This window comes from Vibrio gangliei (assembly GCF_026001925.1).
Classification (GTDB): Bacteria; Pseudomonadota; Gammaproteobacteria; order Enterobacterales; family Vibrionaceae; genus Vibrio; species Vibrio gangliei.
Genome location: NZ_AP021869.1, coordinates 403,700 through 634,385, shown reverse-complemented (window position 1 = coordinate 634,385; position 230,686 = coordinate 403,700). Strand labels below are relative to the sequence as shown.

Sequence of the window (230,686 nt, the reverse complement as noted above, 5' to 3'; positions counted from 1 at the left end):
CGCCGTACATTAGGTTCACCACACAACGGGTACCAATGATGGCTGTAAACATAGACGTTAAAATACCGATAGATAGCGTAACCGCGAAGCCTTTAATCGCACCTGTACCCACAGCAAACAAGATGATCGCGGTGATTAAGGTCGTGATGTTGGCATCGGCAATGGTACTAAAGGCATTAGCGTAACCTTGGTGAATCGCTTGTTGAGGGCTACGGCCTTCTTTTAGCTCTTCACGTATACGCTCAAATATCAACACGTTGGCGTCGACCGCCATCCCCACTGTCAATACGATACCGGCAATACCCGGTAAGGTCATGGTTGCACCAGGAATTAGAGACATCACACCAATGATCAATACTAAGTTTGCCATCAATGCCATGTTGGCAATCAGACCAAAACGACGGTAGTAGATCAGAGTAAATAGCATTACCGCTACCATACCCCAGATACACGCTTGCATACCTTTGTCGATATTTTGCTGCCCCATTGAAGGACCGATAGTACGCTCTTCTACAATTGAAATTGGTGCAATCAAAGCACCCGCGCGTAATAGCAACGCTAAGTTATGCGCTTCAGCAGGAGAGTCGATACCAGTAATACGGAAACTACGGCCAAGTGCCGATTGAATCGTCGCTTGGTTAATCACTTCTTCGTGTTTCGCCAAGATTACTTTGCCTTCAGGGGTGCGCTTACCGCTGTCTTTGTACTCGGTAAACACGGTCGCCATTAGCTTGCCAATGTTCTTTTTAGAGAAGTCTGCCATTTTGTTACCACCTTCACTATCCAGTGAGATGTTAACTTGTGGACGGCCGTATTCATCGGTACTTGAACTTGCATCAGTAATGCTTGAACCGCCAAGAATGACGCGTTTTTTCAGCACTGCTGGTCGACCATCTTTGTCGAACTTCACTTCACTACCCGGTGGAACACGTCCAGCCGCTGCAGCAGCTAAATCCGCTTTATCATCCACTTCACGGAATTCAAGGGTTGCTGTAGCGCCCAAAATTTCTTTCGCACGTGCGGTGTCTTGAACACCCGGTAATTCAACTACGATGCGACTCGCACCTTGACGTTGAACTAATGGTTCTGCCACACCTAATTCGTTAACACGGTTACGTAAAATAGTAATGTTTTGCTCTACCGCATAGTTACGGATTTCAAGTAAACGTGCTTCATTAAATTTGGCAATCAAAGCGTTGTTCTTACCTTCGGTAAACACCATGTCACGATGTTTGTCTGACAACACTTTCTCAGCTTGTTGAAGTTGGTCTTCATTTCGAAGTACGATTTCAACCGCATCTTTGCCTGAAGGACGAATAGCACGGTAACGAATACGCTCATCACGAAGATCGCTACGGAATGATTCTTCTTGTTGGCCGATCAGTTTTTCCATTGCAGCGTCCATATCCACTTCCATCAAGAAGTGAACACCACCACGTAAATCAAGGCCAAGTTTCATTGGAGTTGCACCGATTGCATTAAGCCAATTTGGTGTAGCAGGGGCAAGGTTTAGCGCGACAACATAATCACGTCCCATTGACTGGTTGATTAGGTCACGAGCACTGATTTGAGTATCAGTATCTTTAAAACGAATAAGAACCGAACCGTTTTCCAAAGCAACAGATTTCGTTTCAATATTTTTTTCTTTGAGTACGGTATTCAAAGTATCCATGGTAGACATGTCAACCGAGGCACCACGTGCCCCAGTGACTTGTACCGCAGGATCTTCACCGTATAAATTTGGAAGCGCATATAGCGCACTGATTAAGATGACAGCAGCCACCATCAGATACTTCCATAATGGGTAACGGTTTAACACAGCAAGTATCCTTAGCTTTTATAGCTAACAAAAAAAGCAGGCGTGAATCTCACCCTGCTATTTTTGACGATAATTATAGAGATTTAAGCGTACCTTTTGGTAACACTGCCGTAACGAAATCTTTTTTGATTGTTACTTCATTTGCTTCATTCAAAGCTAATAGGATGTAGTCGTTGTCGTCAGAAATTTTAACGATTTTGCCGACTAAGCCACCACCCGTTAATACTTCATCACCTTTAGACATAGAAGCCATTAGGTTTTTATGCTCTTTTACACGTTTTGCTTGTGGACGGTAGATCATGAAGTAGAAGATCAACGCGAACATACCAAGCATGATGAACATTTCCATACCACCACCAGCAGGTGCACCAGCGCCAGCAGCATGTGCTTCAGAGATAAATAAGCTCATTAAAACATTTCCTTTTTCTGTAAATAAATAATTGCGTTATAAATTGGGTTTATCCCCCGCCTTTTCAAGGTGAGGAATAAGTTAACCGATTAAAAAGAACAATTTATTGTGATGAATCACTCATTCGCACTTCTTTTTGCAACGGTGGCACTTCACGACCGCGACGCTCGTAGAATTCTTTTACGAATGCATCAAAACGATCTTCATCAATCGCCTGACGGATACTTGCCATCAAACGTTGATAATAACGAAGGTTATGAATGGTATTTAGACGAGCGCCTAAAATCTCATTACAACGATCCAAATGGTGCAGGTACGACTTAGAATAATTCTTACAAGTGTAACAATCGCACTCTGGATCTAAGGCTGACGTGTCGGTTTTATGCGAAGCATTACGAATTTTCACGACACCGCCAGTGACAAATAAATGGCCGTTACGTGCATTTCGTGTTGGCATCACACAGTCGAACATATCAATACCGCGGCGTACACCTTCAACTAAATCTTCAGGTTTGCCAACCCCCATTAAGTAACGAGGTTTGTCTTCTGGTAGCTGTGGACAGGTGTGCTCAAGCATATGGTGCATGTCTTCTTTTGGCTCACCAACGGCAAGGCCCCCCACCGCGTAACCGTCAAAACCAATCTCAGTTAGGCCTTTAACGGACACATCACGTAAATCACCATAGACACTACCTTGAACAATACCAAACAGCGCATTTGGGTTTTCTAACTTGTCGAAATGATCACGGCTGCGTTTGGCCCAACGCAATGACATTTCCATCGATTTACGCGCTTCTTCATGTGTTGCCGGGTACGGCGTACATTCATCGAAAATCATGACAATGTCTGAGCCTAAATCGCGTTGAATTTCCATCGACTTTTCCGCGTCCATGAAAATTTTGTCGCCATTCACTGGGTTACGGAAATGTACGCCTTCTTCGGTGATTTTACGAATATCACCTAGGCTGAATACTTGGAAGCCACCTGAATCGGTCAAAATTGGCCCTTGCCAGTTCATGAAATCATGCAAATCACCATGCAACTTCATGATTTCTTGGCCAGGACGTAACCATAAATGGAATGTGTTACCTAAAAGGATTTCTGCGCCCGTGTCTTTCACTTCTTCTGGCGTCATACCTTTTACCGTACCGTAAGTACCAACAGGCATAAACGCTGGTGTTTCAACTGAGCCACGCTTAAAGGTTAAGCGTCCGCGACGAGCTACGCCGTCTTTTTTAATTAGTTCGTATTTCACGAAGCCTCCAAAATGTCGGATAAACAGTCCAACGAAAATCGAAACTCGAACACTCGAGTCTCGTCTATCGAGTAACGAGATTCGAGCTTACGAGTCTCGTTTTGTCACAAACATCGCATCACCATAGCTAAAGAAGCGATATTGTTGTTCTACAGCATGCTGATAAGCATTCATTACATGCTCGTAACCGGCAAACGCACTCACCAACATAATCAAGGTCGATTCTGGTAAGTGGAAATTGGTAATGAGTACATCCACCAGCTGATATTCATAGCCTGGGTAGATAAAAATCTCAGTGTCGCCAAAAAACGGTGCCAGTTCCGTACCTTTTTGTTTCGCATCTTGCGCAGCACTTTCAAGTGAACGAACCGACGTCGTACCGACGGCAACAATACGGCCACCGCGAGCTTTGGTTGCTGCAATCGCATCCACCACTTCTTGTGGCACTTCCACGTATTCTGAATGCATGTGATGTTCTTGAATATCATCCACACGAACCGGTTGGAATGTGCCCGCCCCTACGTGCAAGGTCACGTAAGCAAATTCGACACCTTTGGCCTTAATCTTGTCTAAAAGTTCATTATCAAAATGCAAACCAGCAGTTGGTGCAGCTACTGCCCCTGGCTTTTCATTATAAACCGTTTGGTAACGTTCTTTATCCGCATCTTCGTCTGGGCGATCAATATACGGCGGTAAAGGCATGTGGCCTATCTGATTTAAAATATCAAATACGCCCATGTCATCGTCAAAACGGATTTCAAATAACGCATCGTGACGCGCGACCATTTGCGCTTTGATTTCGTCGTTATCACCTAAGAATAAAGTATTGCCTGGTTTTGGCGATTTAGATGCACGCACATGAGCCAGAATAGAATGCTCATCAATCACACGCTCAACTAACACTTCGATTTTACCGCCTGATTCTTTGCGACCGAATACTCGAGCAGGTATCACACGTGTATTATTGAAAACGACCAAATCACCCGGCTGAATCAGATCCAACACATCAGTAAATTTGCCATCGATAAGTTCACCAGTATTGCCGTTTAATTGTAATAAACGACTCGCAGTACGCTCTGGTTGAGGGTAACGAGCAATCAGCTCATCAGGAAGTTCAAAATCAAAATCAGATACTTGCATGAAGGGTCACTTTGTTAAGGCTAAAACAATGGTTCAACTTAATTAGCTCAACTTGAAGATTAGCGGTGTATAAATCAGGCGCTAGTATAGGCTTACCACCATTAAGATCAAGGTTTGATAGGATTGAATCAAAGTAAACCTTCCACCACATCGGCTAAGGAATTGAATGTCGTAATTCGATTTGAGCTTGGTCGCCAAATCACACCAATATTTCGATGCGCATTTTGACCGGGAGGATCCATCACAACGATGTTTTGCTTATCAATTAAACCATGGTCAATGGCAATTTGAGGAATAAAAGTAGTCCCTAAACCATTGGCAACCATTTGTACTAAAGTGTGCAGACTGGTGGCAGAAAATGGATTGATTTTCTCTTTTTTGGTGAGTTTACAAGCGGAAACGGCATGCTCGGTTAAGCAATGTTCATTTTCGAGCAAAAAAACAGACTCATCCGGCAAGTCATCATAATGAATGGGATTTTTTATTGCCTGTGCCTGCTCTCTTCCTATGATCATTCGAAACGGATCTTGCCCAACAATTCGGCACTCCATTTCACCAATATTAACAGGCATCGCTAAGATCAGCACATCTAAGTCTCCATGACGCAGTGCTTTCAATAAATTTGTGGTGGTGTCTTCCCGTAATAACAATGTCAATTGAGGAAAACGCGTATTGACTTCCTGAACCAAATCACCGAGTAAAAAAGGCGCAATGGTTGGAATGCAGCCAAGCCTAAGTTGCCCTTGCATCGTATTGCCTTGGCATAGTGACCCTAATTCAAGTAAATCTTGGCTCTTGGCGAGTAATTCACGCCCTTGCTTAACCACCTGTTTGCCAGCTAAAGTGAAAACTAGCGGGCTTTTCTTGTCTTTTTTTTCATACAAAGGACAACCAATGAGAGACTCAAGGTTTTGAATCCCCTTACTTAACGTCGATTGGCTAACAAAACAACGCTCTGCCGCCTCACTAAAATGACGAGTTTCATACAGGGTAATTAAATAATGGAGTTGTTTTAAGCTGGGCCATTTAGTCATATTAAATTTCAATAAAGTAGAGTGAAAACCTAAGCCAGTTCACAAATTAGAAGTTATCGCTTTTTTCGATAATGTTTATCGGTTTATTTCGCTTTTTTTCATAGTACTGCTTGTACTATAGTTTGTCGTGGAAAAACAACTCAAACAATGATGTTTGGGTGATTGATTAATATATCAAGCAAAAATTAGGAGCAACAAAATGGTACTAGTAGGTCGTCAAGCCCCAGATTTCACAGCAGCAGCAGTTCTAGGTAGCGGTGAGATCGTTGATTCATTCAACTTTGCAGAATTCACTAAAGGCAAGAAAGCGGTTGTTTTCTTCTACCCTCTAGATTTCACCTTCGTTTGCCCATCAGAGCTTATCGCTTTTGACAAACGTTTCGAAGATTTCCAAGCTAAAGGCGTTGAAGTGATCGGTGTTTCAATCGATTCTCAATTCTCACACAACGCATGGCGTAACACAGCTATCGCTGATGGCGGTATCGGTCAAGTGAAATACCCACTAGTCGCTGACGTTAAGCACGAAATCGTAAAAGCTTACGATGTTGAGCACCCAGAAGCTGGTGTTGCTTTCCGTGGTTCTTTCTTAATCGACGAAGACGGCGTTGTACGTCACCAAGTTGTTAACGACCTACCACTAGGCCGTAACATCGACGAAATGCTACGTATGGTTGACGCACTAAACTTCCACCAAAAACACGGTGAAGTGTGCCCAGCACAATGGGAAGAAGGTAAAGCAGGTATGAAAGGCTCTACTGAAGGTGTAGCAGCATACCTTTCAGAACACGAAGGTGACCTGAACAAAAAATAATTAAGTCTCGACTTTTTTATCTTTCATCTTTAGACCCCGCCATCGTGCGGGGTTTCTTTTCTCTTTTTATTCTTACAGTGATAAAAGTTTGACCCTATCCATATTATTTCACATACAAACTGCACACTGCTTTTTCAAAATCAAATACAATGTCTCCTCCTTTTCGTAATCCCAAGATAACCATGACTATTGAATTAGAAGTTTGTATTGATAATTTAGAATCTCTCCATCTTGCCATTGAAGCCGGAGCCACTCGTATTGAATTATGCTCTTCGCTTGCTTTAGGTGGCCTCACACCAAGTTATGGTTTCATGAAACAAGCAGCCAAACATTCAACGGTTCCCGTCTATGCCATGATTCGTCCAAGACAAGGTGACTTCTTATTTTCTGAGCAAGAAATGCAAATCATGTTGGAAGATGTTCGCTGTGCTAAACAGGCTGGCTTACAAGGCATTGTGATTGGGGTACTGCAATCCAATGGTGAAATCGACAAAACCAACTGCCAGACATTAATCCATGCAGCACAAGGCATGGGGGTCACTTTCCACCGTGCCATTGACCAATGCTGCAATGCGAAGCAAGCGTTAGAAGATATTATTGATTTGGGATGTGAGCGAGTACTCACCTCTGGATTAGCAGCGAATGCTTATGACGGTATGGATACGATTTCTGAGATGGTAAAACAAGTGCAAGGTCGAATTTCAATCATGGCGGGCGCGGGAGTCAATCTTGATAACGCCAAAACCATTCTGAATAAAACTGGCGTAAGAGAGATTCATTTATCAGGAAAAAGCACTCGCCCAAGTTTGATGCAATCTCAAACTTCAAGAGCTAAAATGGGCCATGATGATGTTGATGATTTTGCCATTCCTGTCACGAGCAAAGACATCATTCAAGCCGTTAAGGCAGCCATCCAGTAAATGATCTCAGCGGGTTTGACTTGTTATTGTGACACTCTTATCCCCAAGTGACTTCAAGATGCGAGGTTTGCGATTTCTGCGACCTCATTTTTCAGGTAAGTGTACCTATTCAGTGCTTGATTCGGCGGTCTATTCTGCAGTCAAGGATTGCAAGTATTCCTTATTGCGCTTCACATCCTTGCCTTCTACGAAGTAAAAAATGTACTCACAAATATTCTGGCATCGGTCTCCCACTCGCTCTAAAGATTGTGCGCACGAGTATATTTGCATGACTTTAGGCACGGAGTTTCGGTCTGACATCATTAAGTTCATCATCTGCTTTTGCACTTTTTTATGCTCAGCATCCAATTGATCATCCATACCATAAACTTTGGCCGCCGCTTTTAGATCCATACGAGCAAAGGCATCTAATACTTGATGCAGCATATTAATCGCCATGCGACCAAACCTTTCTACTGACACCACCAAGGCTTCTTGTTGAGGAGTAAATGATTCTTGGGCGACGTAACTGATCTTAATTGCCACATCACCAATACGTTCCAGATCAGAAATGGTTTTCACGATCGCCATGATCAAACGTAAATCTTTTGCGGTGGGCTGTCGTTTCGCAATAATACGAGTGCAGGCTTCACCAATGACCGCTTCCATCTCGTTAACGCTTTCATCATTACGTCGTACTTTAGTGGCCAATTGAGAATCATGTTTATACAGCGCGTGTAGGGCTAAAGAGATTTGCTCTTCCACCAAGCCGCCCATCGCTAACACATGAGTACGCATCGATTCCAGCTCAACATTAAATTGTCCTGAAATATGACGTCCTAACTGCATAACTTTTCCTCTGTATCAAGATTTACACTCGATATTGCTCGTATCATCATTCACTCAACCATTAATAACACAATCGTAAGTAGCTAGGCTGTAAATAACTATATTGTAAGTAACTTAGCCATAACGGCCAGTAATATAGTCTTCGGTTTTTTTCATTTTAGGAGACGTAAAAATAGAATCGGTATCACTGTATTCCACCAATTTCCCCATATGAATAAACGCGGTGTAATCACTAACCCGTGCGGCTTGTTGCATGTTATGAGTAACGATCACTACGCTATATTGATTCTTAAGTTCAGAAATCAGTTCTTCAATCGTCAAGGTTGAAATCGGATCCAACGCCGAAGTGGGCTCATCTAACAGCAAGATTTCTGGCTCAATCGCAATAGCACGCGCGATCACCAATCGTTGTTGTTGGCCACCAGATAAACCAAACGCATTTTCATGTAAGCGATCTTTTACTTCTGTCCAAAGTGCCGCCGCTCTCAATGAACGTTCAACCGCATCATCTAACGTTCTGGAATCTTTAATACCTTGTAAACGCAGCCCATACACGACATTTTCATAAATGGTTTTAGGAAACGGGTTCGGACGCTGAAACACCATTCCTACACGACGGCGTAAGCTCGCAACATCAACTTTAGGGTGATAAACATTGCTACCATGTAGGTTCACTTTCCCTTCAATACGACACCCATCAACTAAGTCATTCATTCGGTTAATGCAACGTAATAAGGTCGATTTACCACAACCCGATGGGCCGATAAATGCCGTCACATGCCCTTTCGGAATTCGCATATTAATGTCTTTAAGAGCTTGAGCCTGGCCATAGAATAAATTCAACGATTCTATCGAAATCGCGGTTTGCTCATCGGTTAACTGATGAATATCTAAAGGTTCGGTATGCCCAAGAGCCGAATGAATGGAAAGCATATTAATCGGTCCCTAACGTTTTAAACTTTTCGCGCAAATTATTACGTATCAAAATAGCGGTAATATTGAGGCCAACAACGACGGTAATCAATAAAAACGAAGTAGCAAACACCAATGGTCTTGCCGCTTCAATATTCGGTGTTTGAAAGCCAACATCATAAATATGAAAACCTAAATGCATGAACTTACGCTCTAAATGCAAAAATGGGAAATCGGTATCAACGGGTAACGTTGGAGCGAGTTTCACTACCCCGACTAACATCAAAGGAGCAACCTCACCTGCTGCACGCGCCACCGCTAAAATTAGTCCAGTCATCATGGCAGGGCTAACCATAGGCAACACAATGCGCCATAACGTTTCAAACTTAGTCGCCCCAAGCGCATAAGAGCCATGTCGAACCGAGTTTGGCACACGCGATAACCCTTCTTCGGTCGCAACAATCACCACCGGTAAGGTAAGAATAGCTAACGTCATCGCCGACCATAATAACCCTGGCGTACCAAAAGTTGGTGTTGGCAGAGCATCGGAATAAAACAGTTCATCTATCGAATTCCCAACGGTGTACACAAAAAAGCCCAATCCGAATACCCCGTAAACAATAGAGGGGACACCAGCAAGGTTAACCACGGAGATACGGATAAGTTTTGTCAGTGCCGTATTCCCCGCGTATTCATGCAAATAAATAGCCGCGATCACGCCCAATGGCATCACCACCACGGACATGATAATCACCAATAACACAGTACCGAAAATGGCAGGAAACACACCGCCTTCTGAATTAGACTCACGCGGCGCATCGGTCACAAACTTCTTCACCTGCTTAGCCCAATGCTGAGCTTTCTGCCCCCAAGACATTGCATTGGGATACCAGGCATCCAATAAGGTATCGAGCGGTAAGCTGACTTGTTGGCCTTGCATGTCCTGCACAATAATTTGTTGAGAAGCGAGGTTATCTTGCAAACTTAAAATTCGTTGCTCGGCTTGATTAAACTTCAGCCCGAGTTCTTTTTCCTGCTGCTGCAAATGCTCAAAAGTCTTGCTATCCAATTGACCTTGTTTCTGTTTACGTCGTTTTTCTGCACGCAGTTCATCGAGTTTTCTATTCACTTGATGCAACTCGTCTGACACGATCTGGTCAATGTCATCTCGTATACTTTTTGCCTCAACTACCATCTGAGCAATACGCTGGGGCAGATCTCGCTCATATCGCTGATTGCCGATCATGACCGCCATCGGCTTTGCAAAAAAATCGCCATCACGCGTTCGCTCAAAAACAGCAATATCTTTGGGCGTGCTTTGCTGATGCAGATCGATAGCTAAGACAGAAATAAAATCACGGGAATACATATCGCGATTAGCCACTTTGATCGACAAGCGCTCGACTTCTGCGGCTTGCACCACATCATCAGGCCAATGGGTTTTATGCTGAGCTACTTGCTCAAGAGAAACGTAATCTCGTTGGTATATCTGCCCAATTAACGTTTGCCCCTGTGCACCTTGCCACTGATAGACTGGCGCTGGCCAAAAATAGACTAAGCCTTTCCATCCAATCAGCAGCAATAAACCCAGCACAGAGACCAAGCTGATACTCACCGCTCCCGCCGTCAGCCATACCCAAGGCTGGCCTGATTTAATCCAGCTTAAACTGTCAGCCTTCACTTTGTTCATGATCTCACCGTCAATAAATCTGAAGCATGGTTAAAGTGCACTGTATTTATCCCTTAATCGCTGACGAATGAGTTCGGCCAAAGAGTTCACCACAAAAGTAAAGGCAAATAATAGGAAGGCGGATAAAAACAATAATCGAAAATGTGAGCTGCCAACTTCAGATTCTGGCATTTCAATAGCGATGTTGGCTGATAAAGTACGCATGCCTTCAAAAATATTCCAATCCATGACCGGTGTATTCCCCGTGGCCATCAACACTATCATGGTTTCTCCCACCGCTCGACCTAGCCCCATCATCACGGCGGAGAAAATCCCAGGGGAAGCGGTAACTAACACCACGGTTGTCAAACATTGCCATGGTGTTGCGCCTAATGCGCTGGCACCATCGGATAAATGTTTTGGCACAGAAAAAATCGCATCTTCGGCAATCGTAAAAATGGTAGGAATAACCGCAAAGCCCATGGCAAAACCAACGATTAACGCATTACGCTGGTCAAAATCACCCCCCCATTGAGCCAAAAAGAAACGCACATCGCCGCCAAACACCCACGATTCAAATTGATGGCCATAGAGGGAAATCAACCACCCAAACAGCACCACGACCGGGATCAAAAATAACGCTACCCAACCTTGGTATTGAGCTCCAAACTGACGACGAGTGAGATGCCACATAAATGCTGCCAATAAGATCACAACGGGAAGTAGCAATAAAAACAAGATGGTATTGAGTAGGTTTAGTTCCACAATCGGTGCTAACCATAATCCGGCTAGAAAACCAATAATGACCGTAGGTAAGGCTTCCATTAATTCAACAGTTGGCTTAACGTAACGACGCATGCTTGGTGTCATAAAATACGCGGTATAAATCGCCCCACAAATCGCAATAGGGACAGCAAATAGCATGGCAAATAAGGCTGATTTCAACGTACCAAAAGCAATCGGAACTAAGCTGAATTTGGCTTCAAAATCATTACTGGCTGACGTCGATTGCCAAATAAACTCAGGCTCTGGATAGCCCTCATACCATACCTTCTTCCACAGGGCTTTCACTGAAATATCGGGATGAGCCATATCGACATGATAGACGTTCCATTGTTTAGGGTATGCTGCAATAAGCACTTTTTCATTGGAAGAGGTTGCAGCCAATAAAGGAGCCTGTTGAGACAACGTCTGAGACAATACCGGCCCATCAGCGGTAGTGAAATAATTATCCACTCGCCCGCTCGAATCGAAACGGAAAAAACCTTTACGATAAAAATCCGGTAATATCAAAGCCGCATTAGCATCATCACTACGCTCAAAACTGCGAATGCGACTAAAGTGTCGCTCGCCATTCTGGAGCACATCAAACCATTGCGAGACCACGCCATCAGATTGCGTCACTAATACGGAGTATGCGCCAGACAACAAGGTTAACTTCTCTCCTTGGGAGCTGACGGTTTTTGACTGCTCTGATGACAGCAAAGAAACGGTTTCTCGTAATTCAAACCTCTGTTGGTGTCGCTTTAATACCGAGATAGACTCCGGATGTAACACATACAAAGTATCGCCATTAGGCATCAAAATAAAATCACGAACGGGTTGATTAAAAGTCGGCATGGTCAAACGTGTGCTCTGCCAAGGCGAGCCCACCGCTTGCTCACCAAATTGACTTGCCTTGTAGTAACGTAGCGCCTGCCATTGACCTTGCTGGTTGATCCCAACAAACGTCGCATCATGACTTTGAATGGAGAAATCAAATTGAGTAATGGCCATCCCTTCAGGGTCTAGGGGAATTGGGTTATTTGCAAAAGTGATAAAACTGGGTGCTGCTTGTCGGCCATTCTGGGTAAATACCGAAGAGAACTTAGGTTGCGCAGCATAAATAAAACCGTGTTGGTCTGAATAGCCATACCAGCGAGAACTGGTTTCAGCCGCTCGAAACGCAACCGGATCATCCACCAGCTTAGATTTGAATAAAAGCTCGTTCAAAGAGCTGTATGGTTTTTTCATCGTAGGCAGAGCGGAAAAAACCAACCAACCATCTTGAGTAAAGTGAAAGGCCGTGCGCCCATCATCGTCAACCCCCAGTGCCACAATGGGCGAGGTGAGAGCATCATCGCTCAAACGATACTGCCCTGCTGGCTCCATCGTTGCTGGCGAAAAGATCGGGGTGATCACCACAATCAAATAGAAAATGAGCAGTAACAAAGCCACCAGCACGCTCACACCGCCCAACTTAATGATCGAGCTAGCAACACGGTCTGTGACCCAGCGCCGCTTATCACGTTGTTGGAAGAATGTGTCGTTTTGAGCCATGTTTCACGTTACCTTTTTTGATTCACGCCATAATATGTCGATTGTGTGACAATTTTATTACTATACTTTGATTCCTGCTTGATTTTACTACTGTTGTACTCATAAAGAGAGCCGATTGAAATAAAACTGTCATAAAAAATCACTAAAGTTAGCCTCACACATTTCTATGTATTAAAAAAGTAATACCTATCCCATCAAAAACGATAGTTATGCCAGCAGGATGGTTAAATGAGCTCAGAAAAACTCTACATTGAAAAAGAACTAAGTTGGTTGTCTTTTAATGAACGTGTGCTGCAAGAGGCGGCAGATAAAACCGTCCCCTTAATTGAGCGAGTCAGATTTTTAGGCATTTTTTCGAGCAACTTAGATGAATTTTACAAAGTCCGATTTGCTGATGTTAAACGCCGTATTTTAATCAGCCAACAAAGTGGAAATGGCGATGGTCCTAAGCATCTCTTGATCAAGATGCAATCTAAAGTGCTGAAGCTCAATCAACGTTTTGATGAATTGTATAACGAATTAATTTTAGAAATGGCGCGCCGTCGCATTTTCTTGGTCAATGAATCACAACTACAAGAAAGCCAGCAGAAGTGGATCCGCAAATACTTTCACAACGAAGTGCTGCCACATATCACGCCATTTTTGATGAATAAAGATACGGACGTGTTAGGGTTTCTCAAAGATGAACACTCTTACCTAACCGCTGAGATCATTAATGGTACAGAAAAGAACTATGCATTGATTGATATTCCAACCAATCATCTTCCTCGTTTTATCATGGTGCCAGAGCAAAAAGGCAAACGTCGCAAGACCATCATTTTGCTCGATAACATTATTCGTTTTTGCTTAGACGATATATTTAAAGGCTTCTTTGAATACGATGAGCTAAATTGCTACACCATGACCATGACGCGAGATGCGGAATACGACTTACGTCACGAGGTAGAGCACAGCTTGCTAGAACAAATGTCTGAAGGGGTAAACCAACGTTTAACCGCGATGCCAGTACGTTTAGTCTACCAACGCGACATGCCAGAAGATCTTCTGAAATACTTGTGTGAAAAGCTCAAGATGACCAGTTACGACAGTTTAATTCCTGGTGGGCGTTATCATAATTTCAAAGACTTTACTGGCTTTCCTAATGTGGGCCGTGATTACTTAGAAAACAAACCATTACCCGCCTTAAAATGTGCCGACTTTGCAGGTTATCCTAACAGTTTTGAGGCCATTAGTGCCCAAGACATCTTGCTCTATTACCCATACCACACGTTTGACCACATTACAGAATTAGTACGACAGGCGTCTTTTGATCCAAAAGTCATCAGTATTAAAATCAATATTTATCGTGTCGCCAAAAACTCAAAGCTGATGAACTCCCTGATGGATGCGGTACACAATAAGAAAAAAGTCACCGTTGTCGTTGAGTTACAAGCCCGCTTTGATGAAGAAGCCAACATAGAATGGGCGAAACTGCTAACCGATGCAGGCGTTCACGTGATCTTCGGTGCACCAGGTTTGAAGATCCATTCCAAATTATTGCTTATCACACGTCGTGAAGAAGGCGAATTCAAACGTTATGCACACATCGGCACTGGTAACTTCCATGAGAAAACAGCGCGAATTTATACCGACTTTTCACTACTCACTGCCGATCCCCTACTCACAGCCGAAGTCAGAAATGTATTTGGGTACATTGAAAACCCTTATCGTCCTGTGCGTTTTAATCAATTAATGGTGTCACCGCGCAATTCTCGTCAACAAATCTATAAGCTGATCGACTCAGAAATCGCACTGGCAAAAGAAGGAAAAAAAGCCGGGCTCACTATCAAGGTCAACAACCTAGTTGATAAAGGACTCGTCAGTAAACTCTATGGTGCGAGTAATGCCGGCGTCAAAATCCGTATGATTGTTCGCGGCATGTGTTCACTGGTACCAGGTATTGCTGGCGTTAGTGAGAATATCAACATCATCAGCATTATCGACCGTTTCTTAGAACACCCTCGTGTCTTTATCGCTGAAAATGATGGCGACCCTAAAGTGTACATTTCATCAGCAGATTGGATGACGCGTAACTTGGATTACCGTATTGAAGTGGCTACGCCAATCCACTCTCCAAGACTGAAACAACGAATTATTGATATTATTAACATTCACTTTATTGATACCGTAAAAGCGCGCATCATTGATAAAGAAATGAGTAATACCTATGTCCCTCGCGGCAATAGAAAAAAAGTACGCTCACAAATTGCTATTTATGATTATTTGAAGCAAATTGAAAGAAAGTCTCAACAAAAATCCGACTAGCAGGTGTATATGACGACAACTTCCGAACCCAACGTTAGGCATATCGCGGCCATCGATCTAGGCTCCAACAGCTTTCACATGGTGGTGGCTAAAGTGATTGAACATGATCTCCAGATCGTCAGTCGCCATAAACAGCGGGTTCGCCTTGCAGACGGACTAGATAGCCGAATGAATCTTGATAACAGCTCGATTCAACGCGGTTTAGATTGTTTAGCTATGTTCGCTGAACGTCTACAAGATTTTAAACCTGATGATGTTCGCATTGCCGCAACCCACACATTACGCCAAGCCAATAATGCTCATATCTTTCTGTCACGAGCCAAACGAGTTCTGCCTTTTCCAATCGAAGTCATTCCTGGTGAAGAAGAAGCACGGTTGATCTATTTAGGCGTTGCGCACACCCAACCAGAATGGGAGAAAAAGTTCGTCGTGGATATCGGTGGTGGTAGCACCGAGATGATCATTGGTGAAGGCTTTGATCCTAAATTACTCAACAGCAAACAACTGGGTTGCGTTAGTTACACCAATAAATTTTTCAGCAATGGCAAATTATCCAAGAAGAACTTTGCCAAAGCTATTTTAGCCGCGCAGCAAAAGCTAGAAGCACTTTGTAAACCGTACAAAAAGTTAGGTTGGGATGCGGCGATTGGTTCATCGGGAACGATAAAGGCGGTAAAAGAAGTCTTAATTGGGATCGGGCATGATGATGGCATTATTACCCTAGAACGCCTGCAACAACTCGTTGATGAACTGTGCAAGCTCGATCAAATTGACGATATCAAACTTGATGGCTTAACCGACGATCGTAAACCTGTCTTTGCTGCGGGTGTTGCGATTTTACTCGCTATCTTTGAATCGTTTTCAATTAAAGCCATGCACTTTTCTGATGGGGCCTTACGTGAAGGGTTGATGTATGAAATGGAAGAACGTTTTCAGCGCTCCGATATTCGCATGAGAACCACCGAAAACCTTGCAGATAAACACCAAGTGGACTTCACCCACGCCGATAATGTGCGAACTCAAGCTGAGCGTTTTTTACAACAAGTCGGTGAAGACTTTGGCATCAAAGCCAATAGCGAGCTAGCCAGTTTACTCAATTGGAGTGCTTTGTTGCATGAAGTCGGTTTAAGTATTAGTTACAAAGGCTTTCATCGTCATTCTGCCTATATTTTACAGCACACCAATATGCCAGGCTTTAACCAAGAGCAACAACGCGTATTAGCCACACTAACTCGCTTTCAACGTAAAGCCTTAAAACTCAAAGAAATGCCAGAGCTAAGCATATATACCTCAGCTCAAATCGTGCCACTTATTTGTATTTTACGTTTGGCGATAGTGCTCAATGGACAACGAAAAGATGCCGATGAGCTACCTAAGTTTTCGTTAAAAGTACATCGAAATGAGAAAAAACAAGAAGACGATACCATCGCCGCACAACATTGGGTTTTACAATGTGAAAACCCACAATGGCTAGAAGAAAACCGTCTACTTGATGCCGATCTACAAACCGAGCAACAGTATTGGGAAAATGCCGGTTGGACTTTAGAATTTTAACGCTTGTTCTATCCCCAAGCGACTTATCCTGTTTTATTTAGAGAGTGGCGGCTCTTAAATAAGTGTTAAGTCGTTTGGGTAGACATTCCTTTCATCTAATTCCTTTTCTTCTATAAACCCACTTTACGCAGTTGAGCGCTAGCCAGCGCTTGGGATAGCGGTACATAACCATCTTTTTCTACCCCAATTTGCCCTTGCTTAGAATAAATAAATTTTAAGAATTCGGCTTGTGGTTGAGGCAATGGCTTGAGTGGATTCTTATTGACGTACACATACAGATAACGAGCTAAAGGATAATCCCCATTCAAAATATTAGCTCGCGTCGGAGCAACATAATCACGGCCTTCTTTTGCGATTGGCAGTAAACGTGCTTTCGATACTTGGTAGCCTACACCAGAATAACCAATGCTATTAATAGACGAAGCTACAGATTGAACCACCGAGGCTGAACCTAGCTGCTCATTTACTTGTCGCTTAAAGTCGCCATCACACAAAGCATGCTGTTTAAAATAACCGTATGTGCCTGATACTGAGTTACGTCCAAACAGTTGGAAACCCAGTTTCGCCCAGTCAGTGTTAATCCCTAATTGCTGCCAAGTATTTAAAGACTGTGTAGCACCGCATTTCAAAGTAGAAGAAAAAATAGCATCGACTTGGGTAAAGTTAAGGCCTTCAATCGGGTTATCTTTATGAACAAAAATACCGATCGCATCTATTGCAATCTTCAATTGCACTGGAGGGTAGCCATATTGACGCTCAAAAGCTTCACGCTCTTTAGCTTTCATTGGGCGGCTCATAGGTCCAAATTGCGACGTTGCTTCCGTGAGCGCAGTAGGGGCGGTAGAAGATCCTGACGCTTGAACTTGCATGTGAACGTTTGGGTAAATATGCTGAAATTCTTGTGCCCATAACAGCATGAGCGTGGCCAACGTATCCGACCCCACCGAGCTTATCGTCCCCGACAATCCAGACATTTTTTTGTACGGCGCTAACTCATCCGTATCTGTGTTGTTAGCAAAACTCGACAATGGCACTAGGCATAGCCAAATAGCAAGCCATAATTTACGCATGGTTTTCCTTAATTTGATTCACTTGGCACTCTAGCCACTAATTTATTAGGCAGTACAAAAGAAAAACGGCTTCCCTTCCCGACTTCACTGGCAATCTCTAAATAAGATTCATGGTGACTTAATGCATGTTTGGTGATGGCAAGACCCAGCCCACTGCCACCAGTTTCACGCGAACGCGCTTTATCCACTCGATAAAAACGTTCAGTAAGTCGATTGATATGCTGAGCTTCAATTCCATCACCGGTATCTTCTACCGATAAACAGGCTCCCTGCTCGGTTTCAAACCATTTCACATACACATCCGCTTTCGCTGGCGTGTATTTCACAGCGTTGTACACCAAGTTGGAAATCGCACTACGAAGCTGCTCTGCATCCCCGTAAACATGCATTTGTTTATCAATATCAAATACAATGTGGTGCTGATTATCCCCACTTAATGCGACCGCTTCTTTTTCTAAAATTTCCAACATGGCCGGCACATTGACCACTTCGTCCAATTCATCAATCGGGGAGGCTTCGATCTTCGATAAGGTGAGCAACTGTTCAACTAACGCATTCATTCGCGACAGCTGCTCTGTCATCACCCCATGCGCTTTCGACCACATTGGGCCAGCCAAAATATCAGGATCTTCGGTCATTTCTAAATAACCTTGCAGAACTGTCATCGGTGTTCTTAATTCGTGCGACACATTAGCAAAGAAGTTCCGACGCATACCTTCTAACTGTTTCAGCTGAGTAACATCACGCACCACCATCAAATGCTCACCTTCGCTGTATGGCACAATACGTAATTCAAGTACGCGTTCCGGCGTGAGCGGTGATAGCATTTCAAGTGGTTCTGAAAAATCTTGATTAGAAAGGTATTTAATAAAATCCGGCGTCCGCAATAAATTAGCAATCGGTTGACCTGAGTCATCCGGCCAACGAAAGCCAAGAATCGATTGGGCTAATTTATTACACCAAACAATGTTGCCTTCGCTGCGAAATACCACAACGGCATCCGGCAAAGCTTCTGCACCATTGCGAAAACGGCGAATCAAGTTGCCAAGTTCTTTACGACGACGACGTTGTTTTTGTTGTAAACGGTATATGCCATTGAACACATGCTCCCAATGACCCGTTCCTGAAGGAGGGCTCAAACGTTTTTCATCGGCGAGCCAATCGGATAACCGAACTTGATTATGTAAATGCCAAGTCAGTTGCAAAGCCGTGGCGACAAAAAGCAGCCAGCCCATATAGCCAAAGAACCAGCCAATGACAATCCAAGGGAGGTAAAAAAAAGCCAGCGACCATGCTAGCTTTTTCCAGGATAACCTTTCTACCATTTCAGTTTAATACTCCATTGATCGGGTAGAACATTAATATCAGCAAGATTAAGCACGTGTTGAGAAGCGGTAACCTGCACCACGCACCGTTTGCACTAATTTGTCATGCCCAGCAGTTTCGAGTGCTTTTCTCAAACGACGAATATGCACATCAACCGTTCGGTCTTCAACATACACATTGGTGCCCCAAACATTATTCAGCAATTGCTCACGGCTATACACTCGCTCTTGGTGCGTCATGAAGAAATGCAGCATTTTAAATTCTGTTGGCCCCATGTCGAGCGGAGCATCATTGGCTGTAACACGGTGTGAAACCGGATCCAACTTCAAACCTTGAACATCAATCACATCTTCTAGCGCGGTTGGTGACACTCGGCGAATCACCGCTTTTAAACGAGCCACTAATTCTTTAGGTGAAAATGGCTTAGTGATGTAATCATCTGCGCCGACTTCCAACCCGCGAACTTTATCTTCTTCCTCACCACGAGCCGTTAACATCACTACAGGGATATTTCGAGTCAACTCTTCTCGTTTTAGATGCTTGATGAAGTTGATACCTGAACCACCCGGTAACATCCAGTCCAATAAAATCAGATCGGGGTACGGTTCACACAGTTGATTGATTGCGGTGTCATAATCTTCTGCTTCGACAGTTTGGTAACCTTTTTGCTCTAATACAAAGCACAACATCTCACGGATCGGAGCTTCATCCTCAACAACCAAAATTCTTCTCGACATGTTCGAAAACCCTTTCGTGTCTATAAATTAACTAATGGTGATTTTACTTGGCTTATTATGTGTCCTAAGTATGACACTTTTGTGACTTCTGCAAAGTAATTTTCATATAAGTGTCAAGCAAGGCTTATTGTTTTGTCATACTGGTGATGTCACCTTTGCATCAATTTTCAAATCTTCTATCATAGGCAACCAAATTCCAAACTGAGTATGAGAGATATGTGGTTTAAAAATTGTTTAGTGTATCGTTTCAATCGTGAAATTAACTTGGATGTCGATAAACTCGAATCTCAACTCGCAGAATTCAAATTCACACCTTGTGGTAGCCAAGATAAACAAAAATTTGGCTGGACTAGCGTCATCAATAAGCATTCGGACGTGCTAACGCATGTAGCCGGTGAACACATTCTGATCAAAGCAAAAAAAGAAGAAAAATTACTGCCAGCCTCTGTCATTAAAGATTCTCTACAAGACAAAATTGATGTGCTTGAACAGCAAGAAGGTCGCCCTTTAAAGAAAAAAGAAAAAGACGATTTAAAAGATGAAATCTTAGTCGATTTACTTCCACGCGCTTTCAGCCGCCATAACTTTACTTCTATTTTACTCATGCCAAGACTTGGCTTTGTCGTGGTTGATTCGAGCAGCAGTAAAAAAGCGGAAGATGCATTAGCGCTATTACGTAAAACCATCGGCAGCCTGCCGGTAATTCCTGCCATTCCTGAAGTAGCAATTGAAACTAGCTTAACCGAATGGGTTAAAACGGGTGACCTACCACAAGGCTTTCAATTATTAGATGAAGCGGAATTTCATTCTCTACAAGAGGAAGGTGGGATCATTCGCTGTAAGAAGCAAGAACTCAGCGCGGAAGAGATTCAAAATCATATTGCAGCGGATAAAGTAGTCACTAAGCTGGCGCTCGACTGGCAAGAACGCATTGAATTTGTTCTATCCGCTGACGCTAGCATCAAACGTGTTAAGTTCAGTGATGAACTCAAAGACACAAACCAAGATATTCCTCGAGAAGATCAAGCTCAACGCTTTGACGCTGATTTCACCCTAATGTGTGGCGAGTTTGACGCCTTCTTACCTCAGCTGTTTGACGCCTTAGGTGGATTCCCACACAAAGATTAACCAGCTTTTCTTCACTCTCTGAACAGGGTTTTCTATTTTTTCTTCTCCTAGGGTCTATTAAACCTGGAAAACCCTGTTTATTTTTTATCCATATAAACCTTGTGCTTTTCTCGCTTTTCTTCTTAACTTGGCGTAAAATTCGCTCCCCTAATTTATACCGCTTGGTGGTATAAACCTGACCTGAAATCAGACCTAGAGAAATCATTATGTTTAAACCTGAATTATTGTCCCCTGCTGGCAGCCTTAAAAACATGCGTTATGCATTCGCTTATGGCGCAGATGCGGTTTATGCCGGGCAACCTCGTTACAGCCTGCGTGTGCGTAACAACGAATTCAACCATGAAAATCTACAAATCGGTATTAACGAAGCACATGCGTTAGGTAAAAAGCTGTATGTGGTATGCAACATTCAACCACATAACTCTAAGCTCAAAACCTTTATTCGTGACTTAAAACCTGTCGTAGACATGGGCCCGGATGCATTGATTATGTCCGATCCAGGTTTAATCATGATGGTGCGTGAAGCCTTCCCAGAAATGCCTATTCATCTATCCGTTCAAGCTAACGCGGTTAACTGGGCGACGGTAAAATTCTGGGCATCTCAAGGTGTTGAGCGTGTGATTCTATCTCGTGAATTATCACTAGAAGAAATCGAAGAAATCCGTGAACAATGTCCTGAAACAGAGTTGGAAATCTTTGTTCACGGTGCATTGTGTATGGCTTACTCTGGACGTTGTTTATTATCTGGCTACATGAATAAACGCGATCCAAACCAAGGTACTTGCACCAATGCTTGTCGTTGGGAGTACAAAGTAGAAAAAGGCGCAGAAAACGACGCTGGTCAAATCGTTCCGGCCAATCAAGCGGTTGAGCAATTTGACCCTAGCCAAGCACAAGCGATCGAGGTGCAAGAAGAGCGTCCAGACAACACACTTGGCCTAGGTAAGCCAACTGATGAAGTGGTATTGCTTTCTGAATCGCACCGCCCTGAAGAACAAATGGCGGCGTTTGAAGACGAGCATGGCACTTACATCATGAACTCAAAAGATTTACGTGCGATTCAACACGTTGAGCGCTTAACCAAAATGGGTGTGCATTCTTTAAAAATCGAAGGCCGTACTAAATCTTTCTACTACTGCGCTCGAACTGCGCAAGTATATCGTAAAGCGATTGATGACGCCGTGGCAGGAAAACCATTTGATGAAAGCCTAATGGGCACGCTAGAAAGCCTAGCACACCGTGGTTACACTGAAGGCTTCCTGCGTCGTCATACTCATGATACGTATCAAAACTACGATTACGGCTATTCGGTTTCAGACTCTCAACAATTTGTTGGTGAGTTTACCGGCAAACGTCGTGGTCACTTAGCGGAAGTTGAAGTGAAGAACAAATTCCTGCTTGGTGATAGCTTAGAACTGATGACGCCAAACGGTAACATCAACTTCACACTAGAAGAAATGGAAAACCGTAAGTCAGAAAAAGTCGATGACGCAAAAGGTAACGGTCACTTTGTTTTTATTCCTGTACCGGAAGATCTAGATCTAAGCTACGGCCTATTGATGCGTAACTTATCTAACGGTCAGAATACACGTAACCCAGTAACTGCCGCTGAAAAAGCGCAAACAGAAACCACAGCAGAAGCTAAGTAATATGGCCTTATTAATTACAGATAAGTGCATTAATTGTGATATGTGTGATCCTGAGTGCCCTAACGGCGCGATCAGTATGGGTGACAGCATTTATGAAATTGATCATAACTTATGCACCGAATGTAAAGGACATTACGATAAACCTACATGCCAATCAGTCTGCCCAATTAATAATTGCATCATCACTGATCCCGAGCATGTTGAAACGGAAGAAGAACTGCTAGAAAAATTTGTTGTGATTCAAGGCTTAGCTTAGTCTCAGTCAATCGCAACAATAAAAATGGCCTGACAAAAACCTGTCAGGCCATTTTTCTTCTATTTCTTATTCAAAGTATTGAGCTTAATTACTTGGTTGCTAAACCTTTCGAGTTTAAATAATCACGTATAAATGGACGGGACTCTTTACTTAAACGTCCATGAATATGATCAGACCATGATCCCGTCTTTTGATTGCTACCACGCGTTTGATAATAGTGACTAGTTTCTGCATCATACTCTGCAATATCTTGTTCTGATAATGGTTGATATGAGTCTTGATGAACCATGACTTTCTGTGGCAGACGCGGCTTAATTTGCGGATCTTGATCTGGATGGCCCAAGCACATACCAAACATCACAGCGCAATATTTCGGTAGACCTAACAATTCATCCACTTCTTTTGGCGCATTACGTAACCCACCAATATAAACACCACCTAAACCCAGTGACTCAGCAGCCAACAGAGTATTCTGAGCCATGATTCCCGCATCAATTGCACCAATTAACGTTAACTCTGTAAACTCAGGCTTCACTTCTGGTGAGAGCTGGAAATGGCGCTGATAATCAATACAAAACACCAAAAACTCAGCCGCGCTTTCAACATACTGTTGCCCGCCAGCAAACTCAGCCAATGCTTTACGTTTTTGTGGATCGGTAACACGAATGATTGAGGTCGTTTGTAAAAAACTGGATGACGAGGCTGAAATCCCCGCAGATAAGATAGCATCTAGCTGCTCTGATGAAATAGGCTCTTGAGTAAACTTGCGAATAGAGCGATGGCTTAGCATGGTTTCAATAACAGTGTTCATAATGCTCCCTCTTGTTGAACTCATACTCTACCACAAGATATTCACTAAACTGAGAGACCTTTACTCAATTCGATTATGATTAATATGCATAATCCTACTCAAATACTCAGAATAATATGACAAGTAACGACTGATTTGCTCTCCCAACACACGCTATCTTGGTATTAGGGCAATCCGCTGCCTTTACAAAACCATAATGCAAAAAGGCCTCAACATTTCTGCTAAGGCCTTAATATGTCAGGGGTGGAGAGATTCGAACTCCCAACACGCGCTATCTTGGTATTAGGGGAATCCGCAGCCCTTTCAAACCGATACAAAGTAAAAAGGCCTTAGCATTTCTGCTAAGGCCTTAATATGGCAGGGGTGGAGAGATTCGAACTCCCAACACGCGGATTTGGAATCCGCTGCTCTGCCAATTGGAGCTACACCCCTAAAACTTTGTTTATACTACTTTATCTTGGCAGATAAAGTAAATTGTCTTTTTCGATAATTTCAAAAAAGTGGCGGAGCGGACGGGACTCGAACCCGCGACCCCCGGCGTGACAGGCCGGTATTCTAACCAACTGAACTACCGCTCCGCAGCGTCTATTCAGTAATAGATATTCAAAGCCTGGCGATGTCCTACTCTCACATGGGGAAGCCCCACACTACCATCGGCGCTACTTCGTTTCACTTCTGAGTTCGGCATGGAATCAGGTGGGTCCAAAGCGCTATGGTCGCCAAGCAAATTCTTTTGTTAATCGCCGTTAGGCGCTTAACTTAATTCGGAAAGCTGTTTGCTATCTCTAGCTAAAGTCTCATCACTCATTCAAGTGCTTATCTGTATTCTTTTGAGTCCATCAAAACCCTTTAGGTGTTGTATGGTTAAGCCTCACGGGCAATTAGTATTGGTTAGCTCAACGCCTCGCAGCGCTTACACACCCAACCTATCAACGTCGTAGTCTCCGACAACCCTTTAGGACGCTTAAAGCGCCAGGGAAGACTCATCTCAGGGCTCGCTTCGTGCTTAGATGCTTTCAGCACTTATCGATTCCGAACTTAGCTACCGGGCAATGCCATTGGCATGACAACCCGAACACCAGAGGTTCGTCCACTCCGGTCCTCTCGTACTAGGAGCAGCCCCCTTCAATCTTCCAACGCCCACGGCAGATAGGGACCGAACTGTCTCACGACGTTCTAAACCCAGCTCGCGTACCACTTTAAATGGCGAACAGCCATACCCTTGGGACCGACTTCAGCCCCAGGATGTGATGAGCCGACATCGAGGTGCCAAACACCGCCGTCGATATGAACTCTTGGGCGGTATCAGCCTGTTATCCCCGGAGTACCTTTTATCCGTTGAGCGATGGCCCTTCCATTCAGAACCACCGGATCACTATGACCTGCTTTCGCACCTGCTCGAATTGTCATTCTCGCAGTCAAGCGGGCTTATGCCATTGCACTAACCACACGATGTCCAACCGTGTTTAGCCCACCTTCGTGCTCCTCCGTTACTCTTTGGGAGGAGACCGCCCCAGTCAAACTACCCACCAGGCACTGTCCTCACCCCGGATAACGGGGCTAAGTTAGAACATCAACACTACAAGGGTGGTATTTCAAGGACGACTCCACAACCACTGGCGTGATTGCTTCAAAGTCTCCCACCTATCCTACACATGTAGGGTCAATGTTCAGTGCCAAGCTGTAGTAAAGGTTCACGGGGTCTTTCCGTCTAGCCGCGGGTACACTGCATCTTCACAGCGATTTCAATTTCACTGAGTCTCGGGTGGAGACAGCGTGGCCATCATTACGCCATTCGTGCAGGTCGGAACTTACCCGACAAGGAATTTCGCTACCTTAGGACCGTTATAGTTACGGCCGCCGTTTACCGGGGCTTCGATCAAGAGCTTCTCCGAAGATAACCCCATCAATTAACCTTCCGGCACCGGGCAGGCGTCACACCGTATACGTCATCTTACGATTTTGCACAGTGCTGTGTTTTTAATAAACAGTTGCAGCCACCTGGTATCTGCGACTCCCGGCAGCTTAGAGAGCAAGTCTCATCACCGCTAGGAGCGTACCTTCTCCCGAAGTTACGGTACCATTTTGCCTAGTTCCTTCACCCGAGTTCTCTCAAGCGCCTTGGTATTCTCTACCCGACCACCTGTGTCGGTTTGGGGTACGATTCCTTACAAACTGAAGCTTAGAGGCTTTTCCTGGAAGCATGGCATCAATGACTTCACGCCCTTGGGCGCTCGACGTCGTGTCTCGGCCTTAAGATTTCCCGGATTTACCTAAGAAATCAGCCTACGCACTTGAACCTGGACAACCATCGCCAGGCCCACCTAGCCTTCTCCGTCCCCCCATCGCATTTGTAAGAAGTACGGGAATATTAACCCGTTTCCCATCGACTACGCCTTTCGGCCTCGCCTTAGGGGTCGACTTACCCTGCCCCGATTAACGTTGGACAGGAACCCTTGGTCTTCCGGCGAGGGAGTTTTTCACTCCCTTTATCGTTACTCATGTCAGCATTCGCACTTCTGATACCTCCAGCAAACTTCTCAGTTCACCTTCAACGGCTTACAGAACGCTCCCCTACCCAGCATACTAAAGTATGCTGCCGCAGCTTCGGTGTATAGCTTAGCCCCGTTACATCTTCCGCGCAGGCCGACTCGACCAGTGAGCTATTACGCTTTCTTTAAATGATGGCTGCTTCTAAGCCAACATCCTGGCTGTCTGAGCCTTCCCACATCGTTTCCCACTTAGCTATACTTTGGGACCTTAGCTGGCGGTCTGGGTTGTTTCCCTCTCCACGACGGACGTTAGCACCCGCCGTGTGTCTCCCGGATAGTACTTACTGGTATTCGGAGTTTGCAAAGGGTTGGTAAGTCGGGATGACCCCCTAGCCTTAACAGTGCTCTACCCCCAGTAGTATTCGTCCGAGGCGCTACCTAAATAGCTTTCGGGGAGAACCAGCTATCTCCAGGTTTGATTGGCCTTTCACCCCTAGCCACAAGTCATCCGCTAATTTTTCAACATTAGTCGGTTCGGTCCTCCAGTTGATGTTACTCAACCTTCAACCTGCCCATGGCTAGATCACCTGGTTTCGGGTCTATACCTAGCAACTCGACGCCCAGTTAAGACTCGGTTTCCCTACGGCTCCCCTATACGGTTAACCTTGCTACTAAATATAAGTCGCTGACCCATTATACAAAAGGTACGCAGTCACACCACGAAGGTGCTCCTACTGCTTGTACGTACACGGTTTCAGGTTCTATTTCACTCCCCTCACAGGGGTTCTTTTCGCCTTTCCCTCACGGTACTGGTTCACTATCGGTCAGTCAGGAGTATTTAGCCTTGGAGGATGGTCCCCCCATGTTCAGACAGGATATCACGTGTCCCGCCTTACTCGATTTCACTTAGTATACGTTGTCGGTTACGGGGCTATCACCCTGTATCGCGGCACTTTCCAGAGCCTTCACCTGACGCATATAAAGCTTAAGGGCTAATCCAATTTCGCTCGCCGCTACTTTCGGAATCTCGGTTGATTTCTCTTCCTTCGGGTACTTAGATGTTTCAGTTCCCCGAGTTCGCCTCTTAACACTATGTATTCATGTTAAGATACATGCTTATGCATGTGGGTTTCCCCATTCGGAAATCGTAGACTCAAGTGGCTGTTACTGCCTAATCTACGCTTATCGCAAGTTACTACGTCCTTCATCGCCTCTGACTGCCTAGGCATCCACCGTGTACGCTTATTCACTTAACCATACAACCCAAAAGGGTCTTATGTATGTTCAACTAAATAAGGTTTTAGTTTTTGATGATTAAGAGGGTTAGTCTTAGTCATCGTTGCCGGACTCAATAGATGTTTTTGCCTACTTTTATGAAAAAGTAGATAAAAACCAGAATACAAGACACTTGAATGTGTGTTGTGTGTTTATCTTTAAGATAAACATTGAGAACTTTTATTTGATAAAACATAAAATGTTTTATCAGTCAGCTTTCCAAATTGTTAAAGAGCAAAGAGTTTGTTATTACAAACCACTTTTTAAAGACTTTCATCGTCACTAAACCCCATCCAACAATAAAGATTGGATGCGATGCATCGTAAAAGTATTTAAAGAGTGGTGGGCGATACCGGGCTCGAACCAGTGACCCCCTGCTTGTAAGGCAGGTGCTCTCCCAACTGAGCTAATCGCCCATAATTTCTCTTACCTAAAGTAAGCACTCCTATGGAAGGAATGGTGGAGCTATGCGGGATCGAACCGCAGACCTCCTGCGTGCAAGGCAGGCGCTCTCCCAGCTGAGCTATAGCCCCATATTATTTTAATTCCCTTGGGAGGAATGGTGGGTCGTGCAGGATTCGAACCTGCGACCAATTGATTAAAAGTCAACTGCTCTACCAACTGAGCTAACGACCCCTTTTATTCTCAAAGGAGAATGGTATCCCGTAGGGGAGTCGAACCCCTGTTACCGCCGTGAAAGGGCGGTGTCCTAGGCCTCTAGACGAACGGGACACAGGATTGAAAGCATTGGGATGCTTTCTTATAAACTCTTCTATATAAACCTAATCAATCTGTGTGAACACTCATCAATGCACAATCTTTACGTAAGGAGGTGATCCAGCCCCAGGTTCCCCTAGGGCTACCTTGTTACGACTTCACCCCAGTCATGAACCACAAAGTGGTAAGCGTCCTCCCGAAGGTTAAACTACCTACTTCTTTTGCAGCCCACTCCCATGGTGTGACGGGCGGTGTGTACAAGGCCCGGGAACGTATTCACCGTAGCATTCTGATCTACGATTACTAGCGATTCCGACTTCATGGAGTCGAGTTGCAGACTCCAATCCGGACTACGACGCACTTTTTGGGATTCGCTTACTCTCGCAAGTTCGCTGCCCTCTGTATGCGCCATTGTAGCACGTGTGTAGCCCTACTCGTAAGGGCCATGATGACTTGACGTCGTCCCCACCTTCCTCCGGTTTATCACCGGCAGTCTCCCTGGAGTTCCCACCCGAAGTGCTGGCAAACAAGGATAAGGGTTGCGCTCGTTGCGGGACTTAACCCAACATTTCACAACACGAGCTGACGACAGCCATGCAGCACCTGTCTCAGAGTTCCCGAAGGCACACCTGTATCTCTACTGGCTTCTCTGGATGTCAAGAGTAGGTAAGGTTCTTCGCGTTGCATCGAATTAAACCACATGCTCCACCGCTTGTGCGGGCCCCCGTCAATTCATTTGAGTTTTAATCTTGCGACCGTACTCCCCAGGCGGTCTACTTAACGCGTTAGCTCCGAAAGCCACGGCTCAAGGCCACAACCTCCAAGTAGACATCGTTTACGGCGTGGACTACCAGGGTATCTAATCCTGTTTGCTCCCCACGCTTTCGCATCTGAGTGTCAGTATCTGTCCAGGGGGCCGCCTTCGCCACTGGTATTCCTTCAGATCTCTACGCATTTCACCGCTACACCTGAAATTCTACCCCCCTCTACAGTACTCTAGTTTGCCAGTTTCAAATGACCTTCCGAGGTTGAGCCCCGGGCTTTCACATCTGACTTAACAAACCACCTGCATGCGCTTTACGCCCAGTAATTCCGATTAACGCTCGCACCCTCCGTATTACCGCGGCTGCTGGCACGGAGTTAGCCGGTGCTTCTTCTGTTGCTAACGTCAAACGATAAGAGTATTAATCTTACCGCCTTCCTCACAACTGAAAGTACTTTACAACCCGAAGGCCTTCTTCATACACGCGGCATGGCTGCATCAGGCTTTCGCCCATTGTGCAATATTCCCCACTGCTGCCTCCCGTAGGAGTCTGGGCCGTGTCTCAGTCCCAGTGTGGCTGATCATCCTCTCAGACCAGCTAGGGATCGTCGCCTTGGTGAGCCCTTACCTCACCAACTAGCTAATCCCACATAGGCGTATCCAATAGCGCAAGGCCCGAAGGTCCCCTGCTTTGCTCCGAAGAGGTCATGCGGTATTAGCCATCGTTTCCAATGGTTATCCCCCTCTACTGGGCAACTTCCTATGCATTACTCACCCGTCCGCCGCTCGTCAGCGAGAAAGCAAGCTTTCTCCTGTTACCGCTCGACTTGCATGTGTTAGGCCTGCCGCCAGCGTTCAATCTGAGCCATGATCAAACTCTTCAATTAAAGTTTTGTTGAAGCTAAAAGCTTCGGCTCAATGAATTCTGATATTTAGCATTACTAAGTAATGTTGAATTGACTGTGCTCGATACCGAAGTATCAAATTGGTCACTCAGTTCATTGATAAATCTTCTTTGATTATCATCAACGAGTGCCCACACAGATTGATAGGTTTAAATTGTTAAAGAGCGTTGTTCTTATTGAGATTGCTTAGCGCATCTCGTTGAACAGGGCGGCTATTTTAGCGATTTAAAAGCTCGTGTCAAACACTTTTTTAAAACTTTTTTCGCTTTCTTTCTAAATCATCATCTGATTATGAAAGAGGCCTTTTACTGTTGTTTCGTTGCCTTGTGAGCCCCGCCGTGTCAGTGAGGACGCATTATAGAGATCCGAATCACATTGGCAAGCGCTTTTTAGAAAAAACTTGAAAAATAATGATTAGATGCTCACTTTACGCTCAAAGCCTTATTTATACCAATTTACTCAAACTTTAAGCACAAGTTACCCACAAATAGCTGTGGGTAACTTGCGATTTTAAGTCCTGTTACTTGTTACTCGTGCAACAAGATCCGTAAAAGCACGCTTTGCATTTCTAATTAAAACGTCTGATTCAATCAAACAAGCTTCATTTTGATAAACGATTTTGCCATTCACTAAAGAATATTTAATCTTAGCGGGCTCTCCGCACATCACAGGTGCATATAAAGATGAATGACATCCTTGGTAACGGACTTGGTTGAGATCATAAATCACCAGATCAGCCGCCATGCCCACTTCCACTTTGCCGACTTTGTCTAATCCTAGTAATGCAGCAACATTTACAGTGCCCCATTTAACCACTGTTTCTAACAAGGTAGCATCAGCACCATTAACCGCTCTATGGAGCAACCAAATCAGATTTAATTCTTGTAACATGGAAACAGACTCAGAAGACGCCGAACCATCAACACCAATACTGACTGGCATTCCCTCTTTATACATATCTATGACAGGAGCAATACCACTCCCCAAGCGGCAATTAGAAGTTGGACAGTGTGCAATCCCGGTTTTCGTTTCAGCTAGTATCTTTATATCTTGCTGAGATGCTTTAACTAGATGAGCAAACCAGACATCATCACCTAACCATTGACACTCTGCGGCAAACTCTACGGCACTCTTACCATATTTTGCTAAGGCCTGTTGTTGGTCAAAATCTACTTCTAATAAATGAGAATGCATTTTTAACTGTTTGCTACGGGCATATTGAGCCAATAGCTTAAGATGCTCTGCTGGCGAAGAATGAATACCAAGCGATCACCGCACAAGATTACTTAAACATGCGCATCAATGCGAACTTCGCTAAATAGCCTCAGCAACACTAGGTAAATGTTAAGCTAAAAAAAGAGCAGCGATCTTCGCTGCTCTTTCTCGTTCAACGCTCAAATTGTTATTGTTGAGCGACAATTTGATCGTCTTCGACCGACAAATGCACTTCTTTTCCAGGGACAAGCTCGCCCGCCAGAATTGAACGCGCTAATGGGTTTTCGACCATTTGTTGAATCGCACGTTTTAGTGGACGCGCGCCATACACTGGATCAAAGCCCACTTGCGCCACCAAGGACAACACCTCATCGCTCACCACCAATTCATATTCTTTGTCCGCCATGCGTTGACGTAGGCGATCCAATTGAATCGAAGCGATCGATTTGATCTGCTCTTGGCCGAGTGGATGGAACACCACACTTTCATCGACACGGTTTAAAAACTCCGGTCTAAAGTGTTGGCTAACAATCTCCATCACTTGCGCTTTCATTTCTTCATACGACGATGTCGCGGCATTTTCTTGAATGCGATCCGAGCCTAAGTTCGAAGTCATGATCACCACGGTATTTTTAAAGTCCACCGTGCGACCTTGACCATCGGTTAAACGGCCATCATCCAAGACTTGCAATAAGATATTGAACACATCTGGATGCGCTTTTTCCACCTCATCAAGCAAAATCACTGAATAAGGTTTACGGCGTACCGCTTCAGTTAAATAGCCACCTTCGTCATAACCCACATAGCCCGGAGGCGCGCCGACTAAACGTGATACCGAGTGTTTTTCCATAAACTCAGACATATCAATCCGCACCATGGCATCTTCACTATCAAACATAAAGTTCGCTAGTGTTTTACATAGCTCAGTTTTACCGACACCGGTTGGACCTAAGAATAGGAACGAACCGATCGGTTTATTCGGATCCGATAGCCCAGCGCGACTACGACGAATGGCATTAGACACCACATCGACGGCTTCTTTTTGTCCGATCACGCGCTCATGCAATACCGATTCCATCGATAGCAATTTGGCTTTTTCTGCTTCCAGCATTTTCGATACCGGAATACCGGTTTGTCTGGAAAGCACCTCCGCGATCTCCGCATCCGTCACACGGTTTTTCAGTAACGTCAGCTCAATATTTTCCGCTTGTGAGGCTGCATCTAATTGCTTTTCTAACTCTGGAATCTTGCCATATTGCAATTCCGACATACGTTGTAGATCACCCGCTCGACGTGCGACATCCATATCCAATCGCGCTTGCTCAAGCTCCGCTTTAATATGCTGAGTGCCTGACAATGAGGCCTTTTCAGTTTTCCAGACTTCTTCTAACTCAGAATATTCACGCTCTTTCTCAGCCAGTTCCTGATTTAAGATCTCCAAGCGTTTGGCACTAGCGGCATCGTCTTCATTGAGCAAAGCCTGTTGTTCGATCTTCAATTGAATAATCCGGCGATCTAAACGATCCATAGACTCTGGTTTGGAGTCCATTTGAATACGAATGCTCGATGCCGCTTCATCAATCAAGTCGATGGCTTTATCTGGCAATTGACGATCTGACACATAACGATTCGACAAGGTTGCCGCCGCCACAATCGCTGGGTCAGTAATTTCCACATGGTGATGCAACTCGTAACGCTCTTTCAAACCACGCAGGATAGCGATGGTATCTTCCACGCTTGGCTCATCCACCAATACTTTTTGGAAACGACGCTCTAACGCCGGATCTTTTTCCACGTATTGACGGTATTCATCCAAAGTTGTTGCGCCAACACAATGCAATTCACCTCGCGCTAACGCCGGTTTGAGCATGTTACCGGCATCCATTGAGCCTTCGCCCTTACCCGCACCGACCATGGTGTGTAGCTCATCAATGAACAAAATGATATTGCCATCTTCTTGCGCCAATTCGTTCAATACCGCTTTTAAACGCTCTTCGAATTCACCACGATATTTCGCACCAGCAATCAATGCGCCCATGTCGAGCGATAATACGCGGCGATTGCGTAACCCTTCTGGTACTTCGTTATTGACGATGCGCAATGCCAAGCCTTCAACAATCGCGGTTTTACCCACGCCAGGCTGACCAATCAATACTGGGTTGTTTTTAGTGCGACGTTGCAATACTTGAATGGTGCGACGAATTTCATCATCACGACCAATCACAGGATCCAGTTTGCCTTGCTCAGCGCGCTCAGTGAGATCAATGGTGTACTTTTCCAATGCTTGGCGTTTTTCTTCAGCATTTGGATCATCAACACTTTGACCACCACGAATTTCATCGATCGCTTTGGTCACATTGTCTTTATTTAAACCGAGTTCTTTAAACAATTTACCCAGTGGGCCATTGTCTTCTATCGCAGCAAGCAAAAACAATTCCGATGAAATATAGGCATCTTTACGTTGCTGCGCAATCTTGTCACACACATTGAGTAAGTTACCTAGGCTTTTCGATGCTTGAACATCGCCACCGATGCCGGTCACCTTAGGCAACTTATCGAGCTCTTGAGCGACTTTAGAACGCAATTGAGTGGCATCCACCCCGAGCATAGTAAAAATAGGACGAATGGTGCTGCCGTCTTGGTTCAGTAAAGCCTGCATCAAATGCACAGGCTCAATAAATTGATGATCGCGGCCTAGCGCAAGAGATTGCGCATCTGAAATGGCAAGCTGAAATTTGCTAGTAAATTTATCGAAACGCATTATAAGCCTCCAATATCAAAAGTGAGATACTTCTGTTGTTGGCTTATAAATGGATGCGGGGATCAGCATTTTCAAGAGTGAATAAAAAATAAACACTCATAAGAACAAGGCTATTCCATCCAGATAAACGTTGCTTGACGGCCTGTCACGCCATCTCGCCGGTAGGAGTAAAAGTTATCAGGCTCGGAATAGGTGCAACGCTGACTAAGGTAAACTTCTTCAACGCCCGCTTGATTCAACCGCTGAGTGGCAAGTTGGGACATATCGGCTAGCCATTTGTCATCATGGGTAGGATGTGAATAAAAGGCATCTTTGGCTTGAAAATGATGCTGTACAAATGTTTGATAAACATCATTGCCAACTTCGAACGCTTGAGTGCCGATAGCCGGACCAATCCACGCCATCACTTGACTGGGTTTATCAAATTGCTGTATCGCATTCTCGAGTATGCCGTCAGCTAATCCGCGCCATCCTGCATGAACCGCAGCGACATGAGTGCCATCGGTATTGGTCAGTAATATCGGCAAACAATCTGCCGTCATCACAACACAAACAATGTTATTGTGGCGAGTAGAACTGCCATCAGCATCGATTACGTGGTGAGTAGGTTTCACTAACTCAACCACCTCAGTCGAATGCGTTTGGTTCAACCACACCGGCGTAGTAGGCATCCGGTGTCGTTGGGCAATAAAGTCACGATTTCTTTGTACAACATCGCCGTCATCGCCAACATGCATACCTAGGTTTAAACCTTGATATTGACCGGTTGATTCACCGCCCAAACGTGTAGAAGCAAAGGCTTTTACATTCTTAGGCGCTGGCCAGTTGGGTACGACGATGTTATCCATGAATTGTTAACCTTTAATCTTCAACATGATTCTCTAATGCGTCTTGACGAAGCGCTTCAGCCATCGCAACCATATCGTCAGGAACGGGTGCGTGGAACTTCATTTCTTCGCCAGTCTCTGGATGATCAAACTTCAGCATCACCGCGTGCAGAGCTTGACGGTCAAACCCACGGATCATGTCTGTTAATTCTTTTGATGCACCTTTTGGAATACGAGCGCGGCCACCATAAGCCACATCACCCAATAGTGGATGTTGAATATAAGACATGTGGACACGAATTTGGTGAGTACGCCCCGTTTCTAGACGCAGACGAATACGCGTATGTTCACGGAAATGCTCTGCCACTCGGTAATGTGTAACCGCAGGCTTACCTAATTCGTTAACAGCCATCAAAGTACGTTTGGTCGAATGACGGCCGATAGGCTTCTCAATGCGCCCCCCAGCCGTCATATTCCCAATGATGATCGCTTCATATTCACGGGTAATATTGCGTTTTTGCAGCGCTCGTACCAAGCGAGTTTGAGCCGGAACCGTCTTCGCGACCACCATCAAACCAGTGGTATCTTTATCCAAACGATGCACGATACCCGCTCGCGGCACTTCCGCAATCGCTGGGTAGTGATGCAATAAAGCATTTAACACGGTGCCATCAGGCGTACCAGCACCAGGGTGCACCACGAAATCACGCGGTTTGTTGATCACAATAATATCGTCATCTTCATAAACGATATTCAGTGGAATATCTTGCGCTTCCCAACGTTCTTCATCTTCGAGCTCTGCTTCAACGGTAATTTCCTCACCCCCCATTACACGGGTACGAGGCTTAGTCACCACTTCACCATTGACTTGAACTTTGCCTTCCAGCAACCATTCTTTCAAACGTGAGCGAGAGAACTCGGAAAATAATTCAGCAATCGCTTGGTCTAAGCGTTGCCCTAATTGAGAATCTTTTACTGTGTCGGTGCGTACAATCTGTTGGGCCATATCGAACTTTTTAAAAAACCATGAGACTAATATCCAACAATATGGATAAAATAGGCTATTCACCGTGATTGGTAAAATAGTGTTATTTACCATTGTATCTGTTAAGTTGTCAGAAGTAACGGACGCGATAAATTTAATTAAGGAATTTTCTCCTAGCAATGAAACGCCAATACCTTTTGGGACTGGTTTCCCTACTCTTTTTAGCGGGTTGTGCAGACAATAAAGACGCTGTACCAGACATTCCGCCTTCGGACCTATACACCCAAGCGCAACAAAACTTGCAAGCTGGGAGCTGGGCTGAATCAATCAAAAAACTGGAAGCATTAGACTCTCGCTATCCATTTGGCCCGTATTCCGATCAAGTACAATTAGACTTAATCTACGCTTATTACAAAAATGGCGATTATGCTCTTGCGTTAGCGAGTATCGAACGTTTCTCTCGTTTAAACCCCACTCATGAACGTTCTGATTGGGTATTGTATATGCGCGGTTTAACACACATGGCGCAAGACTCTAACTTCATGCACAGTTTGTTCAATATGGATCGTTCGGATCGAGATCCAGAACCAGTCAAAGCCGCCTTTGTTGATTTCAAACGCTTACTGGAACGTTACCCTGACAGCTTATATGCTGCCGATTCAAAAGCTCGTTTAATGTCTTTGAAAAATCGTTTAGCGGAATATGACTTAGCGTCGGCTGATTTTTATTTACGTCGAGAGGCATGGATTGCAGCCATCAACCGCAGTCAAGAAATTCAGAAAACCTATCCCGATACGGTTGCTGCACGTAAATCGTTAGACATCCAACTTGAAGCCTATAAAGAGCTTGGCTTGGAAGATGCGATTAAGCGCACTGAAGAGTTAATCAAACTGAATGAAGAAGACTGATTGGCAAACAAGCAGAAAGTGATAAACAACAAAAAAGCAGCTTCGGCTGCTTTTTTTTACTTTATCATGATGAGATCACAGAAAAGTGCTGACGAGAAAATACACAATTCTATTTTAAGTCTGCATTGAGCCCCTAAAAACAAAAATTTCTAGTCACCCAACTCCTTCAAATTACTTAAATTCATTTAAAACACAAGCCTTTTCGAACAAGAATGTCCTTATTATTTATCAGTGATCACATTTACTTAATCAGAGCTTTCATCGCCCAAATAACGCGACATCGATCACATTTTTTTATTGCCGAAACAGTAATCTGAAAGCATGAAATCGAGGACAAAAGAGGATAGAGCCTATGAAAATAAATATTACTGGTAAAAACATTGAAGTGACCTCTTCGATCCGTGAATACGTTGAAGCTAAGTTTAAAAAACTAGAAAAATGGCAAGTTGACCTTATTAGCTGCCAAGCCACTATCAGCACTGAACCTGGTAAACAACAAAAAATTGAAGCGGCGATTAGCGTTCCAAAAGGACAACTGATTGCCTCAGCTTCAAACGAAGATTTATATAAAGCCATTAATGAGGTAGAGCAAAAACTCGAACGACAACTGAATAAGCTCAGCCACAAACCGGAAGCCAAACGAGCACAAGCAGAAAAACCAGAACTTGAGGAAGTGGAAGAATCTTAATAAATCTCGTTAAAAAATAACAAACCATTTTATGACGCTCATTTGGGCGTCATTTTTTTGCTTGACGCTTTACCGCCCCTTGCTTATGGTACAGTTTCATTCAAGGAATAATTTCACATGCAATCATCTACTCTGTTCTTTTTTGGCTTGTTTTTTCCATCCTAATCGGTGGGGCTAATGTCGTTTTAAAAATAAGCCAAAAACGGACAGAAAGCCTCCCAAACTAGGGAGGCTTTTTTATAGGAAATAACCATGACACAAGAACAAAAACCTTCGGGCACATCGCTATCATTAGACGATATCAGACTTCGCCTTAATGAATTGGACGACCACCTACTGAGCATTCTTTCCGAACGCCGGGCATTAAGTATTGAAGTGGCAAAAAGCAAAGTACAAACTGCCAAACCCGTGCGTGATGCACAGCGTGAACAAGAATTGCTGGTTAAATTGATTAACAACGGCAAAAACAAATATCAGCTTGATGCGCCTTACATAACCAAAATTTTTCACACCATTATTGAAGACTCAGTACTGCTGCAACAAGCCTATTTACAAAACTTAGCCAACCCTGAAGAAAGCCGCAAACCGCTGGCTCGTGTGGCTTTCTTGGGTTCAAAAGGCTCTTATTCTCACCTTGCTAGCCTAGAATATTTTAGCCGTCGTAATACGGAGTTAATTGAGCTCAACTGTAAGCATTTCAAAGAGATCACCTCAACGGTTGAGTCTGGCCATGCCGATTTTGGTGTCCTGCCGATCGAAAACACCAGTTCAGGCTCCATTAATGAAGTGTATGATTTACTGCAACACACGACGCTCTATATCGTTGGCGAAATGACGCTGCCTATTGAACATTGTTTGCTAGCACCTCAAGAGATGCGTTTAGAAGACATCAAAGTCCTCTACTCTCACCCACAACCTCATCAGCAATGCAGTGAGTTTTTAAGCCGCTTGAAAGACGTGTCATTAGAGTCTTGTGTCAGCACCGCAGATGCCATGCAAAAAGTGAAAGACTTAAACCAACCGGGCGTCGCTGCTATCGGCAATGCCACCAGCGGGAAACTTTATGGGCTGCAAACCATTCAGGGTAACATCGCAAACCAAACCGAGAACCACACGCGCTTTATTGTGGTTGCCCGTAAACCAGTAGAAGTCTCGGCACAAATTCCAGCCAAAACGACGGTGATTATGTCTACCGCGCAAGAAGCTGGATCTTTAGTGCAAACCTTGCTGGTGCTACAACGTTACGGCATCAACATGACCAAACTAGAATCTCGTCCAATCATGGGGAACCCTTGGGAAGAGATGTTTTACGTCGATTTAGAAGCGCATTTAGATTCACAAGAAATGCAACAAGCTATCTCGGAGCTGACAAAAATTACGCGTCATTTGAAAGTACTTGGTTGCTACCCAAGTGAGAACATCAAAGCGACACAAGTGAAATTAGAAGGCTAAAGCATGACAAAGAAAGTGGTCGTCGCATCATTAAACCCAGCAAAAATAAAAGCGGTAGAAAGTGCTTTTACTTCTAGCTTTGCTGATCAAAGTTTTCTATTTGAAGGGGTATCCGTGCCAAGTGGGGTGCCCGATCAACCCATGTTTGATCAAGAAACAAAACAAGGCGCGTTAAATAGAGTGCATAACGCACAGCAACAAATTACCGATGCTGATTTTTATGTTGGCTTAGAGGCTGGTATCGAAGGCGATTTTACTTACGCTTGGATGATCATTGAAAATAACCCCGTGTACGGAAAAGTGGTGCGTGGAGAATCTCGCTCGGCTTGCTTAATGTTACCGCCGTTGGTACTCGAAAAGGTGCGCCAAGGTAAAGAACTGGGACACGTGATGGATGAAGTGTTTGCCACCGACAACATCAAACAAAAAGGCGGTGCGATAGGTTTACTCACGCACCACCAATTGACTCGCAGCTCGGTGTATCACCAGGCTCTCATTCTGGCTTTAATTCCTTTCCTTAATCCAGACCACTTTAATCCAAACCACTTTTAGCTGATGTCTCCGCAGCAGCTTGCAACATGGCTTGCAACTGCTGCTTTTGTTCATCTTCTAGCTTTTTCAACTCGGCAGAGCCACGTGTGATCGTTGCAACGCCCACCCCTAGCATCTGGCTAATTTGACGCTGAGAATGCTCACCTTTCATTAACTCATGCAAAATATTCATACGAGCCAATAAAGCCTCACGCTCATCGTAAGTCAGCAACATTGAAAGTAAAAACTCTAACTGTTCCTGCTGGCAAGAGTGAGACAGTAAACCCAGTACATCTTGCCAGTCAGTAAATTCAGGCGTCGCCATCTCTTTATCATTTTGTGGTTTTGAGTTCGCCATCAGCTTAATATTTTTCCTTAACTTCTTGCGGGGTTAAGAATGCCCCATCTTCACCCAGTAAATTTCGATAATAGGTTTCAAACATTAAGATATTTTGCACGTAACCACGCGTTTCATCAAAAGGAATCGCTTCAATAAATGAATACGCATCAATACTTTGATTCGTTCGTGCTCGCCATTGTTTGACACGATGTGGGCCAGCATTATAAGCGGCAAAAGCAAAAATACGGTTTTGATTAAAATCATCTAACAACCCACCTAAATAAGAACTGCCTATTTCAATGTTCTTTTGCACATTAAATAACTCATCAGGATGGCTGTATTCTAAATCATACACATCGGCAGTATGTCTCGCGGTAGCAGGCATGATTTGCATGATGCCTCTTGCTCCAACGGGTGAGCGGGCTTCTATATCTAAGGCACTTTCTTGACGAGCTAACGACATCAACGTGATTAAAGGCACATTGTTTTTCTTAGAATAGAAATCAAACCACCAGCGATGCGCTATCGGGAAGCGTAAACTGGTGTAATCCCACATTTTCGCTTCAATGGTCGCCACTACGGTAAAATTATGCCAATTCTTATCTGCAGCGTATTTCACTAACGCCTTCTTCTCGGCATCATTACTATGCCAAAGTAACCAGCGCCATTCACTTTTTGCCGCATAAATTTTATCAACCGCGATCATTTCTTCAATACGATCGAGTGCTTCTTGCTTGCTAACAATACTAGGCAGCTTTTCATTCAGTAACTTACTTTCATAACGAATCGGCTCTCCGAGTAAGTTTGAGGCGGCAGCGCTATAAAAGTTACGTTGACCAAGTAGCTTTTTAAGACGATCTTTCGCTTGCTTATCTTTACCTTGCGCTAATTCGGCTCTCGCTTGCCAATATTGCCAACGCAGTGATTGCTGCTCTTCAGGTGGTAACTTTCCAATCCAATGATCCAGATCTTTCCAATCACCATTTTGAATGGCGATACGAGCACGCCTTTCAATACGATTCGGTAAGCCTTGTTTGTCTAACATGCTATCTCGCCATTTGGCTAAATCAGCGTCACTCGTATTCATTAACCAAGCGCTGGCGTAATTAGACAAATCGACTTGTGCGTCTTTTGGCAACTTCTGGGTTTTGACGACTTGATCATAAGCCTCAACCGCTTGCTTGGTATTTTTACGAATCAGCTGTTTAAATGCATATTCTGACAATTGCTGGTTAAACGGCGTGATTTTCGATTTCTTACTGAACTCCACCACTTTACTCGGATCACGATACAACTCTTGAAGATCTTTCGAGCGTGCTTTCGCTTGTTCACTAGTCAATAATCCATCTAGGTAACTGAACATCCCCGAGTGGCCAGATTTAAAACTGAGCAACATACGCTCTAGCACTAATTCCTCAGAACGTAGCCCTGCTTTTGTCCATTCATCAAATAAGTCATCACACGCGGAAGAAACACTACTGCCCGTAAGCCAAAGATCTTTCGCGCCTTGATAAGCTAACTCTTTGTCACCTTGTGTCCATTTCGCATAGTAATAATAACAACGGTATTTTTGATCTCTTGGCGCTTCCGTTTGATATTCAGCCAAACGTTGCCATTGATTGGTTCTGGCTAATGCATCTAAGTAATTTGCACGAACACGATTAGAAAAAGGAAAGGTTTGGTACTTTTCAGTAAAACTATTGACCTCTTGCGGCGTGCGATTTTGGATATCAGATAAATAAACACGATAATCAATATATGGCGTTAAAGGATATGACGCAATTTGTGGACGAATCGCCTGATAACCAGCAATATCGTCTTTGTCTAATAAGTCTTGCCCTTGCTCGTAAACCTGACGCTGTATTTCAAGCGGTGAAAGTGTCTTTTTTTCATTATCTGAATCAGACTGGCCTTTTTCGGTCACTGACGTTGAAGAGATTGACTGCGCGCTAACCTGAGTAGCTGAAAAGATCGCGCTCGTGGATACTACACAAAGAAATAGAGTCTGTTTGAAATTCAACATGAGCGGTAAACTTCCCTGATAAATCAATCACGAAATGTGAATGGTGAATGTCGGTAAACTGGCTTTAATGACAAATCCAAATCAAGCCAATCACCGTGATAATACGCTTAATAATACCCTCGTATACACTCATCTAGTGTGAATCTTATGTGAGAAAGAGTAAACTATACTTTTGAAATTATTATAACGCATAGGATCTAAGCAGCTATGGCTGAATACGTCTATACCATGTCTCGTGTGAGCAAAATTGTGCCACCGAAACGTCAAATTTTAAAAGATATCTCATTAAGCTTTTTCCCGGGTGCCAAAATCGGTGTTTTAGGCCTAAATGGTGCGGGTAAATCGACTCTTCTTCGCATCATGGCAGGTATTGATACTGACATTGATGGTGAAGCACGTCCTCAACCAGGCTTAAATGTCGGCTACCTACCGCAAGAGCCAGTATTGGATGAATCAAAAACTGTACGTGAAATTGTAGAAGAAGCCGTGGCTGATGTGGTTGATGCGCTAAAACGTATCGATGCAGTGTACGCCGCTTACGCTGAACCCGATGCGGATTTTGATGCTCTCGCTAAAGAACAAGGCGAGCTTGAAGCGTTAATTCAAGCGAAAGATGGTCATAACCTAGACAACACATTAGAGCGTGCAGCTGATGCACTACGCCTGCCAGATTGGGATGCTAAAATTCAGCACTTATCGGGTGGTGAGCGTCGCCGCGTCGCGATTTGTCGCCTGCTGCTTGAAAAACCAGACATGTTGTTACTTGATGAGCCAACCAACCACTTAGATGCTGAATCGGTTGCTTGGCTAGAACGCTTCCTTGTCGATTACACCGGCACTGTTGTTGCGATTACCCACGACCGTTATTTCCTTGATAACGCTGCTGGATGGATTCTAGAGCTTGACCGTGGTGAAGGCATTCCATGGGAAGGTAACTATACGTCATGGCTTGAGCAAAAAGACGCGCGCCTACAACAAGAAGCGTCACAAGAAAGTGCTCGTCAAAAGACTATTGAGAAAGAACTTGAGTGGGTGCGTAAAAACCCGAAAGGTCGTCAAGCGAAATCTAAAGCACGTATGGCTCGCTTTGAAGAGCTACAAAGCACTGATCACCAAAAACGTAATGAAACCAACGAATTGTTCATTCCACCAGGTGAGCGCCTAGGTGACAAAGTGATCGAAGTGAAAAATCTAACCAAATCATTCGATGGTCGTGTTTTAATTGATGATCTCTCGTTCAATATGCCAAAAGGTGCCATCGTCGGTATTATCGGTGCCAACGGCGCGGGTAAATCAACGCTATTCAAAATGCTCAGCGGTACAGAACAACCTGACTCTGGCACGATTGAAATGGGTGAAACGGTTCAACTTGCGTCGGTCGATCAGTTCCGTGATTCAATGAATGATAAAAACACCGTGTTCCAAGAAATTTCGGAAGGTGCCGATATCATCAAGATCAACAACTTCGAAATTCCAGCGCGTGCTTATTGTTCTCGCTTTAATTTCCGTGGTAGCGATCAACAAAAAATCATCGGTGAATTATCCGGTGGTGAGCGTAACCGTGTTCACCTTGCAAAACTGCTTAAAGCGGGCGGCAACGTCTTACTACTCGATGAGCCAACCAACGACTTGGATGTGGAAACGTTACGTGCGCTAGAAGAAGCGTTATTGGAATTCCCTGGTTGTGCCATGGTGATCTCGCACGACCGTTGGTTCTTAGACCGTATTGCCACCCACATCATCGACTACCGTGACGAAGGTCAGGTGAACTTCTATGAAGGGAACTACACTGAGTACATGGAATGGTTGAAGAAAACCCTTGGCCCTGAAGCGGCAGAACCACACCGCATCAAATACAAGCGTATCGCCAAATAATCAGCCATTAACAATCAACCAGTGACAAGCTGGATATTGATCATCTCAAGCCACAGTTTTCGCTGTGGCTTTTGTTTATTTGCTATTAACTGGTTTTTATTACTTCTTTTCTAACTCAAGCCATAAATGAGAACAGCGCCCTAAATTTTTACAGTCAAAATCCGCATCACTTTTCCAGATGAATAAATTGCTGTAGACCTACATCATCACCCATTGGATCATCAGCATGGTATGTCGACCTTAGAATCTAGCCTGACCGAATCGGCGCACATTCCCCAAATAGACGTTAAACAAGAGCCGAAAGATAGCCAAGAAACTTTTTGGCCAATGATGTTCTTTAAGCCCATCATAGCTCAAAAGCCTACCTCACCAGCGAAAAAAAAATGGGCAATTGCATTTATATCAATCACTTGCATCACAATATTACTATTTCTCTTTTTGCAATTAACCGAAAGAAAAACGCCATCAACTAATCTAGCGTTGCAGCAGCAATTAGAAAAAGTCCAAGCGCTTTATCAACACCAACTACAAATAAACCAAGCGCTTCAGGCACAAGTTGAATTACATAGTGGCTCTATAGAACAAAGTGAAAACACGGAAGAATCAGAAATTTTGTCCGTTTCACTAGCACCAGAACAAGAACAAGGACAAGACCAATTTGAGCAAGCACTTGATGACTCAAACTTACACCACCTTGACGATGCCCAGCAGATTCTTTTGCCACTCACTCCGGCAGTGGAAACCTCATTGTTTCGAATGATCCCCAATGATACGCCTGTGGACTATAAGCGTGTATCTTCTCCTTATGGTGAACGCACTCACCCAATCTCAGGAAAATGGTCACGGCATTTAGGCATGGATCTGACCTGCCCGCGTGGAACGCCCATTTTTTCCACCGCCGATGGTGTGGTGGAAATCACCCGCCCGAGCAATCAAGGCTATGGCAATATGATCAAAATCCGCCACGCCTTTGGCTTTATGACCTTATACGCTCATCTCAATCAATTTGCCGTGAAAACGGGGCAATTTGTAGAAAAAGGCGATCGTATTGGTTTTTGTGGCAGTAGTGGCAACTCCACCGGTTCGCACCTGCATTATGAAGTGCGCTTTATTGGCAAAACCTTAAACCCGAAAGATTTCATGCAATGGCAGCCAAGCGATATTGCGCAGCTGTTCGAACAACAAAAACAAGTGCCATGGACAAGCCTCATTGCGCAACTCACCAGCACCGTAAATCAACAAGTGTTGCTCGCAATGAACAGAAAAGAACAGATATTCAGCAAGCCAAGTAAAAAGCAGGCAAAAGTGGCTAATCAAGGGTTAACCGCATTTGGAATAGAGGAAGATGGTTGGGCAACGGTGGAGGAATAACAAGCGTAAAAACGTCAACAACAGAAAGAGAAATAAAAAAGGGCGATATAACTCGCCCTCTGATTAATTATTCGGCCTCAGTTGAGGTTATTTAGCGCGATGAATCGAATCATTAGCCTGTTTAAGCAAGTTTTGACTTTCGCGCATAAATTGCTGTGAGTAATCACCGTACCAGTTTGACACAGAATTAAACTGCTCAACAAACGCTTGCTTGTCTTGGTTATCCAAAATCTGAATCGCCTCACCAAAGCGTTGATGGAAGCGTTTGATCATATCGATATTACGCTGAGACGACATAATGATGTCACCGTATAGCTCTGGATCTTGAGCAAACAAACGCCCTACCATTGCTAGCTCTAAGCGATAAATCGGAGAGCTTAGCTGCACTAGCGTATCGAGATTTGGGTTCTCTTTAGACAAATGTGAACCGTAGGCAAACGAAGTAAAGTGACGTAGCGCTTGAATGAGCGTCATGCCATTGTCGTGCTCTTCTGCATCAATCGAACAAATACTCGCGCCCCAAATTTCAAATTGCTTGAGTAGCCATTGATACATTTCAGGTGCTCGGCCATCACTGCAAATGATCACCTGTTTCGCCATGCTCGGAATATCTGGGCCAAACATCGGATGCAAGCCAACCACTGGGCCAGAATGCGCCTCTAGCATGGCAGCGAGAGGTTCTGCTTTGATGGACGTTAAATCACATAAAATGCAATCGTTAGGCAGCTTAGGCAGTTTTTTAATCACCGTCTCGGTTAAATGAATCGGCACACTTACCACCACCATGCCGGCATCTTGCACCAATTGCTCAGCGTTATCCCAATCTTGACTACCAAGCACTTTGACTTGGTAACCGGAAAGCTCAAACATACGCTTAAACAAGCCGCCCAGTTGACCATTACCGCCTACGATAACAATCGAACGTAATTCTGGGTTTAAACACTTAAAGCCGGAATCTTTTTCACTGGCGTACGATTCACGCATGGTGCGACGTAAAATATCTTCAATCAATTGCGGTGGCACGCCACGTTTTTCCGCTTCTGCGCGACGTGAAGCCAGCATTGAGGCTTCACGATCTGGGGCATAAATTGGTAAACCGTGCTTGCTCTTAACTTCACCGACTTTTTCCACCAACGCCAAACGCTGTGCTAGAAGCTCCAGCATTTGTTTATCTACTGCGTCGATTTGATCTCTTAATTCATTTAATTCAACAGCCATTGACGATTTCCTACCTTGTTTGGCTTATTCCTTTTGTTGCAGTTTACCCTTTTAAGCGATCTTGTAAAAACGGAACCAGCTCTTTATGTGCATGACGTAACAAGGTTTCTGTGCTATCCCAACTAATACATGCATCGGTAATAGAAACGCCGTATTGCATTTCAGACAGTGGAATATCCGAAGGTTGGTTGCCTTCATTAATGTGGCTTTCAATCATCAAACCAATAATCGATTTATTACCTTCACGGATTTGGTGAATCACATCTTCAGCAACCAAAGGTTGGCGACGGTAATCTTTACGAGAGTTAGCATGGCTGCAATCCACCATCAAAGCAGCATCAAGGCCGTGTTTTGCCATTTCTCGCTCACATTCATTAACAGAAACGGAATCGTAATTGGTTTGCTTACCACCACGTAAAATTACATGACCATTCGCATTACCTTGCGTAGTCAATAATGCCACGTGACCATCGCTATCAATCCCCATAAAACGGTGACTCGATGACGCCGCTTGCATCGCATTAATCGCCGTCGCTAAGCTGCCATCAGTACCATTTTTGAAACCAACTGGTACCGATAAGCCGCTGGCCATTTCACGGTGGGTTTGAGATTCTGTAGTACGAGCGCCAATCGCCGCCCAGCTGAACGTATCGCCTAGGTACTGCGGACTAATGGGATCAAGGGCTTCGGTAGCTAATGGGATTTCCATTTCCGCTAAGTCGACTAATAACTGACGCGCAATATGCAAGCCTTGTTCAATATCGAATGAGTTATCGAGATGTGGGTCGTTAATCAGACCTTTCCAGCCGACTGTGGTACGTGGCTTTTCAAAGTAAACACGCATCACCAGGTAAATTTGGTCATCAAGTTGTGCTGATAGTGCTTTCAAACGTTTGGCGTATTCTTTTGCTGCATCGACATCATGAATAGAACATGGGCCACAAACCACTAAAAGACGATGATCTTTCTTATGGATAATGTTAGAAATGGTTTGGCGAGACGATTGGATAAACTTTCTCGCATTGTCACTCAGTGGAATTTTCTTTTTTAATGCGTTTGGCGTGATGATAAGTTGCTCATCGCTGATATTGATATTGCTTAATTCACTTTTGTACATAACCGTCACCTGTAAAAAATTCGATACACCATTCATTCTGAGTGAAACCTCAGCGGTTGATGGGTTCAAATTAACAGCATCGATAAACTTTGCAAGCGATAACCTTTTATAAACCGCAAACAAACAACAGTAAAAATAAAATTACACCTGTAAAAAATAAATTACAAATTTCAATTTAATGCGAAACATGTAGGCATCATGGACTTAATTCTCTCTTTACTACAACAAATGTGTGTTTATCTTGTCTTGGCCTATATGCTAAGTAAAACGCCTATTTTCCTGCCTTTACTCAATATTTCTTCACGGTTATCGCATAAGTTCAGTTGCTACGTACTTTTTTCTCTGTTTTGCATTATGGGCACCTACTTTGGTTTGCATATTAATGATGCCATTGCCAATACCCGAGCGATTGGGGCTGTAATGGGAGGATTGTTTGGTGGGCCTATTGTTGGCTTTGCGGTCGGTCTAACGGGAGGGTTACATCGCTATAGTTTAGGTGGTTTTACCGATGTTGCGTGCGCCATTTCGACCACCGCAGAAGGTTTAATTGGTGGATTATTGCATTTGTATTTAGTGAAAAAAGACAAAGCGGATCAACTGTTCAATCCCATCATTGTTCTCTCCATCACCTTTGTCGCTGAAGTGACTCAAATGCTGATCATTGTTTCCGTTGCCGACCCCTTTGATAAAGCCTTTGCTTTAGTCTCTAATATCGCCGCGCCTATGATCATTGCCAACTGCGTCGGCGCAGCTTTGTTTGTCAGTATTTTACAAGACCGAAAAACCATCTACGAAAAGTATTCTGCTACCTTCTCTCGTCGAGCCTTAACCATCGCTGAACGCAGCGTCGGTATTTGGAGCTCCGGCTTTAACTCCGCCAACGCAGAAAAAATCGTTCGCATTATTTATGAAGAAACCAATGTCGGCGCTGTCGCCATCACAGATAAAGAGAAGATCCTCGCCTTTATAGGTACTGGCGATGATCACCACAAGCGCAATACTCCAATATCTTCTCATTGTACGATTCAAGCGATGCAAGAAAACCGGGTCATGTACTTAGATGGTCGCGATACGCCTTATCAATGCTCGATTTCCGATCACTGTAAACTCGGCTCGGTGTTAGTGATCCCATTACGCGCGGGTAAAGAAGTCGTCGGTACAATTAAACTGTATGAGCCTAAGCGTAAGCTGCTCTCGAACATTAATCGCTCCATGGGTGAAGGCATTGCACAGCTGCTTTCTAGCCAAATTTTGTATAACGACTTCCAACGCCAACAAGCGCTATTAACTCAGGCCGAAATCAAACTGTTACATGCCCAAGTTAACCCGCATTTTCTATTCAATGCACTCAATACCATCAGTGCGATTATTCGCCGCGATCCCAATAAAGCTCGCGAGTTGATCCAACACTTATCGCACTTTTTCCGTAGTAATCTCAAACAGAATATTGAAACGGTCACTTTCAAAGAAGAGCTCGCACACGTCAACGCCTATCTGACAATTGAAAAAGCGCGTTTTACTGATCGCCTAGAAGTTGAAATCGATATTGAAGATGCCTTACTGGAAAAATCCTTACCCAGTTTCACCTTGCAGCCTTTGGTAGAAAACGCGATTAAACACGGTATATCGAATAAAATTGAAGGCGGGAAAGTCCGTATTTTGAGCCAACAAAATTCACTTGGCTATCGAATTGTGGTTGAGGATAATGCCGGCAGTTTTGTGCCGCCGAAACCGGACCATGAAGGATTAGGGATGGAAATCGTCAATAAACGACTCACCAATCATTTTGGCCCGTTGGCAGAGCTACAAACACACTGTCACAAAGACCAATTTACTCGAATGAGCTTTCTCATTCCTTTTGAAAAAATCGGCTACTAGTTATTAGTATCCAAGCAAAGCTCAAGGATAAATCATGCTAAGTGCTATCGTTATTGATGATGAACTTTTTGCTCGTGAAGAACTGACGGAGCTATTACAAGAAACCGGTGTGGTTGAAGTCGTCGCCCAAGCGAGCAATGCCATTGAAGGCTTAAAGCTGCTCAATAGCCTTAAACCCGAAGCGGTATTTGTGGATATTCAAATGCCTCAAGTTACCGGCATTGAACTGCTGGCGATGCTTGATCCTGATACCATGCCACACGTCATTTTTGTCACGGCATTTGATCAATACGCCATTCAAGCATTTGAAGATAATGCCTTTGATTACCTGCTCAAACCGGTCGATCCTAAACGTTTGGAAAAGAGCATTCAGCGTTTACTTAAAGCCAAACAAAATCAAGAAGCCCTGCAGACTCAAGCACAAATTGAAGCATTAACGCCTAAGCAATTACAGCAAGTGCCCTGCATGGGACACAACCGCATTATGATCATTCCACTGCAAGAGATTGAATCGGCCTTCAGTGATCTCTCCGGTGTACATATTCAAACGGCGCAGCAAACCGCCACCAGTCAATTAACGCTCAAAACGTTAGAAGAGAAAACCGAGCTCTTGCGCTGTCATCGTCAATACTTGGTTAACACCAAGAAGATCCGAGAAATTAAATTATTGGATAACGGTTTAGGGGAAGTCATCACCCAAAGCGGGCAAGTGGTTCCCATCAGCCGACGCTATTTGAAACCACTGAAAGAAGAGTTGGGAATAGTATAAGCGAGCGCTTCGCTACTAGGAAAAAACGTGTCTCGTAGCTCGAGAGTGTTCGAGCCACGAGAAGCGAAGCGGCCTAGTAACGAAAAAACGTTAAAACCCCCTCAACTGAATTCGGCGCAAGAATTCCGTCATGATGCGATCGTATAGAAGATCGCCTAGCCACAAGTCTTCGACTTTATTGTCAATGCTTGGGTTATCGTTCACTTCAATCACATAAACTTGGCCGTCAACTTCTTTAAGATCAACACCGTATAAGCCTGAACCGATTAAGTTAGCCGCTTTCACCGCAGTATCAACCACGTTCTTCGGTACTTGTTTTAAATCTAGGGTATCAAAGCCACCGGATGTGGTGCGGCCACTGTTATGATGTTGATAAATCTGCCAGTGACCACGACTCATGTGATAACGACACGCGTAGATCGCTTGGCGGTTCATCACCCCAATACGCCAGTCAAAATCGGTTGGCATAAAGGCTTGTGCTAAAATCAAGGCACTCTTATCAAATAGCGCTTGAGCTTTTTCTTCCAGCGACGCTTCATCGGTCACTTTCACCACCCCGACCGAGAATGCGCCATCTGGAATTTTGAGCACTAATGGCAATGACATGTGTTCAAGCAGGTTCTTTTTCCAATCCGGATCAAAGCTACGCAAAATCATGGATTTAGGCGCTGGCACATTATGGCGATCCAACAATTCAGTTAGAAAGACTTTATTGGTGCACTTCATGATCGACTCAGGATCGTCCATCACCACCAAACCAAGCTTTTCTGCTCGCTTAGCAAAACGATAAGTGAAATTACTGATGTTAGTAGTGGCGCGAATAAATAGACCATCGAATTCACTCAAGCGAGAGAAATCTTCTGAAGTAATGGTTTCTAAATTTACCCCTAAGCGATTGGCCGCTTTTTTGAAACGATTCAACGCGACAGAATCTGACGGCGGCATTTTTTCTTCCGGGTCCACCAGCATCGCGATGTCATAACGGAATTGCTTGCTCGGCTTAGGTGAACGCCACACTTTGTTAGAGAACTGCTCCAATGATTGCGCGAAAAGATCTTGCTCATCATTACTTAAATCTTGGAATGGGAATGGCTGCACTTTGGCTAATTGCCATTGCTTACCATGACGTTTTAATTCGATATCCAACACCGGGATCATAAAGTGCTCAAACAGACGACGAGCCACTTTTTCTAAGCCTTTCACACTGCTGCGGCCAAAGTAGATTTTGGTCGCCACACTGTCTTCGCTGGTAAAATTCTTATTCAGTTCTTGCTCTGGTAAAGAGAACACAAACGGCTGACCAACATCATTGATCGCCATCACACGAGGGATCACGCGGTGACCACGCGCTTCCGCCAACAAAGAACAATAATAACCACTACTCATGTAGCTATAATCACGACATAAGTTAATCACTTGCACACTTTTGTGCTTTTCTGATTTCTCAGACATAAAATTCGGTTGAAGATATTGATCAACCGTCACCACCTGCTCAGAAGGAAAGTACTGACGCCAGTCACTGTCTTTGTCGGTAACGATAACAAAATTTGCCATAAATCCATTTTCCTCTAGCAAAAAAACAATTTGTGATATCTAATTATTTTGTCTCTGCTGTACTCACATGGCAGTGATACAAAGACCTTTTTTAGGCATTATATGGTGGATATTAAGATGGAACTTCGCCGAGCAACCCCGCAAGATTTGCCCGCATTAATTGAGTTAGAGAATAGCGTATTTAGCACCGATATGATCACGGCGAGACAAATGAAACGCTTCCTAAACTCACCCCATAGCCAAATTTGGGTGGTGCATTCTGAGCAACAAATTGCAGGTTATGCACTATTGCTTTTCCACCAAGGTACTCACTTATCTCGTTTGTATTCCATTGCGGTTAACCCACTGTTTCGTGGGCAAAAAGTTGCGCAACAATTAATGGAAAAATGTGAGCAATCGGCACTGGAACACGGTTCTACCACATTACGCCTAGAAGTCAGAAATGACAATATTGCTGCTAAGAATTTGTATCAAAAGTTAGGTTATAAACCATTAAAAGTGCTGATTCATTATTACGATGATTTGGCCGATGGCTTACGCATGCAAAAACGTCTCACTGCAAGCCAACCAAAGACGTTATTGCCCATGCCACTGTATATTCAAACTACGCCCTTTACTTGTGGCGCGGCTTGCTTATTGATGGCATTTTCGACTTTAGATAAACAGTTTGAACCTAGCCGAAAAGAAGAACTGCAACTCTGGCGTGAAGCGACCACCATTTTTATGGCTGGCGGTCATGGCGGTTGCAGTGGTCATGGTTTAGCCCTCGCCGCCAAAAAGCGTGGCTTTGATGTCGAGCTTTGGACGCAATCTCAATCGACACCGTTTATCGATAGTGTGCGAGATAGCAATAAAAAAGAAGTGATTGAAATTGTCCATCAAGACTTTTGCCAACAAGCTCAAGAGCTGGGTATCCGCCACATCAGTGCTCCACCAAATACCGAGCAAATGGAACAATGGATTGAACAAGGAAAATGCGTGCTATTGCTGATCAGCACCTATCGCTTTAACGGCTATAAAGAACCACATTGGATTATTTTATCTGGCATGAATGAGCAGTTTTTCTTCATCCATGATCCACACAGCGATCGCGAAAATGACGTGGCGTCCTCCGCTTCGATTCCCGTCAACAAAGCCAGCCTAGGCCAGATCATTGGGTTTGGTAAACAAAAGCATACCGCGTGTGTGGTGGTTGGAGAACGGATCTCGTGACTCGTTTCTCGTGGCTCGATTTCTGCGCTTTTAGCTCCATCGCCAATTAGCTTTAAAGAAGCGCTGCAATCACGGAAAGACTCTTAACAGCATGAAGTAGGAGTCTATTCGCTGTCTTAAAGATATCAGTATCGAGTAACGAGCACTGAAACGCCCGAAACCCGATAAGTGAAGCGCTCGCGCCCCTATTCCTTAATCAAACTCACTACCGTCCACCCCGCTTCCGTGGTGTGGGTACTATCATTCGATAAAACGTGAATATTGCCTTTTGGATCGACGGTGAATAATGACAATCGGTGGCCGTCGACGTAACGCATGACGTAATCTTCCCATTTAAACTCAGCCGTGAGTTTAGTGTGTTTGATTTCTGCGCCTTGATTGATAAGGCTTGCCAGTTTCTTATAGCTGACATCATCACCTAAGAAGACTCGACCATGTTTTTCTTCCACCACACGGTGTTTTTCATGCTCGTTATCTTTGTTACGCCCATTTAAGAAGAACACACGGCGCTCGCCAAATTCACTCATAAAGTATTTGGCGACTACTAGGTTGAAATGCTTATCCGGTGTCACCGAAATCAAGTTACCAATCCCGATCAAATCCAAATATTCCGCCGCGTGGCTCGAGATCGGATTGCCGTAGTAGGTTTCAAACCCTTGCATGCGCGCTTTACGAATGTATTCCCAGTTAGAATCGGTTAAGATAATTCGATGACCATATTTTTGTAATGCGCTCGCAATGGTGCGTCCTACATCGTTTGCACCGACAATCAAGTAACCGCGCGGTGAAGGTTCAGAAACTTTCAAAAGATTCGCCAGAGGACGAGCCGTGATACTTTGCAGCACAACCGTTCCAACGATCACCATAAAGGTAAGCGGAACTAATAAGCTCGCTTCTTCAACCCCCGCGTCCACCAGCTTGATGGCAAATAATGAAGAAATCGAAGCAGCTACTATCCCGCGCGGCGCCACCCAAGCAATAAAGATTTTTTCTTTCAAGTTTAAGCTACTGCCAATCGTGGCAAGCAAAATGGCTATAGGACGGGAAAGCAATTGAATAGCAACAAATAGCGTAGCCGATGCTAATCCTAAGGTGGCGAAATCTTCCAATTCCATGCGTGCCGATAACATCAGGAATAAACCAGAGATCAGCAAAATCGTCAGGTTTTCTTTAAAGTGAAGGATATTTTGGATTTTGACGTCTTTAGCGTTCGCCAACCACATCCCCATCACAGTTACCGCTAATAAGCCCGATTCTGACTCCAATGCATTGGAAATCGAAAACACACCGAGCACTAACGTGAGAACCGCAAAGGGTTGCAAGTATTCTGGTAATAAACGGCGACGCAATACTTGCGCCAGTAACATTCCCGCTAAAGCACCGAATACGATGCCAATCAGCAGAATTAAACCAAAAACATGCAGGCTGTGTAGCTCACTGCTTGAGACAATAAACTCATACACAATCACGATGAATAATGCGCCGATCGGATCAATTAAAATCCCCTCCCAACGCAAAATATTGGCAAGCTTTGCTTTAGGGCGCACGGTACGCAGCAATGGCACTACCACCGTCGGGCCTGTTACCACAGTTAAACTACCGAATAGCAATGCCAACGGCCAACTGAAATCTAGCAAGTAATGAGTAAACACACTGGTGAGCGCCCAAGTCACCAACGCCCCTACGGTGACAATGTTGATCACCGTTTTGTTGACTTCACGTATCTCTTTAAGATTAAGCGTGAGGCTACCTTCAAATAAGATCACCGCCACCGCTAATGAAATCAAAGGAAAGAGCAACTCACCAAACATCTCATTAGGTTGGAAAATATGCGTGATCGGTCCAATGATAAAACCGGCAATCAGCAAAAATAAAATAGCGGGTAACTTCATTCGCCAAGCGAGCCATTGACACGCCAAACCAACCAAACCTACCGCAGCGAGCATCAAACCAACATCGACATTGTGCATGGTCTCTAACACCTAATACTCATTAATAAATAAAAACTGTGGATTACTGCGAAGCACCTAGCTTGCTGTCATTCCAACCACGCTGCCATTCCATACGAAACTTCTGTGCATCTGGTGTGCCTTCACATACACCTTCATAGTAGTTTCCGCTTAAACCAATTTGATAAGCATGATTGGGGTTACAGTACTCTTCCACGCCTTTTAAATAACCTTGAGCGTAATCATTAATATTCACGTTGCTGTAATCTTTAAAATCCCCTGCGTTACGGTGAGATTTTCCTCGAACACCATCTGAGTAACCGACCGCTTCCCAGTCACCGGCTTTAGCATAGTCTTCCGCCGTATTCGCACACGCCGCAAGTAACGCTAATGTGAACAAACTGAATAACACTTTCATCGATGCCATTGGTTTTCGCATTTTCATAGATACATCCCTTCACTCTTAGAGCATACCGCTCAGATCTTTACGATTTTTACTTATGAATAATATAGTTAACGCCTCCAACTATTACACAGGTCACATTTAAAGCAAATCAGAAATACGCCACTTAAGCACAAATAAAACCACTCAATGTCATCTACAACCGCTCAATTGATTATGCGACCACTCACCGAAAGGTTAACTGCTTGTTAATTTGAGCCGACTTAAAATGCATCCCGTATCTCTAAACCCTATTTGATAACAGGACAATAATTATGATGATGTTCCTTTTTTGTGTGGCGGCGTTAATCGCTGGCTACTTTATCTACGGAGCTTTCGTTGAAAAAGTTTTCGGCATCAAAGAAAACCGCACTACCCCAGCTTACTCTAAGCAAGACGGCGTGGATTACGTGCCGATGTCGAACAAAAAAGTCTACCTGGTTCAGCTGTTAAACATTGCCGGTGTTGGCCCAATTTTCGGTCCTATCATGGGTGCCCTTTATGGCCCAGCTGCCATGCTTTGGATTGTATTAGGTTGTATCTTTGCTGGTGCGGTACACGATTACTTCTCTGGCATGCTATCGATTCGTAACGGTGGGGCTTCTGTTCCTAGCATTACTGGCCGCTACCTAGGTAAAGGCGCGAAGCACTTCATGAACGTGTTCGCGATTGTGTTATTACTGCTTGTGGGTGTGGTATTCGTTTCTGCTCCAGCGGGCATGATCACCAACCTAATGAATGAACAAACCAGCATGACCGTTTCTATGGGCACCATGGTAGCGATCATCTTTGCTTACTACATTCTGGCAACGATTGTACCTATTGATAAAATCATTGGCCGCTTCTACCCATTATTTGGTTTCTTATTGATTTTCATGTCGGTTGGCCTTATCAGTGCTGTCGCATTGTCTAGTGATAAAGCTATTTTAGCCGGCTACCAATTCAGCGACATGTTCACCAACATGAACCCACACGATCTACCACTATGGCCTGCGCTGTTCATTACCATTGCTTGTGGTGCGATTTCAGGTTTCCACGCCACCCAATCTCCTTTGATGGCACGTTGTTTGGAAAATGAGAAGAACGGCCGTTTCGTGTTCTTTGGCGCGATGATCGGCGAAGGTGTCATTGCATTAATCTGGTGTGCGATTGCGCTTTCTTTCTTCGGTTCAATGGATGCGCTTGGCGAAGCGGTAAAACACGGCGGCCCAGGTAACGTGGTGTACTCTGCATCATTTGGCCTACTTGGCGTATTCGGCGGTGTGATTGCTTTCCTAGGTGTGGTTATTCTACCAATCACGTCAGGCGATACCGCATTCCGCTCAAGCCGTTTGATCTTAGCTGAATACTTCAACATGGAACAAAAAACACTGAAAAGCCGTCTACTTATGGCACTTCCTCTGTTTGTTCTTGGTGGCATTCTGACTCAAGTCGACTTCGGTATCATTTGGCGCTACTTCGGTTTTGCTAACCAAATGACGGCGGTAATGATGTTGTGGACAGCATCGGCTTACCTACTGCGTTTCAACAAACTGCACTGGATTACCACCATTCCAGCCATGTTTATGACCACGGTATGTATTACCTTCATTTTAAACAGCAGCACGCTAGGCTTTGGTTTACCAATGCAACTATCAACCATCATCGGTTTCGTTGCGATGCTTATCATCACAGGTTACGTGATTAAAGTATCAAAAGGTAAAGGTGACCCAGCTTTAGATGAAGCGGAAGAAGAGAAGTTAAACGCGAAGCCGGAGACAGTGTAAGGCAGCGTTAATCGGAAGCTCGTGACTAGGGCGCGTTGCTTCTCAAAAAGATAAAACCGATAGTTGAGAGACTATCGGTTTTTTTGTGTCTAAAGGATGGGGTAAAGCTGTTGGGATTAGGGGTTTTGGTTGATTGGGTTTAATCTCGTAACTCGTTTTTAGACAGAAATGAGCCGCTCCAACCTTGTCATCCCGCACATGAGCCTAGGCGAAGAAGATGCGGGATCTCGCTTTCACGTAAATTTTATTGGTGTGAGAGATTCCGGATAATTCGTTCCTCATTTCAAAAATGACAAGTTTTAGAATAGTCAAAACTCAGATTATTACTGGGTAAAGAACCCAACCCATTTTTGGACAATGAATGAGTTAGAGTGATTGACACCATATTCGTTTGTATGCAGCTCATTCCCATAGATTATTGCTTACTCAATAGGAACTTGCGCAAATCTCTCTCAGCGCGCATAACAAACAAAATATAGACTTTGTCACTGTCCTGTTTATAAAAAACACGACATGGATTAACGACAACTTCACGATAACTTAAATGTTCTAACTCTGGAGGAATGCGACCGGATTCAGGGAAAGTTTCTAGGCGTTCAACTTTAGAGAATATCGTTTGTACTAACTGCTTTGCCGCCATGACATTTTCAAGTGCTATGTATTCGGCGATATCATTGAGGTCAGATAGAGCCGGCTCAGTCCAGATTATTTCAGCCATTTTGACATTTTGTTCTTGGCTTCATCATGACTTACCACTTTACCTTCAGTTAGTGCTCGCTCACCTCGCGCAATCCCCTCCAAAATAACCAAACGATTTTGCATAAACTCGTAATCATCAACATCAACTAAATACGCAGATGGCTTACCATGCTCAGTAATTAATACTGGTTCTTTCGTGTCGTGGAGATCTGCGAGGATCTTAGTTGCTTGACGTTTAAGTGATGTAACGAGTTCTACTTTCATGAGAGCAGCTCCAAAGGAAGACTAAAGTGATACTATTCTATCACTTTGAGTATAGCAAGCTCCATGAGGGCTACCGCATACCGCCTTAATCACTAAAACCAATTCATAGTAGAAATGCAACGCGTGCTGAATCACTCTTAAACAGATTGTTAGCAAGCTGTTTCTAAGACCATCGGAATATCAACCATTCCGGCTCTATGTCTGACGCCGTCAATTCGCTTGAACCCAAACTTTAGATAAACACTTTCAGCGTTAATTGCTGAATTCACAGTAAAATGCCCATTATTTCCGTTATCCAATGCAACTTTTTTGACGGATTCCCAAAGCTTTCGTGATAAGCCTTTCCCTTGATAGTTGTCACTGACAAATAGGTGATACAAATGCACATTGTCACGAATGCCTGCAACACCAACAATTTCACCACTCGGAGTAGTTGCAACCACATAGTAATGATTTTCCGACAAATATTTTTCTACGCTTTCTGGCGACATAGAATTGAGTAATGTTTCATGCACTGATTCGTCACAAGTTGGACAAACATACTTCTTCGTTAAAAATACGATCAATTGGCTTATTGTTTCAGCATCTTTTTTCGTTGCTTTTCTAATATTGATGCTCATTATTTCTCCTGCTTGCTAACGTTTATTAGACGACAAAGTTCCGCCTTCCTGACAATACTTTACCTGTTTAGTTTTCTTACTGTACATCAAGTAGATTCTAACCCCATGTATGATTATGGATATTTCTTTGATTAGTTTGAGTAAGCTGGAATCAAAGCCGCACAGACTGCAGGAAATCCTGAGCTACGTTCGTTCCTCACTATTCAGGATGACAATGTTTCAAAATACAATAATCTTAAAAACAAAAAGGTCGCTAGATTTTCATCTAGCGACCTTGTTTAAATTTGTCTCGGAGCATCTTTTCCGAGCGACGAGTAACGTCTTTACCGAGCCCCGCTACTCCACATTCTTTATTTGCAGCTCTTTTGGCACTTCAAAGAACATGTTTTCTTCACGGCCAAGCACTTCTTCCACATCACTGCCGCCCAGCTCTTTAATGCGATCAATGATTTGATTCACTAGCTCTTCCGGTGCAGAAGCGCCTGCCGTTACGCCTACTTTGGTTTTACCTTCAAACCAAACCGGATTGATGTCTTCTGGGCAATCAGTCAGGTAACCCGGTGTGCCTAACTTTTCAGCCAACTCTTTTAGGCGTGTTGAGTTAGACGAGTTTTTCGAACCGACGACGACCATAACATCAACACTACCGGCGAGAATGCGTACGGCATCTTGACGGTTTTGGGTGGCGTAGCAAATATCATCTTTGCGTGGCCCTTGGATTTGAGGGAACACTCGGCGTAATTCATCAATCACATCGGACGTTTCATCCACCGATAAGGTCGTTTGGCTGACATAGTGAAGATGGGTTGGATCTTTGACGACCAAGTTTGCGACATCTTCTGGGCGCTCAACCAAGTACATCCCACCTTTTTCGCTAGTGTACTGCCCCATGGTGCCTTCCACTTCAGGGTGACCTGCATGACCAATCAGAACCACTTCCATATGTTTACGGCTGGCACGAGCCACTTCCATATGAACTTTGGTCACCAATGGGCACGTTGCATCGAAGACGGTTAATTGACGTTCTTTCGCTTCTTGACGCACCGCTTGTGACACACCATGAGCTGAGAAGATAACGATGTTGTCATCAGGCACTTCGGATAACTCTTCCACGAATACCGCACCACGTTGCTTTAAGCCTTCCACCACAAAACGGTTATGCACCACTTCATGTCGAACATAGATCGGCGGTTGATACATTTCTAATGCACGTTCAACAATGCTGATCGCACGATCGACACCGGCGCAAAAACCACGAGGGTTGGCTAACAAAATTTTCATGTTCTGAGTCATCTCTTTATATCGGTCAAATAGAACGTCACGAATGGCGGTTATTCTACCGATAACACTTTAAGTGGCAACCTCTAGTGTTACTCTACCGTTAAAATTTCCACATCAAAGATCACCGCTTGTCCAGCAAGTGGATGATTGAAATCAACTTTCACCGATTCGCCCGATATTTCAGAGATGATCCCAGGAATTTCGCTACCGTCTGGGCCTGAAAATGCCATGATGGTGCCAATTTCTAATTCCTGACCACTAAAACGCGATTTATCCATGTATTGAATAAAGTCCGGGTTCGGCATACCAAACGCGTCTTTGGCTTCCAATTCGATCGCTTTACTTTCACCCGCTTGTAAACCTACTAAGCATTGTTCAAAGTTCGGGCTTAAGCTACCATCGCCCATAGAAAACTTGGCGGGCTTACCTATATTATGCGTGCTATCGGCTACCGAGCCATCTTTTAACTTAATGGTAAAGTGTAAAGTCACCGCACTATTTTCTGTAATTACTGACACAAAACGTCCTTATTTTAGTTTCGAGTTTCGAGTTTCGAGTTTCGAGTTTCGAGTTTCGAGTTTCGAGTTTCGAGTTTCGAGTTTCGAGAAGATTATATAAAAAAGCGCCGCTGGAAAAACCAACGGCGCTTATAAACTGAGGCTTGAGTAGCGAATTAGCGCTCTGGTTGCTCTTTTTTCGAACGGAAGCCATCAATCACAATCATCACGGCACCAACACAAATTGCCGAGTCCGCAAGATTGAACGCAGGCCAGTGGTAATTTCCCCAGAAGAAGTCCAAGTAATCGACCACAAAACCATGCACTAGACGGTCAAACACATTACCAAGCGCACCGCCGATAACTAAGGCATAAGCAACGTTATTCCAACGTTCCGTTGCCGGCAATTTGCGCATCCAGAACATCAACATACCACTGACCACAAACGCAATGCCAGTGAAGAACCAACGCTGCCAGCCTTCTTGATCGCTCAAGAAACTGAACGCTGCACCTAGGTTATGCACGTACAGTAAGTTGAAGAATGGCAACACTTCAATACGATTCGCCCAACCGTATCCCATGTTGTTCATCACGACGAGCTTAATGCCGATATCGAAGCAGAACACGACCACCGCCAGCCAAAGCCAGCGGAGACCTGTTTGTTTTAAAAGGTTACTCATAATAAGTAAACTTATCCTTATGCGAATTGGCGAACTTCACCGTCGCCGTCTACGTTTGACACGCAGCGACCACAGATAGTTTCGTGACCAGAGATAGTGCCTACATCTGCCACATGGTGCCAACAACGGTCACACTTCTCTGCTTCAGACGCTGTCACCTCGACAAATAAACCTTCCACTTCGGTTTCTTTTGCCGTCGCTGGTTTCTCGCTTAATGGCTTCACTTGTGCTTTTGAAGTCAGAAGTACGAAACGCAGTTCATCTTCCAGCTTGTTGATGGTCGCCGCTAGAGCATCATCCGCATATAAAGTCACTTCAGCTTGCAATGAACCACCGATGGTTTTGTCATTACGCGCCGCTTCTAGCAATTTGTTGACTGAAGCACGTACTGTCTGGATTTGAGTCCAGAATGCATTGTTTAGCTCTTCGCCTTCCGATAAGCCAAATAGACCATCGAACCACTCACCAGTAAACACGAATTTATCACGCGCTTCACCGTTTGGTAGTTTGGCAGGCATTTCATTCCAAATCTCATCCGCGGTAAATGACATGATTGGTGCCATCCAACGTACTAGCGCTTCAACAATGTAGTACAGCGCAGTTTGACAGCTACGTTGTGCGTGTCCGCCACGTTTCGCGGTGTACTGACGGTCTTTGATCACGTCTAGATAGAATGAGCCCATTTCAATTGAACAGAACTGCATTAAACGCTGAGTTACGCCGTGAGTGTTGTACTCTTCGTACGCTTTTACGATTTCAGTTTGCGCCGCTTGTGCACGAGCCACTGCCCAACGATCCAGCGCCACCATATCTTCTGGTGCGACCATATCGGTTGCCGGGTTGAAACCGTTTAAGTTGGCTAGGAAGAAACGTGCGGTGTTACGAATACGGCGATAAGCGTCCGCGCTGCGTTTTAGGATCTCATCAGAAACCGCAACTTCACCTGTGTAGTCAGTTGAAGCCACCCACAGACGCAGAATGTCAGCACCTAATTTGTTGGTGACATCTTTTGGTGCTACCACGTTACCGATAGATTTCGACATCTTACGGCCATTACCATCCACCACGAAACCGTGCGTTAATACTTGCTTGTACGGTGCTTTATCTTTCATTGCGATCGATGTGATCAATGAAGACTGGAACCAACCGCGGTGTTGATCCGAACCTTCAAGGTAAAGATCCGCGCTGTGACCATTGAACTCATCACGGTTATCAACCACAGCGTAGTGAGTTACACCTGAGTCAAACCATACGTCTAAGGTATCGAGTACTTTTTCGTAGTTAGCAGCATCGTCTTCGCCCATCAATTCAGCGGCATCGACATCCCACCAAGCTTGAATGCCCTTCTCTTCCACCAATTTAGCGACTTTTTCAATTAGCTCTGGCGAATTCGGGTGCAATTCAGCGGTTTCTTTGTGCACGAATAATGCGATTGGCACGCCCCAAGTACGTTGACGTGAGATACACCATTCAGGGCGACCTTCGATCATGCCTTCAATACGGCTTTGACCCCATTCAGGCATCCACTGAACGTTTTTGATTTCACCCAATGCTTTGGCACGCAGACCCGCTTGATCCATAGAGACAAACCATTGTGGCGTCGCACGGAAGATGATTGGAGTCTTGTGACGCCAGCAGTGTGGATAGCTATGATCGTAAGCATGGTGATGCAACAACGCACCTTTTTCTTTCAATACTTCAAGCACTGAATCGTTGGCTTTAAATACGTGTTGACCAGCAAATAGCTCAGTATCTGGTAAGTAAACACCGTTTGAACCAACAGGGTTTGCCACTTCAAGATCGTATTGTTTACCCACCACGAAGTCTTCTTGACCATGGCCAGGCGCAGTGTGAACCACACCCGTACCTGAATCTGTCGTGACGTGATCGCCAAGAATCGCTGGCACATCAAATGCGTAGAATGGGTGGTTAAAGCGAGCAAGCTCTAAATCTTTACCGGTTGCAAAACCTAGGTTGTGGAAATGCTCAATGCCTGCGCGATCCATCACTGATTTCGCTAACTCAGAAGCAACGATGATACGTTCTGCTTTGTGCTCACCATGCGCTTCTACTTGGATAAGTACATATTCAAGATCGTCGCGTAAACATACCGCGCGGTTTGCAGGTAGAGTCCAAGGTGTGGTTGTCCAAATCACAATAGACACATCACCTTCACCTTGATGGCCGTCTTTGCAATCAAACTTGGCAACCACAGCCGCTTCATCTGCCGCTTTAAAACGTACGTCGATAGAAGGCGATACTTTATCTTTGTATTCGACTTCCGCTTCAGCCAACGCTGAACCACAGTCCGTACACCAGTGAACCGGTTTGAAACCTTTCAGTAGGTGACCTTGATCAGCAATTTTACCGAGTGCACGGATAATGTTCGCTTCGGTATGGAAATCCATAGTGCGATAAGGTTTATCCCACTCGCCCATGATGCCCAAACGCTTAAAGCTTTCTTTTTGGCCTTCAACTTGGCCCGCCGCGTATTTACGACATTCTTCACGGAATTCTGCCGCCGAAATTTTTTGTCCTGGCTTGCCTTTTTTCTTCTCAACCATTAACTCAATTGGAAGACCGTGGCAGTCCCAACCAGGTACATACGGCGCATCAAAGCCAGAAAGGGTCTTTGACTTAATAATAATATCTTTAAGAATCTTGTTTAGAGCGTGACCAATATGAATATCACCGTTGGCATAAGGAGGGCCATCGTGTAATACGAAGGATTTTTTACCTTTCTTTGCAGCACGGATTGCGCTGTAAAGATCTTCTTTGTACCAACGCTTAAGCATTTCTGGCTCACGATTAGCCAGATTTCCGCGCATTGGAAACCCTGTTTCAGGTAGATTCAGAGTATCTTTATAGTCAGTCATCGATTCTTAATTCCGTTACATTTGGGCGACATTGATTAAAAAATTTCGCAGTGATAGTCGGTTAGTCGAGCATCTCTGTAAACATATTGTGCTCAAGTAACCACACCCTTGCTACTTGTGCATCTAATTCTATTTGTTGTTTTAACAATTCGAATGAATCAAATTTTTGTTCATCACGAATCTTATGCAGCAACACCACTTCGAGTTGTTTGCCATATAAATTCTGTTTGAAGTCGAATAAATGTACTTCAAGTTGCTGGCGGATACCATTCACGGTTGGGCGATTACCGATATTCGCCACCCCACCAACGATTTGCCCTGCCTTCGCGCCTTTTACTTTCACAACATAAACACCTGAAACCGGCGATACATTACGCTTCAAAGGAATATTGGCGGTAGGAAACCCTATCGTTCGACCAAGTTTTCGGCCATGAGAAACTCGACCGTTAATGCTGTAATCTCGACCTAACATGGTCGCCGCAGAAGCCAAGTCATCACTGGCTAGGGCTTGGCGAATAGCGGTACTGCTGACACGAATGGCTTGAGAGTCTTGCTGGGCAACGCTGGCTGGCATACAGAAACTCTGAGTGCTTACGACCTGAAAATCGTATTTTTTCGCTGCGTTTTCTAGGTCAGCAAAACTGCCTTTACGATCTTTACCAAAGCAAAAATCATCTCCCACCACCAAGAACTTCACGCCTAAGCGCTTAACCAATAATTCATAGATAAAATCTTCTGGGCTTTGGCTGGCAAACTCACGATTAAAATTAACACATAATAATCGCTCAATTTGACATTTTTCTAGCTGAACAAACTTATCTCTTAAACGCGTTAAACGTGCCGGCGCCGCTTGTTTGGCAAAGAATTCCATTGGCTGAGGCTCAAACGTCATCACGACCGCTGGCAGACCTAAGCTATTGGCCTGCTCTCGCAGTTGATTCAACACTTGCTGATGGCCTAAATGGACACCGTCAAAGTTACCAATACTCAGTACACACCCTTGATGGTGCGGCTTAATGTTATGAATGCCTCGGATTAATTCCATGGGTTCTTTCAATACCAAATTTTTGCCAAGCGTTAAACCGGCGAATTATATACGTTATGCCTTGAATATGCGAGCACTGAGCCGCTCTACTCCGCTTTTAAATGCTTCATGCGCACACCAAGTATCAAAGCTGAAACTAGGTATACCGCAGCGCCCAGTGCAATAAGCCCAACGAGCCACATAGCACGGTAAGATGTCGACCAACTTAACCACACATCAAAATCGGCCATTTGCCAATCTACCGCTGCAACCATTAGACCACCAGCAAGGGCAACTTTCAGCGCAAACAAGATAGTTTCTTTAGATAAGCGATACACATTGGCAATATGCAAACCTCGGTACAACAATGTCATGTTCACCAATGCGGATAACGAGGTGGCTAACGCTAAGCCAATATAGCCAAAGAAGTAAGCAAAAATCGCGTTAAAAACAATGTTGGTTAACATGGCGATGATGCCGTATCGAACCGGCGTTTTGGTGTCTTGGCGCGAATAATAACCAGGTGCAAGCACTTTAATCAGCATGAAATTCAATAAGCCAGTGGCATAAGCCCATAAAGACAAAGAAGCATTTTGCACATCACTTGGTGAAAATTCACCGCGCATAAACAGCACCATTAGCATAGGTTTCGCTAACACAATCAAGCCACACATAGCAGGAACGCCAAGCAGCAATACCATACGTACGCCCCAGTCCATGGTTTTGGAAAAGCCGTGACTTTCTGCGTCAACATGTTTACGAGATAAAGCAGGTAAAATCACCGTCGCGATGGCGATGCCAAATAACCCTAATGGAAACTCGAGCAGACGATCAGAATAATAAAGATAACTGATGGAACCAGTGGCTAAGAAACTCGCCACGGCAGAGTCAAACAGCAAGTTAATTTGACTAACTGACACACCAAACATAGCCGGAATCATCAAAGTGCGGATCTTTTTCACACCAGGATCATTCCATCCCCATTGCGGGCGAACGATCATGCCTTGCTTATATAAGAAAGGGATCTGAAATAAGAATTGCGCTAGCCCGCCTAAAAATACCCCGATAGCAAGACCAACTTCTGGTTGTTCCAATCTTGGCGAAATATACAAAGCTGCCAAGATCATCATGATATTTAAAAACACCGGTGTAAAAGAAGAAACCGCAAACTTACCGAGCGTATTGAGGATTGCCCCCGATAACGCCACAAAAGTAATAAACCATAGATACGGGAAAGTGATTTTTAATAAGAAACTCGCCAAGATAAATTTATCTGCATGCGGTCCATCATTCAGCCAGTCCATAAACCAGCCCGCACCGAAAATGGCCGTTACAATGCCCGACCCTAGCACACCAAATAAAGTGACCAAGGTGACCAATACGCCTAAGGTCCCCGAAGCTTTAGCGATCAATTGTCGGGTTTTATCCATATCACCTGATGCGTGATATTCCGTCAGAACCGGTACAAAGGCTTGTGAAAATGCCCCTTCCGCAAACAATCGACGTAAAAAGTTCGGAATTCGATTAGCAAAAAAGAACACATCCGCAGCGGCACCAGCACCCATTAGGTTGGCAACAACCACATCACGCACTAAACCTAATACCCTAGAAACAAATGTCATAGAGCTGACGATCAGCCCCGACCTCAGTAGTTTTCGACTCACGAGTGCCTCAATAAAAAATAGACCAAAATGACCACAAGCCTTGCAAGCCAGTCATTTCCAAGTAGTCAAAAGGAAATAACCAGTTTAAGTGACTTTGCAATGAGATAATTATTAGCATTGGTATGCAAATGCTGATAGAATCCCCGCCATCTTAACCGCGATAGCCATACTTCACCAAAATTTGTTTGGTAAAGATTGGTTTTTGCACAAATCTGTTGACTTTTATTTGGGAAAAAGGCATAGTCCTCGCCCTTAAATTGTCACCGAACTAAAGTTTTTTGGGAGTTAGACCCTTGGCAAACAGTAAATCTGCTAAGAAGCGCGCTATCCAAGCTGAGAAACGTCGCCAGCACAACGCTAGCCGTCGTTCTATGATGCGCACTTACATGAAAAAAACTGTCGCTGCAATTGCTGCTGGCGATAAAGAAGCTGCAACAGCTGCACTAGCTGAAGCAACACCACTACTAGACCGCATGGCGACTAAAGGCCTTATTCATAAGAATAAAGCTGCACGTCATAAGTCTCGTTTTGCTGCAGCGATCAAAGCTCTTTAATTTTAAATTGCTTAATTGCTAAAAAACCGGCTCAGGCCGGTTTTTTTATATCTTAAATTTGTCGTGTCTCGTGTCTCGAAGAGATTATTTTTTACAATACAAATGATGCAACTGTTCGATTAAGACTTTCACTTCATCACTTTGCAATGAGTAGTACACAGTTTGCGATTGTTTACGCGTACTGACTAACCCATCTCGACGTAGCCAAGCCAAATGTTGTGACAATGCAGACTGACTCAATGGTAATTTTTCGCACAACTGCCCAACCGACAATTCATTCTCATGCAAAATACATAAAATTTGCAGACGATTCTCATTCGCCATCGCCTTTAACAAAATAACCGCTTGAGAAAGGTTGTTTTCCATTTGTTTTAAATTCATATTTTAGCCTCTCTTCAACTTATTCACTCTTAAACAACCCACTGAAATCCGCATCACAGACATTTTTCACCGATGGATGCTGTATCATTCTTTCTGCAAATATCACGTAATACTCTTCTTTTAAATCTTCGACTTCAGCAATTAAATGCAATGGAAATTCATCTTCTACTTCGGCTAAATATAAGTTAGGAGCAAGGAAAATCGCATCATTATGATAGCGGGCAAACACTTTCATTAATGCGGCATCATCAAATTCCCCTAAAATATTAGGCGTGATACCTAAACGTTCAAACCAATGCATCACATTACGTCCCATCGCGGTACGACGTCCTGGAATCAGCAGCTTTTTCTCTCTCAATATACTCTGGAGATCGCCCGTAATGACTTGAGAAGAGTAAAAACTCATTTTACATTCACCGAGTTTTTTACTGAATAACCCAGGGCTTTGACTCGAATCTACCGGGCAATCGGATAAAATCATATCCAACTTATGCTGTGATAATTGCTCTAGCAATAATTCATGGGTCGACTCAAAACAACGTAAGTGAATACTGTTATCTTCCGGCACGGTATTCAGCAAGATTTTACTCACTAAACGTTTTGAAAGTGCATCCGCTACCCCAACATCAAATAACACATTCTCTTGTTGAGAATAGTTAACAATGTCCAGCATTTCATAACTGAGACCAAACATCTTGTCAGCGTATCTGAATACCAGTTGGCCGAGTTCCGTCGGCTCAACACTGCGACCACTACGCTTGAGAAGTTTGCCATTCATACGTTCTTCAAAGGCTTTAATTTGCCCTGTCACCGTCTGTGGTGTCAGAAACAAGGCGTCTGCGGCTTTGGCTACTGAACCTTGTTTACATACCATCCAAAAATAATACAGATGGTTATAATTCAGGTGAGACATATATCCTCGAAAAAAATAGCATTTATTGCAGGTATGATAAGGTTTTTTCGAGCTATAAAAAAGCCTCTATTTACCATCGCAAATAGAGGCTATTTCAACCTTGCTCAATTAAACCGAGAACGGGTATTTAATTGCCTCGTGACATTGATAATCCGTCACTTCAAAATCATCTAAGGTGACCCAAGTTTCTAAATCTTCTAATGTCTTGATCTTAGGGTTGATATGAAATTTAGGAGCAGGAAATGGCTCACGCTTTAATTGGATATCTCGCATCGGTGCTAATTGGTCTTCATAAATATGACCATTAACGATTTTATGATAGGCAACACCAGCTTTTTTGCCGGTAATTTGCGCCATGATCGCTAAAAATACGTACACTTGCACCATATTAAAATTCAGACCTAAAGGCACATCACAAGAGCGCTGGGTACTGTTTAAATACAGCATGTCACCAAGCAATGAAAAGTGATGACTGTACATACAAGGACGCAAGCAGCCCATGTGAAATTCACCTGGGTTGTAGAAGTTTAAGATCTCACCACGGTCATCCACACCACGGGTTAAATCATCCACAATTTTACGCAATTGATCGACATGGCCACCATCTGGTTTTGCCCAAGAACGCCCCTGAACACCATAGACACGCCCCATGTCATCTTCGCCTTTACGGTAAGGATTATTGAGCCAAGCTTCATTTAAGTTGGCATTCGCATCCCAGGTTTTAGTGCCCAATTTGCGAAAATCTTCCGCGTTATCGTAGCCACGGATATAACCTAATAATTCAGCGACCGCGGCTTTCCAAAAACTCTTACGAGTGGTAACAAGAGGGAATTGATTGTTGCCAACATCGTAGGTTAAATCCGCGTTGATGATGGTTAAACAACGCTTACCGGTACGTTCATTTTCAACCCATTGGCCTTCATCGATGATGCGCTGACAAAGTTCTAAATACTGTTTCACGGCTTATTTCCCTTTTACTGCTTTCTTTGCTTTACCACTCTCTTTGCCCGTCGCCTGAGAAGTCGGTTGCTGTGTTTTATAAGACCAAATCATAATTAACGCACCAATGATAATCATCGGCGTAGACAGGATTTGTCCCATAGATATAAAGTTATCGAATAAGCCAAGTTGGGCGTCCGGCTCACGCACAAACTCAACACAGAAACGGAATAACCCATAACCAATTAAGAATAATCCAGACACGGCACCAGCGGGTCTTGGCTTACGAATAAACCAATTTAAGATCAGGAATAAAACCACACCTTCTAATAAGAATTCATACAGTTGGGATGGATGGCGAGGGTAAGGGCCGCCATTAGGGAAGATAATTGCCCAAGGCACATCCGTTACTCGTCCCCACAATTCACCGTTGATAAAGTTACCAATACGGCCAGCCCCTAGCCCAAATGGCACAAGGGGCGCAATAAAATCAGCGATACTAAAGAAGGTACGATTATGTTTACGGCCATACCACCACATTGCAGTGATCACCCCGAGTAAACCACCGTGGAACGACATGCCTCCGGTCCAGACCTTAAAGATATACAGGGGATCTTCCATCCAGTAATCAAAGCCGTAAAACAAGACATAGCCAATACGGCCACCTAATACCACCCCGAGAAAACCGGCAAAAAGCAAATCCGAGACTTGTTCTCGAGTCCAGCCGCTACCAGGTTTGTCTGCCCGTCGATTCGCCACATACATTGCAAATGCAAACCCAAGTAAATACATCAGCCCATACCAACGAACCCCAATTGGGCCAATGGAAAAGATGACTGGATCAATTTGTGGGAAAACAAAAAATCCCTGACTCATAACCGTCTCTCTGCTTAACGTTAAAAATAAAAATTGTGAATAACCTCAGACCATTAACAGCGCTATTAGTGCTATCAAATTTAAAAAAGGGTTCACTAAATGAGGAGTATCATATACCCAAGTAACCTCAAGATGCGAGTTTCAGCAAGATTAAAACAAGTTTTAGGCAAGGCAAGTTAAATATGATCATAGTAATTCTATATCTATTTAATTTAACGCAGCATAAAGCTTGTTTTAACTTGCCCTTCGGGAGCTTCATCCAAGCCTTTATACAGTGTCAGATTTACTTGAAAGGTGTTCACATTCCGCATAAATCTTCCTTGTTTAAAGACTTGGATGATAGCTCTGAATTCTGCATTTTGAGATCACTTGGGTATAATGTAAACCCTAGTCAGATGCATGATAAAAAAGTATCGGCGCTATTTTTTACCGGCACGAATGAAACCGGCTAAGCCTTTATCTTCCAAATATTGAAAGACTAGATTGTAGATATCATTACCATAAGCTTGTGTGAGCGCTTTATTGAGCAACTGTTGCAGTTCATTTGAATCTGATTTTCGCAATATATATTTGATTCTAGCGACGTTTGAGGTGTTCATACTAAGAGAGCGGTAGCCCATGCCGACCAATAATAATGCTCCGATAGGGTCGCCCGCCAATTCCCCACAAATACAGACTGGAAGGTTAAACTGCTGACACATGTCATGAATGTACTTTAATGCCATCACCACGGATGGGTGAACGTGTTCATACACATCAGAGACTCTTGAATTATTACGGTCAACAGCCAACAAGTATTGAGTTAAGTCATTAGTACCGACCGAGACAAAATCAACTTTATCCGCGACTAATGGCAGCAAATACAACATCGAAGGCACTTCAAGCATGATGCCAATTTGAGGACGTTGCACTTTCGGGTCTAGTTTGGATACTTCCGTGTACGCACGCTCAATCAAATCTAAAGATTCATCAATTTCCTGACAGCCGGACACCATAGGTAGCATGATGTTGAGATTACCCAGACCTGAACTCGCTTTGAGCATAGCACGTAATTGAATTAAGAAAATATCAGGGTGGTCTAGGGTGAAACGAATACCACGCCAGCCTAAGAACGGGTTATCTTCTTCGATTGGGAAATAAGGCAGAGCTTTATCCCCTCCGATATCAAGCGTACGCATCACGACTCGTTTTTCAGGGTAAGTAGTCAGAATCGTTTTGTATTGCAGGGTCTGCTCTTCTTCCGATGGAAAGCGATTATGGAGCAAGAAAGAAATTTCTGTACGATATAACCCGACCCCATCCACACCTTGGTTAACCGCAATATTGGTATCGGCACTTAACCCCGCATTCAGCATCAGCTCAACACGTTGGCCATCTTTGGTCGCCGCAGGTTGTGATAATTCTTGCGCCACCAAATCAGACAGTTCTTCTTCTTCTGTCGCAAGAGATCGATATTCATTTAATAACTGGGCCGCAGGCTCAACAAAAATATCACCACTGTAGCCATCAACAATACCAAACTTACCCGAGATGGATTCTGGTTTTAATTGCGCCCCCATGACAGCTGGAATACCAAGCGCCCTCGATAGAATTGCAGCATGAGAGTTGGCCGCACCTTCCATAGAAATGACCGCTAATAATTTATCTTTAGGGATTGCCGCTAAAATTGAAGCCGTTAATTCTCTGACCACTAAAATAACCGGCTCTTTAAACGAGGGGGCTCGAGCTTCGCTGTTATGCAAAAAATACAATAAACGCTGGCCAAGCTCTTTAATGTCGTTGGCACGTTCACGCAGATACGCATCGCTCATTTTGGCAAAACGTTCCGAGTAAAGCTCAACGACTTGTCTTAATGCCCAATCCGCTCGGTCACCTTTTTCGATCTGCTTATTGAGATCAGCGCGCAGCATAGGATCGTGCAACAGGTGAATAAACAACTCGAAAATCGCCAACGTGTCTTTGTTAAGCTCACTATCAAAGCGTTTACGCATACGACGAAAATCGGCAATAGCACTTTCAATAGCCAAAGCCAGCCACTCTTGCTCTTTATTGGGATCCAAACAAGATGCTGGAGCAATTTGAGATAAATCAGGATGCGTATCGTCCCACCAAATTTGACCAATCGCGATCCCAGATGATGCGGCGATACCTTTATAAGAATGAAGCCGACTATCATTAAATTGCCACTGACCTTGCGCTTTCGAGTGCGCTAAGATCACTGCTAATTGTGCTGCTAACGTGACTAAAAAAGATTCTTCGACTTCACTAAAAGACCGCGGAGATCGTTGTTGGATAACCAAAACACCAAGCACCTGACGTCGGTGAATGATGGGCGTACCTAAAAAAGATTGGTAAACATTTTCGCCAAGCTCGGGAAAATATTTAAAGTTAGGATGCTTCTGCGCATGAGCAAGGTTAAGAGGCTCAGCACTTCGTCGTACTAAGCCAACTAAACCCTCAGTAAAAGGGATATGAATAGTCTGACCAGAAAACTTCAGGCCTTGCGTCGCCATTAACTCTAAACGATGTTTATCATTATTAGCCAGATACACGGTGCAACACTCAGTTTGCATCGCTTTACAAGTATCCTTAACCAATATATCTAAAGCCTGACGTAAATCTTCTGCTTTAGAGACTTGCTCAACAATGTCCCTCAGTTGAATCAGCATTCACTCCACCTTTTTTACCTTTGGCTGTGGGTGAATGACAAGCTCAACCACAATCAAGGCGTCATCGACGCATTTTTTTCTTACCTTTTATTTTCGGTTCCCTAAAAGGCATTGCAAGCGACGCAAATTCTTTCATTGCGCGTCGGTACACATCTCTTTTAAAAGAAACGACTTGTCTGACGGGGTACCAAAAACTTACCCAACGCCAACCATCAAATTCAGGGGTTCGACCACGGTTCATATTGATCTTTGACTCATCACAATCTAAACGTAGCAAAAACCATTTCTGTTTTTGGCCAATACACACAGGCTTAGAGTCCCACCGAACCAATCGCTTTGGTAATTTGTATTTTAACCAATGTCGACTGACACCGATGATCTTCACATCATGTTTTGTGAGCCCTACTTCTTCATATAACTCACGAAAGAGCGCTTGTTCTGGCGTTTCACCATCATCAATGCCACCTTGTGGAAACTGCCAAGAGTGCTGCCCGTATCGTTTTGCCCAGAATACCTGACCATGGTTGTTACAAATTACAATCCCCACATTTAAGCGGTAACCATCGCCATCTATCACGGCTAACCTCTAATATAAATCTCTGTTACCAGTGATTTTTTCACATATCCACAAAAGGGGCAAATTTCAAGTGCACAATCTGGCGTTTTTTATTACCTAGCACTCACTTTTATAATAAAAATAGTTTAAAAACTGAGTTATTAACACCAACAACGCAAAAATGGGCTATTTATTCACTATTTCTGTGAATAAATGTGTGAAGAAAGTGAGAAATGCAATAAAGCGGTTATTTCCCCACCAATAGAAACTGTTGATATTTCAAACTAAAACACAACTAAACCTTTTTAAAACATAAAGATAGAACAATAAGATCATAATTCAATCAATTACAGGATCTTTAGGATCTTTTCTAATCGCAGATCGGTCAAAGATCCACCACGATTGGTATTATCCACACAAGCTAGGCAAAACCTGCTTAAAATCACAACATTCTTCTTATTAAATTATGCGCAATGTGAATAAAATGATCGCAATCTTACTGAATTGAATAAAAGCCAGCAAATACTGTGGATAACTTATCATTTACCTCTTTCTGTTCTCACTAGGACAAGATCAACACGAAATAATGTAATATAGCTAGGGTTAACAGACCCTAGTAATATAACCAAGTCATGCCTATCTATTAATGAGATCCAAAACTATGCCTCTTCCACCAAAAACAGAACAAGAACTGATGCTGCGAGCACAAAGTATAGTAGGACGCTCCTTTCGATCTTTAGCTGAGATGGCCAACATTGCTGTACCTGAAAATCTAAAGCGAGAAAAAGGCTGGGTTGGGCAACTATTAGAATGGCACTTAGGGGCCGAATCAGGCAGTAAAGCTCAGCCAGACTTCGAACATCTCGGTATCGAGCTCAAAACGATCCCCATCGGATTTAGTGGGAAACCACTGGAAACCACCTTTGTTTCTGTCGCGCCACTGACCGGAGTTCAGGGCTTAACCTGGGAAAATAGCCATGTGCGGCACAAATTATCCAGAGTACTTTGGATCCCTGTTGAAGGTGAGCGCGAGATCCCTCTAGCAGAAAGACGTGTGGGTCGCCCTTTACTTTGGTCACCAAGCAAGAATGAAGAGCAACAGTTAAAGCAAGACTGGGAAGAGTTGATGGAATTCATCGTGCTGGGCAAGGTTGAGCAAATTACCGCCAAACATGGCGCAGTGATGCAACTTCGGCCTAAAGCGGCCAACAGCAAAGTAGTGACGGAAGCCTACCGCTTTGATGGGCAACCGGTACAAACATTGCCTCGAGGATTTTATTTGCGCACTCAGTTTACCGCCGAGATCCTAAAGCAGCATCTAATGCAAAGATAAACGCTTAGCTGTACTTGAAACTTAAAGCAAAACTAGGACGCCAAATGCAGCTCTATATCTTGAAACAACTCCATTCCTTCAGAGCCAAATTCATCATAAGCATTGTGCAAACGTAAATAAGCGCTATTCAAACCCAATTTTTTTAACTCGTCTTTCACTGATTCGATCGAATTAAAATACGCAAGTTGATCATTGACCTTAATAGGTTCTAATTTATGCTTATATTCAACAGCTAATGAATATTGAGAGAGATCAGCACAACTCACCACAAACACTTTTGGTCGCTCTGAATGGTCTTTTTGACTGGCTTGTAACCAAAGATCCAATTGTTGCTTTTGCATCATACCTCCTGCGCCAAAAAGGTAGCTAACCTAAGATCTATGTAAGCCGAGATCTAAGTAAGCTGAGATCTAAATAAACTAAGATCTATATAAACAAATGATTTACTTCGTACTGTTCAGTCTAGATCATATTACGACTGTCTTCATACTCATGCCATTTTCCTATATATTGAAAATCACTTTAAATGACATTTAAGCCAAGGATGTGCAATGAAATATCACAAGCTTCCACATTCCACCTTAGAAGTGAGTAAGATCGCTTTAGGTACCATGACGTATGGCGAGCAAAATACCGAGTCAGAAGCATTCAGCCAATTAGATTATGCTTTGGAAAGAGGCGTAAACTTTATTGATACCGCCGAGATGTACCCTGTTCCTCCCAAGCCTGAAACTCAAGGATTAACCGAGGCTTATATCGGTAACTGGCTAGAAAAATCGGGGAAAAGAGAGAAGATCGTGCTCGCGACCAAAGTCGCTGGTCCCGCTCGATTATCTAATATTCGTGACAATATGAATTTAGAGCGCCGTAATATTCACCTTGCGATGGATGCAAGTTTGCAGCGTTTAAAAACCGATTATGTTGATCTCTATCAGATCCACTGGCCACAACGTACGACCAACTGCTTTGGTCAACTAAATTACCCTTACCCTGATGAGCAGCAAGAAGTCACATTAATTGAAACCCTTGAGGCATTAGCCGAACTCGTTAAAGCCGGAAAAACCCGTTATATCGGTGTATCCAATGAAACACCTTGGGGAGTGATGACATTACTGCGCCTTGCGGAAAAACATGATCTGCCAAGGATCGTTTCTATTCAGAACCCTTACAGTTTATTGAATCGTAGTTTTGAAGTCGGTTTATCTGAAATCAGCCATCATGAAGGTATCGAATTACTTGCCTACTCACCATTGGCATTTGGCACGCTAAGCGGGAAATATCTCAATGGTGCTCGACCAGATGGCGCAAGATGTACCTTATTTGAACGCTTTGTACGTTATTTTACACCGCAAGGACAAGCTGCTACTCAGGCTTATATTGATGTGGCGAAAAAACATGATATAGATCCAGTACAAATGGCGCTCGCTTTTGTTAATCAACGTCCATTTGTGGCTTCAACCATCATAGGTGCTACCTCAATGGAACAGCTTAAAGCCAATATCGATAGTATTGATGTTCAGTTGTCGGATGAATTAATGAAAGATTTATACCAAGTTGGCGCAACGTTCTCCAATCCTTGCCCTTAACTCCCACTTAGAAAGTACATTCCTTATAAAAATGAATCGCTGGTAGCCACCAGCGATCCATCGAACCAACCACACTCATTAAAGCCTCCAAATGAGTGTGATTGGTTTAAGGTTATGGGCTCAGTCGAGCTTGTAATATCCGACGCATTAATGTCACGCGACGTTCCGCTTTAGCCGGTGTTGCGACACTTTCACCAAGTGGGCGGCCGGTGGCATCTAAGCCAATATCACGTAGTAGGTGTTCACTGTGCCAAGGAATTTCATATTGAGCTCGGCGTACTTTTCTCAGCCAAATACGCTCTTCTCGTTTGAGATCCGCTTTGACTAATAAGGTGGCTAGTTGAATGTAAATTGAATGACGCATGGTTTTCTCCAAATTATTGCTTAGCTTGTTATTGCTTAACTTGGGAAAATTGCAGCGCAAAAAGAGGTAAGACTAAAATTCTTATGGCTGCACTTTTCCGCAGCCATAAGGTTACGGAGTAATTAGTTATCTCGTTTATCTGCGAACATGCTGACAGCCATAATGCTGGGCGCACGATGGGCGGAGTCATGACGTAGATGATTAACGACTTGAGCACAGGTAAACATGGTTGAGTTTAAACGTTTCATCATGTGCCTCCTCGCTAACTAATTAATCCAATTGATATTTCGTAACTTTAATATTTAGTAACATTGATATTTAGTAACATTGGGGTCTATTCACCCGAGTTACGCTTAAATAATAACCAACCCATCTCGTTTATCAATGGTTATTTGCGCAACATTTTTAAAACAAATATTTAACCTTTGATAACCTACAAAGCCAGAGCTTATTGCTGAAAATATAAGCAACTCATCGTCCGTTCAGACAGATTATTCTGTGATTAATTGGTGCTTACTCAATAAGCGATACATCGTTGCTCGAGAGATGCGTAATTCTTTAGCGGCAAGAATCACTTGGCCATCATTAGCATCCAACGCTTGTATCAAAGCATCACGTTCAGAGTTTTCTCTGATCACCTTCAAACTGCGTGAATGTTGATTTTGAATAGGCAAGTCAAAATGCTCAAGTTCCACCACTTGTCCGTCACACATTAATACTGCACGCTTGATTTGGTTAACCAACTCTCTCACATTACCGGGCCACTGGTATTGAGCTAGCATTTTCAAGGCTTGGTGGGAAATACTGCGTGCTTGAGTAGAATACTCGCGACTAAAATGCAGGACATAATGATTCGCCAGGCTAGAAATATCACTGCATCTTTCTTTGAGCGGCGACACGTTCACTTTGAGTATTTTAAGCAGATACAGCAATTCAGATAAAAACTCACCATCTCGGACACTTTGTTCCAAATCATTATAAGCGGTCACAATCAAACGAGTATTGATTTCTTTTTCCCCATTCGGAGTCGATACAATCGGATGGGTGATAAAATCAAGTAAGTGTTGCTGCTGGCTTTTCGGCAATGCGGTGATATCTTTGATTAACAAAGTCCCCTCATGGGCCGCTTCTAACTTGGTATGAAATTCAGCTTGATGGGATTCTCGTTCAATCCCAAACACTTCTTTTTCAAAACGTTTTTCTGATAACGCACTAGCACAGACCACGACAAACGGGCCTTTACTACGAGAGGACAAATCGTGAATAGACTTAGCTACTAAACTTTTTCCTACCCCTCTTTCACCAGAAATGATCACACTGGCATCGGTACTGGCAATACGCTTAATTTGCTCTCGTAAGCGCTTCACCGATAAAGATTCACCGATTAGCCTTTGTTGATTATCCGTAACACTATCCGGCCACACTCGTTTCTCTAATTTGAGCATGCCAAGTTGATGACCAATACTGCTCAGTAATAGCTTTTCCGGCATAGGAGCAGTGAAAAAATCAATACAGAAGTTCACGATAAACTGACAAATGGCATCTTGATTGAGTTGATTGTCTTTTATGTACGCCATCCATCGAACATGTTTGTTGTTACTGGCTAGATAAGCAATGGCGCTCAGACTAAAATCATCATTGGTCAAATCAACCAAACCGATACAAGGGCCAATGCGATCTATCATGGTTTGGCTCAATCTCAGATCGGCACAGCGCTCAATCTTCCATCCCGTCAAACTGATCATGTCGTACCAACTCTCATGCCGACCGCCAATCACCAGCAAAGAACCTGGTATCGAATCCATCTTAAAATGATGCGTCATTGTTGTTTCCTCAGCCCTACAACGTTTAGTCAATATTGACCAAAATTCAATTAATCCTCTGTTTTAATTGATTAATTATCATACAGAGCTAAATCGAGAAGGCTATGAAAGGTTTTCTTAAATTTGAGACATAGTATTTATTAAATAAAAATAGATGCTTGTAGGCAAGTTTACGAGTCATTGAAATAAAAAACCCACCAATGAGATGGTGGGTTTAAGAACGAATAGCTAAGGCCTATTGAGCTTAGCATTTGAGAATATTCGATATTACTGCTGTGGACGCATCGCAGGGAAAAGGATCACATCGCGAATAGTATGCGTGTTGGTAAATAACATTGCTAGACGGTCGATACCAATACCCTGGCCGGCTGTTGGCGGTAGGCCGTGCTCTAGTGCAGTGATGTAGTCTGCATCGTAGAACATCGCTTCATCATCACCCGCATCTTTTGCTTCAACTTGTGCTTTAAAACGCGCGTCTTGGTCTTCTGCATCATTAAGCTCAGAGAAACCATTGGCGACTTCACGGCCACCAATGAAGAATTCAAAGCGATCAGTGAAGAATGGGTTGTCATCGCTACGACGAGCAAGCGGAGAAATATCTGCTGGGTAGCCAGTGATGAAAGTGGGTTGGATTAGCTTAGGTTCAGCGGTTTCACCGAAGATCTCTTCAAGAAGCTGACCACAAGTCCAGAAGCTTTCCACTTCAACGTGAACAGATTTGGCAATTTTCACCATAAGATCGCGATCTTTAACACCTTCTTCTGTTAGCGCTTGGATCTCTGCGTGATCTGGGTTGTAGTGCTTGATTGCATCCAACATGCTCATGCGAGCATATTGGCCACCGAACTCAACCATTTCATCACCATAAGGCATTGCTGTGTTACCAAGTACTTCCACCGCTACAGTGCTTAGAAGCTCTTCCGTCAGATCCATCAGATCTTTGTAATCCGCATACGCCATGTAGAATTCCATCATTGTGAATTCTGGGTTATGACGTGGAGACAAGCCTTCGTTACGGAAGTTACGGTTTACTTCGAATACACGATCAAAGCCACCCACAACCAAACGCTTCAAGTAAAGCTCTGGCGCAACACGCAAGTACATGTCGATATCAAGCGCATTGTGGTGCGTGATGAATGGACGAGCAGTCGCACCACCAGGAATAACGTGCATCATTGGCGTTTCAACTTCTAGGAAGCCTTTTTTCGCCATGAAGTTACGAATCGCCATCACAAGCTTAGAGCGAATGATGAATGCAGTGCGTGAATCTTCGTTTACGATGAGATCAACATAACGCTGACGGTAACGCATTTCTTGGTCTGTTAGACCGTGGAATTTTTCTGGAAGTGGGCGCAGTGCTTTTGTTAGCAACTCGTATTCTTCCATATTCACGTAAAGATCGCCTTTACCTGATTTGTGCAGCGCACCTTTCACACCGATGATGTCACCGATGTCTAAACCTTGGTATTTTTCTTTCAGCTCTTTTTGTACATCTTTTGCCGCGTATGCTTGAATACGGCCAGACGTTTCTTGGATTACAAGGAATGGACCACGCTTCGCCATAACACGACCAGCAATGGCGACAATGTGATTCAATTCTTCTAGCTCTTCTTTGGTTTTTTCACCGAATTCCGCTTGAAGATCGCCCGCTAAATGTTCACGACGGAAATCATTTGGGTGACCGTTTGCTTTACAGCTTTGACGGATATGATCGAGTTTTGCACGACGCTCAGCGATCAATTTGTTTTCTTCTACTGCATCGATTTGGTTTTGGCTGTTTGATTCAGTCATCATGTGCCCTTTTCAATATTTGTTTACTTCTATTTTCTCTAGTTTTGACTTATCTAGTGAGATAGAAGAGGAAATTATGTTGCTGCAAGTGAGTATTAATCGACTTATAAGCCAGATTTCAAACTTGCTTCAATAAACTTGTCAAGATCGCCATCCAGTACCGCTTGAGTGTTGCGGTTTTCAACGCCAGTACGTAGATCTTTAATACGAGAATCATCTAATACGTACGAACGAATTTGGCTGCCCCAACCAATGTCAGATTTCGCATCTTCGTTGGCTTGTTTTTCGGCGTTTTGCTTTTGCAATTCAAACTCAAACAATTTCGCACGAAGCTGTTTCATTGCTTGATCTTTGTTTTTATGTTGCGAACGATCGTTCTGACATTGCACCACGATATTGGTTGGAACGTGAGTAATACGAACCGCCGATTCAGTGGTGTTGACGTGCTGACCACCTGCGCCCGACGCACGGTATACATCAATACGTAGATCCGCTGGGTTAATTTCAATGTCAATATTGTCGTCAATCTCAGGGTAAATAAACGCTGAAGCAAATGAGGTATGGCGACGGCCACCTGAATCAAACGGTGATTTACGAACTAAGCGATGCACGCCAGTTTCAGTGCGTAACCAACCATATGCGTATTCACCTGAAATTCGTACCGTTGCTGATTTCAAACCCGCCACGTCACCTTCTGACACTTCGATCACTTCGGTTTTAAAGCCTTTTGCTTCTGCCCAACGCAAATACATGCGCAGCATCATTGAAGTCCAATCCTGAGCTTCAGTACCGCCAGAGCCTGACTGTAAGTCGATATAACAATCAGACGCATCATGATCACCAGAGAACATACGACGAAACTCAAGTTGCTCGAGTTTGGCTTCAAGGTCGGCAAGTTCCGGTTCAATCTCATCAAAGGTTTCTTGATCTTGCTCTTCGACGGCAAGCTCTAATAAACCCTCAACGTCATCACAACCTTGATCCAGCTGATCGATGGTTTCCACCACCGCTTCTAATGCAGAACGTTCTTTACCTAAGGCTTGAGCGCGCTCAGGTTCGTTCCACACATCCGGTTGTTCTAGCTCGGCATTGACTTCTTCTAGACGCTCTTTCTTAGCATCGTAGTCAAAGGTACCCCCTCAGAACATTGGTGCGTTCAGCAACGTCCTGCAGGCGATATTTAATAGGATTGATTTCAAACATGTTGGTTCATCGCTTATTTAAGAGATTGGGTATTTCTTATACGTATATAGGCGCAGAATTCTACCTAAATAAACGCCGAATATACAGGTGTTTTCTAACTTCTTCGCGTCGAATAGTCATCTTTATTCCATATGCTCAATCATCAATTGCAGCGATTGATTACCACGAAATTCATTAATATCGAGCTTATAAGCTAAACGCACCGTTTTGACTGAGGCATCCGGCCAACGACGCAAATCAACATTAAATGCAATCCCGTCGACCATAATGCCGGTTGAATGACCTTTAAACAGCGGTTCAAGCATGACTTTTAAGTGTTTTTCGCCCACCAGCTTTTGATGCAAGAGTTTAAATTCACCATCAAATAATGGTTCAGGAAACGCTTGTCCCCATGGGCCACCGGCACGCAATAATTCCGCCGTGTGCATAGAAAACTCTTCTGGCATCAGTTCGCCATCAGAAAGCAACACGCCTTCTAATGCCGATTCATCCAGCTCTTCTCGCACTGCTTGATCAAACAGTTTAGAAAACAATTCAAATTTATTCTGGTAAATGGTGAGTCCTGCTGCCATGGCATGGCCACCAAATTTGACGATAATGCCAGGGTTCAAGGTATCAATCTTATCCAGTACATCGCGCATGTGTAAGCCAGGAATCGAGCGACAAGAGCCTTTTAACGAGCCTTGTCCATCGGCTAATTCACCACCATCTGCAAACGCAATCACGGGACGATGGAACTCATCTTTAATACGCGAGGCTAAAATACCAATCACGCCTTGATGCCAATCAGCTTGGAATAAGGTTAAACCATACGGTAGAGCAGACTTATTAGCTAAACCTCCTCCTGCATTCAGCATGCGTTCACAAAATGCCATCGCTTCTTGTTTCATGCCTTGCTCAATTTCGCGACGCATTTGATTTAAACCATCCAATTCACTCGCCATACGACGTGCGGCATGAATGTTATTGCACAATAACAACTCAACCCCAAACGACATATCTTCCAAACGACCTGCGGCATTAATTCTTGGCCCTAACGCAAAACCAAAATCCGCTGCCACTAAACGTTTCGCATCCCGTTTTGCCACTTCAATTAACGCCGCAATACCCGGACGTGCTTTACCAGCACGAATACGCTGCAAACCTTGATGCACTAAAATACGGTTATTATCGTCCAGTGGTACGACGTCAGCGACCGTACCAAGCGCCACTAAATCGAGTAACTCAGCTAAATTCGGCTCAGGGATCTGCTGCTCAGCAAACCAACCTTGCGCCCGCATTTCAGCACGCAGTGCCAACATCAAATAAAATGCGACGCCAACGCCTGCCAACGCTTTAGATGGAAATGCACATTGCTGTAAATTGGGATTGACCATGGCATCCGCTTCTGGCAATACACTGCCGGGCAAGTGATGGTCGGTCACAATCACCATCAAACCATTTTGTTTGGCGTATTTGACGCCTTCAATCGATGACACACCATTATCCACCGTCATAATCACTTGCGCGCCACGTTCAATCGCTTGATCCACCACTTCAGGGCTAAGACCGTAACCATCTTCAAATCGATTCGGCACCAAATAATCGACATTACTGCTGCCCAACATACGAATTGCCAAGACGGATAACGCCGAACTGGTTGCCCCATCCGCATCAAAATCACCAACCACAATAATGCGCTGCTGTTCTTTAATGGCTTGAAAAAGCAAATGAACAGCATTTGAGATACCATGTAAAGCTTGGTAAGAATGCAGCCCCTTAGCTCCTTTTTCTAACTGGCTGACATCAGTAATTTTTCGATTAATGTAAATTCGACGTAGCAGAGCTGGGACCGAATCTGGCAAAAGGGAAAGGTCAACATCAGGACGGCGGGAAATGGTGGTCATAATAATCTTATACAGTTAAATCATTAAACAGTAATGAAACCTTGAAACAGGCGACTAAGAAACAAGTTGATACTCGATCAAGTACAAATACTCTTGCCCGGGATAAATATCTTCAATGACCGATTTAAGCTGCGGCAAGGTCATATTCTCTTGCTGCGCGTGAAAGTCATTAAGTTGAGAATAACGGAGCGGTGTCACGGCAAGAATCTTTAAACGGCAAAACGCTCGCCCTTCTTCTAAGGTTGAGACGTTAACCACCGAGCCCGGCACATAATGACTCTCCGATTCATCACGAATGGTAATGGTCTTTTTGCCCGCCAGAATATCGGATTCAAAACGGGCAAAAAAGGTCATTTCTGTTGGTGCAGTTTGAGCAGGCTTCATTATAGGTTTTCTGCTTTTAATGCTTCTAATAAATCGCTTGCAGGTAAGTAACCACCCACTAGCCTTCCATTAGACAGCAAAATAGCAGGCGTACCACTAATGCCCAGTTGCGCACCAAACGCATATTGGTCTGCAATCATTTTTTGGCATGTTGGCAAGTTTTTAGAGTCAAAATCAAAGCGACGATTAATCTTCACATCATCTAATGCTTTCTTACGATCATCCGCACACCATACTTTCGCCATAGCATCCGCCACTTCGCCTTTTGGCCCTTGACGCGGGTATGCCATGTAGCGAACGGTAATCCCAGCATCGTTATATTTCTGCATTTCTTTGTGCAGTTTTACGCAGTAACCACAGGTAATATCAGTAAAGACCGTCACCACATACTTTTCATCTTTTGCTTTGTAGATGATCATATCATCGGCAAACTTCTCAATGTCTTTAGCGTATTTTTTAGCGAGCAAATCAGTAAAGTTACCTTGTTTATCTAAGCTGTACATTTTGCCTTGAATAAAGAAATCACCGTTTTCAGAAGCGTAAAAAAGCCCCTGATTCGTAGTCACTTCATATAAACCATTAATAGGAGAAGCGGCAACGTCGGTCACCATAATGCCAAGGTTGATAAAACGGGCACTGATCTCTTCCTTATTGGCGCCCGCTGCATAGCTATGAAAACTGAGCAAAGCGAAACCACAAGCAAGCACACTTTTAAATCTAAAAGCTGAAAAAGAACGGCTGAATCGCTTAGCCAAAGAAAATAAATGCATAACATTCCTTAAAAATGCAAAAAGAACCTTTCCTCACGCGCGAGGGTGATGTTCATGATGGATTTGTTTTAATCGTTCTGTTGCTACATGAGTATAAATTTGTGTGGTGGATAAGTCACTATGACCAAGCAGCATTTGGACTACCCTGAGATCCGCGCCGTGATTTAATAAATGTGTGGCAAAAGCATGACGCAATACGTGCGGTGACAGTGCTTCCGAATCAATACCCGCATGTTGGGCGTAAAATTTAATTCGATGCCAAAAGGTTTGGCGCGTCATTTGTTTGGCTCGTTTACTTGGAAACACCACATCGGAACTTTTCTCACCTAATAACGCCGGGCGACCTTGCTCTAGATAGGTTTCGATCCATTCAATGGCATTTTCCCCCATCGGCACCAAACGCTCTTTGCCCCCTTTACCCATCACACGCACTACACCTTGGCGCAAGCTCATGTTTTCCATGGTTAAGCTAACCAGCTCGGTGACACGTAAACCGGTTGCATATAACAGCTCCAGCATGGCTTTATCGCGCAGCTCAAGCGGGTCTTCCACGATCGGCGCTTCAAGCAAAGCATCGACTTGCTGTTCAGATAAATCTTTGGGTAAACGCTTTGGCAGTTTGGGGGCAACCAGCAGCGCGCTTGGATCATCGTCACGCAGTTTCTCACGGTGCAAATATTGGAATAGGCGCCGAATTGCCGACAACATTCTGGCACGCGAAGTTTGCTTATACGCTTTATCAACGAGCCACGCTTGATAAGCCTGCAAATCAAAAGCGCTGAGGGTGATTAAAGAAAGCCCATTTTCACCAAGCCATAGCGCCAGTTTATCCAAATCATGACGGTACGATTGCAGTGTGTTTTCCGATAAACCTTTCTCAAGCCAAATCGCATCTAAAAAACGTTCTACTAACGCTAATTCCGATTGATTCACAGCCACAGCACACTCACTTTAAAGAAAACTTGCGTTGATCGTACGGTAGCCCACCTATAATTGCCACCAATTTTCGGCAAAACTATCAAGCCACCCTCATTCTCGCTACAATACCCACCAAAGTTAATCAAACGTTCAAAGTAAGTTATGAAGATTGGTTTATTCTACGGTTCAAGCACCTGTTATACAGAAATGGCATCAGAGAAAATTCGCGCTATCATCGGTGAAGAGTTAGTCGACATCTATAATGTGAAAGACACCCCGGTTTCAACGATGCAAGATTATGATTTTCTGATTTTAGGAATTTCAACTTGGGATTTCGGTGAGATTCAAGAAGATTGGAGTGCAGTATGGCAGCAACTCGATGGTCTATCTCTAAACGGCAAGTACGTCGCTTTATTCGGACTCGGCGATCAAGAAGGCTATGGCGAATGGTTTCTCGATGCGATGGGGATGCTGCACGACGAGCTACTCCCGACGGGGGTTAATGTTCTCGGTTATTGGCCAAATCAAGGTTACGAGTTCGAAAAGTCAAAAGCCTTAACCGCAGACAAAAGCCACTTTGTCGGTTTAGCGTTAGATGAAGATTCACAATACGAACTCAGCGATGAGCGCATTGCCACTTGGTGTGAACAGATCTTAGTGGAATACCACGATAGCTTGTGAGTCCACACTCAATAAAACTGATATAAAAAGAAAAAAGCTGAATGATACGTTTCATTCAGCCTTTCTTATTTCATCAATTCATTGCTTAGGTTTGCAACGAATAGCCAGAATTAAGCTAAGTCTTCCTTTAACTCAACAGCAGGCTCTTGTTGCACTTTTGGCGCAAACAGCATCGCAGCAATCGCGGCAATCGTTGGTAACATCCACGCCATACCGTAATCAAATAACGGTAAGAAGTTAAACAAGCTCATGTCCATATTCAACGCTTTAGCCGCATCAATCAAAGCAAACATGAGAGAAATGCACACCACGACACGATAAGCAAGCGCACGGTTTGGTAGACGTGAGCGCACTAAAGTCAGAAGAACAATGGCAATGGCGACTGGATACAGCGCAAACAAAACCGGTACCGATAATGCAATCAGTTGAGTTAAGCCAACATTGGCCACTAACGCACACACGCAACCAACAATCAATACCCATGCTTTATAGCTCAAAGGTGAAAGTGAACTAAAGTAATCTGCACAAGCTGAAATCAAACCAATTGACGTGGTTAAGCACGCCAGTAAAACAATAGTAGTCAATACTAACTGGCCTTCAGTACCAAATAGTGCTTGTACATACACACTTAAAATCGCACCACCGTTATCCAATCCAGCGGCAATACTATTACTGGTTGCCCCTAAGTAGAATAAAGACACATACACCAATGCTAAACCACCTGCAGCAATAAAAGCAGCATAGGTAACATAACGAGTGACAGCACGTTTTTCGGTAATGCTTTTCCCACGCAACGCTTCAATAATTAAAGTACCAAACATTAAGGCAGCAAAGGTGTCCATGGTGTTGTAACCATCTAAGAAGCCGGTACTAAATGGCTGTGATGCATAATTAGCTTGCGCTGCAATAATGTCACCTTGCGGGTTTAAAAATACCATCACAGACAAGCTCAGTAGACCTAAGAAAAGCACTGGCGTTAATACCTTGCCAATCACATCCAATAATTTGCCTTGTGACCAAGCAAAGCACATCGCAATGACGAAAAAGGTAATAGAAAATACCGTCAAATGCAGTTGTGTGGGTTCCGCAATGAAAGGTTTAAGTCCCATCTCATAAGCCACAAGACCAGTACGAGGTGCAGCAAAAGCAGGGCCAATAATAATGAAGAATAAAACAGCAACGACTGTCGAAGCGGTTTTTGGTAGATCTTGCGTCAGTTTATCCCAACCACCGCCGACTAAAGCAATCGCAATAATACCAAGTAAAGGCAGACCAACGGCAGTGCTAAGAAAACCTAGCATTGTAGAGTACACTTCCTCTCCCGCCAATTGCCCCGCTAGTGGTGGGAAAATGATGTTACCGGCTCCCAGGAAAAAGGCGAATAACATAAAACCTAATGCCCAGATATCGGTTAATTTTAACTTTTGGTCCAAAACAAACCCTTAATATAATAGTAGTACATCGGAGTAAGGGTAAAACATAAAACTCCACCCTATTAATGAACGCTAGATAATGAAGAAAACAATTTCATTACGCAAGCAAAGGGCAACAAAACACTACAATGTAACCAAAAATCGACATAAAAATAGTCGTAATAACTACATGAACACAAAATAAATAAAATTATTCACTTAACAAAATTAAAACATTCAGACATTAAAGTAGAATAAAAAACCACCATAAAAACAAAAATCAGTGACTTAGCCCAACAAGAGCTCCAAAAATGAATACAACCAAAGATTTCCACCTAAAACAATTCTCTATCACCGGAGGACACTCTGGCATGGCTGTCAGCACGGATGGCATCCTGCTTGGCGCTTGGGCGAAACTCACCGATGACGGTTCTATTCTCGATATAGGTACTGGAACTGGACTGCTGGCTTTAATGTGCGCACAACGAACTGAAACTAGCCATATCACGGCAATTGATCTCGATTCAGAGGCGATAACCGCTGCGCGTAAAAACGTGGAGCAAAGCCCATGGGCTAATCGAATCGAAGTACATCAAGCGGATATACAAACCTACTCGTCCCCTCATACTTTTGAGCATATTGTATGCAACCCTCCTTATTTTAATTCTGGTGAAACGTCCAATAGGCAAGCCAGAGCGATGGCAAGACACACTCACTCGCTGTCTCATCAGGCGTTGTTATCCACTTGCCAACGCTTATTGAACTCATGTGGCTGTGCGAGTTTTATTTTGCCCAACGCCGAAGGCAAAGCCTTTATCGAGATGGCTCAACAACAGGGGTGGTATGTTGAGCGTCTTTGTTTTGTTAATACAACCGAGCGAAAACCTGCATATCGACTACTCTTCACATTGGTGAAAAATCCGTGCACCACAGCCCAGTCACACTTAACCATTCATCAAAATGCTGGTTATAGCGCAGAATTTATCCGCTTAACGCGCGATTTTTACCTCAAAATGTAATGCGATAAAACGAATAGATCGCTCGCTGAAATGAGGATCTTGCAGTATAATGCGCGACCGTTTTAATCAACCTTGCTCACTACAACAAGGTTTGTTTTTTTAATACACCAATCACGCTAATTAGATGGTCATAAATTGCGTAGGAAAAAGGCTTGAGAACAAGGCGAAAATTCTCGATAAGTAGTTGCTCTACAATCAAAATTTTAAACGCAGTTATCAAGCATTTTAACAAGTAAGAATGAGCAGATAATTAGTACGATTGGTATAACGCTAAAGCCTAGAGTCGATTGACCTTAGGTGATTATCGGAGACATAACGTGATCAGAACTTTTGCTGAACTCGATCTAGACCAAAACTTAATTGAAGCCATTGAAGAAATGGGCTTTGAACGCCCGACTCAAATTCAAGCGGATGCCATTCCACAAGCGCTTGATGGCAAAGATGTGTTAGCGTCTGCTCCGACAGGCACAGGCAAAACTGCCGCTTTCGTTTTACCTGCATTGCAATATTTACAAGATTTTCCACGTAAGAAAGCTGGCCCTGCTCGAGTGTTGATTTTAACCCCGACTCGTGAGCTTGCGATGCAAGTGGCCGACCAGGCTCGTGCACTGGCAAAAAATACCAATCTCAACATCTTCACCATTACTGGCGGTGTGATGTATCAAGAACACGCCGACATCTTAGGTACGACCCAAGATATCGTAGTTGCCACTCCAGGCCGCTTAATGGAATACATTGAAGCGGAACGTTTCGATTGTCGCGCGATTGAATGGCTGATCTTAGATGAAGCGGATCGCATGTTGGATATGGGTTTTGGTCCCGTCGTGGATCGCCTATCAGCAGAATGTCGCTGGCGTAAACAGACGCTTCTCTTCTCTGCAACCTTAGAAGGCCGTGGCGTTGAAGGTTTTACTGCGGATCTATTGAAAAACCCAGTCAAAGTAGAAGCCGATCCTTCTCGTCGTGAGCGTAAGAAAATCACTCAGTGGTACCACCGCGCTGACGATGCAGAGCACAAACTGGCGTTATTAAAGGCCATCTTGGCAGAACAAGCCGAACGCAGCATCATCTTTGTGAAAACTCGTGAACGCTTAGCGGAGTTACGTGGACAATTAGAGAGTGCACAAATTGTCTGCTCTTGGATCCAAGGCGAAATGCCGCAAGATCGTCGTAACAATGCCATTCAACGTTTCCGTGACGGTGAAGTAAACGTACTGATCGCCACCGACGTCGCTGCGCGTGGTATTGATTTGCCTGATGTTAGCCATGTCATTAACTACGACATGCCGCGTACCGCAGATGTCTATTTACATCGCATCGGACGTACCGCCCGTGCTGGCAAAAAAGGCAGCGCAATCTCTATTGTTGAAGCGCATGATCAACCGATGATCGAACGCGTGATGCGTTACACCAAAGACGAGATCAAAGAACGCTATATCAAAGAGCTGCGCCCTCAGAGCAAAAAGCCGACCTTCAAGAAAAAGAAGAAAAAGTCTGCAGATTCGAAGAAAAAACCAGCGGTGAAGAAAAAAGCCGGTAAGAAGAAATAATATAAATCGAAAACGAAAAAGGAGCGATCATCGCTCCTTTTTTATTATCTGTTAAACCAAAACAACTAATTTTGTTCTTCACGCTTAAAGACTAATTCCGTCTCGCTTGATTCCGCAGGAACAAAATAATAGCCAGCGGTATCGAACGCTTTCAACTTATCTAGGCTATCTACACGGTTCTCAATAATATAACGAGCCATCATGCCACGCGCTTTTTTAGCGTAAAAACTGATGACTTTGTAGTTGCCATTCTTACAATCTTTAAAAACCGGCGTAATGATTGTCCCTTTTACTTTAGCGGTTTTGACCGACTTGAAGTACTCGTTAGAGGCAAGGTTAATGAGGCAGTCATCTCCTTGAGCTTGCAGCGCCTCATTGACTTTATTCGTCACTATGTCGCCCCAGAACTGGTATAAATTGCTCCCACGCGGGTTGTCCAACTTAGTGCCCATTTCTAAGCGATAAGGTTGCATCAAATCTAATGGCTTTAATAGCCCATACAAACCTGACAACATCCGCAAATGGGACTGAGCATAGTCAATATCGGCTTGAGATAAACTCGCCGCATCTAGCCCTGTATACACATCGCCTTTAAAAGCAAAGATCGCCTGACGTGCATTTTCAAAGTTAAATTCTGGTGTCCATTGCGCAAAACGCGCCACATTCAAACCTGCGATCTTATCACTCACTTTCATCAAGCTAGCGATGTCTTCCGGAGTGAGTTTACGACACACCTCAATCAACTCAGCCGAGTGATCAGTCAATTCAGGAAGAGTGTGCTTTTGAGTCGGTAGCTCAGATTCATAATCTAACGTTTTTGCAGGAGAAACCAATATCAGCATATTCAATCCATTCATTCTGAAATAATTATTTTCGAGTATAACAAAAAAGCCATACATCTCTGTATGGCTTTTTCAATCGCTTTAATTCTTAGAAACAATTAGCTGTCTTTTTTACCCCAAACGCCTTCTTCGATTTGAGAATGCAGTTCTGGGAAATCTTCAGCATGGAACGTCGGTACTTTACCTTCATCCAATTGCTTATTGTAATCTTTGGCTAGTTTAATCACGATGCCAGACAACAATAAAATGGCCACTAAGTTCACAATCGCCATTAAGCCCATAAAAGCATCCGCTAAAGACCAAACGGTTGGTAGTGTTGCCATTGAACCAAACATCACCATACCAAGCACGATAACGCGGAAAATGTTTTTCGCATGACGTGATTTTTTGAAGATAAACACGATGTTACCTTCTGCATAAGAGTAATTCGCAATGATTGAGGTAAACGCGAAGAAGAAAATCGCGATAGCAACGAAGGTTTTACCCCACTCACCTACTTGTGAGCTCAACGCGTTTTGCGTCAAGATAATACCGGTCACTTCACCGTGTGGTACATATTCACCAGAGAGCAAAATGATAGATACCGTTGCCGTACAAATAACAAGTGTATCAACAAACACACCTAACATTTGCACATAACCTTGTGACGCAGGGTGCGGCGGATAAGGCGTCGCGGCCGCGGCTGCGTTTGGCGCAGAACCCATACCGGCTTCGTTCGAGAACAAACCACGAGCCACACCGGTTTTAATAGCATTCATTACCGCATAGCCTACACCACCGGCTGCGGCTTCTTGTAAACCGAACGCGCTCTTGAAGATAAGAGACAAGGCTCCTGGTACTTTATCCAGGTTCATCAAGATAACGATAACTGCAAGAATCAAGTAGAAGATCGCCATGATAGGCACTAATATTTCAGCTGTACGTGCAATCTTACGAATGCCGCCGAAGATAACAAAACCAGATAGAACAACTAAAACACCACCAACCATGGCTTTGTTCCAGTTAAATGCCGTATGCATTGCATCAGCAATTGAGTTCGATTGAACGGCGTTAAAAACCAGACCAAAGGCGATAATCAAGAAGATAGAGAATAAAATCCCCATCCAACGCATACCTAGGCCTTTTTCCATGTAGTAAGCTGGGCCACCAATATAGTTGCCATCGCTACCTTTGGTTTTATAAAGCTGAGCCAGTGTACTTTCTGCGAATGCCGTTGCCATACCAATCATAGCAATCAGCCACATCCAGAAAATAGCACCAGGGCCACCGACCGTCAGTGCCACAGCCACACCCGCCATGTTACCTGTACCGACACGTGCTGCTAGACTGGTACAAAATGCTTGGAAAGAAGAGATACCTGACTCATCCGCTTTACGGCTATTTTTAAGCACTGAAAATGTATGAGTAAAATGGCGGAACTGGATAAAGCCCAAACGTAGTGTGAAGTAAATTCCGACACCAACCAATAAATAAACAAGAATCGATCCCCAAAGAAGATCGTTTAATAAAGCAATTAGATCCGTCACGCAAACCTCACCTAAATTATGATTAATTTACCCTCGCAAAATTGCGAGCTCCCTCATGCCTTGTCTGTCCAATTAAATTTGTAAGTTTTAGTATAGTTTGAACAGTCAAGGCGCATCAAAATGCATCAATTATTACTCATTTTGAGCACCATGCAATTTAATGCCGGCAGGATAATGCAGGGCTATGAAGCAAAAATCAATATCAAAATTTATTCATAGTTATGCATTATTACGCTATCAAAGATAAAGTTTTCGGTATATTTAAGCTGTTTTTTAACATGAAAAGGAAACATTTAACTGTATTTTTTGAGAAATAAAATACCGAATATACAGGGTTGTTAACCGAGTGTTACAAAGCCGAGACCAAGTCTACATAAGGTCTGATGATAAAATCGCTTCAAAATGATTTAAATCATTTCCAAACAGAATACCCCAGCCTCATGAATCCCAACAACCCCACAACCGATTTAACAAAAATGAAACATTTTGGCGCTTTTTTCTTTTCATTTTTTGAGATAAAAACCTCTCCACTTGCTTATTTATTAACCACATAAAAAACTATGACGTTCACAGCATAATGACATCAAAGATTCATTTTTTGGAAACAAATGAGAAATACATCAAGGTTAACCTGATAAAACTTGTGGTATCTATTAAATCCTGAAATGGATTCAGAATAGTCAATAAAGAGGGATGACATATGGAAAGCTTTCAACTCGAAGACATCATGGCAATGGAGCCTGGCCTTAGTCGCACAAGCAAAACAAAACCAGTGAAAAGAAAGTGGAGAGAAATCGAAGCCATCCAAGATCGACGCCAACTGCAAAAAGAATTAAAAGAACTAGACTACTTTGGTGACTACAAGCTAGAAGATATCGAACTTTAGTTTTTCATCTCATTATCAAACGAAACAGGCACGCTAGAGGTGCCTGTTTGTGTGTTCTTCGCTTCATTACATAGTAAGACTATTGCTCTAGTCAGTCTTCATAAATTCAGATAAGCGTTGATATTCCTTCTCAATATTCTGCCCAAATAGTGGATCGACGTCTTCACTCCCCCACAAGGCTTCAACTGCTTCCCAATCTTGTTCAGTAAAATTCTGCTTTAGGATCGGCAAAATTTCACGCTCCTCAAAATCAAGGTGCTTTTTTTGTTGATGAATGAAGTGACTTAAATGCTGAGCAAATACATCATTAGGCACGACCGTATCTTGTAATACCATAGCCAATAAATCTGCAAACTCTTGGGTGGTTTCACTCAGTTGTTTATGCTCTAAGGCTAGATTTTCAATTTTATGCTCATGCCCATAATGCTCAATGAAATAGCCGTATATTAAGTCTTCCTTCGGATGATGAGTGAGCTCTGAGTGGCGTTGTAGATAGCTAACTATGTCGTTAACTATCAAATAATTGATGCTTTGCTCTTGCTTTAATCGGTTTAATTTTTGGTCCAATATCACCAATAGGCGCACCATATAGCTGTGCTCTCGGCTGATTATCTCTCCTAGCATGACCCCTCCTACTCAAGTTTGATATACCACCATAATCGGTATCCACGCTTGTGTTTTTGTTTATGGTCAAATATTCACCAGAAAGTATAGCTCATGTCGATTTTATGCCACCAAAATCATAATAGTGAAAACTGAGCTTCTGTTTCTTCACACACTGATGACCAGTTAATAGCAGATTGTCCTTGCTCGATAAGTTTTTCATTTGCGAGAGAAAAATGACGACAGCCAAAGAAACCACGATGAGCAGATAAAGGTGATGGGTGAGGGGCGGACAAAATATAATGCTTAGTGCTATCGATATTCGCTCCCTTTTTTTGTGCATGAGCGCCCCAGAGCATAAAGACTAAACCTTGATGGCATCGGTCGAGCTCTGCAATTATCTGATCAGTAAAGCGCTCCCAACCGGCCTTTGCATGAGAATGGGCTTTACCTTGTTCAACAGTCAATACGGTATTAAGCAGCAGCACCCCTTGCTCAGCCCATGAGGCTAAATAACCATGAGAAGGAATAATAAAGCCATCGATATCTTGAGCGAGCTCTTTATACATATTGGCTAGAGAAGGCGGGGTTTTAATACCCGGTTGAACAGAAAAGGACAAGCCATGCGCTTGATTTGGCCCGTGGTATGGGTCTTGTCCCAAAATCACCACTTTGACGTTATTAAAAGGGGTGTATTCAAATGCAGAAAAAACCTGATCTTGAGGAGGAAAAATGACTTTCCCTGACTGGCGTTCTTGACCCACAAACTGCTCTAACTGCTTAAAGTAGTCTTGCTGTTTCTCTTTGCCGATGATCTCTGCCCATGATTGCATAATTGTCGTCACTCCCAATAAGATTTCTCGTATTGTATCTCTGAGTTTGACTAAATAAAAATCCCTTGGCGTATGTTTTTTAGTTGTAAAATTACAACATTATTGCAAATTCAATTATTTTTGATTTATTCAAAAAAACCCTGAAAACCCTTGTTTATTATGGCTTTCTTGATTTAAAACAAAAAAACAAACCAAATATGAAAATTCATTTTCGTAATTTATTGACCTAAATCAATTTTGTTTGTGTGGTTATTGCGTATATAATGCCACCATCGAATCGTTCGAATAGAACATCATATTAACCCACTAAGGTGGAAAGGAGATGGGCATGATCCAAGGTATCCAAATTACTAAAGCGGCAAACGATGATCTACTAAACTCTATCTGGCTACTAGATAGCGAAAAAAATGAAGCACGTTGTGTTGCCGCTGAAGCTGGCTTCGAAGCTGATCAAGTTGTCGCTGCTGATTCTCTAGGTGACATCGAGTACCGTGAAGTAAAAATTGAAACTGCTCCACGTATCGAAGGTGGTCAACACCTAAACGTAAACGTTCTTTCTCGTGAAACTCTAGAAGATGCAGTTGCACACCCAGAGAACTACCCACAGCTAACTATCCGTGTTTCTGGTTACGCAGTACGTTTCAACTCACTAACTGCTGAGCAACAACGCGACGTTATCGCTCGTACGTTTACTGAGTCTATGTAATATCAATTCTCGAGTTAATGTTTCTCGTAACTCGGAAAAGAAGTAATAAAAAAGCTCAAAGGCATTTGCTTTTGAGCTTTTTTTCGAGCATTGATTATCGAGCTTTCGAGAAACGTTACTTCTGCACCTTTCTCAATACCGCTTTCAACAATTCAAAATCAGCGGGTAGATCTTCAGAAAGTAATTCCATCGCGCCGTGCTTAGCTAGCGGCCCAGGGACTTCGATATCAGAACCTAAAATCTCGTCCACCACTTCTTTAAACTTAGCCGGATGGGCTGTACATAAGAACAAACCGGTTTCACCCGCTTGTAATTGCTCGTTCAAGACGCGGTATGCGATCGCGCCATGTGGTTCACATAAGTAACCTAACTCATTAAGTTCCACCACAGAAGCAGCACTTTGTTCATCGGTCACCATGCCTTTACCCAATGTATCTAAGCCCCAACCTTTAATGCGGCATAACTCTTCAATACGAGGCCAGTTATTAGGTTGGCTCACATCCATTGCATTGGACGTGGTCGCAATGGTCGGTTTTGGATCCCATTTGCCCGTTTCCAGATAACGTGGCACGGTATCGTTGGCATTGGTCGCAGCGATAAAGCGTTTGATAGGCAAACCTAACGCTTTAGCAAGCAGACCTGCGGTTAAGTTACCAAAGTTACCACTTGGCACGGAAACCACTAAGTTGTCGCGTTCTTGCTTAGTCATTTGTGCAGCGGCTTCAAAGTAGTAGCAGATTTGCGCCATCAAACGGCTGATGTTAATTGAGTTAGCGGAATTCAAACCAATCTCTTCACGTAGAGCTTGATCATCAAACGCTTTTTTCACTAACGCCTGGCAGGCATCAAAGTCACCATCGATAGCTACGGTATGAATGTTACCACCTAGCGTACAGAACAGTTTTTCTTGCAGTGGGCTGATCTTACCTTTTGGATATAAGATCACCACATTGATGTTCTCTAAACCATAAAAAGCATGCGCTACCGCTGCGCCAGTATCACCAGACGTAGCAGTTAGAATCGTGATTTTTTCATTTTTATCACTGGTTACTGCCGCCAAAGATTGCGCCATAAAACGACCACCGAAATCTTTAAAGGCTAACGTTGGGCCGTGGAACAACTCTAATGCATAGACGCCATCTTTGACGGATTTAATCGGTGCTGGAAACTGGAAAGCGGCTTCAACTAATTGATTCACTTGATCAGGCGATAATTCATCACCAATTAACGCCGATAGAATTTTACTGCTGCGACTAACGAAATCTTCCGCCAGTAGCGCATCGATATCTTCAAATTTTGGTAGCTCTGAAGGAAAGAACAAACCTTGGTTACGTCCTAGCCCTTGGCGAACGGCTTGGCCAAACGAGACTTGTTCATCGTTTTCTTTGATATTGTACAGCTTCATAATTCACTTCCTGTTACTCTCGAACCTTCCTTGTCTAAACGACAAATATGCACGAAACCTTCTTCATTTTGTATGTAATGTTCATTTAACCAATGTGCGACACGCTCTGCCACATCTTTTTTACTGCAAATGGTAAAAAGCGTCGGGCCTGAACCTGAAATACCACACGCTAACGCGCCGGCTGACATGGCATATTTACGCGCATCAGCAAAACCAGGTAACAGTTTTTCACGATACGGTTCAGCAATCACATCTTTGATCAGTTTTGCTGCCAACTCCGGTTGCCCTGAATGACATGCATGAATAAAACCACCGAGGTGGCGACCATGCGCAATGATATCTTGACGACGGTATTGCGATGGCAGGATGGCACGCGCTTCCGCGGTAGAGACTTTAATCCCTGGATATGCCATAACCCAATACCAGTCATCAAAACACGGCACCTCTTGGCTGATAATGCCCAGTTCTTCGAGCATTAACTGCAAGCCACCAAGGTAACAAGGCGCTACGTTATCATAATGAATGCCGCCTGAGATCTTGCCTTCCATCTCACCCATTAAGGCAAGCAGCTCCATTTCATTAAGCGGCTGACCATGGAAGCGGTTTAGTGCATCAAGTGCCGCCACAATCGAGCAAGCACTTGAACCAAGCCCTGAACCAATCGGCATATTTTTCTCGAGCGTCATTTCCAGTGGCAGTAAATCTACATGCTTTTTTTCCAGCTCACGAGCGAACACCAGCCAGCAATCGTAAACGATGTTTTCTTTCGGATCCGTTGGCAATTTAGCCACAAAGCTGCCAGCCGTTTTTAGATCAAAGGCTGTCGAACCCGATTTCACCAACACGCGGTCACCCAATAACGTGCCGTCAATCGGTGACACCGCTGCGCCTAAAACATCAAAGCCGACACTGACATTACCAATAGACGCTGGTGCATACACTGCAACACTTTGAGGCTGGTCAGATTGAGATAAAGACATATTAAACTCCTAATTTCCAACCTAAAGTACGCATCACATCCGAGAATACACCGGCTGCCGTCACCTGAGTACCCGCACCGTAACCACGCAATACTAACGGAATTGGTTGGTAGTAACGGCTATAAAATGCAAGCGCATTCTCACCATCTTTGATCTTATACATAGGATCATTTTCATCGACAGCGATCATTTTCACCGCGCATTTACCGTCTTCAATCGTACCAACATAACGTAACACTTTACCCACTTCACTGGCCTCTGATGCCAACCTTGCAAAATATGCATCCGCTTCTGGCAAGCGCGCCATAAATTCTTCAACGCTACCTGAATCATCAAAGCCCGGTGGCAACGCTTGCTCAACCACGACATCTTCCAACTCGAGTTCCATGCCGGATTCGCGCGCAAGGATAAGAAGCTTACGAGCCACATCCATACCAGATAAATCGTCACGCGGATCAGGTTCGGTAAAGCCATTCTCTTTGGCGATATTGGTCGCTTGGCTTAATGTCATACCTTCATCTAATTTACCGAAGATATACGATAATGAGCCCGATAAAATACCGTTGAATTTTTCTAATTCATCGCCGGCAGAAATCAAGTTTTGTAGGTTTTCAATAACGGGAAGACCGGCACCCACAGTGGTCTCATACATAAGCTTACGTCGTGAACTACGCGCCGCATCTCGCAATTGATGGTAGTAACTCATACTCGCGGTATTGGCTTTCTTATTTGGCGTGACGACGTGGAAACCAGCCGCTAAGAAATCGGTATATTGATTAGCGATCGCTTCGCTAGAAGTACAATCCACCAATACTGGGTTGATAATATGGTTACGTTGCACGAGCGCAATCATACGAGATAAGCTGAACTCTTCTGTTGCGTGTGACATGCGATCACGCCAGTTTTCCAGCGGCAAACCTTCACTATCCAGCAACAAGCCTTTCGAGTTAGCTAAACCACACACGCGGATCACAATGCCTTTTTCAGCCAGTTTCGCTTGTTGACGCTGGAATTGATCCACCAGCTCACCGCCGACACCACCAACACCAACCACAAAGACATCTAAGAAATGCTTCGAGTTAAATAGGTTTTCATGACACGCTTTGATCGCAACAGAGATACGATCTTCTGGGATCACTGCCGAAATCGCACGCTCTGATGAGCCTTGTGCAATTGCTACCACGTTCACATTCACTTCCGCTAGAGAAGCAAAGAACTGCGATGCTACGCCGCGAGCGGTGCGCATTTTGTCACCCACTAATGTGATAATCGCAACGTCATCGGAAAATTCAATCGGATCAAGCAAGCCGTCTTTAAGCTCTAATTCAAACGCATTTTGCAACGCGAGTTCTGCTTTATTCTTATCTTGCGCCTCGATACAAAAACTGATGCTGTATTCAGAAGAAGATTGCGTGATCAACACAATCGACACCCCAGACGTCGACATGGCGCCAAACACACGACTTGCCATGCCAACCATGCCTTTCATACCTGGGCCGGAAACGTTGACCATGGTGAGTTGGCTCAAAGTGGTAATGCCTTTAATCGCTAGATTATCTTCACCGGTATCTTGACCGATAAGCGTGCCGGCACCTTGAGGGTTAAAGCTGTTTTTGATGAGACAAGGGATTTGAAATTGAGCAATAGGAGCAATGGTTTTCGGGTGAAGTACCGAAGCGCCAAAATAAGATAATTCCATCGCTTCTTGGTAGCTTAATGATTTCAATAAGCGCGCATCTTCCACTAAACGAGGGTCACAGTTATATACGCCATCCACATCTGTCCAGATTTCACAACAATCAGCACGTAAACAAGCAGCTAAAACAGCCGCGGAATAATCCGAACCATTACGACCTAGTGTGACTAGCTCGCCCTGCGCATTACCGGCAGTAAAACCCGGCATGATGTTGATGTGACCTTGCGGAAGTGGCTTACGTTGGAAATTTGCAGTAGAAATATCAACATCAACCATAGCTTCGAGATGATCGCCTTTAGCAAACAAATATTCCACAGGGTCAATAAGACTGGCCAATTTGCCCTTTGCTTCGATGACAGATTTCATTAGCTGAATCGAAACTCGCTCACCTTTGCTGATAATGCGAGCATTCACGTGGTCAGGGCACATACCCAATAGCGCCATCCCATGCACATATTGGCGTAGTTGTTTAATTGATGTGTTAACTTGATTATCAAATGCTTGGCTTTCTAGCTGTGGCACTTGCTGTTTTACTTGATCAAATAAATCGTAAAAAGACTGTTCAAGCTCATTAATCAATAATTCTGATTCGCCATTTTTGAGTGTATTTTCAATCACAGCGACCAACTTATTGGTCGTTTTCCCTGGTGCTGATAAAACGACAGCCACCTCTTCTTGTTGAGCATTATTGATAATAATGTCTGCCGCCCTTAAAAAACGATCGGCATCGGCCAGTGAAGACCCTCCAAATTTAAGTACTCGCATCCCTTCCTCCAAACTTACTTCAAATTGGCATAAAAAAAGGCCTGTATCTGGTGGGATACAGGCCTTTTTTGAAAACTTTCGCTTACCAGCCCGCCCCAACATACGTAGTGTCGGTAATAATGGTGGTCATAATCATAGCGCTGGTAAAAAACATCATTGTTATATCGTCTTGTATTATCAAGTAACTCTACATTTACCGATTTAACCATCAAGAGTCAATGAAAACTTCGATTTATTCGGGTTTTAATTAATTATAGAGATGAAAATCATATAAATTAGCGTTAATCAAACTCACTCATATCGACAGCATGAGTACTGATCAAGACGCCATTCCAATCTGCATAAATATAATCACCAGGTAAAACCGTCACGCCGGCTATCTCCAAGCTGGTATTTTTCTCTCCTGCGCCTCGTTTATCGGTTTTGAATGGACTCGCACCGAGTGCTTGAACCCCTAAATCAATTTGCGACAAGGTATGAACATCTCTAACAGCGCCATATACAATCACGCCTTGCCAGCCATTTTCTTGCGCTAATATCGCGAGCTGGTCACCTAATAACGCTTTTTCTAATGCACCGTTACCATCAACCAACAAGACTTTTCCGTTGCCCTTTTGTGACAATATTTCTCTGACCAAACTATTATCAAGGTAACAACGCAAAGTGACGACCTCACCATAGAATGCGACTTTACCGCCAAAACTTTTCCAAGCGGCGGGAATCAACGTCAATTGTTCAGCATATCTGTCACATAATTCCGGTAGTAAATCTTTCATATTATTCCCTCATCCATAGGTTTCTGATGCTGTTTTTAACATTTATTTTTCAAACTGATTGATGCAAATCAACAAACTTGATAATAGCCGATTCACACATATTGTTAGCAAGCTGTTAAGACTGTAGACTCAGTTACATCGTATACAAAGGCTTAGCTAACCGTTTTTTGCCGTATTTTGAGCTAAGTTGATAGTAGTTACATGTCTAGCGATGATGCCTTGTCTGTTGTTCCGCATGAAATTGCTAGCAAAATGTTATTTTTATCTAGAATGAATTAAACCATTTAAAGTCATGATTTAGGTACTCCTATGCATACCCCACAAATTCTTATCGTTGAAGACGAACAAGTCACACGCAACACGCTGAAGACTATTTTTGAAGCAGAAGGATATACTGTTTTTGAAGCCATTGATGGCGATAGCATGCATCAGATTTTGTCTGAAAATGCTATCAACTTGGTCATTATGGACATCAACCTACCAGGTAAAAATGGCTTATTATTGGCTCGTGAACTAAGAGAACAAGCGAACGTTGCTTTAATGTTCTTAACTGGTCGTGATAACGAAGTCGATAAAATCTTAGGCTTAGAAATTGGTGCTGATGATTACATCACTAAACCATTTAACCCTCGTGAATTAACCATCCGTGCTCGCAATCTACTTCATCGCTCAATGAACCAAGGCGAATCACAAGAAGATAAGCGTGTGGTTGAAAAATACGAATTCAACGGTTGGGTATTGGATATTAATAGCCGTTCTTTAGTTAACCCTATGGGCGAAAGCTACAAATTACCTCGCTCTGAGTTCCGTGCCCTTCTTCACTTCTGTGAAAACCCTGGCAAAATCCAAACTCGTGCTGACCTATTGAAGAAAATGACTGGACGCGAGCTAAAACCTCATGACCGCACAGTCGATGTAACAATTCGTCGTATTCGTAAGCATTTCGAATCTGTGGCGGATACGCCTGAGATCATTGCCACCATCCATGGTGAAGGCTACCGTTTTTGCGGTGACCTAAGCGAGTAGTATCGCCCAATGAAACAACAAAGGCCTTATGAGCGATCACAAGGCCTTTTTCATATCTCCATTTTCAGATAACGACGAATGAAACGAGCGGGTAAAAACCACTAGCCTTGTTGTTTCATCCATACCTTCAACAGTTCGATGTCTTTTTGATAATTCTGATTAATCTCTTCAACCCAACCCGCAACCTTTTCACGCCACTCTTCGGCCTCAGGGGTTTGGGCCAATTGCGCTAAACGCTGAATTCGTTGTAAACCAACGGATCCCGCTGCACCTTTGATCTTATGTGCCTCCGAGACGACATTATCATCGTCTTGTTCCGCCAAATATTGATTTAACAGTGACATGTAATTAGGCATGGCCGATTCAAACATTGCCACACTATCTAACACAGGTTGAGTACCGACTATTTCAATATAAGAAAGCAACATGTCTGTATCGATAATGCCATTCTCGGCGCTTTCTGTTTGATTCGACTCAGAATGGCTGCCCTGAGTTTCGAGTTGCGCTAACTCACTAGAGGACGGAGCAAATTTATTAATAACGTGATAAACATCTTTAACCGCCAAAGGTTTGCTTATGACATCGTCCATACTTTTAGTAAGGTATTCTTGTTTATCTTTCATCACATTTGCGGTTAATGCGACTAATGGTGGCAAGGTTTGATAGTGTTTTCTAAAATTCTGCGCAATATCAAAGCCGGTCATGTCTGGCAGTTGAATATCCAAAAATACCAAGTCATACCGCTCAGGGTTAAACTTGCTTAATGCTTCCTCCCCCGACATCGCCACTTCAACGCTATGCCCTAGATTTTCTAGTACGGAACGGGCAACGGTCACATTGAGTTCAATATCTTCTACCATGAAGATGCGTAGACTGGTTTGAGCGTTTAGTTCTTCACTCGTTGCTTCCAAATGCGCAACCGGCACCTTAATCGATACCGTAAAGGTACTGCCAAAGCCCAGTTCACTGCTTACGGTAATATCGCCATTCATACGACGCGCGAATTCTTTCGATATCGCTAAGCCAATACCGGTACCAACCGCATGTAAGTTATCTTTGCCCGATTTAACCTGATAGTACATTCCAAAGATGTTATCGATCTCACTCTCGGGAATACCAATGCCGGTATCTTCAATCTCAAATTCTAGGTTGGCCCATTCATCATCAAACTCAGCACTGACATTAACGGTCACACCGCCTTGCTTGGTGAACTTCATGGCATTATTTAATAAATTCCATAACACCTGACGCAAACGAGTCGCATCCACCATAATGGCATCCGGTAAATCAGTGAGTTGGTCTAGTTCGAAACTAAGCCCTTTTTGTTCGGCCATCAAACCAGAAATGGTTTCAATATCCGTAATAAACGCTTGTAAATCCGTTTCAACAGGCAGCAGTTCAAGTTGAGTTCGATCCAACTTATCAAGGTCAATCACATCATTAAAAATATGCCCTAAAGTAATCGCACTAATATTAATGGTTTGCATATACTGACGCTGTTCTTGATCTAATTTTGAATCCAGAAGCATGCGACTTAATCCAACAATGCCATTCAACGGTGTTCTTAATTCGTGGCTAATGGTTGAAATAAACGTGATTTTATCTTGGCTGGCTTTGACCAATGCATCTTGGTAGGCTTTGCGTTCAGTGATGTCACGACCAAATCCAACTAGGCCTAATAACTCATTGGATTTGCTATAAAATGGTAACTTACGAAATTCAAAAAACGCTTTTCGGCCATTCGGATATTCAAGCCAAATGTCGTATGCCAATTCTCGATTTTCGGTAAAGACCGTGTTATCGGTGCTTTTAATTTGGCGTAAGGTCGCTTCGTCTTTATATACATCATCGATTGACATCCCGACTAATTCGGATTGAGGCATGCCAAGCAACTCCTCGAACGATTTATTACAACCTAAAAACACCCCTTCTGTGCTGCGATAATAAATTAAGTCAGGCGAGGCATCGAGAAATGAACGCATTAACGACGTACTTTCAGCTAGCTCCATCTGAGTCCGCTCACGGTGATAAACTTCGTTTTCAAGGTCTTGCATCATTTCAAGGCGAGCTTCCTCTGCCTTTTCTCTTTCAATGATCTCTTGATTTAATTTATGAATATTCTGTTGAAGTTCGAGGTTCAGCTGATGATCTCGTTGACGCATGTCTTTGAGCTTCACCACCATATTACTGAGTTTTTGCCTTGATTCTTCCAGTTGATCAACCACCACCGTCAGAAAATACACCGCCCAAGGCGTGATCAATAGACCAAAGAAGATGGAACGGATGATCACGATATTATCGACTTCTCCACGCCAAATTATGCTCACAACGGCTTGTATTGATACAGAGAAACACACCAATGCCAACGCCAGTAACATGGAAAAACGCACCATGCCCAATTTAACCAATAAATCGACATAATATTGAGCGAGTTTTTTTAATAACTTCATGAAGAACTCCGCTCAGAATGTGAGCTTTCTAATTGTGAAAGGAAACGCACTTGAGTTTGATTACCACCGGCTTGTTTGGCCTCATTTAATGCTTGATAAGCCAATGTCACCATTATCTCTGGTTCAAAATGGCGTAGCGGTATAGCGCTCGACACACCAAGACTTGCGGTCATTTTTATCTCGCGCTCACGGTGCCTAAATTCAATGTTGAGTTTATCTATCGCCGCATGAATTTTATCAACGACTAACTGGCAGGCCGGCATTTGTGTTTCAGGCAATAAGAAAATAAATTCATTTTGTTCATTCACTGCCAATAAATCAGCCCCTCGCTGGATCGCTTGTTCTAATGCGCTCGCAGCAAGCGACAGCACTTCCTGGGCCGATTCATCCCCATACTGTTGTTGATAACTATCTAAATTATCCAGGTGACAAATCATGACGGTTAAGGGGGATTCTTGACGAAGATGCAATCGCCACACTGCCTGTAATTGACTGTCAAAATAGCGCTGATTAGGCAAATGCAATTGAGTATCAAAGTAACATAAGCGTTCTATTTCAGAATAGGCTTTAGCCAGCTTTTGCTCTGCAGCAATATGTTCAGTTACATCACGTGCAATAACTAAGCATCCTGTGTTACCAGTAAAAGGTTCTGTATAAGGCGCTTTGAGTACATCCCACCAAACAGGCTCACCGTGAATATTTTTCACCATATCGATGAAACGCAACGTATTGCCTTTCTCTAACACTTCTCGGTCAGACTCTTCAAAACGCTCAATAAGATGCTGCGGTAATAGCTCTTCTAAGCTGTGCCCAATGATCTGGTCGGGGCTCGCAATGCCTAAAGAATCGGCATAGGCTTGGTTGCAAGCTTCATGAACTCTTTGCTGGTTCATCAAGGCGATAGGGTAAGGAGAAGCGGTCAAAATGGACTGTAATAAGGTTTCGCTTTTCTTTAGATCCAATTCCATGGTTTGCCGTTTAGCAATTTCATCACTGCAAGATTGCTGCATATAAAACCAATCCGACACATCATAACTGATGCCAATACTGCCGATGATTTTACCACCTTCAGATTTCACTGGAGTAACATGAGTTTCAAGTAAACAACTATCACCAGCCGGCGTCGTCGTCCAACGCTTGTTAGAAAAACCACTTTCTATATTGTCTAGCAACATCATACCGCAGCCTTCCATTTCTCGATGGGCCCAAAAGCGTTGATAGGCGGAATTAGTGGAGACTAAATTTCCATCGACATCTTTAAGAAAAACGAGCTGAGATAACGCATTAAATGCTTGTAGGCTCAGTAATGATTCTTGACTGAGATTTGCGATTGGTTGAGGTAATGTCGCATGAACCGCCCATACCTTTTTGCTATCAACGATAGATTGGCTAAATGTGAAATGCACGCGGATTTTATGATGTTCAGAAATAGACCAATCTTGAAGAGGAGAACTTTTCGCCTTATCAATCATCGCCAACAGGATCTTAGGTGTAATCAGTGATGGTGCGAGATATCGTTTCCCGACACGGCGAATCGATAGGAGCTGCCTAGCCATCCGGTTAGCATCAACAATTTCACCATCTTGGCACCCAACGAGGAATATGGCGGTCGGCGTTTCTTTAACAAGTGCCACCACTTGCTTGGTATTACGGAAATAAAAGTAATACACCACCGATAAACACAGCAGTACAAACACGATATCGACTAATATTCCATGGCCTTTTAAGTACAACCAATCCATTTATCACCTATCTAACCATTCAAAATAACGAATCATCTTCTGTTATCTTACAAGCAATCGCATAGAATGTGGGGCTATGGGCTCACAATCCGATGATATTTTTATTCATCCCCTCCCCTTTAGTTAGTGTCAATAATATCAACCGCACTAAACAGCACAAATAGATTGGAACGAATTTTTAAAATATATATTCATAAAAACAGCATAAAATTCAAACCATCAGCGTATTTTGCTCTTTTAATATGCAAAATAAGAAAAAAAAATCATCACTTTTATTCAACTTTCGTTGGAATTACATAGTACAAAAATGTAGGATGGGTGAACGATTCTGTGTTTTCGTGATAGGAATCACGTCAAAATTCAGGAGTAAATCGCTAGCACTTCCTTTTAAAAAAGCATAAAACACTGGATATGTGTTCAAGCAGATACAAAAGGAACTAAGGAACCGCTTTTTTCGCAAATACTTTTCTGCGAATGGTTGAAAGGAATCGCACTTACTAGACCGAGCAATGTCGAAGTAAGTTGAAGATTATAAGTAAATAAAAGGACAAAGTGGCTTTAAAGAGACGCATTGAAGCGAATCAAAGCTGCTATTTAACTTGGAAGGATGTACCTATGGTAAGTAGAGAGCACAGTACACAAGGATTGTACACTCCCGAGCTGGAGCATGATGCCTGTGGAATCGGTTTTGTTGCTCACTTGAAAAACCGTAAATCCCATGCGGTAGTAACCCAAGCACTCGATATGCTAGCCCGAATGGAACACCGCGGTGGTCAAGGTTGTGACCCATGCAGTGGTGACGGTGCGGGTATTCTGCTGCAAAAACCTCACGAATTTCTATTAGAAGAAGCGGTCAAGCTTGGTATTAAGCTCCCTTCTTTCGAAAAATACGGTGTTGGTGTGGTTCTTTTCCCTAAAGATGAACACAAACGCCAACAATGTCGCGATATCCTAGAGCGTAATGCCAAACGCCTTGATCTTGAGATCTTAGGTTACCGTGTACTGCCGGTTGATAACTCAATGATCGGTGAAGATCCTTTAAGCACCGAACCGCAATTTGAGCACGTTTTCATCTCTGGTGGCCCAAGTATGACGCCGGAAGAGCTTGAGCGTAAACTTTACGTATTGCGTAATTACACCGTTCGCGTGTGCTTAGAGTCTGTATCAAACATCGGTGATGATTTTTATATTAACTCATTGTCTTATAAGACTTTGGTTTATAAAGGTCAGTTAACCACTGATCAAGTTCCCCAATACTTCCTTGATCTACAAAATCCAACCATGGTTACGGCCTTGGCGTTGGTTCACTCTCGTTTCTCAACCAATACTTTCCCTAAATGGCGTCTCGCTCAACCATTCCGTTACATTGCGCACAATGGTGAGATCAACACAGTTCGCGGTAACTTGAACTGGATGAAAGCGCGTGAAGCCATTTTAGAATCGGATCTATTCTCAAAAGCGGAAATCGACATGCTATTGCCGATCTGCTCTGAAAATGGTTCAGATTCTTCTAACTTTGATATGGCGCTAGAGTTATTAGTGCTTTCAGGCCGTAGCTTGCCACACGCTTTAATGATGCTTATCCCTGAAGCATGGCAAGAAAACAAGAACATGGATCCAGCGCGTCGTGCCTTCTATCAATACCACGCCAACATCATGGAACCATGGGACGGCCCAGCGTCTGTTTGTTTCACCGATGGTGTGCAAGTAGGGGCAACACTTGACCGTAACGGCTTACGTCCGTCTCGCTATACTGTAACCAAAGACAATTTCTTGGTAATGGCATCGGAATCTGGCGCAGTGGAAATTGCCCCAGAGAACATTGAATACCGTGGCCGCCTACAACCAGGTCGTATCTTCGTTGCTGATCTAGAACAAGGTCGCATTATTTCTGATGAAGAAGTAAAAGATAGTATCGCAAAAGCGAAACCTTACGAGCAATGGGTTCAAGACAACCTATTAACGCTAAAAACACTGCCTGATGCCGACAATATGCACCACCAGCCTTCTGCGGCTAAATTGCTACAGCATCAACAAGCGTTTGGTATCACAACAGAAGAAGTCAACGACATCATTCACGTTCTCGCTGAAACTGGCTATGAACCACTGATGTCTATGGGTGCTGACTGGCCACTTGCGGTTCTATCACACCAATCCCAGCATTTATCTCACTACTTCAAGCAGCTGTTTGCTCAGGTGACCAACCCACCGATCGATCCGATCCGTGAGCGTATGGTTATGTCACTCAACACCTATCTAGGTCGTGACCATAACCTCCTGACTGAAACACCAGAGCACTGTCGTAAAGTAGAACTTGAGTCTCCAGTTCTATCTAACGATGAACTTGAGAAATTACGTGCGATTGATAACGAGCATCTACAAGCGAAAACGCTCGATATCGTATTCCGTGCAACGGAAGAACCTGGCAAACTGGAACGTGCGCTAAAACGTATTTGTCAGTACGCAGAAGATGCGGTCATCGATGGTTATTCAATTATCCTGTTAACGGACCGTGCGACTAACTCTAACCACGCAGCCATCCCTGCAATGTTAGCTGTCGGTGCAGTACACCATCACCTTATTCGTAAAGGTCTACGAGCTAAGTGTGACATCGTGATCGAAACCGGTGATGCGCGTGAAACACACCACTTCGCCACACTTGTTGGCTACGGTGCCAATGCGGTTAACCCTTACTTGGTGACAGAAACGATCGTGGATCTTCAGAAGAAGAAAAAACTCGATCCAGAAGTACCAACCGAACAATACTTCAATAACTATCGTAAAGGTATCAATGCTGGTCTATTGAAGATCTTCTCGAAAATGGGGATCTCGACTCTACAGTCATACCACGGCGCTCAAATCTTTGAAGCTCTAGGTATCAGTAAAGCGGTGGTAGATAAGTACTTCACCGGTACTGTTTCACGTATTCAAGGTCTAACCATTGATGATATCGCACGCGAAGTATTAGTTCGCCACCGTGTGGGCTACCCAACTCGTGAGATCCCAATTCAAATGTTGGATGTGGGCGGTGTGTATCAGTGGAAACAGCGTGGTGAAAAACACTTATTCAACCCTGAAACCATTTCTCTATTGCAACAATCGACTCGTAATAAAGATTACGCGCAGTTTAAGCAATACGCGAAAGCAGTGGATGATCAAGGTGACAACGCAGCAACACTACGTAGCCAATTGGACTTCATTAAAAATCCAGCCGGTTCTATCCCGCTAGAAGAAGTGGAGCCAATCGAAAGCATCTTAAAACGCTTTGCTACCGGTGCGATGAGCTTTGGTTCTATCTCCTACGAAGCGCACTCAACTCTGGCTGTTGCCATGAACCGCATTGGCGCGAAATCTAACTCTGGTGAAGGTGGTGAAGATCCAATTCGCTTTGAGAAAAAAGCCAATGGTGACTGGGAACGCTCTGCTATCAAGCAGGTCGCTTCAGGTCGTTTCGGTGTGACCTCTTACTACCTAACTAACGCTGACGAGCTACAAATCAAGATGGCTCAAGGGGCGAAACCAGGTGAAGGTGGTCAGCTACCAGGCGATAAAGTGGATGATTGGATCGGTGCAACCCGTCACTCTACTCCAGGAGTTGGCTTGATTTCACCACCGCCACACCACGACATTTACTCAATCGAAGATTTGGCTCAGCTGATCTACGATTTGAAAAACGCTAACCGTGATAGCCGCGTGAACGTGAAGCTCGTATCAGAAGCGGGCGTTGGTACTATCGCATCAGGTGTAGCGAAAGCAAAAGCTGACGTTGTCCTAATTGCAGGTTTCGATGGCGGTACCGGTGCATCTCCGATGTCTTCGATTCGCCACACAGGTTTACCGTGGGAACTTGGCCTAGCCGAAACTCACCAAACCTTGCTTAAAAACGGCCTACGTAACCGTATCGTCGTACAGTCTGATGGCCAAATGAAAACGCCTCGCGACTTAGCGATTGCAACGCTACTTGGCGCAGAAGAATGGGGCGTGGCAACCGCAGCACTTGTGGTTGAAGGTTGTATCATGATGCGTAAATGTCATAAGAACACCTGCCCAGTTGGTATCGCGACACAAAACAAAACACTACGTGAACGTTTCGATGGCCGCGTAGAAGATGTGGTAACCTTCTTCCAATACATGGCAGAAGGTCTACGTGAAATCATGGCTGAGCTTGGCTTCCGCACTATTGAAGAAATGGTTGGTCAATCTCAAAAACTGAAAGTTCGCGACGATATCCAGCACTGGAAATATAAGAACCTTGATTTAAGCCCTGTGCTTTATATTCAAGAGCCGCGTGCTGAAGATGGCGTTTACAACCAGAAACAGCAAAATCATGGCCTTGATGAAGTACTCGATCGCAAGTTAATTGAAGTGGCGCAACCTGCTCTTACTAAAGGTGAAGCGGTTGAAGCGCTATTCCCAATCATCAATACCGACCGTAGTACCGGTACTATGCTATCGAATGAAATTTCGAAAGTGTACAAAGACCAAGGCTTACCAAAACCAATGAATGTCAAATTCACCGGTTCTGCTGGCCAGTCATTCGGCGCGTTCCTTGCAAAAGGCGTGAAGTTTGAAGTGGAAGGCGATGCTAACGACTACTGGGGTAAAGGCTTATCTGGCGGTACGCTAGTACTCTACCCTGACCGTCGTTCAACCGTTGTTGCTGAAGATAATATCGTGGTAGGTAACGTATGTTTCTACGGTGCAACCTCTGGTGAATCATTTATCCGCGGTATGGCGGGTGAGCGTTTCTGTGTACGTAACTCTGGTGCACACGTTGTGGTTGAAGGTGTGGGTGACCATGGTTGTGAATACATGACTGGTGGTTCTGCCATCATCCTTGGCTCAACAGGCCGTAACTTTGCTGCTGGTATGAGTGGCGGTGTGGCGTATGTTTGGGACAAACAAGGTGACTTCGATACGAAGCTCAACCCGGAATTGGTGGATCTTGACCCAATCGAAGCTGAAGATAAAGCGTTTATCAAAGACATGCTAACTAAGCACGCTGAGTACACTGGAAGTACTGTAGCGAAAGATTTCTTAGCAAACTTTGATGCCAATCTCGCAAGCTTGGTGAAAGTCATGCCACGTGATTACAAAGCCGTATTACAAAAGCGTAAACAAGCCGCAAACAAGGAAGAGTTGGAGGCCGTAAATGGGTAAGCCTACTGGATTTTTAGAGCATGGTCGTGAACTACCGAAAAAGATCGATCCGAGTGTTCGCATACAAGACAACAAAGAGTTCGTACTAGATGAGGAGTTTGGTAGCAAAATCAATACTCAGGCTTCTCGTTGTATGGACTGTGGCGTGCCGTTTTGTCATAGCGGCTGCCCAATCGGTAACATCATTCCGGAGTTTAACGACGCGGTTTACCGTGATAGCTGGGAAGAGGCTTGGAATATTCTAAGCAGCACCAACAACTTCCCAGAGTTTACGGGACGTGTGTGCCCTGCTCCGTGTGAAACAGCCTGCGTACTTGGCATCAACCAAGATCCAATTACCATCTGTAACATAGAGAAAAACATCGTTGAACGTGCTTACAAGGAAGGCTATGCCAAACCTCGCAAACCACGTTCACGCACTGGTAAAACCGTCGCCATCGTAGGCTCAGGCCCTGCTGGCTTATCAGCGGCTGAGCAACTTAATGCTGCTGGTCACACCGTGACGGTGTTTGAGCGCGATGAAAAAATCGGTGGTCTACTACGCTTTGGTATCCCTGACTTTAAACTCAGCATGGATGTTATTGATCGTAAACTCGATTTAATGGCAGAAGCTGGCGTGAAATTTGAAGTAAATGCTCACATTGGTGTCAACATCAATGCTCAGCAATTACGTCAAGAGTTTGATGTGGTACTGCTAACTGGTGGTTCTACGGTTCCTCGTGATTTACCTATCCCAGGCCGTGAGCTTAAAGGGGTTCATTTTGCGATGGAATTCCTCGGTCAAAATAACCGCCGTGCTAACAATATGGATCTTAAAGGTGAAGAAATTCACGCTAACGGTGATCATGTTGTGGTTATCGGTGGTGGTGATACCGGCTCTGACTGCGTAGGTACCTCTAACCGTCATGGCGCAGCAAGCATTACTCAAGTTGAGATCATGCCAATTCCGCCAGAAAAACGCCCAGCGAATCAACCTTGGCCACAATATCCAATGATCATGAAAACCACGACTTCTCACGAAGAAGGGTGTGAGCGTCATTGGAACATTTTGACCAAAGAATTCATCGGTGATGAAAACGGCAATGTCAAAGAACTACGCATTGCTGATATCGTTTGGGATGATCCTAAGCCGGGTGAACGTCCTGGATTTAAAGAAGTGGAAGGCTCTGAACGAGTTATTCCATGTACCAAAGCATTCTTAGCGATGGGCTTCTTACATCCAGAACCAACCGGTGTATTGGCTCAACTGGATATTAAACTGGATGACCGCGGTAACGTGGCAACCAATGGCTATCAGACCAACCAAAAAGGCGTATTTGCTGCAGGTGATATGCGTACTGGTCAGTCTTTAGTTGTACGTTGTATCAATGAAGGTCGTGAATGTGCTCGTGAAATTGATGCTTACCTGATGGGTAACTCACACTTAGAAGCACGTGCGGATTCTTTAATGAAGTCAGCGTAAGCATTATTTCATATCAAATTGCATACCAAGCCCCGAGATTATTCGGGGCTTTTTTCTTGTAAACGGCAAGATAATGACACAGCGATCAAATTATCATTATTCAATGGATGAGTTTAGATGCGAAAACTGAGTATGCTAACTATGTTTATAGTACTGACAGGCTGTAGCCAGAGTTATGCCATGAAAAACAATAATCCCGATCTGTTATGCAGTTCCAAACCTAACTGTGTTTCCACACAAGAATTAAGGACCGATTATCAAATTCCACCTTTTGAATTAGTGTCGGCAGATACCAGCATTGATGAGATAGAGCGTGTCGCTTTAACCCTTAAACGAACCAAGACGGTTGAGAAATCTGAACACAGATTACACCTTGAATCCACGAGCCTCATCTTTCGGTTTGTTGATGATGTACACATTGTAATCGATGGTAATCATCTACAAGTTCGTTCTAAGTCACGTGTTGGCTATTCCGATTTTGGTGTCAATAAATCGCGTACCGAAACCTTGCGCCAAAAGCTGATTGAAGCGAACTTGGTTAAGCCCAATCCCAAAAAGACGAATTGAGAAATCATTTTTCAATTGTGAATTTTTAGATCGTCATGACTCCTGTGCTACAATCGCGCCCATATTAGAACCGTAATAGAGATACTGATTATGAAAGTTGGCATTATTGGCGCAATGGAACAAGAAGTTGCCATTCTAAAATCTGCTTTAGTTGGCTGTGAAAGCACCACCAAAGGAGGTTGTACGTTTTACACAGGTACTATTCATGATGTAAAAGTGATCTTACTTCAATCTGGCATTGGTAAAGTATCGGCCAGTATTGGAACGACACTACTGATTGAATGTTTCCAACCTGATGTCATTATTAATACCGGTTCTGCGGGCGGCTTTGATCCCTCTCTGAATTTAGGCGATGTCGTGATTTCCACCGAAGTTCGCCATCACGATGCTGATGTAACCGCATTTGGCTATGAAATGGGTCAAATGGCAGGTCAACCCGCAGCGTTTGCCGCAGCTCCAACTTTAATTGATATTGTTGAAAAGACACTGGCAGATATGAAAGATACTCATGCTGTACGTGGTTTGATTTGTACCGGTGATGCCTTTGTTTGTACTCCTGAAAAACAAGCTTTTATCCGTCAGCACTTCCCTAATGTGATTGCAGTGGAAATGGAAGCCTCAGCCATTGCTCAAACTTGTCATCAATTCCGCATGCCATTCGTGGTCGTGCGCGCGATTTCAGATGTAGCGGATAAAGAATCACCAATGAGTTTTGAAGAATTTTTACCACTAGCGGCTAAGCATTCTTCAGAGATGGTGATCAACATGCTCACACGCATGAAGTAATCGATAATGAAATGAGCCATGTATTTTTGCATGGCTCAATCAAGGATTTTGATATTGTTCAATAGCCGAAAAATTGGATTGCTATCCTATTTATTCCTCATCATTAGTACTTCAACTTTTGCTACGGAAACCGAGCCTCATGTCGCTCAGCGCATCATTACGCTTTCACCTCATGCGACCGAATTAGCCTTCTCTGCAGGTCTTGGAGAGCATATTGTTGGGGTCAGCCAAGCTAGTGATTACCCACCAGCCGCTAAAGATATTGAGCAAGTCGCGACCTATCAAGGTATCAAACTAGAACGTATACTCGCCCTTCAACCAGACCTAGTGATTGCTTGGCGCTCTAATGCTTATGCCAGGGAATTAGAAAAACTACAGCAATTTGGCATTCCGGTGTATTACTCAAGCATTGATAGTCTTGATGATATCGCTACCAACATAAAGCAGTTAAGCCAGTATGCTGAAGATCCTTCTATTGGCTTAAACAATGCTAAACAATTTCAGCAGCAACTCGACTCACTACGCCAACACTATCACACTAGATCTAAAGTTCGTTATTTCTATCAACTCAGTGATAGCCCCATGATGTCTTTCAGTTCACCGCATTGGCCGAGTGACGTATTTTCTGTTTGCGGTGGTGACAACATTGTTACCAATCAAAACGTGCCTTATCCACAAATCAGTCCTGAACAAGTCATTGTATTAAAACCACAAGTGATTTTTACTTCGCAACAACAAGCGAATATGAGCAGATGGCAACAGTGGCCACAAATTCCTGCTGTGGAGCACCACTTTATTTGGTCACTTAACCCTGATTGGATTTCACGACCCACGATGCGTAGCCTCAAAGCCATTAAGCAAGTGTGTCGGTTTTTAGACAAGGCTCGTTTGAAGTAAAAACCGACAAAATAACCATTTGGAATAAATGGGGTTTACCAGTAAAATCGACGCCAATTTTGACTAGATTGATTTTACCACTCTCTTTTACTTTGGCTTTTTATCTAACCCATGCATATGTCATTACTGTATTTTTTTGATCTATTCGGCACAGCCATTTTTGCAATATCTGGCGTATTACTGGCCGGCCGTCTCAAAATGGATCCTTTTGGCATGGTCGTACTCGCCAGTGTGACAGCCATTGGTGGAGGATCAATCCGAGATATGATGCTAGGTTCCACTCCGGTTTTTTGGATCATTGATAATAACTACTTATGGGTCATTTTTATTACCTGTCTATTTACGTTATTACTCGTACGTCAACCTAAACAACTCCCTTGGTATATTTTGCCTGTTTGTGATGCGATTGGATTAGCCGTCTTTGTCGGGATTGGGGTCGAGAAAACCTTATTACTGCAAGATTCAATGATGATAGCCGTCATCATGGGCGTGTTAACGGGCTGCGGTGGCGGTATTATTCGCGATATCCTCGCTCGAGAAATTCCCATGGTATTAAGAAGTGAAATCTATGCTACTGCTTGTATTGCCGGAGGGATTGTTCATACCTTAGCTTTATATTTTGGTTTAGCGACACAACCCAGCTTTTTATTGGGCGTTGCAACCACGTTAAGCATACGTTTAGCAGCCATTCGTTGGCACTTATCGTTACCAACCCTTTCAATGAAGCACTAACTGTTCTCTATTAACTGTTCTTTATTGTCGGCCCTTTGCCTATTAAAAAAGGAGCCCGCGACGGCTCCTTTAAATAAAACGCTTTAATCATCTTTCGTGAAATTATCGACAGAAAAATGCTCCAAATCGTAAGGCGTCTGTTGGTAAACGCAATAATTTAGCCAGTTTGCAAACAATAGGTGCCCATGACTACGCCAACTCGCAATAGGGGCATTATCTGGATTATCGTTCGGATAATAATTCACTGGTATAGCCGGATCTAATCCTTCACCCAAATCACGTACATATTCATTATGTAGCGTGTTGGCATCATACTCAGGATGTCCTGTCACAAACACATGACGCTTATCTTTCGTTGCCGCCAAATACACACCCGCATCGTCGGATACCGCTAAAATATCCATATCGGTATGTTCGGAAAGGAACTCAGCCGTAAAGTCTGCATATCGTGAATGCGGGGCTAAAAAGTTATCATCAAAGCCACGCACGACAGGGTGAAACTCGTGTACCACTTTATGGTGATAAACCCCTGATAGCTTTTCATCACGCGTTTGTTTTGGTAAATCATAAAGAAGCTTGAGCCCCGCTTGCGCTGCCCAGCAAACATACAGGGTCGATGTCACATGATCTTTTGCCCAAGTCATTACGGTTTGTAAGTGTTCCCAATACACCACATCTTCAAACTGCACTAAACCCAGTGGCGCCCCAGTAATAATAAGGCCATCGAAGTTTCGGTCTTTTACCATATCAAATTGACGATAAAAGTTATTGAGATGCTCTGTCGGGGTATTTTTACTTGGTCTATCGTCGATTCGAAGCAATTCGATATCCACTTGTAATGGACTATTAGACAACAAGCGTAAGAACTGAGTTTCCGTCTCAATTTTTTTCGGCATGAGATTCAAAATCAGCACTTTCAAAGGACGAATCATTTGAGTCGTCGCTCGAGACTCCGACATAATGAAAATACGTTCCTGTCGTAAAATATCGGATGCCGGTAACTGATCGGGGATCTTGATTGGCATTGCACTCTCTCCATAAGCAATCTAGACGTCTAAACACCCATGAGTATATCAATACCATAATGAATGTCGAGTAGCAGATTGCATATATAAAGTAACTTATAACCAAGCAGAAACGTGTGACTTTCGACAGGGATTAGTCTACTTAGCTATATCAATAAGTTTAGAGCAAAAAAAAGCAGCGCACGAATGCACTGCTTATTCAATAATTCGGAAAGTAAGCTTACTTGACCACGGTAAGTGTCGGACGGCCTTTCGGTTTATTAGGCGATTCAGAATCTGTTGATTCAGACTGCCCTTCTCCTTCCAAATCAGACGACTCAGCCGATACCGCTTCAATGTTAGACGAGGTATCTACACTCGATAAAGATGTGCTGGATTCTTCTTCTATACCTTGCTCAAAATCAGCTTCATAGGCTTCTTCTGGTTCAAACATAGTTCCGGCACCATTTTCACGAGCATAAATAGCCTGAACGGCATACATAGGCACAATCACTGAGTGTGGACGACCACTAAAACGAGCATTGAACATAATGGCATCATTGCTGATTTCCAAGTTACCGACAGCACGAGGTGCAACATTTAAGATAATTTGTCCATCTTGCACAAACTCAAGCGGTACTCGTACACCCGGTAGGGTCGCTTCAACCACAAGATGTGGTGTCAAATCGTTATCCACTAACCATTCGTAAAACGCACGAACCAAATAAGGTCGTCTTGGTGTCATTTTGTTCATATCCATGTTTAGCGAACCAAACGCATTTCTCGTTCAGCTTCAGTTAAAGAAGCCAAGAATGAATCACGCTCGAATACACGGCTCATGTAAACTTTGAGCTCTTTAGAACCTGGGCCAGAAAGCTCAATACCTAATGCAGGTAAACGCCATAGCAATGGTGCTAAGTAGCAATCAATCAGGCTGAATTCTTCGCTCATGAAGTGCTCATATTCAGCAAAAACAGGCGCAAGAGTCAGTAAGTCGTTACGCAACTTATTGCGTGCCGCTTCCGCTTCTTCTGCAGAACCTTTCATGATTTTTTCAGCTTGTGAGTACCAATTACGCTCAATACGGTACATCATTAAACGGCTATTACCACGAGCAACAGGATAAACCGGCATCAAAGGTGGATGCGGGAAACGCTCATCAAGGTATTCCATGATGATGTTAGAGTTATAAAGTGCCAGTTCACGATCAACTAATGTTGGAACCGACTTGTAAGGGTTCAGTTCAATTAAGTCCGATGGTAGGTTGTTTTCGTCAACTAATTCGACCTCAACACTTACACCTTTTTCGGCTAGAACAATACGAACCTGATGGCTATACATATCTGAAGCACTTGAAAATAGAGTCATCACAGAACGTTTATTGGCAGCTACAGCCATTGAGAAGCCCTCCAGCACACTTAAAATAAAAAGAATGGAGGCGACAAGCCCCCATTACATAAAAATTAGCAAGGAATTTTAGCACAATTGTTCACATTCAGGGTAATTTTTATTCTTACGACTTTATAAGCTTAGCTCTAAAAGCCATAAAAGTTGAAAACCGCCCTAATCAATGCACATCACGCCAGTATTCTTTCTTAAGCAATACCACAATAATAGTAAAGATCACTAAGAAGCCTATGACCCACCAACCTAAGGCATGACGCTCTAACTTAACGGGATCGCCAGAGTACTCAAGGAAGTTCACTAGATCACGTACCGTATTGTCGTACTCTTCTGTGGTTAACTCGCCCATTTTTGACACTTTAGTGCCGACCACGATTTTATGCTCTTCACCATCAATGACTTGGGTTTCAAACACGGGTTCAGGGATCCCTTGCAAACCTTCCAATACGTGCGGCATGCCCACATTTGGGAAAGTTATATTGTTTACTCCAAATGGACGAGATGGATCAGAATAAAACGAACGCAAGTAGGTATACAACCAATCCACACCGCGTACACGAGCCACTAATGTGAGATCAGGTGGAGGCGTTCCGAACCACTTACCCGCATCATCGGCTGGAATGGCGTTTGTCATCAAATCACCAATTTTGGCGTTAGGATCAAACACCAGATTTTCCATCATCAGATCTTCTGGAATACCAATATCGTTAGCAACACGCTGGTAACGTTGATATTGCGTTGAATGACAACCAGCACAGTAATTCATAAATACTTGTGCCCCACGCTGCAACGAGGCTTGATCGGTTAAGTCGTTGTTCGCTTTATCTAAATGAACATTACCTCCCGCTGCCATTACAGACAGAGGTAACATCAGGCTAAAAAGTCCTACAATCCACTTTTTCATTTGAATGTGACCCTCTCTGGTAATGGTTTGGTTGCCTCGTTTTTGCTGTAGAAGAACAACAATACGAAGAACATGAAATATCCTAAGCTAAAGATTTGCGACAACAAGGTGTATAACGGTGTTGCAGGCAAAGTACCTAAGATGCCAAGACCAATGAAGCACACAACAAACTGACAAATATTTAATAGGTGCCATTTGCTACGGTAACGGTATGAACGTACTTTACAGCGATCAAACCACGGTAGTAGGAATAAGAACAGAATCGATGCTCCCATTGCCGCTACGCCGAGTAACTTATCAGGCACCGCACGCAAAATTGCGTAGAAAGGTGTGAAATACCAAACCGGAGCAATGTGTTCAGGTGTCTTCAATGGGTTCGCAGCCTCAAAGTTAGGCGGCTCAAGGAAGTAACCTCCCATTTCTGGGTTAAAGAACAACACATAACTAAAGAAGAACAAGAATCCAGCCACACCGACCAAATCTTTTACCGTGCCGTAAGGATGGAAAGGAATCGAATCTTGAATATTGTATTTAGTCGTAAATTGTTTGTGGAATTTAAACTGAGTTTTATGCTCACCCTTATCATCTGGTGCTTTCGGGATCTTAGTATCAATACCATCAGGGTTGTTTGAACCAACTTCGTGTAGCGCCAAGACATGCAATACTACTAATAGTAATAATACGATTGGTAATGCAATAACGTGTAGTGCAAAGAAACGGTTTAATGTGGCACCTGAGATAACGTAGTCACCACGGATCCATAAGGTTAGGTCATCACCGATTACAGGAATGGCACCAAATAAAGAGATGATTACCTGCGCGCCCCAATAAGACATTTGTCCCCATGGAAGCAAGTAACCCATGAAGGCTTCAGCCATCAAGACCAAGAAGATCAACATGCCGAAGATCCAAAGCAGCTCACGCGGTTTTTGATATGAACCATAGATTAAGCCACGGAACATGTGTAAATACACTACAACGAAGAAAGCAGAAGCGCCAGTCGAGTGCATATAGCGTAACAACCAGCCGTATTCCACATCACGCATAATGTATTCAACAGAAGCGAACGCGCCATCTCCCGACGGCACATAGTTCATCGTTAACCAGATCCCAGTTAAGATCTGATTCACTAATACCAACATCGCTAAAGAACCAAAAAGGTACCAAAAGTTAAAGTTCTTCGGCATTGGGTATTCAGACAAATGCTTTTTATAGGCATCCATCACTGGTAGACGTTTTTCTACCCAATCTAGTAAGGCTTGCATCAGGCTTCCCCTCCACGACTCTCACCAATGATAATTCTGGTGTCACTTAAGTACCCATGCTCTGGTACCACTAAGTTTAAAGGGGCAGGAACGCCTTGGAATACTCGGCCTGCTAAATCAAACTTAGAACCATGACATGGACAGAAAAAGCCAGACTTCACGCCTTGTACTTGCTCACTAAAAGAATCCGGTAAATAAGTAGGTGAACAACCTAAGTGGGTACAAATACCAACCGCAACAAAGTATTCCGGCTTAATGGAACGATATTTGTTCTGTGCGTATTCTGGCTGCTGCGCTTGTTCAGAGGAAGGGTCACGCAACTTATCATCTAATGCATCAAGTTCCGTTAGTGTTGATTGAGAACGGCGAACAACCCATACCGGTTTGCCTCGCCATTCCACACGAACCAATTGTCCTTCTTCTAGCTTACTGACATCGACTTCAACCGGTGCACCTGCTGCTTTTGCCCTGTCACTTGGATTCCAAGATTTAATAAAAGGCACAGCAACTGCTACCGCTCCAATTCCCCCCACTACTGCAGTGGTGGCTGTCAAAAAGCGCCGACGGCCATTATTAATAGGCGCATTGCTCATCCAAACATCTCCCAATCTGTATTCGATACAAAAGAGTCGCCCAATCCATAGATTTGATGACCTAATACTCTCAACGCGCACTTTATTTTTAAAATGACTCATGTAAGTCACTATTTATTGGCTTATTCATGCGCACATATTTATAAAATTCACTCAAATGATAAATAAAGCGCCACACTCAGACAAGGTAAAGCTACCTTTTCGTAACATCTGTAACCTATATTTGTTTAGGACTTCACAAAAGCCGCTAAAAACAGTTCCTTTATACGTAAATGTTGAAGAGATAAAACGGAAACTTGCTGACAAATAACGAGAAAATGCCTCTAAACCAAAAGATTTAGACATATTTAGTAACATTTAGAAATAGATAGATATGGGGAGATGTAGGCTGATAGCAGACGGAAAGATAAAGCTAAAAGTTATGATTAGCAGACACAAAAAAGCTCGACCGAAGCCGAGCTTTTGTAACCACACACCAGAAAACTGGTGACGTTGATTTGCAATACAGGAAACCCTGTAAAGAAAATTAACGCTTAGAGAATTGTGGTTTACGACGTGCTTTACGTAGACCAACTTTCTTACGTTCAACGCAACGAGCGTCACGTGTAACGTAGCCAGCTGCACGTAGAGCAGGACGTAGAGACTCATCGTATTCCATTAGAGCGCGTGTGATACCGTGACGGATCGCACCAGCTTGACCAGAAATACCACCACCTTTAACAGTGATGTATAGGTCTAGTTTCTCTACCATATCAACAAGTTCAAGAGGTTGTTTAACAACCATGCGTGAAGTTGGACGACCGAAGTAGGTGTCTAGGTCACGTTTGTTGATTACGATGTTGCCGCTGCCTGGTTTGATGAAAACACGAGCAGCTGAGCTTTTGCGACGGCCAGTGCCGTAGTATTGATTCTCTGCCATTTCGATAATCCTCGATTAGATGTCTAGTACTTGTGGTTGTTGAGCAGCATGGTTGTGCTCAGCGCCAGCGTAAACTTTTAGCTTACGGTACATAGCACGGCCAAGAGGACCACGTGGTAGCATACCTTTAACAGCTAGTTCGATCGCCATTTCTGGTTTGTGATCAATCAGTTTTTCAAAAGAGATTGATTTTAGACCACCAGGGAACTCAGAGTGACGGTAATAGATTTTACCCTTCGCTTTGTTACCTGTAACAGCTACTTTCTCAGCGTTTACAACGATGATGTAATCACCAGTGTCAACGTGAGGAGTGTACTCAGCTTTATGTTTGCCACGTAGGCGAGATGCAATTTCACTTGCTAGACGGCCAAGAGTTTTACCTTCAGCGTCTACAACATACCAGTCGCGTTTTACAGTTTCTGGTTTAGCAACGAAAGTTTTCATGCTAATAATACCCGTTAAATTAATATTCTAGTTTAAGGAATGAGTTTCCCATTCATTATTAATGAGCATATATACTCATTCCCACTGTCTAAGAGCTCTATGCTTCACCCCTTCGAGTGGTAGACACTCTCGGTGTTTTGTTCCTCTACTAAAAGAGCAAACTCAACCTGCAGTAACGGTGGGTCGCAGGATTATAGAGAAGAGTGAGGGAAAAATCATCTATTTTTGGCAAAAAAATTCGAGAAATTTCAATTCCATTTCTCGAACAGAAAAAATCACCGACCAATCAAGCCGATTTAGCCCAGTATCTTGCATTTACCAGCGCTCCTGACTGATTTAAGCCAAATGCTCATTGGCTAAATACTCCAAGCTTTGCATTTCAATTAGGCGTGATTGGCAGCGTTGAAACTCAAACTCTAGCTGACCATGAGTGTACAATTCTTGTAATGGCACTTGAGCAGAAATAATTAACGTCACATTACGCTCATAAAATTCATCCACTAAAGCAATGAAGCGTCTTGCGGCATCGTCTTTTTCTCGGCTCATCTGAATCACATCTGCCAGCAATACTGTATGATAAAGTCGTGATAGCTCAATATAGTCCGATTGACTACGCATACTTTCGCACAATTGAGCGAAGGTCGCGTACAGCACTCCATCACAACTCCCCAGAACGTCAAGTTGGCGATGATTAATTTGGATCGATTGAACGCTTCTCTCTTGATCTCGGCTAAGCTGAACATAATAACTATCGAGGTTGGCGCTTGCCTTTTCATCAAGTGGAAAATGGTAAATTTCCGCTTGTTCTAACGTTCTCATTCGGTAGTCGATACCGCTATCAACATTCACTTCAATGCAGTTTTCTTCAATCAGTTTTATTGCGGGTAAAAAACGCGCTCTTTGTAATCCATTTCGATACAAATCTTTTGGTGGAATATTCGATGTTGCGACTAAAATAATGCCACGCTCAAACAAGGCTTCAAAAAGGGTTCCCAGAATCATGGCATCCGTGATGTCAGAAACAAAAAACTCATCAAAACAAATGATGTCGGTTTCTTGCTTTAAAATATCCGCTACCTTTTCAAGCGGATCACTGACCTCTTTCAATAAACCCAACTCTTTATGAACTCGCAGCATAAAGCGGTGAAAGTGCATGCGGCTTTTTTTCTCATAAGGCAGGGCATCATAAAAGACATCCATTAAATAGGTTTTACCACGTCCAACCCCACCCCAGAAATATAAGCCTTTTGGTGGCGTCACACGAGCCTCTTTACCTAACAATTTTGCAAATAAACTCAACTTTTGTGGCGGATTTGATACATACTCAAGAAATTGATGGTAGAGTTGTTCCAGTTTTTCGACTGCATTAAGTTGAGCGGAATCAGGCTGAAACCCTGAATGCTCAATGTCGTACTGATACTGTTGCTTAGGCGTCATCATTCAATGTCATCCATGATTACCGAAGTGAGATATTGAGAAAATGGCCCATCCACGTGAGACGATTTTCTTGGGCAGCTTTTGCTTTATCAAGCGAGAGTGTCATAGTACCATGTATTTAAAGCATGTATAACAAGTCGTAACAAACATGTTAGAAATCAATGATAAGGAGCTTATATGGCTTTTCTTTACGCTGCAGTAGGTTTGGTTATCGGTATCATTATCGGCATTATCATTGCCCGTTTAATGACACCTGAATACAAAAAACATAAGCAACTGCAAAAAGAGCTTGAAACAACGAAATTTGAGCTAGAGCAACATCGCCAAGATCTATCCGATCATTTTTCAAACACGGCGGAAATGCTCGATTCTCTGGGTAAAAGCTATACCAAGCTGTATCAGCACATGGCACAGACCTCTTCTGATTTATTGCCAAATCTACCTAAGCAAGAGAATCCGTTCATAGGTCAGAACACCGATAACTCAACCGAAGAACATAAGATTGAAGAAATCACCGATGTTCAACCTAAAGACTATGCAAATGGCTCAACAGGCTTATTGAAAGGTCAGAAAAATCATTCAGAGGATACTGAGAAGCTAAATAAAGCCTCTTAATTCTTCATTTTTACGGAACTTTTACAAAGGTCTTTTACTCTATAACTCCGGTATTCAATAAAGGAGTATTAGAATGAAAAGACCTTTGCTTGTTCTGAGTGCTATTTCATTGAGCCTCAGTGCGATTCTCACCCCAGCGGTTGCCTCCGCTTCTCTTCCAAGCATCGTTAACGGACAAGAAATGCCAAGCTTGGCACCTATGTTGGAACAAGTGACACCTGCGGTTGTCTCCGTGATGGTTGAAGGCAAAAAAAACACCAATGGTCAATCGATACCTGAACAGTTCCGCTTTTTCTTTGGGCCTGATTTCCCGGCACAGTCATTACCTGAAAGGAAATTCCGTGGCCTAGGTTCAGGGGTCATCATCGATGCAGAAAATGGTTATATCGTCACGAACTACCATGTCATCAATGATGCCGACAGAATACAAGTTGCTTTATCGGATGGACGTGAAGTCACAGCCAGTTTAATTGGTGGCGATAAACTTTCTGATATTGCCATCATCAAGCTAGACAAAAAGGTATCAGGATTAACTCAAATCAAAATGGCAGACTCAGATCACCTACGTGTCGGTGATTTTGCTGTCGCTATCGGCAATCCTTTCGGTCTAGGTCAAACCGTGACTTCCGGTATTATTTCCGCACTCGGTCGCAGTGGTTTAAATATTGAAAACTTCGAAAACTTCATTCAAACCGATGCCGCGATTAACAGCGGGAATTCAGGTGGCGCATTAGTCAATTTGAACGGTGAATTGGTTGGGATAAACACGGCTATCCTTGGCCCTAATGGCGGCAATGTGGGTATCGGCTTTGCGATTCCATCCAATATGGTCAAAAACCTGACTGAACAAATCATTGAATTTGGCGGCGTTAAACGTGGCATATTAGGTATCCAAGGTGGAGAAATTACCCCTGATCTTGCTGAAGCTATGGGGTATGACAGCAGTAAAGGGGCCTTTGTGAGCCAAGTAATGCCAAACAGCGCCGCTGAAAAAGCCGGCATACAAGCAGGCGATGTATTGGTTTCTATTAATGATAAGAAAATCGATACCTTTGGTGAACTCAGAGCCAAAATCGCCACCATTGGCGCAGGCAAAACGGTCAAATTGGGTCTGATACGAGACGGTAAAGCACTGACCAAAACCGTCACACTCGGTGAGGCAGAACAAATTCAGGCGAGCGCGTCGGATCTGCATCCAGGTCTGGAAGGGGCAAAATTCAGCAATACTGATAGCAGCGATCCAATAGCTGGGGTAAAAATAGCTGAGATAGCCAAAGGGTCACCGGCGGCCCAATACCAACTGGAACAAGGTGACATCATCATTGGTGTCAACCGAACTCGAGTGAAGAACCTCGCTGACATGAAAAAGGTACTGGAACAGAAGAGCGCCATTTTAGCGCTTAACATTCAGCGCGGTGATCGCACGATCTACTTAGTCGTAAAATAGTTCGACTAGACGAAAGAATGCGAAGATAAAAACTCATCACTCAAATTCAAAGAGAAGTTTGGCTGCAAACTTCTCTTTTCTTTGCTTTCTATCCGGTGCTATCCTTGGGCATCACTCAATTTTAACATTCCCTGCTCCTGAGGATACCAATGGTTAAATTCTTGCTTCGACCTATTCTTATTGGCCTAGCAACAGCTGCGGTGCTTTTACTCGCAGTACCATCACTACGTCAGGACATCTTACGCATAGAAACCGAACCTAAAGCTGAGAATATTGATGATATTCAAGTTTCATTCAGCCATGCGGTACATAGAGCCGGGCCGGCTGTCGCCAATATTTATAGCCGTCAATACGTCGAAGGTGATCGCTTAAAGCTCAAAACTCAAGGGCTTGGCTCGGGCGTGATTGTTTCCGATAAAGGCTATATCATTACTAACTACCATGTTGTAGCCCAGGCAGATCAAATTGTTGTTGCGCTACAAGATGGCCGTGTGTCGAGCGCTCAACTAGTCGGAACCGATAAACGCACCGACATAGCGGTTCTTAAAGTCGAGATGAGCAACCTTCCGGTTATTCCGCAAAATTCAGATTACAAAGCCAAAGTCGGAGATGTGGTATTAGCCATTGGTAACCCTTATAACTTAGGACAAACCACTACCTTCGGCATCATTTCTGCGATTGGTCGCTCTTCGGTCAGCGCCGATGGTCGCCAAGCATTTATTCAAACCGATGCTGCGATCAATAAAGGCAACTCTGGTGGTGCTTTAGTGAATACTCGTGGTGAACTTATCGGCATTAATACCGCTTCGTTTCAACAAGCGACCGATCTGGAAACCTACGGCATTTCTTTTGCGATTCCTTATACCCTTGCGCATAAAATCATGACCAAGATCATCGCTGATGGCCGAGTGATCCGTGGTTACATTGGCATCGATGGACAGGATATGAACGAAGTGGCCGCCCGGCTGCTTGGTATCGATCATGTCAGTGGTATCGTGATCCTCAGTGTTGCAGAAGGCGCTCCAGCAGATAAAGCTGGGCTGAAAGAGAAAGATGTGATTGTCGGAATTGATGGGCAAAAAGTGCTGAATAGCCAAAGCGTGATGGAAATGGTGACTGAATTACGTCCCGGTACTCAAGTCAATTTAGATATTCTACGTGATGGCAAAAAACTGACCTTACCCGTCACCATTGAAGAAGATCCAAGAGGATAAGGATCTTCTAACCCCACTCTCGTTTGGATGAAAGAGTCACTCTATGACATGGATTTTATTTACTTTTATGGCTGCGTTCATGCAGTCATGGCGCAATGCATTTCAAAGCCAATTAGCCGCTGAAGTCAAAACCCTAGCTGTCACTTTATCGCGTTTTTTATGGGCGAGCCCAATTGCGGCTATCTACCTCATCATCCTCTATCAACTTGAGCCCGTTGCACTGCCACAATTTAATTACCGCTTTGTTTCATTTGTGTGTGCCGCCGCTTTAATGCAAATTTTAGCGACTGCACTGATGGTGCAATTATTTAAACTCAATAACTATGCTGTCGGTGCTGGGCTTGCTAAAAGTGAAGCATTAGCTGCCGCCATTTTAGGCATGCTGTTCTTTGGAACCCAATTATCACTATTGGGTTGGACGGGCGTATTTATTGGCGGCGTGGGGGTTTTCCTGCTTAGCACGACCTCTGGAATGAAGAACATCTCGTTTTCAACTGTGATTTTGGGGCTGTGTTGCGGCTCGGCGTTCGCGCTCACTTCTTTATGGATTCGTGAAGCCAGTTTATCACTCGATCTCCCCTTTCCTTACAACGCTGCCTGGGTATTATGGCTTGTTATCACGGTACAAACTCTGATCTTAGTTGGCTATATATTCGTCACCGATAAGCAAAGCCTAGTCGATTTATGGCAACGACCTAAGCTGACCTTCTTAGCCAGTGCCACTAGCTGTTTAGGCTCTATCGGCTGGTTCAGCGCCATGTCATTAGAAACCGTGCCTTATGTGAAAACCTTAGGCCAAGTTGAGATCTTCTTTACTATGCTGATTTCAGTTTTATGGCTTAAACAGAAAGTCAAAATTAAAGATGGGTTAGGGTTAATTCTCGTCGCCATCGCGGCTATTTTGGTGATGTGGACATAACCGAGAGCCGAGAGCCGAGAGCCGAGAGCCGAGAGCCGAGAGCCGAGAGCCGAGAAAGAATAAAGCCGCTAAACATTATGTCTAGCGGCTTTTATTTTTCGATGACCAAGGAACAAAGAAGGGATTTACTCTTCTTCGCTACTTACAGAGTTGTTGGCTTCCACTTCAATGCGAGTCACGCGTTGTAAGCCTCGTGGCAGTTTGCCACCACGACGACCACGCTCACCACGGAAGTTGTCCAAATCAATCGGCTTCAACCCTAGTTTACGTTTACCCGCATACAAGGTGATATTCACGCCATACGGAATGGCCATCAGTTGTGATACCACTTCCTCACGCGCTTTCGCTTTAGCCGATGGGATATTGATGATCTTATTCCCTTTGCCCTTGCTAAGCTGAGGCAGATCTTTAATTGGGAATAGCAGCATACGGCCATCATTAGTGATCACCAAAATTTCATCTTTTTCTAAATCTGAAATTGGGCTTGGCGGTAGCACTTCTGAGTTTTCAGGCAAATTCAGCAACGCTTTACCACTGCGGTTTTTCGACAACAGATCCGCGCCTTTACACACGAAACCATAGCCGGCATCAGAAGCAATCAACCATAATTGGTCTTCTTCACCCATCACCACTTGGCGAATTTGGCTACCTTCTGAGATACCTAAGCGCCCGGTAATCGGCTCACCTTGGCTACGTGCCGATGGCAACGAGTGAGATTCAAGCGAATAACTGCGTCCATCAGAACCAAGGAATACCGCTTGCTGATTACTCTTACCATGCGCATGGGCTAAGTAGCCATCACCGGATTTATAATTGAGCGAGCTTGCATCCACATCATGCCCTTTCGCATGGCGGATCCAACCTTTCTCTGACAAGACCACCGTAATTGGCTCGCTTGGAATTAAATCACGTTCAGTTAAGGCTTTCGCTTCTGCGCGTTCGACCAATGGAGAACGGCGATCATCACCATATTTTTCAGCATCGGCTTGGATCTCTTTCTTGATCAGCGTATTCAAACGGCGCTCAGAACCAAGCAATTGCTCTAATTTTTGACGCTCTTTTTCTAACTCATCTTGCTCACCGCGAAGTTTCATTTCTTCGAGCTTAGCTAAGTTACGTAAGCGTGTGTCTAAGATGGCATTCGCTTGGATCTCGGTAATAGCGAAACGAGCCATCAACACGTCTTTGGGCTCATCTTCGGTACGGATGATTTCAATCACTTCATCAAGGTTGAGGTAAGCAACCAGCAAACCTTCTAAGATGTGTAAGCGGTCCAATACCTTATCTAAACGATATTGCAAACGGCGGCGTACCGTAGTCTTGCGGAATTCAATCCACTCAAGCAAAATCTTGATTAAGCCTTTCACCTCAGGGCGGTTGTCTAAACCAATCATGTTTAAGTTAACACGATAGTTTTTCTCAAGATCCGTTGAGGCGAATAAGTGATTCATCAATTGATCGCAATCAACACGATTGGAGCGAGGGACGATCACAATTCGAGTTGGGTTTTCATGATCCGATTCATCGCGTAAATCATCGACCATTGGCAGCTTTTTAGCGCGCATTTGGTTGGCGATTTGCTCAAGCAGCTTAGCACCAGAGACTTGGTGTGGCAGCGCTGTGATGACAATATCTGAGCTCTCTTTATGCCATACCGCACGCATCTTAATGCTGCCGCGGCCATTGCGATAGATCTTTTCAATATCTGAGGCAGGTGAAATGATTTCCGCTTCAGTTGGATAATCAGGGCCTTTAACGTGCTCCATCACTTCCGGCAATTCAGCTTTTGGATTATCAATCAAATGCACTGCGGCATTAGCAATTTCACGTACGTTATGTGGCGGAATATCCGTCGCCATACCCACCGCGATACCTGTAATGCCATTTAGCAAAATATGTGGCAGGCGAGCCGGTAACATTTTTGGCTCTTTCATGGTGCCATCAAAGTTTGGTGTCCATTCCACCGTACCTTGACCAAGCTCCCCTAAAAGAATTTCAGCAAACTTTGATAACTTCGCTTCGGTATAACGCATCGCTGCGAACGATTTTGGATCATCGGGCGCCCCCCAGTTTCCTTGACCATCCACCAGCGGGTAGCGATAAGAAAACGGCTGCGCCATCAATACCATAGCTTCATAACAGGCAGAGTCACCGTGTGGGTGATATTTACCTAATACGTCACCCACCGTACGAGCAGATTTCTTATATTTTGCTGCTGCCGATAAGCCCAATTCAGACATCGCATAAATAATACGGCGCTGAACCGGCTTGAGACCGTCCCCTACATAAGGTAAGGCGCGGTCCATGATTACGTACATTGAATAGTTAAGGTACGCATCTTCTGTAAACTTGCGTAGTGCTAACTGTTCAACACCATCAAATGTCATTTCAGAACTCATTGATTAACCTTTCTCTTCACTCGTCGCGTTATAACTCAACGTCCGCTTGGTCGCCGTAGGCTTGTAGCCAATTACGACGATCTTCTGCGCGTTTTTTCCCGAGCAACATATCCATCATTTCCATGGTTTGCTCACTGTCATCTATGGTTAGTTGCACTAAACGACGAGTGTTAGGATCCATAGTGGTTTCACGTAATTGCAGTGGGTTCATCTCACCCAAGCCTTTAAATCGCTGTACGTTGATCTTGGCTTTTTTATTGCTTAAACGTTCTAAAATACCTTCTTTCTCAGCTTCATCCAGAGCGTAAAATACTTCTTTACCACAGTCGATACGGAACAATGGAGGCATCGCCACATACACATGTCCCGCTCGTACTAAGGCTTCAAAGTGACGCATAAACAACGCACATAAAAGTGTGGCAATATGAAGACCATCGGAGTCCGCATCGGCAAGAATACAAATTTTACCGTAGCGCAAACCTTCTAGGTTATTGGAATCAGGATCGATACCGAGCGCAACCGAAATGTTATGCACTTCATCAGACGCCAATACTTGATCAGACGACACTTCCCAAGTATTCAAGATTTTACCGCGCAGCGGCATAATTGCTTGAAATTCACGATCACGAGCTTGCTTAGCTGAGCCGCCCGCCGAGTCCCCTTCCACTAAGAACAATTCAGTGCGATTCAAATCTTGCACCGAGCAGTCGGTCAATTTACCTGGTAGTGCAGGCCCTGAAGCCACTTTTTTACGCACGACTTTCTTGCTGGCACGCATACGACGATGGGCATTAGCAATACAAGATTCGGCAAGCAGTTCTGCGATTTGTGGTTTTTCATTGAGCCATAAACTAAAGGCATCTTTGACTACACCAGAAACAAAGGCCGCAGATTGACGAGACGATAAGCGCTCTTTGGTTTGACCAGCAAACTGTGGATCTTGCATTTTGATCGATAACACGTACGCACAACGGTCAAAAATATCATCACCGGTAAGCTTCACACCACGCGGCAATAAATTACGGAATTCACAAAACTCACGCATCGCATCAAGCAAGCCTTGGCGTAAGCCGTTCACATGCGTACCGCCTTGTGCGGTTGGGATCAGGTTGACGTAGCTTTCGGTAATAAGATCGCCACCTTCCGGCAACCAGATAATCGCCCAGCTTGCCGCTTCAGTTTGTGCGGTAAACTCACCGGTAAATGGTTCTTCAGGAAGAACAGGAAAACCTTTCACGCCTTCAGCAAGGTAATCTTTCAAGCCATCTTCGTAGCGCCAATTATGAGTTTTATCGTTCACTTTATCGATGAACTCAACTTCAAGCCCCGGGCACAAGACCGCTTTGGCGCGTAAATTATTCACTAAGCGGCTAACAGAAAAGTTGCCTGAATCAAAATAAGAGGTATCTGGCCAGAAATGAACACTGGTTCCTGTATTCCGGCGACCACAAGTACCAGTCACTTCTAATTCTTTAACTTTATTGCCGTTTTCAAAAGCAATTTCATACACTTGGCCATCACGCTTGATCTGTACTTCCACACGTTTTGATAACGCGTTCACAACCGAGATACCCACCCCGTGCAAACCACCAGAGAATTGGTAGTTTTTATTCGAGAATTTACCGCCCGCATGCAGTTTACAGAAAATCAATTCTACGCCAGAGATTTTTTCTTCTGGGTGAATATCAACTGGCATACCACGGCCATCATCGGTGACTTCAATCGATTGATCGGCATGCAAAGTGACTTGCACTTTTGAAGCATGACCGGCTAAAGCTTCATCGACACTGTTATCAATTACTTCTTGCGCCAAATGGTTAGGACGCACAGTGTCGGTATACATTCCTGGACGACGACGAACCGGTTCAAGACCGTTAAGAACCTCAATCGCTCCAGCGTTATATTGTTCAGTCATAATTAAAAGGTAATCTCAAAAGATGTTAACCAAGGTTTATGCAGCATACTCTGTGTAGCCACATTCAATGTCAAGTTAAGCCATATAGAAATGAAGGATTTTATGATTTAAAAGAGATAACTGACAGATTATGCCTTGTCATCTCCACTACAATTGCAAAAATTCGACAATCTTCTCAGGATAGCGTTCAAAGCCAATAAAGCTATGATCCCCGCCTTCTTCTATCGTTGATTGGCTATGTTGATACTTTTCGACCGCCTGACGATAATCAAGCACTTCATCGCCTTGCTGCTGTAGTAACCAAAAATCATTCGCACAACGCAATGACGCCACTTCCAAGGCTTTTAACTCGGAGATGTGCTTATCTTCCAACACGTAGCTTTGCAAAGTATATGGGTTAGTCTGTTGACCTAGAAAATCAGACAATAATTCATAAGGCCGTACAGCAGGATTAACCACTACCGCTCGGCAGCCATATTTATCATTTAACCAAGTGGATAAATAACCACCGAGGGAACTGCCAACGAGCCCAATATTGTAATCACGAATATGGCTACTCACGAATGCATCGAGATAGTCCGCTGCGCGCTTAGGAAAGTGAGGAAGTTGAGGGATTTCTAAGCGAATATCAGGCCGATTCTGTTGGCAATACTCACGGATCAGATTCGCTTTATGGGAGCCAGGTGAACTGTTAAACCCGTGAAGATAAAGCAGCATAGATGGTTTGGTCACAACGCACTCCTTATTCAAAACTCAGAAGCACGATTATACCCAAGTCACATGGAAATGGATATTAACCAGCTCCCATCTGAGGTTTTTCTAGGCGAATATCAGTAACCTTGTGACTCAAAGTCGGGTAAGAATTGCTCGCCGGATAAACGATGTACCTGAGTCTCTATTTCCCCATTGGCTTTTAACGTGAGGCTACGCCAGCCAGGAGCTAGGGTATCTAAAGCAAAACCATCTGATTGAGATTTAAATTGAATGCACGTTGATGGGCTCGTATACACATCGACACCTTGATAGGACTCTTTGAAATCTTGATGGACATGACCACACAATACTGCTTTGACTTCTTGATGTGGTGCAATAGCCTCCCAAAATTCATCGCTATTATGCAAGCAATGCTGATCCAGCCACGCACTGCCAACCAAACGTGAATGGTGATGCAATAAAACTAGGCTATAGCGTTCTGGGTTTTGAGTTAAAGTTTGTTCTAAATACTCTAACTGTTGCTTTGATAGCACACCATGCGGGCTACCTTCTGATTGACTATCTAACAAAATGATTTGCCAGTGTTTTCCAACTAAAACATGCGTATGTTGTTGAATCTGTACGGATGGATAAACACTGCGCATACTAGGTTGATAATCGTGATTTCCCGGTAACCAGAAGCATGGTTTTGTAAGCGGGGTGATACCATGCTCAAAACGTGCATAAGACGCATCAGTATGATCTTGAGAAACGTCTCCCGTCATAATTACGGCATGATAATTAAGTGATTTCGCCAAAACGTCATTCACAACAGCAGTAAAGCTATCTAGCGTATTTACTCCAAGCAATTCCCCTTTTTCATCAGAGAAAAGGTGAGTATCCGTAATTTGAACCAAAGTCACGTCATCTAAATTTGGTTCCAGCAAATAGGGAGAATCTTTTTTCAAAGTGGTCAACTCAATACACGTTTGTTGATATTAATAAATCGGGGCTCGACTGATCCCATGTCGTAAACAAAAACTCAGCCATTCTCCAAGAAATTGGTTTACCTGAAATTTTTCGTCTTTTTGCATCATTCTTTTATTCGGGTAATCATACCGCGCTTCTACCCGCGAAATCTGCTCGCTGGCACACACTTCCGCAACTCGAGCATCGTGATATAAGCGAACTTGCATACGTGGCAATGGAAAAACCGGTTGCTCATCACATTGGCACACATCCACTAATGTGGTGTAACGGGTAATTTCTTTCACTTCTAATTGATAGGCCATTTTAGAGACTTGATAAGAACGGGTTTCCCCGACCTCTGGCTCAACCGGCAGCAGTGAATTCATTTTGGCATAATTGGTCTCGTAGACGCGCATCAAGCCTGCAAGATCAACATGATAAGTATTAGCCATGGATTCCCTTTTTAGTGTTACTGTTTGGTGTCATCAGCATGAATATTGTTCAAACGTCATAGCCAACGTTGCATCAGTGCTTGATGATGAATTTGTAGCCATTGCAATGCGATAATTGTCGCACCATTTTCAATAACACCAGATTCAACCAGTTGATAGGCCTGTTCGCGTGCCATAACATGTACTTTGATGTCTTCATTTTCAGAGTCTAAACCATGTACACCCTGAGCCTGACTGGCGTCCACCCGCCCAATAAACACATCAAGCGTTTCAGAGCACCCTCCAGATGAAGGGTAATAATGGCTAATATGTTCAATTTCTGCCACTTCAATGCCCGCTTCTTCCATGGCTTCTCGACGAACAATATCTTCTAATGATTCGTCTTTATCATTCATGCCAGCTATGATTTCTAACTGCCAAGGAGAATGATGTTCAAGGGCACCAACTCGGATTTGTTCAATCAAAACCACTTCATCTCGAGTCGGATCATAAGCTAAAAGTGCTGAGGCTTGACCTCGTTCAAACATCTCACGAGTGACGGATTCACTCCATCCGCCATTAAATAAGCGATGTTTAAAAGTATATTTCATCACTTTAAAAAAGCCGTTAAAGACACTTTCTTTCTTTTCAATCACCACATCTTGAGGCTGAAAAAGGTGTTTAAATGGTTTAAAGTGCATAAAGAAATTCCTTTTATTGACCAGCAATCTAATCACGATAGTGATAAATCAACAAGCTCTGCTACAATTTTTTTTGATAAACATTGAGTTTTTTTGAGTTTTCACTTAATTTATTATCCACTTGGACAGTAAGTGGTAAATTAGTGTAAAAGTTTGCATAACATTCTAGCTACTTAGGTTACAATCTAAGCCTTGTTGTCTATTCATTATATAAGCGGGAAAAGAACCATGAAAAAACTGCTTCCTCTTATCGTTAGCCTTTCTCTCGGTGGTATCCACCTTGCACACGCTGATGATTTGGCAGAGATTTACAATCAAGCAAAAGAAAACGATCCACAATTATTGCGCTCAAAAGCCGATCGTGATGCCGCTTTTGAAGCCATCGAATCAAGCCGCGGTGATCTTCTTCCTCAAATCAACTTGACCGCAGGTTACAACATTAACCGAAATATCCGCACACGAAATAATGATCCTGTAGTCAGTAATGGTGCTAATTCTTATGAGCAAAATGTCTTTACAACTGGTGTTGATTTTTCTCAAGAATTATACCGTCGTGACAGCTGGGTAAACTTAGATATTGCTGAGCAAAATGCACGTCAACAAGATTCAGCCTATGCCGCAGCACAACAAGAAATGATTTTACGTGTTTCTCAAGCGTACTTTGACGTACTGCAGGCGCAAGATAACTTAACCTTTATCCAAGCTGAGAAAAAAGCGGTTGGTCGTCAATTAGAGCAAACCAAGCAGCGTTTTGAAGTCGGTCTATCGGCGATTACTGACGTACACGACGCACAAGCGCAATACGACAGTGTACTAGCCGATGAAATCTTAGCTAAGAATGATGTGACTAACAGCTTTGAAGCGTTACGTGCGATCACCGGTCAGCAAAACAAAGACCTGAGCATTTTAGACACCAAACGTTTTTCTGCCAACGTGCCTCAAACTAGCCAAAATGCGTTAGTGGATGAAGCGGAACAGAAAAACTTAGATCTATTAACTGCTCGCATTGCGCAAGATATCGCGAAAAGCAATATCTCATTAGCAGAATCAGGTTATAGCCCTTCTGTAACCTTAGATGGTGGTTACCAGTACTCAGACATTGATGAGCACAACGATCACTCTGGTGTAAAGAACTACACCAGCAACGATTACAATATCGGTGTGAACTTGGTGATCCCAATTTACCAAGGTGGCTCAACGACAGCTGATGTGAAAACGGCACAATACCAATACGTATCAGCTAGCCAACAGCTAGAAGCCACTTACCGTGGTGTGGTACAGAATGTTCGCGCTTACTACAACAACATCAATGCTTCTATCGGCTCTATCCGTGCTTATGAGCAATCGGTGGTGTCTGCAAAATCAGCATTAGAAGCGACCGAAGCGGGTTATGAAGTAGGTACACGTACCATTGTTGACGTACTCGATGCTACTCGTCGTTTATACGATGCCAACCGTCAACTTTCTGATGCTCGTTACAGCTACGTGATCAGCGTACTTCAGCTAAAACAAGCAGTAGGTACACTAAGCGAGCAAGATATTCTTGATATCAACGCTGGCTTAAAACGCCCATCTTAATGGAATAAAGCCCTGAACTGACAACAATCCGGGCTTTCTTTCTCGCAAACTAAAACGCCACTTCAGATGAAGTGGCGTTTTTTATTTGTATCAATATTTATTCATATCAAAAGTGTGAGAATAGAAGTTAACCCTTTCCGCCTTTGATGGCATTAATGATTTCAGACGTTGAGCAGCCTTCTTCAAAGTTCAGCACTTTGACTTCACCACCCGCTGCGATCACTTCAGCGCCACCAGCGATCTCTTCCGGCTTATAGTCACCACCTTTTACCAATACGCTAGGCAAAACTTCTGAAATTAAGCGCTGTGGCGTGTCTTCGCTAAACGGCACCACCCAATCTACCGCCCCTAAGCCGGCTAATACCGCCATACGACGATCAGTTGGGTTAACAGGGCGACCAGGGCCTTTCAAACGTTTTACCGACGCATCGGTATTCACAGCAACAATGAGTTTATCGCCTAATTCAGCGGCGTGGTTAAGGTAGGACACATGACCTGCGTGCAAAATGTCAAAACAACCATTGGTCATCACCACTTTCTCACCACGGGCACGAGCTCGTTTTACCGCTTCAATTAAGGCGGATTCACTGATCACACCATAGTTAGTATCTTTACTGCCATGAATGGCTTCTGCTAGCTCGATAGTCGATAGCGTTGACGTACCCAGTTTGCCAACCACAACACCGGCTGCCGCATTGGCAAGCGCACACGCTTCTTTTAAATCCTTACCAGCAGCAACAGAGGCTGCCAATACGGAAATGACGGTATCACCCGCACCGGTCACATCAAATACTTCTTGTGCCTGCGTAGGTAAGTGGAATGGTTCCTGGCCACGACGCAGCAATGTCATACCGTGTTCGCTTCGAGTCACTAGCAAAGCATCAAAATCGAACTTTTCGATCAATGCCAACCCTTTCTCAACCAGATCTTGTTCATTCTTGGTTTTCCCCACCACCAATTCAAACTCAGATAAGTTTGGAGTCAGTAATGTTGCGCCGCGATAACGCTCAAAATCGGCACCTTTAGGATCAATAAACACAGGAACATTGGCAGCTTTCGCTTGCTGGATCATAGTCTGCACATCGTCTAATGCACCTTTACCGTAATCCGATAAAATCAGCGATTTCACCTGTGGCAAGTATTTCGCCATACGCTCAAGCAGTGGTTTGGAATCAACATGCTCAAAGCTGTCTTCAAAATCCAAACGAATCAATTGCTGACCACGGCTCATGACACGCAACTTAGTAATGGTTGGCATATCAGGAACCGTGACAAAATCACAGTCAACATTCAAAGAAGAGAGCTTTTGATTCAACACTTGCGCAGGCTCATCTTCACCGGTTAAACCTACCAACTTTGCATTTCCACCTAACGCAGCAATGTTCATCGCCACGTTTGCAGCACCGCCAGGACGTTCTTCGTTATTTTCAATTTTAACTACTGGCACAGGGGCTTCTGGTGAAATACGCCCTGTTGGGCCGTACCAATAGCGATCAAGCATGACATCGCCAACAATCAATACGCCAGACTGAGCGTAATCAGGCAAAATAGGTTTCATACAGTTCTCCGAATGCTTGGTTCACTTTCTTCATAAACCAAGTCAAATTAAGATATTGCGCGCATAATATCACAGCCTTACTCACCAAGAAACGCATCCCATTGCTGGCACACCCAACCTCTTTGTTCGGTATAGAGAGAATTATCCACATCCGCATCCAGATTGAGCAGATTACGATGATGGATTTCATTTCTGAGTGTAGTGTAAGCCTCGATTAATTGCTGTACATGCTCATCCGGAATCAAGCCTTGTTCAGCCATGGTTTCTAAAATTCGTACATTGTCCGACCAACGGGTTAATGCCCCGTACTGGTGGCTATGCTGCAACACAATGTACTGCACAAGAAATTCAATATCAGTAATACCGCCTTTGTCCTGTTTCAACATAAATCGGCCCGCTTTTTTCTCCGCCAAATGAGCCCGCATTTTTTCTCGCATCTCACGCACTTCTTTTTGCAAAGCCGGTAGCTCACGCTGTTGAGTCAAAATACGATGGCGAGTATCAGCAAAACTTTGCGCCAAAATATCATCACCATAGATCATTCGAGCGCGTACTAATGCTTGATGCTCCCACGTCCACGCTTCTTGTTGCTGATACTGTTCAAAGGTTTCCGCACTACAAGCCAGTAATCCAGAGGCACCAGAAGGGCGTAAACGAGTATCCACTTCATACAAAATCCCAGAAGGCGTACGAACAGAAAAAATATGCACAATGCGCTGAGCTAAACGCAAATAGAACTGACGACCATCGATTTCTTTTTTGCCTGTGGTATAGACGTTTTCAGGGCAATCATGCAAAAACACCACATCTAAATCAGAATTATAGCCCAGCTCCCAACCGCCCACTTTGCCATAGCCAATAACCGCAAAACCTTTACCCTCACGTTCGGATAAATGACTTGGCTCACCGTATTTTTCACTCAGTTGTAACCACGCTTGCTGCACCACGGCATCCACGATGGCTTCGGCCAGATACGTTAAGTGATCACTCACTTTCATCACAGGCAATACCCCTGTGACATCAGCAGCCGCAATACGCAAAATACAGATTTGTTTAAATTGACGCAGCGCTTCCATTTGCTGCTCCATATCGTCTTCCGGTATGCGAGCTAAAAAATCACGTAATTCAGATCGATACTGATGTAATTCAATCGGATGATACAACTGCTGCGGATCAATCAATTCATCCAGCAAAATAGGATAACGGCCAAGCTTCTCCGAAATCATCGGGCTTGCGGTACATAAACGAACCAACTGCTTTAATGCGCCAGGGTGTTCTTCAAGTAATTCAAGATAAGTCGTGCGAGTGACAATATTATTGAGCAAGTGCAATACGCGCGCTAAACCAAACTCCGCATCTGGGTGGGAAAACACCGCATCAAATACTTTTGGCATGAGCCTTACTAAGACTTCTCGCCCCCGAGGGCCTAAGGTTTTCTTAGCTAAGTCTTGTTTGAATTGCACAATCACAACGGCAAAAGAGGTCGCCAATTCCGCATTAATTTCTTGGGTAATAACATTTTGATCAATAACATCTTGGGAAATAACATCTTGAAAAATAATAGCTTCGAGCGTGTCTTTATCTCCAGCCATATCCCACATTTCAATAAAATGAGAAGCAACGGTTTGCTCAGATTCATCCTCCTCTCCAATCAAGTCAACAAACACTTGGTGTACCTTTTCCATGTGGAGAAAAGCGTGCTGTGTCAATGCACCCCAATCATCAAATGACATTGCTACACATAAGCGTTGCTGGTCAATCTCATCATCTGGAAGTGTTTGTGTTTGTTTATCAGCGATGGCTTGCAATAGGTTCTCTAAACGTCGCAAGAAGAGATAGGCTTGGCGTAAGTCAACGATCTCTTGCTCGCCAAGTAAACCGAGTTGCTCAATAGCGGTTAACGTTTCAAGTAAACCTCGCCCTTGCAGACTTGGCTCTCGTCCGCCACGGATCAATTGAAATACTTGGACAATAAACTCAATTTCACGAATGCCGCCAGCGCCCAATTTAATATTATTACTTAATCCACGACGACGAACCTCTGAACTGATCATGGACTTCATGCGACGCAAAGATTGAATGGCGCTAAAGTCGATATAGCGACGGAAAACGAATGGCTTGAGCATCTGCTTCAACTCTTGGTATTGAGGATACATTTCGCACCCCATCACCCGAGCTTTCACCATCGCGTAGCGTTCCCAGTCACGTCCTTGCTCTTGATAGTAATCTTCCAAAGCCGCATAACTCATCACTAATGGACCACTTTCACCAAACGGACGCAAGCGCATATCGACCCGATAACAAAAGCCATCAAAAGTGACTTGATCGAGTGATTTAATTAAACGTTGGCCAAGGCGAGTAAAAAACTGTGCGTTATCAATGCTGCGACGATGACCTTGAGTTTCGCCATTTTCCGGGTAGGTAAAGATCAAATCGATATCGGAAGAAAAGTTCAGCTCAGCGCCCCCAAGCTTCCCCATACCAATAATCAACATTGGCTGCGCTACCCCCTGTGGATTACACGGTGTTCCCCACTCTTGGCAGCACTGTTTATATTGCCATTGATAGGCTTCGACAATCATCGCCTCAGCCAGCATAGAAAGGTGTTTCAAGCTAGTTTCTAATGGCCACTGTTGCAAAAAATCTCGCCAAGCGATCACCACCATTTCTTGTCGGCGAAACAAACGCAATTGATGTAAAAAGTCATGCTCATTGTGGCACTTTTCAAGCGTTTGTTGTAATTGCGAACGGTAGTGTTGTGCACGGTCATTGTGCGTCAATAGATGAGGCAACTTCTGCAGTAAGGCTTCATCGCATAGCAAGGACTCAGCAATAAAATCACTCAAACCTAGCACCTGCTCTAAGCTCGATTTATCTTGTTCAGACCATGCATCTAGGCTATCTGGAAAACGTTCTATTAATGCTTGTAAGGCTTTGCTAGAGATAGGTTGTAATGAGGCAGGTAAACTCATAAAAATTCCTTGTTTATCAATGTTCCGTTCACAACAGAAATAACTTTTTGTGCAATAACTACACTCTACTCTGTTTTGTGATTTAATGTTAAGCATTAATCTATACCCAAAGGAAACATCATGAAAAGCTCACTTAATGATGCCGATTTTAAACCTATGAGCTTAATGTCTTTATTGCTTTCATTTATCTCTTTGATAATTGTATTCCAACTGTTATTTACTCAATTACCAGTTGAAACTCGACGCACTTTAGTTGGCATTGATACCGCCATTTGCTTACTGTTTTTAATGCAAATTGCCATTGATTTCTACCGTTCGGAACATCGCCTGTTATACCTACGCACTCGCTGGCTCGATATCCTTGCGAGCATCCCATTTATCGAAATTCTACGTTTAGCTCGAATCGTACAAATCGTCCGAATGTTGCTGCTATTGATACGTCATGGGCATAATTTCTTGAAGCAAGTTAAGCAAAACCGCCGTGAAGCGACCTTAGCTACCATTTTCACTTTACTGATTTTGCTCGTGACGACAGGTTCGACTTTTATGCTGTGGTTTGAAGATGACGCTGCCAATAGCAATATCCATAATGCGACTGATGCGCTGTGGTGGAGCTTAGTGACCATTTCAACCGTTGGTTATGGCGACCATTATCCCGTCACTTTAGGGGGCAAAGTATTGGCGACGGCCATGATCATATGCGGGGTTGGTATTTTCGGTATGATTTCTGGTTTGATTACATCCATTTTAACTTCACCACATCATAATAACGATCACACCAACGACCAAAGTCAAAACGATGCATTAGAGCAACTGCTGCAACAGCAACAAGTCATGTTAAGTAAAATTGAACTCTTAGAACAGCAGCTAAAAAAGCAAAACACATGAACTAGCAGCGAGTAAAAACAAGTCGAAACGGGAGTAATAAAAAAAGGGATCTTACGATCCCCTTTTGTAACCTTGTTATCTGGTGCTTAACACTATAATTAACGAACCATTAATTATGCCAATATGGTGAAGCTTCAATACAGCGAGATCGTGTTTGCTCCATCGCATATAAAATGGAGACTTCTTGACGACGAATCCAACGTTCAAGCTGCTCTTGATCCGCTTCTTCCAATTCAGGCAATAACTGCTGCAACGGTTCGAGCGTTAACAAGTCATCGATGCCTTCAAGTAAATCGACCCAAGGCATACGAAACTGAGTTCGTTGTTCCAAATCAAATAGATAAGCAAACGCCAGGCCCGTTAATAAATTACGCTTCAAGCGATTCTTTTGATCGATATAATCCTGACGAGAAAGCTCTCGCTCTATCGGGAAGGCTTCAATCAATTCCGCCCAACTACGGTCAAGTTGCTTCATGGCAAAAGGCTTGACATCTTGTGCCATCTTATCGCGCGCTTTGTCATCTAAAAATGGCTGCCAACCTTTAGATAGAATCCAACGACTTAAATCCAGTAACACCGCCGTATAGCGAGCGGATTCAAACAACTTCATCACGTTTTCACAGTCAGGCAAAGCATCTTTTTGCTCACCTAAGGATGCCACCAGCTGTTTTTGGCAATCCAATTTACGTAACGCGTAACCTTTATCTTTGGTTAAATCATCTAAATATTGCGATGTTTTTAGCCACGCTAATTCTTCTTCTAACCATTTGAATTCTTGCCGCAATAATGCACTGGCGCGACGAGGGATAATGCCCCCATAAACACTAAACAACTGACGAATAAAATGGATGGCATAATCGATTTGCTCTAAAGCATCGATAGAACATTGTTCAGTATAAATTTGTTCATGGTAGTGCCAATGCGACAAACCGTGCTCAAGTGATTGAATAAAACACTCTTCGACACTGAACTTAGGATCGGTTTCGATTAAGGTAAAATCCAGAACTGGGTCCGAGGTGTAATTGTGTGCCAAACGATAACCTCGAGCCGCTTTACTTAAATTACCAAGACGCATGCCACCTTGATCAGACAACTGGCGTGCAAGAGTAAACAAAGATTCCGTTTGACCCGATTTCAGCTCCAATTCAATTTCGCAAATCGGGCTTTGTTGCTCACCAGAAACTACCACACCTTGGTCAAATGCCACTTCAATTTGACTTCCATCTGACATGCTTAAGAGCCACTGCTCTCGTTCAAAGTTAGTCGCAAACAAAGGGGCAATATCTTGTTGCAAAGTTTGCCAGTCACGCCCTTCTGGCCAAATATCTTCTGGATGCAAAGACAAATCCGGCTCATTACACGTATGTTCAGCGTTATATTCGGGGCGCTGATGAAGACCCGCCACTACACGGCCTGACGTTTTCACCGTTTGAACAAACACGTCATCACTTTGACGAATACGCAGCCCAATATCATGCTGGCGTAGCCAATTGTCAGCGGTATCAAAATAGGTATTACCAAGCGCCTTACGGCTGTGTTGCAAGACTTTGGTTTCTGCAATTTTTTGCTTTAAAATATCTGAAAAATCAGGGGATACAAAAAACTTAAGTTCTATTTCGGTTTCCATAATAAGGCCTATGATTAATAACCTTAAAAGAATATTGTGGAATCCAAGCTTGAGCAAGCAGGAAATCATGTAAAGTAATGGATAGAAATGAAATACACTTCTATCTGCGGCCATAATTCACGCCATTGATGATTCACATCAACTAAAATGGTATGAAAGCCATAAAGATTACGTTAACATGCGCGCGACTTTATAGCACTGTCCAGCATTTGAGCGATTTTCGCTAAAATGAAAACCAGTTATATATTTTTTGTAGGTTGAATAACCATGCCAGTAAATACAATTATGGGGTTATTTGCAAAGTCCCCTATCAAGCCTTTGCAAGAGCACGTTGTTTGCGTAAATGATTGTTGCTCACAATTAATCCCTTTTTTCGAACATTGCCTTAAAGGTGACTGGGAAACCGCGAATAAAATTCGTGAAGATATTTCTCGCTTAGAACGTGAAGCAGACGTATTAAAGCGTGAAATCCGCCTTAAACTGCCTCGCGGTCTATTCATGCCCGTTGACCGTACCGATATGCTTGAACTTCTAACTCAACAAGACAAGCTTGCTAACCTTGCAAAAGATATTGCAGGTCGAGTCATCGGTCGCCAACTAGAAATCCCTTCACAAATGCAAGAAAGCTTCCTTGCTTATGTTTCTCGTTGCCTTGATGCAGCAAAACAAGCACAAGAAGTGATTCATGAACTTGACGAATTACTAGAAACAGGTTTCAAAGGTCGCGAAGTGACCCTTGTTGCTGAAATGATTAACCAACTAGATGAAATTGAAGATGACACTGACACCATGCAAATTGCTTTGCGTCAGGAACTCATGGCAATTGAATCTAAATACAACCCAATCGATGTTGTCTTTTTATATAAGATCCTTGAATGGGTTGGTGGTATCGCCGATCAAGCACAGCGCGTAGGTGCTCGCTTGGAAGTCATGTTGTCTCGTTCGTAAGTATTGAACGCACAACATAAACACATTGTATAAAAAATAACAAAACTGACCGCTGCAGGGTGAGATTCCCTACATTTAGCTCGTCTAACCTGTTATGTCAAAATCTAGGTATTACGATGGATATCCTCGCTAACTATGGCACTATTTTAATTTTAGTTGCCGCGTTTTTTGGTTTCCTAATGGCTGTTGGTATTGGTGCGAACGATGTTGCCAATGCAATGGGTACATCTGTTGGTTCTAAAGCACTAACAGTTAAACAAGCAATCGTCATTGCGATGATTTTTGAATTTGCCGGCGCTTACCTTGCTGGTGGAGAGGTTACAGACACCATTCGTAAAGGTGTTATCGATACCTCTTACTTCGTTTCTCAACCCGATGTACTGGTCTATGGTATGATGGCATCGCTACTTGCCGCGGGTACTTGGTTACTGCTTGCTTCTTATATGGGCTGGCCAGTATCAACAACGCATTCGATCATCGGTGCAATCATTGGTTTTGCCTGTGTTTCTGTTGGTACACAAGGTGTCGACTGGCACTCAGTACAAGGTATTGTCGGTAGCTGGATCGTAACTCCGTTTATTGCCGGTATTTTTGCTTACGGTATTTTTGTCAGTGCGCAACGCCTGATTTTTGATACAGAAAACCCGCTACACAATGCTAAACGCTTCGTTCCAGTTTACATGTTCATCACCACCATGGTGATTGCACTAGTAACCATCAAGAAAGGCTTAAAGCATGTGGGCTTACACCTGTCTCACACTGAAGCTTGGTTATACTCTGCTGGCATATCGGCTTTAGTCATGATTTGTGGCTACATCTACATCAACCGAAAGTTTGCCAATCAAAAAGAAGATCACAGCTTTGCTGGTGTTGAAAGCATCTTCAGCGTATTGATGGTCATTACGGCGTGTGCAATGGCTTTTGCGCATGGTTCAAACGATGTAGCAAACGCTATTGGCCCTCTATCTGCAGTGGTTTCTACCATTGAACACATGGGGCAATTAACAGCCAAGAGTGAGATCGCTTGGTGGATCTTGCCTCTAGGTGGTATCGGTATCGTTGTCGGTCTTGCCACTATGGGTCATAAAGTGATGGCAACCGTTGGTACTGGCATCACTGAACTGACTCCAAGCCGTGGTTTTGCAGCTCAATTAGCAACTGCATCAACAGTAGTTTTAGCATCAGGTACTGGCTTACCTATCTCAACTACACAAACACTGGTTGGTGCGGTCTTAGGTGTTGGCTTTGCTCGTGGTATCGCAGCATTGAACCTTGGTGTTGTACGTAACATCGTAGCATCTTGGATCATTACCCTACCAGCAGGTGCTGTACTTGCTATCGTGTTCTTCTACGCCATTCAAGGTTTGTTTGCTTAATGAAAAACTCATTGACGTAAAGTGCTCTGTCAAAGCAGTGTCATAATTTTTACGTTGAAGTAAAAAGAGGGAGCGAAAGCTCCCTCTTTTGTTGCACCTCAAGCTGAAACTTCTTACTATTCGTTTAGTTTTTAAATACCCATCTAAATCTTGGTGGCTATTTGCAATCAACCCCGATTTTTGGTGATTGAATAATTCTTTACTATTCAGTACCGCAAGTTTTACACAAATAAAAAGGGACATAATGTGAAAAAGCTTCTTAGCTTCGTATTATTGGCATGTTTTTTTGCCCCAATGGCAAACGCGAGTGACTTCTACATTTCAGACAATCTTTTCACTTACGTACACTCGGGTCCTAGCAATGATTACCGCATCATTGGTAGTGTCAACGCAGGTGAAAAAATCAAACTATTAAGCACAAATAAATCAACAGGCTTTAGCCAGATTATTGATGAAAATGGTCGTAAAGGTTGGGTGGAAAGTAAGTACGTCACTCAAACCGTTAGTATTTCGATTCGCCTACCTGAATTAGAAAAAGAACTGGCAACCGTTAAAGAAAAATTAAGCAACGCGCAAGAAACGTCTGATACAGAAAAAGCAGGCTTGGTGAGCTCTTTAGAATTAAGCAAAAAGCAGATCACGGATTTAGAAACTAACTATCGTAAAATCAACCAACAACTGGCTGACTCTCAAGAAGAAGTTCGCGCTTTACGTGCTAAAATTGATACACAAAAAGAAGACTTACTACTTCGCTACTTTATGTACGGTGGTGGTGTTGCAGGGCTAGGTTTACTATTTGGTTTGATCTTGCCGCACATTATCCCGCGTCGTAAGAAAAACCCTGGCGGCTGGGCGTAATTCCTCCCTCCTCAAAACGACAAATAGTAAATAGTAAAAAGCCACCGCTAAAGGTGGCTTTTTTCGTATCGAGTGATTACTCAACGGTAACCGCTTTAGCCAAGTTACGAGGTTGGTCCACGTCGGTCCCTTTAATCAAAGCAACATGATAAGACAGCAGTTGCATTGAGATGGTGTAGTAAATCGGTGCCGTGATTTCACTGACATGAGGTAAGTTGATGATCTTCATGCTTTCATCACCATCAAAACCTGCACCCGCATCGGCAAAAACATACAACAAACCACCGCGAGCACGCACTTCTTCAATATTCGATTTGAGTTTTTCTAACAAATCATTATTCGGCGCGACGACCACAACGGGCATATCAGCATCAATCAGCGCCAATGGGCCGTGCTTCAGCTCACCAGCGGCATAAGCCTCTGCATGAATGTAGGAGATCTCTTTTAACTTCAACGCTGCCTCAACCGCAATCGGGTAAAACTCACCGCGGCCAAGAAATAAAGTATGATGTTTATCGGCAAAATCTTCTGCTAATGCTTCAATATCTTTATCGTAAGCGAGTGCTTTTTCAATATCATTAGGTAAGGTATGTAATGCAGACACAATTTCTGCTTCTTTAGCTGCATCAATACGGTTTTGTTGCTTACCCATTGCCGTAACTAACATCAGTAATGCGGCTAGCTGTGTGGTAAATGCTTTGGTTGAAGCAACGCCAATTTCAGCCCCTGCACGTGTCATAAAAGCAAAGTCCGACTCACGAACGAGCGACGAACCCGCCACATTACAAATCGTCATCGCCGACATATAGCCTTTTTCTTTGGCTAAACGTAAAGCAGCTAACGTATCTGCCGTTTCACCCGATTGAGATAAAGTAATCAACAATGAATTTGGACGGGTAACAAAATTACGATAGCGGAATTCAGAAGCAATTTCGACATCACAGCTTACGCCCGCGAGAGATTCGAACCAGTAACGCGCCGTCATACCTGCGTTATAAGACGTACCACAAGCGATGATTTGTACGTGTTCTACTTTCGATAAAATCTCGGCAGCATTCACACCGATACTTTCAGTGATAACACTATCTTTTGTTAAGCGACCTTCCATCGTTTTCACTAATGCGGTTGGTTGCTCAAAGATTTCTTTTTGCATGTAGTGACGGTACTGGCCTTTATCAGCAGCATCATGCTCTGCATTCGATTCAGAAACACTACGCTCAACAGCGATGCCAGAATGATCAAAAACCATCACTTCACGGCGAGTGACTTCTGCCACATCGCCTTCTTCTAAGTACATAAAACGACGAGTCACATTAAGTAGGGCTAACTGATCCGAGGCAATGAAGTTCTCGCCCATGCCCAGACCAATAACAATCGGGCTACCAGAACGCGCGACCACAACACGAGTGGGATCTTTACGATCAAAAACGACGGTACCGTATGCCCCTTCCAACTGCTTAACGGCTTTTTGTAAAGCTTCAATTAAAGAATTGGCGGTGCGTAACTCCCACTCCACTAGGTGAGCAATCACCTCGGTATCCGTTTGGGATTCAAATACATAGCCACGCTCACGTAACAGTGCACGTAATGGCTCGTGATTTTCAATAATACCGTTATGCACGACAGCGATATCACCAGACACATGAGGGTGCGCATTAATTTCAGAAGGTTCACCATGCGTTGCCCAGCGTGTATGAGCAATTCCTGTTCCGCCAAGAACCTGCTCAGCTTCAACGGCATCGGCTAACTCTTGCACCTTACCTAAACGGCGTACTCGAGTCATCTTCGACTCTGCATCAACAACAGCCACGCCAGCTGAATCATAACCACGGTATTCCAAGCGGCGTAGACCTTCGACTAGAATTTCCGCTACATCACGTTGTGCCACAGCACCCACGATTCCACACATATTGTTATCCTTTTTTATTCCTTTACCGGCAACAAGCAAAAGGCGGCAAAGTCTTCATCATTTATTTATTTACTTAATTATTTAATAGTTAGGCTCAACAGATCCTAAGCAATCAGAACTTGAACATCATGCTGTTCGATTTGTTTTTGTTGTTCTGATGTAATGCCTTCGTCTGTCACCAACACATCAATCTTGTCCCATGACAGCTCTAAATTTGGAATTTTGCGACCAATTTTGTCAGATTCCACCATGACCACCACACGACGAGCCACTTCAGACATCACTTGGCTCAAGCCGAGTAGTTCATTGAAGGTGGTCGTTCCGCGAGCTAGATCAATGCCATCCGCACCAATAAACAATTGGTCAAAATCGTAAGAACGTAATACCTGCTCAGCAACCTGACCTTGAAACGATTCAGAATGGGTGTCCCAAGTTCCGCCCGTCATCAGTAACGTTGGCTCTCCTTCTAAAGCATTTAGTGCATGAGCAACATTAAGCGAATTGGTCATCACCACAAGGCCACGCTTATGATTAAGTTGTTCAATCAACGCGCCTGTTGTGCTACCACTGTCAATAATGATGCGATGATGATCTTTGATTAAAGTCGAAGCCGCTTTGGCTAACTCAACCTTTCGTTTCGAAACTTCTTCAGAAAAAACTTCATTAATAATTTCTTTTGGCAAAGCCACCGCACCACCATAACGACGTAGCAACAAACCACTCGCTTCAAGTGCAGCCAGATCTTTTCTGATTGTCACTTCAGAGATATTGAACTGCTTTGTCAGCGCCTCGACACTCACCTCTCCCTGATCATTCACTTGTTGAACAATCCGATGGCGGCGCTGTTGAGTATTTCGTTTTGACATTAAATCACACTTGGTTAATTTCGATTCGAAACACATTAAACACAAACGAAACTTAATTGTCTATTTTTTTTACAATAAAAAATAAATCTTTTTTGCAAAAACATTGTTCTAAGACAAGTAACTATCGTGATCTTCCCCACAAAGACTGGTAAAATTCTTACCCCATTTAAGAAACAAAATTACAACGCGGCACTCGTACGCGCCAATGACGTGAATCGCTGCAATGAAAATTTAACCTGCAGCCAAGATATAATGGGAATAATGTCTACACTGTAATTCAGACATTAAAAACAGAAACAAAGAATTTGAGTACCACGGCCTTTGTTGGCCCTGGCACTAGTAAAAATTAAAAAATGTAATATTACTTACCGGAGAGTATCGACTCATGAAAAAGACCAAAATCGTATGTACGATTGGCCCGAAAACCGAATCTGTTGAGAAACTAACTGAACTTGCAAACGCAGGCATGAACGTAATGCGTTTGAACTTCTCACACGGTGACTTTGAAGAACACGGCAACCGTATTGCTAACCTTCGCCAAGTAATGAAAAACACAGGCAAACAACTGGCTATCCTTTTAGATACGAAAGGTCCTGAAATCCGCACAATCAAACTAGAAAACGGTGAAGATGTTGCTCTAGTTGCAGGTCAAGATTTCACATTCACCACTGACACTTCAGTGGTTGGTAACAAAAACACAGTAGCCGTCACCTACCCTGGTTTTGCTCAAGACCTTACCGCTGGCGACACTATCCTAGTAGACGATGGTCTAATTGAAATGGAAGTGGTTGCAACTACCGATACTGAAGTTAAATGTAAAGTATTGAACAACGGTGACCTAGGTGAAAACAAAGGTGTGAACCTTCCTGGCGTTTCTGTAAAACTTCCTGCTCTTGCTGAAAAAGATAAAGCTGACCTTAAATTCGGTTGTGAGCAAGGCGTTGATTTCGTTGCTGCTTCTTTCATCCGTAAAGCTGAAGATGTAAAAGAAATCCGTGAATTGCTATGTGCAAACGGCGGCGAAAACATCCAAATCATCTCTAAGATCGAAAACCAAGAAGGTGTTGATAACTTCGATGAGATCCTAGAAGCGTCTGACGGTATCATGGTTGCTCGTGGTGACCTAGGTGTTGAAATCCCAGTTGAAGAAGTAATCTTCGCGCAAAAAATGATGATCGAGAAATGTAACCGCGCACGTAAAGTGGTTATCACTGCAACTCAAATGCTTGATTCTATGATCAAAAACCCACGTCCAACTCGCGCTGAAGCGGGCGACGTTGCGAACGCAATCATGGACGGCACTGACGCAGTAATGCTTTCAGGTGAATCTGCGAAAGGTAAATACCCAGTTGAAGCGGTAACTATCATGGCGCAAATCTGTCAGCGTACTGACCGTGCACTGAAAGCAGAACTAAGCTCTCGTCTAGACAGCCCACGTCTACGCATCACTGAAGCGGTATGTAAATCAGCAGTAGAAACTGCAGAGAAACTAGCAGCTCCAGTTATCGTTGTTGCTACTGAAGCGGGTAAATCTGCACGTTCTGTACGTAAATATTTCCCAACAGCGAACATCATTGCTGTAACAACCAACACTAAAACAGCAGCGCAACTTTGCCTATCTAAAGGTGTTACGCCAATCGTGGTTGAATCAATCAACGATACTGAAGACTTCTACCGTCAAGGTATGGCGATCGCACTTGAAACTGGCCTAGGTCAAAAAGGCGATGTAACCGTTATGGTTTCTGGCGCTCTAGTACCATCAGGCACAACTAACACCTCTTCTGTTCACGTTTTATAATTTCATTAAATCGAATAACAGAAATACAAAAGGAGACCTCATTGGTCTCCTTTTTAATTCGTGCTTGGTATAAAAAGTGTCGTTAAAAATTACCAACCAAACAACTCACGGTGATGCGTGTTGACTAAAAGCACCATCAGTAAAAAATACAAAGCGCTCATCTTTATCCCTAAAATCAACAGACTGCCTACCGTTAGTCTCACGATGACATCTTTCACCATATCATCATCCTCCAACCGAGTTTACGTGACACAAATCACAGATAGCGTTAATTTTAGCGCAAATAATAACCACGAGTACGACTAAAGTCGAACAAAAATACAACAAAATTTAAAAGCGAAATAAAAACATTCGCTTAGATAAAAAAGCTCAAAACATAAAAAAACGGCAATCTGAGATCGCCGTTTTTAAGATAAGCTTGCAGGTGTTGTCTGAGCTTTCAGATGTTGTTTAAGCTTTCCAGAGGTAACTTAAGTTTTCAAGGCTCGTTCACCACGTGCGATACCAACCACACCACTGCGGGCAACTTCTATCACATCGGTCATTTCAGACACCGCTTTGATGAAAGCATCCAGTTTCGCGCTGTCACCAGCAAGTTGAATCGTAAACAAGGAAGCGGTCACATCAACAATTTGCCCACGGAATACATCCGCTAAACGATGGACTTCTGCGCGAGAAAAACCGCTGGCTTTCACTTTCACCAACATCAATTCACGTTCAACATAATCAAATTCGGTTACTTCTTGCACTTTGAGAACATCCACCAGCTTGTGCAAGTTTTTCTCAATTTGCTCAAGTTGCAGAGCATCGGTAGCGGTAGTGATGTTAATACGCGATAAGGTCGCATCATCGGTTGGCGATACCGTTAAAGATTCAATGTTATAACCACGTTGAGAGAATAAGCCCACAACACGAGATAAAGAACCTGGCTGGTTTTCTAATAGCAATGAAATGATATGTCTCATATTAGGTTCTCTCCGTTTTGCTTAGCCACATTTTATCCATGCCTTCCCCTTTAATTTGCATCGGGTAAACATGCTCCGTTTCATCCACATTAATATCGACGAATACTAAGCGATCTTTCATATCGAGCGCTTTTTGTAAGCCAGATTCAAGATCTTCTGGTTTATCAATTCGGATACCAACATGACCATAGGCTTCTGCAATCGCAGCGAAATCAGGCACAGAATCCATATATGAATGAGAATGGCGACCTTGGTAGATCATATCCTGCCACTGTTTCACCATACCTAAGAAACGGTTATTCAAGTTGATAATTTTGACCGGAATATCGTATTGCATACAAGTTGATAGCTCTTGGATATTCATCTGAATACTGCCATCACCGGTAATACACACCACTTCTTCTTGTGGCATGGCAAATTTCACCCCCATCGCCGCAGGTAAGCCAAATCCCATCGTGCCTAAGCCACCCGAGTTAATCCAACGACGCGGCTTATCAAATGGATAATAAAGTGCAGCAAACATTTGGTGCTGACCAACATCAGAAGCAACATAAGCTTCGCCTTTGGTCAATTTGTATAAGGTTTCCACCACTTGCTGTGGCTTAATACGCTCAGAGTTTGTTTCATAGGCCAAACAATGGCGATTTCTCCAACTTTGCAGCTCTTGCCACCACGTTTCAAGCGCCTCAGAATCTTGCTCTGCACCTTGGTCTTCAAGCAATTTCAGCATACTGTTCAATACTTCATCTGCAGAACCAACAATAGGGAGATCCGCTTGAATGGTTTTTGAGATCGAAGAAGGATCGATATCAATATGCATAATCTTGGCATTCGGGCAGTACTTCTCAACATTGTTGGTAGTACGGTCATCAAAACGCACTCCCACGCCGAAAATCAAGTCAGCATTATGCATGGCCATATTCGCTTCATAAGTACCGTGCATGCCAAGCATACCAAGAGAATTATGATGCGTCGCAGGGAAAGCACCTAAGCCCATTAACGTACTGACGACAGGTAGGTTTAATGCTTCCGCCAGTTTGATCAATTGCTCACTCGCTTCCGCAATAATAGCGCCACCGCCTACATATAGAACCGGCTTCTTAGCGGACAATAATGCTTTTAGGCCCTTTTTGATCTGACCTTTGTGCCCTGAAGTGGTGGGATTATAAGATCGCATCTTAATTTCTTCAGGGTAATGATATGGGTAGCTTTCAAGCGGATTGAGTACGTTTTTAGGAAGATCGACAACAACAGGGCCAGGGCGGCCAGTAGAAGCAAGATAGAAAGCTTTTTTAATGGTAGAAGGAATGTCTTCGGCTTTGGTGACTAAAAAACTGTGCTTAACGACAGGTCGAGAGATCCCTACCATGTCACATTCTTGGAAGGCATCATTACCAATTAAACTGCTTGGTACTTGACCAGATAGCACCACCATTGGCGCTGAATCCATATACGCTGTCGCGATGCCAGTAATCGCATTGGTGGCCCCAGGGCCAGATGTCACCAACACCACGCCCACTTTGCCAGTTGCACGAGCGTAACCATCCGCCATATGCACCGCTGCTTGTTCATGACGAACCAGTACGTGTTCAATGTCACTTTTTTCGTGTAGCGCATCGTAAATATCCAAGACAGACCCGCCTGGATAACCAAAGATATGTTCGACACCTTCGTCGATTAAGGAACGGACGATCATATCCGCGCCAGATAACATTTCCATATTGCCTCCTTTTTAGCTGAACAAGTGCCTTTCGATAAAAAGACGCATTGCAAACTACTTGCTTAACAGCCAGCATCATCTGCAAATAAATTCCGTTCAGCACTACATAGTTAGGGCTTATTTTTAGCCTAAGAAATAAAGGAGCTTAATATTGTAAGGGCCCAAATGAGCCAAACCCAATAACCACAAAGCCTCCTTGCGCTATGTACCTGCTCGTATTGTCATAACAATCAAACAGGGTGCATATTCAGATAATTTAATCTGAGAGTGATTACTTTAACGCCAAAAACTGGATGTTGTCTATGCGGCTAAATGGCAGAAATAACGCATAAAACAACTATTGAAGTAACTTTCAGTTCAAAGAGACTAAAAACAAATCTATTAGCACACATTTCATCTAAGAAATATTGAAAATTAAGACGATAATAATTTCGACTTTGGGAGTTGTATCACGAGGCAAGTCTTACCCAGCATTAACAGACGTAAATTGCTAAGAATAAACAGACATAAAAAACGCAATCCGAAGACTGCGTTTTAAACATGAGATCCAGTGATGATCGAATGCTTCTTACCTCATTGCCGCTAGCGTTTCGCCACAGATGATCATTAATTGATCACGCATCCAGATGTGACCTTTGTCTTTTTCACTTGATTCGTGCCAGCTTAGGTAACCAGCTACTTTGTTGTCGCTGAATGGGTAAGCCAAAACTTTGTAACTTGCACGGTTTGGAATTGAATCCACTAACCAACGAGGTACAACCGTCACCAATTCTGATTGACCGACAACATATAAAATATTGCTCAAGCTCGTACCTTGGTAAGACTCTTGGCATTCAAGGTCGCTGCCATATACGCGCTCATAAAAACTACGAACACCATTTACTTTAGATAGCGCAGCATGCTTTTCCGTCATGAACTCAGCTTGGCTAATTTGCGACCCAATACGTGGGTGATTTGCCGCAACCACAACCACTAATTCATCACTAAAGATTTCAGTGCTTGAATATCCAGGTTGATCAAAACGCGCGTAATCAATCACAAAATCCACTTCTTGATAACGTAGTTTTTCTGGTAATTGGTGATCAAAATCCGCATCAAGACTTAATTGGATGCTTGGTGATTTTTCAGCAATACCACGCATGATGCGAGGAGCAAAACGTAAATCACATGGGCTACAAACCGCAAGTTTGAATACACGCTCAGAAGTTTCTGGTACGAAGATTGAATTTGGTAATTCATTTCGTACTAGCTGCAGAGCTTGACGCAGTGGACCAAACAATTGACGCGCACGTTGTGTCGGTTGAATGCCGCGACCATGACGCATGAAAAGTTCGTCATTAAACATCACCTTCAAACGCGCAACCGCATTACTTACAGCCGGCTGTGACATCCCTAAAAATTGTGCAGCACGAGTGATGTTCTGCTCTTGCATGACGGCATCGAAAACCGTTAATAAGTTAAGATCAACACCACGTAATGTTGATTCTGTTCTCACATTAATCGCTGGGTTTTGTTGTTCTGTAGGAAGTGTCATTGTGTGTTTTGCCTCTTATGATTGCCGCCTCATCTGTATCTCAAACAGGATGAATGACCGCAAAAAGATATCTAATAATGATTGTATTGACCGAACTAATAATTCGGCTTGAACACACTATTCACCAAGCTAATATCAGAAGCAATTGTATTGATAACAAATGATTTTAATTTACTAAAAATCACTAAAAAAACGAAATAATCAATAACTTACATAAAATTATAAATAAATATAAAAACATTTAATTGGCCAATTGATAAGTTTCAAATTGATCATTCATTAATCAATGCGTAATGCGGAAAATCGACCTGCTCCCATAGTTGAGTCCATAACGGTGAGATGTGATGCCAATCACCTTGCACTACCCATTGCGAAATACATTCAGCCACATCAGGATAAATCACCGGCTCTGCGGCTTGTTCTTCTAGCCAACAACGAATAGCACTTGGATCTAGCCACAACATAGAATGTGCCAGCCCTAATGACTCCAAAGTCGCCACATTACTCATCTGCTCGAATTGCCCATTCAAAGGCTTTAACAATAGTTTTTTACCAAGCGTCAGAGCCTCGGATGGCAGTTCAAATCCACCATTAGCTATGACCCCATGACAAGCATGCAAGTCGGCTTGAAACTGATCATAGGATAATGGTCTGAGCGTAATATGCTCTTGCTGAATAGGTTGCTCAATCTCTGGGTGATAACAAACAAATTGATACTGAGAAAAGCGCATCAATAGCGATAGAATTTCTTGGCAGTCTTCAAAAGGTAAGTAGACCAAAATGAAATCTTTTTGCGATGAATGATGAGATTGAGAGGTATGCACGATTGGCGGCAAGATCGGCTGTTGAAAGTGATACCAATGTAAGCCGAGTCGATGTTGAGTCGGTGCGAAATGTTGGATAAGCGCATGATCAATCCATGTCGCCCCTTTTTTCGGCACAGAGTAGCGAAAGGCATTTTGATGGCTAATTCCAATTGTTGGAATATTTTGTTTTTTCGCCGCCCATGCCGTGATCGGTTCAAAATCATTTAACACCAAGTCATAACCTGATAAGTCCATCTCAGAGACTTCTTTCCATATTTGGCTAGGGCTAGTATTGATGGCGGTTTTTAAATGACTGACTTTGCCTTTTTCGCTGCAAAACGTCAGACCTCGACGTGTTTGGTAATCCCCAAAACCTTCCATTGAAAAATATTTGTCTTTATCACGGCCTGAAAATACAAAATCCACTGACACATTTGGCTGACGCTTCAGTGCTGCCGCCATCGCTCTGGCTCTCGCAATATGCCCATTTCCAGTACCTTGCACACCATATAAAATTTTCATCAATACGTTAGCCTATCCATTGAATGGCAATAAGTGCACAAGTCATCCCAAGTATCGCGCCTAACACGATGTCTGTGAGAAAGTGCACCCCTAATAAAATACGAGAAAAGCCAATCAAACCAGCCCAAATAAAAGCAATAAGACCCAGTTCTGGGTAGCAATGCTCCAATAATACTGCCATCACAAATGCAGCTGCCGTGTGGCCTGAAGGTAAGCTGTATTGATCAGAAGGCGTGATAAAAGAAGTGAGCAGATCGGAAATTTGCGCAGGACGACGACGTTTAAAACTGTTTTTCAGTAACCAATAAATCGGTAGCTCAATCAAAAACGCCAATAAACCGAGTAATAAAAAGGTTTGCCCTATGGTTGGCTCAAATAGCCAGGCGACCAAACCAATCACGGCATATAAGTGGCCATCTCCAGTATGAGAGACTGCTCGACTGATGCGCGCGACAGGCAAGTTGAATCGATGCTGTAAGCACAATAATGAAAACGCTAAATCTAAGCGTGCGATCGGTTGTATGGTTTTCATATTAAGCTCCTTATCCATACTTAAGTCTGTGACTTATCCTGGTGATCACGTTAAGTGAGCTTAATGACAAAAAAGTGACGATATTTTGTTCTTATGATGAATATCGTCTATTCTGATTTCAGGCTTCATATCAGTAACGCGATTCAGAGAAATAAACCGCAGCTCACCGATAAGAAAATTAATTGCATATTTTTTCATCCAAAGGGTTGACGCTTCCCCTCTGAGTGCGGTACTAATTGAAGCACAAACTATGTGGACGTTTAAATGCTAAGGAAAGTAACCAGCATGAATAAAACATTTTCGACTCTACTCAACCTCCTCCTCATCGTGGAAACATCACGCGGGTAGGTTGTGGACGAAAAACCACAGACGAATTTCAAACAAGCCCGCATCCACATGCGGGCTTTTTTATTCGCTACAAACACCAAGAATAAAAAGCGCATTGGATAGCGAAGCACAAACTACAAGGAAGCTAACATGAACGATCAAGTCATTATATTCGATACGACCTTGCGCGATGGCGAACAAGCCCTTTCCGCAAGCCTAACAGTAAAAGAAAAATTGCAGATCGCTTATGCGCTGGAACGTCTAGGTGTAGACATTATCGAAGCCGGTTTCCCAGTGTCTTCTCCTGGCGACTTTGAATCGGTAAAAACCATCGCGCAAAATATTAAAGGTAGCCGTATTTGTGCCCTATCTCGCGCCGTCGAAAAAGACATCGATGTCGCAGCTGAGGCACTAAAAGTTGCAGAAGCTTTCCGAATTCATACCTTTATATCCACCTCAACCATTCACGTTCAAGACAAACTTCGTCGTAGCTATGATGATGTGGTTGATATGGCAGTCAACGCCGTCAAACGTGCGCGTAAATACACCGACGACGTGGAATTTTCTTGTGAAGATGCAGGCCGTACACCCATTGATAATCTATGTCGTATCGTTGAAGCCGCGATTAATGCAGGCGCTACAACGGTTAACATTCCAGATACAGTGGGTTATACCCTACCGAATGAATTTGGCGGCATTATTGAAACCCTATTTAACCGCGTACCCAATATTGATAAAGCGGTCATTTCCGTCCACTGTCACGATGATCTAGGCATGTCGGTGGCGACCTCTATGGCTGCCATTCAAGCTGGTGCTCGCCAAGTTGAAGGCACCATTAATGGCATAGGTGAACGCGCCGGTAACTGTGCGCTAGAAGAAATCGCCATGATCATTAAAACTCGCGCGGAATTCTTAGGGGTCACCACTGGGCTAAAATACGATGAAATTCACCGCACCAGCAAACTAGTTAGCCAGCTCTGTAACATGCCAATTCAAAGCAACAAAGCGATTGTGGGTGCCAATGCCTTCAGCCATTCATCCGGCATTCACCAAGATGGCATGCTAAAGAACAAAAACACTTACGAAATCATGACGCCAGAATCGATTGGCCTTAAAAACCAAGCGCTAAACCTAACTAGCCGCTCTGGCCGTGCCGCAGTGAAGAGTCACATGGACGCGATGGGTTACAATGACTCAGAATACAACCTAGATACGCTATACGAAGACTTCTTGAAACTAGCGGATCGCAAAGGCCAAGTATTTGATTACGATCTTGAGTCACTAATGCACTTTGCTAACTTGCGCGAAGAGGACGACTTCTTTAAATTGAATTATCTAAGTGTGCAATCTGGCAGCGTGATGGCGACCACCAGCATCAAATTGCAATGTGGTGATGAAGAGAAATGTGAAGCCGCTGTCGGTAATGGCCCGGTTGATGCGCTATACCAATGTATCTATCGCCTAACCGGTTATGACATCGTACTAGACAAGTTTGATCTTACCGCCAAAGGTGAAGGTGAAGATGGTTTAGGCCAAGCTGACATTATTGCTAACTACAAGGGCCGCAAATACCACGGTACTGGCCTTGCGACCGATATCGTTGAAGCGTCAGGCCAGGCACTACTTCATGTTATCAATAGCATTCATCGTGCCGATCAAATCGCTGAAATCAAACAAACGAAGAAAATTGCCACGGTTTAATACCCAGCAAACGGATCAAATATGTGGCGCTCACTTTTTACTAGCGCCACTTATTGCTAACAATTTACCCTCTCAGCATATCCATCTGCTTATTTGAGGGAATGTATTTAATATTTAAGGAAGAGAAATAACCATGGCAAGCACATACAAAATTGCTGTTTTACCCGGTGACGGCATTGGCCCAGAAGTGATGCAACAGGCACAAAAGGTGCTTGATGCCATTGAACAAAAACATGCGATTACTTTTGAGCGTGAAGAATTTGATGTTGGCGGGATTGCGATTGATAACCACGGTTGTCCACTACCAGAAGCCACTGTAAAAGGCTGTGAAGATGCCGATGCGGTATTGTTTGGCTCGGTCGGTGGGCCGAAATGGGAACACTTACCACCCAATGATCAACCTGAGCGCGGCGCGCTACTTCCACTTCGTAAACACTTCCAACTCTTCTGTAACCTTCGCCCTGCGCAAATTCACGCAGGATTAGAAAACTTCTCACCACTTCGTGCCGATATTTCAGCACGCGGCTTTGATATTGTGGTGGTGCGTGAATTGACTGGCGGCATCTACTTTGGTCAACCAAAAGGCCGTGAAGGCTCTGGCCCAGAAGAAAAAGCGTTTGATACTGAAGTGTATCACCGCTATGAGATTGAGCGCATTGCAAAAATTGCGTTTGAATCTGCCCGTCTTCGTAACAAAAAAGTCTGTTCGGTCGATAAAGCCAACGTTCTACAAAGCTCCATTCTATGGCGTGAAGTGGTGGAAGAAATCGCCAAAGATTACCCCGATGTCGAGCTTTCTCACATCTACATCGATAACGCCACCATGCAGCTTATCAAAGATCCATCGCAATTTGATGTGATGCTGTGTTCGAATATTTTCGGTGACATTATTTCTGATGAATGTGCCATGATCACAGGTTCTATGGGCATGCTACCTTCTGCCAGCTTAAACGAAAGTAAGTTTGGTTTATATGAACCCGCAGGCGGCAGCGCACCCGATATCGCCGGAAAAAATATTGCCAACCCTGTGGCGCAAATTTTGTCAGCGGCATTAATGCTTCGTTATAGCCTAGGTGAAGAAGACGCAGCGCAAAGCATTGAGCAAGCGGTATCAAAAGCACTAGCAGCCGGAGAGCTGACCGCCGATCTTGCTGGTGACAAGCCAGCCCTTTCCACATCAGAAATGGGCGATAAGATCGCACAATATATTCTAAATTCATAAGCACGAGCAGGTAGCAAGCAATGTCAAACACAACGGCAAAAACACTATATGAAAAAGTCTACGATGCTCATGTTGTCGTAGCCGCCCAAGGCGAAAATCCAATTTTGTACATCGACCGTCACTTAGTCCATGAGGTGACGTCTCCACAAGCCTTTGATGGTTTGCGTGAAAAAGGCCGAAAAGTACGCCAAGTCAGCAAAACCTTTGCCACTATGGATCACAACGTATCGACCACCACCAAAGACATTAATGCCTCAGGTGAAATGGCGCGCATCCAAATGCAAACCTTGATGAAAAACTGTTTGGATTTTGGAGTCACTCTGTATGATTTGAACCATAAATACCAAGGTATTGTGCATGTTATGGGTCCTGAATTGGGTATTACCTTACCGGGCATGACCATTGTCTGTGGCGATTCCCATACCGCAACGCATGGCGCATTTGGCTCTTTAGCCTTTGGTATCGGCACCTCAGAAGTTGAGCATGTTTTAGCAACCCAAACACTAAAGCAAGCTCGAGCTAAGACCATGAAAATTGAAGTCAAAGGCAAAGTCGCCGAAGGCATCACAGCTAAAGATATCGTGCTGGCAATCATCGGTAAAACCACCGCTGCCGGTGGCACCGGTTACGTGGTCGAGTTTTGTGGTGAAGCGATTACTGACCTTTCAATGGAAGGCCGTATGACCGTCTGTAACATGGCAATTGAACTTGGTGCCAAAGCGGGTCTTATCGCACCGGATCAAACCACCTTCGATTACATCAAAGACAAAAAGTTTGCACCGAAAGGCGCCGATTTTGACGCCGCAGTGGAATACTGGAAAACCCTTAAATCCGATGATGACGCACAGTTTGATGCGGTCGTCACTCTAGATGCGGCCGAAATCAAACCGCAAGTGACTTGGGGGACCAACCCAGGCCAAGTGATGTCAGTTGATGGCATCATTCCAAACCCACAAGATTTCACCGATCCAGTTGAAAAAGCCTCTGCAGAAAAAGCTTTGGCCTACATGGGATTAGAAGCCGGCAAGAAATTGTCTGACTATGCCATTGATAAAGTCTTTGTGGGCTCTTGTACTAACTCACGTATTGAAGATATGCGCGCCGCGGCAGCCGTAGCGAAAGGCCGCAAAGTGGCAGCTAACGTGCAGGCATTGATCGTACCAGGTTCTGAGCAGGTGAAAGCCCAAGCAGAGCAAGAAGGATTAGATAAGATCTTTATTGAAGCAGGGTTTGAATGGCGCTTACCAGGCTGTTCTATGTGTTTGGCGATGAATAATGATCGCTTAGGGCCAAAAGAGCGCTGCGCATCCACCAGTAACCGTAACTTTGAAGGTCGCCAAGGCCGTGACGGACGTACTCACCTAGTGAGCCCTGCCATGGCAGCCGCCGCAGCGATTGCCGGTCACTTTGTCGATATTCGTTCACTAGACGCACAATAAGGAACTCAATATGTCTCAAGCCTCTACACAAACGGGTTTTCAACAACATACCGGTCTAGTCGTGCCTCTAGATATCGCGAATATTGATACCGACGCCATCATTCCTAAGCAGTTTCTACAAAAAGTCACGCGCCTAGGTTTTGGGCAACACTTATTCCACGATTGGCGCTTCCTAGATGACGCAGGCAAACAGCCAAATCCAGAATTTGTAATGAATGCGCCACGCTATCAAGGTGCGAGTATTTTACTTGCTCGTGAAAACTTTGGTTGTGGCTCTTCTCGCGAGCATGCCCCGTGGGCGTTAGCCGATTACGGTATTCAAGTGATGATCGCGCCAAGCTTTGCGGATATTTTCTATGGCAACTCTATCAACAACCAAATGGTGCCAGTACGTTTAACCGAGCAAGAAGTCGATGAACTGTTCCAGTTTGTTGAAAGCACGGAAGGTGCACAAATCACCGTTGATTTAGAAGCGATGACCGTGTCTGCTAATGGCAAACAGTATTCATTCGAAATCGATGAATTCCGTCGCCATTGCTTATTGAATGGGCTAGACAACATTGGTCTAACGCTACAGCATGAAAGCAAAATTGCAGAATACGAAAGTCAAATTTCGTCGTTCTTGAAATAAGAAAACCACAATACCAATAAAAACTAATGCCCCGAATTGGAACATCCATTCGGGGCATTATTTTATGCGTTGTGTTTATTTGATTAACATCAGCTGAGGTTAGGGCGTGTTTATCTTTAGTGGTTAAATTTTGTTCGAGATAAAAGCATTTTAGACGAGGCAAGTCGATTGTAGCCTAGTTATTCTAAGTAAATGAGACTTAACCTGTCTTATTACGAACTGAAAGTATAAAATGCTTTTAGCCGAGCCCTTCGGGCAGCGTTTGTTGGGTATTTGTACTGCGTTATCGGCTCCTCGTGTAGGCTAGCTACACCACGGAGCCTCTGCCTTGTTCAAATACCCAACAATTCGCTGCAAAAATCATCACGAAAGATAAACACGCCCTAATTATTTATCCATTTCGACACAATTCTGCTAGCGTTTTTAAACGTTTTTCAGGACTTGCAACATAAGGATTAGTGGTATCCCATGCGTAACCGGCGAGTATCGAGCTGATTTTTTTCTTTATTTCAGGATTGGCATTTTCATAAAACACCACATCTTGAAAACGGCTATCGTACCAACCTTCAACATAAGCTCGGAATGTATTCACTCCCACCATCAAAGGTTCAGCGTACTCTTTTTGCCAATCGACCTGCTCTCCGTTAAATTTGCGGATTAACGTTTCTGCCGCCATTTCTGCCGACTTCATCGCAATGGTCACGCCCGATGAAAAGACAGGATCTAAAAACTCCCCCGCATTGCCCAATAGCGCGTAATTGTCTGTCGCAAGATGTTTTACATTCGCGGAGTAGCCTCCGATCTTGCCACTCATGTGACAAAACTCCGCATCACGGAACAATAATTTCAAATGAGGCTCTTCACGAGTTAATTGCTTCAACGCCGCAATCTCATCTTGAGGATAATCCTCAAAAAACTCTGGGCTTCCCACCACGCCAACCGAACATCGGCCATGAGTAAATGGAATCAACCAATACCACACACTTTGGTTGTCAGGATGAACATAAATGGTGATTTTATTGCGATCATAATTAAGTTCACTGGCAAGCTCAGGCGTAATATTGTCGGTCACGTGCGTAAACAAAGCGATACGCGGTGGCAAACCGGATGGCTGCTCTAAATGCAATAAACGAGGTAATACTCGGCCATAACCGCTGGCGTCTAAAATAAAGTCGGCCTCAATGTGATACTCCACGCCAACTTCATCGGTTACGGTAAGGCAGGGCTTGTCACGCTCAACATCCACTTGTGTAACGGTATGTTGATAGCGAATCGGTACGCCTTGTTTTTGCGCTTCATCGGCTAATAACTTATCAAATGGGCCACGTGGAACCTGAAAAGTCGTGCCTTCTCCATCGGAATATTTCTGAGTGAAATCAAAGTGAGTATATTGATTTTGATATCGAAATGCGGCGCCATTTTTAAATTGGAAACCACCTTGATTAACGGCTTCAAACATATTGGCTTTTTTCAAACTTTCCATGCACGCTGGCAGTAAGCTTTCGCCAATAGAGAAGCGAGGAAACGTACTGCGCTCCAAGATCACACAATCAATATCGTGTTGTTTTAATATCGCACTAGCGACCGAGCCTGATGGCCCCGCACCGATGATAACGACTGATGTGCGCTGCATCCTTTCCATCCTTTTTCCTAAATCAAATAAAAATATGGGTTATCTCACTTTCAAATGCAGCAAAGTATGCCCTAAGCCAATATGGTCGATGCGATTATTCACCGTAAAACCGGCCTCTTCAACGATCTCTAAAAAATCTTCACTGCGGTAAAAACGGCTGTTGCCATTGGCTAAACACGTAAAATACAACGATGTTGCATTCAAGCTATACGAGGCGGCTTCATAACGCTGTGCATCCCAGAATAATTCAAGAATATACACGTCCGCATTCTCAGACATAGAAGCACGCACGCGGCGTAAAATGCTCAAAATTTCCATTGGTGAGAAGCAATCTAAAAATTGGCTCATCCACCATACATCAGCACCTTGAGGTAATGCTTGTTGCTTATCAAGCAGGTTGGCTGGGAAGAAATCCACTCGGTCAGAAAACCCATGTTCGGCAATGTTTTGTTTTGCCAACTCAATCTGTTGTGGCAAGTCAATAATGGTGACATTGACTTGATCATCATGCTGGCAACACTGCAAAGTCCATTTACCGGTATTACCACCAATATCAAAAATACGTTGTGGTTGATTGGCAAAAATTTGTTTGAGTAAAATCGGGAACGTATTATCGGAATAAAAATGATCGAACTTAAACCAGCTCTCTTTTGCCTTTTCTGGTAAACGAGATAAACCTTCGTAAATCGTGGTCCACTCGCCCAACTCTTTCAAACCCGCTGGCGTGCCTTGCTGAATGGCCTCGGTTAAATGCATCATACCGGCATAACAAACATCAGCGGTGAAATCCATATTCGCAATGGTCATGCCATCGCGTAATAAAGAATGGCCCAACCTAGCTAAAACATAATTCCCATCATTCCAGGTCACGATACGCGCGCTTAATCCCATATCGAGCAAAACCTTAACGCCATACTCAGACACACCTGTGGCTTGCGAAATTTGCTCGGCATTCATGCCATGTTCAGGTTGAGTTTCTAAGGTGGCTAAAATACCTAAGTCGCGTAACGTGCGAGCGGTATGAAATACGATAGGAGCAAAGGCCAACTTCTGAGCTTCAGTTTTCGCTTCTAAGGCTGAATAAGGATCGTGTTGGTATTGTTTCACTTTAAGGTCCAGTGATTAAGTATCGTTAAGGATATAGCTAAATACGCAATGCTGAGCGATATTTAAATTTTAATGATATGAATGGGATCCACAAACTTGGATTAAGTTCGTGTTTTTGTATCAATAAATTCCCCAACAAGATAGCACTCACATCAATAAAAATGGTATTTTTACATATTGTTTCAGTTAAATAGTACGAATTATCATCAATGAGTCAGATTGCATTTAATATTGAGCAATGGCACGCACTCTCACCGGGCTTTGAAACGCCATGTGCTTGGAAAAACTGGTGCGCTGAAAATGTGACGCCTGCACAAACCGCTTTTGCTACAGACTTGATTCCTGCGATGATGCGACGTCGTATGAGCTCATTAAGCAAAATTGCGGTGCAAACTGCTCTGTACTTAAAGCAAACTCAAGCTCAGCCATTTGATTATCTTGTGTTTTCCAGTCGCCACGGTGAGCTTCCACGTACCGTCGACCTATTACAACAAGTGCTACAAGATGAAGAAGCCTCACCGATGGCCTTTTCTCAATCCGTACATAACACCAGCTCAGGCTTATTTACCATTGCCAGTAAAAGCCCAATCCCGGCGACTTCGCTTGCCGGGTGCGAATCGAGCTTACATCATGCCTTGATTGAAGCAGCCGCCTATTTATATGAAAACCCAACTCATAAAGTGCTAGTCATTGATTTCGACGCCCCACTACCTGCGCCTTATGATATTTACGAAACCTCCCCCGCGCCGCCACTTTATGCACTCGGATTAGTGCTGAGTGCTGGCGAAAATACTTCTCTTGAATGGCAAGTACAATCAGGAGATATTGCAAAATTTAAGCCGGCTTCCCAGACTTTAAGTGTCATACAGCAATTGGCAAATGATAGTTGCGAATGGCAAATCGATGACCATAGAAACCATTGGTTATGGCAACATAAAGGTCATTCAAATTAAATGCATGTTATGACTTCATCATCCCTGACACTCTCACAACGACTCAACAAATATTGGCGTGTCATCGCCACCGGCACATGTTTTGCTATTTTTGGCATCGGTGCTCTGTGTTTAACTTTTATCGTGTTCCCATTAATGACGGCAACCGCACGGAATCAAAGCCAACGAGAGATGCGGGTACAAGCCATTATTCAGAAATCCTTTGCGTTATTTTGCGCGACCATGAAATACACGGGCGCGATTGATTACCGCTTTGATAACGTTGAGCTTTTACAGCAAGATAAACATTGCCTCATCGTTGCTAACCATCCAAGTTTGATTGATTACGTATTGATTGCCTCCCGTTTGCCGCAATGTGATTGTTTGGTCAAAGCAGCCATTTGGCATAACCCGTTTATGAAAGGCATAGTGAAAGCTGCTGGCTATATTCCTAACCGAGATCCAGAAACCTTACTGGATGACTGTAGCGAGCGTTTAAATCATGGTAATGTTCTGCTGATTTTTCCGGAAGGAACCCGCACGACACCTGGGCAGGAGTCAAAATTACAACGCGGAGCGGCCCAGATTGCGGTACGAACACAAACCGATCTACGGGTGGTACACATTACGGTCACGCCCAACTTTTTGACCAAGCAAATGAAATGGTACCAAGTCCCGGACACAAAACCCTTTTTCCACATCAATGTTAAGGGTAAAATTAATATTCAAGAGTTTATTAATAACTCAGATTCAGCAACAACTGCGGCGCGCCAACTGAATCGACATTTATCGAACGCCATTTTTCCCGAATTGGCTCGCAAACACTAAAATAAAACAAGACACATCTTTTATCTATTTAGGCAGGTTATAGTGGAACAGCTACACAACGAATTAAAAGCATTGATTATTGATGCATTGAACCTTGAAGACATTCAAATCGACGATATTGACACTGACGCTGCCCTTTTTGGTGATGGTTTAGGATTGGACTCTATTGATGCGCTTGAGCTTGGACTTGCGATTAAAAAGAAATACCACGTTGTCATCGATGCTGATGATAGCCAAACGCGTCAACACTTTTCCTCTGTCGCGAATTTAGCGAAATACATCTCCAGCCAACAAGCTTAATCAAACAGGCGTGAACATTATGACAGAAATGACCCGAGATGAAGTATTCAACCAAGTCAAAGACGCTTTTGTTGAATTATTTGAAATTGATGCAGACGACATTACGCCAGAAGCAAAACTCTACCAAGAACTCGATCTTGATAGTATTGATGCAGTCGATCTTGTGGTGCATCTACAAAAATTGACTGGCAAAAAGATCCAACCGGACGAATTTAAAGCCGTACGCACTGTGAATGATGTCGTTGATGCGGTTGTTGAGCTGCTCAAGGAAAAATAATGCGCATACTAACGGCTTTATCTGCCCTGCTGTTACTGGGCTATCCAGTCGCAGTGTATTACGGATTAAGTCGTTGGGGCCTAGGCATAGTCGCGATCCTATTCGCGGCTTTATTTTTGCTACGTATTTTCTCAGGCCATCGCACTAAACTGAAAGAGCTCAAATACATCGCTTTGATGAGCGGTGGCGCGGGGATCATTTTAACCCTGTGCGCGGTTATTTTTCGTCAGCACGGTTGGCTGACATTCTACCCAGTGGTGGTCAATGGGTTATTGTTTGCCTTATTTTTTTCTAGCTTATGGCAATCTCAAACCATCATTGAACGTTTAGCTCGCCTGCAAGAGCCGGACTTACCTGACAGTGGTGTGCGTTATACTCGAAATGTTACCAAAGTCTGGTGTGGATACTTTGTTATCAATGGCGGTATTGCCTTGTATACCTGCTTCTTGCCATTGGAAATCTGGACCTTGTATAACGGCTTAATTAGCTACATTCTCACCGGCATCCTATTTGCGATTGAATGGCTGGTTCGTGGTTATGTTCGTCGCTCAATGTAGATCGCGAATCAACTTAAAAAGCCTAAGCTAATATGAAAACCCAAACAGAAATGACAAACCAAGCTGAGATGGAAACTCACACTCGTATGATACCCACGCCTTTTATCCCAATATCTGAATTAATGCAGCACACTCGCGAGCCATCTTTGCCTGTCGCTCAGGACCTCAACGGCCAAAGCATTGATTGGTACACTTTTGAACAAGATGTCACCCAACTGCACCATCACTTAAGCCAAAGCCCGGCTAAACGTTGGGCAATTTGTTGTGACAATAGCTACTGGTTTGCTGTCGCCTTTATGGCAGCGTGTCATGCAAGTAAACATGTGATCATTCCAGGTAACCTACAACCTGCCGCGTTAGCAGAATTATCACAACACTTTGATGCAGTTTTGTACGACCCAGGCATTGAAGTTGGCATGTTCATCTCGCATCAAACCCTCGCGCTCCCTTTGGATAAAACAACGGATAGCAATAGCTCAGATAGATTTAATAACTCCGTTGAATTTAAAACACTATCCCATGTAGACATCACCTTGTTTACCTCAGGCTCTAGTGGACAGCCAAAGGCCATCTATAAGCCGCTTGCTATGTTAGAACGTGAGGTGGCTCAGCTTAATGCAACCTGGGGTGAATCGCTTCAAGGTACCCTCACGGCAAGTACCGTATCTCATCAACATATATATGGGTTACTGTTTCGAATATTATGGCCACTGTCTGCGGGTCGGCCGTTTTACTGTCTCGACTGGCAATATCCCGAGCAAATTTTGCAACACGCCGATGACAGCACCATATTGATCAGCAGCCCCGCGCTATTGAAACGATTACAGCCTTATTCTAGCCCAAATAAGCTACGCGCTATTTTTTCTTCTGGCGGCCCGTTGCCGTTTGACGCCGCGCAACATTGTCATACGCTATTTGGACTTTACCCGAATGAAGTGCTCGGCAGCACAGAAACCGGAGGTATTGCCCATCGTCAGCAAGCGCACATGAATCAACCTTGGAAAGCGTTTTTAGGCACAAAAATCACGCAAAACGCTGAAGGCTGCCTGCGAATTTTATCACCGCTCCTTTATGATCATCTGAGCGATAGCAACGATTGGTATCAAACCGCCGACCAATGTGAGTTGCTCGATGACAGCCACTTCCTATTAAAAGGACGGGCAGACAGAGTAATAAAAATCGAAGAGAAACGCATATCTTTAACTGAAATTGAACAACGGTTGCAGCAATTACCGCACATTGAAGAAGCGGCCGTCATTCCATACCAAGACAGCTCAAGACTCATCACTGCCGCAGCACTCACTTTGACAGCCGATGGACAACAAACATTATCCGAGCTAGGGAAAGGACGTTTTGTGTTAATGTTACGCCAGCAATTACGTCAATGGATTGAACCGGTCGGGATCCCGCGTCGGATCCGCATCCTTGATGAAATTCCATTGAACACTCAAGGCAAACGCTTAATCAGCGATATCGAACAACTCTTTACTAGCGCGGGTAATCAATAAGTGATGAGCATACAACGAAAACCGACCATCATTAAACATCAGGTTCAAGACAACCAAGTCACTTTATGGTTGAAAGTCGACTCAACGATTGAAGACTTTAAAGGCCATTTCGCGCAGTTTCCACTGCTACCGGGCGTAACCCAAATAGACTGGGCGGTATTTTTTGGTCAGCAATACCTTAATGCGCCGAGTCAGTTTCAAAGCATGGAAGTAATTAAATTCCAAGAGCCTATCTTAAAGAATAGCCTCGTCAAACTGGAACTGACGTGGCACAGTGACAAGCATAAATTGTATTTTCATTATTATTCTGAAAGTGAACACGAGCCCCAGACTCGCACCCACTCTTCAGGACGCATTGTTTTAGCTTAATATCACTCAATTTCTTGTTGATAAGAGAGTGAATGATTAAACAGGTAACTGACTATTTTTTATGACGAATTTTTCACCTTGCTTTGTCATTCCTTGTTATAACCACGGCTCAACCATGGCCAGTGTGGTGGCATCTCTGACACCATTTGGCTACCCTATTTTTATCGTTGATGATGGTAGCGACCACGACACTAAGGCCGCTCTGAGTCACATTACTCAACAGGAAAGAGATAAGCCGTTAGAGCTGATTACCCTATTGACGCATGATGAGAATCAGGGCAAAGGTGGGGCCATGATGACGGGATTGCGTGAAGCCTATCGCCAAGGTTTCACCCACGCATTGCAAATTGATGCCGACGGCCAGCATGATGTTCAAGCCATCCCTGTACTGGTCGAGGCGTCAAAAGCCCAGCCACATAAATTAATTTCTGGTCGTCCGATTTACGATGACTCTGTGCCTAAATCAAGATTTTATGGCCGTTATGCCACACACGTCTGGGTGTGGATTGAAACGCTATCGCTGGAAATCAAAGACAGCATGTGCGGATTTCGTGCTTACCCATTAGCGGCAACCATCGATACGCTCAATCGGTTTTCCATCGGTAAGCGCATGGATTTTGACACTGAAATTATGGTCAAAATGTATTGGCAAGGCGTGGAATTTGAGTTTATCGACACTCGAGTATTCTACCCTGAAAATGGCATTTCTCATTTTGATGCATGGCACGACAACATTCGCATCAGCAAAATGCACACCAAACTGTTTTTTGGCATGTTGCCGCGAATACCAACATTGATCGCTCGGCATTTTTCAAAACAAAATAGCACTGACGATAACACCACGACCCATTGGGCAAAAAGCAAAGAAAAAGGCACGGTTTTTGGCATCAAACTCTTAATGGCGGTGTATTCATTGCTAGGCCGCTCTGTGTTTAACGCCCTGCTGAAGCTCGTAATTAGTTACTATCATAAAACTGGCAAACAAGCTCGCGAGGCTTCCGAAGTCTACCTCACGCAATTGCAGAATTACGCCCAGCAGCAACAGTTCGAGTTACCCACGAGCCTATCGAGCTACCAACACTTATTATCTTTTGGTCATACCCTGCTTGATAAACTGGCCGGCTGGCGTGGCGATATCACTCGCGATGATCTGACAATTCACGGCTCTCAGCATTTTGATGATGTCATTGACAATAAAAAAGGTATTGTCATCCTCGGCTCACACTTAGGTAACTTAGAGTTGTGCCGCGCAATGGGACGTTTACGTAAAGGCGTCACCTTAAATGCATTAGTGTTCACTGAACACGCTGAGCGCTTTAACAGTGTGATGGAAGCCATCAATCCAGATTCGTCTATTAATTTAATTCAGGTCACCACATTAGGCCCAGATACCGCCATTTTACTGCAACAAAAAATTGAACAAGGTGAATGGGTGATCATTGTTGGCGATCGCACTTCTGTTACTAAAGAGCAACGAGTGGTGTGGGCTGATTTTCTTGGTAAACCCGCGCCTTTTCCGCAAGGTCCATTTATGCTGGCTAGCGTTCTCGCCGCACCGGTGTACCTCTTATTCGGTTTACGTGATGAATCCAAACAGCAGAAAAATGCTCGTTATCATGTCTATTTCGAACCTTTTAGTGACAGAATCACTCTACCTCGCAAACAAAGACAAGAAGCGCTGCAAAACGTGGTGCAGCAATACGCTTCAAGGCTAGAATACTTCACCTTACAAGCGCCATTGCAGTGGTATAACTTTTTCAACTTTTGGCAGTTAAGCCGTCATAGCCAAGCCAGTGATGTTAATAATTTAAGTGAATCGAATGACAAACAACCTTAAAACTCCAGTAACGTTTGGGGCTGAACGCCTAACCATAGAAGATGTGTTAACTATCGCTCAAGGTGGTCAGGCACAAATGAATACCTCACCTGAGTTTGTCGGTAAAATTGACCGCGGCGTTGCTTTTTTAGAAAAGTTGCTTAAACAAGAAGGGGTGATTTATGGCGTCACCACCGGCTATGGCGACTCCTGCACCGTCGCCATTCCTATGGATCTAGTTGATGAATTGCCGCTGCATCTTACCCGCTTTCATGGTTGTGGTTTAGGGGAACATCTTGATGAACAGCAATCGCGAGCGGTACTTGCCACACGTTTATGTTCATTATCACAAGGGGTTTCCGGCGTCACTCATGATTTACTCAATCAAATTCTGACCTTAATTAATCAAGGCATTACCCCTTTGATCCCACAAGAAGGTTCGGTGGGTGCCAGTGGTGATCTCACGCCATTATCTTATTTGGCCGCCGTTTTGGTCGGGGAGCGTGAAGTCTTATTTAACGGCGAAGTCCGCCCTACCGCTGAAGTCTTTAATGAATTAAACATCCAACCGATCAAGCTCAAGCCCAAAGAAGGCTTAGCTTTAATGAATGGCACATCGGTCATGACAGCATTGGCTTGCCTTGCTTTCAAACGTGCGGAGTATTTGGCTCAGTTAGCCACTCGTATTACCGCCATGGTGTCGCTTGGCATGCAAGGCAATGACTTCCATTTTGATGAGGCGCTCTTTGCGGTTAAACCTCACCAAGGACAGCAACAAATCGCCGCTTGGTTACGCAGTGATTTACAAGCAGAACGCCCGCCGCGCAACAGTGATCGTCTGCAAGATCGTTATTCTCTACGTTGTGCGCCGCATGTTATTGGAGTACTGCAAGATAGCTTGCCTTGGCTACGTCAAATGATCGAAAACGAGCTCAACAGTGCCAACGATAACCCGATTATTGACGGCGATAACGAGCGCGTTTTACATGGAGGCCATTTCTACGGTGGTCACATTGCCATGGCGATGGATACGTTAAAAACCGCGGTCGCGAATATTGCCGATTTATTAGATCGCCAAATGGCGCAGTTGATGGATTACAAATTCAATAATGGCTTACCGTTTAACTTAACTGGGGCGACTGGCGAACGAAAACCCATCAACCATGGCTTTAAAGCGGTACAAATTGGCATTTCAGCGTGGACAGCAGAAGCACTTAAAAACACCATGCCGGCGAGCGTTTTTTCTCGCTCAACTGAATGTCACAATCAAGATAAAGTCAGTATGGGCACCATTGCCTCGCGTGATTGCTTACGCGTTTTGCAATTAACCGAACAAGTCGCCTCCGCTTCGCTATTGGCTGCCACCCAAGCCATCGAGCTGCGCAAACGCAACAATGAACTGGATGAGCAGCATTTCAGCACAAGCATCAAAGCCATGATGCAACAGGTTCAACATCACTTTGAATTTGTGGTGGAAGACCGTCCACTCGAACAAGATTTAAGACTATTTGTTGGCAAAATACAGCAGCAAGAGTGGGCATTATTTTCGTAAAAACGGAATCTCGTTGCTCGTGATTCGACACCTCCGAGAAACGAGCAGCGTAGCGGTCGAGCAACGAAAGCGAGTAAATTATTTATGACAAAAACAATCACTCTTTCTAGCCAAGTCACCATGACCCCTTCTTTCCAAGATGCGGATCCAATGGGTGTGGTGTATCACGGTAATTACTTTCGTTTCTTTGAAGAAGCGCGCCGTGTGTTATTGGATAAAATTGGCTACAACTACCGAGAAATGCAGGCTTCCGGTTACATGTGGCCGATCATTGATACTCGAGTGAAATACATCAAACCAATCCCATTTGATCTGACTGTGCGAGTGGAAGCTAAGCTCGTTGAATGGGAAAACCGTTTGAAAGTGGATTACGTGATTTATGATGCTAAAACCGACCAACGTCTGACCAAGGGCTATACCATGCAAGTGGCCGTCAGCATCGAAACCGAAGAAATGTGTTTTGTTTCTCCAAAAGCCTTGACCGAACGGTTAGATAATTGGAGCGATATGAACCAAAAGAGAGAAGCCCATGCGTAACAATAAGCGAAAGTTTTTACTGGGATTAAGTGGCTTTTATATTGTCATCAGCTTGCTGTTTAGCCAACTTACGATTGCCGCTCAAAATAGCTCTACTCAAAGTAGCTCTACCCAAAGTCAATCCAGCCAAAGCAACGCCAGCCAAAATAAGGCGGTCCAAAGCATTGAACAGCTACAGCAACAACTGGCTAGCCACGCGGTTGTTCGCGGGGACTTTTCTCAAACTCGTCACATGCAAATGTTCGATGCGCCGCTGACATCGCAAGGTCAATTCTTACTCTCGCGTGAGCATGGTCTACATTGGCAACAAACCACACCGTTTGCCACGACCTTAATTTTGACGCAAGACTCACTCAGCCAACAAGTGGGTAGCGAGCCGGCGCAAGTGTTAAAGGTCAGCGATAACCCAATGGTGTTTTACTTTAGCCATGTATTTCTATCTCTATTCAAAGGCGATACTAGCCAGTTAACTGAACAATTCACGTTCGAGTTTCAGCCTCAAGTGAACCAAGCCTGGCAGTTAAGGCTGCTCCCTAAGCAAGCCCCATTAGATAAAGTGTTTAAGCAGATTGTGATCGAAGGGAAGCAAGATATTGATGGTATTGAACTGCAAGAGATCCGCGGCGATCGCACCGACATCACTTTCAGCAATCAAACACATCAACCTGAAACATTAACCGCTGCCGAGCAAGCGGCGTTCAACCTTTAGGAAATCGGATGTCATCGCAGCCCACCCTCAATCCTCATTCTCAGCGTCGCCAATCTTGGTGTGCGCGTGGTTGGCTCGCGATCATGTTGGTATTAGTGGCTTTGCTTATCACACAGGTCAGTAAATCATTGCCTATCGAAACCAACATCATGGCGCTACTTCCAAAAAATCAACAAGATCCAATTGCTCAAGCAGCTTTTGATAAAGTGGCGTCAAGCATGAGTGATAAAGTTATTTTTCTGGTAGGGAGCCCCTCTTTCTCCACCTCAAAAAAGGCGGCAGAGAAACTGGAGCAGGATCTGAAAGGTTTACCTTTATTCAAACAAGTGGACGGCAAGGTCGATGACAATGCGCAACAAGCGTGGGGAAAGTTCTTCTTTGATGCGCGTTTTCAATTACTCACCCACGAGCAACAACAACGACTGCATCAAAACCCTGCAGCGCAAACTCAATACGTCATTCAGTCTTTGTATCATCCATTTTCTGGGGTCAGCGCCACCGAACTCAGCCAAGACCCTTTTTTATTATTTCGTGACTACTTAAAACAACTTACGGCCAACAGTGGTCAATTTAAGTTAAGCCACGGCTATTTAACTCGAGAGTACCAAGGCAAACATTACATCTTGCTCACCGCTGATCTCAATGGCTCCGCCTATAGCTTGAACTTACAACAGCAATTACCACAGCTAGAGAACATAGAACAAGGCATCCGTACTCAATGGCAAGATGACGAGATTTCACTCTTGCATACAGGGGTGATTTTCTACGCCGCCCACGGCAGTGAAAGCGCCAAAAGTGAAATCAGCACCATTGGTGCAGGCTCTTTGGTGGGCATCATCTTATTGGTGCTTTTCATCTATCGCAGCATGATGCCTCTCAATTTAGCCCTATTGTCGATTGCTTGTGGTTTTGTGGCGGCTTTTGTTGTCACGGTTGCCCTCTTTGGCAAAGTCCATTTATTTAGCTTAGTGTTTGGGGCCAGTTTGATCGGGGTCTCGATAGATTATGCCTTTCACTATTTAACTGAACGCTTAGCAGCAGGCTCAAAGTGGCATGCGCAGCAGGGGCTAAAGCATATTCTCATAGCGATTAGCCTAGGCTTAATCACCAGCTTAATTGGTTACTTAGGTATGATGGTTGCGCCTTTTCCTGGCTTACAGCAATTGGCTTTGTTTTCCTCAGTTGGCTTGATTGCCGCTTATGCCACAGTGGTGTGTTGGTATCCTATTTTAGCGGCAACGCCCAGCGCACCTCGCCCACTTCCTGCTCATGCCTTTTTCGCTCGCTGGTTACAATTATGGCAACATAAACACGTTCGTATTGCTCTACCGGGATTACTACTCATTGCCGCGGTATTGGGTTTGTTTCATGTGCAATACAATGATGACATTCGCCAATTGCAAGCATTGCCAGCCTCATTGCAGCAACAAGAGCAGCAAATTAAGGCGATTACTGGAATCAATAATTCGCAGCAAATGCTGTTAGTCAGCGCCGAGTCTCGCGCAGCCTTATTACAGCGATTACAACAAGTGTCTCAATTACTGGATCAACAAATTCAGCAAGGCCAACTGAGCAGTTATCAAAGCCTCAGCCAGTTTATTCCTAGCCCAGAGCAGCAACAGCAAAACTTCAGTCTCATTCAAACCTTGTATCAGTCTCAAGTGCCAGTGTTACAGCAAACACTGCAACTCAAGCAAACGCCTCAACTGTCGGCTGAGTTTAAAGCCATCGATATCGAAGACTTTCTTGCCTCAGCGGTATCCAAACCACTACGCTTTTTATGGCTCGGTCAATTAGAAGGCCAATACTCCGCTATGATCAGTTTAAATGGCGTAAAAGATAGCAGTGCAATAAAACAGGTGGCGAACCAAAATCCAGACGTTCGTTATCTCAATAAAACAGAAGAAGTCTCGGAATTATTTGGCTTATATCGCCAACACGTTACTGAACTATTAGCCTTAGCCAGCGCTTTCATTTTATTGGTGGTGTCACTGCGTTATGGCTTAGCACAAGGTATTCGAATTGTTTTGCCGCCATTGATCGCAGGCTGTGTCGGATTGGCCATTACCACATTAACCGGCGCGTCATTAAACTTATTTAACCTACTCGCTCTGATCTTAATTTTGGGAATTGGTATTGATTACACCCTATTCTTTGCAGAGCAATCTCGCGCAGGCACACACTCTGGTAAAAAAGTGACCGCCACCTTGTTGGCCATTACCTTATCAGCGCTCACCACTTTGCTCTCGTTTGGTTTACTCGCGCTAAGCCAAACTCAAGCGATTCAAAGCTTCGGTATCACGGTTTTGTTTGGCATATTAGTGTCTTGGCTACTGGCACCCTTGGCGATGAGTTATCAGAACACGTCTTACCCAAAAGCGGCTTCCAACCAAGACACTGGATCTTCTAATACCTCACCATCAGCCGCTCACGAGGAAAAATCATCATGTTAGGTTCTAAGATGTCTAAAAAGGTCGTTACTTGCTTGATGCTCTGCTTTTCACTCTTGCTAACGGGGTGTGCGCAAACGACTGATCAGCAAAACAATGTTCAACAAGAGAATGCTCAACAAAAAAATGCTGAACAACAGAATAAAGTCCAACTGGATGACAATGCCTGGGTAAGCCTACCTCAACCGGCTGATTTAGGTTACACATTAACCGCAAGCCAATTACTTAGCGTGAGCTATCAAGACCAAGCGCATCAACAACAAAGCCAACAATTGCCGATCCAATTACAAGTTAGCCAAGATAAGGTAGTGCTCGCCGGTTTTTCCTCTTGGGGAACCCGTCTACTCAGCCTGAGTTATCACGATCAACAATTCGACACCTATGTGATGACCGGGCTCTCTGACCAACTGCCGAAACCAGAGCAAGTGCTGTTTAATATGATGATCACGCTCTGGCCAATCGAGGTTTGGCAGACTCGACTCGCTCCTCTCGGTTGGCAGCTCACAGAAACCCAAACGTCCACAGGAAAAACTCGAGTATTACTGAACTCAGACCAAAAAACGGTCGCAGAGATCCACTATGCTAATATTGAGCCGCTGAAAGGTGACATCACCTTTATTAATCACGTTTTAAACTTCACCATCGTGATAAAAACCTTACAATATCAAGCGGCTTTATTGGACCACCATTCGTAATAAGGAAAACCATGCCTACTGTGCCAAATCAGCCTGTTTACATTCATGCTTGCGGATCGCATTCCGCTCTTGGCTGGAACGCCGACATGATCCACCAGCATTTGCAGGCTGGCAGCACACCGAATATGCAACTTAGCCGGGATTGGCTGAACGATGGCAGTGAAACCGTTGTTGGCGTAGCGGCAGGACCATTACCTGAAATCAGTGAACAATTCGCCCATCAAAATACCCATAACAATCGCTTAACCTTGTCCGCATTATTACAAATGGATGAGCCAATACAGAAAGCCATTAAGGAATATGGGGCCGATCGTATCGCTGTTATCGTGGGCACCAGTACCTCAGGTATCTCAGATGGTGAACAAGCCATTAGTCAGTGGCAACAAAGCCAACAATTGCCACAACACTTTGATTATCATCAACAAGAAATGGCCAACACTAGTCGTTTTATCGCCGAATATTATGGCATCACGGGGCCCAACTACACCATTTCAACCGCTTGCTCGTCTAGCGGTCGAGTCTTTATTTCGGCGCAGCGTCTACTTAAAGCAGGATTAGTGGATGCGGTCATCGCCGGTGGTGCTGATACTTTATGTAAATTAACCTTAAACGGCTTTTATGGCTTAGAAGCGCTTTCACATCAACATTGCAATCCGTTCAGTGATAATCGTGATGGCATCAATATCGGTGAAGCAGCGGCTTTCATGTTGCTGTCATTAGAAAAGCCAGCCGAACAACAACCGTGCGTGGCTCTAATGGGTGCAGGAGACAGTTCAGATGCGCACCATATCTCAGCGCCGCATCCTGAAGGAGCCGGAGCCGAGCAAGCCATGCGCAAAGCACTCAAACAAGCAGGACTGAAACCACAAAATATCGGATACATTAATGCTCATGGCACAGCAACTAAGCTCAATGACGCGATGGAAGCCAAAGCGATTGAACGCGTATTTGGCAACCAAACGCCGGTGAGCTCAACCAAACCCTTAACTGGGCATACGCTTGGAGCTGCCAGTGCCATTGAAGCGGCCATTTGCTGGCATGTATTACACTATCAGTTGCCTTTACCCGCACAAATCAATGACGGTAAAAGTGATGAATTTAGTATTCAGCTCGCACACACACAGCAGACACTTGAACGCCCAGCCATACTGAGCAATTCATTTGCGTTTGGTGGTAATAACGTCAGCCTGATTTTTGGATACCCAAATGACTGAACCTCTTACTTCTCATGCTTTATCAATCAATGAATTAGTCCCCCATCAAGATCCGATGTTACTGATTGATACCTTAATCGAAGTGGATGAAAGCCACATTCACACTCAAGTCACGATTTGTGAACAAGGGCTATTTTTTAATAGAGAGACTCAAGCCGTACCAGGTTATGTCGGCATTGAATTTATGGCGCAATCTGTTGCCGCTTGGTCGGGCTATCAATGTAAATTAAAAGGCAAGCCGCCTGAGATCGGTTTTTTGCTCGGCACCCGGCGCTACAAAAGTACAAATGTGCAATTTGAGCTGGGGCAAACTTATGATATTTATGCTGAACATTTGATGGATAATAATGGCATGGCGGCATTCGCGTGTCAGATCCAACACCAAGGACAAGAAATTGCCAGCGCGCAACTGAATGCTTTTGTGCCATCGCCACAACAATTGAACCAGATGTTAAGCCAGTAAAATCTTGGCGACAAGAATAACGCTTAACCTAAGAATAAAAGGAAACTCGATGACCCGACACGTTCTCGTCACCGGAGCCAGTAAAGGCATTGGCCAAGCCATTGCGATTCAATTAGCCCAAGATGGCTTTTCTATTGTCGTGCATTACATGAGTGATCATGCTGGAGCACAAGCAACACTCGAACAGATACAACAAGCCGGCGGCAAAGCGCGTGTACTTCAATTTGATATCAGCAATCGCGAACAATGCAAACAAGCGATCGAAGCGGATATTGAACAACATGGCGCTTATTACGGTGTGGTCAGCAATGCTGGTATTACTCGAGACACCGCGTTTCCTGCCATGATGAGTGAAGAATGGGACAGCGTGATCCACACCAATTTAGACAGTTTTTATAACGTACTTCACCCGTGTGTTATGCCTATGGTGCAACTGCGAAAAGGCGGTCGTATCGTCACGATGGCTTCCGTGTCTGGTCTAATGGGCAACCGAGGCCAAACCAATTACAGCGCTGCCAAAGCGGGTGTGATTGGCGCCACCAAAGCCTTAGCCTTAGAGCTGGCGAAACGCAAGATCACAGTGAACTGTGTTGCTCCCGGGTTGATAGATACCGGCATGGTGGATGAGCACGTTCAAGAGCACGCGCTGCCGCAAGTACCACTGCGCCGTATGGGGAAACCTGAGGAAGTGGCGAGCTTGGTGAGTTATTTGATGTCCGATAACGCCGCTTATGTCACTCGCCAAGTGATTTCAGTCAATGGAGGTTTAGTATGAGTCGTCGTGTCGTCGTCACCGGCATGTCGGGTGTTACTGCGTTTGGTAACAACTGGCAACAAATAGAGCCTAAATTACGTGCTTGCGAAAATGCAGTGCAGTTCATGGAAAGTTACGTGCAATACGATGGTTTAAACACCAAACTTGCTGCGCCGGTTTTAGACTTTGAATTGCCAAAACATTACACCCGTAAAAAGATCCGCGGCATGGGTCGTGTGTCACAAATGGCCACACTCGCCTCAGAAAACGCCCTACTGCAAAGTGGACTCCTCACAGCAGACGGTGAAAAACACGATGTGCTCACTAACGGCCAAACCGGTGTCGCTTACGGGTCTTCAACTGGCAGTACCCCTGCTATCGGGGCTTTTGGCGTCATGCTCAATGAAAAATCCACTCGCGCCATCACCGCCACCACTTATGTCCAAATGATGCCACACACTTCGGCAGTGAATGTTGGCTTATTCTTCGGGCTGCGTGGCCGCGTGATCCCCACCAGCAGTGCCTGTACTTCAGGCAGCCAAGCGATTGGGTATGCCTATGAAGCCATCAAGCATGGTTACCAAACCGTGATGGTAGCCGGTGGCGGCGAAGAGCTTTGCCCAACCGAATCGGCCGTGTTTGATACTTTATTTGCAACCAGTTTGAAAAATGACGCGCCCAAAACCACTCCTCGTCCTTATGATAAAGACCGCGATGGTTTGGTGATTGGAGAAGGTGCCAGCACATTAGTGCTTGAAGAATATGAACATGCGATCGCGCGTGGTGCAAAAATCTATGCGGAAATTGTTGGCTTTGCCAGTAACTGCGATGCCGCTCATGTTACCCAGCCACAAATGGAAAACATGCAACGCTGCATGGAGTTAGCGCTTGAAGATGCCAACTTATCTCCTAGCGTGATTGACTACATCTCAGCTCATGGCACCGCAACCGACCGTGGCGATATTGCCGAAAGCCAAGCCTCATACAATGTATTTGGCAGCCAAACCCCGATCAGCTCACTAAAAAGCTATTTTGGTCACACATTGGGAGCCTGTGGCGCCATGGAAGCCTGGCTAAGTTTGGAAATGATGCACACTGGCTGGTTTAGCCCGACGTTAAACCTTGAAAATGTCGATCCTGAATGCGGTAATCTTGACTATATTCGTGACAATGGCAGAAAGCTCGATTGTAAATACATCATGAGCAATAACTTTGCTTTCGGCGGCATCAATACCTCGATCATTTTTAAGAAAATAGAGATCTAAAAAGATCTAAACGTTCTTAATCATACAAAGATGGGCACGGTTAAGAGCGGTAAAGAACGACTAGGGATACAGAATATGTACAAAATCGGAGAGCTTGCCAAACTGTGTGGCATCAACAATGACACGCTACGGTTTTATGAAAAATCGGGCTTGCTAGCCCCTTCCTCACGTTCTGAATCTGGCTATCGATTATATAACGAGCAAGACAAACAAGCCTTGCTCTTTATTCTTCGCGCCAAAAAGGTAGGGTTTAATCTCTCAGATATCAAAGAGTTACTAGAAATAGAAGTGGATAAAGCCAGTAATTCTTGCTCCGATGTAAAGCAAGTGGTCGATGCCAAGCTGGCCGATGTTGAGCAAAAATTGGCTGAACTACAGCAGTTTCAACGTTCATTACAAACCTTATCTTCGGCTTGTTGTGGCGGCAAAGGCAGTGCCGAGCAATGCACGATTTTAGAAGCACTTGAAAGTGACATTGAACATGTAAAGCCGGAAAAACACCGCCGTTAACGGATTAATCCTCTCCATTTTACCAATAGAAAATTTTTGAAAATTTCAGACTTTCTTCAGCTAATCTTAAGCCTCCCACTATAAAATCTCGTTATTAACTTGATTCACTAGCGGCAACACTACTTGTTATACCAATCACACTAATTAAATGGTTAGAAATTGCGCAGGAAAAAGGCTGAGAACAAGGCGTAAATTTTCGATAAGTAGTTATTCTACAATCAACTTCTTTATAAACGAAAAGTACAACGAAGTTATCGAGCCATTTAACAAGCAAGGATGAGCAGATAATTAGTACGATTGGTATTAGCCGCTTTGGCAGTGAACAACCCTACCTAACAACCTGATTTCATGATTTTTCTGAACTTTAATCGTCGTAGAGTATCTCATTCGGGTTGAATCATTGATAAACACGAGAATGCCATATGCCAAGTATTTCAGTCGTCATCCCTGCTAAAAATGAACAAGGAAATATAGGGAAATTAATCAAGGAAATACATTCAAGTCTGCAAGACTACCCACACGTTGAAATCGTGATCACCGATGACGGTAGCACCGATCAAACGGTACAAGAAGCGATTTATACCGCAAACGAATGTGGCTGTGATTTACAAGTGATTAGCCATGGAAAAAGTTACGGACAAAGCACCGCGGTCTTAACGGCGGTAAAACACGCGAAAGGCGAATGGATTATTACTTCGGATGCCGATGGTCAAAACGATCCATCCGACATGCCGAGTATGTTAGAAGCGGCCGCTCAAGTATCGAATCCTCATTTTTGTATTGCGGGCTTTCGCGCCAAACGCCAAGACACCGCTTGGATCCGTTTTCAATCAAAAGTCGCGAACAAAATTCGTCATGCTCTACTCGGTGATGGCGTGCCAGACTCAGGTTGTGGACTAAAAATCATCCCTAAGGCCACCTATCTACAACTGCCGTACTTTGACCACATGCATCGTTTCCTGCCGGCTTTGATCAAGACGATTGGTGGGGACATTGTGATTCATCAAGTCAAGCATCGCGATCGCGAAGTGGGTACATCAAATTACAATGCATGGAACCGAGCTTGGGTTGGGATTGTCGATATATTTGGGGTCATTTGGTTGCAAAAACGCACCAAACGCCCAGTCGTCAAAACCATTAATTCCACCTATGACAACAAAGATGCATAAACAATGAAATGGTTAAAATTGGCCTGTTTGGTGGCCATTGGCTTATTGCTCGCGAGTCAACTTGATAGCCCGGTCATGACCCATCTGACGGATAAAAACTGGTTATTACACTACATTCAGCACAATGGCCTGAAGGGGAATCTGATCATTTTGCTATCCAGTATTGTTTTCCTTGCCTTAAGTGGCCCTAAACAAGTGATCGCTTTGGTCTTTGGTTATATCTACCATTTTTACTTGGGCACGACACTTGCCATTGTCGCTTGTTTGATTGCTGCTTCACTAAATTATCTTGTCGCTCGCTTTTTATTGGGGAGCGTGTTATTCCGACGCTTTCCTAAAAGAATGTGCCAATTCAATCAATTCGCAAGCCATAAGCCGTTTTATAAAATTTTATTGCTACGACTCTTCCCTATCGGCAACAACGTCGCGACCAATGTTCTTTCTGGTAGTGTGCGTGTACCAGTTTGTGCATTCTTTTCCGCCAGCTTACTGGGCTATTTACCACAAACCTTAATATTTGTACTCATGGGGACAGGCATTAATACCTTAAGTAACACCATGATTTATCTTAGTATCGCACTTGCTGTTATTAGTACGCTATTAACCGGTTGGATCTATCGCGATCACATTAAGCAACGCGTTGAACTGTTGAGTCAGGACAACGATGTCAACTTAGAAAAAGACGCCAATATGGGAAGCGCTCTATGACCTCTCTACCAACAAAATGCAAACTGGCATGGCAAAATGAAGATTACTACCAAACTCTGTTTTTTTTGCTGATCATTGCTGCCGTCATTATCTTTGCCGGTGTGGGCTTACGCGATCCGTGGCCAGCCGATGAACCTCGTTTTGTCGAGGTCGCCCGAGAAATGGTACAAACAGGAAATTGGTTCTTCCCTATGCGAGGTGGGGAGCTTTACCCAGACAAACCACCGGTGTTTATGTGGTCGATGGCAGCCTTTTATTGGCTTACGGGGAGTTTAAAAGCCACCTTCATGCTACCCAATGCGATTGTGAGCTTAATCGCTTTAGTCTGTTGTTACGATATTTCGGCCAAGCTATGGAATGTCAAAACGGCACGCAATGTCGGCCTTATGCTACTGATCGCGCCGCAATTTATTATTCAAGCGAAAGCGGCACAAATTGATGCCATGGTAGCGGCTTGGATCACCATAGCCATGTACGGTCTACTGCGACACTTCTTTGTCAAAGCCAGTTGGACTTGGTACTGCGTAGCTTGGGCGTTCATGGGGCTAGGTATTATTACTAAAGGTGTTGGATTTCTTCCTGCCTTACTGCTGATCCCTATTCTGTATTTGCACTTTACTGGTAAACACAAATTTGAATCACAAGTGTCTTGGAAATTGTTACTTGGTCCTATTGCCATGTTAGCCGTCGTGGCCTGCTGGTTAGTTCCGATGCTCACGATTGCTGAGTCCAGTCATAACCCTGACTTTATTGCCTATAAAAACAATATTTTATACAAGCAAACTGGAGAACGTTACGCCAACTCTTGGGGCCATATTAAGCCATGGTACTACTTTGTGGTGAGCGTGATCCCAGCAATGTGGTTTCCACTTTATTTCACCTTTTTTCATAAGAAATTCTGGCAGCAGTTACGCCAATCTCCGGTTCTGTTCAGCCTACTCTGTTGGATTGTATTAACCGTCGTGTTCTTTAGCTTTAGTCCTGGTAAGCGTGGCGTCTATATCTTGCCTGCGCTACCAATGTTAGCCTTAATTGCTGGTCACTTTTTAGCTAATCATTCCTGGCACAAGGGCTTTAACTTGTTCCTAAAAGGATTAACAGCCTTGATTGGTTTGGTATTATTGGTCGCAGCTGGCATGACCTGGTTTGATATGCCTGTCATTACCAAGCATTTAGAAGGCAACCCTCATCCTTACGTGGCTTTCTTTGTGGTGGCAGCGTTAATTTGGGTTGTTTGTTTATATCGAGGCTTTAAACGCTCCGCGTTATGTACTTTTGCGGTCGCTCTATCATTGACTTGGATTTGGTACAGTGTGGCAGGTTATCAATTGCTTAATCCAATTCGCACACCCGCTAAAGACATGATGCTGAAAGTGCAGCAAAAAATAGGCCCACAAGGCGAGCTTGGATTAACCCGCTTTAAAGAACAGTTCTTGTTGTTTTCCCCCATATCACTCACGCATTTTAGTTACTTGGATGATAAGCAAGAGCAAGATCGCAATGCTTGGTTATGGTTAAAAGAAAAACCGAACCGCTACATCATGACGGAAAAAAGTGAGGATATGGTGTGCTTTGATGCTAGCAAGGCGCAATCGTTAGGTGAAGCCCATCGTCGTGAATGGATCTTACTTGATGCTTCTGCCATGTTAGATACCTGCCAAGCGCCAGAAAAAATTAGACGCTATCAATTATCTATTCATCAGCCCTATTCATAATTGTTACTCAAGTGAGTTTATCTCGAGCCCAATTTACCCGCAAAAGATAAACTCGCGCTAATCCTCACAACATAAAAAAACGCTTCTTTGTTCTCACAAGGAAGCGTTTTCAAAAATGTTGCATCAACAAGGATAAATGTCCCGAGTTAGAAACCTTTATCTTTCTTAATTAAATCGTAAGCCGATTGAATTTCTTGCGCTTTTTGCTTCGCCACTTCCATCATTTCAGGCGGTAAGCCTTTCGCTACTAGCTTATCTGGGTGGTGTTCATTCATTAATTTGCGGTGAGCACGCTTGATGGTTTTGGCATCGGCGCTTTTATCCACCCCCAGCAACTCATACGCATCATCCAATTGAGAGCGAGTTGGCCCTTGCTGCCATTGACCACCTGATTGCTGTTGACCTTGATGCTGATAGCCACCAAAACCGCCACCTTGCTGGAAACGAAATGCCGCTTCTTGCATACGTAAACGTTGCTGTAAATATTGAGCAGTAAAGCCCAACTCCGCTGCCACCACTTGCAACACATTCACTTCACTTGGATGCAGTGAACCGTCCGCAAATGCCGCAGATATTTGTAACTCTAAGAAAAACTGTAACAAATCACGTCGACGTCCAGCGGAAAAGCGAACTCGGCGTAGCGTTTCTTCCAGTGGAAAATCCGACTCTTTACCTTGACGGAAAGCATCTTGAGCGATGCGCTTTTGATCACCGGTTAAATTCATGCGATCCATCATAACGGTCGCTAATTGAATTTCTTCTTTGGTCACCTGACCTTTCGCTTTTGCCACATGCCCCATCACGGCATAAGCGGCTTGAAAAAACTCCGTTTGGCGCTCGGCTTGAGAAGGGCCTGAACCAAAGGCGGATTGGAACCCTTGTTGGCTACGTCTTGCTTTATCAAATTGATGACCGATAAAACAACCTATGATTGCTCCGGGAATATTCCCTATCATCGAGCCAAACAAAATCCCCAGTAATTTACCTAACATATATTGATTCCAAATCCCAAACTATGAATTTTTATTGTTAACTATTGTCTGTATAGTGTCGATTCTCGCCAGATTCTTATATGATATAGAAATCTGTGTATATTTCGTCTTATTTCTGTAAATAACCTTGGTTAATGCACAAGGGTATTGAATACACATTTTAAAAATAACAATCACACTAAAAGTTTCACAGGACCATTTTATTTCATGCTACCAATTTCTCGCACTTTTCTCGCCACGCTTATAAGTGCTGCCTTCTTACCTACTGCTTTCGCCGCTGACAGCAGTAGCGACAGTGTGCCGGAAATCGTCCCAGTAGATCAATGTATTGCGCCTGAAAAAGACGCGCCTGATCCTGCTCAACAAACCGTGAATGTCGAAGCCGATAGCATTCATACCGAAGGTCAAAACCAAGCCGTATATCAAGGCGATGTTGTGATCACGCAAGGGCACAAAAAAATCACCGCCGATCAAGTCACCATTAATCAAGGGGATAATTCTATTGTCGCTGATGGTAATGTGACGATGAACGATGGACAAATCAAGTCCAACTCCAATAAAGTCAAATCGGATTTAAAAGGTGAACGCGTTGAATTGCACGATACGCAATACAAATTGTTGTGCCAACCAGCTCGCGGTGAAGCCACTTATATCTTAAAAGATGGCCAAAGCATCTACACCATGGAAGATGGCTCTTTGACCACTTGCCCAGAAGGCAACAAATCATGGCGCGTAAAAGCCACTGATATTGACATCGACAACGATGAAGAAGAAGCCACGTTCTATAACACTCGTTTTGAAATTTTAGATGTACCGGTATTTTACTGGCCCTACATCACAGTGCCAATTGGTGATAAACGTAAAACAGGTTTCCTTTATCCATCAGGTGGTTATGACACTAAAAATGGTTTGGAAATTAATGTTCCAATCTACTTTAACTTAGCACCACAATACGACCTCACAACCACACTAAACTACATGCAAGAGCGTGGCGTGCAGTTTGATAATGAATTCCGTTATCTCACCGATGGTTTTGGACGTGGTGAAGTGAATGTGGAATATCTACATCACGATGATTTGTACAGTGAAAAAGGCTCTCGTTGGGGGGTGAACTTTAATCATGATGGTATCTACCAACGCAACTGGAAATTCTCTGTAGATTACTCGCGTGTCAGTGATAACGACTATTTTGAGGATCTCGATTCCAACATTGGTAACCGTGAAGATGGTCAGTTGTTACAAGAAGGAGAAGTGGCCTACCGAACGAATCTCACAAGTACCACTTTAAAAGTCCGTGATTTCCAAGTTCTAGGTACATCCCAGCCCTACCGCTTAATGCCTCAGCTGCAATTTGAATATAATCGGGCAAACGTACTTCCGCACATCGATGTCCAATGGAACAGCCATATCAGTCGTTTTGAAACTGATGATAAAGATCTTCCTGATGCCACTCGTGTTCATTTAGAACCTGGGGTTTTGGTGCCATTTTATGCGCCGTGGGGACAACTCACTACCGAAGCAAAATTGATGTACACCTACTACGATCAAGATCTGAAAAGTGGTCAGGCAGCAAATTCGGATTTAGAAGAAAATGCCAGCCGTACGGTTCCAGAGTATCGTATTAGTGGTTCACTATTTCTCGACAATAGCCAAAAATGGCTAGGTGGCTACACTCAAACCTTAGAGCCACGTTTGCAGTATTTGTACATTCCTGAAGTGAATCAAAGCGATATCTATGACGCCTATGACACTACGCTATTGCAAAATGACTACTACGGCCTATTCCGTGATACACAATACAGTAGTGTCGACTACATCGCGGCAACGAACCAACTGAGCTATGGTGCAACTTCTCGTTTTTATGATGAAAACTACAAAGAGCGCTTTAACTTATCACTTGGACAAATCTATTACATTAACCCAAATGGCAGCGATGCAAACTTATCAGCTTGGGCCCTTGAGAATGAATGGAATATCAGTGATGAATGGCTATTTAAAGGTGGTGTGCAATATGACAGTAACGTCTCAACGTTACAGGTTGCAAACAGCACCATTGAGTATAAATTGCCTGGTGGTGGCTATACCCAATTAAATTATCGCTATGTTGATAAAGGTTACATTCTCGATAATGCATCCGGGCTAAGTGAAAGCCGACTGAATACTTACACCCGTGATGGTATTTCTCAAGCAGGTTTCCTAACAGGCTTCAAAGTTGCTCAGCGTTGGGATGTTCGAGGAAGTTATTTTTACGATTTAACCGAAGATCAAATGCTTGAAGGGTTAGTCGGTGTCACTTATAACGATGACTGTTGGTTCTTAGGTTTAACCTTTACTCGTCATATCGTCAATTCGGGTAATGTCGCCGATATTTACCCAGAGCCTGGCGCAGACTATGAGTCCAAAGTCAGCCTCAACATAGGCATTAAAGGTCTAGGCCAAAGTGCAGGCGTTGATTACAGCGACGGCAGTAACGCTCTAAGTTATGGACGCCCATTCGCCTTAGCCGATTAATTGTGATTAATGAAGCCATCAGCAGGCCATGATAATATCTCTGCTGATGCTTCTCATTTATTTTGTTGTACTAATTGGATACCTGAAATGAAGACATGGATTCCCGCATTCATTGGAATAATGAGCCTGTTTACAGCCTCTGCGTCTGTTGCTGCGCCTCAGGCAATGGATCACGTTGTCGCCATCGTCAATGACGGCGTTATTCTACAAAGCGATGTCAATACCGCATTAAAAACGGTACAAGCCAATGCTAGAGAAAAGAACCAAACTCTGCCGGATCTCGACACATTAAAAGAACAAGTCATCGAGAAATTGGTTTTAGACGAAATTCAATTGCAAGAAGCCAAACGAATGGGCATTCAAATCGATGACCAACGACTTGACCAAGCCATTGAAGGCATTGCAAAAGATAACCAACAAACCGTTGATCAAATGCGCGCCGAATTGCAACAGCAAGGGATCACTTACCCGGTATTCCGCGAACAAATTCGCAAAGAAATGGCGGTAAGTGAAGCTCGTAACGCCCAAGTACGTCGCCGTGTGAATATCTCTCCGTCGGAAGTGGAAACCTTAGCCAGCATGATGGCTGAACAGACTACCCAAAATGTAGAATATAAAGTTTCACAAATTCAGCTTCGTTTTGGCGATGATAAAGACGCGACAGAACGAGAAGCTCAACAACTTATCGAACGTTTAAATAATGGCGAAGACTTCTCGACCTTAGCTTACACCTACTCAAAAGGCCCTAAAGCACTACAAGGTGGCGATTGGGGTTGGATGCGTAAAGAAGAAATGCCAACGATTTTTGCGGATCAAATTACCACTCAAGGCAAAGGCGCAATCATTGGACCATTCCGCAGTGGTGTCGGTTTCCACATCATGAAAATTGATGATGTCAAAGGTCTACAAACGGTCGCCGTGACCGAGGTCAACGCGCAGCACATCTTAATTAAACCTTCTATCATCTTAAGTGATGAAGGGGCCAAAGAAGAACTGAATGGCTTTATTGATGAAATCCAGTCAGGCAAGCGTACCTTTGGCGAATTGGCTCAACAATACAGTCAAGATACGGGTTCCGCTGTCGCAGATGGTATCTTAGGGTTCCAAACACCTGACTCTTATGTGCCAGAATTTAAACACCAAGTTGAAACGCTTCCAGTTGGTCAAATAAGTGAACCATTTAAAACCGTTCATGGCTGGCATATCGTTAAAGTATTGGAACGACGCACGGTGGATCGCACCGACTCTGCAATGAAAAACCGTGCTTATCAAATTCTGTTTAAACGTAAATTTAATGAAGAAGCCTCAGCTTGGTTACAAGAGATCCGAGCCAGTGCTTATGTAGAAAATCTCAATCAACAAGAGCAAGACAACGATGAATAATCTTGATATTAACCACATCAAACGTCTTGTGATCACCGCCGGTGAGCCGGCTGGCATTGGCCCAGATTTAGTCATCGCACTGTCACAATATGATTGGCCGCATCAACTGATCGTATGCGCAGACAAAACAATGTTGCAACAACGAGCACAGCAATTAAATATTGACGTTCAACTGCTCGATTACGATGCGCAAATGCCACCACAAGTACAACTCAAAGGCCAACTCTACGTTGATCATATTGCAGCAAGTGAAACGGTTGTCGCAGGTCAGCTCAATGAAGCCAATGGTCATTATGTACTCAAAACTTTAGAACGAGCTTGCCAAGGTTGCATGAGCGGTGAATTTGATGCCTTAGTCACCGGCCCAGTACATAAAGGCGTGATCAATCGTGCTGGCGTAGCGTTTAGTGGCCACACTGAGTTTTTTGCCGAGAAATCAAATACACCATTAGTGGTGATGATGCTCGCAACAGAAGGCTTACGTGTTGCTCTAGTGACCACGCATATTCCTTTGGCTTATGTCAGCCAAGCAGTCACGGAAGAGCGTTTAGAAAGCATCATTCGGATCTTGCATACCGATCTCGTCAATAAATTTGGCATTGAAAACCCTGCAATTTATGTCTGCGGCCTCAACCCACATGCGGGTGAAGACGGCTGCTTAGGGCGAGAAGAAATCGAAACCATTACGCCAACCTTAGCGCGTTTAAAACAACAAGATGGTATGAACTTAGTTGGCCCATTGCCAGCTGACACCATCTTTAATGACAAGTATTTACAACAAGCTGATACCGTCTTAGCTATGTATCATGATCAAGGATTACCCGTGCTAAAATATAAAGGCTTTGGTAATTCAGTGAACATTACACTAGGACTGCCTTTTATTCGTACCTCGGTCGATCACGGTACAGCACTGGATTTAGCGGGCACAGGGAATGCCGACATAGGCAGTTTTTTAACTGCAATCACCCATGCTTTACAACTGGCGGAAACCTCTAATAGCCAGAAAGCAAACAGAGAGTAATCAATGAGTAATGATGTCCATCTAGGCCATAAAGCACGTAAACGCTTTGGTCAAAACTTTTTAAATGATCCCTATATTATTGATGGTATTGTTTCTGCAATAAACCCTCTTCCAGGGCAAAACTTAGTTGAAATCGGCCCAGGTCTAGGCGCAATCACTGAGCCTGTGGGTCGCGAAGTAGATAAATTTACGGTTATCGAACTTGACCGTGATTTGGCGGAGCGCCTAAGAAATCACCCTGAATTATCAAGCAAGTTAACGATTCATGAAGGCGATGCCATGCGCTTTGACTTCAATGAACTCGTACGTCCAAATAACAAGCTGCGTATTTTCGGCAACTTACCGTACAACATTTCTACGCCGTTGATGTTCCACTTATTTGAGTTCCATAAAGACATTCAAGACATGCACTTTATGTTGCAAAAAGAAGTGGTCAATCGCTTAGCTGCAGGTCCTGGTTCAAAAGCCTATGGCCGTTTAACGGTAATGGCGCAATATTACTGTAAAGTAATGCCAGTATTGGAAGTGCCGCCAACGGCGTTTGTGCCTCCGCCGAAAGTAGACTCAGCCGTCGTGCGCTTAACGCCGTATGAAGATCTGCCATACCCTGCGACCAGCTTAAAATGGTTAGATCGCGTGTGCCGTGAAGGCTTTAATCAACGTCGTAAAACCGTGCGCAACTGCTTTAAGAGCCTAGTTAGCGCAGAAGAGTTAGAGCAAGTGGGCATCAACCCAAGTATTCGCCCAGAAAACTTAACTCTGGTTCAATTTGTTGATTTAGCGAACTACTTACACGCTAAAGAACAATAAGCACACTTAGGCAATAAGCTAATTTAAGCAATAAACTAACTTAAGCAATAAACCAGTAAAATAAGCTAACTCAAGCCGTGACCGATTGATAAACCACGACTTGAGTTAGCATTATTCACTTCTCTATGGATAGGAGATATTTGTGAGCCAACAACCCGCACCAAGTATCACTTGCCAAGTGCATACCCGCTATATCGAAGAGCAATCTCAACCAGAAAGAAGTCGCTACATCTTCGCGTATACCATTACGATACGAAACCATAGCCCACAAACGGTTCAGCTAATCAGCCGACGCTGGTTAATCACCGATGCCAATGGAAAACAGCTTACCATTGAAGGTGATGGTGTGGTTGGGGAACAACCCGTGATTGACGCCATGCAAGAGTATACTTACACCAGTGGCACGGCTTTAGAAACGCCGGTCGGGGTCATGCAAGGGCATTACGTCATGCTGGATGAAAATAGTGAAGAGTTTATTGCCGATATCCCACCATTTCGTATGGCAATCCCAAATATTTTAAATTAACCGCAGCTGAGGTTAAATTACCCCCAAGAACGAAAGAGAGGCACAGTGGCGAACTACATCGTTGGAGACATTCAAGGTTGCTTCGATGAGTTGCAACTGTTACTAGAACAAGTCAAATTTACCCCCGAGCAAGATACATTATGGCTAGCCGGTGACTTAGTTGCCCGAGGGCCAAAATCATTAGAAACGCTCCGATTTGTCAAAAAACTCGGCTCGTCGGCGCGATGTGTACTAGGTAATCACGATCTGCATTTGCTAGCCACTCACTTAGGTTATTTTCCCGCTAAGCCCAAAGACAAAACCGCCCCGATTCTGTCAGCACCCGATTGCGAAGAATTAATGGATTGGTTACGCGCTCAACCTTTATTGGCTGAGCAGGATGAGTTTGTCATGTGCCATGCCGGGATCTCACCGGTTTGGGATTTAGATACGGCCCGGGCCGCCAATGCCGAAGTCACCGCCCTACTTCAAAGCAGTGATTGGATGTGGTTAATAAAAAATATGTACGCGAATCATCCAACCCAATGGAATCAAGATTTACAAGGCATTGAACGTTATCGTTACATTATCAATGCCTATACCCGTATGCGCTTTTGTGAGCAATCGGGAGAATTGGATATGGCCTGTAAGCTGCCTCCAAGTAAAATGAATGATAGCAAACTGATGCCTTGGTTTCAGGTGCCTCAGCGTATATCACTTGAGAAAACCGTGATTTTTGGCCACTGGGCAGCGCTCATGGGATGCCATGATGAAAACGCTAACGTGATTGGGTTGGATACGGGGTGCGTGTGGGGAGAAAGCCTCACCCTATTGCGCTGGGAAGACAAACAATACTTTCAGCAAAAAAGTTTAAAGTCCCGCTCATAATTCACCTTTACATATATTTTACTCGTTCTTTACCCTTTTTTACCTCACTCCCCAAAATCCTCACTACACTTAAACTATGTGGTGAACATGAGTCGGAGGTACAAGATGGCAGAAATTGAAACTAGCGCAGGTGATTTTTATGAAGACTATCAGCCTAAAACGCCTGACGAATCAGACAAATCGAAACAATCAACCTCCCAAGATAAAGCACAGATACGCTCTCCCAACAAACCGACTAATGGAGAGCTGAGCGATTCTGAATTGGAATAAGCACTTGAACTGATTTTGAGGTCCTTAGAGGCACGTTATTGCTCGTCTTTTGATTTCATTAGCGAGCAGTCACATCTCAGACAAATGTCGAATACATATTTAATCTCAAAATCCTAAATCATCACTACAATTGAAAGAATACCAATCACACTAATTAGATGGTCAAAAAGGAATGAATATGGCTAAGATATTAATCATCGCAGGCGATTTTGTTGAAGATTATGAACTCATGGTACCCAATCAAGCGCTTAGTATGGTAGGACATCAAGTCAGTGTCGTATGTCCAGACAAACAGGCAGGTGAAACTATCAAAACTGCCATTCACGATTTCGAAGGCGACCAAACCTACAGCGAGAAACCTGGGCATCTCTTTACCTTAACGGCGTCTTTTGACCAAATTAAAGGTACGGAGTTTGATGCTCTGCTTATTCCTGGTGGCCGTGCACCTGAATATTTGAGATTGAATAACAAAGTCATCGAGCTTGTTAAGCACTTTGCTGAAACAGGAAAACCGATTGCGGCAGTCTGCCACGGTGCTCAACTATTAGCGGCGGCAAAAGTGATTAAAGGCAAGCGAATATCGGCGTATCCAGCTTGTGCACCTGAAGTAGAATTGGCCGGAGCGCAATATGCAGAAATTGAAGTAACAGACGCCATCACGGATGGGCAGTTTGTTACTGCGCCGGCTTGGCCTGCCCACCCTGCATGGCTAGCCCAGTTTAACCAGCTTCTCTCTTCTTAAAACCAATGCGGTAAAATAATGAAGGCCTTAAAATAGAAGAGCCGTACAGTAAATACTGTACGGCTCTTCTCATATGCTAATCGAAGCATTTATCGAGACTCGAGCTGTCTAGCTACGAGCCCCTAATCATTTACTTCTTAGGCTTAACCGCTTTGGCGTTTGGTAGGTCAGTAATAGTACCTTCAAACACTTCTGCAGCTAGACCAACAGATTCGTGTAGTGTTGGGTGAGCGTGGATAGTCAATGCGATATCTTCTGCATCACAACCCATCTCGATCGCAAGACCGATTTCACCTAGCAATTCACCACCGTTAGTACCCACAATCGCACCACCGATCACGCGATGAGTATCTTTATCAAAGATAAGCTTAGTCATACCGTCAGCACAGTCAGAGGCGATAGCACGGCCAGAAGCTGCCCATGGGAAAGTGGCAGTTTCGTAGTTGATACCTTCTGCTTTCGCTTCTTTTTCTGTTTTACCAACCCAAGCGACTTCTGGCTCAGTGTAAGCAATGGATGGAATTACTTTAGGATCGAAGTAGTGTTTCTTACCTGCAATCACTTCTGCAGCAACGTGACCTTCATGCACACCTTTGTGAGCCAGCATTGGTTGACCAACGATGTCACCGATAGCATGAATGTGAGGAACGTTAGTACGCATTTGCTTATCAACGTTGATGAAACCACGCTCATCGACTTCAATGCCCGCTTTTTCAGCGTCCATCAGTTTGCCGTTTGGAATACGACCGATAGCAACAAGAACCGCATCGTAACGCTCAGCTTCAGCTGGTGCTTTTTTGCCTTCCATTGAAACGTAGATACCGTCTTCTTTCGCTTCAACAGCCGTTACTTTCGTTTCAAGCATCAAGTTGAACTTGTCTTTGATACGCTTAGTGAACACTTTAACGACGTCTTTATCCGCCGCAGGGATCACTTGATCAAACATTTCAACTACGTCGATTTGAGAACCTAGAGAGTGGTAAACCGTACCCATTTCTAGACCGATGATACCACCGCCCATAACAAGCAGTTTCTTCGGTACTTCTTTCAGTTCAAGCGCATCTGTTGAGTCCCAAATACGTGGGTCATCATGTGGAATGAATGGCAATTTAATTGGGCGAGAACCCGCAGCAATGATCGCGTTATCAAAAGAAATCGTAGTGGTTTCTTCACCTTCAACAACAAGCGTATTAGGACCAGTGAATTTACCGAAACCATTCACAACCGTCACTTTACGTTGCTTTGCCATACCAGCAAGACCGCCAGTAAGCTGTGTAATTACTTTGTCTTTCCAAGAACGGATTTTATTGATGTCGGTTTGAGGCTCGCCAAACACAACACCATGAGCCGCCATTGCTTTTGATTCTTCAATTACTTTTGATACGTGAAGTAGTGCTTTAGATGGGATACAACCCACGTTTAGACAAACGCCACCTAGTGTGCTGTAGCGCTCTACAAGAACGGTTTCTAAACCTAAATCGGCACAACGGAAAGCCGCTGAATAACCAGCAGGACCTGCACCGAGTACCACGACTTGTGCTTTAACTTCTTTGCTCATTTTGACCTCGTTATAGTCATTTTATCCCTGACAAGCTGACGATTCCCATAGCGCTATTCAGTGACGATCTCATCAATATAAATAACAAAAAGTTGGGAGTGGAATCTAATTCAGAATTAAAGCCAGTTTATCGACTTGTTAACAAACTGAAAAGCGATTCCCCGTAGCCTGTGAGCTAGACAACATTCTTTTTTATTTGTGACTTATTACCTGTCAAATCAATGGGGTTTTAAACCTCAAACTCGCCACATTGACAACACGTAATAACAAAACTCAATTAAAAAATAAGGTGGCGCTGTGCCACCCTATTTTTGATTCAATTACAGTACCAAGCGGCGGATGTCAGATAGACAGCCATTTAGGTAAGTAATGAAGCGTGCACCTTCTGCACCATCGATCACACGGTGATCGTAAGACAGAGAAAGTGGAAGCTGTAGGCGTGGTTCGAATTCTTTACCATTCCATACTGGCTTCATTTCAGATTTAGATACCCCTAAGATACCTACTTCTGGTGCGTTTACGATTGGCGTAAATGCAGTACCACCGATGCCACCTAGGCTCGAGATAGTGAAACAGCCACCTTGCATGTCAGATGCGGTTAGCTTACCTGCACGTGCTTTCTTAGAAATCACAGCCAATTCTTCAGATAATTCGTAGATGCCTTTTTTGTTCACATCTTTGAATACTGGAACCACGAGACCGTTTGGTGTATCAACTGCGATACCAACATTCACGTACTTCTTAAGAATCAAGCTTTCGCCATCTTCAGATAGAGAAGAGTTGAACGCTGGGAAGGCTTCTAACGCTTTCGCTACCGCTTTCATGATGAACACAAGTGGTGTGATCTTCATGCCTGAATCTTTCTTCGCTTCAATGGCATTTTGATCTTTACGGAAAGCTTCTAGTGCTGTGATATCCGCGTTATCCCATTGTGTAACGTGTGGGATCATCACCCAGTTACGGTGTAGGTTTGCACCAGAGATCTTCTTAATGCGAGACAGCGGTTGAACTTCTGTTTCACCAAACTTGCTGAAGTCCACTTTTGGCCAAGGTAGTAGGCCAAGTGCACTGCCGTCACCATTGCCAGACGCTGCAGCGCCAGACTCTAGACGTTTCAGCGCTTCTTTCACGAAGTTCTGTACGTCTTCTTTCAAGATACGGCTCTTACGACCAGTACCTTTTACTTTCGCAAGGTTAACGCCAAATTCGCGAGCGAGACGACGTACCACTGGAGACGCGTGCGCGTATTCGTTGTTCTCTTGGAAATCACCCGTTGATGCTGGTGCTGCTGCAGATTTTGCAGGTGCTGCTTCCGCTTTCGGAGCTGCAGATGCCGCAGGCGCCGCCGCTTGTGGTGCAGGTGCTGCGCCAGCCACTTCGAATACCATGATTAGAGAGCCAGTTGATACTTTATCGCCAGCCGCAATCTTGATTTCTTTCACTGTACCAGCAAATGGTGCAGGAACTTCCATTGACGCTTTGTCGCCTTCAACCGTGATCAAAGATTGCTCTTCTTCAACGGTATCACCAACAGCAACCATGATTTCAGTCACTTCAACTTCATCACCGCCAATATCAGGTACATTCACTTCTTTTGCTGCTGAAGCTGCTGGGGCCGCCGCAGGCGCTGATTGCTCTGCTGCTGGAGCTGGAGCCGCCGCACCAGAACCTGCCACTTCAAATACCATGATCAATGAGCCAGTGGTGACTTTATCGCCCGCTGCCACTTTGATTTCTTTCAGCGTACCAGCAAATGGCGCAGGTACTTCCATTGATGCTTTATCGCCTTCAACAGTTAGAAGTGATTGCTCTTCTTCAATGCTGTCACCGATAGCAACCATGATTTCAGTCACTTCAACTTCATCACCGCCAATGTCAGGAACATGCACTTCTTTTAATTCAGCTGCTGCTGGGGCTGCTGCCGGAGCCGCTTCCGCTTGTGGTGCTTCTGCCGCTGGAGCCGCTGCTGCGCCTTCTGCTTCGAACACCATGATGAATGAACCTGTTGATACAGAGTCACCCACGTTTACTTTGATTTCTTTTACGATACCCGCTTGTGGCGCAGGTACTTCCATTGAAGCTTTATCACCTTCAACAGTAATTAAAGACTGCTCTTCTTCAACCTTGTCACCAACGTTTACTAGAATCTCAGTAACTTCAACCTCATCGGCACCAATGTCAGGTACATTAATTTCGATTGTCATTCGTCTTTCCTTTATCTGATTGAAATGCGCAGCATGTGTTTGCAATGCTGCGCACCTTCATTCTTATGCGTTTAGTGAATTAAGCGTGCAGAGGGTTGATCTTGTCTGCATCGATGTTGAATTTAGCAATGGCTTCAACCACAACTGATTTATCAACATCACCACGTTTCACAAGTTCAGTCAGTGCTGCAACTACTACGTAACCAGCATTCACTTCGAAGTGACGACGTAGGTTTTCACGGCTGTCTGAGCGACCGAAGCCATCTGTACCCAATACTTTGTAAGACTCAGCAGGAACAAATGCGCGAACTTGGTCAGCGTAGTTCTTCATGTAGTCAGTCGCCGCAATAGCAGGCTCAGAACCTAGAACCGTTGCGATGTATGGTACTTTTTGCTCAGCTTCTGGGTGAAGCATGTTGTAACGCTCAGCATCTTGACCATCACGAGTCAATTCGTTGAATGAGGTTACTGAGAACACGTCAGACGCAATGCCGTACTCTTCACTTAGAATTTGAGCCGCTTTACGAACTTCGTTCATGATAGTACCAGAGCTCAATAGTTGAACTTTAGACTTATCGCCCGCGTAAGTTTCTAGCTTGTAGATACCACGACGGATGCCTTCTTCAGCGCCTTCTGGCATTGCTGGCATGTGGTAGTTTTCGTTCATTACCGTTAGGTAGTAGTAAACGTTCTCTTGCTCACCGTACATGCGACGAATACCGTCTTGCATGATAACTGCCACTTCATAAGCGAAAGTTGGGTCGTAAGAAATACAGTTAGGAACCGTGTTCGCCATGATGTGCGAGTGGCCATCTTCGTGCTGTAGACCTTCACCGTTAAGCGTTGTACGACCAGCTGTTGCACCTAATAGGAAGCCACGAGCTTGTTGGTCGCCTGCCATCCACGCCATGTCGCCCACACGTTGGAAGCCGAACATTGAGTAGTAGATGTAGAACGGAATCATTGGTAGGTCGTTAGTCGAGTATGACGTTGCCGCCGCAACCCATGAAGACATTGCACCTAACTCATTAATACCTTCTTGTAGAACTTGACCTGAAGTCTCTTCTTTGTAGTAAGAAACCACGCCGCGGTCTTCTGGTGTGTAAGTCTGGCCATTCGGGTTGTAAATACCGATTTGACGGAATAGACCTTCCATACCGAATGTACGCGCTTCATCTGCAATGATTGGAACGATGTTTTTACCGATGCCTTTATCTTTTAGCAAGATGTTCAATGTACGTACGAACGCCATCGTAGTTGAGATGTCACGCTTTTGTTCAGTCAATAGCGCATCAAACTCACCAAGCTCTGGGATTTGAAGTGCTTTAGTAAAGTTAGGTAGACGCTGAGGCGTATAACCATGAAGTGCTTTACGACGAGCGTGTAGGTATTCGAATTCTTTCGAACCTTCTTCAAGCGTTAGGTAAGGAAGCTCTTTCACTTTGTCATCAGAAAGAAGATCTTGTAGACCTAAACGATCACGTAGGTGAAGAACATGAGTCATGTCCATTTTCTTCACTTGGTGCGCTATGTTTTTACCTTCCGCTGCTTCACCCATGCCGTAACCTTTTACTGTTTTCGCTAGGATAACAGTTGGACGACCTTTGGTTTCTTGGGCGTTTTTGTAAGCTGCGTACAGTTTAGAAGACTCGTGACCACCACGCTTAAGTGCGAAGATTTCATCATCAGTCATATCAGCAACAAGTGCTGCTGTTTCTGGGTATTTACCGAAGAAGTGTTCACGTACGTAAGCACCATCTTTCGATTTGAAGGTTTGGTAATCGCCATCGATGGTTTCGTTCATCAATTGCAGTAGTTTACCTGTGGTGTCTTTAGCAAGAAGTGAATCCCAGTTGTTACCCCAGATTACTTTTACTACGTTCCAGCCAGCACCTTTGAATAGACCTTCAAGTTCTTGAATGATGCTACCGTTACCCATTACAGGGCCATCAAGACGCTGTAGGTTACAGTTGATTAGGAAGCATAGGTTATCCAGTTTTTCACGAGCAGCGAAAGAAATCGCACCGCGTGATTCTGGCTCATCCATCTCACCATCGCCTAGGAAAGCGTAAACACGTTGTTCAGAAGTGTCTTTCAGGCCACGACCGTCAAGGTACTTCAAGAAACGCGCTTGGTAGATAGCGGCGATTGGACCTAGGCCCATAGATACCGTTGGGAACTGCCAGAATTCAGGCATTAATTTAGGGTGCGGGTATGAAGGGATACCTTTACCATCAACTTCTTGACGGAAGTTATCAAGTTGCTCTTCAGTTAAGCGACCTTCAAGGAAGGCACGTGCGTAGATCCCTGGAGAAATGTGACCTTGGTAATACACCAAATCGCCACCGTCTTTTTCATTCGGAGCACGGAAGAAGTGGTTGAAACAGACTTCGTAGAACGCTGCTGAAGACTGGTAAGACGCCATGTGGCCCCCTAGCTCTAAGTCTTTCTTAGACGCACGTAGAACGATCATGATGGCATTCCAACGAATGATCGAACGGATACGGCGCTCTAAAGTCGTATCGCCAGGATATGCCGGCTCTTGAGCTGCCGGAATAGTGTTAATGTAGTTTGTGTTAATGCCTGTTGGCATATCAACACCGTCTAAGCGAGCTTTATCAAGAACTTGCTCTAGTAGATATTGAGCGCGCTCGACACCTTCTTCACGTACCACTGATTCAAGAGCAGCTAACCATTCTTGAGTTTCCAGTGCATCAACGTCATTATTCATGACTTCAGACATGGCGATCTATCCTTTTGTTGGTTTGACAGACTAACTAACCGATTTAATAAGTGGGTCGTCAATCTTATGATTCGTTGGCTTGTTGAATACGGCGCAATGAACGCTCGCGACGACTCTCTTCTCGAGTCAAATCCAACAAGGTTTCTTCGATATAAGCCAAATGGGCATGCGAGGCTTTACGCGCCTTTTCTGGTTCACGCTCTAAAATCGCTTGCACAATACTGGCACGGTGATGACTCACCTTTTCTACCACCTCATCGCGACGATGAAGTAATTCTAAATTCTGTAATACGTTCTGTTGCAGCAGCGGCGCTAGGCTACGAACAATGTGCAATAACACCACATTGTGAGCCGCTTCAGAAATGGCGATCAACACTGCCATCACCGCTTTTGATTCATGGACGATATCTTTGTTCTCTATCGCCTTTTCGACTTCTTTCTGGCATTGCGAAATACGCTCAAAGTCTTCTTCCGTGCCACGTAGAGCAGCAAAATAAGCGGAAATACCTTCCATTGCATGACGAGATTCAAGTAAGTCGAGTTGGGTTTCTGAATGCGTCGACAATAACTCTAGCAAAGGATCAGAAAAAGACGTCCACAATGTATCGCTGACAAAAGTACCGCCGCCTTGTTTACGCGTTAATAAACGTTTTGCTTCTAAGCGCTGGATGGCTTCACGAACAGAAGGACGAGACACGTCAAATTGTTTTGCTAGCTCTCGCTCTGGCGGCAATTGTTGGCCGGGAGACAGCGTGCCTTCTAAAATCAACCGTTCGATTTCCTGTTCAATCACATCGGAAAGTTTCGGCTGACGAATCCTTTGATAAGCCATGATTACTTTGTCTTCTCATTTGCGGTTGTAAATTGGTAATACCAATTACCAGACTCACCAAAAAGTTTACATAAACTAAACATAGGTGTCCAGACAAAATTGACCCAAGTCAAAGAACGGAAAACCATTAACCTTGCGATAACAAAATCATTCTAAAACAACAATAAGATTGGTAAGACCAATTTAATTTTCGCGTTTTAGACTGTTATTTTATGACATCAGATAGATTGGATTTGTTAAATATGTGACTTTGATCTCAATCAAGCTGATTTTTCATCCGCTTAAACTTAGTCAATTCTTGAGGTGATTTGTTGCAAAAGAATGAATTTTTTTAAGAAAAAGAAACCGTATTTCAGTATAAAAAAAGAATAATAAGAAAGGATTTAAATAAAATTGTGAACTTGCTCAAACCTGTTGATGTACAAGGTTAATGAAAGCCAGATGATTACTGACTTAACAGGAAGCGAAAGTAACGCCAATCAAACCCAAGCCCTGGGTCAGTCTTACGCAGTGGTGCAATATATTGATGCCCAGTAATGCGTGGCAGAGTGATATGAGGATAAGTTTTCATCACCAACTGAGTAATGCTCACCAATGATTGATATTGCGCTTGAGTATAAGTGTCAAAATCCGTGCCCTCCAACTCAATGCCAATCGAATAATCATTACAACGCTCAACCCCAGCAAAGCTCGACTTACCCGCATGCCAAGCTCTGGCGTTAAACGGCACAAATTGGATGATTTCCCCATCACGACGAATAAAGCAATGCGCGGAAACCCCCATTTTGTGAATCACTTTAAAAAATGGGTGTTGATTAGGATCCAGTTGACCGGTAAAAAATTGCTCAACATAAGGCCCACCATATTGCCCCGGCGGCAAACTGATATTATGCACCACCAGCAAAGAAATCGGCGTTTGTTTTGGCCTTTGATCATAAAATGGGGACGGCACGTGTTTAACGCCTGAAAGCCATGAATCGGGGGTGATGTGCATAGTCGATAACCTTATTCATTCGGTGAAGTTATTCTGTCGAAATCAAGACTGAAGTCAAGGGACGGTCTTCGGTACTCGGTTCTCGGTTCTCGGTTCTCGGTTCTCGGGCGCTACGCTGCTCGTTTCTAGGAAAAGATAAAGCAAGAGCCTGATGACTAGTAAGCTCTCATTAAGCAATCCGAGACACAAGGAGTGAAACGGTCGATTAGCGTAGCGCTCGAAAATCGTTTCCCCTTGCAGTATCATTACCCCATCAAAAAAACATGGATTTTGCCCAATGAAAACAGCTCACGATTACCAATCTCGTATTCACTATTTAAAGCAACAATTACCAACTGAAATAACTCGCATGGTGAGTGACGCATTAAAAGAAGATTTGGGCGGCACTTTAGATCCTAACGCGGATATTACCGCCAGCTTAATTCCAGCCGACTCCGTCAATACCGCCAAGATCATCACTCGTGAACATGGCGTATTTTGTGGCCGAGATTGGGCTGATGAGGTGTTCAAACAACTGGGTGGTCAAGTGACAATTGATTGGCATGTCACCGATGGCGATACCGTCGAACCGAACCAAACACTCTGCACGTTAACCGGCCCATCACGCATTCTTTTAACCGGTGAGCGCAATGCGATGAACTTCATCCAAACCCTGTCTGGCTGCGCCTCGATTACTGCGGAATATGTCAAACAATTAGAAGGTACCGAATGTCGCTTACTTGATACCCGTAAAACCATTCCCGGCCTGCGCAGCGCATTAAAGTATGCGGTGACTTGCGGCGGCGGTTTTAACCATCGCATTGGTGTATTTGATGCCTACCTAATTAAAGAAAATCACATCATGGCTTGTGGCGGCATCGAAAAAGCCATTGCCACTGCCAAGCAATTAAACCCAGGCAAGCCAGTTGAAGTAGAAACGGAATCACTCGAAGAACTCGAACTGGCCATTCGCGCTGGTGCCGACATTGTGATGCTGGATAACTTCACTAAAGACATGATGATTGCTGCGGTCGAGCTGAACAAGCAAATCGGCTTAGAAAACGGTTTAACCACCGGCCAAGCGGCACTGGAAAACTCAGGCAATATTACCCTAGAAACCTTAAATGAATACGCCAAAACCGGCGTGGATTATATTTCGGTGGGTGCACTGACAAAACATGTGAAAGCGATGGATTTGTCGATGAGAGTGGTTGGCTAACGAGCGCAATACTGACATCATAACATTCAGCACCTCAATCGCTTTCTCGATTGAGGTGTTTTTGTAGGTATCGTGACTCGTTTTTCGGGCACTTCGCTGCTCGTTACTTGAAAAAGCAAAAGCGCTCGCAGACTGGCTTTATCTAGAAACTAGGAACTATGGACCAGGAACTATCTCTCTCGAGCCACGAGAAGTGAAACGACCGAGTCACGAGCAGCGAAGCGCCCGAGCCACGATAAACGAAATACACAAACCCATGTGATCCCCTTCACACATCGCCGCCCATTTCCATACCAAATTCATACTCTTAGTTCGTCATGTCTTGGTCAAAAACGGCTCCTGCCTCATCCAATATTATTAATTGCCTCGCAATATTTTGTTTTTGCAATGTAACAACACACGCAGATTTCAAACTGCCTCGAATTGGCATTTATCGACAATTTTCTTTTTTAACGCTAGCTCTACTCTTGCGGAGGTTATACCACTTAATTATTCACGGAGATGAAAATGAAACCATTACAACAAGGTAAGAAAAAACTACAAAAAGGCTTTACGCTGATTGAATTGATGATCGTCGTTGCGGTTATCGGTGTGTTGGCGGCAATTGCGATGCCACAATATCAAAAATACGTAGCTAAATCAGAGGTCGCTTCCGTGTTAGCAACTCTAACTGGCGCAAAAACCAATGTTGAAGCCTACGCTGTATCATATGGAGAGTTTCCTGCTTCGGGGACTGAATCAGATCTAGGTATACCATCAATGAATCTAGGTTCAGCTGCCTTTGCACCTGATAGCGCTACAAGTGGAGCAACAGGATCTATTAGCTTTACGTTTAAAGATGTACCAGATGCTAGCAATTTAACGGCTAAACAAAATTTAACATTAACTCGCAGCGCCAATGGTGAATGGACTTGTTCATCAACGAATATTGCAAGTAATCAAGGTATTCTGCCGAAGAATTGTACTGGTATCTAATTTATTATAATGATTACCAACCTCGCCTCCATTTTACGCCAAGCGGAGCTCTTGACTCACGAGCAAGAGCAAATGGTGGTGAGCACGGTTTTAAACGATAATAAAAGCGTCCCCGTGGCTTGCGTGGACGCTGGTTTTATTTCTAGCCAGCAGTTATTAGTCAAGCTGTGCCATCTATTTGCCCTGCCGCAAGCCCATCTCGAGCATTACCAATACGCGCAAGTATGTGAACAACTGGGCATGCGCGATTTGATCATCAACCATCAAGTGCTGCCACTGCAAATTGACAGCGATAATGTCCTGATCGCGGTTGCCGACCCCACCAACACCAGTGTGGAAGACGATTTCCGTTTTGCGACAGGCAAACAAATTGAATTTATTCTGGCTGACTGCAAAGAGCTGGAAGGGGCGATTCGTCGCTTGTATGGCCGCGCAGTCAATGCTGACAGCAGCCAAGGCAAAGACATCACGCAAGATGAACTGGCCAACCTGGTTGAAGTCGGCAGTGATGAAATTCAAGAAACCGAAGATCTTAGCCAAGATGAAGCGCCCGTCAGCCGCTTTATCAATCAAATATTGCTTGATGCAGTACGTAAAGGCGCATCGGATATTCACTTTGAGCCTTATGAAGATATTTACCGCGTGCGCTTACGTTGCGATGGTATTTTGGTGGAAACCAACCGCCCTGCGCCACATTTAGGACGACGCTTAGCTGCTCGTATTAAAATCTTATCCAAACTTGATATTGCTGAGCGCCGTTTACCCCAAGATGGCCGGATCAAAATTCGTCTTAATGCCGATACCGCGGTCGATATGCGGGTATCTACACTGCCAACACTGTGGGGCGAAAAAATTGTATTACGTTTGCTGGATAGCAGCGCCGCGAATTTGAATATTGATAAACTCGGCTATAGCGAGGTACAAAAGCAACTCTATCTTGATGCCTTGCAACAACCGCAAGGCATGATTTTGATGACCGGCCCAACCGGTAGCGGTAAAACCGTCTCACTCTATACCGGACTTCGTCTACTCAATACGCCAGATAAAAACATTTCCACCGCAGAAGATCCGGTGGAGATCAACTTAACCGGTATCAATCAGGTTCAAGTGAAACCAAAAATCGGCTTTACCTTTGCGGCGGCATTGCGCGCCTTTTTGCGTCAAGACCCCGATGTGGTGATGGTGGGTGAGATTCGCGATTTAGAAACGGCAGAAATTGCGGTAAAAGCGGCGCAAACCGGCCACTTGGTACTCTCCACCTTGCACACCAACTCGTCGGCGGAAACCGTGGTGCGCTTATCTAATATGGGAATTGAAGCGTTTAACCTCGCTTCCTCACTGAGTTTGATTATTGCGCAGCGTCTGGCGCGTCGCTTATGCCCCCATTGTAAAAAGCCAGACGATTTTCCGCCTGCTTTACGGCACAAATTCAACATCGATGAAAACATTACCATTTACCGCGCCACCAAAGAAGGCTGCCCAGAATGCACCGGTGGCTATTCAGGCCGTGTTGGTATTTATGAAGTGATGCCTTTCACGACCGAACTGGCGAGCGCGGTGATCAAAAAAGCCTCGGCCAATGACATCGAAATGATTGCCGTCAAACAAGGTATGGCAACCCTACGCCAATCTGGCATCGAAAACTTAAAGCAAGGCGTGACCAGTTTTGCAGAGCTACAACGTGTGTTGTATTTCTAAGCTGACTTAGCACAATCGACAAGGACTATCTCACATGGCGCAAACATCCACACTAAAATCCCCAACCATGAAAGCCTCGACGCTCAAAGCTCCGGCATTAAAGAATTTTCAATGGCGCGGTGTGAATAGCTCAGGCAAAAAAGTCTCAGGGCAAATGTTGGCCATTAATGAAATCGAAGTGAGAGCCAAACTCAAAGAACAACGAATCCAAATCAAGAAACTCAAGCGTCGTAGCGTGTCGATTTTTGCCAAGATGAGCCATAAGGTTAAGCGCAAAGACATTACGGTATTAACTCGTCAATTAGCTACCATGTTGGCAACCGGTGTCCCCATTGTGCAGGCGTTGAAATTGATTTCCGATAGCCAACGCAAGGCTGAAATGAAATCCATTTTGTCGCAGATTTGCACCCAAGTCGAAGCGGGTACGCCGATTTCCAAAGCCATGCTAGCCAGCAGCCCGTTCTTTGATCAGTTTTATTGCGATCTCGTGTCAACCGGCGAGCAAACCGGTAACTTAGCCGATGTTTTTGATCGCTTAGCTACCTATCGCGAAAAGAGTGAAGAATTACGCTCAAAAGTAATTAAAGCCATGATCTATCCAGCCATGGTTATCTTGGTGGCCACCAGCGTCTCGATCTTAATGCTGACCATGGTGATCCCGGAATTTGAAGCCATGTTTAAAGGCTTTGGCGCAGAACTGCCTTGGTTTACTCAGCAAGTCATTCATTTATCTCACTTCTTACAAAGCTATTTATTCATCATGATCTTAGCGGTGTTCTGCTTTATTTTTGCTATGCGAGAAGCGCGTAAACGATCCTTTACTTTCCGTCTAAAAACCAGCCGTTTTGCACTTAAAATGCCGATCTTAGGCGGCGTATTTTCTAAAGCGGCCATTGCTAAGTTTAGTCGTACTCTTGCCACCAGTTTTAGCGCCGGTATTCCGATTTTGACCAGCTTACTGACCACAGCCAAAACCTCGGGCAATTTGCATTATCAAGTGGCGATAGAGCAAGTCCACAAAGACACTGCGGCGGGTATGCCGATGTACATTGCGATGCGTAACGCCGATGCCTTTCCTGAGATGGTGTTGCAAATGGTGATGATCGGGGAAGAATCCGGTAATTTAGACGACATGCTCAACAAAGTGGCGGCCATTTATGAATTTGAAGTCGACAACACGGTGGATAATTTAGGTAAAATCATTGAGCCTGCGATCATTGTTTTCTTAGGCGTGGTGGTTGGTGGTCTCGTTGTGTCACTTTATCTGCCAATCTTTAAGCTAGTTAGTGTATTCTAAGCCCCTGTTTTGGCGATTTTATTGGACCTTGCTGTAATCTCATGATCATTTTTGACTATTATCCTTCCCTGTTCCCGGTTGTAGCAGGCATTTTCGGACTACTGATTGGTAGCTTTTTGAATGTCGTGATCCATCGCTTACCCATTATGATGGAACGAGAATGGAAACAAGAATGTATTGAATTTTTCCCACAGCTCAAGAAAGATCCTGAGGTTAAAAAACACATCGTTGAATTGGAAAAGCCCTTTAATCTCAACGTACCTCGTTCTCGTTGCCCAAAATGCGACACTCAAATTCGCGCAGTGGATAATATTCCTGTGCTTAGCTGGTTAATGCTCAAAGGCAAATGCCACAAATGCGCCAATCCCATCAGTTTTCGTTACCCCGCGATTGAATTATTAACTGCGGCACTGTGCGTGGTGATTGGCTTGTATTTCCCTGCTGACTGGTACGCGGTTGCCCTATTGTTTTTCACCTTTGTGTTAGTCTCTGCTACCTTTATTGATCTCGATACCATGTTACTGCCCGATCAATTAACACTGCCCCTCATGTGGGCTGGCCTTGCCTTATCGCTGTTTGAAATCAGCCCTGTGTCTTTGCAAGATGCGGTCATTGGCGCTATGGCTGGCTACTTATGTTTATGGATTGTCTATTGGGCGTTTAAGTTGCTCACCGGCAAAGAAGGCATGGGCTATGGCGATTTTAAATTGTTGGCCGCCCTTGGCGCTTGGCTCGGTTGGCAACAACTGCCGCTGCTCATTTTGCTCTCGTCACTGGTTGGCTTGGTATTCGGCATTATTCAGCTTCGACTACAAAAGCAGGGCATCGAAAAAGCGTTTCCATTTGGCCCATATTTGGCGATTGCCGGTTGGTTTTGTCTTATTTGGGGCAATGATTTAACCTCTTGGTATCTCACCAACATGCTAGGAATGTAATCAGTGACAATGATCGTAGGGTTAACCGGAGGCATTGGTAGTGGCAAAACCACCGTTGCCAATCTGTTTGCTGACCATTTTGATATTGATATTGTCGATGCCGATATTGTCGCACGAGAAGTGGTCGAGCCAAATACGGTTGGGTTGAATGCGATTATTGAGCACTTTGGCCCGACCATATTAACGCAACAAGGTGGGCTTGACCGTGCACAATTACGTGAACGTATTTTTGCTAATCCAGATGAAAAAGCCTGGATCAATCAATTGCTGCACCCCCTGATCCGTCAATCCATCAATCAACAACTGACCCAAGTAAAATCACCTTATGCGTTACTAGTGGTTCCACTGCTGATCGAAAACAACTGGCAAGAGAACATTGATCGTTTGTTGGTTGTCGATGTCAGCCCTGAAACCCAAATTGCACGCACTTGTCAGCGGGATAAAGTTTCACAAGATCAGGTTCGCGCTATTTTGGCTTCACAAGCATCAAGAGAACAACGCTTAGCCCATGCCGATGACGTAATTAACAATGACGCAGCGTTAAGCGTGCACACAAAACAAAAACTTTTATCTCAAGTCACAGTTTTACACAAAAAGTACCTAGCATTATCCGGCAACTTTCTGTGACAATAGAATAAGTCTATTTACGTACTCCACCAATTGAAGGCGCCATGCTCAAATTCGAACATCCATTAACAGAAAAAGTCCGAATTCACCTTAGAGTCGAAACGCTCATGAGGCAATTGCATAAGTCCGCCAAATTTGAATCTCCACTGGATGATCAAATCTTCTTTCGCTCACTATTTGATTTAATGGATTTGTTTGAACAGATCCACGTCAAATCAGAACTCACCAAAGAGCTTGAGAAACAGAAATTACTCTTTCGAGGCTGGGCCAATGTACCCGGCGTCGATCAAAGCCTACTCAACAGAGTATTGAATGATATTGAAGGTAACTTTCGTGAAGTGATGGCGGCAGAACGTTTTGGGCAATCACTAAAAGAAGATCGCTTTTTAAGTACCATTCGACAGCGCTTTAGTCTACCCGGCGGCCATTGCTGCTTTGATCTGCCCTCATTGCATTATTGGCAGCACTTGCCGCTCGAAAAACGCATGATCGATGTGAATCGCTGGCTGAAAACATTAACCCCACTTCACAACGCATTAGAATTACTGCTCAAACTCTTACGTGAAACTGGCCGCTATAAACCGCAAATTGCTCGCAACGGTTTTTATCAAAGCGATGCCAATGACGCGAATATCTTACGGTTAGAAATCCCTTCCGATCTCGGTGTATATCCTATGATCTCGGGTCATAAAAATCGCTTCGTGATTAAATTTATGCGTTTTGATTCTGGCGCAGCCTATACGCAAGATGTCGAGTTTAGCCTCGCAGTTTGTTAAACTTCATCTCATTATATTTGAAGTAGGCAACCCGTCATGACTGAACAAACACCGAAAAAAATCACCGTAGTAAAGTGTCCAACTTGCCAAACTGCCGTAGTATGGGGAGAGGTAAGCCCTTTCCGCCCTTTTTGCAGTAAACAATGCCAATTAGTCGATTTTGGTGAATGGGCCGATGAAGAAAAATCAATCCCCGGCGCGCCTGATATGTCGGATTCAGACGGTTGGTCGGAATAGATTTTCGTTACTCGGAACTCGGGCGCGTTGCTGCTCGTGGCTTGGAAAAGCAAAAGCAGAGCCGAGGTACGGGGACGCTTTGCTCGAGAGCCGAAAAGCGTGATCGTTTCGAGTAACTCGGACGCTACTCGGAGCCCGGAAAAGAAAGCGAGTACCTAGTTTCTGTTTTCAAGAAAAGACATTAATAACAACGTCATCCTGAAAAGCGACGTAGGAGCGCAGTTCAGGATCTCCCAAGGCGTGTGAGTGATATTGTGATGCCATCATCCTTGAGGAGCCTAGGCGACATCGAGGATCTAAATTCAGCGCACTGCGAGTAGATTCCCGCTCTCGCCTAGGCTCGGCAGGAATGACATAATTTAGTCCATCTTTTTCGAATTACGATCAGCGTAGCGCCCGATAACCGAGACTCGAATCGCTTTTAACCAAAACGTTTGATAACCTTTTCCAGCACCGGCTCATTCGCTTCAGGGAAAGCGTAGCCATTCAAGTCATTCATTGCGACCCATTTGCCTTCTTGGCCTTCCTTACCGTATGGCTTGCCTTCAAAAGCCGATACCACAAAGAAATCAAAGGTGAGGCTTTTATCGGTGTAATCGAAATCAAAGTGTTCAAATAACTCTAATTGTGTAGCGGTAATATCAATTTCTTCTTGCAGTTCGCGGATCAAACCTTGTTCTGCGCTTTCCCCTTCTTCAACCTTACCGCCAGGAAATTCCCAGAAACCGCCTTTGTGTAGCTTGGCTGGACGCTTAGTAATAAAGATTTGATCTTGCTGAGGATTCAAAATAATCGCCGCAACGATGTGAGTACGCTTCATTCTTTTCCCTTCTCTTATTCCATCATGCTTCTTTTGATATCAACAAATGTCGCTTAAAAATCTGACAATAAAAAGGCCGCAATCACTGCAGCCTTTTTGATCTTTCGACCTGATGTCATGTACTAATCGCTAGATTTTACCGTGACATTGTTTGTACTTTTTACCAGAACCACATGGGCAAGGCTCATTACGACCCACTTTACGCTCTTCACGAACGCTCGGTTGGTTCGATTCACTTTGCTCATCATCAGACAGGCCATCCGCAGATTCATGTTGCAACTGTTGCTTACGAGCCGCTTCTTCAGCTTGAATGCGACGTTGTTCTTCCATGCGATCCACTTCTTCACGCTGTTGTACGCGCACTCGGCTTAACGTCGAAATCACATCGAACTTCAAGCTATCGAGTAGTTCACCGAACAACTCAAACGACTCACGTTTAAACTCTTGCTTCGGATCTTTTTGTGCATAGCCACGTAGGTGAATACCTTGACGCAGGTGATCCATCGCCGCTAGGTGCTCTTTCCATAGGTTATCAAGCGTTTGTAGCATCACTTGACGCTCAAAGTTACGTAACACTTCTGCGCCAACCGCTTCTTCTTTTTGCTTGTAGATGGTTGAGGCTTCGCTGATGATACGCTCAAGCAAGACTTCTTCGTATAGCTTGTCGTCTTCATCTAACCAAGTTTGGATTGGTAGATCTAAGTCGAAATCCGCTTGTAAGCGATCTTGCAAGCCTTTCACATCCCACATTTCGTCAAGCGATTGTGGCGGAATGTATTGTTCGAATACCGAACTTAGAACGTCAATGCGGTTTTGTTCTAGCATTTCGCTGATGTCTTGTGCGCCCATCAACTCATCACGTAATTCGTAGACGACTTTACGTTGATCATTCGCCACATCATCGTAATCCAGTAATTGCTTACGCACGTCGAAGTTACGACCTTCCACTTTACGCTGTGCTTTTTCGATTGAGCGAGACAACATGCGGCTTTCAATCGCTTCACCTTCTTCCATACCACTTTGGATAAGACCCGCCATGCGATCAGAGGTAAAGATACGCAACAGTGAATCTTCCATAGATAGGTAGAAACGCGAAGAACCGGCATCACCTTGACGACCCGAACGACCACGTAGCTGGTTATCAATACGTCGAGATTCATGACGCTCAGTACCAATAATATGCAAGCCGCCAGCTTCTAATACTGCATCGTGTACTTTCTGCCACTCTGCTTTAATTTGTGCGATTTGCTCTTCCGTTGCTGGCGAACCTTGAGATTCTTCCAGTTTCTCAACTTGGTTTTCCCAGCTGCCACCTAGCTTGATATCGGTACCACGACCCGCCATGTTCGTTGCGATAGTAACCGCACCTGGTGTACCGGCTTGCGCGACGATTTCGGCTTCTTGTTCATGGAATTTAGCGTTCAAGACATTGTGTTTAATTTTCGCTGCTTTCAATGCATTAGAAAGCAGCTCCGATTTTTCAATCGACACCGTACCGACGAGAATTGGCTGACCTTTGGCCACACGCTCTTTGATGTCTTCGATGATGGCATCAAACTTTTCTTTTTCAGTACGATAAACCACATCTGGCATGTCGTTACGGATCATTGGACGGTTAGTTGGGATCACCACCGTATCTAGACCATAAATCGACTGGAATTCGAATGCTTCGGTATCAGCGGTCCCCGTCATGCCCGACAGTTTTTCATACAAACGGAAGTAATTCTGGAAGGTAATCGATGCCAACGTTTGGTTCTCGTTTTGGATCTTAACGCCTTCTTTCGCTTCAACAGCTTGGTGCAAACCTTCTGACCAACGACGTCCTGGCATAGTACGGCCAGTGTGCTCATCAACAATGATCACTTCGCCATCTTTCACGATGTAATCAACATCTTTTTCAAACAATACGTGCGCACGTAATGCCGCATTAACGTGATGCAATAGGCTAATATTAGCTGGTGAATACAGCGTATCGCCTTCTTCCATTAGGCCGCTTTTGATCAGCAGCTCTTCAACATATTCTTGACCAGTTTCTGTCATGTGAACTTGTTTGGCTTTCTCATCGATGGTGTAGTGCTTATCACCACGGTATTCTTCAGTATCCTCTTCATCTTGGCGCTCAAGATAAGGGATCAAGGTATTAATGCGAGTGTATAACTCTGAGCTATCTTCGGCAGGGCCTGAAATGATAAGCGGTGTACGCGCTTCATCAATTAAGATGGAATCCACCTCATCGACCACAGCGAAGAAACGTTCACGTTGAACGCGATCTTCAGGGCGGAAGGCCATGTTGTCACGTAGGTAGTCAAAACCAAATTCGTTGTTAGTGCCGTACAAAATATCACATTGATATGCGGCTTTTTTCTCAACCGGGATCATGTTCGGAACGTTAATCCCGACGGTCATGCCTAGAAATTCAAATAATTCACGGTTGGTTTCGGCGTCACGCTTAGCTAAGTAATCGTTGACGGTCACGACGTGCACGCCTTTACCAGCAATACCATTTAAGTAAGCCGCAAGCGTTGCCGTTAATGTTTTACCTTCACCAGTACGCATCTCAGCAATTTTGCCTGAGTTTAGTACCATACCGCCGATAAGCTGCACATCAAAGTGACGCATTCCGTAAATACGCTTTGATGCTTCACGCACGGTAGCAAAAGCTTCTGGAAGTAATTTATCTAGAGTTTCACCGTTGTGGTAACGCTCACGAAACTCAACGGTTTTGTTTTGAAGTTGCTCATCGGTTAATGCTTCATATTCTGGCTCGAAGCTATTAATTTGATTTACGATTTTTCTCAGTTGGCGTAGGGTTCTGTCATTACGACTGCCAATCACACTGGTCAGTAACTTAGTTAACATTATTTACGAATCTCTCTTCCTGATCTTTCGGATCTCTACTTTCAGTTTCTCTCTTACACTAAGAATACTGAGATAATTTGGTCTACTTGTCATATGGTGCCATTTAAGCCCATTTTCAAGACTAAAAAACAAGTGACCATATAGTATGGGATTATGCGCTCATCTTCTATCTACAAACGCTTTAGTTTGCGCTCATCCTCATTATTTTTGATCAAAAATGGTATTTTTTGACATATTTAAACCTGAATCGAGCATAATAATAGCCTGAACATCCATCTGGTGAGAGCGAGCATGCGTGACCATAGACCTAAACTGACTCAAGACGTCATCTCTGAGACGGGTTTAAAACAGTTTACTGAGCATGTCTCGGACATTTTAGCCATTAATCAAACCTTGCAGTCTATCCTTCCTGCTAGCATGGTGGCGCATTGCCGAGCGGCGAATGTACGCCAAAGTCAATTGCTGATCGAAGTTGCCAATGCTTCCATTCAAATTAAGCTCAATTATGAACGAATTCGAATTTTGTCCGAGCTGAGAGCGGCCGGATTTTCTCGTTTAGTGGGATTGGAGTTTAAGGTGAACCCCGAGTTGTATCGTGGGGAATCGCTGCAAGAGAAGAAGAAAGACTATCATCAAGGTCTCAGCGAGCAAGCCGCGCAATCTATCTTGATGGTTGCCGATATGGCGCCACCAAAACTGCAACAGAGAATGAAAAGTTTGGCGAAATTGGCTGAAAAAAATAAACGTGATTAGGGCTGTTGGTCTTTAGGTCTTTAGGTCTTTAGCGGTCAAATTTTATTTAGAGTGAAAGTATAACGCGCTTATTCAGGTCTAGCTGGTTATCAACCCATTTATCAGACTGAAAAACCATTCAGACTTAAACCATTCAGAGCTACAACCATGTCGCGATTATTATGCTTATTTTTATTGCGCTCTTTTTTATTGAGCCTTAGTTTTTCATCTATTGCAGCCCCCAAAGCGGACTTATGGGATATTTGGGATAGTAGTAATGAACAAAATACTCAGTCGATTGACCATAGCGACTGGCAAACCATATTAGATCGCCATCTTGTACAATCTGATCAAAATACGCTATTTAGCTACTCAAGCTTCACCAAGTCAGATAAGCAGTTACTCACCGGTTACCTTCAAACTTTATCTCAACTCGATCCCCGCCAGTTCAACCGCGCTGAACAATTTGCTTATTGGGTCAACCTGTATAATGCGCTGACGGTACAACTCATCATTGAACACTATCCCATCCAATCTATCACTAAACTTGGCGGCATTTTTTCTTTTGGTCCTTGGGATGACAAGCTCATTCACATCAATCAACAAGCTTTATCTTTAAATAATATTGAACACCGAATCTTACGTCCGATTTGGCGAGATAAACGCATTCACTATGCCGTGAATTGTGCCAGCCTAGGTTGTCCTAATTTGCAACCTCATGCCTTCACTTCTAGTAATAGTGAGCAGTTACTTACTCAAGCTGAATATCAATTTCTACATTCAGATAAAGGGGTAAAAATCGACGCCCAACAATTGCAGCTATCTTCGATTTTTAAGTGGTACGCCGAGGATTTTGGAGGCGAACAGCAGCTGTTGAACTACTTAACTCAATTTCATCCAGAGATAGCCAAAAGCAATAAAAAGCCCAGCTATGACTATGACTGGGCTTTGAATCAAACAGAGTAGTTCTGCGGAAATGCTCGGAATTAGGCTAACGCAGGTGAACTGAATTTCACGCCTTGCCAGCCATGAGTGATAAAATTGCGAATGTTTTGATGATCGTCGTTTTCTGGATGCTGCAGCACATCTTCACGATAAAACTGACCAAAACACGCTAAGGTTTGCGCCTCAGTCAGGTTGTGTAGTTGAGCAAAAGCAAAAATCTTACAAGAACCATTGTTTTGCCCTGCTTCATTTTGTACTTCGCCATTCGTAAAAGCGGTTGGTGTGAAGGTGTAGTTACTCTCAATCACAGCAATGGTTTGCTCAAACTCAACCGACAATGGCTCGCTTGTCACTTGATGCAAAAACTCTTGTAATTCCATGTTCTTATTTCCTTTTAGTTTTTATTGGGTTGAACTTTGTCCGTCAGCTGTAATGCCAAGGTGATTAAGCGACGCAAATGACTGAGCTCTTCAATTAATTGCAACTACGAGCGAGTTTAACAAAAGTCATATCATAGGCATTCTTATCATCTTTAGAGTAAAACTCTTGATGCAAGATTTGCCAATTGTCTCCCCAATCCGGAAATTGAGTATCGCCGTCAATGTCAGCATCAATATAAGTGAGATAAAGATAATCCGAAAAAGGCAAACAAGCTTGATAAATACTCCCACCACCAATAATCATCAATTCCTCAACATCGCCTGCCACCTGTTTAGCCTGTTCAATAGAGGTCACTGTTTCGACACCATCAATACGCAATTCAGGATCACGAGAAATCACGATATTTAAACGTCCAGGTAGAGGACGTCCAATCGATTCGTAGGTTTTGCGTCCCATGACAATCGGTTTACCCATAGTACACTGCTTAAACCAGGCGAAATCGGCGGGTAAGTGCCAAGGCATTTGGTTGTCTTTACCTATAATTCGATGGTTTGCCATCGCGGCAATCATACTGATTTTCACATTAAATCCTTTACACTAAAATTCAAACTGAAGCCTCGCTATACTACGGAACGCCTACGATAAAACAACAAGCCCGGCATAGCTAAACCAATGGCTAGCCCTGCAATAATAAACATGGCTTGTAAAAAGTTATCCATCAATATAGCAAGCAATTCAGGATCATAACCGCTTTGCTTAATTTCCACTAATGCGATCATTGCTTTAAAAGCATAAACACCGGGAACCATTGGGATCATTGCTGCCACAGTAAACACTTTAGGATGAGCCAGAAATTTATGAGACCAATGCACCCCAATCATACCAACAGTGGTAGCAGCAAAAAATGTTGCCCACTCAATTGGGATAGAATAAGACATTAAAATAAAACGCAAACCATGCCCTATCGCCCCACCTAATGCACAATATTTTAAGGCTTTGACTGGCACATTGAATACCAAGGCAAAACCAACAGCAGGAATGGAGGCCAATGCCATATCAAGTAACACATCGAATAGAAACAGGTTCATCGAATCCACTCCCACGTTCCGGTTAATGTCATCGCGGCCACAATCCCTAAACTCGTGGCAAAAGTCAGAAGGCTTGCCATCACAAAACGAGCAATCCCCATGTTGACATAACCTTTGAGCATATCGGCCACAGAATTAATTAGTGGAAAACCCGGTACTAGCATTAACACGGAGGATGCCATCGCGGTAAAAGGAGAGTTGCCCAATTGATAAATCACCGCTTGCGAGGAAATGAGCGTGGTAACAAAAGCCGTAACAGCAAAGTTCAGCATAGGGTTAAAGTTACGGTGACCAATCTCTTGGCGTACGAACATCCCCACGCTAGAAGCTAAAAAGGTAATCGCACACACGGTGTGATCTCCCCCCGCTAAACGGGCGAAGGCAGCACAAGACAGTCCAATCATCACCAAGACTAACCAGCGGTTATAACGAGTAGCTTTAATTTGATTGAGTTTTTGCTGTGCCATTCGATAATCAATCACCTTGCGTTCAAGCATAATGCAAATATGTTGAATATCGGTGACAACTTTCATATTGATGCCACGATCTGGGCTGCGACGTGCGGTGGTAATGCAGTGATCATTCATCACAGTGGTCACCACAATGGAACTCGCCGATAACGACACTTCAACTTCTGACATACCGCACGCCAGACCTATGCGCCGAGTCAGATCACCAACAAGTGTACTCTCCGCGCCATGTGCCAGCAGCATTTGCCCAGTCTGCACAATTAACCGTGAGATGATCCTTTGTTTTTCTTGCATAACACTCTCTTATCAATCCTTTGACATAGACAGCTAGTCTGCCTGATTTTTGTGTTCAAAAAGATGATTTCGAATAAAAAAAAGCTGCGATTTAATAAAAATCACAGCTTTCTTTATATTCAATTGCAGATTAACAATTAATCACGCACATAAATGACATGACCATCGTCTTCTTCGTCATCCCAGTCATCATCATCCCAATCTTCAGTCACGACGTTTTTACCGCTCATGGCATCTTTATGGTAATCATCCCACTTGAAGTCGACCTTATCTTCTTCTTTGGTTTCTTCCACTTCTTTCGGCAAGGTATCCATGAAGTCAGCAAGATCGTAACAAAGTTGTTGAGTGCCTAACTTATTCGCCGCTGAGATCTTAGCATAGTGCCCTTCCCAACCAAGCGCATCGATGATCTCTTGGATCTTCTCATCCGCTTCTTCTTCGGTCATAAGATCCACTTTATTGAAGATCAACCAACGTGGTTTAGCCGCCACTTTCTCGCTGTATTGCTCTAACTCATCAATGATGGTTAATGCGTTTTCAATTGGATCAGAACCATCAATTGGCATGATATCAATCATATGTAATAGCACACGACAGCGCTCAAGGTGCTTCAAGAAACGAATACCTAAACCAGCACCATCGGCCGCACCTTCGATTAGGCCAGGAATATCAGCCACAACAAAGCTACGTTCAGAGCCGGCACGCACAACGCCTAAACTTGGAATCAGAGTGGTAAATGGGTAATCGGCCACTTTTGGCTTAGCGGCCGATACCGCACGGATAAAGGTCGATTTACCCGCATTAGGTAGGCCAAGCATACCCACATCCGCAAGAAGCAATAGCTCTAAACGTAATTCACGTACTTCACCCGGAGTCCCCATGGTCTTTTGACGAGGCGCACGGTTCACTGACGATTTAAAACGGGTATTACCCAAACCATGCCAACCACCTTTGGCTATCATGATTTTTTTACCATGTTCCGTTACCTCACCCACAACTTCATTAGTGTGGATGTCAACCGCACGTGTACCAACAGGCACTTTGATGGTCTTATCTTTACCGCGTTTACCAGTACAGTTACCACCGCTACCATTTTGGCCACGCTCAGCTTTGTGAAAACGCTCAAAACGGTAGTCGATTAAGGTATTCAGGTTTTCGTCGGCTTCCATATAGACGTCACCGCCGTCACCGCCGTCACCACCATCAGGGCCACCTTTAGCGACGAACTTTTCGCGCCAGAAGCTAACCACGCCATTACCGCCATCACCGGCTTCTACTTTTATTACTGATTCATCAACGAATTTCATTTGCTACTCCACTCGCTCTATTAGCAAGTTAGTTTGGGTGTAAACCACAGACTATAAATCCCAGCTCTCGGCTCTCGGCTCTCGGCTCTCGGCTCTCGAGGATAGGGTCTAGGGTCTAGGGTCTATTATATAATTTAGCTATAAATAAAAAACCCCGCCATAAGGCAGGGCTTTTAGATAGCTTTTCAGCAAGAAACTTATTCAGCTTCGATGCTTACAAACTTACGGTTCTTAGGACCTTTAACTTCAAATTTCACTTTACCTTCTGCTAAAGCGAAAAGAGTATGGTCTTTACCGATACCAACGTTAGTACCAGCGTGGAACTTAGTACCACGTTGACGTACGATGATGTTACCAGCTAGAACAGATTCGCCACCAAAACGCTTAACACCTAGGCGTTTGCTTTCTGAGTCGCGACCGTTGCGAGTAGAACCACCAGCTTTTTTATGTGCCATGTTAGCTTCTCCTTAGATTAATTAAGCGCTGATGCCAGTAATTTTGACTTCAGTGAACCACTGACGGTGGCCCATTTGCTTACGAGAATGCTTACGACGACGGAACTTAACGATTTTTACTTTATCGCCACGACCGTGCTTAACTACTTCCGCAGTTACTTTACCGCCAGCAACCAAAGGTGCACCAACAGTGATTTCTTCACCATTAGCAACCATAAGAACTGAATCAAACTCAACGCTTGCGCCAGTCTCTACGTCCAATTTCTCTAAGCGAATAGTTTGACCTTCGCTTACACGGTGTTGTTTACCACCAGATTGGAAAACAGCGTACATATTTTACTCCGCTTTTTCCGCACAGCATCATGTTAGTTATTTTAAACATATCAGGTGTGCGCTTAAACTTGTCATCAATAGGGCGCAGATTCTACTTGAGAGCATCGCCTTTGACAAGATAAATATTAAAAAAAATGGCGAAAAGATCATCGCCTGATTAAAGTGCGCTAATGATGCCGTTTACACTCGTGTTTATCAATGTTTTTTAGTGTAGAATCGACGAATATTTTTAAATTTTTGACTGGTCGCTATCTTAGGTTTGGCTAGCCACAGTTTTATTTCAGCTGGAACAATAATGGATTTTAAAGCTATCCAGGCGCTTACTGCCGATGACATGGTAAAAGTGAATGAAACCATTCATGCTCAACTCAACTCTGAAGTCAGCCTCATTAATCAGCTAGGTTTTTATATCGTCAGCGGTGGTGGTAAGCGTATGCGCCCTCTTCTGGCGTTATTATCAGCCAAAGCGCTTGGCTACCAAGGTAAACACCACATCACTGCTGCCGCTTTTGTTGAGTTCATTCACACCGCGACTTTATTGCATGACGATGTGGTAGATGAGTCCGACATGCGCCGTGGTAAAGAAACGGCCAATGCCGCCTTCGGTAATGCCGCCAGTGTTCTCGTTGGTGACTATATTTATACCCGTTCGTTTCAAATGATGACCAGCTTAGGATCATTAAAGATCTTGAAGTTAATGAGTGATGCAGTGAACGTTATTGCAGAGGGTGAAGTCCAGCAGTTGATGAACTGTAACGACCCAGACACCACTGAAGAAAGCTACATGCAGGTGATCTACTCTAAAACGGCGCGTTTATTTGAAGCCGCTACACAAATTGGTGCTTTGCTAGTTGATGCGCCACAAGAGATTGAAACCGCACTGCAAAACTATGGCAAATACCTCGGCACCGCATTTCAGTTAATTGATGATGTCATGGACTACACTTCTGACGGCAAAGAAATGGGTAAAAACGTCGGTGATGATCTCGCGGAAGGTAAACCTACCCTGCCACTACTCTACGCAATGCGAAATGGCACGACAGAGCAAGCAGAAATGATTCGTGATGCAATTGAGCACTCTAATGGTATGGAAAAGCTAGACGCTATTATGCAAGCCATGCGTGAGACTGGCTCATTAGAATACACCACACAACGTGCCGAAGAAGAAGCGGATAAAGCCATTGCAGAACTGGCGATAATTCCTGAGTCGGAATACAAACAAGCGCTTATCACGCTGGCTCACATGGCGGTGAGAAGAACGAAATAAACCACCGATACTCGGGCGCGTCGCTTCTCGTACGCTGCGCTGCTCGTGTAACGAACTTCCCCTTATTTTTCCCGCAGAAAACAAAAAGCTCGCCTCTTTTTCAAGAAACGAGCTTTCGAGAATCGAGATTCGAACTCTTATTTCGCGAACTCTTCACCGAGTGCAATATCACCTTTTAGTGTATCTAGCATGCTATCGAACGCTTGTTGTTCAAATACACTTAGCTCACCAAAGCTTAGGATTTCTTCTACGCCTTCTTTACCTAGACGAATAGGTTGTGCGAAGAAACGTGCGTGTTCACCGTCACCTTCAACGTAAGCACATTCCACAATGCCTTGCTCGCCATTCAGCGCTTTCACTAGCGATAGACCGAAGCGGTATGCTGCTTGACCCATAGACAGTGTTGCTGAACCGCCACCCGCTTTCGCTTCAACCACTTCAGTACCCGCGTTTTGAATACGCTTAGTCAAGGCTGCAAGCTCTTCATCAGAGAACTCAACACCTTTTACTTGAGAAAGTAGAGGCAGAATAGTCACACCTGAGTGACCACCGATCACCGGCACTTCTAGACCTTCTAGTGATACACCTTTTAATTCAGAGACAAATGTTTCAGAGCGGATCACATCCAGAGTCGTGATACCAAATAGACGACGCTTATCATACACGCCGGCTTTTTTTAGTACTTCAGCAGCGATTGGCACTGTTGTGTTCACTGGGTTTGTGATAATACCGACACAAGCGGTTGGACAAGTTTGTGCAATTTTTTCAGCTAAGGATTTAATAATGCCTGCGTTAACATTGAATAGGTCAGAACGATCCATCCCCGGCTTACGCGCAACACCAGCAGAAATCAGTACGACATCCGCACCTTCCAGTGCAGGCGTTGGGTCTTCACCCGCAAAACCTTTAATTGAAACCGGTGTAGGGATATGGCTAAGGTCAGCAGCAACACCTGGAGTGACTGGAGCAATATCATAAAGAGCAAGATCTGAGCCTGCCGGAAGTCCATTTTTCAGCAATAAAGCAAGTGCCTGTCCAATACCACCAGCAGCACCAATTACAGCTACTTTCATTAGCCTTTCTCCTTGAAAAAATTTTGTTAATTTCACGTTAGATTTAGGTGTACACCTAAGATGAAATCGAAAGTACAACAAGTCATGAATAATTACAATTAGCTCACTTCAGCTTTGAGATGTTACACCAAACTATTTTTAAATAGTCTATATAATCAATAACTAAATGGTGAAAATAAAATTCCATTAACACAATCACAACAACTTGGTTTTAGAATAAATGACGCTAATACTTGGTGATTAATGCTCATCTATGCGAAAATCCTGAAAGAATATGTACTACTACCAAGAATCGAACTATGAAAAACAATGACAAACAAGACAATCTAATTCGTTCGTTTAAAGCGCTATTAAAAGAAGAGTGCTTTGGTTCTCAAGGTGAGATCGTGGATGCGCTACGCGAAGAAGGCTTTGAGAATATCAATCAGTCAAAAGTATCGCGCATGCTGACAAAATTTGGCGCTGTCAGAACCCGTAATGCCAAAATGGAAATGGTTTACTGCTTACCAGCTGAACTTGGTGTCCCAACCGCTTCCAGTTCTTTACGTGAATTAGTATTAGATGTTGGTCATAACGATGCATTAGTCGTGATTCATACAGGCCCAGGAGCTGCACAGTTAATCGCTCGCCTGCTCGACTCATTAGGAAAATCGGAAGGCATTTTAGGGGTGGTTGCCGGTGATGATACTATCTTTATTACGCCGACGCTGAATATCACGACCAAGCAGCTTTACGATTCTGTTTGCGAACTCTTTGAGTACGCTGGATAAGCTCAAGTTCTCAACCTATCCATCCTTCATTTCATCTTCAGGTGTTCACATCCCGTGAACGCCTTCTCATTTTTTACACCTTTCAAAATAATTCTCTAGCTAGCAATAACACTTACTATTAGCATTCTTATTGATGAGTTATTACATAATTGTAACCAAGTTATCACTTTTCACTAGCAAAGGATTTGGCTAGGTTTTTCTCTTCTGGCATAAGGAATACGCCATGATGACATCTTTCTCAATATCACGCCCCCTTGCCCGCAGTGCGCTGGCCGCCTTAATGATGGTCGTGATATCTCTACCATTTGCCCATGCTAATGCGTCTGGTAAACCTGCAAAAACGTACATCACAATCGCAACAGGCGCGGTCACAGGTGTTTACTATCCTGCCGGTAGTTCTATTTGCAAATTGGTGAATAGTGGTCGTGCTCAGCACAACATTCGCTGTTCAATTGAACCTTCAGGCGGCTCTGTTGATAACATCAACCAAGTTCGATTGGGTAAAAATGATCTTGGGATCAGCCAATCCGACTGGCAATACTACGCCGCCCAAGGGCACGCTGAGTTTACACCTGACACGCCATATTCCAACATGCGCGCCTTGTTTTCCCTTTATAATGAACCGCTTAACCTTGTGGTGAGACGCGACTCTAAAATCACCAGCGTCGCAGATCTGGCTGGCAAACGGGTCAATATTGGCAACCAAGGATCCGGTGACCGAGCAACAATAGAAATGATCATGCAGCAATTCGGATGGTCTAAAAAAAGCTTTTCACTAGCGACAGAGTTTTCGGGGGCAAGCCGCGCACAGGCCCTATGTGATAATCAAATTGATGCGTTTATTTCTATTTTAGGAAATCCTAACGCTTCAATTAAAGAAGCCACCACGTCTTGCCAAGCGCAACTTGTGCCAGTCACAGGTCCGAAAATTGATACTTTGGTAAAGCAAACACCATATTACGCACCGACGGTCATTCCAGGTAAACTCTACCCCAATAATAACCAAGACATTCATACCTTTGGTGTTCTTTCAATTGTGTTTGCCGATACCAGAATGAGTGATGAAACGGCTTATCAAATCACCAAAGCCGTGTTTGATAATTTTGATACTTTCAAACGATTACATCCCGCTTTCTCAATGTTGAAAAAGCCCAATATGATCAAAGATGGCATCTCTGTCCCTTTGCATCCAGGGGCAATTCGTTATTACAAAGAAGTCGGATTGCTCTAAGAGCTAGGGTCTAGCAATCATTAAACAACACGATTTTGCTCCACGCCTTGCTGAAATTTCTCGATATTATCCATCAAGATATTGCACAAGGCTTGGATAGAAGAATCACTGCCCCACGCCACGTGCGGAGTTAAGAGCAGATTAGGCAAACCCATATTGGCAATCAAAGGATTGGATTCATCGGCGGGCTCTTGGGTAAAAACATCACAACCAGCCCCTGCAATCTGCTGAATTTTAAGCGCCTCCACAAGTTCGGCTTCATTCACCAAACCACCTCGGCCAGCATTGATCAAAATAGCGCTAGATTTCATGGCTTGCAGCTCAGGCATGGCAATCAAATTTTCTGTTTCCGCGGTTAATGGACAATGCAGTGTTAACACATCCGCCGTTTCAATCACTTTCTCAAACGCCATGTAACCTAAACGACAAGGAGAAACACCCTTGCGCTCCGCAAACACCACTTTCATTCCCAGTGCTTTTGCCAATACTCCAACCGCTTGCCCCAAGCTGCCACTGCCAATAATGCCTAACGTCGAGCCCGCGACATCAGTGATAGGATGAGTAAAAAAGCAAAACTGCTTATCTTTTTGCCAAACACCTGCAGCAATATCTTGATGATAACCAACCAAATTGCGCTTTAAGGCAAACATCATCGCAATCACATGTTCAGGTACAGAGCGAGTACCATAACCTTGAACATTGGTGACCACGATACTGTTCTCACGACAATAATCCAAATCCACGTTGTTGGTTCCCGTTGCCGAAACCGCAATCAACTTCACATTCGGTGCTTGCGCTAGCACGTCAGCCGTGAGTTTCACTTTATTGGTGATCACAATATCAGCCCCGGCGATACGCTCAACCACTTGCTCTGGCGAGGTAAAGTCAAAAGCCTTCCATTGATGCTCAAAAGTCAAATTAGGGATCTTGATGTGGGATGGAATGGTGGCGATATCAAGAAAAACCACCGTTGGTTTGCTTGCTAATGAAGCTGGTGAAATAGGCGTTGATTTAACCGTAGCAGGTTTAGCAGAAGTCGGCATGAGAAATCCTTTTCCATGACAAGCCTAAGCCGTGACCCGTTAAATAGGCTTGCGTTATGAAGATGTCAGGGTTTTATAATCAGGTAATTCTGCATCAGGGTCAAAATGTTGCAGGATCTGTGCTGTTGCAGCGAGATAAAAATCACACTCAACAAAAGCCGTCGATAGTTGATTATTACTTGGATGATAAAAGCTTAACTCCGCTGAATGCAACTGCAATCGTTCAGAAAAAGTCAATGCTTCAGGTGTGGCATAAAATTCATCTCCAACAATCGGGTGTCCTAATGCTTGCATGTGAACTCTCAATTGATGTGAACGCCCAGTAATCGGCAACAAGCGAACCACTGTGGTTTGCGCTTCTCGAACTACCACTTGATAACGGGTTAGCGACGGTTTGCCATCTTGGTGACACACTTTCTGTCTCGGGCGATTCGGCCAATCACAAATTAGCGGCAAATCGATTTCACCTTCATCTTGTTCAACGCTTCCCCATACTCGAGCATAATAAATCTTGTGAGTTAAACGGTATTGAAATTGTTTTTTGATATGGCGTTCCGCTTCTTTGGTTAAAGCAAATAACATCAACCCCGATGTTGCCATATCTAAGCGATGTACAACCTCAATATTGGGGTAGCTTTCACGTAATCGGCTCCAAATACTGTCGTAATGTTCAGCCAAGCGACCGGGGACAGAAAGTAGCCCTGCGGGTTTATTGGCTACCAAAATATGCTCATCTTGATAAACAATCTCCGTCCAAGGATCAGTGGGTGGCAGGTATTCAAGTAGAGCCATGGAGAAACAGGTTCCTAGTGTGTAGTTTCTAGTTCCTAGGTTAGGGTCCCGAACTAGAGCCAGAAAATGGTTAAATAAACGTTGCTCGTAACTCGAAATGCCTCCTCGAGCCACGAGAAACGTCTTTTCCGAGTAACGTATTACTGATGTGCCACCACAATCAAACGCAATGAATCGAGTTGCAATTGAGCGGTTTCAATATAACCAGACAGTGTCTCGATTTGTGCTTCAATGGCATCAATTTCTTCATCACGAATGTTGGGATTCACCGCTTTCAAGGCTAGCAAACGCTCAAGCTCTAAGTTGAGTTTTTGCTGCATGTCAGCCTTAGCATCTTGGCGTACTTCATCCAGTTTTGGTAATACCGCTTGTTCCGCCTTCTCAATCAAAGCGTGAATTTGATCTTGCACTGAGCTCGCCACTTTACTCGCCATATGACGATTAATTGGGCTCAACTGACGGTTAAAGGTATCAAACGGCACTTGCTCTGATAGCTCGTTACCTTTGCCATCGAGCAATAAACGAATCGGTGTTTTCGGTAAGAACTGGTTGATGCCACTGCGTTTTGGCGCTTGTGCATCGACTAAATACACTAACTCCAAGAACATGGTACCCACCGGCAAGGCTTTATTTTTCAAGAGAGATACGGCGTTAGTACCGACATTTTCACTCAAGAGTAAGTCTATGCCACCTTGGATCATTGGGTGTTCCCAACTCATAAAGTGCATATCTTCGCGTGATAATGCGGTATCTCGGTCAAAAGTGATGGTCGCCCCTTCATACGGCAAGCCCGGGTAGCTTGGCACCATCATGTGCTCAGATGGCGTAACAACGAGCGCATTTTCACCTTTGTCGTCTTGGTTTAAGCCGATAGTATCAAATAGGCCTAACGCGAACGTCACAAGGTTGGTGTCGTTATCACCCGCAGCAATGGTCTCGGTGATCTTCTGCGCTTTCTCACCACCATTAGAATGAATTTCTAACAAGCGATCACGACCTTGCTCTAACTTAGATTTCAACTGTTTATTCAGCGTCGCAGAGAGCTCGATTAATTCATCCAAGTTGGTCATATCATCATTCGCCAACATGGTGATCAAGTCACTTGAATACTGATCGTATACCGCGCGGCCGGTTGGGCAGGTTTCGGCAAAGGCATTCAAACCATGGTGATACCAATGCGCTAACGTCGCTTGAGCTGAGCCTTGCAAGTAAGGCACAAATACATCGATATCACGAGTCTGACCAATACGGTCCAAACGGCCAATACGTTGCTCAAGTAAATCTGGGTTAAATGGCAAATCAAACATCACCAGTTGATTAGCAAATTGGAAGTTGCGTCCCTCAGAGCCAATTTCAGAACAGATCAGCACTTGCGCGCCACCTTCTTCTTGCGCGAAATAGGCCGCCGCTTTGTCACGTTCTAAAATCGACATCCCTTCATGGAACACAGTTGCACGAATGCCTTCACGCTCACGCAACGCTTGCTCGAGTTGTAATGCTGTTGTCGCTCGTGAGGCGATCACTAAGATCTTCTCCGATCGTTTGGCTAATACTTTTTCAATCAACCAACTCACACGAGGATCAAAACTCCACCAAGAAGTTTTATCACCTTCTAAATCTTGTAAGATCTCTTCAGGATAGAGATTTTTTAACGCTTGTGCCGGCTCCGGCAAATCGCCATCCATCATTTTAGTGACACGCATTGCACGCGTATATTGCTCAGGCATTGGCATTTCCAACAAATGCACATGACGCTCTGGGAAACCTTGGATCGCAGCACGAGTATTACGGAACAAAATACGCCCGGTACCATGACGATCCATCAAATTATCAATCAACTCTTGGCGTGCTAGCGCTTTTTGCTCAATATCGAATTCCGCCTGTGAACTGCAGCCATCTAAGATGCGAAATAATGGCTCCGCATCTTGCTCTGATAACAGTTCAGTAATGCTATTTTTTTCATCATTCGTTAGAGGTTTACCAGACTCTAAACTCGCTACCGCTTCGGCGACTGGCGCATATTGCTGCTCTTCTTTCACAAAAGTTGGGTAATCAAAGAAACGATCAGGATCCAATAAGCGAAGACGTGCAAAATGGCTTTCGTGGCCTAATTGCTCTGGGGTTGCCGTCAGCAGTAACACGCCGGCAATGCTAGATGCTAAACCTTCCACCATTTCATATTCACGGCTCGGTGCATCCACACTCCACTCTAAGTGATGCGCTTCATCCACCACCAACAGATCCCAATCCGCCGCCAGCGCTTGATGGTAGCGTTTTTCGTTTTTCTTTAAGAAATCCAGTGAACAGAGCACATATTGCTGAGTATCAAATGGGTTGAGTGCATCCGCTTGCGATTCTAGACAACGCTCTTCATCGAACACAGAAAAATGCAAGTTGAAACGGCGCATCATTTCCACCAGCCACTGATGCTGCAAGGTTTCAGGCACCACAATGAGAATTCGCTCAGAGCGACCAGTCAGCACTTGCTGGTGAATAATCATGCCCGCTTCAATGGTTTTACCTAGGCCAACTTCATCGGCCAATAACACACGAGGTGCGTGGCGACGACCTACTTCATGGGCAATGTACAGCTGATGTGGGATCAAACCTGCGCGCATGCCACATAAACCACGCATTGGGCTTTTATGTTGCTGGTATTGATTGGTTAGGGCGTTATAGCGCAACACGAAATTGTCCATACGATCAATTTGACCGGCGAACATTTTATCTTGAGGTTTATTAAAGCGAATTTGGTGATTTAAGAAAATTTCACGTAAGGCGACATCGCTTTCTTCTGTATCTTGGCGAGTGCCAACGTAAGTTAATACGTCATTTTGAACATCCACTCGCTCTACTTTTAATGACCAGCCATCTTGGCTTTCAATCACATCACCCACATTAAAAACAACACGAGTAATGGGCGCATCATTGCGTGCATATAAACGGTTTTCTTCAGAAGCAGCAAACATCAAAGTCACAGTGCGAGCATCCAACTCCACTACTGTCCCTAATCCTAAATCGCTTTCTGTATCACTAATCCAACGCTGACCTAACGCAAATGCCATGTAATCGACTACCTTATGAATCTGTCTTTATGAAATCTAGTTTATCCCCAAGTAACTTCAAGGTGTGATTGTCGTTTACAAGGGTAAAGGTTTACGGCCCTATTTTGTTCAAAAAATGAGAAAGAGACGCTCTTACTCACCCCGTAAAAAGCGGATTATTTTACTGGATAGATAGGAATTTATCATCCTGAAATCGCCTAATTTTTTCCGCTGACATAAAAGTGTCAATATTTGAGAGGTATGGTAGAGAAGAAAGTAAAAATCTTTCTATACTTAAACTGAGCGTAGAAATAATAACTAGGGTTAGCTAGGGTAAGACACGAAGTTAAACCTTATTATTTCGCGTTAACACTTAGGGTTTGATCGTTATGTAGCTGCACGCTACCGACACACTCGATAGCATAAGAGGG

General features: G+C 44.0%; 194 protein-coding genes, 6 tRNA genes, 3 rRNA genes and 2 other annotated features (1 of these 205 only partly in view). Of the genes, 88 read left to right on the top strand and 115 right to left on the bottom strand.

Going from position 1 to position 230,686, the window contains the following annotated elements; all coding sequences use genetic code 11:
• The 5 genes from secD to Vgang_RS02860 form a co-directional block, all read right to left on the bottom strand.
• On the bottom strand, positions 1–1,819 hold the 5' portion of the coding sequence (secD, locus tag Vgang_RS02880) for a protein translocase subunit SecD (protein WP_105903353.1). Its footprint begins 32 nt before the window's first position; 1,819 of the gene's 1,851 nt are visible here — the first part of the coding sequence; the start codon lies at positions 1,817–1,819; its stop codon lies off the left edge, out of view.
• 73 nt (positions 1,820–1,892) lie between these two features.
• Positions 1,893–2,228, bottom strand: coding sequence for a preprotein translocase subunit YajC (yajC, locus tag Vgang_RS02875; RefSeq protein WP_105903352.1), 336 nt, complete (start codon positions 2,226–2,228; stop codon positions 1,893–1,895).
• Positions 2,229–2,331: 103 nt separating this feature from the next.
• Positions 2,332–3,483, bottom strand: a complete 1,152-nt coding sequence (tgt, locus tag Vgang_RS02870; RefSeq protein ID WP_211294108.1) for a tRNA guanosine(34) transglycosylase Tgt — start codon at positions 3,481–3,483, stop codon at positions 2,332–2,334.
• Positions 3,484–3,570: 87 nt separating this feature from the next.
• The gene (gene queA, locus Vgang_RS02865) at positions 3,571–4,623 is read right to left on the bottom strand and encodes a tRNA preQ1(34) S-adenosylmethionine ribosyltransferase-isomerase QueA (RefSeq protein ID WP_105903350.1); all 1,053 of its coding nucleotides are present in this window, start codon (positions 4,621–4,623) and stop codon (positions 3,571–3,573) included.
• A gap of 128 nt (positions 4,624–4,751) precedes the next feature.
• Entirely contained in the window at positions 4,752–5,657 is a 906-nt protein-coding gene (locus Vgang_RS02860) for a hydrogen peroxide-inducible genes activator (RefSeq protein ID WP_105903349.1), read from the bottom strand.
• A gap of 199 nt (positions 5,658–5,856) precedes the next feature.
• Between Vgang_RS02860 and Vgang_RS02855 the strand changes: the two genes are divergently transcribed.
• Together Vgang_RS02855 and Vgang_RS02850 are read left to right on the top strand one after the other, a co-directional pair.
• Positions 5,857–6,468 carry a peroxiredoxin C gene (locus Vgang_RS02855; protein WP_105903348.1) on the top strand — a complete coding sequence of 204 codons (612 nt, stop codon included), beginning with the start codon at positions 5,857–5,859 and terminating at the stop codon, positions 6,466–6,468.
• A gap of 182 nt (positions 6,469–6,650) precedes the next feature.
• Entirely contained in the window at positions 6,651–7,388 is a 738-nt protein-coding gene (locus Vgang_RS02850) for a copper homeostasis protein CutC (protein ID WP_105903347.1), read from the top strand.
• A 129-nt stretch (positions 7,389–7,517) separates the two neighbouring features.
• Here the strand turns inward: Vgang_RS02850 and phoU are convergent, their stop codons facing one another.
• The 4 genes from phoU to Vgang_RS02830 form a co-directional block, all read right to left on the bottom strand.
• The gene (phoU, locus tag Vgang_RS02845; RefSeq protein ID WP_105903346.1) at positions 7,518–8,216 is read right to left on the bottom strand and encodes a phosphate signaling complex protein PhoU; all 699 of its coding nucleotides are present in this window, start codon (positions 8,214–8,216) and stop codon (positions 7,518–7,520) included.
• A gap of 114 nt (positions 8,217–8,330) precedes the next feature.
• A complete protein-coding gene (gene pstB, locus Vgang_RS02840; protein ID WP_105903345.1) occupies positions 8,331–9,149 on the bottom strand; it encodes a phosphate ABC transporter ATP-binding protein PstB in 819 nt (272 codons plus the stop codon).
• Between the two features lies 1 nt (position 9,150).
• The gene (pstA, locus tag Vgang_RS02835) at positions 9,151–10,818 is read right to left on the bottom strand and encodes a phosphate ABC transporter permease PstA (RefSeq protein ID WP_105903344.1); all 1,668 of its coding nucleotides are present in this window, start codon (positions 10,816–10,818) and stop codon (positions 9,151–9,153) included.
• Between the two features lie 30 nt (positions 10,819–10,848).
• Positions 10,849–13,116, bottom strand: coding sequence for an ABC transporter permease subunit (locus Vgang_RS02830; protein ID WP_105903343.1), 2,268 nt, complete (start codon positions 13,114–13,116; stop codon positions 10,849–10,851).
• Positions 13,117–13,344: 228 nt separating this feature from the next.
• Between Vgang_RS02830 and ppk1 the strand changes: the two genes are divergently transcribed.
• On the top strand, positions 13,345–15,420 hold the full coding sequence (ppk1, locus tag Vgang_RS02825; RefSeq protein WP_105903342.1) for a polyphosphate kinase 1: 2,076 nt from the start codon (positions 13,345–13,347) through the stop codon (positions 15,418–15,420).
• Between the two features lie 9 nt (positions 15,421–15,429).
• Positions 15,430–16,974 carry an exopolyphosphatase gene (gene ppx, locus Vgang_RS02820; protein ID WP_105903341.1) on the top strand — a complete coding sequence of 515 codons (1,545 nt, stop codon included), beginning with the start codon at positions 15,430–15,432 and terminating at the stop codon, positions 16,972–16,974.
• Between the two features lie 110 nt (positions 16,975–17,084).
• Here the strand turns inward: ppx and Vgang_RS02815 are convergent, their stop codons facing one another.
• From Vgang_RS02815 to phoB, 3 genes are read right to left on the bottom strand one after another with little or no spacing between them, the layout of a single operon-like run.
• Complete coding sequence (locus tag Vgang_RS02815; RefSeq protein WP_105903340.1) at positions 17,085–18,044, bottom strand: PstS family phosphate ABC transporter substrate-binding protein; 960 nt, start codon at positions 18,042–18,044, stop codon at positions 17,085–17,087.
• Positions 18,045–18,052: 8 nt separating this feature from the next.
• Positions 18,053–19,369: a phosphate regulon sensor histidine kinase PhoR gene (phoR, locus tag Vgang_RS02810; protein ID WP_105903339.1), complete on the bottom strand. Its 1,317-nt coding sequence runs from the start codon at positions 19,367–19,369 to the stop codon at positions 18,053–18,055.
• A gap of 48 nt (positions 19,370–19,417) precedes the next feature.
• The gene (gene phoB, locus Vgang_RS02805) at positions 19,418–20,107 is read right to left on the bottom strand and encodes a phosphate regulon transcriptional regulator PhoB (protein WP_105903338.1); all 690 of its coding nucleotides are present in this window, start codon (positions 20,105–20,107) and stop codon (positions 19,418–19,420) included.
• 216 nt (positions 20,108–20,323) lie between these two features.
• On the opposite strand from phoB, the gene rdgC reads away from it, so the two are divergent.
• From rdgC to Vgang_RS02790, 3 genes are all read left to right on the top strand, one after another.
• Entirely contained in the window at positions 20,324–21,235 is a 912-nt protein-coding gene (gene rdgC, locus Vgang_RS02800) for a recombination-associated protein RdgC (protein WP_105903337.1), read from the top strand.
• 206 nt (positions 21,236–21,441) lie between these two features.
• Positions 21,442–22,884: a prephenate-dependent tRNA uridine(34) hydroxylase TrhP gene (trhP, locus tag Vgang_RS02795; RefSeq protein ID WP_105903336.1), complete on the top strand. Its 1,443-nt coding sequence runs from the start codon at positions 21,442–21,444 to the stop codon at positions 22,882–22,884.
• 1 nt (position 22,885) lies between these two features.
• Positions 22,886–23,140 carry a YfhL family 4Fe-4S dicluster ferredoxin gene (locus tag Vgang_RS02790; RefSeq protein ID WP_089123622.1) on the top strand — a complete coding sequence of 85 codons (255 nt, stop codon included), beginning with the start codon at positions 22,886–22,888 and terminating at the stop codon, positions 23,138–23,140.
• An 88-nt stretch (positions 23,141–23,228) separates the two neighbouring features.
• Here the strand turns inward: Vgang_RS02790 and nfsA are convergent, their stop codons facing one another.
• The 14 genes from nfsA to rluD form a co-directional block, all read right to left on the bottom strand.
• Positions 23,229–23,951, bottom strand: coding sequence for an oxygen-insensitive NADPH nitroreductase (nfsA, locus tag Vgang_RS02785; RefSeq protein WP_105903335.1), 723 nt, complete (start codon positions 23,949–23,951; stop codon positions 23,229–23,231).
• A 355-nt stretch (positions 23,952–24,306) separates the two neighbouring features.
• Positions 24,307–24,383 (bottom strand) — tRNA-Trp (locus tag Vgang_RS02780).
• Positions 24,384–24,452: 69 nt separating this feature from the next.
• Positions 24,453–24,529, bottom strand: a tRNA-Asp gene (locus tag Vgang_RS02775).
• 30 nt (positions 24,530–24,559) lie between these two features.
• A 5S ribosomal RNA gene (gene rrf / locus Vgang_RS02770) occupies positions 24,560–24,675 on the bottom strand.
• A 136-nt stretch (positions 24,676–24,811) separates the two neighbouring features.
• Positions 24,812–27,699: ribosomal RNA gene (locus tag Vgang_RS02765) — 23S ribosomal RNA — on the bottom strand.
• A 359-nt stretch (positions 27,700–28,058) separates the two neighbouring features.
• Positions 28,059–28,134: transfer RNA gene (locus Vgang_RS02760), tRNA-Val, on the bottom strand.
• A gap of 41 nt (positions 28,135–28,175) precedes the next feature.
• Positions 28,176–28,251: transfer RNA gene (locus Vgang_RS02755), tRNA-Ala, on the bottom strand.
• Between the two features lie 27 nt (positions 28,252–28,278).
• Positions 28,279–28,354 (bottom strand) — tRNA-Lys (locus Vgang_RS02750).
• A 20-nt stretch (positions 28,355–28,374) separates the two neighbouring features.
• Positions 28,375–28,450, bottom strand: a tRNA-Glu gene (locus Vgang_RS02745).
• 93 nt (positions 28,451–28,543) lie between these two features.
• Positions 28,544–30,085, bottom strand: a 16S ribosomal RNA gene (locus Vgang_RS02740).
• Together the 16S, 23S and 5S rRNA genes with 6 tRNA genes alongside form the textbook arrangement of a ribosomal RNA operon.
• A gap of 528 nt (positions 30,086–30,613) precedes the next feature.
• The gene (locus Vgang_RS02735; RefSeq protein WP_245879916.1) at positions 30,614–31,297 is read right to left on the bottom strand and encodes an amidohydrolase family protein; all 684 of its coding nucleotides are present in this window, start codon (positions 31,295–31,297) and stop codon (positions 30,614–30,616) included.
• Between the two features lie 208 nt (positions 31,298–31,505).
• Positions 31,506–34,079, bottom strand: a complete 2,574-nt coding sequence (gene clpB / locus Vgang_RS02730) for an ATP-dependent chaperone ClpB (RefSeq protein ID WP_105902142.1) — start codon at positions 34,077–34,079, stop codon at positions 31,506–31,508.
• 110 nt (positions 34,080–34,189) lie between these two features.
• A complete protein-coding gene (gene pgeF, locus Vgang_RS02725; protein WP_105902143.1) occupies positions 34,190–34,927 on the bottom strand; it encodes a peptidoglycan editing factor PgeF in 738 nt (245 codons plus the stop codon).
• Positions 34,928–34,940: 13 nt separating this feature from the next.
• Complete coding sequence (gene rluD / locus Vgang_RS02720; protein WP_105902319.1) at positions 34,941–35,912, bottom strand: 23S rRNA pseudouridine(1911/1915/1917) synthase RluD; 972 nt, start codon at positions 35,910–35,912, stop codon at positions 34,941–34,943.
• A gap of 158 nt (positions 35,913–36,070) precedes the next feature.
• Here rluD and bamD point away from each other — a divergent pair, with 158 nt between their 5' ends.
• The 4 genes from bamD to yjjX all read left to right on the top strand — a co-directional run bounded on the left by bamD (position 36,071) and on the right by yjjX (position 39,491).
• A complete protein-coding gene (gene bamD, locus Vgang_RS02715; protein ID WP_105902144.1) occupies positions 36,071–36,799 on the top strand; it encodes an outer membrane protein assembly factor BamD in 729 nt (242 codons plus the stop codon).
• A gap of 352 nt (positions 36,800–37,151) precedes the next feature.
• Positions 37,152–37,487: a ribosome hibernation-promoting factor, HPF/YfiA family gene (gene hpf, locus Vgang_RS02710; protein WP_105902145.1), complete on the top strand. Its 336-nt coding sequence runs from the start codon at positions 37,152–37,154 to the stop codon at positions 37,485–37,487.
• 119 nt (positions 37,488–37,606) lie between these two features.
• Positions 37,607–37,728 (top strand) — a sequence feature (Phe leader region).
• 11 nt (positions 37,729–37,739) lie between these two features.
• Positions 37,740–38,939, top strand: a complete 1,200-nt coding sequence (gene pheA, locus Vgang_RS02705; protein WP_105902146.1) for a prephenate dehydratase — start codon at positions 37,740–37,742, stop codon at positions 38,937–38,939.
• Between the two features lie 3 nt (positions 38,940–38,942).
• Positions 38,943–39,491: an inosine/xanthosine triphosphatase gene (gene yjjX / locus Vgang_RS02700; protein WP_105902147.1), complete on the top strand. Its 549-nt coding sequence runs from the start codon at positions 38,943–38,945 to the stop codon at positions 39,489–39,491.
• Here yjjX and trpR read toward each other — a convergent pair.
• Positions 39,472–39,795: a trp operon repressor gene (trpR, locus tag Vgang_RS02695; RefSeq protein ID WP_105902320.1), complete on the bottom strand. Its 324-nt coding sequence runs from the start codon at positions 39,793–39,795 to the stop codon at positions 39,472–39,474. The two genes, yjjX and trpR, sit on opposite strands and share 20 nt — an antisense overlap.
• A gap of 37 nt (positions 39,796–39,832) precedes the next feature.
• Complete coding sequence (locus Vgang_RS02690) at positions 39,833–41,833, bottom strand: transglycosylase SLT domain-containing protein (RefSeq protein WP_105902148.1); 2,001 nt, start codon at positions 41,831–41,833, stop codon at positions 39,833–39,835.
• Between the two features lie 207 nt (positions 41,834–42,040).
• On the opposite strand from Vgang_RS02690, the gene ettA reads away from it, so the two are divergent.
• Both ettA and Vgang_RS02680 read left to right on the top strand, forming a co-directional pair.
• Positions 42,041–43,708 carry an energy-dependent translational throttle protein EttA gene (gene ettA / locus Vgang_RS02685; RefSeq protein ID WP_105902149.1) on the top strand — a complete coding sequence of 556 codons (1,668 nt, stop codon included), beginning with the start codon at positions 42,041–42,043 and terminating at the stop codon, positions 43,706–43,708.
• Positions 43,709–43,939: 231 nt separating this feature from the next.
• A complete protein-coding gene (locus tag Vgang_RS02680) occupies positions 43,940–45,079 on the top strand; it encodes a M23 family metallopeptidase (RefSeq protein ID WP_245879917.1) in 1,140 nt (379 codons plus the stop codon).
• Positions 45,080–45,166: 87 nt separating this feature from the next.
• Here the strand turns inward: Vgang_RS02680 and tyrA are convergent, their stop codons facing one another.
• Positions 45,167–46,297 carry a bifunctional chorismate mutase/prephenate dehydrogenase gene (gene tyrA / locus Vgang_RS02675; RefSeq protein ID WP_105902150.1) on the bottom strand — a complete coding sequence of 377 codons (1,131 nt, stop codon included), beginning with the start codon at positions 46,295–46,297 and terminating at the stop codon, positions 45,167–45,169.
• 43 nt (positions 46,298–46,340) lie between these two features.
• Positions 46,341–47,414 (bottom strand): 3-deoxy-7-phosphoheptulonate synthase, encoded by a 1,074-nt coding sequence (locus tag Vgang_RS02670; protein ID WP_105902151.1) that lies wholly within the window; start codon positions 47,412–47,414, stop codon positions 46,341–46,343.
• Positions 47,415–47,612: 198 nt separating this feature from the next.
• Between Vgang_RS02670 and Vgang_RS02665 the strand changes: the two genes are divergently transcribed.
• Both Vgang_RS02665 and btsR read left to right on the top strand, forming a co-directional pair.
• On the top strand, positions 47,613–49,292 hold the full coding sequence (locus Vgang_RS02665; RefSeq protein ID WP_105902152.1) for a sensor histidine kinase: 1,680 nt from the start codon (positions 47,613–47,615) through the stop codon (positions 49,290–49,292).
• Between the two features lie 34 nt (positions 49,293–49,326).
• Positions 49,327–50,061 carry a two-component system response regulator BtsR gene (gene btsR, locus Vgang_RS02660; RefSeq protein WP_105902153.1) on the top strand — a complete coding sequence of 245 codons (735 nt, stop codon included), beginning with the start codon at positions 49,327–49,329 and terminating at the stop codon, positions 50,059–50,061.
• A 90-nt stretch (positions 50,062–50,151) separates the two neighbouring features.
• Here the strand turns inward: btsR and Vgang_RS02655 are convergent, their stop codons facing one another.
• Positions 50,152–51,615 (bottom strand): RimK family protein, encoded by a 1,464-nt coding sequence (locus Vgang_RS02655; protein ID WP_105902154.1) that lies wholly within the window; start codon positions 51,613–51,615, stop codon positions 50,152–50,154.
• 117 nt (positions 51,616–51,732) lie between these two features.
• On the opposite strand from Vgang_RS02655, the gene Vgang_RS02650 reads away from it, so the two are divergent.
• Complete coding sequence (locus Vgang_RS02650) at positions 51,733–52,827, top strand: GNAT family N-acetyltransferase/peptidase C39 family protein (protein ID WP_105902322.1); 1,095 nt, start codon at positions 51,733–51,735, stop codon at positions 52,825–52,827.
• 185 nt (positions 52,828–53,012) lie between these two features.
• Here Vgang_RS02650 and Vgang_RS02645 read toward each other — a convergent pair whose 3' ends face one another.
• Positions 53,013–54,797 carry a cation:proton antiporter gene (locus tag Vgang_RS02645; protein ID WP_105902155.1) on the bottom strand — a complete coding sequence of 595 codons (1,785 nt, stop codon included), beginning with the start codon at positions 54,795–54,797 and terminating at the stop codon, positions 53,013–53,015.
• Positions 54,798–54,840: 43 nt separating this feature from the next.
• The gene (locus tag Vgang_RS02640; protein WP_105902323.1) at positions 54,841–55,194 is read right to left on the bottom strand and encodes a DUF2799 domain-containing protein; all 354 of its coding nucleotides are present in this window, start codon (positions 55,192–55,194) and stop codon (positions 54,841–54,843) included.
• 299 nt (positions 55,195–55,493) lie between these two features.
• Here Vgang_RS02640 and Vgang_RS02635 point away from each other — a divergent pair, with 299 nt between their 5' ends.
• Positions 55,494–56,984 (top strand): carbon starvation CstA family protein, encoded by a 1,491-nt coding sequence (locus tag Vgang_RS02635; protein ID WP_105902156.1) that lies wholly within the window; start codon positions 55,494–55,496, stop codon positions 56,982–56,984.
• 415 nt (positions 56,985–57,399) lie between these two features.
• Here the strand turns inward: Vgang_RS02635 and Vgang_RS02630 are convergent, their stop codons facing one another.
• From Vgang_RS02630 to murJ, 9 genes are all read right to left on the bottom strand, one after another.
• Positions 57,400–57,702: a type II toxin-antitoxin system RelE/ParE family toxin gene (locus Vgang_RS02630; protein WP_105902157.1), complete on the bottom strand. Its 303-nt coding sequence runs from the start codon at positions 57,700–57,702 to the stop codon at positions 57,400–57,402.
• Complete coding sequence (locus tag Vgang_RS02625) at positions 57,690–57,947, bottom strand: type II toxin-antitoxin system Phd/YefM family antitoxin (RefSeq protein WP_105902158.1); 258 nt, start codon at positions 57,945–57,947, stop codon at positions 57,690–57,692. Before Vgang_RS02625 ends, Vgang_RS02630 begins: the two co-directional genes overlap by 13 nt.
• A gap of 149 nt (positions 57,948–58,096) precedes the next feature.
• Positions 58,097–58,567, bottom strand: coding sequence for a GNAT family N-acetyltransferase (locus Vgang_RS02615; RefSeq protein WP_105902160.1), 471 nt, complete (start codon positions 58,565–58,567; stop codon positions 58,097–58,099).
• A gap of 336 nt (positions 58,568–58,903) precedes the next feature.
• Positions 58,904–59,848: a 4-hydroxy-3-methylbut-2-enyl diphosphate reductase gene (gene ispH / locus Vgang_RS02610; RefSeq protein ID WP_105902161.1), complete on the bottom strand. Its 945-nt coding sequence runs from the start codon at positions 59,846–59,848 to the stop codon at positions 58,904–58,906.
• 89 nt (positions 59,849–59,937) lie between these two features.
• Positions 59,938–60,366 carry an FKBP-type peptidyl-prolyl cis-trans isomerase gene (gene fkpB / locus Vgang_RS02605; protein ID WP_105902162.1) on the bottom strand — a complete coding sequence of 143 codons (429 nt, stop codon included), beginning with the start codon at positions 60,364–60,366 and terminating at the stop codon, positions 59,938–59,940.
• A gap of 155 nt (positions 60,367–60,521) precedes the next feature.
• Positions 60,522–61,025 carry a signal peptidase II gene (gene lspA / locus Vgang_RS02600; protein WP_105902163.1) on the bottom strand — a complete coding sequence of 168 codons (504 nt, stop codon included), beginning with the start codon at positions 61,023–61,025 and terminating at the stop codon, positions 60,522–60,524.
• A gap of 17 nt (positions 61,026–61,042) precedes the next feature.
• Complete coding sequence (gene ileS / locus Vgang_RS02595) at positions 61,043–63,901, bottom strand: isoleucine--tRNA ligase (protein ID WP_105902164.1); 2,859 nt, start codon at positions 63,899–63,901, stop codon at positions 61,043–61,045.
• Between the two features lie 61 nt (positions 63,902–63,962).
• Positions 63,963–64,946, bottom strand: coding sequence for a bifunctional riboflavin kinase/FAD synthetase (ribF, locus tag Vgang_RS02590; protein ID WP_105902165.1), 984 nt, complete (start codon positions 64,944–64,946; stop codon positions 63,963–63,965).
• Positions 64,947–65,032: 86 nt separating this feature from the next.
• Positions 65,033–66,589 (bottom strand): murein biosynthesis integral membrane protein MurJ, encoded by a 1,557-nt coding sequence (gene murJ, locus Vgang_RS02585; protein WP_105902166.1) that lies wholly within the window; start codon positions 66,587–66,589, stop codon positions 65,033–65,035.
• A gap of 293 nt (positions 66,590–66,882) precedes the next feature.
• Here murJ and rpsT point away from each other — a divergent pair, with 293 nt between their 5' ends.
• The gene (gene rpsT / locus Vgang_RS02580; RefSeq protein WP_105902167.1) at positions 66,883–67,143 is read left to right on the top strand and encodes a 30S ribosomal protein S20; all 261 of its coding nucleotides are present in this window, start codon (positions 66,883–66,885) and stop codon (positions 67,141–67,143) included.
• Positions 67,144–67,227: 84 nt separating this feature from the next.
• Here rpsT and Vgang_RS02575 read toward each other — a convergent pair whose 3' ends face one another.
• The 6 genes from Vgang_RS02575 to rppH all read right to left on the bottom strand — a co-directional run bounded on the left by Vgang_RS02575 (position 67,228) and on the right by rppH (position 73,498).
• Positions 67,228–67,524: an ArsR/SmtB family transcription factor gene (locus Vgang_RS02575; RefSeq protein WP_105902168.1), complete on the bottom strand. Its 297-nt coding sequence runs from the start codon at positions 67,522–67,524 to the stop codon at positions 67,228–67,230.
• 19 nt (positions 67,525–67,543) lie between these two features.
• Positions 67,544–68,437, bottom strand: a complete 894-nt coding sequence (nhaR, locus tag Vgang_RS02570) for a transcriptional activator NhaR (RefSeq protein WP_105902169.1) — start codon at positions 68,435–68,437, stop codon at positions 67,544–67,546.
• 108 nt (positions 68,438–68,545) lie between these two features.
• The gene (locus Vgang_RS02565) at positions 68,546–69,397 is read right to left on the bottom strand and encodes a thymidylate synthase (RefSeq protein WP_105902170.1); all 852 of its coding nucleotides are present in this window, start codon (positions 69,395–69,397) and stop codon (positions 68,546–68,548) included.
• A 3-nt stretch (positions 69,398–69,400) separates the two neighbouring features.
• Positions 69,401–70,252 (bottom strand): prolipoprotein diacylglyceryl transferase, encoded by an 852-nt coding sequence (gene lgt, locus Vgang_RS02560; protein ID WP_105902171.1) that lies wholly within the window; start codon positions 70,250–70,252, stop codon positions 69,401–69,403.
• Between the two features lie 419 nt (positions 70,253–70,671).
• Complete coding sequence (ptsP, locus tag Vgang_RS02555; RefSeq protein WP_105902172.1) at positions 70,672–72,921, bottom strand: phosphoenolpyruvate--protein phosphotransferase; 2,250 nt, start codon at positions 72,919–72,921, stop codon at positions 70,672–70,674.
• A gap of 61 nt (positions 72,922–72,982) precedes the next feature.
• A complete protein-coding gene (gene rppH / locus Vgang_RS02550) occupies positions 72,983–73,498 on the bottom strand; it encodes an RNA pyrophosphohydrolase (protein WP_105902173.1) in 516 nt (171 codons plus the stop codon).
• Positions 73,499–74,138: 640 nt separating this feature from the next.
• Between rppH and mutH the strand changes: the two genes are divergently transcribed.
• On the top strand, positions 74,139–74,810 hold the full coding sequence (gene mutH, locus Vgang_RS02545; protein ID WP_105902174.1) for a DNA mismatch repair endonuclease MutH: 672 nt from the start codon (positions 74,139–74,141) through the stop codon (positions 74,808–74,810).
• A gap of 32 nt (positions 74,811–74,842) precedes the next feature.
• On the opposite strand, the gene Vgang_RS02540 is transcribed toward mutH, so the two are convergent.
• On the bottom strand, positions 74,843–75,151 hold the full coding sequence (locus tag Vgang_RS02540; RefSeq protein WP_105902175.1) for a DUF6482 family protein: 309 nt from the start codon (positions 75,149–75,151) through the stop codon (positions 74,843–74,845).
• 210 nt (positions 75,152–75,361) lie between these two features.
• Between Vgang_RS02540 and Vgang_RS02535 the strand changes: the two genes are divergently transcribed.
• Positions 75,362–76,396 (top strand): NADP(H)-dependent aldo-keto reductase, encoded by a 1,035-nt coding sequence (locus Vgang_RS02535; protein ID WP_105902176.1) that lies wholly within the window; start codon positions 75,362–75,364, stop codon positions 76,394–76,396.
• A 112-nt stretch (positions 76,397–76,508) separates the two neighbouring features.
• Here Vgang_RS02535 and Vgang_RS02530 read toward each other — a convergent pair whose 3' ends face one another.
• The 9 genes from Vgang_RS02530 to xerD form a co-directional block, all read right to left on the bottom strand.
• Positions 76,509–76,760, bottom strand: coding sequence for a DUF1127 domain-containing protein (locus tag Vgang_RS02530; protein ID WP_105902177.1), 252 nt, complete (start codon positions 76,758–76,760; stop codon positions 76,509–76,511).
• 122 nt (positions 76,761–76,882) lie between these two features.
• Positions 76,883–77,011, bottom strand: a complete 129-nt coding sequence (locus tag Vgang_RS02525; protein ID WP_264923481.1) for a hypothetical protein — start codon at positions 77,009–77,011, stop codon at positions 76,883–76,885.
• A 240-nt stretch (positions 77,012–77,251) separates the two neighbouring features.
• Positions 77,252–78,583 carry a sigma-54 dependent transcriptional regulator gene (locus tag Vgang_RS02520; protein ID WP_105902178.1) on the bottom strand — a complete coding sequence of 444 codons (1,332 nt, stop codon included), beginning with the start codon at positions 78,581–78,583 and terminating at the stop codon, positions 77,252–77,254.
• 267 nt (positions 78,584–78,850) lie between these two features.
• A complete protein-coding gene (gene lysS, locus Vgang_RS02515) occupies positions 78,851–80,374 on the bottom strand; it encodes a lysine--tRNA ligase (RefSeq protein WP_105902324.1) in 1,524 nt (507 codons plus the stop codon).
• A 104-nt stretch (positions 80,375–80,478) separates the two neighbouring features.
• Positions 80,479–81,577 (bottom strand): peptide chain release factor 2 gene (gene prfB / locus Vgang_RS02510; RefSeq protein WP_105902179.1). Its coding sequence is split into 2 segments (ribosomal slippage): positions 80,479–81,501 and positions 81,503–81,577, totalling 1,098 coding nucleotides; the frame shifts between segments, so codons are not numbered across the junction.
• Positions 81,578–81,699: 122 nt separating this feature from the next.
• Positions 81,700–83,463 carry a single-stranded-DNA-specific exonuclease RecJ gene (recJ, locus tag Vgang_RS02505; protein ID WP_105902180.1) on the bottom strand — a complete coding sequence of 588 codons (1,764 nt, stop codon included), beginning with the start codon at positions 83,461–83,463 and terminating at the stop codon, positions 81,700–81,702.
• Positions 83,464–83,517: 54 nt separating this feature from the next.
• The gene (gene yqfB, locus Vgang_RS02500; RefSeq protein WP_105902181.1) at positions 83,518–83,847 is read right to left on the bottom strand and encodes a N(4)-acetylcytidine aminohydrolase; all 330 of its coding nucleotides are present in this window, start codon (positions 83,845–83,847) and stop codon (positions 83,518–83,520) included.
• On the bottom strand, positions 83,847–84,617 hold the full coding sequence (gene dsbC / locus Vgang_RS02495; RefSeq protein ID WP_105902182.1) for a bifunctional protein-disulfide isomerase/oxidoreductase DsbC: 771 nt from the start codon (positions 84,615–84,617) through the stop codon (positions 83,847–83,849). Before dsbC ends, yqfB begins: the two co-directional genes overlap by 1 nt.
• 33 nt (positions 84,618–84,650) lie before the next feature.
• The gene (gene xerD / locus Vgang_RS02490; RefSeq protein ID WP_211294029.1) at positions 84,651–85,556 is read right to left on the bottom strand and encodes a site-specific tyrosine recombinase XerD; all 906 of its coding nucleotides are present in this window, start codon (positions 85,554–85,556) and stop codon (positions 84,651–84,653) included.
• Positions 85,557–85,697: 141 nt separating this feature from the next.
• On the opposite strand from xerD, the gene fldB reads away from it, so the two are divergent.
• Positions 85,698–86,216 carry a flavodoxin FldB gene (gene fldB / locus Vgang_RS02485; RefSeq protein WP_105902183.1) on the top strand — a complete coding sequence of 173 codons (519 nt, stop codon included), beginning with the start codon at positions 85,698–85,700 and terminating at the stop codon, positions 86,214–86,216.
• A 110-nt stretch (positions 86,217–86,326) separates the two neighbouring features.
• Here the strand turns inward: fldB and brnQ are convergent, their stop codons facing one another.
• Positions 86,327–87,649 carry a branched-chain amino acid transport system II carrier protein gene (brnQ, locus tag Vgang_RS02480; RefSeq protein WP_105902184.1) on the bottom strand — a complete coding sequence of 441 codons (1,323 nt, stop codon included), beginning with the start codon at positions 87,647–87,649 and terminating at the stop codon, positions 86,327–86,329.
• Between the two features lie 290 nt (positions 87,650–87,939).
• Here brnQ and Vgang_RS02475 point away from each other — a divergent pair, with 290 nt between their 5' ends.
• Positions 87,940–88,647 (top strand): tRNA1(Val) (adenine(37)-N6)-methyltransferase, encoded by a 708-nt coding sequence (locus Vgang_RS02475; RefSeq protein ID WP_105902185.1) that lies wholly within the window; start codon positions 87,940–87,942, stop codon positions 88,645–88,647.
• A gap of 317 nt (positions 88,648–88,964) precedes the next feature.
• On the top strand, positions 88,965–90,197 hold the full coding sequence (gene srmB / locus Vgang_RS02470) for an ATP-dependent RNA helicase SrmB (protein WP_105902186.1): 1,233 nt from the start codon (positions 88,965–88,967) through the stop codon (positions 90,195–90,197).
• A 65-nt stretch (positions 90,198–90,262) separates the two neighbouring features.
• On the opposite strand, the gene yaaA is transcribed toward srmB, so the two are convergent.
• Positions 90,263–91,039 carry a peroxide stress protein YaaA gene (gene yaaA / locus Vgang_RS02465; RefSeq protein ID WP_105902187.1) on the bottom strand — a complete coding sequence of 259 codons (777 nt, stop codon included), beginning with the start codon at positions 91,037–91,039 and terminating at the stop codon, positions 90,263–90,265.
• A 98-nt stretch (positions 91,040–91,137) separates the two neighbouring features.
• A complete protein-coding gene (locus Vgang_RS02460) occupies positions 91,138–92,565 on the bottom strand; it encodes an alanine/glycine:cation symporter family protein (protein ID WP_105902188.1) in 1,428 nt (475 codons plus the stop codon).
• 700 nt (positions 92,566–93,265) lie between these two features.
• Here Vgang_RS02460 and Vgang_RS02455 point away from each other — a divergent pair.
• Positions 93,266–93,451 carry a DUF3545 family protein gene (locus tag Vgang_RS02455; RefSeq protein WP_105902189.1) on the top strand — a complete coding sequence of 62 codons (186 nt, stop codon included), beginning with the start codon at positions 93,266–93,268 and terminating at the stop codon, positions 93,449–93,451.
• Between the two features lie 87 nt (positions 93,452–93,538).
• On the opposite strand, the gene Vgang_RS02450 is transcribed toward Vgang_RS02455, so the two are convergent.
• Positions 93,539–94,075 (bottom strand): hemerythrin domain-containing protein, encoded by a 537-nt coding sequence (locus Vgang_RS02450; RefSeq protein WP_105902190.1) that lies wholly within the window; start codon positions 94,073–94,075, stop codon positions 93,539–93,541.
• A gap of 116 nt (positions 94,076–94,191) precedes the next feature.
• On the bottom strand, positions 94,192–94,887 hold the full coding sequence (gene ung, locus Vgang_RS02445) for a uracil-DNA glycosylase (RefSeq protein ID WP_211294031.1): 696 nt from the start codon (positions 94,885–94,887) through the stop codon (positions 94,192–94,194).
• Positions 94,888–95,215: 328 nt separating this feature from the next.
• On the opposite strand from ung, the gene grcA reads away from it, so the two are divergent.
• Positions 95,216–95,593, top strand: a complete 378-nt coding sequence (gene grcA, locus Vgang_RS02440) for an autonomous glycyl radical cofactor GrcA (RefSeq protein ID WP_089139163.1) — start codon at positions 95,216–95,218, stop codon at positions 95,591–95,593.
• Positions 95,594–95,708: 115 nt separating this feature from the next.
• On the opposite strand, the gene thrC is transcribed toward grcA, so the two are convergent.
• The 4 genes from thrC to Vgang_RS02420 all read right to left on the bottom strand — a co-directional run bounded on the left by thrC (position 95,709) and on the right by Vgang_RS02420 (position 101,215).
• A complete protein-coding gene (gene thrC, locus Vgang_RS02435; protein WP_105902191.1) occupies positions 95,709–96,998 on the bottom strand; it encodes a threonine synthase in 1,290 nt (429 codons plus the stop codon).
• A complete protein-coding gene (thrB, locus tag Vgang_RS02430) occupies positions 96,995–97,978 on the bottom strand; it encodes a homoserine kinase (protein ID WP_105902192.1) in 984 nt (327 codons plus the stop codon). The genes thrC and thrB overlap by 4 nt, the downstream gene beginning before the upstream one ends.
• A 1-nt stretch (position 97,979) precedes the next feature.
• Positions 97,980–100,439: a bifunctional aspartate kinase/homoserine dehydrogenase I gene (gene thrA / locus Vgang_RS02425; RefSeq protein WP_105902193.1), complete on the bottom strand. Its 2,460-nt coding sequence runs from the start codon at positions 100,437–100,439 to the stop codon at positions 97,980–97,982.
• A 30-nt stretch (positions 100,440–100,469) separates the two neighbouring features.
• Positions 100,470–100,589: a sequence feature (Thr leader region), on the bottom strand.
• Between the two features lie 131 nt (positions 100,590–100,720).
• Positions 100,721–101,215, bottom strand: a complete 495-nt coding sequence (locus Vgang_RS02420; protein WP_105902194.1) for a putative 4-hydroxy-4-methyl-2-oxoglutarate aldolase — start codon at positions 101,213–101,215, stop codon at positions 100,721–100,723.
• A 309-nt stretch (positions 101,216–101,524) separates the two neighbouring features.
• On the opposite strand from Vgang_RS02420, the gene arcA reads away from it, so the two are divergent.
• On the top strand, positions 101,525–102,241 hold the full coding sequence (arcA, locus tag Vgang_RS02415) for a two-component system response regulator ArcA (protein ID WP_105902195.1): 717 nt from the start codon (positions 101,525–101,527) through the stop codon (positions 102,239–102,241).
• Between the two features lie 101 nt (positions 102,242–102,342).
• On the opposite strand, the gene arcB is transcribed toward arcA, so the two are convergent.
• Both arcB and Vgang_RS02405 read right to left on the bottom strand, forming a co-directional pair.
• Positions 102,343–104,691, bottom strand: a complete 2,349-nt coding sequence (gene arcB, locus Vgang_RS02410) for an aerobic respiration two-component sensor histidine kinase ArcB (protein ID WP_105902196.1) — start codon at positions 104,689–104,691, stop codon at positions 102,343–102,345.
• A complete protein-coding gene (locus Vgang_RS02405; RefSeq protein WP_105902197.1) occupies positions 104,688–106,433 on the bottom strand; it encodes a diguanylate cyclase domain-containing protein in 1,746 nt (581 codons plus the stop codon). The genes arcB and Vgang_RS02405 overlap by 4 nt, the downstream gene beginning before the upstream one ends.
• A gap of 615 nt (positions 106,434–107,048) precedes the next feature.
• Between Vgang_RS02405 and gltB the strand changes: the two genes are divergently transcribed.
• The 6 genes from gltB to Vgang_RS02375 all read left to right on the top strand — a co-directional run bounded on the left by gltB (position 107,049) and on the right by Vgang_RS02375 (position 116,037).
• Complete coding sequence (gene gltB, locus Vgang_RS02400) at positions 107,049–111,593, top strand: glutamate synthase large subunit (protein WP_105902198.1); 4,545 nt, start codon at positions 107,049–107,051, stop codon at positions 111,591–111,593.
• Positions 111,586–113,055: a glutamate synthase subunit beta gene (locus Vgang_RS02395; protein ID WP_105902199.1), complete on the top strand. Its 1,470-nt coding sequence runs from the start codon at positions 111,586–111,588 to the stop codon at positions 113,053–113,055. The genes gltB and Vgang_RS02395 overlap by 8 nt, the downstream gene beginning before the upstream one ends.
• Positions 113,056–113,235: 180 nt before the next feature.
• Positions 113,236–113,622 carry a DUF1499 domain-containing protein gene (locus tag Vgang_RS02390; RefSeq protein WP_245879918.1) on the top strand — a complete coding sequence of 129 codons (387 nt, stop codon included), beginning with the start codon at positions 113,236–113,238 and terminating at the stop codon, positions 113,620–113,622.
• Positions 113,623–113,712: 90 nt separating this feature from the next.
• Positions 113,713–114,408 (top strand): 5'-methylthioadenosine/S-adenosylhomocysteine nucleosidase, encoded by a 696-nt coding sequence (mtnN, locus tag Vgang_RS02385; protein WP_105902201.1) that lies wholly within the window; start codon positions 113,713–113,715, stop codon positions 114,406–114,408.
• Between the two features lie 54 nt (positions 114,409–114,462).
• Positions 114,463–115,305 (top strand): vitamin B12 ABC transporter substrate-binding protein BtuF, encoded by an 843-nt coding sequence (gene btuF, locus Vgang_RS02380; RefSeq protein ID WP_245879919.1) that lies wholly within the window; start codon positions 114,463–114,465, stop codon positions 115,303–115,305.
• A 111-nt stretch (positions 115,306–115,416) separates the two neighbouring features.
• A complete protein-coding gene (locus tag Vgang_RS02375) occupies positions 115,417–116,037 on the top strand; it encodes a TRIC cation channel family protein (protein WP_105902202.1) in 621 nt (206 codons plus the stop codon).
• Between the two features lie 83 nt (positions 116,038–116,120).
• Here Vgang_RS02375 and metA read toward each other — a convergent pair whose 3' ends face one another.
• From metA to zapE, 9 genes are all read right to left on the bottom strand, one after another.
• Positions 116,121–117,062 (bottom strand): homoserine O-acetyltransferase MetA, encoded by a 942-nt coding sequence (metA, locus tag Vgang_RS02370; RefSeq protein ID WP_105902203.1) that lies wholly within the window; start codon positions 117,060–117,062, stop codon positions 116,121–116,123.
• A 220-nt stretch (positions 117,063–117,282) separates the two neighbouring features.
• Positions 117,283–117,801 (bottom strand): ClpXP protease specificity-enhancing factor, encoded by a 519-nt coding sequence (gene sspB / locus Vgang_RS02365; RefSeq protein ID WP_105902204.1) that lies wholly within the window; start codon positions 117,799–117,801, stop codon positions 117,283–117,285.
• Between the two features lie 2 nt (positions 117,802–117,803).
• A complete protein-coding gene (gene sspA, locus Vgang_RS02360) occupies positions 117,804–118,439 on the bottom strand; it encodes a stringent starvation protein SspA (RefSeq protein ID WP_105902205.1) in 636 nt (211 codons plus the stop codon).
• Between the two features lie 169 nt (positions 118,440–118,608).
• Complete coding sequence (locus tag Vgang_RS02355; RefSeq protein WP_105902206.1) at positions 118,609–119,349, bottom strand: cytochrome c1; 741 nt, start codon at positions 119,347–119,349, stop codon at positions 118,609–118,611.
• Entirely contained in the window at positions 119,346–120,614 is a 1,269-nt protein-coding gene (locus Vgang_RS02350) for a cytochrome b (protein ID WP_105902207.1), read from the bottom strand. The genes Vgang_RS02355 and Vgang_RS02350 overlap by 4 nt, the downstream gene beginning before the upstream one ends.
• Complete coding sequence (gene petA, locus Vgang_RS02345) at positions 120,614–121,207, bottom strand: ubiquinol-cytochrome c reductase iron-sulfur subunit (protein ID WP_105902208.1); 594 nt, start codon at positions 121,205–121,207, stop codon at positions 120,614–120,616. The genes Vgang_RS02350 and petA overlap by 1 nt, the downstream gene beginning before the upstream one ends.
• A gap of 526 nt (positions 121,208–121,733) precedes the next feature.
• Positions 121,734–122,126, bottom strand: a complete 393-nt coding sequence (rpsI, locus tag Vgang_RS02340) for a 30S ribosomal protein S9 (RefSeq protein WP_086982201.1) — start codon at positions 122,124–122,126, stop codon at positions 121,734–121,736.
• 15 nt (positions 122,127–122,141) lie between these two features.
• The gene (gene rplM, locus Vgang_RS02335; protein ID WP_086982200.1) at positions 122,142–122,570 is read right to left on the bottom strand and encodes a 50S ribosomal protein L13; all 429 of its coding nucleotides are present in this window, start codon (positions 122,568–122,570) and stop codon (positions 122,142–122,144) included.
• Between the two features lie 336 nt (positions 122,571–122,906).
• Positions 122,907–124,007, bottom strand: coding sequence for a cell division protein ZapE (zapE, locus tag Vgang_RS02330; protein ID WP_105902328.1), 1,101 nt, complete (start codon positions 124,005–124,007; stop codon positions 122,907–122,909).
• 177 nt (positions 124,008–124,184) lie between these two features.
• Here zapE and zapG point away from each other — a divergent pair, with 177 nt between their 5' ends.
• The 4 genes from zapG (at position 124,185) to Vgang_RS02310 (ending at position 128,202) form a co-directional block, all read left to right on the top strand.
• Positions 124,185–124,622, top strand: a complete 438-nt coding sequence (zapG, locus tag Vgang_RS02325; RefSeq protein ID WP_105902209.1) for a Z-ring associated protein ZapG — start codon at positions 124,185–124,187, stop codon at positions 124,620–124,622.
• A gap of 73 nt (positions 124,623–124,695) precedes the next feature.
• The gene (locus Vgang_RS02320) at positions 124,696–126,069 is read left to right on the top strand and encodes a Do family serine endopeptidase (protein WP_105902210.1); all 1,374 of its coding nucleotides are present in this window, start codon (positions 124,696–124,698) and stop codon (positions 126,067–126,069) included.
• A 149-nt stretch (positions 126,070–126,218) separates the two neighbouring features.
• The gene (gene degS / locus Vgang_RS02315) at positions 126,219–127,283 is read left to right on the top strand and encodes an outer membrane-stress sensor serine endopeptidase DegS (protein WP_105902211.1); all 1,065 of its coding nucleotides are present in this window, start codon (positions 126,219–126,221) and stop codon (positions 127,281–127,283) included.
• A gap of 43 nt (positions 127,284–127,326) precedes the next feature.
• On the top strand, positions 127,327–128,202 hold the full coding sequence (locus Vgang_RS02310; protein WP_105902212.1) for a DMT family transporter: 876 nt from the start codon (positions 127,327–127,329) through the stop codon (positions 128,200–128,202).
• 125 nt (positions 128,203–128,327) lie between these two features.
• On the opposite strand, the gene parC is transcribed toward Vgang_RS02310, so the two are convergent.
• The 6 genes from parC to nudF form a co-directional block, all read right to left on the bottom strand.
• On the bottom strand, positions 128,328–130,601 hold the full coding sequence (gene parC, locus Vgang_RS02305; protein WP_105902213.1) for a DNA topoisomerase IV subunit A: 2,274 nt from the start codon (positions 130,599–130,601) through the stop codon (positions 128,328–128,330).
• Positions 130,602–130,629: 28 nt separating this feature from the next.
• Complete coding sequence (gene parE / locus Vgang_RS02300; RefSeq protein ID WP_105902214.1) at positions 130,630–132,516, bottom strand: DNA topoisomerase IV subunit B; 1,887 nt, start codon at positions 132,514–132,516, stop codon at positions 130,630–130,632.
• A gap of 147 nt (positions 132,517–132,663) precedes the next feature.
• A complete protein-coding gene (yqiA, locus tag Vgang_RS02295; RefSeq protein ID WP_105902329.1) occupies positions 132,664–133,233 on the bottom strand; it encodes an esterase YqiA in 570 nt (189 codons plus the stop codon).
• A 113-nt stretch (positions 133,234–133,346) separates the two neighbouring features.
• The gene (gene cpdA, locus Vgang_RS02290) at positions 133,347–134,153 is read right to left on the bottom strand and encodes a 3',5'-cyclic-AMP phosphodiesterase (protein WP_105902330.1); all 807 of its coding nucleotides are present in this window, start codon (positions 134,151–134,153) and stop codon (positions 133,347–133,349) included.
• Between the two features lie 54 nt (positions 134,154–134,207).
• The gene (locus Vgang_RS02285) at positions 134,208–134,630 is read right to left on the bottom strand and encodes a DUF1249 family protein (protein ID WP_105902215.1); all 423 of its coding nucleotides are present in this window, start codon (positions 134,628–134,630) and stop codon (positions 134,208–134,210) included.
• 56 nt (positions 134,631–134,686) lie between these two features.
• Positions 134,687–135,310, bottom strand: coding sequence for an ADP-ribose diphosphatase (nudF, locus tag Vgang_RS02280; protein ID WP_105902216.1), 624 nt, complete (start codon positions 135,308–135,310; stop codon positions 134,687–134,689).
• Between the two features lie 228 nt (positions 135,311–135,538).
• Between nudF and tolC the strand changes: the two genes are divergently transcribed.
• A complete protein-coding gene (gene tolC / locus Vgang_RS02275; RefSeq protein WP_105902217.1) occupies positions 135,539–136,888 on the top strand; it encodes an outer membrane channel protein TolC in 1,350 nt (449 codons plus the stop codon).
• 127 nt (positions 136,889–137,015) lie between these two features.
• On the opposite strand, the gene hldE is transcribed toward tolC, so the two are convergent.
• Positions 137,016–138,446 (bottom strand): bifunctional D-glycero-beta-D-manno-heptose-7-phosphate kinase/D-glycero-beta-D-manno-heptose 1-phosphate adenylyltransferase HldE, encoded by a 1,431-nt coding sequence (hldE, locus tag Vgang_RS02270; protein WP_105902218.1) that lies wholly within the window; start codon positions 138,444–138,446, stop codon positions 137,016–137,018.
• Positions 138,447–138,523: 77 nt separating this feature from the next.
• The gene (gene glnE, locus Vgang_RS02265; protein ID WP_105902219.1) at positions 138,524–141,418 is read right to left on the bottom strand and encodes a bifunctional [glutamate--ammonia ligase]-adenylyl-L-tyrosine phosphorylase/[glutamate--ammonia-ligase] adenylyltransferase; all 2,895 of its coding nucleotides are present in this window, start codon (positions 141,416–141,418) and stop codon (positions 138,524–138,526) included.
• Positions 141,419–141,538: 120 nt separating this feature from the next.
• Here glnE and Vgang_RS02260 point away from each other — a divergent pair, with 120 nt between their 5' ends.
• A complete protein-coding gene (locus tag Vgang_RS02260) occupies positions 141,539–142,306 on the top strand; it encodes a potassium channel family protein (RefSeq protein ID WP_105902220.1) in 768 nt (255 codons plus the stop codon).
• 109 nt (positions 142,307–142,415) lie between these two features.
• Here the strand turns inward: Vgang_RS02260 and Vgang_RS02255 are convergent, their stop codons facing one another.
• A complete protein-coding gene (locus Vgang_RS02255) occupies positions 142,416–143,933 on the bottom strand; it encodes a CYTH and CHAD domain-containing protein (protein WP_105902221.1) in 1,518 nt (505 codons plus the stop codon).
• Positions 143,934–144,200: 267 nt separating this feature from the next.
• Here Vgang_RS02255 and Vgang_RS02250 point away from each other — a divergent pair, with 267 nt between their 5' ends.
• The 3 genes from Vgang_RS02250 (at position 144,201) to Vgang_RS02240 (ending at position 147,115) form a co-directional block, all read left to right on the top strand.
• The gene (locus Vgang_RS02250) at positions 144,201–144,881 is read left to right on the top strand and encodes a TIGR00153 family protein (protein ID WP_105902222.1); all 681 of its coding nucleotides are present in this window, start codon (positions 144,201–144,203) and stop codon (positions 144,879–144,881) included.
• Between the two features lie 116 nt (positions 144,882–144,997).
• Positions 144,998–146,257: an inorganic phosphate transporter gene (locus Vgang_RS02245; protein ID WP_105902223.1), complete on the top strand. Its 1,260-nt coding sequence runs from the start codon at positions 144,998–145,000 to the stop codon at positions 146,255–146,257.
• A 246-nt stretch (positions 146,258–146,503) separates the two neighbouring features.
• On the top strand, positions 146,504–147,115 hold the full coding sequence (locus Vgang_RS02240) for a TIGR04211 family SH3 domain-containing protein (RefSeq protein ID WP_105902224.1): 612 nt from the start codon (positions 146,504–146,506) through the stop codon (positions 147,113–147,115).
• A gap of 76 nt (positions 147,116–147,191) precedes the next feature.
• On the opposite strand, the gene glmS is transcribed toward Vgang_RS02240, so the two are convergent.
• Positions 147,192–149,024 carry a glutamine--fructose-6-phosphate transaminase (isomerizing) gene (gene glmS, locus Vgang_RS02235; protein ID WP_105902225.1) on the bottom strand — a complete coding sequence of 611 codons (1,833 nt, stop codon included), beginning with the start codon at positions 149,022–149,024 and terminating at the stop codon, positions 147,192–147,194.
• Between the two features lie 104 nt (positions 149,025–149,128).
• On the bottom strand, positions 149,129–149,890 hold the full coding sequence (locus Vgang_RS02230; protein WP_105902226.1) for a DeoR/GlpR family DNA-binding transcription regulator: 762 nt from the start codon (positions 149,888–149,890) through the stop codon (positions 149,129–149,131).
• 385 nt (positions 149,891–150,275) lie between these two features.
• Between Vgang_RS02230 and pykF the strand changes: the two genes are divergently transcribed.
• On the top strand, positions 150,276–151,688 hold the full coding sequence (pykF, locus tag Vgang_RS02225; RefSeq protein WP_105902227.1) for a pyruvate kinase PykF: 1,413 nt from the start codon (positions 150,276–150,278) through the stop codon (positions 151,686–151,688).
• A gap of 470 nt (positions 151,689–152,158) precedes the next feature.
• Here pykF and ilvN read toward each other — a convergent pair whose 3' ends face one another.
• From ilvN to Vgang_RS02200, 5 genes are all read right to left on the bottom strand, one after another.
• The gene (ilvN, locus tag Vgang_RS02220) at positions 152,159–152,653 is read right to left on the bottom strand and encodes an acetolactate synthase small subunit (RefSeq protein ID WP_105902228.1); all 495 of its coding nucleotides are present in this window, start codon (positions 152,651–152,653) and stop codon (positions 152,159–152,161) included.
• A gap of 1 nt (position 152,654) precedes the next feature.
• Positions 152,655–154,373 carry an acetolactate synthase 3 large subunit gene (locus tag Vgang_RS02215; protein WP_105902229.1) on the bottom strand — a complete coding sequence of 573 codons (1,719 nt, stop codon included), beginning with the start codon at positions 154,371–154,373 and terminating at the stop codon, positions 152,655–152,657.
• A gap of 568 nt (positions 154,374–154,941) precedes the next feature.
• Complete coding sequence (gene leuO, locus Vgang_RS02210; protein ID WP_105902230.1) at positions 154,942–155,907, bottom strand: transcriptional regulator LeuO; 966 nt, start codon at positions 155,905–155,907, stop codon at positions 154,942–154,944.
• Between the two features lie 272 nt (positions 155,908–156,179).
• Positions 156,180–157,235, bottom strand: coding sequence for an MJ1255/VC2487 family glycosyltransferase (locus tag Vgang_RS02205; protein ID WP_105902231.1), 1,056 nt, complete (start codon positions 157,233–157,235; stop codon positions 156,180–156,182).
• 7 nt (positions 157,236–157,242) lie between these two features.
• Positions 157,243–157,767 (bottom strand): phosphatase PAP2 family protein, encoded by a 525-nt coding sequence (locus tag Vgang_RS02200; RefSeq protein WP_105902232.1) that lies wholly within the window; start codon positions 157,765–157,767, stop codon positions 157,243–157,245.
• A gap of 477 nt (positions 157,768–158,244) precedes the next feature.
• On the opposite strand from Vgang_RS02200, the gene leuA reads away from it, so the two are divergent.
• From leuA to leuD, 4 genes are all read left to right on the top strand, one after another.
• Positions 158,245–159,795 (top strand): 2-isopropylmalate synthase, encoded by a 1,551-nt coding sequence (gene leuA, locus Vgang_RS02195; RefSeq protein ID WP_105902233.1) that lies wholly within the window; start codon positions 158,245–158,247, stop codon positions 159,793–159,795.
• 133 nt (positions 159,796–159,928) lie between these two features.
• Complete coding sequence (gene leuB / locus Vgang_RS02190) at positions 159,929–161,017, top strand: 3-isopropylmalate dehydrogenase (RefSeq protein WP_105902234.1); 1,089 nt, start codon at positions 159,929–159,931, stop codon at positions 161,015–161,017.
• 20 nt (positions 161,018–161,037) lie between these two features.
• Positions 161,038–162,456 (top strand): 3-isopropylmalate dehydratase large subunit, encoded by a 1,419-nt coding sequence (gene leuC / locus Vgang_RS02185; RefSeq protein WP_105902235.1) that lies wholly within the window; start codon positions 161,038–161,040, stop codon positions 162,454–162,456.
• 10 nt (positions 162,457–162,466) lie between these two features.
• On the top strand, positions 162,467–163,087 hold the full coding sequence (gene leuD, locus Vgang_RS02180) for a 3-isopropylmalate dehydratase small subunit (protein WP_105902236.1): 621 nt from the start codon (positions 162,467–162,469) through the stop codon (positions 163,085–163,087).
• 391 nt (positions 163,088–163,478) lie between these two features.
• Here leuD and Vgang_RS02175 read toward each other — a convergent pair whose 3' ends face one another.
• Both Vgang_RS02175 and Vgang_RS02170 read right to left on the bottom strand, forming a co-directional pair.
• On the bottom strand, positions 163,479–164,729 hold the full coding sequence (locus Vgang_RS02175) for an NAD(P)/FAD-dependent oxidoreductase (RefSeq protein WP_105902237.1): 1,251 nt from the start codon (positions 164,727–164,729) through the stop codon (positions 163,479–163,481).
• A 30-nt stretch (positions 164,730–164,759) separates the two neighbouring features.
• Positions 164,760–165,827: a class I SAM-dependent methyltransferase gene (locus Vgang_RS02170; protein WP_105902238.1), complete on the bottom strand. Its 1,068-nt coding sequence runs from the start codon at positions 165,825–165,827 to the stop codon at positions 164,760–164,762.
• A gap of 209 nt (positions 165,828–166,036) precedes the next feature.
• On the opposite strand from Vgang_RS02170, the gene Vgang_RS02165 reads away from it, so the two are divergent.
• The 21 genes from Vgang_RS02165 to Vgang_RS02065 all read left to right on the top strand — a co-directional run bounded on the left by Vgang_RS02165 (position 166,037) and on the right by Vgang_RS02065 (position 186,155).
• Entirely contained in the window at positions 166,037–166,780 is a 744-nt protein-coding gene (locus Vgang_RS02165) for a beta-ketoacyl synthase chain length factor (RefSeq protein WP_105902239.1), read from the top strand.
• A gap of 9 nt (positions 166,781–166,789) precedes the next feature.
• Positions 166,790–167,587, top strand: a complete 798-nt coding sequence (locus Vgang_RS02160; protein ID WP_105902331.1) for a lysophospholipid acyltransferase family protein — start codon at positions 166,790–166,792, stop codon at positions 167,585–167,587.
• A gap of 42 nt (positions 167,588–167,629) precedes the next feature.
• On the top strand, positions 167,630–167,887 hold the full coding sequence (locus Vgang_RS02155; protein ID WP_105902240.1) for a phosphopantetheine-binding protein: 258 nt from the start codon (positions 167,630–167,632) through the stop codon (positions 167,885–167,887).
• 19 nt (positions 167,888–167,906) lie between these two features.
• Complete coding sequence (locus Vgang_RS02150) at positions 167,907–168,164, top strand: acyl carrier protein (protein ID WP_105902241.1); 258 nt, start codon at positions 167,907–167,909, stop codon at positions 168,162–168,164.
• Entirely contained in the window at positions 168,164–168,721 is a 558-nt protein-coding gene (locus Vgang_RS02145; RefSeq protein WP_105902242.1) for a COG4648 family protein, read from the top strand. The genes Vgang_RS02150 and Vgang_RS02145 overlap by 1 nt, the downstream gene beginning before the upstream one ends.
• A gap of 86 nt (positions 168,722–168,807) precedes the next feature.
• Positions 168,808–170,229: an AMP-binding protein gene (locus Vgang_RS02140; RefSeq protein WP_406708300.1), complete on the top strand. Its 1,422-nt coding sequence runs from the start codon at positions 168,808–168,810 to the stop codon at positions 170,227–170,229.
• 3 nt (positions 170,230–170,232) lie between these two features.
• The gene (locus tag Vgang_RS02135; RefSeq protein WP_105902333.1) at positions 170,233–170,598 is read left to right on the top strand and encodes an ApeI family dehydratase; all 366 of its coding nucleotides are present in this window, start codon (positions 170,233–170,235) and stop codon (positions 170,596–170,598) included.
• Between the two features lie 61 nt (positions 170,599–170,659).
• Entirely contained in the window at positions 170,660–172,435 is a 1,776-nt protein-coding gene (locus Vgang_RS02130; RefSeq protein ID WP_105902243.1) for a glycosyltransferase family 2 protein, read from the top strand.
• On the top strand, positions 172,419–173,966 hold the full coding sequence (locus Vgang_RS02125) for an HAL/PAL/TAL family ammonia-lyase (RefSeq protein ID WP_105902244.1): 1,548 nt from the start codon (positions 172,419–172,421) through the stop codon (positions 173,964–173,966). Before Vgang_RS02130 ends, Vgang_RS02125 begins: the two co-directional genes overlap by 17 nt.
• 84 nt (positions 173,967–174,050) lie before the next feature.
• Entirely contained in the window at positions 174,051–174,503 is a 453-nt protein-coding gene (locus tag Vgang_RS02120; protein WP_105902245.1) for an acyl-CoA thioesterase, read from the top strand.
• Positions 174,496–175,212 carry an outer membrane lipoprotein carrier protein LolA gene (locus tag Vgang_RS02115; protein ID WP_105902246.1) on the top strand — a complete coding sequence of 239 codons (717 nt, stop codon included), beginning with the start codon at positions 174,496–174,498 and terminating at the stop codon, positions 175,210–175,212. The genes Vgang_RS02120 and Vgang_RS02115 overlap by 8 nt, the downstream gene beginning before the upstream one ends.
• Before the next feature lie 8 nt (positions 175,213–175,220).
• Positions 175,221–177,665 carry an MMPL family transporter gene (locus tag Vgang_RS02110; protein ID WP_105902247.1) on the top strand — a complete coding sequence of 815 codons (2,445 nt, stop codon included), beginning with the start codon at positions 175,221–175,223 and terminating at the stop codon, positions 177,663–177,665.
• Positions 177,659–178,357, top strand: a complete 699-nt coding sequence (locus Vgang_RS02105; protein WP_245879921.1) for a DUF3261 domain-containing protein — start codon at positions 177,659–177,661, stop codon at positions 178,355–178,357. The genes Vgang_RS02110 and Vgang_RS02105 overlap by 7 nt, the downstream gene beginning before the upstream one ends.
• An 11-nt stretch (positions 178,358–178,368) precedes the next feature.
• Positions 178,369–179,571, top strand: coding sequence for a beta-ketoacyl-[acyl-carrier-protein] synthase family protein (locus Vgang_RS02100; protein WP_105902248.1), 1,203 nt, complete (start codon positions 178,369–178,371; stop codon positions 179,569–179,571).
• Complete coding sequence (locus Vgang_RS02095; RefSeq protein ID WP_105902249.1) at positions 179,564–180,034, top strand: hotdog family protein; 471 nt, start codon at positions 179,564–179,566, stop codon at positions 180,032–180,034. The genes Vgang_RS02100 and Vgang_RS02095 overlap by 8 nt, the downstream gene beginning before the upstream one ends.
• A 49-nt stretch (positions 180,035–180,083) precedes the next feature.
• Positions 180,084–180,809 (top strand): 3-ketoacyl-ACP reductase FabG2, encoded by a 726-nt coding sequence (locus Vgang_RS02090; protein ID WP_105902250.1) that lies wholly within the window; start codon positions 180,084–180,086, stop codon positions 180,807–180,809.
• On the top strand, positions 180,806–182,053 hold the full coding sequence (locus Vgang_RS02085) for a beta-ketoacyl-ACP synthase (RefSeq protein WP_105902251.1): 1,248 nt from the start codon (positions 180,806–180,808) through the stop codon (positions 182,051–182,053). The genes Vgang_RS02090 and Vgang_RS02085 overlap by 4 nt, the downstream gene beginning before the upstream one ends.
• A gap of 75 nt (positions 182,054–182,128) precedes the next feature.
• A complete protein-coding gene (gene zntR, locus Vgang_RS02080; RefSeq protein ID WP_105902252.1) occupies positions 182,129–182,563 on the top strand; it encodes a Zn(2+)-responsive transcriptional regulator in 435 nt (144 codons plus the stop codon).
• A 422-nt stretch (positions 182,564–182,985) separates the two neighbouring features.
• On the top strand, positions 182,986–183,732 hold the full coding sequence (locus tag Vgang_RS02075; protein WP_105902253.1) for a glycosyltransferase family 2 protein: 747 nt from the start codon (positions 182,986–182,988) through the stop codon (positions 183,730–183,732).
• 3 nt (positions 183,733–183,735) lie between these two features.
• Positions 183,736–184,440: a TVP38/TMEM64 family protein gene (locus tag Vgang_RS02070; protein WP_105902254.1), complete on the top strand. Its 705-nt coding sequence runs from the start codon at positions 183,736–183,738 to the stop codon at positions 184,438–184,440.
• Complete coding sequence (locus Vgang_RS02065) at positions 184,437–186,155, top strand: ArnT family glycosyltransferase (RefSeq protein ID WP_105902255.1); 1,719 nt, start codon at positions 184,437–184,439, stop codon at positions 186,153–186,155. Before Vgang_RS02070 ends, Vgang_RS02065 begins: the two co-directional genes overlap by 4 nt.
• Positions 186,156–186,301: 146 nt before the next feature.
• Here Vgang_RS02065 and djlA read toward each other — a convergent pair whose 3' ends face one another.
• Positions 186,302–187,147: a co-chaperone DjlA gene (gene djlA, locus Vgang_RS02060; RefSeq protein ID WP_105902256.1), complete on the bottom strand. Its 846-nt coding sequence runs from the start codon at positions 187,145–187,147 to the stop codon at positions 186,302–186,304.
• A 207-nt stretch (positions 187,148–187,354) separates the two neighbouring features.
• On the opposite strand from djlA, the gene lptD reads away from it, so the two are divergent.
• From lptD to Vgang_RS02020, 8 genes are all read left to right on the top strand, one after another.
• The gene (gene lptD, locus Vgang_RS02055) at positions 187,355–189,658 is read left to right on the top strand and encodes an LPS assembly protein LptD (protein ID WP_105902257.1); all 2,304 of its coding nucleotides are present in this window, start codon (positions 187,355–187,357) and stop codon (positions 189,656–189,658) included.
• Between the two features lie 87 nt (positions 189,659–189,745).
• Positions 189,746–191,041, top strand: a complete 1,296-nt coding sequence (gene surA / locus Vgang_RS02050) for a peptidylprolyl isomerase SurA (protein WP_105902335.1) — start codon at positions 189,746–189,748, stop codon at positions 191,039–191,041.
• Positions 191,034–192,062, top strand: coding sequence for a 4-hydroxythreonine-4-phosphate dehydrogenase PdxA (gene pdxA / locus Vgang_RS02045; RefSeq protein ID WP_105902258.1), 1,029 nt, complete (start codon positions 191,034–191,036; stop codon positions 192,060–192,062). The genes surA and pdxA overlap by 8 nt, the downstream gene beginning before the upstream one ends.
• 3 nt (positions 192,063–192,065) lie before the next feature.
• Entirely contained in the window at positions 192,066–192,872 is an 807-nt protein-coding gene (gene rsmA / locus Vgang_RS02040; protein ID WP_105902259.1) for a 16S rRNA (adenine(1518)-N(6)/adenine(1519)-N(6))-dimethyltransferase RsmA, read from the top strand.
• Between the two features lie 142 nt (positions 192,873–193,014).
• Positions 193,015–193,398: a Co2+/Mg2+ efflux protein ApaG gene (gene apaG, locus Vgang_RS02035; RefSeq protein ID WP_105902260.1), complete on the top strand. Its 384-nt coding sequence runs from the start codon at positions 193,015–193,017 to the stop codon at positions 193,396–193,398.
• Between the two features lie 45 nt (positions 193,399–193,443).
• Positions 193,444–194,265, top strand: coding sequence for a symmetrical bis(5'-nucleosyl)-tetraphosphatase (locus Vgang_RS02030; RefSeq protein ID WP_105902261.1), 822 nt, complete (start codon positions 193,444–193,446; stop codon positions 194,263–194,265).
• 105 nt (positions 194,266–194,370) lie between these two features.
• Positions 194,371–194,535 carry a hypothetical protein gene (locus Vgang_RS02025; protein WP_157946021.1) on the top strand — a complete coding sequence of 55 codons (165 nt, stop codon included), beginning with the start codon at positions 194,371–194,373 and terminating at the stop codon, positions 194,533–194,535.
• A gap of 178 nt (positions 194,536–194,713) precedes the next feature.
• The gene (locus Vgang_RS02020; protein ID WP_105902262.1) at positions 194,714–195,277 is read left to right on the top strand and encodes a DJ-1/PfpI family protein; all 564 of its coding nucleotides are present in this window, start codon (positions 194,714–194,716) and stop codon (positions 195,275–195,277) included.
• Between the two features lie 130 nt (positions 195,278–195,407).
• On the opposite strand, the gene lpdA is transcribed toward Vgang_RS02020, so the two are convergent.
• The 5 genes from lpdA to ampD all read right to left on the bottom strand — a co-directional run bounded on the left by lpdA (position 195,408) and on the right by ampD (position 203,608).
• Positions 195,408–196,835 (bottom strand): dihydrolipoyl dehydrogenase, encoded by a 1,428-nt coding sequence (gene lpdA, locus Vgang_RS02015; protein ID WP_105902263.1) that lies wholly within the window; start codon positions 196,833–196,835, stop codon positions 195,408–195,410.
• Positions 196,836–197,155: 320 nt separating this feature from the next.
• Complete coding sequence (gene aceF, locus Vgang_RS02010) at positions 197,156–199,039, bottom strand: pyruvate dehydrogenase complex dihydrolipoyllysine-residue acetyltransferase (protein ID WP_105902264.1); 1,884 nt, start codon at positions 199,037–199,039, stop codon at positions 197,156–197,158.
• A 79-nt stretch (positions 199,040–199,118) separates the two neighbouring features.
• Positions 199,119–201,782 carry a pyruvate dehydrogenase (acetyl-transferring), homodimeric type gene (gene aceE, locus Vgang_RS02005; RefSeq protein ID WP_105902265.1) on the bottom strand — a complete coding sequence of 888 codons (2,664 nt, stop codon included), beginning with the start codon at positions 201,780–201,782 and terminating at the stop codon, positions 199,119–199,121.
• 64 nt (positions 201,783–201,846) lie between these two features.
• The gene (pdhR, locus tag Vgang_RS02000; RefSeq protein WP_105902266.1) at positions 201,847–202,614 is read right to left on the bottom strand and encodes a pyruvate dehydrogenase complex transcriptional repressor PdhR; all 768 of its coding nucleotides are present in this window, start codon (positions 202,612–202,614) and stop codon (positions 201,847–201,849) included.
• Positions 202,615–203,059: 445 nt separating this feature from the next.
• Complete coding sequence (ampD, locus tag Vgang_RS01995) at positions 203,060–203,608, bottom strand: 1,6-anhydro-N-acetylmuramyl-L-alanine amidase AmpD (RefSeq protein WP_105902267.1); 549 nt, start codon at positions 203,606–203,608, stop codon at positions 203,060–203,062.
• A 277-nt stretch (positions 203,609–203,885) separates the two neighbouring features.
• Here ampD and nadC point away from each other — a divergent pair, with 277 nt between their 5' ends.
• The 8 genes from nadC to yacG all read left to right on the top strand — a co-directional run bounded on the left by nadC (position 203,886) and on the right by yacG (position 211,351).
• The gene (nadC, locus tag Vgang_RS01990; RefSeq protein ID WP_105902268.1) at positions 203,886–204,806 is read left to right on the top strand and encodes a carboxylating nicotinate-nucleotide diphosphorylase; all 921 of its coding nucleotides are present in this window, start codon (positions 203,886–203,888) and stop codon (positions 204,804–204,806) included.
• A gap of 507 nt (positions 204,807–205,313) precedes the next feature.
• Positions 205,314–205,781 (top strand): pilin, encoded by a 468-nt coding sequence (locus tag Vgang_RS01985; RefSeq protein ID WP_105902269.1) that lies wholly within the window; start codon positions 205,314–205,316, stop codon positions 205,779–205,781.
• A gap of 9 nt (positions 205,782–205,790) precedes the next feature.
• Positions 205,791–207,479 (top strand): type IV-A pilus assembly ATPase PilB, encoded by a 1,689-nt coding sequence (pilB, locus tag Vgang_RS01980; protein WP_105902270.1) that lies wholly within the window; start codon positions 205,791–205,793, stop codon positions 207,477–207,479.
• Positions 207,480–207,546: 67 nt separating this feature from the next.
• Positions 207,547–208,776, top strand: a complete 1,230-nt coding sequence (locus Vgang_RS01975) for a type II secretion system F family protein (RefSeq protein WP_105902336.1) — start codon at positions 207,547–207,549, stop codon at positions 208,774–208,776.
• Between the two features lie 41 nt (positions 208,777–208,817).
• Complete coding sequence (locus tag Vgang_RS01970) at positions 208,818–209,711, top strand: prepilin peptidase (RefSeq protein ID WP_105902271.1); 894 nt, start codon at positions 208,818–208,820, stop codon at positions 209,709–209,711.
• A 3-nt stretch (positions 209,712–209,714) separates the two neighbouring features.
• A complete protein-coding gene (coaE, locus tag Vgang_RS01965; RefSeq protein WP_105902272.1) occupies positions 209,715–210,338 on the top strand; it encodes a dephospho-CoA kinase in 624 nt (207 codons plus the stop codon).
• Positions 210,339–210,382: 44 nt separating this feature from the next.
• The gene (gene zapD / locus Vgang_RS01960; RefSeq protein WP_105902273.1) at positions 210,383–211,114 is read left to right on the top strand and encodes a cell division protein ZapD; all 732 of its coding nucleotides are present in this window, start codon (positions 210,383–210,385) and stop codon (positions 211,112–211,114) included.
• Positions 211,115–211,150: 36 nt separating this feature from the next.
• On the top strand, positions 211,151–211,351 hold the full coding sequence (yacG, locus tag Vgang_RS01955; protein ID WP_105902274.1) for a DNA gyrase inhibitor YacG: 201 nt from the start codon (positions 211,151–211,153) through the stop codon (positions 211,349–211,351).
• A 421-nt stretch (positions 211,352–211,772) separates the two neighbouring features.
• Here the strand turns inward: yacG and mutT are convergent, their stop codons facing one another.
• Positions 211,773–212,171 (bottom strand): 8-oxo-dGTP diphosphatase MutT, encoded by a 399-nt coding sequence (mutT, locus tag Vgang_RS01950; protein WP_105902275.1) that lies wholly within the window; start codon positions 212,169–212,171, stop codon positions 211,773–211,775.
• A 129-nt stretch (positions 212,172–212,300) separates the two neighbouring features.
• Complete coding sequence (secA, locus tag Vgang_RS01945; protein ID WP_105902276.1) at positions 212,301–215,030, bottom strand: preprotein translocase subunit SecA; 2,730 nt, start codon at positions 215,028–215,030, stop codon at positions 212,301–212,303.
• Between the two features lie 291 nt (positions 215,031–215,321).
• Between secA and Vgang_RS01940 the strand changes: the two genes are divergently transcribed.
• Together Vgang_RS01940 and Vgang_RS01935 are read left to right on the top strand one after the other, a co-directional pair.
• Positions 215,322–215,783 carry a DUF721 domain-containing protein gene (locus Vgang_RS01940; protein ID WP_105902277.1) on the top strand — a complete coding sequence of 154 codons (462 nt, stop codon included), beginning with the start codon at positions 215,322–215,324 and terminating at the stop codon, positions 215,781–215,783.
• 147 nt (positions 215,784–215,930) lie between these two features.
• On the top strand, positions 215,931–216,728 hold the full coding sequence (locus Vgang_RS01935; protein WP_105902278.1) for a DUF547 domain-containing protein: 798 nt from the start codon (positions 215,931–215,933) through the stop codon (positions 216,726–216,728).
• A gap of 20 nt (positions 216,729–216,748) precedes the next feature.
• On the opposite strand, the gene Vgang_RS01930 is transcribed toward Vgang_RS01935, so the two are convergent.
• The 7 genes from Vgang_RS01930 to rplU all read right to left on the bottom strand — a co-directional run bounded on the left by Vgang_RS01930 (position 216,749) and on the right by rplU (position 221,035).
• Positions 216,749–217,087, bottom strand: a complete 339-nt coding sequence (locus Vgang_RS01930) for a HopJ type III effector protein (protein ID WP_105902279.1) — start codon at positions 217,085–217,087, stop codon at positions 216,749–216,751.
• A 94-nt stretch (positions 217,088–217,181) separates the two neighbouring features.
• A complete protein-coding gene (folA, locus tag Vgang_RS01925; RefSeq protein WP_245879922.1) occupies positions 217,182–217,670 on the bottom strand; it encodes a type 3 dihydrofolate reductase in 489 nt (162 codons plus the stop codon).
• Positions 217,671–217,708: 38 nt separating this feature from the next.
• The gene (locus Vgang_RS01920; protein ID WP_105902280.1) at positions 217,709–218,176 is read right to left on the bottom strand and encodes a threonine/serine exporter family protein; all 468 of its coding nucleotides are present in this window, start codon (positions 218,174–218,176) and stop codon (positions 217,709–217,711) included.
• The gene (locus tag Vgang_RS01915; protein ID WP_105902281.1) at positions 218,173–218,940 is read right to left on the bottom strand and encodes a threonine/serine exporter family protein; all 768 of its coding nucleotides are present in this window, start codon (positions 218,938–218,940) and stop codon (positions 218,173–218,175) included. The genes Vgang_RS01920 and Vgang_RS01915 overlap by 4 nt, the downstream gene beginning before the upstream one ends.
• Before the next feature lie 137 nt (positions 218,941–219,077).
• Positions 219,078–220,247 carry an Obg family GTPase CgtA gene (cgtA, locus tag Vgang_RS01910; protein ID WP_105902282.1) on the bottom strand — a complete coding sequence of 390 codons (1,170 nt, stop codon included), beginning with the start codon at positions 220,245–220,247 and terminating at the stop codon, positions 219,078–219,080.
• Between the two features lie 197 nt (positions 220,248–220,444).
• The gene (gene rpmA / locus Vgang_RS01905; RefSeq protein ID WP_086982114.1) at positions 220,445–220,702 is read right to left on the bottom strand and encodes a 50S ribosomal protein L27; all 258 of its coding nucleotides are present in this window, start codon (positions 220,700–220,702) and stop codon (positions 220,445–220,447) included.
• Positions 220,703–220,723: 21 nt separating this feature from the next.
• Positions 220,724–221,035 (bottom strand): 50S ribosomal protein L21, encoded by a 312-nt coding sequence (gene rplU / locus Vgang_RS01900; protein ID WP_086982113.1) that lies wholly within the window; start codon positions 221,033–221,035, stop codon positions 220,724–220,726.
• A gap of 295 nt (positions 221,036–221,330) precedes the next feature.
• Between rplU and ispB the strand changes: the two genes are divergently transcribed.
• The gene (gene ispB / locus Vgang_RS01895; protein WP_105902283.1) at positions 221,331–222,302 is read left to right on the top strand and encodes an octaprenyl diphosphate synthase; all 972 of its coding nucleotides are present in this window, start codon (positions 221,331–221,333) and stop codon (positions 222,300–222,302) included.
• A gap of 137 nt (positions 222,303–222,439) precedes the next feature.
• Here ispB and mdh read toward each other — a convergent pair whose 3' ends face one another.
• On the bottom strand, positions 222,440–223,375 hold the full coding sequence (mdh, locus tag Vgang_RS01890; RefSeq protein WP_105902284.1) for a malate dehydrogenase: 936 nt from the start codon (positions 223,373–223,375) through the stop codon (positions 222,440–222,442).
• Positions 223,376–223,674: 299 nt separating this feature from the next.
• Here mdh and argR point away from each other — a divergent pair, with 299 nt between their 5' ends.
• Positions 223,675–224,145, top strand: coding sequence for a transcriptional regulator ArgR (argR, locus tag Vgang_RS01885; protein ID WP_105902285.1), 471 nt, complete (start codon positions 223,675–223,677; stop codon positions 224,143–224,145).
• Positions 224,146–224,371: 226 nt separating this feature from the next.
• Positions 224,372–225,376, top strand: coding sequence for a TAXI family TRAP transporter solute-binding subunit (locus tag Vgang_RS01880; RefSeq protein ID WP_105902338.1), 1,005 nt, complete (start codon positions 224,372–224,374; stop codon positions 225,374–225,376).
• Between the two features lie 20 nt (positions 225,377–225,396).
• Here Vgang_RS01880 and Vgang_RS01875 read toward each other — a convergent pair whose 3' ends face one another.
• The 3 genes from Vgang_RS01875 to rapA all read right to left on the bottom strand — a co-directional run bounded on the left by Vgang_RS01875 (position 225,397) and on the right by rapA (position 230,276).
• A complete protein-coding gene (locus Vgang_RS01875; protein ID WP_105902286.1) occupies positions 225,397–226,419 on the bottom strand; it encodes a D-2-hydroxyacid dehydrogenase in 1,023 nt (340 codons plus the stop codon).
• A 54-nt stretch (positions 226,420–226,473) separates the two neighbouring features.
• The gene (rluA, locus tag Vgang_RS01870) at positions 226,474–227,211 is read right to left on the bottom strand and encodes a bifunctional tRNA pseudouridine(32) synthase/23S rRNA pseudouridine(746) synthase RluA (RefSeq protein WP_105902287.1); all 738 of its coding nucleotides are present in this window, start codon (positions 227,209–227,211) and stop codon (positions 226,474–226,476) included.
• A gap of 140 nt (positions 227,212–227,351) precedes the next feature.
• Positions 227,352–230,276 (bottom strand): RNA polymerase-associated protein RapA, encoded by a 2,925-nt coding sequence (gene rapA / locus Vgang_RS01865; RefSeq protein WP_105902288.1) that lies wholly within the window; start codon positions 230,274–230,276, stop codon positions 227,352–227,354.
• Positions 230,277–230,686: the final 410 nt, after the last annotated feature.

Excerpts from the sequence above, each read along its gene's own strand:
- phoB (WP_105903338.1), bottom strand. The coding sequence starts at position 20,107 with ATGTCGAGAAGAATTTTGGTTGTTGAGGATGAAGCTCCGATCCGTGAG.
- Vgang_RS02200 (WP_105902232.1), bottom strand. The coding sequence starts at position 157,767 with ATGAAAACCATACAACCGATCGCACGCTTAGATTTAGCGTTTTCATTA.
- Vgang_RS02405 (WP_105902197.1), bottom strand. The coding sequence starts at position 106,433 with ATGGATTGGTTGTACTTAAAAGGCCATGGAATATTAGTCGATATCGTG.
- zntR (WP_105902252.1), top strand. The coding sequence starts at position 182,129 with ATGTACAAAATCGGAGAGCTTGCCAAACTGTGTGGCATCAACAATGAC.
- Vgang_RS02160 (WP_105902331.1), top strand. The coding sequence starts at position 166,790 with ATGACTTCATCATCCCTGACACTCTCACAACGACTCAACAAATATTGG.
- Vgang_RS02630 (WP_105902157.1), bottom strand. The coding sequence starts at position 57,702 with ATGGCTGAAATAATCTGGACTGAGCCGGCTCTATCTGACCTCAATGAT.
- Vgang_RS02020 (WP_105902262.1), top strand. The coding sequence starts at position 194,714 with ATGGCTAAGATATTAATCATCGCAGGCGATTTTGTTGAAGATTATGAA.
- Vgang_RS02635 (WP_105902156.1), top strand. The coding sequence starts at position 55,494 with ATGATGATGTTCCTTTTTTGTGTGGCGGCGTTAATCGCTGGCTACTTT.
- Vgang_RS02135 (WP_105902333.1), top strand. The coding sequence starts at position 170,233 with ATGAGCATACAACGAAAACCGACCATCATTAAACATCAGGTTCAAGAC.
- btsR (WP_105902153.1), top strand. The coding sequence starts at position 49,327 with ATGCTAAGTGCTATCGTTATTGATGATGAACTTTTTGCTCGTGAAGAA.
- Vgang_RS02065 (WP_105902255.1), top strand. The coding sequence starts at position 184,437 with ATGACCTCTCTACCAACAAAATGCAAACTGGCATGGCAAAATGAAGAT.
- Vgang_RS02645 (WP_105902155.1), bottom strand. The coding sequence starts at position 54,797 with ATGCACAATGTCGATGTTGGTTTGATGCTCGCTGCGGTAGGTTTGGTT.
- Vgang_RS02125 (WP_105902244.1), top strand. The coding sequence starts at position 172,419 with ATGACAAACAACCTTAAAACTCCAGTAACGTTTGGGGCTGAACGCCTA.
- Vgang_RS02815 (WP_105903340.1), bottom strand. The coding sequence starts at position 18,044 with ATGCGTAAATTATGGCTTGCTATTTGGCTATGCCTAGTGCCATTGTCG.
- Vgang_RS02250 (WP_105902222.1), top strand. The coding sequence starts at position 144,201 with ATGCCAGTAAATACAATTATGGGGTTATTTGCAAAGTCCCCTATCAAG.
- Vgang_RS02215 (WP_105902229.1), bottom strand. The coding sequence starts at position 154,373 with ATGGAAATGTTATCTGGCGCGGATATGATCGTCCGTTCCTTAATCGAC.
- phoR (WP_105903339.1), bottom strand. The coding sequence starts at position 19,369 with ATGGTAGAAAGGTTATCCTGGAAAAAGCTAGCATGGTCGCTGGCTTTT.
- lptD (WP_105902257.1), top strand. The coding sequence starts at position 187,355 with ATGCTACCAATTTCTCGCACTTTTCTCGCCACGCTTATAAGTGCTGCC.
- leuA (WP_105902233.1), top strand. The coding sequence starts at position 158,245 with ATGAACGATCAAGTCATTATATTCGATACGACCTTGCGCGATGGCGAA.
- phoU (WP_105903346.1), bottom strand. The coding sequence starts at position 8,216 with ATGCAGTTAGGACGTCATATTTCAGGACAATTTAATGTTGAGCTGGAA.
- pdxA (WP_105902258.1), top strand. The coding sequence starts at position 191,034 with ATGAATAATCTTGATATTAACCACATCAAACGTCTTGTGATCACCGCC.
- rsmA (WP_105902259.1), top strand. The coding sequence starts at position 192,066 with ATGAGTAATGATGTCCATCTAGGCCATAAAGCACGTAAACGCTTTGGT.
- Vgang_RS02115 (WP_105902246.1), top strand. The coding sequence starts at position 174,496 with ATGCGTAACAATAAGCGAAAGTTTTTACTGGGATTAAGTGGCTTTTAT.
- surA (WP_105902335.1), top strand. The coding sequence starts at position 189,746 with ATGAAGACATGGATTCCCGCATTCATTGGAATAATGAGCCTGTTTACA.
- Vgang_RS02175 (WP_105902237.1), bottom strand. The coding sequence starts at position 164,729 with ATGGAAAGGATGCAGCGCACATCAGTCGTTATCATCGGTGCGGGGCCA.
- rluA (WP_105902287.1), bottom strand. The coding sequence starts at position 227,211 with ATGGCTCTACTTGAATACCTGCCACCCACTGATCCTTGGACGGAGATT.
- Vgang_RS02540 (WP_105902175.1), bottom strand. The coding sequence starts at position 75,151 with ATGCAAAAGCAACAATTGGATCTTTGGTTACAAGCCAGTCAAAAAGAC.
- nadC (WP_105902268.1), top strand. The coding sequence starts at position 203,886 with ATGAAAACAGCTCACGATTACCAATCTCGTATTCACTATTTAAAGCAA.
- ribF (WP_105902165.1), bottom strand. The coding sequence starts at position 64,946 with ATGGAATTAATCCGAGGCATTCATAACATTAAGCCGCACCATCAAGGG.
- parC (WP_105902213.1), bottom strand. The coding sequence starts at position 130,601 with ATGAGTTCTGAAATGACATTTGATGGTGTTGAACAGTTAGCACTACGC.
- Vgang_RS01930 (WP_105902279.1), bottom strand. The coding sequence starts at position 217,087 with ATGGAATTACAAGAGTTTTTGCATCAAGTGACAAGCGAGCCATTGTCG.
- Vgang_RS01920 (WP_105902280.1), bottom strand. The coding sequence starts at position 218,176 with ATGAACCTGTTTCTATTCGATGTGTTACTTGATATGGCATTGGCCTCC.
- lysS (WP_105902324.1), bottom strand. The coding sequence starts at position 80,374 with ATGACTGAATCAAACAGCCAAAACCAAATCGATGCAGTAGAAGAAAAC.
- Vgang_RS02260 (WP_105902220.1), top strand. The coding sequence starts at position 141,539 with ATGAAAAGCTCACTTAATGATGCCGATTTTAAACCTATGAGCTTAATG.
- mutT (WP_105902275.1), bottom strand. The coding sequence starts at position 212,171 with ATGAAGCGTACTCACATCGTTGCGGCGATTATTTTGAATCCTCAGCAA.
- Vgang_RS02350 (WP_105902207.1), bottom strand. The coding sequence starts at position 120,614 with ATGCAAGCCTTACTAGATTGGGTAGAAAAACGTCTACCAGTGATGGAT.
- ppk1 (WP_105903342.1), top strand. The coding sequence starts at position 13,345 with ATGAGCTCAGAAAAACTCTACATTGAAAAAGAACTAAGTTGGTTGTCT.
- pykF (WP_105902227.1), top strand. The coding sequence starts at position 150,276 with ATGAAAAAGACCAAAATCGTATGTACGATTGGCCCGAAAACCGAATCT.
- trpR (WP_105902320.1), bottom strand. The coding sequence starts at position 39,795 with ATGGCGACGCCTGAATTTACTGACTGGCAAGATGTACTGGGTTTACTG.
- Vgang_RS02165 (WP_105902239.1), top strand. The coding sequence starts at position 166,037 with ATGAGTCAGATTGCATTTAATATTGAGCAATGGCACGCACTCTCACCG.
- zapG (WP_105902209.1), top strand. The coding sequence starts at position 124,185 with ATGGCTTTTCTTTACGCTGCAGTAGGTTTGGTTATCGGTATCATTATC.
- Vgang_RS02085 (WP_105902251.1), top strand. The coding sequence starts at position 180,806 with ATGAGTCGTCGTGTCGTCGTCACCGGCATGTCGGGTGTTACTGCGTTT.
- cgtA (WP_105902282.1), bottom strand. The coding sequence starts at position 220,247 with ATGAAATTCGTTGATGAATCAGTAATAAAAGTAGAAGCCGGTGATGGC.
- arcB (WP_105902196.1), bottom strand. The coding sequence starts at position 104,691 with ATGAAGTTATTAAAAAAACTCGCTCAATATTATGTCGATTTATTGGTT.
- Vgang_RS02285 (WP_105902215.1), bottom strand. The coding sequence starts at position 134,630 with ATGGCTAATACTTATCATGTTGATCTTGCAGGCTTGATGCGCGTCTAC.
- Vgang_RS02860 (WP_105903349.1), bottom strand. The coding sequence starts at position 5,657 with ATGACTAAATGGCCCAGCTTAAAACAACTCCATTATTTAATTACCCTG.
- ptsP (WP_105902172.1), bottom strand. The coding sequence starts at position 72,921 with ATGCTGATTCAACTGAGGGACATTGTTGAGCAAGTCTCTAAAGCAGAA.
- Vgang_RS02320 (WP_105902210.1), top strand. The coding sequence starts at position 124,696 with ATGAAAAGACCTTTGCTTGTTCTGAGTGCTATTTCATTGAGCCTCAGT.
- secA (WP_105902276.1), bottom strand. The coding sequence starts at position 215,030 with ATGTTAACTAAGTTACTGACCAGTGTGATTGGCAGTCGTAATGACAGA.
- thrC (WP_105902191.1), bottom strand. The coding sequence starts at position 96,998 with ATGAAGCTGTACAATATCAAAGAAAACGATGAACAAGTCTCGTTTGGC.
- Vgang_RS02355 (WP_105902206.1), bottom strand. The coding sequence starts at position 119,349 with ATGAAAAAGTGGATTGTAGGACTTTTTAGCCTGATGTTACCTCTGTCT.
- Vgang_RS02075 (WP_105902253.1), top strand. The coding sequence starts at position 182,986 with ATGCCAAGTATTTCAGTCGTCATCCCTGCTAAAAATGAACAAGGAAAT.
- Vgang_RS02130 (WP_105902243.1), top strand. The coding sequence starts at position 170,660 with ATGACGAATTTTTCACCTTGCTTTGTCATTCCTTGTTATAACCACGGC.
- recJ (WP_105902180.1), bottom strand. The coding sequence starts at position 83,463 with ATGACCACCATTTCCCGCCGTCCTGATGTTGACCTTTCCCTTTTGCCA.
- Vgang_RS02420 (WP_105902194.1), bottom strand. The coding sequence starts at position 101,215 with ATGAAAGATTTACTACCGGAATTATGTGACAGATATGCTGAACAATTG.
- zapD (WP_105902273.1), top strand. The coding sequence starts at position 210,383 with ATGCTCAAATTCGAACATCCATTAACAGAAAAAGTCCGAATTCACCTT.
- Vgang_RS02535 (WP_105902176.1), top strand. The coding sequence starts at position 75,362 with ATGAAATATCACAAGCTTCCACATTCCACCTTAGAAGTGAGTAAGATC.
- rpsI (WP_086982201.1), bottom strand. The coding sequence starts at position 122,126 with ATGGCAGAGAATCAATACTACGGCACTGGCCGTCGCAAAAGCTCAGCT.
- Vgang_RS02655 (WP_105902154.1), bottom strand. The coding sequence starts at position 51,615 with ATGGCAAATTTTGTTATCGTTACCGACAAAGACAGTGACTGGCGTCAG.
- Vgang_RS02105 (WP_245879921.1), top strand. The coding sequence starts at position 177,659 with ATGTTAGGTTCTAAGATGTCTAAAAAGGTCGTTACTTGCTTGATGCTC.
- queA (WP_105903350.1), bottom strand. The coding sequence starts at position 4,623 with ATGCAAGTATCTGATTTTGATTTTGAACTTCCTGATGAGCTGATTGCT.
- leuB (WP_105902234.1), top strand. The coding sequence starts at position 159,929 with ATGGCAAGCACATACAAAATTGCTGTTTTACCCGGTGACGGCATTGGC.
- pstB (WP_105903345.1), bottom strand. The coding sequence starts at position 9,149 with ATGCTTTCCATTCATTCGGCTCTTGGGCATACCGAACCTTTAGATATT.
- thrA (WP_105902193.1), bottom strand. The coding sequence starts at position 100,439 with ATGCGAGTACTTAAATTTGGAGGGTCTTCACTGGCCGATGCCGATCGT.
- pilB (WP_105902270.1), top strand. The coding sequence starts at position 205,791 with ATGATTACCAACCTCGCCTCCATTTTACGCCAAGCGGAGCTCTTGACT.
- ileS (WP_105902164.1), bottom strand. The coding sequence starts at position 63,901 with ATGACTGACTATAAAGATACTCTGAATCTACCTGAAACAGGGTTTCCA.
- Vgang_RS02230 (WP_105902226.1), bottom strand. The coding sequence starts at position 149,890 with ATGTCAAAACGAAATACTCAACAGCGCCGCCATCGGATTGTTCAACAA.
- Vgang_RS02525 (WP_264923481.1), bottom strand. The coding sequence starts at position 77,011 with ATGATGAAACGTTTAAACTCAACCATGTTTACCTGTGCTCAAGTCGTT.
- glnE (WP_105902219.1), bottom strand. The coding sequence starts at position 141,418 with ATGAGTTTACCTGCCTCATTACAACCTATCTCTAGCAAAGCCTTACAA.
- ispH (WP_105902161.1), bottom strand. The coding sequence starts at position 59,848 with ATGAAAATTTTGTTAGCCAACCCTCGTGGTTTTTGCGCCGGTGTCGAT.
- Vgang_RS02095 (WP_105902249.1), top strand. The coding sequence starts at position 179,564 with ATGACTGAACCTCTTACTTCTCATGCTTTATCAATCAATGAATTAGTC.
- Vgang_RS02650 (WP_105902322.1), top strand. The coding sequence starts at position 51,733 with ATGGAACTTCGCCGAGCAACCCCGCAAGATTTGCCCGCATTAATTGAG.
- ppx (WP_105903341.1), top strand. The coding sequence starts at position 15,430 with ATGACGACAACTTCCGAACCCAACGTTAGGCATATCGCGGCCATCGAT.
- hpf (WP_105902145.1), top strand. The coding sequence starts at position 37,152 with ATGAAAATAAATATTACTGGTAAAAACATTGAAGTGACCTCTTCGATC.
- Vgang_RS02670 (WP_105902151.1), bottom strand. The coding sequence starts at position 47,414 with ATGTACAAAAGTGAATTAAGCAATATCAATATCAGCGATGAGCAACTT.
- Vgang_RS01875 (WP_105902286.1), bottom strand. The coding sequence starts at position 226,419 with ATGCCGACTTCTGCTAAACCTGCTACGGTTAAATCAACGCCTATTTCA.
- sspA (WP_105902205.1), bottom strand. The coding sequence starts at position 118,439 with ATGGCTGTAGCTGCCAATAAACGTTCTGTGATGACTCTATTTTCAAGT.
- rluD (WP_105902319.1), bottom strand. The coding sequence starts at position 35,912 with ATGGCCCAACAGATTGTACGCACCGACACAGTAAAAGATTCTCAATTA.
- djlA (WP_105902256.1), bottom strand. The coding sequence starts at position 187,147 with ATGTTAGGTAAATTACTGGGGATTTTGTTTGGCTCGATGATAGGGAAT.
- Vgang_RS02455 (WP_105902189.1), top strand. The coding sequence starts at position 93,266 with ATGGAAAGCTTTCAACTCGAAGACATCATGGCAATGGAGCCTGGCCTT.
- parE (WP_105902214.1), bottom strand. The coding sequence starts at position 132,516 with ATGACTGAACAATATAACGCTGGAGCGATTGAGGTTCTTAACGGTCTT.
- Vgang_RS02390 (WP_245879918.1), top strand. The coding sequence starts at position 113,236 with ATGAAAAACAATAATCCCGATCTGTTATGCAGTTCCAAACCTAACTGT.
- Vgang_RS02375 (WP_105902202.1), top strand. The coding sequence starts at position 115,417 with ATGCATATGTCATTACTGTATTTTTTTGATCTATTCGGCACAGCCATT.
- Vgang_RS02855 (WP_105903348.1), top strand. The coding sequence starts at position 5,857 with ATGGTACTAGTAGGTCGTCAAGCCCCAGATTTCACAGCAGCAGCAGTT.
- glmS (WP_105902225.1), bottom strand. The coding sequence starts at position 149,024 with ATGTGTGGAATCGTGGGTGCTGTGGCACAACGTGATGTAGCGGAAATT.
- sspB (WP_105902204.1), bottom strand. The coding sequence starts at position 117,801 with ATGGATATGAACAAAATGACACCAAGACGACCTTATTTGGTTCGTGCG.
- lpdA (WP_105902263.1), bottom strand. The coding sequence starts at position 196,835 with ATGAGCAAAGAAGTTAAAGCACAAGTCGTGGTACTCGGTGCAGGTCCT.
- Vgang_RS02680 (WP_245879917.1), top strand. The coding sequence starts at position 43,940 with ATGTCGACCTTAGAATCTAGCCTGACCGAATCGGCGCACATTCCCCAA.
- rplM (WP_086982200.1), bottom strand. The coding sequence starts at position 122,570 with ATGAAAACTTTCGTTGCTAAACCAGAAACTGTAAAACGCGACTGGTAT.
- Vgang_RS01970 (WP_105902271.1), top strand. The coding sequence starts at position 208,818 with ATGATCATTTTTGACTATTATCCTTCCCTGTTCCCGGTTGTAGCAGGC.
- Vgang_RS02120 (WP_105902245.1), top strand. The coding sequence starts at position 174,051 with ATGACAAAAACAATCACTCTTTCTAGCCAAGTCACCATGACCCCTTCT.
- Vgang_RS02690 (WP_105902148.1), bottom strand. The coding sequence starts at position 41,833 with ATGTTGAATTTCAAACAGACTCTATTTCTTTGTGTAGTATCCACGAGC.
- aceE (WP_105902265.1), bottom strand. The coding sequence starts at position 201,782 with ATGTCTGAAGTCATGAATAATGACGTTGATGCACTGGAAACTCAAGAA.
- yajC (WP_105903352.1), bottom strand. The coding sequence starts at position 2,228 with ATGAGCTTATTTATCTCTGAAGCACATGCTGCTGGCGCTGGTGCACCT.
- Vgang_RS02450 (WP_105902190.1), bottom strand. The coding sequence starts at position 94,075 with ATGCTAGGAGAGATAATCAGCCGAGAGCACAGCTATATGGTGCGCCTA.
- lgt (WP_105902171.1), bottom strand. The coding sequence starts at position 70,252 with ATGAGTCAGGGATTTTTTGTTTTCCCACAAATTGATCCAGTCATCTTT.
- nhaR (WP_105902169.1), bottom strand. The coding sequence starts at position 68,437 with ATGTCTCACCTGAATTATAACCATCTGTATTATTTTTGGATGGTATGT.
- nudF (WP_105902216.1), bottom strand. The coding sequence starts at position 135,310 with ATGCACTTTAAACCATTTAAACACCTTTTTCAGCCTCAAGATGTGGTG.
- ettA (WP_105902149.1), top strand. The coding sequence starts at position 42,041 with ATGGCTGAATACGTCTATACCATGTCTCGTGTGAGCAAAATTGTGCCA.
- hldE (WP_105902218.1), bottom strand. The coding sequence starts at position 138,446 with ATGAAACCTATTTTGCCTGATTACGCTCAGTCTGGCGTATTGATTGTT.
- nfsA (WP_105903335.1), bottom strand. The coding sequence starts at position 23,951 with ATGAACACTGTTATTGAAACCATGCTAAGCCATCGCTCTATTCGCAAG.
- Vgang_RS02530 (WP_105902177.1), bottom strand. The coding sequence starts at position 76,760 with ATGCGTCATTCAATTTACATTCAACTAGCCACCTTATTAGTCAAAGCG.
- Vgang_RS02090 (WP_105902250.1), top strand. The coding sequence starts at position 180,084 with ATGACCCGACACGTTCTCGTCACCGGAGCCAGTAAAGGCATTGGCCAA.
- Vgang_RS02735 (WP_245879916.1), bottom strand. The coding sequence starts at position 31,297 with ATGCATTCTCATTTATTAGAAGTAGATTTTGACCAACAACAGGCCTTA.
- rpmA (WP_086982114.1), bottom strand. The coding sequence starts at position 220,702 with ATGGCACATAAAAAAGCTGGTGGTTCTACTCGCAACGGTCGCGACTCA.
- Vgang_RS02395 (WP_105902199.1), top strand. The coding sequence starts at position 111,586 with ATGGGTAAGCCTACTGGATTTTTAGAGCATGGTCGTGAACTACCGAAA.
- Vgang_RS02475 (WP_105902185.1), top strand. The coding sequence starts at position 87,940 with ATGAATACAACCAAAGATTTCCACCTAAAACAATTCTCTATCACCGGA.
- rapA (WP_105902288.1), bottom strand. The coding sequence starts at position 230,276 with ATGGCATTTGCGTTAGGTCAGCGTTGGATTAGTGATACAGAAAGCGAT.
- Vgang_RS02070 (WP_105902254.1), top strand. The coding sequence starts at position 183,736 with ATGAAATGGTTAAAATTGGCCTGTTTGGTGGCCATTGGCTTATTGCTC.
- Vgang_RS02205 (WP_105902231.1), bottom strand. The coding sequence starts at position 157,235 with ATGAAAATTTTATATGGTGTGCAAGGTACTGGAAATGGGCATATTGCG.
- pgeF (WP_105902143.1), bottom strand. The coding sequence starts at position 34,927 with ATGGATAACATCGTCGTACCCAACTGGCCAGCGCCTAAGAATGTAAAA.
- yqiA (WP_105902329.1), bottom strand. The coding sequence starts at position 133,233 with ATGCTGCTTTATCTTCACGGGTTTAACAGTTCACCTGGCTCCCATAAA.
- Vgang_RS02520 (WP_105902178.1), bottom strand. The coding sequence starts at position 78,583 with ATGACGCATCATTTTAAGATGGATTCGATACCAGGTTCTTTGCTGGTG.
- clpB (WP_105902142.1), bottom strand. The coding sequence starts at position 34,079 with ATGCGTTTCGATAAATTTACTAGCAAATTTCAGCTTGCCATTTCAGAT.
- ampD (WP_105902267.1), bottom strand. The coding sequence starts at position 203,608 with ATGCACATCACCCCCGATTCATGGCTTTCAGGCGTTAAACACGTGCCG.
- tolC (WP_105902217.1), top strand. The coding sequence starts at position 135,539 with ATGAAAAAACTGCTTCCTCTTATCGTTAGCCTTTCTCTCGGTGGTATC.
- aceF (WP_105902264.1), bottom strand. The coding sequence starts at position 199,039 with ATGACAATCGAAATTAATGTACCTGACATTGGTGCCGATGAGGTTGAA.
- ilvN (WP_105902228.1), bottom strand. The coding sequence starts at position 152,653 with ATGAGACATATCATTTCATTGCTATTAGAAAACCAGCCAGGTTCTTTA.
- Vgang_RS02025 (WP_157946021.1), top strand. The coding sequence starts at position 194,371 with ATGGCAGAAATTGAAACTAGCGCAGGTGATTTTTATGAAGACTATCAG.
- Vgang_RS02110 (WP_105902247.1), top strand. The coding sequence starts at position 175,221 with ATGTCATCGCAGCCCACCCTCAATCCTCATTCTCAGCGTCGCCAATCT.
- Vgang_RS02100 (WP_105902248.1), top strand. The coding sequence starts at position 178,369 with ATGCCTACTGTGCCAAATCAGCCTGTTTACATTCATGCTTGCGGATCG.
- Vgang_RS02575 (WP_105902168.1), bottom strand. The coding sequence starts at position 67,524 with ATGAATTTAAAACAAATGGAAAACAACCTTTCTCAAGCGGTTATTTTG.
- thrB (WP_105902192.1), bottom strand. The coding sequence starts at position 97,978 with ATGTCTTTATCTCAATCTGACCAGCCTCAAAGTGTTGCAGTGTATGCA.
- yjjX (WP_105902147.1), top strand. The coding sequence starts at position 38,943 with ATGACAAAGAAAGTGGTCGTCGCATCATTAAACCCAGCAAAAATAAAA.
- zapE (WP_105902328.1), bottom strand. The coding sequence starts at position 124,007 with ATGACGCCTAAGCAACAGTATCAGTACGACATTGAGCATTCAGGGTTT.
- bamD (WP_105902144.1), top strand. The coding sequence starts at position 36,071 with ATGAAACGCCAATACCTTTTGGGACTGGTTTCCCTACTCTTTTTAGCG.
- leuD (WP_105902236.1), top strand. The coding sequence starts at position 162,467 with ATGTCTCAAGCCTCTACACAAACGGGTTTTCAACAACATACCGGTCTA.
- ispB (WP_105902283.1), top strand. The coding sequence starts at position 221,331 with ATGGATTTTAAAGCTATCCAGGCGCTTACTGCCGATGACATGGTAAAA.
- ung (WP_211294031.1), bottom strand. The coding sequence starts at position 94,887 with ATGCAATCATGGGCAGAGATCATCGGCAAAGAGAAACAGCAAGACTAC.
- Vgang_RS02245 (WP_105902223.1), top strand. The coding sequence starts at position 144,998 with ATGGATATCCTCGCTAACTATGGCACTATTTTAATTTTAGTTGCCGCG.
- yqfB (WP_105902181.1), bottom strand. The coding sequence starts at position 83,847 with ATGAAGCCTGCTCAAACTGCACCAACAGAAATGACCTTTTTTGCCCGT.
- petA (WP_105902208.1), bottom strand. The coding sequence starts at position 121,207 with ATGAGCAATGCGCCTATTAATAATGGCCGTCGGCGCTTTTTGACAGCC.
- arcA (WP_105902195.1), top strand. The coding sequence starts at position 101,525 with ATGCATACCCCACAAATTCTTATCGTTGAAGACGAACAAGTCACACGC.
- leuC (WP_105902235.1), top strand. The coding sequence starts at position 161,038 with ATGTCAAACACAACGGCAAAAACACTATATGAAAAAGTCTACGATGCT.
- mtnN (WP_105902201.1), top strand. The coding sequence starts at position 113,713 with ATGAAAGTTGGCATTATTGGCGCAATGGAACAAGAAGTTGCCATTCTA.
- dsbC (WP_105902182.1), bottom strand. The coding sequence starts at position 84,617 with ATGCATTTATTTTCTTTGGCTAAGCGATTCAGCCGTTCTTTTTCAGCT.
- Vgang_RS02640 (WP_105902323.1), bottom strand. The coding sequence starts at position 55,194 with ATGAAAGTGTTATTCAGTTTGTTCACATTAGCGTTACTTGCGGCGTGT.
- Vgang_RS01975 (WP_105902336.1), top strand. The coding sequence starts at position 207,547 with ATGAAAGCCTCGACGCTCAAAGCTCCGGCATTAAAGAATTTTCAATGG.
- tyrA (WP_105902150.1), bottom strand. The coding sequence starts at position 46,297 with ATGGCTGTTGAATTAAATGAATTAAGAGATCAAATCGACGCAGTAGAT.
- Vgang_RS02830 (WP_105903343.1), bottom strand. The coding sequence starts at position 13,116 with ATGGCTCAAAACGACACATTCTTCCAACAACGTGATAAGCGGCGCTGG.
- Vgang_RS02665 (WP_105902152.1), top strand. The coding sequence starts at position 47,613 with ATGGACTTAATTCTCTCTTTACTACAACAAATGTGTGTTTATCTTGTC.
- mdh (WP_105902284.1), bottom strand. The coding sequence starts at position 223,375 with ATGAAAGTAGCTGTAATTGGTGCTGCTGGTGGTATTGGACAGGCACTT.
- yaaA (WP_105902187.1), bottom strand. The coding sequence starts at position 91,039 with ATGCTGATATTGGTTTCTCCTGCAAAAACGTTAGATTATGAATCTGAG.
- Vgang_RS02145 (WP_105902242.1), top strand. The coding sequence starts at position 168,164 with ATGCGCATACTAACGGCTTTATCTGCCCTGCTGTTACTGGGCTATCCA.
- Vgang_RS02615 (WP_105902160.1), bottom strand. The coding sequence starts at position 58,567 with ATGAGCATCAATATTAGAAAAGCAACGAAAAAAGATGCTGAAACAATA.
- argR (WP_105902285.1), top strand. The coding sequence starts at position 223,675 with ATGAAAAACAATGACAAACAAGACAATCTAATTCGTTCGTTTAAAGCG.
- trhP (WP_105903336.1), top strand. The coding sequence starts at position 21,442 with ATGTTTAAACCTGAATTATTGTCCCCTGCTGGCAGCCTTAAAAACATG.
- Vgang_RS02310 (WP_105902212.1), top strand. The coding sequence starts at position 127,327 with ATGACATGGATTTTATTTACTTTTATGGCTGCGTTCATGCAGTCATGG.
- pdhR (WP_105902266.1), bottom strand. The coding sequence starts at position 202,614 with ATGGCTTATCAAAGGATTCGTCAGCCGAAACTTTCCGATGTGATTGAA.
- Vgang_RS02140 (WP_406708300.1), top strand. The coding sequence starts at position 168,808 with ATGATACCCACGCCTTTTATCCCAATATCTGAATTAATGCAGCACACT.
- leuO (WP_105902230.1), bottom strand. The coding sequence starts at position 155,907 with ATGACACTTCCTACAGAACAACAAAACCCAGCGATTAATGTGAGAACA.
- lspA (WP_105902163.1), bottom strand. The coding sequence starts at position 61,025 with ATGAGTAACCTTTTAAAACAAACAGGTCTCCGCTGGCTTTGGCTGGCG.
- Vgang_RS02625 (WP_105902158.1), bottom strand. The coding sequence starts at position 57,947 with ATGAAAGTAGAACTCGTTACATCACTTAAACGTCAAGCAACTAAGATC.
- degS (WP_105902211.1), top strand. The coding sequence starts at position 126,219 with ATGGTTAAATTCTTGCTTCGACCTATTCTTATTGGCCTAGCAACAGCT.
- grcA (WP_089139163.1), top strand. The coding sequence starts at position 95,216 with ATGATCCAAGGTATCCAAATTACTAAAGCGGCAAACGATGATCTACTA.
- pstA (WP_105903344.1), bottom strand. The coding sequence starts at position 10,818 with ATGAACAAAGTGAAGGCTGACAGTTTAAGCTGGATTAAATCAGGCCAG.
- Vgang_RS02255 (WP_105902221.1), bottom strand. The coding sequence starts at position 143,933 with ATGGAAACCGAAATAGAACTTAAGTTTTTTGTATCCCCTGATTTTTCA.
- Vgang_RS01915 (WP_105902281.1), bottom strand. The coding sequence starts at position 218,940 with ATGCAAGAAAAACAAAGGATCATCTCACGGTTAATTGTGCAGACTGGG.
- metA (WP_105902203.1), bottom strand. The coding sequence starts at position 117,062 with ATGCCAATCAAGATCCCCGATCAGTTACCGGCATCCGATATTTTACGA.
- Vgang_RS01880 (WP_105902338.1), top strand. The coding sequence starts at position 224,372 with ATGACATCTTTCTCAATATCACGCCCCCTTGCCCGCAGTGCGCTGGCC.
- rplU (WP_086982113.1), bottom strand. The coding sequence starts at position 221,035 with ATGTACGCTGTTTTCCAATCTGGTGGTAAACAACACCGTGTAAGCGAA.
- Vgang_RS02790 (WP_089123622.1), top strand. The coding sequence starts at position 22,886 with ATGGCCTTATTAATTACAGATAAGTGCATTAATTGTGATATGTGTGAT.
- rdgC (WP_105903337.1), top strand. The coding sequence starts at position 20,324 with ATGTGGTTTAAAAATTGTTTAGTGTATCGTTTCAATCGTGAAATTAAC.
- Vgang_RS01940 (WP_105902277.1), top strand. The coding sequence starts at position 215,322 with ATGCGTGACCATAGACCTAAACTGACTCAAGACGTCATCTCTGAGACG.
- pheA (WP_105902146.1), top strand. The coding sequence starts at position 37,740 with ATGACACAAGAACAAAAACCTTCGGGCACATCGCTATCATTAGACGAT.
- gltB (WP_105902198.1), top strand. The coding sequence starts at position 107,049 with ATGGTAAGTAGAGAGCACAGTACACAAGGATTGTACACTCCCGAGCTG.
- Vgang_RS01985 (WP_105902269.1), top strand. The coding sequence starts at position 205,314 with ATGAAACCATTACAACAAGGTAAGAAAAAACTACAAAAAGGCTTTACG.
- mutH (WP_105902174.1), top strand. The coding sequence starts at position 74,139 with ATGCCTCTTCCACCAAAAACAGAACAAGAACTGATGCTGCGAGCACAA.
- Vgang_RS02150 (WP_105902241.1), top strand. The coding sequence starts at position 167,907 with ATGACAGAAATGACCCGAGATGAAGTATTCAACCAAGTCAAAGACGCT.
- Vgang_RS01935 (WP_105902278.1), top strand. The coding sequence starts at position 215,931 with ATGTCGCGATTATTATGCTTATTTTTATTGCGCTCTTTTTTATTGAGC.
- yacG (WP_105902274.1), top strand. The coding sequence starts at position 211,151 with ATGACTGAACAAACACCGAAAAAAATCACCGTAGTAAAGTGTCCAACT.
- fldB (WP_105902183.1), top strand. The coding sequence starts at position 85,698 with ATGAAGATTGGTTTATTCTACGGTTCAAGCACCTGTTATACAGAAATG.
- Vgang_RS02850 (WP_105903347.1), top strand. The coding sequence starts at position 6,651 with ATGACTATTGAATTAGAAGTTTGTATTGATAATTTAGAATCTCTCCAT.